A 212265-nucleotide genomic window follows, 5' to 3' on the forward strand; every position below is an offset into this window, starting at 1 on the left:
TCTGGATCGGCAGGTTATGACTGTGTAACCGCCATTGACATGCCGGGAGGTACGGCCACTGTCAACTCAAGTCTCGTTCAGGACAGAAGAAGATTATTTAAAAAGCCAACATCCCATATTGATAACTGACAAATTAGCATTAGGAGGGCCTTATGAAATAATTCTTGCACCTAAATACGTACCATCTACTCATAAAATGCCACGGAATAATCCTTCAAAGAATTTTATCAAATATTTTCTTAATTACTTGTGGGGCGATTTTCCTTTCAAACTCCTATATCCAAAACTAATCAGAGAAGGTAATGCATTATGCTATTCGATAGTAATATCCGCAACCATATTCGGCTGGTTACTAGAAGCCCAAGGAATAACAAGATTACAAAATATCACGGAAACTATTTTCTTGGTATCAGGTATATTTGCCATAATAAGTTTTATCCTCTGGTGGCTTACTATTCCTTTTATCATGGCAGCAAATGAAGATCGATGGTTTTTGGGCGGTTATATTACAATAATAGTAACGATCCTTTGGCACATTTTCGTGTTCCTTTTGCTATTCTTTTTTATTAAACAATATTCCCTTTACCATAGTCTTTATTTGACTTTGCTTGGCGGTGAGCTTTTTCTTATTATGGGTGCTTTTTTAGTATATGGATGCAATTCATTACAGGCAATTATAGCTTTAGCGGAGCCTTTAAGAAAAGATGAAAGAAGAGAAATCAGACATGCAATACGCATTTTTCAGCAATTTAAGAAGAAAAAGTTCAATGTAGATGTTTCAAATTTCATTCCTCAGATTTCCGCGAAACCAATAATATATTTCTGGGTTTATCTTTTTTGTTTAATAATTCTATCAATTCATACCACCTACTTTATTTTTCTACTAATTTTTTATGATTATTCGCCTCTGAGAGGATCAGTAACTTTAATACGCAATTGTTTTTTATTTCTTTTCATTACGATTCAATTGTTTTGGTATAATTCGATGTTCCATAGATTACAAAGAGAGTTGTATTCTCCATAAGAAGTATAATGGAGAAACATCATGTCTCAGATGGCAGGTGCTGATTTTGAATCTGTCCGGCAACTTCTCGGCCATTCAGATATTAGCACGACCCAACCGTATCTAAACGTGACAGACCAGCACCTTGATAGAACGGTTGATATGTTAGGCTTCAAACGGGAAGATGCGAACGTAATACAATTCAAAAAATAGTTATTCTACTATTTATTCTACACCATAAAAAAAGGGGTTACAAAATCTCGTAACCCCTTGAAATTATTGGTCGGGACGAGAGGATTTGAACCTCCGACCTCATGACCCCCAGTCATGCGCGCTAACCAGGCTGCGCCACGTCCCGATGTGTCCTGGAAATGTCTTTTATGCTCTCTTTAATTTTTCCTCGATACCGATACAGAAAACCGTTTGGATTATTACAACTTCCACCCTGGAAAGGGGTGTGATTTAAAATAGGTAATATAACAGCAACGGTATAGAAATGGCAAGTAAAATGTTAATCGTTCAAGGCTCTTTTAAGGATTTGGCTCGGCTTGAATGTAACCACTTTGCGGGCGGCGATTTCCAGCTCATCGCCGGTGTGCGGGTTTCTGCCCTTCCTTGTCTCCTTTTGCCTTACGACAAAATTTCCGAACCCGGAAATTTTTACCTTCTCACCGCTTTCCAGGGTTTGTTTGATGATCTCAAACAGTTCATCAACGATAATTGCGGATTCCTTTTTTGTGATATCGAGGTTCTTGTAGATACAATTGACTAAATCTGCCTTAGTCACATGCGACCTCCCTTATAACGGTTATCGTATTTGTACGCTCAGCGTCTTTTCAAGCACATCGATAACCCTGCTGTGCACAGTATTCACCTCTTCATCCGTCAACGTCCGCTCATCAGATTGATACATGACACTCAACGCCAAGCTTTTCTTTCCCTCGTCTATCTGCCTGCCCGTATAGACATCGAATACGGTTATATCCCTGCCGATATCACCCGTTGCATCCCGCACTGCTTCGACGATATCCCGTGAACGTACACTCTCCGCCACAATCATGGCGATATCCCTGAGTACGGGGGGGTATCTCGGTATGGAAGTGTAGGTAATAACCTCCTTCTCAACCTTCTCCAAGGCTGTTAGGTTTACTTCCATCACATATACGGTGCGGTTCAGGTCATATCTCTCGGCGACGTTCTCATCGAGCTTTCCCATCACTCCGATGATATCTCCACCTATCTTGATGACGCACGATTCCACCGAATCCAGGTATGGAATCGACCCCGCATCGTCATAGGAAACATCGGAAACGCCGATTCTCTTTACCAATGTCTCCCAGGTACCCTTCAGATCGAAGAAATCCATGGGCTGTATTTCCCTGCCCCATTGTTTGGGGTATCGATCACCGGATATCAGCGCCGATAACATATACGGTTCATCCGGGAGCTTTTCCTGCTTCCTTGGGGTATAGACCCGGGCGATTTCAAAGAGTTTGAGATCAGTATTGAGGTGGTTCATGTTGCCCGCAGCGACCTTGACTATCCCCGGTATGAGGGTCGTGCGCATGACCGCCATCTCTTCGCTCATCGGATTTTTCAACTCCACCGACGAGCCGTTTTCCATGCCCAGCCGCGCAAAGGTATCCCGCTCGATAAAGCTATAGGTGATAATCTCCGAGAATCCCTCCGAGATCATCACATCGAACGCCCGTCGCGCCAGTCTCTCATGCTCCGTTCGTACTTTGTGCCCCATCGCTATCTCGGGAAGCGTCTCCGGTATCTCGTCGTATCCCTTTATCCGGGCCACCTCCTCGATGAGATCGATTTCGCGATCGAGGTCCAGCCGGTACGACGGTGGGGTGACATCGAGCAGGTCGCTCTTCTTTTTCTTGACGTCCATGGAAAGCCGGGTCATGATATCCACGGTCTCTTCCGTGGTGACGTCGAATCCGATAATCTTCCGGGCGCGCTCCGGTCTGAGGTGAATCGTCGGGCGCACGGGCACGGATCCGACCTCATCGATGATTCCCTTGGCCGCTTTCCCCCCCGCCAGATCCACCATCAGTTGCGTGGCCCGGTCGGCGGCCGTCGCCTGTCCGCCGGGGTCAACCCCACGCTCAAAGCGATAGGCCGCCTCGGTCATCAGGTTGAGGTATCGGGCGGATTGATGAATGGAGGGCGGATGGAAAAAGGCGCTCTCTAAAAGCACCGTATCGGTGTCGTCTTGTATCTCCGAGTTGGCGCCGCCCATGATGCCTCCGATGGCCACAGGCCGCTTCCCGTCGCATATCATCAGAATATCGTCGGACAGGGTACGCTCGACGGCGTCCAGCGTGAAAAATGTTTCCCCTTTTTTCGCCCGCTTGACAACGATCCTGTTTTCTTCGAGCAGATTATAGTCGAATGTGTGAAGGGGCTGTCCGTATTCCAAAAGAACGTAGTTCGATATATCGACGATGTTGTTGATGTCCCGAATCCCGAGGGCAGAGAGACGCATTCTCATCCAGAGCGGAGATCTTTCGATGGAAACATCCTGGATGACCCGGGCGACATATCGCGGACACAGATCCTTGTCTTTCACATCAACGGATGTGAGTGAGGTGATGTCATCACCCTCCTCGGGAAAAGTAATCTTCGGGATGTGAAGGGGGGCATTGAGCATCGCCGCGATGTCCCGAGCCAGCCCGATGATGCTCAGGCAATCCGATCGGTTCGGTGTGATGGAGATATCGAACAGGTAATCCGATACATCGAGGATCGTGTCTATCGCCTGGCCCGGTTTTGCCGTATCGGGAAGCTCAATAAGCCCCGTATGATCCTGGGTGATCCCCAGTTCGTCCTCGGCCAGGAGCACGCCGGCGGATTCGACGCCCTTAAATTTCCGCTTCTCGACGGTCATGCCACCGGGAAGCCGAGTCCCCGGAAGCGCCAGGGCGGTCTTGAGTCCGACGGTGACATTGGGGGCGCTGCTGACGAGCCCGATGGTCTGGCCGCCGGTATTCACCTTCGCCACGAAAAGGGTATCCGATTCCGGGTGAGGTGTCACCTCGACAATCTCGCCCACAATGATTGCATCCAGGCCCTCGCCGAGACGCACTACCTCCTCGACCTCCAGGCCGGACATTGTCAGAAGATCACTAAAAGGCTCGACATCCATATCGATGTCGACAAATTCCCGGAGCCACTGTAATGTCGTTTTCATATGTTGAAACCGCTAGAACTGAGAGATGAAGCGGATGTCATTTTCAAACAAGAGTCTGAGATCGTCGATGCCGTATTTCAGCATTGCGATTCGCTCTATCCCCATGCCGAAGGCAAAGCCAGACACCTCTTCGGGATCGTACCCGACCATACGGAACACGTTCGGATCCACCATGCCTGAGCCGAGAATTTCAATCCAGCCGGTGCCCTTACAGACCCGACAGCCGGCACCGTTGCAAATGACGCATTGAATATCGATCTCGGCGCTGGGCTCTGTGAACGGGAAGAAGCTGGGGCGAAACCTGAGCTTTTTCTTTTTTCCGTACATGGCATGAACGAAAGCGGTCAGCACCCCCTTGAGGTCCGCCATGCTGATGTCATCGCCGACCATGAGTCCCTCCACCTGGTGGAACATCGGCGTATGGGACACATCATAGTCATGTCGATATACCTTGCCCGGCGCGATGATTTTCACCGGCGGCGGCTGGTTTTCCATGACCCGTACCTGAACGGGGGACGTATGGGTTCTGAGCAAGACATCTTCATCGATATAGAAGGTATCCTGCATATCCCGAGCGGGGTGGTGCTTCGGGAAGTTCAGAGCCTCGAAGTTATAGTAATCCAGCTCCACCTCCGGCCCCTCGGCCAGATCGAACCCCATTCCTATAAAAATGTCGACGATCTGGTTGTATACCAGGGTAATCGGATGGGTATGGCCGATATAACCAGTACGTCCCGGGAGGGTGTAATCAAACGACGACGAGCCCGCGACGCCTTCCTGGGAGTTTATTCTATCCAGGGTGGTGTCAATAGCGTTGGAGATGAGGGATTTTACCTCGTTGGCTAACTTGCCGACTATGGGACGTTCATCGTTTGAAAGGTTGACCATGTCCCGAAGGATGCCGGTCAACTCCCCTTTCCTGCCGATATAACGAACCCTGAGCTTCTCAACCGTATCGGTATCAATAGCGTCCTGTATCTCCGCCAGCGCCCGATCCTTTATGGCATGTATCCGATCAAACATTTGTTACGCGTGCTCTTTGGAGATTTCAACGAGTTTTCCGAAGGCCTTTGAATCGTGAACCGCCAGGTCCGCCAGGCTTTTTCGATCCACCTCCACGCCCGCCTTGTTCAATCCGCCGATGAACGTGCTGTACGACATTCCGTGTTCCCGGACGGCGGCGTTGATGCGGACGATCCAGAGTTTTCTCATCTCCCGCTTTTTCGTCCGCCTGTCCCGATAGGCGTACATCATCGCCCGTTCCCAGGTCTCCTTGGCGGCCTTGAATCCCCGTGAACGTCCGCCCACGTATCCCTTGGCGGCCTTGAGGATTTTTTTACGGCGTCTGCGCGCCTTTGTTCCTCGAACCACTCGTGACATGATCTGTCGCTCCTCTATCACGATCGACGCACCCGCTCACCACCGATGAATAGACAGCGGCAGAGAGTGCGGGTGCGCGTATCGAATGTGTTGTGTGTCTGTATTACGCGTATGGAAGCAGGCGCTTCAAGGCCTTCGTATTATGAGCATCAACGGTGGTTGAGTCTCTCAGGCGTCTTTTACGCTTTCTACTTTTCTTCGTTAAAATATGGTTGGCAAAGGCGCGCTCTCTTTTGAACTTGCCTTTTGCGGTTGTTTTAAACCGTTTTGCCGCACCTCTATTTGTCTTGATTTTGGGCATGATACTCCTCGCGATCGTTCCCGCAGGCTCTGAGTCTATCGCTGGAAATTGGCGGTGCGCACACCGTTACCGTGCAATACGAAGTCGTTGCTACTTTTTCGGGGCAATAATCATGACCATGTGTCGGCCTTCTAGCTTGGGGTTGGCCTCCACGGTCCCGAACTCCTCAATATCCGCGACGACCCTATCCAGGACCTTACGACCGATATCCGTATGCGTTATTTCCCGGCCCCTGAAAACCATGGTCACCTTTACCTTGTCCCCGTTTTCCAGGAACTCTTGCATATGCCGTATCTTGAACGACAGGTCATGCTCCTGGGTTTTGGGGCTGACCTTGACCTCCTTGATGCTGACCACGGACTGCTTCTTCTTCGCATCGTGAGCCTTCTTGCTCAACTGATACTTGTATTTCCCGTAGTCCATGATACGGCACACGGGGGGATCGGCGTTCGGGGCTACTTCAACGAGATCGAGTCCCGCTTCTTCAGCCCGTTCCCGTGCCTCACCGATGCTGACAACCCCCAACTGCTCACCATCCGAGCCGATCAGGCGTACCTCATCGGCTCTGATCCGGTGATTGACTCTTACGTTTTTCGATTTGTCTTTTATTTATACCCTCCAAAATACGGAGCTCTCGCTCCTGATTAATGAAAGAAATTCCTCGACGCTCATCGGGTCAAGGTTTTTCCCTCCCAATGCTCTGGGCGTTACCTGTTTTGCTTCAACCTCATTATCGCCGATAATCAGGGCATATGGGATCTTTTGGAGCTGCGCCTCCCGAACTTTCAGGCCCAGCTTTTCATTTCGAAAATCCCCCTCAACCCGTGCCCCCGCACGTTTCAATTCATCAACGACATCCCGGGCATACGCAATATGATTATCGGTGATGGTCAGGACAATCGCCTGCACCGGCGCCAGCCCCACCGGGAACGCTCCGGCATAGTGTTCGATGAGCACTCCCAGAAACCGATCGACGGATCCCAGGATGACCCTATGCAACATGACTGGGCGCTTTCTCTCACCGTCGGCGTCGACGAAGGTTAGATCGAACCGTTCAGGCAGCGTGAAATCACACTGGACGGTGGCGCACTGCCACTCGCGGCCCAAGGCATCCTTGAGCTTGAAATCAATCTTGGGGCCGTAAAAGGCTCCGTCCCCCTCGTTTATTTCAAATTCCTGGCCCTGCCGCTCGAGGGCGTATCTGAGAGCGTCGGTGGCCCGCTGCCAATCTTCATCTGTCCCGATGGATTTTTCCGGCCGTGTCGAAAGTTCCATTGCGTATGGAAACTCGAACACACCCATCACATAATCGATAAACTCCATCACCCCGACAATCTCATCCACCAGTTGATCCGGCGTGCACAGTATATGTGCATCGTCCTGGGTGAAGGCGCTGACCCGGAGCAGGCCGTGCAACTGCCCCGATTTCTCATGCCGGTGCACCGTGCCGAGTTCAAAATACCGCACCGGCAGGTCACGATAGCTCCTGATTCTCGATTTATAGATGAGCATGTGGGCCAGACAGTTCATCGGCTTGATGCCGTATTCCTGGCCGTCCGCCTCGGTAAAATACATCAGGTCGCGGTAATTGTCGTAGTGACCCGATCGTTCCCACAGTTCCTTTTTCAGGATCAGTGGGCCCATGACGATGTCATATCCCCTTTTGAGATGCTCCCGACGCTCGAAGTCTTCCAAGATCGTCCGAACCATCGCCCCCTTCGGGTGATAAATCGGCATTCCCGCTCCCGCCTCGTCGTTGAACTGGAACAGATCCAGCTCTCTCCCAAGCCTGCGGTGATCCCTCTTTTTAGCCTCTTCAAGAAACTGAAGGTGCTGCTTGAGAGCCTTGTTGTCCGCAAAGGCGGTGCCGTAGATGCGCTGGAGCATCCTGTTTTTCTCATCCCCCCGCCAGTATGCCCCGGCGATTGAGGTGAGTTTGAACGCCTTGATGGATTTGGTCGATGGGACGTGGGGCCCGCGACATAAATCGGTGAACCCTCCCTGGGTGTATAAGGAGACATGATCGTCCTCGATATCATCCAGGAGTTCAAGCTTGTATATTTCTCCGAGCTTTTCGAACAGCGCCCGGGCCTCGGCCATCGGCAGCACTCGTCTCTCGAAGGGGAGGTCCTGCCCGACGATCTCCTTCATCTTGTTCTCGATCTTTTCCAGATCATCGGGAGTGAACGGCTCGGGCTTGTCAAAATCGTAATAAAATCCGTTTTCGATGGAAGGACCGATGGCGACCTTGACATCGGGATACAAGGACTTCACGGCCTCCGCCATGACATGGGAGGTCGAATGCCTGATGATCGCCAGACCCTCGGGAGAATCAACGGTGATAAAGCGAACGTCCGCGTCTTTCGGGGTCGAAAGAGACAGGTCTTTCGGCTCTCCGTTCACGTACGCCGCCACCGCTTTTCCACGCAGGTTTTCCGGGACTTTCTTTAAAAGCGTCTCTTCTTTCGATACGCCGGATTCCGCGAGCTTTTTGCTTTCCACTTTAGATGCGTTCATTGTGATACATTACTATGCAAAAAAAGGCAACACAAACTACAAGAGTTTGTTGCCTTTTCAATCATTCGGATTTTACTGTTTCAAACCCTTCTCGTCTGTTTCTCTACTACTGATTTGATGTATGAGTATATCTCGTTGAGTGCAAATTTTCAATATGACATTTTCCAAATCCGATTTAAAACTGCCGGCTTTCGATGTGTTCAAAAACGAACGATGAGTGCACATCATATAACAATTATACCATGAGGCGACAGAGACACACCAATCGGTCGACGATCTCACTCATACTCCCCCATCTCCCATTCTCTCGTTCCCCTCCTGTGCTTCCCTGCTCCCCTATGCCCTCCGCCGGATATGGTAGGCACGGGCGGGATTGAACCGCCGACTTCTACCGCGTCAAGGTAGCGCTCTCCCACTGAGCTACGTGCCTATAATTGCCTAAAACATTGTAATTAGTAACAATTCATGCCGTTAATGTCAAGCTAAAAATGGTTACCTGCTCGAATTCTCTATTTTTAATTCCAGCAAAAGCTGCTCCGATTTATTTTTGTATGTGCCCGTAAGGCTTGCCGCTCGTCTTAACTTTTCGCCTGCGCCGTCCACGTCACCGATCTTTATGAGGCTCACTCCCATCCAGTAATACGCGGCCCCGTTATCGGGAGCAATCTCGATGACCTTATCAAACGTTCGGGTTACCACATCAAACCACCCGTCGTCTTTGAGTATCAACTCCCTCTGCATCGACGCCACAAGGGCGAATACCTCCTCCCGTGAGTTTTCGGCATAGGCGATCGCCAGGCTCATATAGCCCTGGGATACATCCGAAAGCCCCATCATCGACCAGTAAATCCCCTTGCCTGCATACGCGGGAGAAAATACGGGGTCTCCCTCCAGCGCCGCGTCGAACTCACGAAAGGCATCATCCAGAAGACCCATGTCCAAAAACGCCATTCCGTTGGAGACGTGATGCATGGGAGATCCGAAGGGATACGTTTGGACCGTCATGGAATGCGCGCATCCCACAATGCACAGGCTCACAAAGAGACCGACCGCAACTCTGAAAGACGACATCATCTATTTCTGATGTATTGTGGTAATGGCATGTTTATAAATGAGATATTCTTTATCCGATTCAAGCATGATACAAAAATTATCAAAACTCTTGACCGTTCCCTCAAGCTGCGTGTTCCCCGTAAGATTGATAATCACCGGGATCTTCTCCTTGCGCATCTGGTTGAGAAACTGATCCTGGATATTAATGCTGTTTTTCATTCATCCACACCATCATCTTTTCGATCGAATTAAAAAATATATATAACTAATTGTATGATACCCGCTCCGCCTAATATTTTCAAGTACTTTCTGTCCCGCTCAATCTTATATCCGATTGCCATACTCCACCCTGAGTACGAAACCCGATTACACGTCTTCTCCGTTCGTCCCTCGTATGAACCGTACAACGTCGCCCGCCATGTCCTCGGTGGGATAAGGGTATGTAAACCATTTGACATCCGGTACTTTACGAAACCAGGTCATCTGGCGCTTGGCGAGCCTCCGGGTATTTCGCTTGATGAGGGAGATGGTTTTGTCCAGGTCCGTCTCTCTCTTTAGATACCCGCATATCTCTCTGTACCCGATCGCCCCCAGGGCATGAGCCTCATGCATACATCCCATATCAAGAAGCGCCTGTACCTCACGGTCGATCCCTGCGCGTATCATCTCATCCACACGCTCGTTTATGCGCCGATAGAGCAGCTCCCGCTCCATGGACAGGCCGAGATAGAGCACATCGTATCGACGATTGGAGAATCCGTGCCGTTTTCTGATCAATCCCGCGGGAAGGCCCGTGGCGTGATAGATTTCAAGCGCCCGGACGATCCGCACCCCATCCCGCGGTTTTATCTTCCGTGCGGAATCCGGATCTACGGACGCCAGCTCGTCGTGGAGTTTTTTTGCCCCTTCGGCCTTCAGTCTGTTCCTGAGGGAGTCCCTCAGCTCCCGGTCCGCTTCCGGCGCGGGCACCAGGCCGTATATCAACGCCTTCAGATACAGACCGGTGCCGCCGGCGACGATCGCAACGCGACCTCTCTCGACGATGCCGGTGATGGCTTTCTGTGCCTCTCGGGCGTAGCGCATGGCGTCATAGCGCTCGGTTGGATCCGCGACATCGATGAGGTGATGCTGAATACCGTCCTTTTCCGCTTCCGTCGGCTTGGCCGACCCGATATCGAGACCTCGATATACCGCCACCGAGTCGGCGTAGACGATCTCTCCGTTTACCCTCTGTGCAATTTCCACCGCAACTTTCGACTTCCCGGAGGCGGTGGGGCCGACGACGGCGACGATCTTTTCTGGTTGTTGAAGCCCCTGGATCATGGAATTCTCTTAAATCGCTCCAAGAGCTCCCTTTCCGTCAGCATGATCGAGGTGGGCCTGCCGTGGGGGCAGCGGGAGCCCGTGGGGAGTGCGGTGAGATCCGTAATCAACGCTTCGATCTCGCCGGTGGTCAGTTTTTTCCCCGCCCGTATCGCACCGTGACACGCCATCAGCGCGGTCAGCCGATCGTATACCCGCTCCATATCGTCGCCTGCGCCCCTTCCCTCCTTCAGCTCCGCGATCATCTCCTGTAGCACGGACGATACATCCGATTCGCTTAAGTCCGCGGGAACGGACTCGATGACCACCGCGTCGCAGCCGAAGTCCGATATCGTCATGCCGAGCCTTCCGATCTCACCCTGATGATCGATCAGAATCGCCTTTTGGGCGCGGGACAATTCCAGCGTTACGGGGAAGAGAAGAGTCTGTTTGGGCACATCTCCCGTACGGCGCCCCTGACGCAGCCGTTCATAGACGATCCGCTCATGGGCCGCGTGTTGATCGAGAATGACGATGCCGTCCTTCACGGCAAGGACGATATATGTCTCCAGGACCTGGCCCAGAATCACGTAGTCCCCCGCGATTTCCGTAACTACGTCGTCCATCGCCACGGCGGGGGTCTGTGCCTCGTCATCCAATCCGGGGTGTGTTCCCTCGTCCATCGGCCACGCCCTCTGAGCCGCTCCCCGAAGACCGGATATATTTCCCCCGGCGCGAAAGAGCTCCCCCGCCGCACCCCCCGGGCCACCTGTCCGATACGTCCCGCCCTCTTCACCCACCCCGGGCTTCCTTTCAAGGGTAACGAGCGGCGTATCGCTCTTATGATAGTCCCCCATCGATGAAACGGGAGTTACTTGAAACGACCCCCGCAGGGCCTCACCCACCGCCCTCGATACGACGCCGTGTACGATATTCGGCTTACTGAACTTCACCGCCTGCTTGGCGGGGTGAATGTTCACATCCACCTCCTCGGGTGAAATCTGAATGAAGAGGATCATCTGCGGATAGCGCCCCGCGCCCAGCATGCCGTGGTAGGCCCGCATGATCGCGTTATTGACCATCTGATCCGTGACGAAGCGATCATTGACAAACAGAAACATCCCCGTCCGGGTTGAGCGGGTGTCCTCCGGGGCGCCTGCCAGGCCGATAATGCGAACGCCGTCTGCCTCGAACGACACATCGGACATCCGTCCCGCCGGACCCTTCCCCACAATGTGCCCCGCTCGATCCCTCAGAGAGCCTGTGTGGGCGTTGAGGACTTCTTTTCCGTCTGCCACGAGGCGAAAGCGCACATCGGGGCGGGACAGGGCCATGCAATGCACCACATCCAGGATATGATAGTGTTCGGTTCGATCGGTCTTGAGAAATTTGCGGCGTGCGGGCACCGCAAGAAAGAGATCATGTACCCGGATGCTCGTCCCAACGTCCCTGCCGGCATCCCGGACATACTCCACGGTGCCCCCGTTGATGGCTATCTCTGTCCCTGTTTCATCGCTGGACGATTTGGTGATCAGGACACACCGGGACACCGACGCGATACTGGGCAACGCCTCGCCCCTAAATCCGAGGGTATGAATCTTCGACAGGTCCTTTTCGCTTGCAATCTTGCTCGTGGCGTGACGCTCCATCGCAAGGAGCGCATTCTCACGGTCCATGCCGTGTCCATCGTCGGAGACGGCGATGAGTTGCTTTCCCCCCTGTTTTGTCTCGATATCGATCCGTCCCGCCCCGGCGTCCAGAGCATTCTCCACAAGCTCTTTGACGACGGACGCGGGGCGTTCAACGATCTCCCCCGCCGCAATGCGGTTGATCAATCGTTCTTCGAGGATTCGTATTGTTGGTGTCGCGCCGCCGGGAGTCACATCAGACATGTCAGTACTCCAGCCGTTCAAGGTTCCTGAAACCCAGGCGCATCGGCAGGATGAAGACGATACCGTTGAGGATCAGAAGCAGAAGGATGGAAAGAATGAGGATCCTGGGATCAAAGGCGCCCGGATACAGAAGTTCCCTGAAATAATTGGAGACCGGCCATGCCTGGATGGCGATGGTCAGACCGATATATCCGAGGCTGACGACCATGTAGAAGATGCCTCCGATGCCCCCGGCGATCTCAGCGGCGTTTTCATAATTGAATCGAGGGAAGATCGCCCCCATGCCGACGCCCAGGGCCGTCAGAGATACACTCATGACCAGTATGGTCAATGACGACAGCAGCATGAAAAACGCATCGGCCCGGAGCATGAGGTTCGAGGAGATGATCAAAAGCTCCCCCATGCACACCAGCGGGAATACGGAGATGAAAAATTTGCTCCAGAGAAACCGCCTCATCGACAAGGGCGAGGAAAAAATAATCCAGGAGGAGAAACCCTCGAGACTGGTTGTGGGAAACACAAATCGAACCGCCAGGGCGGAAATGACGAATCCCGCCAGGCCGAGATTCAAAAACGACGTGAGGTTTTCGGTAAAGCTGTCCTGTATCGGCAGACTCCGAATACTGAAGAGATAGATGACGATGAGGGAGACGAGCAAAAAGACCTGCGACCACTGGGTGGGATCCCGGAAGAACGTCTTTATATCCTTGATCATGATCGCCCGCTGGGTATGATGGAGGCCCTTGAATGAGTCATCCAGCATCGACAGACGGATAACCTTGCGGGTCCCTCCCCGGGTGCTGCTCTCGAAGGCCTGGGAAAAACCTGAAAAGTAGATGTGCCGGGCGATGAACACGACAAGAATAAACGCAATCAGCGCTCCCGCACACAAGAGGACGACGTTCGAGGCGATGACACCCTCCTCTATGCCCAAAAATCCGTTGACCACGTGGGTCATCCAGGTGGACGGGAGAAAGGGATTGTCAGGCACCGCGAGACTGTTGAGCGTCGTGATGAATTCCGCCTGTTCCAGATCGGTGATGTCGGTGTAGAGCGTCTCCGGCTTGAGATAGCGGAAAAATAATACTAGAACGCCTGCGAAGATCATCCCCAGGAAGGTGAACACCTGGTGTGTTCGTTGTGCGGGAAAAAACCGCATCAGGAGCATCGTTACGAGGATGCCGAGACCCGCCGGGATAATCAGAAAGGGGATCATGAGCCCTGTGATCGACAGGTAATAGGGGGCGCCTAATTCGTACACTTTCCCCAGGGCGTAAAAGATGGGCAATCCGAAGATCAATACCATATAGGAGCTGTTGACCGCCGTCTGAACATATTTCCCGACGAACACCCTGGTGTGAGACAGGGGTGACGACAACAGGAGGTTCAAATCCCTGGAGAGATACAACGTCGAGAGCGAGGCGATGATATTGGAGAAAATCAACACCGAGAACAGCGCCAGGGTGATCATACCGATGAGCTGGCTCAACAGGATGTTTCCCACGAGGTAAATATCAAGCTCCGGCGCCTGGAGCCGCTCGAAGACACGATAGAAAAAATAATAATCAAATATAAGAAAGAGCACCCCGACAATCCCGAAAAACGAGATCCTGAAAAGCCGTTCCCTATTCAGGCGGACCAGGTCGTTTTTTGCCGAGCACAGACGCACCCACAACAAAAGCCACATGCCCTTCATGCCGCCCCCTCCCGGCGCTCCTCGTCGGTGAGGGTGAAGAAGATCTCCTCCAACTCCCGGTGCCGTGCGTGTGCGGTCTTCATCAGCTCGTCAATGGTGCCGATCGCCACCAACCCACCCCGGTTAATGATGCCGATGCGCCGACACATCTGCTGGGCGTGTTCCAGGGTATGGGTGGACATGAATATGGTCACCCCGTTTCTGGCGAGGTCCATATATATCTCTTTCACCAGCTTGATGCTCTTGGGATCAAGGCCAACCATCGGCTCATCGACGATGATGACTCGGGGATCATGAATGAGGGCGGACGACATCACCATCTTTTGCTTCATCCCATGGGAATACCCCTCTATCAGTTCGTCGATCCATTCATCCATGGAAAAGATATCTTTCAATTCGTCGGTCTTGAAGTCGATTATCGATCGCTCCATATTGTAGAGTTCTCCGACGAACCGGAGAAACTCCCTGCCGGTCAGCTTGTCATAGAGAAAAGGCTTGTCCGGGATATACGCGGTCACCTTTTTCGCCTCCACCATATCCCGGCTGATGTCGAATCCGTTTATCTGGACGGTGCCCGAGGTGGCCTTGAGCAGCCCCGCCATAATCTTGATGGTAGTGGTTTTGCCGGCGCCGTTGGGTCCGAGAAAACCGAAAAACTCTCCGTCCTCAACCATCAGACTCAGGTTGTTGACGGCGCGAATCTTGCCGTAATCCTTGATTAATCCTTCAATTCTGATCATAACACTGTTCCGTCGTCCTGCATCAACACACATATGTAACCGGCATCACCCGGTACCGCCGCCGATTCCTTCGATTCTCTCCTGTAACTGTCGATATATTTCTTCTCCGATCGAAAGACCCAAATCGATGAACTCCGGCCCATAGGCCTTCCCTGTGTCGGTCCTGAATGTATCCTTTATCCGGATAATCCCGTCAAGGCTTTTATGATACCGCTTGAGCATGGCGCTTACCGGTATACCGGCGTATTCGAGCATGTCCCACAGGGTCCGTGTAAAATTATCCGGCCCCCAGCGAAATTTGTCCGCGTCGTATAAAGCGTCGGACAGGAGCCGTCCCGCTTCATCCTCCACCGAAACCTGTTCCTGAAACGCCTCATGGTTCCGAATGGCGGTGACGATTCTCTCCTGCCAGAAACCCGCAAGGTCACACCGAGCGAGTATCTTCTGTGCCGCCCGGGCGCCCGCCAGGGCATGGTGCTCCTGTTTTCTCTTGATGTCATGCAGCAGTCCCGCCGCATGGGCGGATACAATGAGCATTTCGTCCTCGGCGGTCAACGCATCAATACTTTTGAATCCGCGCTCCACGGCGATAATGGCGGCGGTGTCCACAGCCACCATCTCCGAATGATAGGAGCCGTGCCCGAAATCATCCTCTTGATCGCATATCAAGGAATAAAATGACTCGACCAGGGAATTGCTATTGAAAATATTCCGGGAAAGCGTCGCCTGGCTCTCGCATTCAGAGTAAAAACGGGGACGGTTGTATTCATCCGCGATGGTGCATGCAATACTCCGGGCCTCGGCGATGGTAAGAGCCGTCATTGTTATATGATACAGGAATAGCGCGGAATGTGTCAATTACTAAACGAGTTATCGAGTTATCATTGACGTTACTAAAATTTTGTGATATATCACTACGTAAGTGTGGAGCATGGTCGATCGGGCGGGCTTTCATTGAGAGATACACCGCCGAATATCCGTTCACTGTATGATTGGACATGCGCCTGCTTGTATAATTTATCATACGCTTGTATTCGGGACAACCGCCCCCATATAAATGTATATGTATATACGAGATAAGCTGTTTGTTTATCTTCACCATTCGCCGTACGGCGTGGGGAATCGAACAGTTATCATTCGGTATGCTTTTTATATCATGGAGACGCACTATGTATACTATGTGTAAACGATTCGTTATGACCGCCGCCCTTATCGGAATCCTTATGCTTCTTTTGGGGTGCGCGAACATTGGAGTCGGATATCATTACAGTGTCGGCGCGAACAGCAACACCGGAGCGTCGATGACTCCCGATACCCCTGGAAGCAACACCGGAATGGGTTTCGGGATCGGATTCTGAGATCCAGGCCCACCGATCCGAATCGATGCAGTGCAGGGACTCATCCCGCATCGTTATAACGGTACGGGCAAGGAGTTATTGTTTGCATGCGCACCGGTATTGTTCTCACCTTTCAGTCACCGCTGTCAGGCGGATATCTCCTTGCATCCCAATCACCCCACAGGCGACGACAAACGCCCCCACAACATCAGGTATCCGGCAGATATCCGCTATCTGTGCCTCTATGTCTTCCGGCCTTTTAATACGATTACCCAGGGCCGTGGCCGCAGCGTCGGACAGGGAGCCGCGTGAAGCCACCACCGCCGCCAGGTCGCATCCCCCAAGGCTCAGGGAATGTCCGAATGTGCCGGAGGATGATGATATTCCGATCCCATCCGGAGACGGGGGGATTTCCATCCCCACACACCCCTCCCCCCCGCCGTCCATCGACCACTCCAGGGACACGACACGGGAGACGGGAGAGATGATATAGACATCCCCTCCGTTTTCCACAATCGCCTCGGTCGATTGCTCACCGTCCGGTTGTATCTCCGCGAGGCTCCGGGCGGCGATCTCCGCCAGGGTCCCCGCCACCGCCGCCATCGGTCCCACGGCACACAACCGCGCGTCGCGTATCATCCCACGAACCAACGAAGGCGCGAGGGGGTCGTCGGGAAGGGGCGAAAGAGTCTCGAAAAACTGCGGATTATCCTCAATATATTTCTCGAGGGAATATCGGGCGGAAAGAATCGCATCAACAACAAGCTTTTTGTGCGGCATGTTCGTGCGGATAAAGAGATTCGTCTCCTTGACCGTCACGGTAAAGGAGACAAGCCCCTCAGCGGGGATGCCGAAGCGATAGGTCCTGTTGTCGAATAGTCCGGTCACCGCAGTATCATCGGCACAAGAAATACCCGCGCCGGGATGAAAACATGTATCCTGCTATGTATCATCGACGGATACATATCACTTCTCTATCGAGGCGGATTTCTCCCGGCGGTTTGTCGATCGTGACGACTCCCCGTCCGACGTCCTGTCCTCCATGGCCTCAAGCCGCCGCTCCAGCTCCTTGACCCGCCGTGTCAGGCACATGATGGCCTGTTCCTCCGGGTCGGGAAGCAGGTGATGCTCGAGGTTGACGTCGCTCTCACCCATTCCCTCATCGGAATAGATGATCCTCCCCGGTACGCCGACCACCGTGGAGTGGGGGGGGACGTCCTTGACCACTACGGAATTGGCGCCGACCCGGGTGTACGCGCCGATGGTACAGGGACCGATGAGCTTCGTCCCCGCACCGATGACCACATGGTTCTCCAGGTCGGGATGGCGCTTCTCCTTCTTCCAGCTCTTTCCTCCCAGGGTAACACCCTGATATATGGTCACGTCATCCCCGATTATGGACGTCTCTCCGATGATAACGCCCATGCCGTGGTCGATGAAGAACCGCCTTCCGATGGTCGCCCCGGGATGAATTTCGATTCCGGTCAAAAACCGGCCGGTATGGGAGATGAAACGCCCCAACAGGTAGAGCTTCCTAGTCCAAAACCAATGCGCGACGCGATATATCAAGACGGCGTGCAATCCCGGATAGCACATGAGAATCTCCAGGGTTGAGCGCGCCGCAGGGTCCCGTAGAAACACGACCCGGATATCATCTCGAATGGTTTTGATAAACTGTATCATAAGGTGTCGTTTCACTCCTCTGTTTCATTTCCGATGTGCGATTCTTCCGTATGGTTCGGGCCGTTCGGTTCATGATATATCCCGACCCGTCGAAATCGTTCGTAGCGATTCAAAAGCCGCGTCTCCATGTCGATTTCCATGATTTCCCGAAGATTCTCGACGACGGCCTGTTTGAACAGTTCGGCCGCCGCGTTCTTATCCCGATGGGCGCCGCCCCTGGGCTCCGTGATGACCCCGTCGATGAGGCCCAGCGACAGATTATCCTCTGCCGTCGGCTTGAGGGCTTCCGCGGCCGTCTCTTTCATCGTATGGTCCTTCCAAAGAATGGACGCGCACGCCTCGGGAGAGGAAACCGTATATGTGGCGTTTTCCATCATGAGGACCCGGTCGGCCACGGCCAGCGCCAGGGCGCCGCCGCTTCCCGCCTCTCCGATGATGACGGTGAGTATGGGCGTTCTCAGGGTTGCCATGGTAAACATGGACTCCGCCAGCGCCAGCGACTGGCCCCTCTCCTCCGCCGCCACGCCCGGATACGCCCCCGGCGTATCGACAATGGTGATCAGCGGAAGCTCGAACCGCTCGGCAAGCCGCATCAGGCGCATCGCCTTTCGATACCCTTCCGGGTGGGGCATGCCGAAGTTTCGCATGAGCCGTCCCTTCAGCCCCCTCCCCTTTTGGTTGCCGACCACCATCACCCGCCGCCCGTCGATTCTCGCCAGTCCGCCCAGCACCGCCTTATCGTCGCCGAAGAGGCGGTCGCCCGATAATTCAATATAATCGTTGAAGACCAATTCCACATAATCAAGCATCTGCGGACGATGCTCCAGCCGGGACAATTCTATCTTCAGCCATCGATCGGCGTTCCGATAAAAATTTTCCTCCAGCCTTTCGGCCCGCTCTTCCAAAAAACGTATCTTGTTCGACAGATCGGCATCACCATTCTTATCCGTGGCGTTCTTCATTTCCCTGATTTTTTTGTTGAGCTCGATAATACTTCGCTCAAACTTCAGTTCCCTGGCCACAGGCCGCCTCCTGTCTGATGTTCCGTCCTCGCGTCCGACCGCACCGTCACCGCCCGTTCAGAGAACAATTCACCCACCTGGGTGATGAATTCTTCCGACGGATCGACGCCCATCGCATTCTTGAGGTTGATGGTGATGAATCCATCGTTATTATCAAAGAGCCTGAGCATCACCGGAACCTCACCACGGTTGTTGTCGATGACACCCTTCAGGCGCTCGATGCAATCGGTCGAGAGGGAAAGGTCGTGAACATCTATATATACCGTGCGGGATGCGGGGGTCGCCCGAACCGATGACAACGGCGCCACCCCCGACGCAATCACCTTGCTGGATTCCTCGCCCCGATCGACGGTCCCGGTCAGAAGCACCGGGTTGTCCTCCACCAACAGGTCACGATATTCATTGAAAACGTCCGAAAAGACGATAACCTCCACCATTCCCTTCAAATCTTCAAGGGTGACGAAGGCCATTCGATCCCCCTTTTTGGTCATCACCTCCCGCACCGAGGAGATGATGCCCGCCATGTGGACGGTCTCTTTGTCATGGATGTTTCCGAGGGTGGTGCTGTCCGCCGTGGCGACCGTTTTCAACACGTCCCGATACTGAAAGAGCGGATGACCGCTGAGGTAAAAACCGAGACACTCCTTTTCACATGAGATCGACTGCGCCTCGTCCCACTCGGGAACGTCCGGGTATTCATCAACATACTCACCCAGATCGACTTCCTCAATGGTATCGAAAATGTTCATCTGGCCCTTGCGCTGTTCCTCCTGCCTGAGCTGTCCCAGATCTACTGCCTTGTCCACCGCCGCTATCATCTTCGCTCGGGAGACAGCGGTCGAATCCAGCGCCCCGCACTTGATGAGGCTCTCGATGACCCGCTTGTTGACCCGTCTGAGATCGACCCGCCTGCAAAAATCGTACAGGGATGCGAATCCGCCTCCGTCATTGCGGGACTCGATGATCGACTCAATGGCCTGGCCGCCGACGTTTTTCACCGCGAGCAGCCCGAAGCGAATCGTTTCGCCGGAGACGGTGAAGTCAAGGCCGCTCTCGTTCACGTCCGGCGGCAGGACGTCTATATTCATCTCCCGGCATTCGGCCATGTATTTGATGATCTTGTCCGTGTCGTCCATTTCCGAGGTCAGAAGCGCCGCCATGAACTCCACCGGGTAGTGGGCCTTGAGGTAGGCCGTGCGAAACGACACGAGGGCGTACGCGGCGCTGTGGGACTTGTTGAATCCGTACTCGGCGAACTCCTCCATATCCTTGAATATCTTCTCGGCGATCTTGGGCTTGATTTCATTCGTCCGGGCGCCGTCGAGAAAGCGCTTCTTCTGGGCGGCCATCTCCTCCCTGATCTTCTTGCCCATCGCCCGACGCAGCAGGTCGCCCTCGGCGGCGGAAAATCGTGCGAGAGACGAGGCCATCTGCATGACCTGCTCCTGGTAGACGATCACGCCGTATGTATCCTCAAGGATATCCCGGAGCTGTTCCAGCTCATAGGCAATCAACGAGGGCTTGTGCTTTCGCCTGATGTACTCTTCGGCCATGCCGGTATTGAGGGGGCCGGGTCTATAGAGGGCCACCAGGGCGATGACCTCCTCGAATTTCTCCGGCACCAGTCGAACCATCAGATCCTTCATGCCGGAGCTTTCAAGCTGGAAGACCCCGTCGGTCCTTCCGGACTGGAGCAGCTCGAATGTCTTCGGGTCGTCCAGGGGGATGTTTGAGATATCGACCTTCACGCCCTGATTGTTCTCGATGAGGGACACCGCGTGATCGATGACCGTGAGGGTTCTCAGGCCCAAAAAGTCGAATTTGATGAGGCCCAGCTTTTCGACGCATTTCATGTCGAACTGGCTGACCACCTCGCCCTTCTGCCCCCGGGTGAGCGGCATGTAATCGGTCAGCGCTCGATTGGCGATCACGATCCCCGCGGCGTGGGTGGAGGCATGACGGTTGAGTCCCTCCAGGGATCGGGCTATCTCCAGCAGTCTCCTGACCCGGTCGTCCTCGGCGATCATGTCCCTGAGGCGCGCCTCCTTCTTGACGGCCTCGTCCAGCGTGATGTTCAGGGGAACCGACGGAATCAGCTTTGCGATGCGGTCCACCTCCGGATAGGACATATCCAGGGCACGGCCCACATCCCGTATCACCCCCCGGGCCTGCATCGTCCCGAAGGTGATGATCTGGGCGACCCTCTCCTCGCCGCCGTATTTCTCCGAGACGTACTGGATCACCTCATCCCGGCCGTTTTTGCAGAAATCGATGTCGATATCCGGCATGCTGATCCGCTCAGGATTCAGAAACCGCTCGAACATGAGATCGTAGGGCATCGGGTCGATATCGGTGATGCCCAAAGAATAGGCGACCAGGCTTCCGGCGGCGGATCCCCGCCCCGGCCCGACCGGGATGTGTTTGCTTTTCGCGAAGTTGATGAAGTCCGCAACGATCAGGAAATAGCCCGCGAATCCCATCCGGGTGATCATGGCTATCTCCCGCTCCAGGCGGTCCCGGTATCGGTCCATGGAAATCGGAGAGCTCTGAGAAAGGGCGGCCATTCTGCCTTCGAATCCATGTCTCGTCTCGTTGACAAAGTACTCCGCCAGATCGCCGCCGCCGGGGACCTCGTATTCCGGGAACTGAAATTCACCGAAGGTGAATTCCAGATTGCAGCGCTCGGCGATTTCCAGGGTGTTTTTAATCGCCTGGGGCGTCTCCCGAAACGCGCTGATCATCTCTTCGGCCGATTTTACATAGAAGTGCCGGCTGCTCAGACGCATCCTCCCCGGGTCTGAGATGGTCTTGCCGGTCTGGATGCACAACAGCACGTCGTGGGCATCGGCGTCGTTTTGGGTCAGGTAGTGGCAATCGTTGGTGGCGACCAAGGGGAGATCCATCTCCTTCGCCAGGCGCACCAGCCCCCGGTTTACCAGCCGCTGGTCCTCGAGACCGTTCTCCATCATCTCCAGGTAGTACCGTCCGGGAAAGATCGACCGGTACTGATCGACGGCCTCTTTCGCCCCCGCATCGTCGCCCTTGAGTATCTTCTGGGCCACCTCCCCCTTGAGGCACGCCGAAGACGCCATCAGCCCTTCGTTGTATCGAGCCAAGAGCTCCTTGTCCACCCTCGGCTTGTAGTAGAAGCCGTCCAGGTGGGCGTGAGTGAGAAGGCGGTTAAGGTTTTTGTATCCCTCCTCGTTTTCCACCAGAACGAGCAGGTGATTGGAGTTGTCCCGGGATGTGATCCCGTCTCCGCCCTTTTCCCGGTGATCGCCCGCCGCAACGTACAGCTCGCACCCGATAATCGGCTTGACGCCCGCCTTTTTCGCCTGCTGGTAAAAATCGACCGCCCCGTATATATTGCCATGATCGGTCATGGCGACGGCGTGCATCCCCTGTTGCTGGACCAGGGAAAACAGGTCGCTCAGGCGTATCGCGCCGTCAAGCAGGCTGTATTGGGTGTGCAGATGGAGGTGTACGAATTCGGCACCTCCTTTCCCGGTTTGGGACATGACTACTCCCACTCGATCGTGCTGGGCGGTTTCGACGAGATGTCGTACACCACCCGGTTGACGCCCTGCACCTCCCGTATGATGCGATCGGATATGCGGGCGAGGACATCATGGGGAAATTCATACCAATCGGCGGTCATGCCGTCCAGGCTCTTGACCGCCCTGAGCGCCACCACATTGTCATAGGTGCGCTCGTCGCCCATGACCCCGACGGTCTTGATCGGCAACAGCACTGCAAACGACTGCCATATCTCATCGTAGAGACCGGCGGACTTGATTTCGTTTTCCATGATCATATCCGCCTGCTGCAGGATATCCACCCGCTGGGGTGTCACCTCGCCCAGGATGCGCACCGCCAGCCCCGGTCCGGGGAACGGGTGACGCCTGATGATCTCCTCCGGCAGCCCCAGCTCCCGACCGAGCACCCGCACCTCATCCTTGAAGAGTTCCCTGAGCGGCTCGATGAGCTTCAGGTTCATCTCCTCGGGCAATCCTCCCACGTTGTGATGGCTTTTGATGGTGGCGGACGGCCCCTTGAACGACACGCTCTCGATCACGTCGGGGTAGAGGGTACCCTGGGCCAGATAGGCGACCCCCTCGATGCGTTCCGCCTCCGCCTCGAACAGCTCAATAAAGAGGTTCCCGATTCTCTTTCGCTTCTCTTCGGGATCGATCACGCCGGAAAGACGCTGAAAAAACTGTTCTTTTGCGTCGATGTAGTGAAGGTCCATGCCGAAATGATCTCGAAAGACCTTCTTGACGCGGTCCGACTCGCCCTTGCGCAAGACGCCGTTGTTGATGAAGATACAGGTAAGCTTCTTCCCGATGGCGCGAAACAGGAGTGCCGCCACCACCGACGAGTCCACCCCACCCGACAGGGCACAGATGACCCGATCATCCCCGATGCGATCCTTGATCTCCTCGGTCGCCTGGTCGATGAAGGAGCGCATGTTCCACAGCCCCGCCAATCCCGCGATGCGGAAGAGAAAATTGCTGAGGATTTCCTTGCCCAGGGGCGTATGCACCACCTCGGGATGAAACTGCACCCCGTAGATATCCTTCTTTACATGCTCGAAGGAGGCGATGATGGAGCTCGTGCTTCCGGCGGTAACCGCAAAATCGGGTGGAGGGGTGATGATGCTGTCTCCGTGACTCATCCAGACTTCCAGCGTCGGGTAGTCCTCGAAGCCGTCGTAGAGGCGGCCCTTTTTCACCACCACATCATCGCCCGATCCGGCCCGGCCGTCCCCCGGCGTGAATCGGTGTCCGGGGCTGATGGTCACGGTCTCCCGTCCGTATTCCCGGATCGTCGCCCGGCTGAGCTCTCCCCCCAACAGGCGGGCGATCAACTGCATGCCGTAACATATCCCCAGCACCGGGACGCCCAGGGAGAAGATTTGTGCATCCACCGTCGGTGCGTCGTCGTCGAGGACGCTGGCCGGCCCCCCGGAGAGCACCAGCGCCCGAGGCTTCATCTCCTTGATGTCCTCGATGGATACGCTGCACGGATGTATTTCGCAGTAAACCCGTTGCTCCCGGATACGGCGGGCGATCAACTGGGTATACTGGGATCCGAAGTCCAGTATGATTACTTTTTCCTGGTGGATGGAATCTGAGGCGTTCATTGTGTCCTAATCGATGCGATAATTCGGGGCCTCTTTCGTGATGATCACGTCATGAACGTGGCTTTCTCTGAGCCCCGCCGGGGTAATGCGGATGAACGTTCCGTTTTCCTGAAGGGCCGTAATATCGACGGCGCCCAGGTATCCCATCCCCGCCTTGAGGCCGCCGACGAGCTGATAGATGGAAATCGACAGCGATCCCTTATAGGGCACCCTCCCCTCGATCCCCTCGGGCACCAGCTTGCTTTCCATCTCCACCTCGTCCTGAAAATATCGGTCCTTGGAGCCGGTCTTCATGGCCTCCATCGATCCCATGCCGCGATAGGTCTTGTAGGAGCGACCCTGGAATAGTATCAACTCTCCGGGGCTCTCATCGGTCCCGGCAAACAAGCTCCCTACCATGACGGTATCTGCCCCGGCGAAAATCGCCTTGGTGACGTCTCCGGAATACTTGATGCCTCCGTCGGCGATGATCGGAATACCCGCCTTCTTCGCCTCCTCCCGGCATCCCTGTATGGCCGAGAACTGGGGCACACCGATCCCTGCGATGATTCTGGTCGTGCAGATGGAGCCCGGACCGACACCCACCTTCACTGCGTCGGCGCCGGCCTTGATGACGGCCCGGCATCCCTCAACAGTGGCCACGTTTCCGGCGATCAGCTCGACGTCCGGAAAGTTCTTCTTGGTGTCGGCAACGGCGTCGAGTACCAGCTGGTTGTGGGCGTGAGCGGTATCTATAGCGATGACGTCCACCCGGGCGTCCAGCAGCGCCTGAATGCGCTCTTCCCGGTCGTGACCCACACCCACCGCGGCCCCCACCAGGAGCCGTCCCATACCGTCCTTCGCCGCCAGGGGATACTTTTTCAGCTTCTGAATATCCTTTATGGTGATGAGGCCCTTGAGGTTGTACTCATCGTCCACCACCAGAAGCTTTTCGATGCGGTGCTCGTGCAAGAGCTTTTTCGACTCGTCCAGGGAGATACCGGGACTGACAGTCACCAGGTTCTCGGACGTCATGACCTCTCGAACCTTCTGGTCGAAATTCGTCTCGAACCGGAGGTCCCGGTTGGTCAGAATGCCGACGAGTTCCGTCCCGTCGATGACCGGAACGCCGGAGATACGGTACTTCTCCATGATGTCCAGGGCGTCGCGAATGCTCTGGTCGGGACCCACGGTGATCGGATCGACAATCATCCCGCTGACCGATTTCTTTACCTTGTCCACCTCCGTGGCCTGGCTCTTGACGCTCATATTGCGATGGATAATACCGATGCCCCCCTCCTGGGCCATGGAGATGGCCGTCGCCGATTCCGTGACCGTATCCATCGCGGCGCTGACGAGCGGGATATTCAACGAGATATGTCTGGTGAGGCGTGTTCTGACATCGACGTCTTTGGGCATCACCCGGGTATGCCGGGGCACCAGGAGTACGTCGTCGAATGTCAATCCCCATTCACCGTTGGATGTGTCCATGATTCTATCACCGTATATATGACTATGACTGATGTATGAGATGCTCCACGATTCCCTCGAGCAGTCCGCGATCGCTTACAATGAGGGAGGCTGCGTTGAATCGATCCATGACCGCGGCTATGATCATGATTCCGGGAAGAATAACATCCTCGCGCCCCTTCATCAGGATCGGATAGCGATCGAGGATTTCCTCTTGGTTGAGTGCGGATATGTGTGTGATGAAACCGCCGACGACATCCCTGGACACTACATATCCATCAACCTCGAGGGGATCGTAGTGTACGCTGTTCATATCCATTGCGGCAAGGGATGTGGCCGTGCCCGCGGTTCCAACGAGACGCACATCGGTACCATCAAGAACGGCGCTGTGCGATCCACGGGATATATGTAGCTGATTATATACCAACGAGACCTTATTATCCAGCCAATTCTCAAGATCGACGAGGGAATGAGGGAACGGCGGGTAGGTTGTGATAAATCGTTCCCTGAGCCGCACCACCCCCAGATCGGTGCTGACAATTTCGGAGACGACACCGCTCTCGGTCAGGATAAACTCGGTGCTTCCGCCCCCCACATCCACCAACACGCCGATCCCGTCATCCAGCGGCACCGCGCCGCGAACCCCGCGAACGGCAAGGCGTGCCTCCTCCATCGGCGTGATCAGCTCCACCGCGACCCCGGCCTCGTCGCGGGCTGCGGCTATGAACTCGTCCCCGTTTTCAGATTCCCTGGCCGCGGCGGTGGCGACGGCGCGATAGGAGCCGACTCCTATGCCCTCCCAGACCTCGCGAAACGACGAGAGTGCATCCACCGTCCGTCGGATGGCGGAAGATCGAAGCCGCCCGCTTGCGTCCCCGATGCCCTCTCCCAGACGGGTGATATGCTGTCGTCTTTCGACGACCTCCAGGGAGCCGCCGACATCGCGGGCGATCAAGAGCCTCGTGGTGTTCGTCCCAATGTCAACGGCGGCGTACAGCGGGGTATCCACAACCGTTCGTTATCCTCTTGCCAGTATTTCCGAGATTGTCGGGAGGATCTCCCGAATATCCGATAGTATTCGTTGAAGCAGGACCAAGAGGAGCGATCCGGCGATGTGTGGATGCTCGCGAAAGAGCCCCTCGAAAGACTCTCGGCTCAGCTTGTAGATATCCGCATCCTCGATGACCCTCACGGTTACTTCCCGCACGCCGCCGTTTACCAGGGCCAGTTCGCCGAAGCTGTTTCCGGATGCGAGATCCACCAGCACCTTTTCCGCGCCCTCGGCGACCATTCGGGTCACCCTCACCATCCCCGAGGCGATGAAAAACATCGATTCACCCTGCATGTGCTCAACGAAAATGGTGGCGTCTTTTTCAAACCGCTCCAGGGTGATATATTCGAGGATGGTGTGAAACTCGTCCTCGGTAAATCCCGATAGAAGGTAATTCTTTCTGAGGATGTCGGTGGACATGGAGAGGTTATTTCCCCTTTTTCTTTTTCAAGTCGCTCAATACGGTGTGAAGCTTCTCCCTTGTTTCCCGGTAGGAAAGAAGCAGCGCCGATACTTCAACCTCGTGTTCGATGGAACTGCGACGGTCAAGCCTCGGCACCAGGTCCGAAATGCGCTTTATCATCGAAAGCGTTCTCGGAGATTTCTCCGCCAGGTTTTCCGCAAGTTTCATTGCGCCGATAAAGACCTCTTCGGTGGGAAGAACCCGGTTTACCAGGCCGATCCTCTCCGCCTCGTGCGCCCCCAGCGGCTCGCCGGTCATGGCAATTTCCTTGGCCCGGGAGGCGCCGATCCGGGCCCATAAGGGACCGAAAAGCGGATTGAGGCCGAATTTTATTTCAGGATGGGCGAATATTGCGGTGTCGGACGCCACGATAAAATCACTCGCCAGTGCGAGATTGAACCCACCCCCCATGGCAATGCCGCACACAGCGGCGATCATCGGCTTGGGGAAATCATAAATCTGAATGTAATAGTCGATGAAGGAGTCGAAATACTCCCGGTAATCGGACCGATCAATGGCCACGAGTTCGTTGATGTCTATCCCCGCCGAGAAGACATCCGTCCCGCCGTAGACAATCACGACGGTGACATCAGGATTGTTGCCGAGATCCCCGATGAGCGTGGTCAGTTCCTCGCACATACTCCGGGAGAGGGCGTTCATCTCCTTGGGCCTGTCTAGGGTGATGATGCCCACGCTGCCTTTCTGGGTATATGATACATATGTGTAATCGGTTTTCATGATCGGGACCTCCTCCCGATGCGGTCGATGTGTTCGTGTTCAGGGGACAACAGCCCTCTCAGGACGTTGAGATTGATGGGATCATAGGTGTCGGGATCGCCCTCCTTCGGGGTCTCGATGATCTTCGGGATACCTGAAAAACAATCATCATTCATCAGCATCCGAAAGGGATTGACGCCCATCTCCCCCCATCCGATGTGCTGATGCCGATCGATGCGCTGTCCCGGTCCTCGCTTGGAATCGTTGAGATGAAACAGTTTCAGCTCACCCAATCCCAGCACGTCATCGAAACGCCTCATGACCTCTTCATATGATCTCTCGGTCCTGATGTCATAACCCGCCGCGAAGGTGTGGCAGGTATCGTAACACACGCCGAGGCGTTCCGGCATAGACGAGCGATCATATATCTCAGCCAGCTCTTCAAAGAAAACACCCAGGCCGCTTCCCTGTCCCGCCGTTGTCTCCAGCAGGATGCGGACCCCGGGATGTCCGGGGAGGATTTCCCCGAGCGCCTTTGCCACCCGATCGATCCCCACATCCACCCCGTCTCCACCGTGACTGCCCGGATGCATCACCAGCATTTCTATCCCCAGCAGTCTACATCGATCCAGCTCCGCGGCGAGGCTTTCTTTGGATTTTTCTCTGACCTCCGGTTTTGCCGATGCGAGGTTCGTCAGGTAATCGCCGTGGGCGACGATGGATTCGAATCCGCCTTCCTTCACCCGTTTTTGAAACTCGGCGATTTCCCCGTCACGAAAGCTTCGTGCCTTCCACTGATTGCTGTTCTTGGTGAACATCTGAAAGCAGTTCACCGAAAGCCTCGACGCCCGGGGCGGCGCCTCCGAGACACCTCCGGCAATGGATACATGGGCTCCGAGAAGTGGGGGAGAGATCATACCGCTACACTACTGTATAATGAGCATTGGTTCCACACAATCGATGTGTCGGCCGCCTGTGTGTCGTCGGTGATGCCGACCTCGATATGGGGCCTCCCGTTATTCCTCGGACTTTTCGGCCTCTTGAGCTTCGGAGTCCGCCTCGGGCGCGGCTTCCGTGGCTCCCGCTGCTTCCGCAGCCTCCGCCGGGGTCTCCTCGACCGGGGGTGTTTCTTCCGCCTCCTTCACCGTCTCGGCCCGGGCGGCTTCCGCGGCCTTATGCAGTTCTTCGGTCTTTTTGGCCTCCCGCTCGTGCTTCTCGCGACGCTTGGCCTCCTTCGCCTCCATGGCCGAGGCGTGTATCTTCGCCTTCCTGAGTTTTCTCTGGGTCCTCTTCAGCTCTTTTCTCTTTTTTCTGAGCTCGGTGTCCGTCTTTTCCACCGTGCCGCTCATGTCTTTCACTTCCGTCGCGAGCTGAGTGATTTTGTTTTCAAGCTGTTCCATAGGCGGTTTTTCTGTGCCTCCTTACCTGTCAATAGTCGGTGTTATGGAAATGGTAAAACCGGTTGATCCCCTGTGGATAAACAATCCCGCGTATATATCCGCGGCAACGCCCTCCTGTTCGGTGGCGTTTGTGGCGATCATAACCGTATTGCCGTCGGACGTCAGTATGCTCGTCGACGCCTCGTAAAAAATGATCTCTCCCTCGGCATCTCCGATAAAATAGGACATGAAGGGTGCTATCTCTATCTTGATATATTTTCCGGTCACCGTGGGTGTCACCACAAAACCGGTGGCTACCTCCCGGTATTCCACTTCGGCATTGTCAATGTATCCCAGGTCTTCCAGGTCCACCAGAAAATCTTTCCTGACCGGCACGTTCCTCCCGACGGTCAGCCGCGCCTCGGATCCGCTCATCACCAGTATCGTCTGGGTGGTGACGCTGTGTGCGGTGATGCCCGTCGCGTTGGGAAACGCCCGAAACACGATCCCATCACCCTCGATGGACGTGCCCGGCGTCCCGACCACGAACCCGTCTTTCTTCACAATCCAGTCGGCACCCATATCCATGGCAAATGAGCCCTTGACGTCCAGGAACTCTATCCTGAGGCGCACCGATTTCCCGGGCTGATCCAGATGTGTAATGATGCCCCGAATCTCCTCGAGCTTCTCCGGGGTATCCATGATGATGAGCGAATTGGTTCCCGGATCGGCGGACACCACCCCCTCGGGAGAGAGAAACGGCGCAACCTGGTCCACCAGGTCTGAGGCTTCCCGGGTCAGTATCGGGACGATGATGTAATCCATCGCAGAGGCTGCGCCCGGAGCCATGATCGCCGCCGGTATGAGCAAAGCGGCCAACAGCATCATCGGCCGTGTTTTCTTGAGGAATTTCATGATCATCTCTACGGGGCCAGGCGGTACTCGGCCCGAAATGTGCCCAGCACCATCATATTCTTAAGCTCCCGTGTCGACTCCTGCAGCATTAGGTCTAAAACGGTGATCTTCTCCTTTGGGGGATAGATGACATGAGGCTCTCCCTCGATGCCGACGAGTTCCGCGCTCTTCTTGATGGCGTCTTCCAGATTCCCCAGCTCATCGACCAGCCCCAGCTCCAGGGCCTGCGCCCCGGTCAGGATGCGGCCGTCCGATATCAACTCCACATCTTCACGAGAGAGCCCTCGTCCCTCCATGACAACGGCGAGAAACTGCTCTTGAAGACTGTCTACATATTCCTGGAGGAATCGTCGCTCCTTGTCGGTCATGGCCCGAAAGGGATTGCCGACGTCCTTCAGGTCTCCGCTCTTGACGACAACCCCCTCGATCCCGATGAGGTCGGCCGTACCCTCGAAGTTCATCATCTCGATGATAACGCCGATGCTGCCGGTGGTGGTGCCGGGATTCGCCATGATGTAATCGGCGCCGCAGGAGATATAATATCCCCCCGACGCGGCGACGCTCCCCATGGAGACGACAACCGGCTTTTTCTCCGTAAGCTTCTTGACTTCTTCGTATATCTCCTGGGACGGGGCCACAACCCCGCCTGGTGAATCGACCCTGAGGACCACCGCCGCCACACCGGTGTCGTCCCGGTATTTCTTCAGATCTTTGATGACGTCTTCAGAATCGGCGATCAGTCCCTTCACCTCGACAATTGCGATACTCTTTCCGAACGTTCCGGTCAAGGGCTTTGCTCCGGTCACCAAAAAACTTGCCAGCGCATACAACCCACCCAATATAACCAGACAAATGACGACAACCGTCACCGCTGTGAGCATCTTTTTTTTCTGCATATGTATCTATCTCCCGTTACGATACCGGGGGCCATTAAAAAAGAAACCGGTTCAAACCGGGGCCTGAACCAGCCTCTTTTTTAGGCCGTATCCCACCTGTGTCTGCGGTCTCCGCGATACTCCATTCACACCAATTGAAGCATTGTATAGAACGAGTACTCGGAGTATCCTCCGAAGCGCGGGGGGTAAACCCGGTTATCGGACACGTGAAATCCGAGGGTATTAACTCGACTCTTCCTCTCCCTCCTCCGCCGGAGCGAACTCCACGTTCTTCTCTTGCATTTTCATCTTCAATACATCGCCGAGCTGTGCGGTGGGGCTTTCCTGCTGCTTCATATAGCTCATGTACTGAGTGTCTTCCTCGGACTGCTCAAGGGCCTTTATAGAAAGGCCGATCTTTTTCTCCTGGGCATCCAGGTTGACGACTATCGCCTTCAGGGTGTCCCCCACGTTACAGAAATTCTGCGGATCGTCCACTCGGCCCTTGGCCAGCTCCGAAACGTGGATCAATCCCTCCACTTCCGGCTCGAGGCGTAAAAAGACGCCGAAGTTCGTGATGCTGACGACCTCTCCATCGACGATGGTTCCCGGAGCGTATTTGGCGGGGAGGTCCCGTTTCCAGGGATCCTCTGTGAGCTGCTTGATGCCCAGGGAGAACCGCTCGTTTTCCGGGTCCACGTTCAACACCACCGCCTCGACCTCCTGGCCGCGCTTGTAGAGTTCCGCGGGGTGTTTGATCTTCCTCAACCAGGAAATGTCGGAGATATGAACCAGTCCGTCAACCGCCTCCTCGGTGCCGACGAACAGGCCGAACTCGGTAACGTTCTTGACCGTTCCCTTGATGGTGGATCCGGGTTTATATTTCTCCTTGATGATCTCCCAGGGATTCTGCTCGGTCTGCTTGATGCCGAGGGAAATTCTCTTGTTCTCCGCATCGACGTTGAGGATGACCGCCTCGACCATGTCTCCCAGCGAGACCACCTGCGTGGGGCTTTTTATATTCTTGGTCCAGGACATCTCGGAGATATGAATCAATCCCTCGATACCCTCTTCCAGCTCCAGAAACGCGCCGTAATCGGTCAGGCTGACCACCTTTCCGGTCACCCGGTCGCCGTTCTTGTATTTCTCTTCGGCCTGGTCCCACGGATTCGCGGTGATCTGCTTCATGCCCAAAGATACCCGCTCTCGCTCCCGGTCGAATTTGAGGATTTTCACCTCCACCTTGTCGCCGATGCTGAGCTGATCCGAGGGATGAGACACACGCCCCCATGAGATATCGGTAATATGCAACAGACCGTCGATACCACCCAGGTCGATAAACGCGCCGTAATCGGTGATGTTCTTTACAATGCCCTCGAGGATCATCCCCTCTTCCAGAACCTTGAGTGTTTCGGTTTTGAGCTTTTCCCGCTCCTGTTCGAGCAGGGCGCGGCGAGACAGGACAATGTTGCCCCGGCGGCGGTTGAACTTGACGATCTTGAACCGAAACACCTTTCCGATAAGTCTGTCGAGGTCCTTCACGGGGTGAAGATCGATCTGAGAGCCGGGCAGAAAGGCCTTGACGCCGATATCGACCACCATGCCGCCCTTTATCTTGCTGACGATCTTGCCTTCGACAATTTCATCTTCTTCACACGCTTTTCGGATCTCTTCCCAGAGGATGAATTGGTCGGCCTTTTCCTTGGACAGCACAACAAGGCCGTTTTCATTCTCACTCTTTTCGATGTAAACGTCTACCTCATCCCCCGGTTGTATTTCAACCTGTCCATCATCATTGGTAAATTCACCAATCGAAATCTGGCCCTCGGATTTGCCGCCCACATCCACCAGGGCGTAGTCCTTGGTGACCTGGATGATCGTTCCCTTGACGATTTCATCTTCCTTGAGACGCTCCAGGCTCTCTTCATAGAGCTTGGCGATATCCGCCTCATCCATTTTTTTGTTTTCTGTTTTGGAGACCGGTTCTTCCACAGCGGCGGCGCTGGCGATTTCGTCGGGCTGTAAGGAATCCTCCTGAACTTTCGTCTCCTCCTCGTGGTTTACCATTCAGTTAATACCCCCTCGTTTTTTTATGGTAACCGCCAAAAAACAGTTTTTTAGGCGGCTATTTCGACGATATAAAGCTTAAAGTTAAACCATTTTGAATATTTAGTCAAGTCAAAAAGAAAAAATCCGTTCATATGCCATGCTTTTTCACCCTCTCCATCATATAATCAACCACCTCTTCAAGATTCATCGGGGACGTATCTATCACCTCTGCATCGTCCGCCGGCACCAGCGGAGAGAGCTCCCGTCGGGCGTCCCGCTCGTCGCGCTGTTTGATGGCACAGATCACCTCCTGGAGGTCCGCCTCTTCCCCTCGACCGATTCTCTCCGTGTACCGCCTCTTTCCCCGCACCTCGGCCGAGGCGGTGATGAAAAACTTTATATCCGCATCCGGCAGCACCACCGTGCCGATGTCCCTTCCCTCCATAACCACGCCACCCGCTTCGGCCATGCGTCTCTGGAGGGTTATCAGGGCGGCCCGAATCGGCGCCCGGGCGGAGACTGCGGACGAGAGTCCGTCCATCTTCGGCTCCCTGATCGCCCGGGATACGTCCTCACCGTCAAGATGGATGCGTCCGGATACAAACGAGATGTCGACACCCTCCATGAGTCGTTTCAGGGCGGCGTCGTTGTCAACTGAGACGCCCGACCGATGAGCCGCCACCGCCGCCGCCCGGTACATGGCCCCGGTATCGATATACCGATACGAGAGTCTCTCCGCCAAAAGCCGGCTGGCGCTGCTTTTCCCCGATCCCGCGGGCCCGTCCACGGCGATGACGAGACGTTTTGCGTCAGGAGAATGCATCATACGGCCTCTGGGTGTGAGAGTACTCTGAGGTGGTCGAAAAACTCCGGGTATGAAATCGTGACACTGGAGGCGTTGGATATCGTCACCCCCTTCCGTGAAACCATTCCGGCCACGGCACCCGCCAGCACTATCCTGTGATCACCGAAGGAGTCCACTTCCCCCCCCTCTATCCGCCCGCCGCCGGGTATGATCATGCCGTCGGAGAGCTCCTCGGCGTCAATCCCCAGTGTCCTGAGATTCATCACCATTGTGGCGATACGATCGGATTCCTTGACCCGAAGTTCGCCGGCACCTGTGATGCGGGTCTCACCTGCGGCGTAGGCTGCGGCCGTCGCCAGCACCGGGATCTCGTCTATCACCCGGGGAATCATCTCGCCGTCGATCGTTATCCCGGAAAGCTCCGACGACCGCACCACCAGATCACCCACAATCTCGCCGGAGACATCCCGCCGGTTCTCCACCGTAATGTCCCCGCCCATCGCGGTCAAAACCTCGAGGATACCCACCCGGCCCGGATTCAATCCCACGTTTCGTATAATCAGCTCGGAGTTGGGCACGATCAGGGCCGCCGTGATAAAGGGCGCCGACGACGACAGGTCGCCGGCCACCTCGATATCCTTCGCATCGAATCCGTCAACCGCCTCAACGGCGAGCCACCCCTCCCCCTCCCGGGAGAGAGTGATGTCGAAATAATCCATCATGCGCTCGGTGTGATCCCTTGAAGGAGACGGTTCCCTGACCCGGGTTGTGCCTTCCGCCCGCATCCCCGCAAAGAGGAGCGCCGTTTTGACCTGGGCCGAGCTGACGGTGAGATCGAACTTTTCCCCTTTGAGATCGGCGCCGATGACCGCCAGGGGTGGAAATCTCCCGTTTTCCCTGCCGCGGATGACCGCCCCCATGCGGGAAAGCGGCTCGGTCACCCTGCCCATGGGTCGGCGGGAGAGGGACTCGTCCCCCGACAGGACGGAGAAAAAGCCGGTCCCCGCCAGGACTCCCAGCATCAGCCGTATCGTGGTGCCGGAATTGCCGCAGAAGAGCACATCATCCGGCTCCGTTAGGTCTCGAAGCCCCCTGCCGGTGATGACCAGACCGTCGCCCTCCCGGACGATGTCGGCCCCCAGCTTCTCCATGATCGCCACGGTGCGCAGACAGTCGTCGGCGAAGAGAAAATTCCTCACCCTCGCCGTGCCCGTGGCGAGGGAGAGGAATATCACCGCTCGATGGGATATGGATTTGTCGCCGGGAGGGAAGAGCTCCCCTCGGATGCTTCCCGCAGGCGTGATATGCACCGTATCGGCGCCGGCTTCTCTCTCAGGCATATCGTCCCACCGCCTCGGCCACGAGCCTCACCCGCTCCATCAGATCCCGGAACTTCGACGGCTTGAGGGACTGCCCCCCGTCGCTGACCGCCTTCTCAGGATCGGTATGCACCTCGACCAAGAGGCCGTCGGCCCCCGCCGCCACCGCCGCCAGGGCCGCGGGCGTCACCAGCTTCCAGTGGCCGGTGCTATGGCTGGGGTCGACAACCACCGGCAGATGGGTCAGACCGTTGAGAACCGCAACGGCGTTGATATCCAAGGTATTCCTGGTCTCGGTCTCGAACGTGCGGATACCCCGCTCGCAGAGGATGATGTCGCTGTTGCCCTCGGAGGCGATATACTCGGCGCTCATGAGCAGTTCCTTGATGGTGGCCGACATTCCCCGCTTGAGGATGACCGGTTTTTTCATTTTCCCGATCTCCTTGAGGAGATCGAAATTCTGCATGTTTCTGGCGCCCACCTGTATGGCGTCGGCGTATTTATTGACCAGCTCGGCGTAGCGGATATTCATCAGCTCCGTCACCACCGGCAGCCCGGTTTCATCCCGAACCGTCGCCAGCATCTTCAGGCCCTCTTCGCCCAGACCCTGAAAGGCGTAGGGCGAGGTGCGGGGTTTATAGGCCCCGCCCCGAAGGAGGAGCGCACCCATGCTCTTGACTTCTTTCGCGATATCTCTGAGTATCTCCAGACCCTCCACGGCGCAGGGACCCGCCACCACCTGTACCTTGTCTCCCCCGAAGGGGACACCTCTAATGTTAACGACGCTCTTTTCCTTCTTGAAATCCGTGCTGACGAGCTTGTACGGCTTTAGAATCGGAACGACTTTTTCAACGCCGGGAAAGCTCTCTATGGGAAGGGACTGCAGGATTCGCTCGTCGCCGATGGCGCCGATGATCGTGCGTTCCTCACCCTTTGAAACATGGGGCGTCAGCCCCGAACCGGTAATAACTTCAAGTATGTGGTCCAGCTCCTCCTGAGTGTGACCGGGTCGTAAAACGAATATCATAGAGACTCCTTGTCTTCCTTAATCGGCCAATACGGCGTCGAGGGCCGCAATGAACCGTCTGTTTTCTTCCGGCGTCCCAACGGTGACGCGGATGAACGTGGGGAGACCGTAGCCCTTCATGGATCGAACGATAACCCCCTTGTTCAGCATCGCCTCATAGACGTCCGCCGCCTGCTTTTTCGTATCCAACAGGATGAAATTTGTGTGGGATTCCACGGCAAACAGCCCCATGCGTTCGAACTCACCGTAGAGATAGTCCATCCCCTCCTTGTTTACCGCCAAAGTGCGCTCGATAAATTCGTTATCGTCCAGGGCTGCAACGGCGGCCGCCTGGGCGATATGATTGACGTTAAAGGGAGATCGGATGCGGTGAATCATGCTGATGATGTCGGGCCGGGCGACGCCGTAGCCGACGCGCAGGCCGGATAATCCATAGAGCTTGGAAAAGGTCCTGGTGGAGACGATGGGCACAGGCCCCATCATGTACCGGGAGAAATCCACATGCCCCTCCCCCACCGTAAACTCCTTGTATGCCTCATCAAGCACCACAACCAGGGTATCCGGCAAATCCGAGATAAAACGGGAGAATTCCTCATCGGTGACGGCCGTCCCCACCGGGTTGTTCGGATTGTCAATGAAGATGAGTTTCGTGCGATCGGTGACCGCCCGTTTCATGGCGTCGAGATCGAACTTCCAGTCCTTCAGGGGAATGATCACGTTCTTCCCGCCCACCGCCTGGTTTACGAGACGATAGACGATGAAGCTTGGATCACCCACAATCACCTCATCTCCCACACTCACAAGCGTGCGGATAAGAAACTCGATGATCTCATTGGATCCGTTGCCGATGATGAAATGATCCGGGGTGAGACCGTGTAACTCTCCAAGCCTCTTCTTCAAATAGAAATAACTGCCGTCCGGGTAGCGGTGAATATCCTTCACCGCTTCCCGAATGGCCTCCATCGCTCGGGGCGACGGCCCCAGGGGATTTTCATTCGATGCAAGTTTGATAGAATCGGTAATGCCGTACTCCCGCTCCAGTTCCTCTATCGGCTTTCCCGGAGGGTAGGGCGTCAGGGTTTGGATGTAGTCCGGTACGAGTTTCTTTATCATCAGTTTCTCCTGACATCACTCCTCGGGTACGATCCGAGGTAGCGGATTGTGGTGGTGTATTTTTTCAGCTCATCCAACGCCCGGGATATTTTCTTATCATCGATATGTCCCAGGAGATCCAGGAAAAAGACATAATCCCATAGCTCCCGCCTGGAGGGACGAGATTCAATTTTGGACAGGTTGATATTCCTCTTCGCCAGGGGACCCAGAACTTTGTGAAGAATGCCGGGGCGATCCTTGACTGAAAAAAGGATCGTGGTCTTATCGTCGCCGGTGGGCGGGGGCGATTTTTCCGCGATGATCAAAAAACGAGTGTAATTGTCCGCCTTGTCCCCAATATCCCGTTTTACCGCCGCCAGCTCATACATCTTACCCGCATCCTCCCCGGCCACGGCGGCGTACTGCTGATCCTTCGATGCCAGAAGCGCCGCCTCCGAGGTGCTCGCCGCCTCCACCAGCTCCGCCTTGGGTAGATTATGTGCGATCCATCGGCGGGTTTGGGCCAGACCCTGGGGATGAGAGATGATTTTCTGGATGTCCTCCATTCGGCCCGTCTTGTTCATTAAATCGAAGCTGATGCGCAGGTAGATTTCCCCCACAATCTTCAGGTTCGACTCGAGAAACATATCCAGGGTGTGGGTGACGATACCCTCGGTGGAGTTCTCCACCGGGACGACGCCGTAATCCGCCTCCTGGCGAAACACCCCGTCGAACACGTCATCAACGCCCCGGGCGGCGAAAAACTGGCAGTAGCCGCCGAATTTTCTGAGGGCCGCGCTGTATGTGAAGCTCGCCACCGGCCCCAGATATGCAATGCGGGGGGACCGCTGGACGGCGTGTGAAACGCCGATAATTTCACGATAGATGTTTTCGATAAACTGCACATCGTGATCCCCGCCCCACAGTTCCAAAAGCCTGCGCATCACCACCGCCTCCCGGGCGGCGTCGAACACGTCTATCCCCTCTTCCGCCTTGATACGGCCTATGTGCACCGCCAGGTCGACGCGATGCTTGATGAGCCGCACCAGCTCTTCATCAAGCCGGTCTATTTCCGACCTCAGCTCCAAAAGATCTTTTCGCTCTGCCACAGAAGACTCCCACCGCATGATGATGATTCAAATCATAATACAAAAACGGTGAATAAAATCAATGTTTTTTTGCCCAATCCAATCCGATATGTTTAAAAGACACCTCCCCCCAAAAAAAAACGACCGGGAGTTTCCCGGCCGTCGGTAGTAACACTTTCTTTTTGCAGGCAGAATGTTGGTTTTACTCTTTCCCGGCGTCTCCTCTATTCCACGACCGTCACCCGATAATACCCGGTGATATCGTAGGCCTTTTCCATGGCTTCGACGCCGTACCCCATCCAGATATCCAGACGATTGCCCTTGATGGCGCTTCCCCGGTCGTGTACCGTATATATGGCGGGCATATCGAACGCCTCCAGCTCCCTGATGATGATCTTCGTCCCGATACCCATAGAGGGAGGCCCCGCGGCCATTCCCATGTATACCGGCGTTTCATCGTACGCCAGGATACCCCGGCCGTTCAGCTTGATATCTCCCCAGTAGCTGCCGGTGGCGTAGTACTCCTGATCGGGCAGAGGGGAATAATATCCGGTCACGAGGATGTTCCGCTCATACACCCTCCCCGACGACATCAGGTCGTCAATGGCCTCTTCCGTCATACTGTCCGACAGCTCGTCGTCCATATCGACCGCGGCGGAGAGTGCCATGAGAAACGATTCGTCGTAGTTTCTGTTTTCAATAACCAACGTCCGCGCATCGGCCAGTGTCATTTCGGACACCGTCTCGGTATTTGGAGTTTCTTCTTTGGCCGTCGATCTGATGTTCCAGTCGACAGTGAATACGATCATCACGACCACCGCCGAGAGGCTCACCATGTTCATGATGAAGGCCTCCAGCGTTCTCCGATTACTAAATATAGCATGGAAAAATCCGCTGACACTCGACGCCACGGGCGCCAGGACGACCCTAAGGGCGTCTTCTACCGGGATATTGACATTGTAATGGCCCTGACGAATGAGAATGCGCTGTTCATTATAGGTCAACGACAGCCATTCCATAAAGAGGTGATATGCGGCGAACGCCTTGTTATACAGGGATTCATTTCTTCTGAGAATGACCGCCTTGAGAAAAACGGAGGCCACTTCGCGCTCGCTTCTGGTTCCCGATCGCAGTTCGTGGGCGAGAACCCGTAAAACCTTGATCTGTTCCATACCGGCACCGTTCGTTATATAATAATTATACTTTTTGTCGCTTAAATGATATATAAATTAAATAAAGTTGTCAAGAAATATATAAAGATATCGGGCACTTACATCTTATTTTTTTTATTTTTGTACATATGTTGTATTACTGATGTAATGTTTGCCCACATATTGATTTTTTGGTACATTTTTGACACAAAATAATGCGGGATTTCCTCAATAAAACAGCCCGCCAATCGGCCTATTTCACCTCAAAACCGGCCCTCCTTGCTATAAATTATATCCGAAAATCTCCATAAGCGCAATGGCGGATAAAGATTGACTAATCAATCAATTAACCTTGACATCACCCCCCAACTCTGATACCTTGAAAAACCCTATGGTTGGCTCGCATATTTGAGACGGCCCGGGAATTCACGAGGGCGCGTCGTCCCCCTCTCCCGCCGATCGAACCTCTCTGTTTTTTCTCCCTTCCGGGAAGCGACGGCACACGACCCCCGTTATCGTATTCAGGCGATTTCCGGGCTATTGGCGGCCCTGCGATCACACCAATGAAGTGGAGGTTTTGTCATGTCAACCGCCAGTAGTGTCGATTCCGCGAAGATCAAAGCGAAAGTCGACGCAGTAACAGAGAAAATCAAGACCACCAGTGTGCTCAAGTACCCGCTTATCATTTTCGTGCTGCTCTACCTCTTTTACGTCGCGTTTTTCGTCTACATCAAACCCAACGAAGTGGGCATCCTGGAGGTGAAATTCAACGTCATCCCCTTCCTGAGGGATTCCAGGGGCATCCAGGAAGAGCCTCTGGATACCGGCCTCAGATTCGTTATCCCCTTCGTGGAGAAGGTCCATATCCTGCCGAAGGACATCCAGGTATTTGACCTGACCAATTTCCCCACCCATTACACGAAGGGCTACAAGCCGTCGGAAGCGGCCCATATCCAGACGTCCGACGGCTTTTACGTGGACGTGGACGTGTCGATTCTTTATCGCATCAGCGACCCGTATCTGACCTTCACAGAGATCGGCCCCGGCATCCTGTATGAAACCAATGGTATCGAACCCAACGCGGAGCCGATCCTGAAAATCGCCCTGGGAGAGCTGACCACCGAGGAATTCTACAACAGCCCCATACGCTCCGAGAAGGCGGAGTTGGCCCGGGAGATGCTCAACGAAAATCTGAATCCCAAGGGCATCACCGTGGAGCACGTGCTGGTGCGCTATTTCGTCTATTCGGACGAGATACAGAAAAACATCGAGGAAAAAAAGCTGATGGACCAGCTCTTCTTCACCCGAAAATCAGAGGCCAAGGCGGCAGCGGAACTGGCGAACGTCAAGAAAATCATCGAGGAGGGCGAAGCGGAGGTGGCGGTAAAACTGGAGGAGGGAAACGCCTATGTGGTCATGAAGGAGGCGGAGGCCGAGGAATACGTCCGTAAGCGGAAGGCCGAGGCGGACCTCCTGGTGGAGCTGGCTGAGGCGGAAAAGCAGCGGCTCCTCAACGAGGCGTTATTGGGTTCAGGCTCCAAGAACATCGTGGGACTCGAGATGGCGAAGGTCTACCAGGGCCTTGACGTCATCATTCTTCCCAGCGACGGACCCAGCGGCATCAATCCTCTGGACCTCGATGAAACCCTCAAGCTGTTCGAGGTAAGGTAAGGGAGGCGCATCATGAAACATACCATACGAGCGATCCTGATACTGTCGGCTTTCGCCCTTCTCCTTTCCGGGTGCTACACCACCGGACCCACCGAGGTGGGCGTACGCACGAAAAAAATCACCTTCTTCGGGCTGCTGGGGAAAAAGGGCGTTCAGGATAAGATCTACCAGCCCGGCTCCACATACATCATGATCCCGGTCATTAATGATTTTCATACCCTGGATATAAAAGTCCAGACGATGGAGATGATGGGCGAGGATCATAACCTCCTGTTCAAGACCATCGACGGGAACGACATCTCCATGGACGTCATCATCAGGTACAAAATCGATAAGGAGATGGCCCCGTACATCATCCAGTACGTGGCGAAAAACGATGACGAGGTTCGAGACGCCGTCGTCCGCACCGTTTGTCGGAGTCGTCCCCGGGACATTTTCGGCGAGCTCAAAACCGAGGAGTTTTACATCTCCAAAAAACGGGAAAAACAGGCGGAGGAAGCCAAGCGGATTCTCAACGAAATCCTCAATCCCTACGGCATCATTGTTGAAGAGGTCAACACGAAGGACTACGGCTTCAATCCTGAATATACGAAGGCCATTGAGGACCGCAAGGTGGCGGACCAGTTGGCGGAAAAATACATCTCCGAGGCCCTGGCCAAGGAAGAGGAGTATCTCAAAAAGCTCAACGACGCAGTTGGCGAGGTAAACAAGATGGTGGCCGAAGCGGACGGTAACTACCGCAAGGCCGTCATCGAGGCGGACGCATACTTTGAGCAGCAAAAACGCATCGCCGAGGCGATCCTGGCCGAAGGGTTGGCCCAATCGGAGGCCCTCAAGGAGAAAAACAGGGCCCTCACCGGGGCGGGGGGCGAGAAGCTGGTCATGCTGGAGATAGCCAAGAGCCTTCAAGGCAAGAAAATCATACTCCTTCCCATCTCGGGGGGGAGCGTGGATCTAAAAACCACCGATATCAACCGGCTCCTGGAGACGTACGGCACTCTGAAGCTGAAGGAAAACACATCGCCCGCACCGGCTGCTCCGTCAAACCCGACGGCGCCGACGCAATAGGACGATATTCGATATGATACACATAATAGGTACACACACGGTAGATACACATACAACCATTGGAGGTGAATCTCATGGCAACTGACCTGAAAGACCAGGAACTTTTGGTCTATGAGAGCAGGATCAAAGTTCCATATACCTGGTCGGTGGGCGAGGTGGGGAGCCGTTTCCTCACCGAACTCAAGGAAAACAAGAAAATATGGGGAACCAAGTGCCCCATATGTGAGGCGGTCTTCGTCCCGCCGAAAAAGACCTGTACCTTCTGCTTTGTGGCCTGCCACGAGTGGGTCGAGCTGAAGGACGAGGGAGTTCTTCAGACCTACACCGTTGTTCGGTACGACAGCGACCTGATCCCGGGGAAAAAACCACAAATCATCGGGATAGTACTGCTGGACGGCGCGGATACGGGCATCGCACATATGATCGACGGCGTCTCTCCTGATCAGGTAAAGGTGGGCATGCGGCTCAAGGCGGTCTTCAACGATAAGCGTACGGGCCAGATTCTGGACATCAAACATTTCAAACCGATTTGATGAGGTGAACCATGAGCGGTATTGACAACATCGCCATCGTCGGTGTGGGACAAACCACTATAGAGCGAAACAAGCTCGGGGACACCTTCGCCGATATGGTATTTGAAGCAACCCAGAAGGCCCTGGAGGACGCCGGCATGACGATGGACGACATCGACAACGTCATCACCACCTCCAACGACTTCTGGGACGGCAGGACAATCTCGACCATGGCGGTCGGCGACGCCTGCGGCGCCGGCATGGGGAAAAACATGTCCGCCCTGGAGGGCGACGGCACATTCTCCTGTTTCTACGGCATGACACGAATTCTCTCCGGGGTGTACGGGACGAGCCTGGTGGTCGCCCATGTGAAGGGGTCTGAATCGGAAAATCTTCTGATCACCAACGCCATATTCGACCCGCTCTATATGCGGCCCATCGGCCTGGACTCCCTGAACTCGGCGGCCCTGCAGATGCGCCGGTACATGACGAAATACGGCGTGACCGAAGAGCAGTGTGCGAAGGTTTCGGTGAAAAACCATAAAAACGCCTTGAAAAACCCCTATGCACAGATCAAGAAGGAGGTCAGCCTGGAGGACGTGTTGGAATCCCGTCTCATCGCCGATCCCCTGAAACTGTATGACTGCTCCCCCATCTCCGACGCCGCCTGTGCGGTGATTATCGCCGGAGACGATCGAGCGAAAAAGGCCAAGAAACCGGTATGGGTCAAGGGCGTGGGATACTGTGCCGACTCCTACTTCCTGGGAGACAGGGACCTGGCCGACGCCTTGGCGTTGGATATGGCCGCATCGAAGGCGTACGAGATGGCCGAAATCACCGATCCCCTCGAGGAGATCGACGTGGCCGAAGTGTACGACGCCTTTTCCTACATGGAGTTGATGTGGTACGAGGGCCTGGGCTTCTGCCCCGTCGGCAACGGAGGAAAACTGATCGATAAGGGAGTCACCGAAATGGACGGGAAGCTTCCGGTCAATCCCTCCGGCGGCCTCCTTTCCGGGCATCCGGTTATCGTCGGCGGCATGATACGGCTGGCCGAGGCGGTGCTCCAGGTACGGGGCGACGCCGGTGATCACCAGGTGAAGAACGTTAACACCGCCCTGGCCCACGGGATCAATGGCCCCTGCGGACAGTCACACTGTGTTTGGATAGTAGGGAGGTAGTCATGGGTAAAAAGAGAACGGCAATTGTGGCCACCGGCCAGACCCATCACCGCTCCAGCCGCCTGGATGTCAACGGCATTGAGTTGATAAACGAGGCGGTGGTCCGGTGCCTGGAGGACGGTGACCTGACCATAGAGGATATCGATGCCGTGGTCATCGGCAACATGGACCACTTTGAGGGCATCAATTACGTTGATACGTGGAGCATCGACGGCAGCGGCGGATTTATGAAACCGACCTTCAAGCTGACCACCGGCGGCACCACCGGCTCAACCGTCGGGCAGTCAGGCTTCTACCTCACCGCGTCCGGCATGTTCGACAAGGTTTTGTGTATCGGGTGGGAGAAAAACTCCGAATCCGACACCACCGCAGCCATCACCACCGCCTTCGACCCGATATGGGACCGCCTGGTCTTCGCCGGGGCCATCGGCGGCCTGGCGGTGGAGGCAACCAAGTATATGTCAGAATACGGGGCCACCGAGGAGGATGCGGCTCACGTAGCGGTGCGGGATCGCACCCACGCCCTGAACAACCCCTACGCCCAGTTGAGAAAGCCGATCACCCTCGAGGACGTTATGAGTTCCCCGATGTTGTCCGATCCCATCAAGCTCCTGGACGTATGCCCCCGTACCGACGGTGCGTGCGCGGTGGTGTGGGCAAATGAGGACTACGCTGAAAAGATATGTTCGAGACCGGCTTGGTATCACGCCGGATCGGTCAAACATCCCTTCAACCTGCTTGGGGATACGGACCTCACGACGCTCGTCTCCATGGAGCTTGCGTCGAAGGAGGCCTACAAGAAGGCGGGCATCAAGGAGCCCCTCAAGGAAATCGACGTGATGGAGCTCTATCTCCCCTATTCCTGCGCCGGACTTTCCTGGATCGAGGCGATCGGCCTGTGCGAGCGGGGCGGCGCCCCCAGGCTTGTCAGGGACGGAGTGACGAACATGGACGGGGAGCTTCCTATCAATCCCTCCGGCGGCGTCATCGCCACAAACTGCATCGGCGCCACGGCTCTGCTCCGAATGGCCGAGGCGGCCATTCAGGTCATGGGCAAGGGAGGCGATCGACAGGTTCCGGACGTTGAAACAGCTGTGGCCACCGGGTTCGGCGGGTGTTTCTGGTCAGACATCTCCGTCTTAAGAAGTAAAAAACCATAAGGAAAGGGAGGTCCGAAATGAGCAACCTCGGAGTTGACCTCTTGACGATGCATTCCGGAGAGGGGGAACAGCCGTTCCATTATGCGATCGGCCGCTACGGCAGCAAGTTCCTGTCCGAGATTCGAGATAACAAGCAGTTTTACGGCATCAAGTGTCCCAAGTGCGGGAAGGTATACGTGCCGCCCCGCGAGGTATGCGGTCCCTGTTTTACCAAGATGACCGAATGGGTCAAGGTGGCCGACGAGGGAAAACTGTATTCATACACCATCCTTCGCTTCGCCTTTCTGGATCCGGAAACCGGCAAGCAGAAACCGGTGCCCTACGGCTACGCCTTCATCACCCTGGACGGGGCCGACACGGCCTTCCAGCATTTCGTGGAGATTACCGACGAATCCAAGGTAAAGGTGGGCGCCCGGGTCAAGGCGATCTTTGAGGATAAACGATACGGGAAGATTACCGACATCAAGCACTTCGTCATCATCGACTAAGGCGAAGAGGAATGCCTGCGCCCTGAGTTATCGCCGGTATTCTACGACAATACTCACCCGTACAAAGGGCGGGATACCCGTCTTCTCAACAGCGATATCCCGCCTTCAACCATTACCGGACTCCTTTTCGAATATCGGAAGGGGTCCGGTTTTTTATATTCGCCCTCACTCCCCTCCCAGCCAGATGTTGAATGATGCAGGCATGTCATGCACCGGACCACTCACTTCACTCCGACCGAAACCATCCCCGCACCTCCAGGACCGCCGAACACCTTAATCGCACCCGCCTCTCGAGCATCATGAAGGGAAAAAAGAGTAAAAGATATTCCGGCGATACACACACAGACGATATCCACACAGATACACACCGCTTGTTTTCAACATTTTTACAATCTAATATAATAAATTACTTGACAGCGTATATCATTTACTATACACTATACATATGACAAAGACATTCGGAGAATACGTGCGAAGCCGCAGGGAGGAGCTGCGGCTCACCGATCCATCCTACTCCGTCCGGCAGGTCGCCTATCGCATCGGCGTGCAGCCCGCGTACCTGAGCAGCGTGGAGCGGGGGCTGCAGTCACCGCCGTCCGAGGAAAAAATCCGCCTGCTGGCACGGGAGCTGAACGAGGACCCGGACGTGCTTCTGGCGATGGCGGGTAAGGTATCCGCGGACCTCCTGGAGGTCATCCGAACGCGGCCAAAGCTCTTCGCCCGGCTCATCCGGGAATTGAAACATCAACCCGATCGCACCATCGATCACGTCACCAGACAGGTTCGAGACGGCGACTGGTAACAGGAGGTATCTATGATCTTTTTGGAACACGATCGCCTTATTTTTTCTTTCCCCGAGGTTCATGAAAATGCGACATGTCACATCGAACTGATGCGCACCCTGCGCATCCCCGACGACGGGAAGGACTATCCCCTCCCCCCCGGACTGGGACGGTTTCCGTTAAGATATGTCGACGACTTCGCCCATCGCCTCCCCGAATCATGGCTGACCCGGGGCGGCGTGATGTTCCCCATGTACCAGTCCGAAGCGCTCTGGATCCGCCTCTACGGTACATTCATCAGCACGCGTGAAACCTATTACCCGTTCGCGGTGAAAATAGCCACGGGAAAGATAAACGCCGTCACCGGAGAAGCATGGGCCGACGGGATCTCCGAGGCGCCACAGGATTACGTCGTCATTCCGAAGCAGCCCTGGCTGGATGGATACACGGTGGAAAAGGGCTTCATCCGCCAGTTTGTGGCCATGCCTCTGGGGAGCGGCTACTCGGCGGAGGAGCAGATCACCGGCGAGGCGGAGCACGGAGGCATCCAGATCATTGCATACCCGATGAAACGGGAGGTGTTCGAGGAACGCTTCCCCGAGGTAAAGGATTCAGATATTCGCGTCAGATCAAAGATGAAGTCGCCGAAGGCCATGGGAACTGAGCGTGCGCCCGCCATGGGGCTCGCCCCCGGAGGCCGGATGAAGCAGGAGATATATATTGATCCCTACGGCATCGACGATTGGGACACAGGAAAGTTCAGCCGCTGTTTCATCGCCATCGCCAACTCACTGGTATGGAGAAGCATCACCGGGGAGAATCCCCCCACCATGCCGCCCACGGCGGAGGAATACACACGAATGGACCTCCCCTGGTTCGACTATTACGACGACGCCCCCGCCCTAAACGGTGCCGATACCTTGAAGGGTCTTAAAAGCGTGGCGGAGCTCGGGGCGGAAAATGGAGACGCGCCCCTTCCCGAGAACCAATCGGTGACGCCGGGAAACATCATCGCCATCAGGAAGGACCTGAAAGAAAACCAGGTTCGTGAGGAGAAGTGGTAGGTTATTTCGACCCCGTTTCCCTCCGATCCATCGATACGGTACATGTCATTCGGTCTTTTTCCGTCCCGTGCCGCGGACCGTTCGTATGCAGGAAATTGTTTTTGAATTGTTTTTTCTATGAATATTTCACATTTTTTTTATTAAAACAGTTTACAAACTGTTCATCCATTGTATAATATCTCTTGATACTTGTTAGTTGTTCTACTACCCGCAGAGGCAGGCCTTACATGCTCCCGATGAAGGTGTTCACTATCGAATCTCATACTGTTCGCTCAGTCTTCGAAGAGGATTTCACTCGGCTGGTCTTCGAAAAAATCAAAAATGATGAATCCCTCATGAAGCGGCCCGGCGATCTCGAATCCCTGGCACGATATAAAGTCATCTCTCATGACGGCGTGACCATTGAGGTGCGCATCATCTTCTCTACGAACGGGAAGCTTCCGATGATCTCGTTTTCGAAGAAGATTACCGAACCCCGCGAATACACGTGAATGAGGGGTACCGTCCTCGCATGCACACCCTGATGAAGAGACGGCACCACCGAACGCATGGTGTTGCATTTTCACCCGACTCACCATCCATATCGTCACCCGTATCACGACCGCTTTCTGTGCTGTGGGCCGTGCCTGCGGTTGTCGGCGTGTGCGTCTTCCTCCCCCTACTCGGATCATCAACCGGAGTGATGCGCCGCGCCTCCTATGAACGATCCCGCAAATTATTACAGCCCGACCATACACACGCTTCTCCCCCGGAATACCGATCGTATCCGACGCCTCACCGGCGGGATCGATGGATTGTCGCCGCCCCACTCACGCCAAACAGAATCGGACAATCCGATTTCCGAAAAGGCGAGAAAAGCGGAACACTCTTTTGCCGGGCGAACAAGCGACCGACGATCCACTCGTTCCGCTGTCGGTAAAACATCACCGGAATGTTGATCGGTAAAGCGGCGGGAAGACAATCAAGGCGGTCAAGCATGACGCCCACTGCACCATTCGTCACGAGAGACAAAAACGGGCTTCCCATATTCTATCGCTTGAAAAACACGGAACACACAATATTATTAGGCATACATAATGAATTCGACGCCTCATGAAACCGCACCTGTCAAAACGCTGCCCGCCGATACCCGCATTCCGGGCCTCGATCCCCTCACCCTAAAGGATTTCTGGGCATGGGCCTACTCCGACCTCCTCACGAACACCGTCCGCCCGCTCTACGCCGAGTTCCTGGTGACCGCCGCCCTGGGACACACAGATACCCCCCGGGAAGAATGGGCGGATGTGGATGTCCGGCACGATACGGGGGATGGGACATTGACCGTCGAGGTCAAGTCGGCGGGATACCTTCAGAGCTGGCGCCAGAAGGATTATTCAGCGATTATATTCGATATCGGGAAAAAACAGGGATGGGACCCACACACCGACGAATACCACGACACTCCTGTTCGCGCCGCGGATTGCTATGTGTTCTGCGTCTACGAAGAGCGTCAGGACAAGAACCCGAAACACGTCCTGGATGTCAACCGCTGGTCCTTTTACGTGATCGGCACGGATGACATCAATCGGACGTTCGGAGATCAAAAAAAGGTGGGCCTCGGCGGCATTCAAAAGCTCTGTCCCGAGCCGGTTCGGTATGACAATCTCAGGGAGCGCATCGAGTACGTTTCGGGTGAACGTTCCTGACTGCGATTGCTCTGGTTGCGGCCATGGGGGATACAGGCACATCCCGGGAGGAGTGGCGGACGCCGTCCCCGCGTTCATGCACGGGTACGGTGCTCTATGACACAGAGTCTGCTTTTCATGTCGGCCCGACCGTCCGGGGAGCTCGTCACTCATTCATGTGGGTATCCGGCCGCACCCTCTTTGTATCTCTTATGATGGTACGACCGTCGTATTATTTCTTCCTCACAATGCGGAACAGGAAGATGGCCGACACGATGATTCCCAACAGGATCAGAAGAACAAAAAGCTCATAGATGCCGATTCCGAACATGTCACACCCTCACATTGTAGGATTGTTGTTGTTTCCTTCCCCTAACGGACGGTGAAATCCCGTATCCACTCCGGCTGGGGAGGTCTCGCGCTCTCTTCGCCCATCTCCTGCCACTTCTCGTCGGTCAGCCGGTCCGAGAGCGGATGTTTGAACTCGTAATAGGAAAACACTCCGCCCCGACACACCCGCTTCCCATGCGCATCGTCGACGATGACGTAGATGTCGAACGGAGACCCGACGCCCTCCTCGAGCACCTTCCCGGTATTGAGGTCGGTGTGTACGTCGGCGATGATATCCATCCTCGAGTCGGTGTCCGAGGTGATTTTCTCCATCAGGTCATCGGGGAAATCCGTCATCCTCTCGAGCGTGCCCCCCATATCCGCGATGAGCCGATATTCCTCATCGGAGAGGGCATCTCCCCTCAGCTCCTTCTGTGAGATGGTTTCGAGTTGGGACAAGAGCGTCTCGAAGGCCGCGAGCTTCTCCGGGACGCCCTCGGGGGCGATCCCCAGCGTGTCGAGGTTGAGCCTGATGTCCGCCATCATTTCCCCAAGGCGGGCGTAGACCTCCGGATAGGGCTCCACGTAGCCGTACGCCGTATCAAAAGACATGGGAAGTCCCTTCCCCATCATCGTGTAGCTCTGCTTTGCGTAGAGGATCGTGTCGTGCCTGAGCTCCGTCCATGAGCCAAGGGAGGTCGCAAGCGACTTGTCGAGCCACGGCTCGCTCTTCATGAACGCCGGGACGCCGTCACCGACAGGCTCCTCCAACAGTGGCAGGAGGGCATAAAGCCAGCGCCAGTAGAGGTTCTCCGTCCACTCGTCTTCAGTCCTTGTGGTAAATTCCTCTTTCAGCATCCGGAACTGTTCGTCGTAGTGGAGGTAGTCGGTGTCTCCCTCCTGCTGCAATATCTCGTATGCCCGCTCCGATCCCAGAACGGCCATGACATCCAACCCCCGGGGAAACGCCCGGGCGGGGCCGACGTTGGGGATATACTCCATCGTTAAGGGATCGCCCTCCCCCGTGTACCCGAGGTCCTTCACGCCGTACACGAGCTGCTGGAACATGTATGAATCGGGGATGAAGCGCTGCCCCATGAAGCGAAAGCCCATGGTGGTATCATCGAATTCTCCGTCATCGGTAAAGGCCGCACCGGAGAGAATCTTGGGCGGATTGAGCTTCCTGGCCCCCTCGATGAAGGTCGAGAGGAGATCGGCCTGGGCGTATCTGTCGACGGATTTCCCTTTCGGGAAGATGTCGTCCGCCAGCTTTCGATAGTCATACACGGTCAGATCATCGGCCTTTCCCACGAAGTAGGTCGTCGGCTCATAGATCCGCTTCCACAGGTCGAAGACGTTGCCATCGTTGGCGAGGGCGTCGGTTATGAGAAGCGCCTGGAGGGTCATCATGCGCCCGTCTTCTTTCGCGTCTTCGTTTTTGCCCGGCGTCAGCTTGAAGTCGATCCGCCCGTACCACATCATGACTAAAAAATATGTCTCGAAGGTTTCGTTCCTGGTGTAATGTCCCCGGGGGACATACTGGGAATAGTCTTCGTACGCGTAGGGCGTCGTTTCAAGGTCGGGGTTTTCGACGTACGGGAGGAGCTCGCGGAACTTCAGCCCCTCGTGGGCCGTGATGTTTTCGATCTCCGCATCCACCATTTCATCGAGGCCGTAGCCCGGCTCGAACGCGGGGTCGATTATTTTCTTTGCCACGGAAAAATACCCGATGTTGAGGAGGGCCGCCTCCTTGACATCGGGGTCAGTCGCCGATTCGTACTGGTCGATGGAAAGGACGAGCATCCGATCCGTCAAATCCTTCGCCGCATCCGAAAGCTCCTCGACCTCCAGAATCCTCAGGAGATAATCAAAGAAAATATGTCCGGTGTGTAGCACGAGATCTGTCGTCACGAAGACCGGCTGGCCCGATTCGTCCGCATCATCGTAGATATCATATATCTCCTCCTGATTTCCCCCCACGACGACGAATCCGTTGTGTTCGAGGAGCGCCTCCGCTTCTTCAGACAGATAAAAAGGTGAGAGAATCATCTTTTCGTCTTCGGAGGAAAATGAGGGACCTGCCATGAACATCACGGACAAAACAACGGTGAAAAAGAGTATTCTTCGATTCATTTTCCATACTCCCCCAATAGATTTCGATCCCGATGTTCGCCTACCATCCTTACGAGATCGATGGATATTATTATATCCCTTTTTCTGACATTTTTGACCTTACTTTTTTTCACCTGTTCCCGTTTCTTCATACATTTATTTCACCAATCAGCGTATCCGCACTGAAGGGCTTGCCGTGGGCCGGGGAGATCATCACGGCGCCAACATCAGGCACCCGCTTCCCGCCCACATGGACCCGGGCACATGGCGTGTATGCGACGATGGAGGACAAATCCATCGCTGCTATCGGAACATTGGGAGATTGTCGATGGAAAGCGTTGTACCGGGAAGGAAGAAATGTAAAAAGACACGCACACCCATCTATGAAAAAGGAGAAGCCGCTTTCCCGGCGGCTTTAAGAAAATAGACGGTACGAAATGCGTGTGATTCAGAGAGCCGATTCAGTGTGCGATCGATTTTCGCATCGGAGTAAAGCGCATGCCGTCCTCGTCGACCTCATCCCCCTGGGCTTCAAATCCGACCGTTTCATAAAATGTTTTTGAATTCGGCGATGAGCTGACGGTCACCGCCGATAAATCGGGATTCCGATTCAAGCAGATTTTAATTTCTTCATCGATAAGCTTCTTACCGATACCCTTCATCTGATATTCCCGGTCGACAAACAAGAGGGCGATGTGGCTATCGCGTATGACCGACACCACCCCGATAATGGTGTGATGTTCCCTGGCCAGAATAACACATGAGTGTTCCCCGCCTCTCATCTCGTTCAATCCATCCGGCGACAGCATACCGAGAAACTCGGCGACACCCTCTTTCGTATACACGGGGGCGACATGCGCATGAAACACGCGCACGATGAGCTCGTAGGTTTCCCGTTCCTCTCCCTTTTTCATCGGATTGACTTCAATCACAATGACCACCTGTATTTTCGACTCATGATATCCCCATCGATAAAACCGTTCTTCGTTTCGAATCCTGTAAAGCAACATGTTATGCGGATGATTTTAGAGTGCGAAGTATCGCCTCGAATGCGTCAATGAATCCGTCAAATTCCGTTTCGGTCAGTATCAGCGGGGGATCGATTCGAAATGAGCGTCCCCTGTTCCCGACGATGTATCCCCGCCGAATCAGCTTATCATATATCTCATTCGCTGTATCCTCACCCACCAGGTCAACCGCGAACATCATCCCCCGTCCCCTCACATCGAGAATTGTCTCATTATCCACAAGAGATGTGAGCTTGTCGAGAAATCTCGGGCCTTTTTCTTTCGCCCGTGAGATCAGTCCGTTTTCCTCGATCTCCCGTATCACCTCCCCGACAACCGCCGCCCCCAGCGGATCGTTCTGATGAGACTGGGCGTATTTGAACGGCCTTCTTTCCAGCTCGTCCACCGCTGTGGGATTGATCGCCGCGACGCTCACCGGATATCCGTTCCCGATTCCCTTCCCCATCGCCACGAAATCAGGCTCGATATCATAATGCTGATATCCAAACCACATCCCGGTCCGGCCGATACCCGTGGTGACCTCGTTTGCGATGATTTTTCCGTTATTGTCTCGAACCCTGTGGACGATATTTTGGATCATCGCCCTGGGGGGAAATCTCACAAAGCCCGATGAGCTTCCAGGCTCGAATATGAAATCCGATATCTCCTCCGGGATATCCTGTATTGCGTCACAGGAGGGATCGCACTCGCCGTTTTTCCCGCATGTTTTGCACCGCTCCCAGTCAAACACATACCAGTTCCGTGTCCTGTCGGTCACGGAGGCATACGCCCCGAGATACGAGTCGTGCAGCGTCATCGACATGTTCTTCCCCGAAAGGTGCTTTGATATCTGTCTCGATATCTCAATGGCCTCGCTTCCGGAGCACAGAAAAACGCACTTACCGTCACCGAAATTCGTTATATACAGGACTGCTTTCGACGATTCCTCCAAGACCTGGTTGGAGTAGCAGAATCCCGTGTGCATCACAGTACCAATCTGCCGCATGATGGCCTTATTGATGCGCTCGTTTTTGTGTCCAACGGAAATACACCACGTCCCGGATTCCAAGTCCATATAACGGTTGCCGGTATCGTCAAACAGATAGACTCCCTCATTGTCCACGATATTCGGGATTTTCAGTTCGTGCCCGGTAGAGAGATACACGTGTTTCATACTTCCTCCAGGGTGATGTTGATCGGCGGTATGCATGACGACACATACCTCCGGTGTAAACAGCATGTGATCCGCCGTGATGCTACAAACAGGGCCGGAAATCGCACGGGGCGCCTTCGGCGGAAAAAAGGCTGAAAATCACATGCGGACTGACATCTATTCCGGCTTACATACCCCTCAGCTTGTCCGCATCAAAGGGCTTCCCGTGGGCCGGGTAGATCGTCACGGCGCCCGCCTCCAGCAGTCGCTCCCAGCTCTCCCGGACCTGGGGCATGTCATTGACGAAGATGGGCCGATGCCTGATGCAGCAGACCTTCATGAAGTTCATGGTTACATCCCCCGCAAAGGCGTCGCCGCCTTTCATGACGACCGAGACCGAATCGTCGGTGTGGCCGGGGGTGTGGAGGATCACCCCGTCGATGCCGATGGAGTGAAGAAGCTCGTCGTCATCGCCGGTGAGGATGATGTCGTTTTCCCTCACGATATATCCCGGGAAACCGAATTCATGAAAGGCCCCGAACAGCCCCAAAAGCACGCGTATGCACCCGTTGAGGGGAGCCGCGTCCTCGTTGTTCTGCCCCGCCGCCAACCACGCCAGGTCCGCCTCGTGCACGATCACCGTCACGTCCGGATTCTTCTCGACGAATTCGGCGATGAAGCCGGCATGGTCGTCGTGATGGTGGGTCAAAAGGACGTATCGTATCTCGGAGACGTCCACGCCGATCCTCGCCAGCTCCTTCAGAAATTTCTCATACTGGTCTGGGTAGCTGGTGTCAATCAGGAGATACCCGCCGTCACAGGGCAGCAGAAAGCAATTGGTCACCGAGAGTGTGATGGAGAAAAACGCGTTCCCGTCCGCCGCCTGGGGATATGCCGCCGGGGAGACTACGAGTGCCGGTACCAGGACGAGGAGAAAAGCCGCCGATAGCCCGATTCGTTTCGCCATTATCTCCTCCATTATGCTGTGTTGTACATATAAAAAAAGTTATCTATGGCTAACAAAACTACTATGTCGGTTCCCGTGATCTGTCAAGTCTCTTACTGTACAATAGAACCAGTAAACCGGCACCGATGGAAGCGCCGGTTCGTCAAAATGGAATCAAAAAACCAGTGTCGATGGGAGCCGGTACGGTATCGACGAATGCGGTACGAATACGCCTCGATAAACGCCTCCCCGCGGCACATTTTTCAGGTGACGGGAATCTCCACCGTCTCTCCCGGCTCCAGGAGGGTTGTGCCCTCTCCCGCCGCCTTCCTGACCGCTTCGACCGACTCGGCATAGTGGCTGAAGGTCCCATAGTGAATCGGTACGGTCACCCTCGGGGAGATGAGTCTCTTCAGCCTCCCCATCATTTTCATATTCATGGTCAACCCACCCATCAAAGCGGCCCGCAGTCCCCGCCCCACCCGCGCCTCCCCCACGTAGGGGATAAAGAGGTCGCAAGTTCTTTCCGCGATCGCCCGTCTCACCCGTCGATGGGGCACCGAATCGCCGGTGATGTAGAAGACAAACCTCGATTCATCCCCGGTGATCTCCACCAGGTAGCCGTTGCCGTCACCCGCCAGTCGGGCCACCGGCGGGAGAGTTCCGTGCACCATCGGTATCGCCTCCACAAAAATGGAGAAGCCCTTTTTCTCCAGTGTTGTATGTTCCCCCGGAGAGAGTATCCGGAGGTCGTCTACGCCCGCGCCCTCCAGCGCTTCCCGTGCGGTCTCATCCGTCACGACAAGGGCCCCGGGACGAACGGCCGTCACCCCTTTTGCATCCAGGTGATCCTCGTGCCCGTGGGTGATCAGCCACAGATCCACATCATCGAACGCCCCCGGTGCATACACGGGATCGTTTTTGCGCACCGATTTGAACCATGCATAATGCTGCACCGTTCCCGCCGGCGCCAGGCACGGGTCGGTGGCGATTTTCAGGCCATCCACCGTTATGATCGACGTCGCTCCCCCCACCCAGGTGAAGTGTACCTTCATGGCACCCCTTTCTGTACCTATATGTCAATATCGAAAAAAAGACGAATCACATACCCCAATCCGAAGGATATCAGCGCGATGCCCAGGGATATGGCGGCCATCTCCAGGAAGCGCCCCCAGAACGTGAGATCCTTGGCGATGGAGATATAATAGGTAAAGGCCAGTATCACCAGCATGGCGTTTAAAAGCGTCAGGCACAGGCTGAAAATCGGGTCGCTAAAAATCAGATACGGAAAAATGAGAAAGAACACCGTCAGGATGTATGCGGTCCCGGTATACACCGACGCCTTAACGGGGTGTTTTGTTTCGTCCTCTTCCGTCTTGGTGGAGAGATACTCCGACGCGGCCATAGAAAACGACGCCGCGATACCGGTGATGAGTCCAGCCATGGCGATAAGCTTTCCGTTTCTAAGGGCAAGCGTCAGGCCCGCCAGGGCCCCGGTCAGCTCCACCAGGGCGTCATTGAGGCCCAGTACGATCGATCCGACGTACTTCAGCCGCTCCTCGTCGATAAGGCCGATCAGCTCGTCCTCGTGTTCGTTCTCCTCGGCGATGATTCTTCTCGCCTCCGGCGCCGTATCCACCAGGGCCTCGTACGCCCCCTGAGCCGCCGATTCGCCCCGCTCCATCAGCTTGATGCCGAAGGTGATACCCAGAATCCGCGCTACCCAGTAATACAAAAACACCTTGAGTCTATTGGGCCGGACGTCCCGGCCGGAATATTTTTTCCATATCATGTAATGCCTCAGCTCGTCGTCGGAAATCCGCTGCAGGATATCCCTGTTGTTTTTATCCGATACGACCCGTGCGAGCTTGCGATAAATGATATATTCGGTGATTTCGTTTTTTTGCGCTCTAAGAAACATTCGCGTGTCGACGTTCGATGTCATCGTCCCACTCCTTTTTTGTTGTGGAAAACCACAACCTGTCCCCAGCGGAGCTGGGGCTCGAGGATGAATCCGGTCATCCTACCCGTGAAGCTCCCGCGTGGATGCCGTCTGTCCGATTATCTTGATGTATTTATTTCGCTCCTCATACGGAACTTTCGTGGATCGCTTCCATTTCGGAATAATGCGGTCGATATACGCATCGATCAGGTGAACGTTGATCAACGAATCCACCGACCGGACGAGTTTGTTCAGGGTCGATTTCCTGACCGAGCGTTTTATTTCATCCCACAGGTCGGACGTCTGCCTGCTCTCCGCGGCATGCTCCCTGTTCAGGGAATAGTATCGCCCGTCCAACAGGATCACCTCTTTCCCCAGATGTCGGAACTGTTGCTCCCGGGCGTCCAGACCGTCCGGCGGGAGCTGGGGGATGATGTCTCCCTCGTTGATGACCCTGATTACGTCAAGGTCGTTGTAGGTGTCGGCCCCTTCGAGATCGGTAAACTTTGGCTGGCCGAAGGCGAAGACCTTCTTGACTGGGAACTCATCGATACGGAGCATCAGCGCCAGGATGACCGCCGCCGCCCCTCCCAGGGAGTGACCGCAGATGATAAGTTTTCTCCGGACGTCGATTCGGGGGATGATGTCGTCATATACGGCCTTCGCGAAGTCAGAAAATCCCTTGTGGATCATGATGCCGAGCTTCCGGTGCTTCACGTGCTTCGTGTTCAGGTCGTGCAGGAGGTTGGTGAAATTGGTCGTTCCCAGAATATACACCTCCTGGAGCTTCTTTTTCCGGACCGTACCGATCAGATAGCGGTTTTTGGTCTTCTTGATATCGACGACATGGATATCTTCGAAGTACCTTCCCCACTTATCGAATATCTCCTCCTTTGTCTCGTAGCGCACGGAGCGGTATACCTCGGCCATATGGAGAAGTTCCGTAAAATCCACCCCCCCCTTCCCGATAACGTCGAGAGTTTTATTGTACAGTTTCTGAAGCATCCGTGTTTATCGCCCCCTATATGCGTCCACGCCCGCGTCCGATGAGGAATCAGGTGACAAACATTCGAGAGTGAACAGACCTTTCTGTCGGCCGGTTTCCACAAGATCAGACCCGGAGTACATATGATCCACCCCACGTCACGGAAAAGAGATGCGCGGCGACACGAAAGATACTCACATCAGCAGGAAGTCGGGGGAGAGGCGGGAATCAACACATCATCTTTTCGAATACGCCGTCCTACAGGCGTCCGGGACGAAGGTCATCGATCACGGCGGAAGGTCAGAGGAGTCCCTCTCCGATGATTTCATCATCGAAATACCCCTCGATCATCCCCGCATCATGGTTGATGACCGGAATCAGCGTCGTATCCGAAGACACAAACAGATCATTCAGCCAGCGGGTTTCGTGTTTCAGGGCGTCTCGATCCTCGCCCATCATGGCGCTGAAGATCCAGGGTTTGATCGTCGCCTTCTCGATATTATCCCACAGCCAGACCACGTCGCCGATGAGGAGGTACTCCGTACCGTCACTCAGGACCACATAGATCATCTGGGAGCCGGGTGTGTGGCCGGGAGATTCTATCAGCACAACCCCCGGCGCAAGACGAAAAAGCCCCTCGTATTCTAAAGGCTCATATTCATCCAGTAATCCGTCCGGGAAGCCGACCTCCTCGATGACGGGGCTCTCAACCTGCTCTTGTGTCAGGACCGTCTTTGTAAGCAGATCAACCGCATTGGGAGACATGGATAATCCCCCGATGTGATCCCAGTGCTCGTGGGTGGCGATGATAAGCCACGCCTCATCCATCGCCCGCTGCATCTCTTCATACACATCGCGATGAAAGACGAGATCGTATATCCACTCCTCGAAGCGCGGCTCGTCGTTGACCGGGTCGACGATGATCGTCCGGTCATCAAAGACGATCTGGAAGGTCGTGAAGGCCCAGTCGGCGGTCTCCTTGCCTCCGCCGGCGACTGCGAAGCGGTTCGGCATGCCGCTTTCCGCGATGACGACCCCCCGCAGTTCTACAGGAAGCGCCTCCGGACCCTCGGCCGCAAGCCGCTTGACCTCTGAAAGATCGACGGTGAAATCGGTCTGTTCGGGCGTCGCACCCAGGTTCATCGCCAGGTGCCACCCCACACCACAGGCGACGATCAACGCCGCCAGCACAATCAATACGATTCGCAACGTCTTTTTTCGTTTCATGCGATGACTCCATCTACAATCAGGCAATCAATACACATCAACGTAATATAAAAACATCCATTGTATCAATGACACACTCATTCGGCCCCGTTCTCTACAGGTCTCTGCTCATGAGAACAAGCTCGTCCCGCACCCACCAGTTCCGCTTTTTATAAAATTCCGCCGCCTCGTTATCGGTGTAGATCATCAGATGAAGCCGCATCGCCCCCAGGGCGTGAAATCTCCGCTCCACCTCTTTCAGCAGCATCGTCCCGTATCCCAGGCCCTGGTCCTCCTTTCGAACCGCCAGGTGATAGAGATACCCCCGGCGGCCGTCGAATCCCCCCAGGACGCTGCCGATGACGATATCATTCCGCGTCAGCACCAGCGATGTCTCCGGATTACGGTCGATAAACCGCTCAAGCTCTTCCGGTTCGTCCGACTTCGACAATCCCATACCCGAAAGACCTCGCCACAAGTCGATGACCGCATTGTAATCAGCCATCGTCATTCGGCGAATATCAATGCTCACTGAATCCTCCATCGACTCTCCGTCGGCGTCCGATAAAATACGAGCGGCGTCCTACGCAACTTCATCTTTCTGCAGATAATATTCCCGGACCGAGTTGTACAGGGCGATATGGGGCTGTGCGTCGGGACGTTTCCGTTTGATGAGGTTCATCGCCTCCCGGAGGCTGAAGCCGCACTCATGCAGGTAGCACAGCACAATCGTGGATGATCGGCTGACGCCCATCAGACAGTGCACCAGCACCTTGCCCCTGCGGATGCGGGTGTGAATATATTCCACCGCTTCGGACAGGTGGGAAAAGTCCATCGCCTGTCCGTCGTCGATGCTTACCTTGTAATAGTCAAACCGGGCGAGATCCGGCTCGAGGTGCGCCTCCTGGGCGACGTTCAGGATCGCGGTAATCCCGCTCTTCTCCAGTATCTCTTCGTTTTTGGCGTCGCCGAGATCGCCGATGGCAAGTCTATCCAGAATGAAATCCAATGACCTCTTCCTCCTTGTTACGTAATATATCGACCAGATCACCAGGCGCCACCGAAAGAGAGCGAAAAAGCTTCTTCTCAAGATCCAGCGAACGTCTGTGTATTTCCTTCACATGCTCCATTGCCTCGGGAGATTTGGAGCCGTATCGAATGTACAGGTCGTCGAAGCGCTCCGTCAGTGTGACGATTTGATCATGGGTGACTCTTTTATCTCCATAATTTACCAGCTCCGCCTCGGTCACCGCCCCGTTTCGATTATATTCATCCAGCAGCACGTGCTGACGAACCAGCGGCGCCACCTCGAATAATCCCAGGGAACACATCATGTCCGCACCCATGTCCGAATGCTTCACACCTGTTTCCATTGCCCTGATTTTGGCGATGTCGTGAAGCAGCGCCCCCGCGCTGATCAGGGAAAGGTCCAATAATCCGCCCCCGCCCCGGTCCATATGAAGCCGGGCAACGTACAGGGCCACCCGCTCCACAGACATGCTGTGGGCCACGATATGAGGCTCAACGTCGTGCTCTTTGAGGATGGTGAAACAGGCGTCTCTATCCGGAATCATGCAGTACCCATAAACCGTAAAACATCGTGTGAAATCAAAAACCGGTGCAGTTGCTTCGGCTCCCGACCGCCGCCTTACGGTGAAATCGCCGGTCGGTGAAAACGAATTACTATATCACACGCCATTCGTAAATACAACATTCATCACAATCCATACGGCGCATATAACGCCACCACCCTCCCGTTTTTTCCTTCTCTTTTTGAATAATACTTGCGCTGATAAGGGTTTTTCGTTATGATAGTTCGATTGAGGAGAGAGGTATCATGTCAACCGCCGCCATCGCCCTGGAAGACGGAACGATTTTTTACGGACGGGCATTCGGTGCCCACGGAGTACGGTACGGTGAAGTGGTCTTCAACACGTCCATGACCGGCTACCAGGAGATACTCACCGATCCCTCTTACAAGGGTCAGATCGTCACGATGACCTATCCCCAGATCGGCAATTACGGGACCAATCATGACGACAACGAATCCGTCATTCCCCACGTGGAGGGATTCGTGGTCAAGGAGCTGTCGCCCCGGGTGAGCAACCATCGCGCGGACGAGAGCCTCGCGGCCTTCTTGAAACGCCACAACAAGATCGGCATCCAGGGCGTGGACACCCGGGCGCTGACCCGCCATATCCGCTCGAAAGGGGCGATGCGGGCGGTCATCGCCACCGTGGACCTGACGCCGGATATCCTCATCGAACGGGCGAAAAGCGCCCCCTCTCTGGTGGGGAGGGACCTGGTCCAGGAGGTAACCGCGGGCGCCACATATGAATTCACAAAAGAGCCCGCCGATCTCTCATGCGTCACCGGCAGGAAAAAAAGAAGGGCGAAAGACACGGGGCTCCTTGTGGTGGCGTATGATTTCGGCATCAAGGAAAACATCCTCCACTCCCTGGTGGGACGGGGCTTGAGGGTCATGGTCGTCCCCGCCCATACTTCGGCGGAGGACGTCTTGGCCATGAAGCCGGACGGAGTTTTCCTGAGCAACGGTCCCGGCGATCCGGAGGGGATCCCCTATGCCATCAGCGAGATTAGAAGGCTCATCGACTCCATAGAGAAAACAGGCCCCATTTTCGGCATCTGCCTGGGGCATCAGATTCTGGCCCTGGCCCTGGGCGGGCGGACATACAAGCTCAAATTCGGACACAGGGGCGCCAATCAGCCGGTGAAAAACCTCCTGACCGGCCGAGTGGAGATATCCTCCCAGAACCACGGATTCGCTGTCGAGCCCGATTCCCTGCCCGAAGATCTGGAGCTGACACACGTCAACCTGAACGATCAGACGGTGGAGGGCATGCGTCACCGGGAGCTCCCGATCTTTTCGGTGCAGTATCATCCCGAGGCGTCCCCCGGCCCCCACGACTCGGCGTATCTCTTCGATGACTTCCTCACACTGATCAAGGAACACCGGTAGATTCATATGCCCAAGCGCACAGATATCAAAAAAATTCTGATCATCGGCTCAGGGCCCATCATTATCGGCCAGGCCTGTGAATTCGACTACTCCGGAACCCAGGCGGTCAAGGCCCTCAGGGAGGAGGGATATGAGGTGGTGCTGGTCAACTCCAATCCGGCCACCATCATGACCGACCCGGACTTCGCACACGCCACCTATGTGGAGCCGATTACTCCCGAGGCGGTTGAAAAGATCATCGCCAAAGAGAGGCCGGATTGTCTGCTTCCCACACTGGGGGGACAAACCGGCCTGAATATCGCCGTAGCGCTGTATACATCCGGCGTCCTGGAAAAATACCACGTCGAGCTCATCGGAGCATCTTTTAGCGCCATAGAAAAGGCGGAAGATCGGGATCTCTTCAAGGCCGCCATGAAGAAAATCGGCCTGAACCTTCCCGAGAGCGGCTATGCTACAACCCTGACCGAGGCCCGGGAGGTGCTCTCCGACGTCGGTTTTCCGAACATCATCCGCCCCTCCTTCACCCTGGGCGGCACCGGCGGCAACATCGCCTATAACATGGAGGAATTCGAACAGTACGTCAAGTGGGGCATCGATCAGAGTCCCACAAACCAGGTGCTCATCGAGGAGTCGGTGCTGGGCTGGAAGGAGTTCGAGCTCGAGGTGATGCGGGACACGGCCGACAACGTCGTCATCATCTGCTCCATCGAGAACCTCGACCCGATGGGCATACACACCGGCGACTCCATCACCGTCGCCCCGGCCCAGACCCTCACCGATAAAGAATACCAGATCATGCGGGACGCGGCCATCGCCATCATCCGGGAGATCGGCGTGGATACCGGGGGCAGCAACATCCAGTTCGCCGTGAATCCCGAAGACGGGCGGCTCGTGGTCATCGAGATGAACCCCCGGGTCTCCCGGAGCTCGGCCCTGGCAAGCAAGGCCACAGGATTTCCCATCGCCAAGATCGCCGCGAAGCTGGCGGTGGGCATGACGCTCGATGAGATCACAAACGATATCACTCGGGAGACCCCGGCCTCGTTCGAGCCGACCATCGATTACGTGGTCACAAAAATACCGAGGTTCACCTTCGAGAAGTTTCCCCAGGCAAAGGCCGTCCTGACGACTCAGATGAAGTCGGTGGGTGAGGCGATGGCCATCGGCCGCACCTTCAAGGAATCGCTCCAGAAGGCCATCAATTCCCTCGAGACGGATCTCGACGGCTTCATCAATCCACTGACGCCCGAGGAGCAGGACCTCACGAAACCGGAACGCAAGGAAGTGCTCCTGAAACGACTCGCCGAGCCGAGACCGGATCGCATTCTGGTGATCGCGGAGGGCTTCAAGCACGGGATCGGCGTGGATCGGGTGCATGAAATCACAAAGATCGATCCCTGGTTTCTGACCTCCATTTCCCAGATAGTGGAGATGGAAAATGAGATAAAAAAGCTCCTTAAGGGGCACTCCACGGATCTTTTGGATGAGCGGTTTGTAAATTACATCGTCGAGGCGAAGGAATACGGTTTTTCCGACTCCCGCCTCTCCCGGCTCATCGGCGTCGACGAGGCCTCGTTTCGGGAGATTCGAAAGGGTCACGACATTCGGGCGGTCTTCAAGCGGGTGGATACCTGCGCCGCCGAGTTCGAGGCCCACACCCCCTACCTCTATTCCACCTATGAGCGGGAATGTGAGGCGGACCCCACCGATGTGAAAAAGATCATGATTCTGGGCGGCGGACCGAACCGCATCGGCCAGGGCATCGAATTCGACTACTGCTGTGTTCACGGCTCCTTCGCCCTCAGCGATGCGGGATATGAGACCATCATGGTCAACTGTAACCCGGAGACCGTCAGCACCGACTACGACACCTCGGACCGCCTCTACTTCGAGCCGCTGACGTATGAGCATGTTCTGAACATCGTCGATGTGGAACAGCCCGACGGCGTCATCGTCCAGTTCGGGGGGCAGACTCCCCTGAAGCTCGCCGTCCCCCTGGAGAAAGCCGGTGTGCCGGTCATCGGCACCAGCCCGGACTCCATCGATCGCGCCGAGGACCGGGAACGATTCCAGGCGATGCTGAACAAGCTGGCCCTCAAGCAGCCCAATAACGGGCTCGCCCGCTCGGCAAAAGAGGCGGTGGCCATCGCCCGGGACATCGGCTACCCGGTGCTGGTGCGGCCCTCATATGTGCTGGGGGGTCGGGCCATGGAGATCGTCTTCGACGACGATGACCTTCACAACTACATGAACCTGGCGGTGGAGGCCAGTCCCGCGCACCCGGTTCTCATCGATAAGTTCCTCAACGACGCGGTGGAACTGGACGTGGACGCCATCTCGGACGGCACGGACGTTTTCATCGGCGGCGTTATGCAGCACATAGAGGAGGCGGGCGTTCACTCCGGTGACAGCGCCATGAGCCTTCCCCCCTATTCCGTGGATGATGCGATCGTCACGGAGGTCAGGCGGCAGACGGAGATGCTTGCCCTGGAGCTGGGCGTCGTGGGCCTGATGAACGTGCAGTTCGCGATAAAAAACAACGAGATATATATCCTCGAGGTAAATCCCCGGGCCAGCCGGACCGTCCCCTTCGTCAGCAAGGCGATAGGGGTGCCTCTGGCGAAGATCGCAGCCCGGGTGATGACGGGGGAGAAACTTTCGGACTTCGGTCTTCCCGATATCATCCGTCCGCGGCATGTTTCCGTCAAAGAGTCCGTATTTCCCTTCGCCAAGTTTCCCGGCGTCGATACGCTTCTGGGACCGGAGATGAAGTCCACCGGAGAGGTCATGGGGATAGACACCCGCTTCCCCCAGGCCTTCTACAAGGCCCAGCTCGCCTGCGGCCTGGACCTCCCCCGGTTCGGAAACGTCTTCATCAGCGTCAAGGACAGTGACAAGATCGGAATACTCGACATGGCGAAGAAACTCGTCTCCCTCGGGTTTGGTCTCGTGTCCACCAGCGGTACCCACCGCTTTCTGACCGGCAAGAACGTCCCCTCCCGCAACGTGTTCAAACTCAAGGAAAATATGCGTCCAAACATTGTGGACCTGATAAAAAACGACGAAATTCAGATGGTCATCAACACCACCATCGGCAAGCAGTCCATCTCCGACTCGGCATACATCAGGAAAAACGCCCTGCTTGCCAACATACCGGTCTACACCACCATATCGGGGGCGAAGGCCGCGGTGGACGGCATCGAAACGGTGATAAAAAAGGACATAACGGTCAAGTCCCTGCAGGAATATCACGAAAAGCTCCCCCACATAAAGGCCAGAAATACCGCATCGTAAGCGGCGAAGGCTGCTCATGGATACAGCATTCGCTTTGAGTAAATCCAAATCATGGGTGGAAAGGGGGTGGACGGCATGCACACACGGCTTTCCTCCCGGATGAAACGCCGATGGGAAAACGAGGGGGAATGTGAGGAAAAAAACCGCAGAGAGTATCCGACAGCGGCCTATATGAGGTGCCGTGAGGTGTCACCTTTCTCTTAACACGGCGTCCGCGATAAAAGTGAGCGATCCGATGAAATTGAGCGCCTGGTTCTTGCGAGAGATACCTTTTTTCGTGCTACTCACGTTTTTACTGCTGGGCATCATCGTGGAGGTCAGGCAGAACCGCCTTGACCTGCTCCAGGCCAATATACCCCTGATTATCCTGATGATCGGATATCTGATCTTCAGACGCTGACGGACCGCCCTAGATGACTCGTTCAGAACAAAAGCCTCCTTCAGATAGAGAGACGTCGCAGAAATATGTTTCAGAAAATTGAAATAGAATCAAAGCTGGTGCCCGCCGGGAAGAGCAAAGCGAAGAGGATAAAGACCGAAATCCGCATCGATCCCCTCACAGGGCGTACCTCCCGCATCACCGCGTCCCGGGGAAACGACACTCTCATCGATTTCAATAATCCACCCTACCGGGAACATGTCAGGAGCAGTGAGAAGGGATGCCCGTTCTGCTATGACATGCTGGAAAAACAGACGCCCACATTTCCGAAGGAAATCACCCCGGAGGGACGATTCACATACAACAATTCGGTTCTTTTCCCGAATCTAAATCCCTACGGCAGATACAGCGCCGTGGCCACCTTTTCCCCCGCCCATTTCATCGAGATCGGCTCCTTCGAGCCGAATGTGTACGTCGACGCCTTTATCAACAGCGTGTCGTATCTTTCCGCGGTGTTCAACCATGACGAGGAGGTCACCGCCAGTGCCGTCACACAGAACTACCTTCCCTCCTCCGGCGGCACCCTGATACACCCGCATCTTCAGATAAACGCCTTCGTCAACCCGACGAATTACCTGAAGGAACTGGAAATCTCGAGCAAAAACTACTTTATCAATGAAAGCAGCTCCTACTGGACGAGACTCATAGAGACGGAGACCGAACGTGACGAACGACTCATAGCGGTTCGGAATGGATTCATATGGCTGACTCCCTTCGCACCCCGGGGATTTCTGGAGGTGTGGGCCGTTTCTTTCGACCAAGCCGACATTCGCGACGTACAGAAGAACGGCCTTCTTGAGCTGGCTCGTGGTATCATCGCCGTGCAGAAATATTATCGAAGCCGGGGGAAAAACAGCTTCAATCTCGCCGTCTATTCCATCCCGAAGGCGTCTCTCAGCTACCGTCTTCTTGTCAGGATGGTGGCCCGGGCCAATTACGTCCCTTACGAACGAAACGACCGGTCGTACTTCGAGGTCATGCTGGGAGAGGCGGCCACAGATGAGTCCCCGGAGAAAATCGCCCAGGATGTAAAAAAATTCTTCCAGGAAGGTTGACACAAAAGAAATTTCTCATATAATGTACTTTTACCCGCGACGATCGAAATAGACGAAACAAATGCTGGGGGATCGTCTAGCGGCAGGACTGTGGACTCTGGATCCATCAACCAAGGTTCGAATCCTTGTCCCCCAGCCAGTTTTTACGGAGCCTCATCGAGGCTCCTTTTTTTTATAGGATATATCTTTGAAAAACAGAGACGAACTTCATTCCGGACCATCATCCCCGAAGACAGGTGAATAGAATATAAAAAAACAGCACAGCCGATGCCCGGATACCCGCCTTCTCGGCCCGATGATATCAGCTCCCCATCTCCTCATGTTCACGTGAGTATCCCGTATCGTTCGAGGATCAAAGCGGTGTCTTCGTGCAGCTCACCGGTGATCTCTGCGCATTTTTCGGTCCTGACCCACATCGCCTCCCCCACATCACTGCCCACAGAGAGCTCACCGCCGACAACCCGTGCACTCTTTACGATATATACCACGTGAAGCTCCGTCCCTCCGTTCCCGGTGACAATTCGCTCCACCGGCTCCCTCGCCTCGCCCGTGATCTCCACACCAAGCCCGGTCTCCTCGGCCACCTCCCGAACGATCCCTTCGTCGATCGTCTCCCCCACCTTGAGCATCCCGCCGGGGAGTATCCACTTCCCCTGCCAGAATCCCCCCCGCTCGGGGCGATGTCGCACCAGAAGCAGCATGCCGTCCTTGATAATCAGCGCTCCCACGCCGATGCCGATGTACTCGTCGGATCGATCCTGCATTGTTCACTATACCCTGACTGTCCTGTTTTTTTTACTGGTAATCGACATTTATTTTTTGTTACAATCTCCCCACAACCAATGCAACACGATACCACAGAGCTTCATATTGGTACACATCATAATATTCGATAAAGCGGGATGCAGGGAATGAAACTTTCACGGTCCCTCTCAATCATTTTTCCCATTTCGATAATCGGTATATCGTTGATCTTCACCCCGCTCCTCGGCGGTTGCGGGAAACACGGGGGAGATGATCGCCTGCTCATCACCATCGTCGACGACGACTCCCCACCCCCTTCCGAAAATCCCGACGACGCAGACACCGTACCCGCGCCCTCACCGACCGACAGCGACACGACTCTCAGGATCGGATGCTGGGAGGATTTTTTTCCCGGGGATATCCTGGATGCGTTCGAGGATGAAAGCGGCATCGCGGTGGAGATAATCCCTCCCTCCGAACCCTTCGATCCGATAGACCTCTTTTCAAATCACGGAGACGAATACGACCTGGTGCTGGTTGATGATTTCATCATCACGGAACTGATGCATCGGGGAGACCTGTCGGAGGTGGATCACTCGCGTGTTCCGAACTTCGACAACATCGATCCTCTGTTTCTTTTGCATCCCACAGATACCGGACGATACTTTTCCGTGCCGATCACCTTTGGCACCCTCGGCATCCTCGTGAACCGAAACCTGGTAACCGAAACGGACATCGACTGGGATATCCTCTTCGATGCCCGTTACAGCGGATTGATAGATATGCCCTTTGAACACTTTATTCTGTTCGTCCCTCCCCTCAAAAACATGGGATATTCCATCAACGAGAGAAACCCTGATATCCTCGAAGACGCATGCGATCTGTTACGGGATCAAAAAAAGATCATCCGGGGGTACTTCGACCATGACCAAATCATCACGCATCTCGCCCGCGGGACCAGCGCCGTGGCGTACGCATGGAGCTGGGCCGAGATGGGCGCCGTCGATATGGGCGGGAACGTCGAGTACGTCGTGCCGAAGTCGGGAACCCTGCTTTGGTCCGACTGCCTCGTTGTTCCCAGGGAGAGCTTCCACAAATCCGAGGCCGAGGCGTTTCTTAATTTTCTGCTCACCCCGGACAACATGGCCCACATCTCCGACCACCTCTGGACGGCGAACACTGTTCGGACTTCCTGGGACCGGGTGAACCCGGCCCTGCGGGACATGGAGGAAATATTCATCCCGGAACAGACGCTTTTTAACTCGGAATATCTCGAACCGTTCGGCCCGGAGTCCGAGGAGATCCTGATGGAATTGACCGACGAGCTTTTCAACATGGATGGTGTATATAAACCATAGTGTCATTATATGAGGAGGACAGAGATGAATCCATTTATGACGGGTCTTGGAAACGTCCTTGTGGGCATCACTCAGGACCCCAGTTACACAGAAGCCACGAACGAGGCCATCGCGGTGCTGAGGAGTCCCGACTATTTCAGCTGGTACCTCGTTCCGATCTTCACCATTATGCTCTATATCTATTTCGTGGAGATTGAGCGAAAAAACTGGAATGTATTATTGGCGGGCTTGGCCTTTTACGGCCTGGAATGGTTTCTGGAAATACTCAATGCCATATTCTTGTACGTGTTCGGTCACTCCGCCGTTTGGACGGCGCCGGCGGATTCGGCGTATGTCATTACCGTGGGCCTGAATATCGAAATCACATTCTGGTTCGCTTTCGCGGGAATCCTCTTCGCCAAGGTACTCCCCAAGGACAAGTCGATGAAGATCCTTGGAATCAACAACCGGATCTTCCTCGCCTTTCTGAACGCGATCCTGTGCGTCATTGTCGAGATCGTACTCAACCGCTGGGATGCGCTGATTTGGGAATACTGGTGGTGGAACTGGAAGTTCCCCTTTATCATCATTCTCATCGGTTACTCGCTCTATATGTTCTTCACCTTCTGGGTGCACGATATGGAATCGATGAAGAAGAAGATCGCCGTCGTCGGCGGGATGTGGGGAATCGTCGCGGTCTTTTTGATCGTGTTCATGGGCATCCTTCATTGGATATGATCGCTTATTTTCAAAAAGAGCGGGGTGGACTCCACCCCGCTCTTTTTTTGCATGTATACAATGGGCTCACACGCTCAGAGATCTTCCTCCCGCACCGCCACAACGTCCCGCCCCATGCCGAAATAGTACACGCCACTATCGGCGGCAAGACCCGAGAACGGCGCGGTGCCGGTTTCCTGAGATATCACCTTTCCCGTCATCAGGTCGATCCGCCTGATAAATCCCGCACGCTGATCGCCCCCGGTAATGGTCAGGACACCGTTCGTCTCCACCCCCGGATACAGCCGCTGGCCGTACGAGTAGCTTTCCTGCTTCCACAGTATCTCTCCTGTGTGCCGGTCGAAACAGACGATCGAGCACCCGGTGGGCATCATTGAGCGGCGCCCGAAGTAATTCTGGCACATGATGACCCTGGATTCCACCTGGAGAACATCTCCGACGATACGGGTGGACCTGACCGCGGGTCGAATCTTGTCGAGGCTGTTCCAGAGCGTCTCTCCTTTCGGGTGTGTCGTTGCGATCAGCCCCTCGAATCGCGTGTCTTCCGAAAAAAAGCGGGTTATCTTGTAATCGCCCGCGAATATGTACTTCAACTTCCTCAAAATCGGAGAAGGATCACCGTCCACAAACTCCCTGATGCGGGGATCATAGACCAGGGGGGAGAGAATCCCCCATCGATTCTTCCCCAGGAAAAGCAGCATCCCGTCACTGGCCATGAACTTGGACAGCCATCCGACGGGATGGGCGATGCGAAAGATGAGTGGGCCGAACAGGGGAACGACGCTGTAGTGGTATCCCCACGCGGCATCCAGGGAAATAAGATCGGGGCCGGCAACCACATACACCCGACCACCGATAAAGGCCGGCGCATACTGAATGGCGGTGTCGGTTTTGAGCGTATATCTCCAGAGTATGTTCATACCGAATTCTCAATAAAACTGATACCATAGTAGAAATGTTTTGTTACTCTGTCAATAGTGAATATGCCCGCCCCGGCTCCCGGCGTGATCTTTCGGACTCACTTGAGGTCACACGACAACGGAATCATCATCGTCTGTAACAGGCTCCCTGTAATATACACACAATAATATATACAATAATTTACTTGAATGTACCCCCTGCGTCGGCTATGATACGACATCTCATCATCCACCGAATCATGGAGGCGTCATGGCTGTATCGGAGAAAAAAATTATCCGGAGCTGGTGCATGTATGATTGGGCCAACTCCGCATTTGCCACCACCATGCTGGCGGCGGTCCTGCCCATCTATTACGTGAAGGTGGCGGGATCGGGTCTCGACCCGGCCATCGCCAGTTCCAGATGGGCATTTACCAACTCCATCGCCATGCTCATCGCGGCGATCCTGGCGCCGATTCTGGGGGCCATTGCGGACCACAGCGGATCCAGGAAGCGATTTTTGGCGCTGTTCGCCTTTGCGGGATGTATCGGCACCGCGATGATGGTGTTGGTATCCTCTGGAGACTGGCTGCTGGCGTCCGGCCTGTATCTTGCCGGCCGCATCGGTTTTTCGGCGGCGAATATCTTCTACGATTCGCTGCTGCCGGGCATCGCGGGGGATCGCATCGACGAGATATCGGCCAAGGGATACGCAGTGGGTTACCTGGGCGGAGGCCTGCTTTTGGCGGTGAACCTCGTCATGATCATGAAGCCGGATCTGGTGTTCATCGGCGATTGGGGGGGTGTTACCGCCACGGAATGGGGCTCCCGGCTTTCGTTTGTCACCGTCGGGGTATGGTGGGCGATTTTCTCCATCCCGGTTCTGAAAAACGTCCCGGAGCCGATTATCGTCAAGATGCACGGGGAATATAAAAACCCCCTGGCGGCGGGGTTTCAGCGTCTCGGAAAGACGTTCAGCGAGATCCGGCAGTTCAAGGAGGCGTTGAAGTTCCTAATCGCGTACTGGCTGTACAACGACGGCATCGGAACCATTATTGTCATGGCGACTGCCTTCGGCGCCGAGGTGGGCATCGGTCAGGAGCACCTGATAGGGGCGCTCTTGGCGGTTCAGTTTCTGGGCATTCCGTTCACATTGATTTTCGGGAAAATCACGAAGAAAATCCCCACCCGCACGGCGATTATCATCGCTCTGATTATCTACTCGGGTATTTCGGTGGGCGGATATTTTCTGAGGACGCCGCTTCATTTCTGGATACTCGCCTTCTGCGTGGCCCTGGTTCAGGGCGGCTCCCAGGCGTTGTCCCGGTCCATGTTCGGATCCATGACCCCCAGGGGCAAGACCGCCGAATTCTTCGGTTTCTACGACATCAGCTCGAAATTCTCCGGAATCTTCGGTCCGCTCATCTTCGGCATCGTGGGAACCTTGACCGGCACAAGCCGCCTCTCGATACTGGCGGTCGTGTTCTTCTTCATCGTCGGCGGCACCCTGCTGTTGACCGTAAACCATCAAAAGGGTATCGAACTCGCCAAAAAGGTGGAAAAGGAACTTGAAGGAGCCGCGTGAGCGCCGAACGAAATACGGTTCTGATAATAACGAATAACGGCAATAACGGCGCCCGTGTACCAATCGATTTAATACACGGGCGTCTGTTTTGTTTGTATAAATCCGTTGACATAATGAGAAAGTTTTGGTATCATAGAGCGTTGTTGATACTTTTAATCTTTTTAATGGTATCCGATGGAAAATGCTGCTGACTATCAGCGGCAATTTCTCTTTTCTCTATCGAACGAATCCCGGAAAGCACGCGTCGCTCGATTGGTTTGAATGGGTTTTGTAAATTAAATACCTGTCGGGCTTGAGGGCAAAACAGGCGGTTTTGCGGGCTGTGTTGTGAATAGACAACTGCTCATGGAGGTTCGAGAGATCAATGTTTAAGGTGGGGGATTTAGCGGTTTATCCGGCCCATGGGGTGGGAGTCATTGAATCAATCGAAGAAAAGGAAATCTCGGGCACATGCCAGCTTTTTTATACAATGCGGATTATGGATAACGGCATGACCATCATGATTCCCTCGTGCAATATAAAAAGCGTCGGCCTCAGGCAAATCATCCCCAAGCAGAAAGTGAAAGAGGTATACGGAATTCTCAAAGACAAGGAAGTGGAAATCGATCAACAAACGTGGAATCGGCGCTACCGTGAATACATGGAAAAAATCAAAACCGGTTCGGTCTTTGAAATCGCCGAGGTTTTGCGGGATCTCTACATCCTCAAACAGGAAAAGGAACTGTCTTTCGGCGAGAGGAAATTATTGGATATGGCCACAAACCTTCTGGTTAAGGAACTGGCCCTTGCCGAGGGGACGGAGGAAGATAACGTCCGTTCCGATCTCGGAACTATTTTTTCAAGCTGACCTCTCAGCTCACGTGACGTATTTATAAAAGTACCGTTTGTCCCTCCCGGCTCCCCGCCGAAGACATAAATAACTATCTTCTCATGAATCCTCCAGTTTCATAGTTTGTCTAAATAATATGAAACTGAAACAAATTGCATGTATCGGCACAGAGTCATACATTCAAATATTATTTTTATACATAACATAGTATTGCGGAAGCTCTTGAGGAGGTGAGTGACAATTGTACACAAAAATCATCAGAACAATATTGGTTGGTATTTCCGCGCTGTTCGGTTATTTTACCGGATCGATGTTTGAAGGTATACCCTCTGCTCCGATTATCGGGGCAGTGGCGGGGGCCCTGGCGGCCGTTTTTGTCATTCTTGGTATCAGCTGGGCCAAAAACAACGACGTAAAGGTTGTTATTGCCGGGTCTATCGGTATCCTGTTGGGTATACTTGCGGCGAATCTACTCTGCTTTACACTGGTTTTCAGACTGTTTGAACCGAACGTTCAAACCATCTCTTTGTACATTCTCATCAATGTGCTGTTCGTTTACCTGGGGGCGGGTATCGGCGTCAGGAAGGGGGAGGAGATTGACCTCAGGATTTTTACACAATCTCCGAAGGAACCCAGAACACAGGAAGGCCACAAGATACTCGATACGTCCGTCATCATCGACGGGAGGATAGCCGACCTGTGTGAAACCGGTTTCATCGAGGGAACGATTATCATCCCGCAGTTCGTACTCCGGGAATTGCAACACATCGCTGATTCGTCCGATTCCATAAAAAGGACGAGAGGTCGCCGCGGCCTGGATATTCTGCAGAAACTCCAGAAACAGTTGGGGCTCGACGTCCAGGTGGTGGAAATCGATTTTCCGAAAATCAGGGAGGTCGATTCAAAGCTGATCGCCCTCGCTCAGAAAAACGGCGGCAAGATAATCACCAACGATTACAACCTGAACAAGGTGGCGGAGCTGCAGGGTGTTGAGGTGCTCAACATCAACCAGCTCGCCAACGCCCTGAAGCCGGTGGTTCTTCCCGGCGAGGTGATGAATGTCCGCGTGCTGAAGGAAGGCAAGGAGGAAGGCCAGGGTGTGGCGTATCTCGACGACGGGACAATGGTCGTGGTTGATAACGCCCGGCAGTACTTGGGGAAAAACATCGATGTATCGGTAACTTCCGTCCTGCAGACGACCGCGGGAAGAATGATCTTCACCGTTCTCAAAGGTGAAGGCGTGGAAAAATACTCCGAAAACACAAGCCATTAAGGCGAAACCAACCGGGGCCCAAAGCTTTTTGCTTCGGGCCCTTTTTTTATATGGACCGATATGATTGTCACCGGCATTGGATATGACGTCCACCGCCTGGTTCGGGGACGAAAACTGATTCTGGGAGGCGTAACCGTGCCTTATCCCAAGGGCCTTCTGGGCCATTCCGACGCGGACGTGCTGGCCCACGCCGTCACGGACGCCCTCCTGGGCGCCGGCGGCATGGGGGACATCGGACGTCTTTTCCCCGATTCCGACCCCGCCTATAAAGACGCGGACAGCCTGAAGCTCCTTGCCTCGGCGTGGCGAAAGGTCGCGGACAGAGGTTTCATGATCACCCACATCGACGCCGTCATCATCGCCCAGCGCCCGAAGCTCTTCGAATACATCCCGCACATGGAGGAAAACATCGCCCGGGCTTTGGATGTCGCCGTCGATGCCGTAAACGTCAAAGCGACCACCACGGAAAAACTCGGGTTTGAAGGGAAGGGAAAGGGGATCGCCTCGTGGGCGGTGGCGACGCTGACGGGGGGCGACCGATGAGCGTTCGGGTTCGCTTCGCCCCAAGCCCCACCGGCTCAATGCATCTGGGAAACGCCCGCACGGCGGTTCTCAACGCCTTGTATGCCCGGGCGCATAATGGACGCTTCATCCTGAGAATCGAGGATACCGACACAGAGCGTTTCGTCCCCGACTCCGAAAGCCGCATCGTAGATGATCTCGACTGGCTGGGGATCATCGTTGATGAGGGTCCGGACATCGGAGGGGACTTCGGGCCGTATCGCCAGAGCGAGCGGCACGCGCTGTATCGGGAATACGCCGAGGGATTCCTCAAATCGGGGATCGCCTATCGGTGTTTTTGCACCGACGAGGAGCTCGCCGCAGGACGAAAGGAGGCGTTGGATGCGGGCCTCCCGCCCCGATATCCCGGGACCTGCCGGGGGCTCTCGCCGGAAGAGTCCGAGGCCAAAGCCCACCTCCCCCATACGCTCAGGTTTCGGGTCTGTGGGGATGATATCGTCATCAACGATCTCATCCACGGAGAGATCGTCTTTCGAACCGACACCCTTGGGGACTTTATCATCATCAGGCAGGATAAATCCGCGGTCTACAATTTCTCCGCCGCCGTCGACGACCATCTCATGAAGATCACCCATATCATCAGGGGGGAGGATCACCTTCCAAACACACCCCGACAGGTGCTTATCTACCGCGCCCTCGGCGCGGATATTCCCTCATTCGCCCACCATCCGCTGCTTCTCTCCCCGACGGGGGAGAAGCTCGCCAAGCGGGAGGGGACGATGCGGATAGGCGATCTTCGAAACAGGGGTGTGACGCCCGAGGCGGTCTGTACCTATCTTGCGGCCATTGGCTCCTCGAATCTCACAGGTATGGATCCCGCATCCCTCTCGGAGCTTGCCGGGGCTTTCTCATTCGAGGGTCTCGGGAAAAGCGGTGTGAAGATCGATGAGGACCGCATTATGTCGCTGACCGCCCGACATATCCACTCGATGTCTCCTGAAGATCTGGCCGGTCGCATTGCACCGTTTCTGGTGGAATCGGGCGGCGCGTCACCCGATACGCTTTCGCGTTTCGCCGCCGTCATTCGGGACAACCTCACGACCCTGAAGGACGCAAAAGGTTATGAGCCGATATTCTTTCGTGAGTTTCCGGAGATCACCGATGATGCGAGGAAGCTGCTCGGTGATACCGAGGCGCGCTCCGTCATCGAACGGGTCGCTCGTGAGCTTTCGGAGAGATCGGGGGACGACAACACAGCCCTAGGGGACGTTCTGAAGGCCGCAGGCGCGGATCTGGGAGTAAAGGGGAAACGCCTCTACGGACCGGTTCGTGCGGCCCTCACCGGGATGGTCTCCGGCCCGGAACTGGATAGAATCGCCGAATTCATCGGAGATGACCTCGTTCGCCGGCGGCTGGAGCGGGCGCTGGCCCTCACGAACCCGTAAGCATCCAACCTATTTTCAAGAAAACGTTATCATTGACGAGACCGAATCCGGCTATTCGTCTTCCTCTTCGTCGTCGAAGAGAGAGAGGCTTCCCGTTTGTTTTCCCGGTGTGCCCTTTCGGGAACGGCTCGATCCCTCGTCCTGGTGTCCGAAAAAGCGATCGCCCGTAAAAATATACCGCTGGTAGACGTTGGAGAATTTCGACCAGTTGCCCTCCACCTCACTGGATCGCTCCGTCTCCCCCAGAAATCCCCACACTGTCGCGTCCATATGGTCAAGGTGATGCAGCATCACCGCCTCGGGTATTACGGGCACCACCGGCGAGCCGTACTGCAGCTCCCCGTGATGGGAGAGTATCAAATGAAGGATGAGATCACCGGTCTCCTTTGGGAAGTTCCCGACGGAGTCGATTTTTTCACTCACCATCCGGGCGCCGATCACCAAATGCCCCATGAACCGCCCCCGATCGGTGTAGTCGAACACCCGATTATATTCAAGCTCCTCAACCTTCCCGATATCGTGGAGAAAGGCCCCCGCGATCAACAGGTCCCTGTTCACGTGGGGATAAAAATCAGCCACGGCAACCGCCATGTTCACCAGGAGCGCGGTGTGTTCGATCAGCCCGCCGAGATAGGCCTGGTGCAGCTTCTTCGCAGCCGGCGCCCGCTTGAACCGTTCCATGAATTTTTTGTCTTTGAAAAACGCGTCCAGGAGTTTCTTGATATATGGATCTATGACGGTATCTGCGGTTTTTTTCAGCTCCCGGGCGACCTTCTCGGGATCGATATCCGCCGACGGGAGAAAGTCGGAAATATCGACGGTGGACGTATCGGCCTTGATGATATCGTCCAGAATAAGCTGCATGGTCTCCTTGTACAGATCGGCCCGCCCGACCGCCCTGACGAAATCGTTCTTTTGAAACGACGCGTATATCCTCTGTACGCATCCCGGATCGTCGCGTTTTTCCCACAGCTTGGCCCCCACCTTCCCGGTGCGATCGATGAGGTTTACATTGAGATACGGCCGGCCGTCGCGGGTGGTGGCGATGGCCTTCTCCCGCACCAGGAATATCCCGTCCACCGGCTGGCCCGACGTGAGGTCGGAAACGAATGTCTTGGTCATAACAGCATCTTTCGAGGTATCAAAATCATGTATGAAAACGATGTTTCTAACTTAAGGGGCGGGTCGACTCTGTGTTGTTATATTGGTGACACAACACCCCTCATACCTCTCTGGTATCCTCCTTATCCCCGCCTTTTCCTCTTCGCCCCGCTTGCATCAATCCACCACCATAACGGCTCCAGGCCCTGCCTGGTCGACCTACATGCCGCCGGAGACGTAGAAACAGTGGCCGGTGGCGAAAGACGCGTAATCGGACGCCAGGAGGATCACCAGCGGGGCGACGTCCTCGGGCACGCCCACCCTGCCCAGGGGAATCATGCCTTCGAATTTCTCCCTGCGCGCCTGTGTCGTGAACTTCTCATGGAAGGGCGTGTCGATCACCCCCGGCCCCACACCGACGACGCGGATATTGTGACCCGCGACTTCCTTCGCCATGCCGACGGTCATAGTATTCATGGCGCCCTTGGCGGCGGCGTATGCGCCGGAGCCGGGACCCCCGCCGGTATATGCGGCGATGGAGGAGATATTGATGATCACACCGTTACGCTTCGGTATCATGGATTTGAAGGCCTCACGGCTGCACAGAAACACCGAGCGAAGGTTCACCTCCATGACCCGATCCCAGGTTGACACATCCATCTCGGAGATGGGCGACCGTTTGATCATGGAGCCTGCGTTGTTGACGAGAATTTCGGGAAAATCGCCGTAGCGGTCCTTCACCTCCCCGAACATCCGGATCACGTCTTCCTCCCGGGAAACATCCGCCCGTACGGCGACGCACTCCCCCCCCTTCCCTTCCACCTCATCAACCAGGCCCTTCGCCTCTTCGGCGCTGTTATAGTAGTTCGCCGCCACCCGCGCCCCGGACTCCGCCGCCAACGACGCGATGGCCCTCCCGATGCCCAGGGACGCCCCGGTGACCAGCATGATCTTTCCGTCAAGTCGTACATCCATGTAGAAAAAAGCTCCCCCTGTCTATGTATCCGCTCAATCCTCCGATGCCGCCGAAGCCCCTGAATAGTACGATGTCGGCGGTACGAGCCGTCGACGTATGGGACGCCGCCTCGGCGGATTCCGACCCGCCGGTCCAGGCACCTTAGAAGCATATCATACACAAATCGGTATGAAAACGCACCCTCCGCCGCACCTCACCGTCCCGGAAAATATACTCTGAAACATACCGCCGAAAAGGTGGGACGGTTTCACATTGTCTTGACCCGGGCACCGATCCCGCCCGGATGACGTTTCCCAAGCGATCAGAACGGCCCCCACTCGATCAGCACCGCGACCGAAAGCACCGCACAGCCGATAAGCATCAGAATAACCTGCAGCGGCAGGATGAACCGCGCCCACTTCGTCCACGACACGCCGGCAAGCGAGATGGCCACGATGAGCATCGGATTTGTGGGCCAGAATATATTCGAAAAGCCGTCGCCCATCTGGAAGGCAAGCACCGACGTCTGCCGGGTGATGTTCAAGAGCTCGCCCAACGGCACCATCACCGGTATGGACACCATCGCCTGGGCCGATCCCGAGGGGATGAAGAAGTTGATGACCGTCTGCACCAAGAGCATCGCCCAGGACGCCGCCACCGTGCCGAAATTCCCCACGAATCCGGAGAGGGTGTAAAGGACCGTATCCATGATCAGGCCCTCGTCCGCCACCACATAGATGGAGCGGGCCAGAAGGATCAGGAGGCTCGCCGGAAGAAAGGTGAGAATCCCCTTTCCGAACGCCTTGAGGGTGCCCATGCCGCCCAGCCCCCCCAAAAGGCCTGAGAGGATACCCATAATGAGAAAGATCAGAAACACCAGGGGGAAGCTGATATCCCCGATGAGTCCGGGTATCACAAACTGGCCGCCGATGATGATGAGAAGGAGCACCCCCACGAGGATGCCGATCGTCCACACCACCCGCCGGTGGGCCCGGGTGAACTCGGCGTGCTCTTTCTCGATGGCCTTGAAATCCTCTCTGAAATCGGCGTCGAAATCCCTCACGATGCTCTTTTGCGGATCAAGCTTTATCCTGTGTGCGTACCAGGACGTATAGGCGATGGCCACACCGATCATCACCGCCCAGACGACCAGACGAAACAACAGCCCCGAAAAGAGGGGAAGCTCGGCGATGCTCTGGGCCACACCCAGGGTGAAGGGATTGGTCATTGCGGCGGTAAAGCCGACGGCGCAGGCCCCGAATATCATCATCAGGCCCACGATGGAATCGTATCCCATGGCGATGGCCATCGGCACCATGATGATGATGAACGGCACCAGCTCCTCCATGATGCCGAAGAGCGATCCGAACAGCGAGAAAAAGATCATCATGATCGGTATGACCAAATGTTCCTTCCCCTCGAACCTCCTGATGAAATGGAGCACTCCCGCGTCGAGGGCACCGGTACGGCGCATGGCCATGAACGACCCGCCGATGAACGTGATGAACACCACCAGGATCGCGCCGATGGGCCCCTTGTAGTAGAGGGACTTGATCGGGGAATAGACGGCGTCGAGAACGCCCTGGGGATTCTGGTCGGTCTTCTCAAAGGAATCGGGAACGATCACCTCCATTGTCGCGCCGGTATCTTCGTCGACCCGTTCTATCCGGTCATACATGCCGGCGGGAACCACGTGGGTCGCCACGGTCACCAGGGCCAAAAGCACAATCAGGATCACGTATCCGAAGATGAGACGCCCCACCGGGAGCTTCACGTCGAGGTCTGCCATATGAATGACTCCTTATAATCGAAAATGGGATCAATATACAAAGTGTTTGAAACGAGATATATTTGTTGGTTGAATCAAAAACGACGACGCTGGTTCAGTCTGCGGTGAAATATTTTGATACGTGAATCGATATATTTACATTTATGCTCAGCACATTGGCCTCATTTTACCACACTCACACCACTCATACAACGCCAAAAAAAGGCCGGGGGGTCCCCGGCCTCTTGGTTTTCTATCAAATCATGCAGACGACCGTGCGGAAACGGACGCCCGACTTTATCTCCCCTTCTTCCCCATCCCTTTCAGGGCATCGCACGCCTCGTCAATTCCCTCTTCGCATGCCGTTGTGAGATCGACTCTGGCTTTTTCTATCTCCCCCATGTCACGATAGATCAGACCTCGTGTGTAGTTCCACCATGCATCCCCTGGTAATATTTTAAAACATCGCTCAATATCCGCCATCGCCTCGTCATACCTCTCCAGCTCACGGTAGACGTTCGCCCGGGTGTCGAGGGTTTCCGCATCATCCGGGTCCAGATTCAGGGCGATGCTGACGTCCTCCAGGGCACGGGTGTTATCGCCCATCATGTAGTAGGCCCACCCCCGGTTGTTGTAAGGTGAAGCATAATGTGAGTCCAGCTCTATGGCCTTCGTGTAGTCCGCGATGGCCTCGTCGTAGCTTCCGAGATAGCTATAGGAATTCCCCCGGTTGTTGTAGGCCAACGCATACATCGGGTCCAACTCGATGGCCCTGTTGTAGTCCGCAATGGCCTCATCGTAGCGGCATAACTTATTATAGGCCCGCCCTCGGTTGTTGTAGGCATACACATACCCCGGGTCCAGCTCGATAGCCTTCGTGTAGTCCGAAATGGCCTCGTTGTAGCGGCCCAACTCATCATAGACCCACCCCCGGTTTTTGTAGGCCAACTCATACCCCGGGTCTAGCTCGATGGCCTTCGTGTAGTCCGAGATGGCTTCGTCGTATCTTCCGATATCTCTATAGGAATTCCCCCGGTTGTTGTAGGCATACACATACCTAGGATCCAGCTTGATGGCCTTCGTATGGTCCGATATAGCCTCGTCGTAGCGGCCTAACTCATTATAGACCCACCCTCGGTTGTTGTAGGCCAATGCATACCTCTTGTCCAGCTTGATGGCCTTCGTGTAGTCCGCGATGGCCTCGTCGTAGCTTCCGAGATCGCTATAGGAATTCCCCCGATTGTAGTAGGAATACACATACCCCGAGTCCAGCTCGATGGCCTTCGTGTAGTCCGCGATGGCCTCTTCATAGCGGCATAACTCATCATAGGCCAACCCCCTGTTGTTGTAGGCATCCATATCCTCTGGGTCCAGCTCGATGGCCTTGGTATAGTCCGTTAAGGCCTCATCATAGCGGCTTAACTCATTATAGACACACCCTCGGTTGTTGTAGGCCAACGCATACCCCGGGTCCAGCTCGATGGCCTTCGTGTAGTCCGCGATGGCTTCTTCATAGCGGCCCAATTTATCATAATTCCACCCCCGGTTGTTGTAGGCCAACGTATACCCCGGGTCCAGCTTGATGACATTCGTGTAACACTCGATCGCATTTTCATAATTGCCCTTTTCCCCGTAATTATATCCCCTGTCGAACCACTCCTCCGCCGTCTGTGCGACAGCCGACGCCGCCACGCATACGAGGACCGCCACTACCAATCCGATTACCAACCGTTTCATGTCACCGCTCCATAATAAAGTTACTAATTAAATTATCACACCTCTTCTCTTACCACATTTCTATAAACCGATCAATTCATATCCGAAATAAAAAAGGCCGGGTGTTACCCGGCCTTTCCAGGATATTCCATGATGACACGACGGAACCGCTATCTGTCCGGTTTACCTCCCCATCTTATCCAGTTCGTCGCACGCCTCGTCTATACTCATGTTGCACGCCTTGATGATATCACCCGTCGTCATTGTATATGACTGTCCCTCCCCATCCCTCAAGGGCGGCATACAGCTTTTCCGGTGAGGTGATGATGACCTCCCCGTCCGGGCGGGCCTCCAGAAACTCTATCGCCGCCCGAATCTTCGGTCCCATGCTGCCTATTGGAAATTCACCCGCATCCCGGTATCGCATGAGATCCCCCAGGCCGACCCTCCCCAGTGGTTTCCGATTCGGCTTTCTGAAATTCACGTAGACGTTATCGACGCCGGTCACCATGACGAACCGGGATGCGGAAAGCTCCCTCGCCGCGAGGCTCGAAGCAAGGTCCTTGTCGATGATGCCGTCGATGCCGTCCAGCGTCCCGTCGGGGAGCCTGACCACCGGAACGCCTCCGCCGCCCACGGCGACCACAACGACGCCGCTGTCAAGCAGGCGCCTGATCACATCGATCTCGATGATCTGAAGCGGATAGGGAGACGGCACGACCTGACGATAGCCGCGGCCGGCGTCTTCCATGAACGTCCATCCCCGCTCTTTCATTATCCGCCCGGCCTCTTCCTCTGAAAAGAAAAGGCCGATGGGCTTTGTCGGATTGTTCCGGGACATATCGTGAGCATCCACCACCGTCTGGGTGATGACGGTGACCACGGGGCATCGAATGGAGTGATAGATCAGCTTGTTGTAGAGGCTCTGTTGTATCATGTACCCCATCGCTCCCTCGGTATCGCCGCAGAGCACCCCCAGAGGGATGTCGGGGACCATTTGATGCGCCATTTCGTTGGAGACGAGCCGGTTGCCGACCTGGGGCCCGTTTCCGTGGGTAATGAGCGTATCCCATCCGTCCCGTATCATGTCGACCACCCCGGTCAGAGACATTCTGGTGTTTCTGAACTGGTCCGCGATGGTGCCCTGCTCGTTCGCGCGGATGATGGCATTGCCCCCCAGGGCAATGACCGCCCGCCGCTTCTCCCTATACGACACCATACTCACCTCCTCAGCCGACAGGGTCGGACCGGCAAGACCGGCCGCTGTTATAGTGGTGGCGTGAAACTAAAGGGCGGGAAAATACAGTATTATTTTCCCCTATTACCTCACACCAACTTACGTTTCTTCCCCACTCCATTCGCACCAGCCCACCACTATCTTGTCCGCCGGCACTGCCGGATCGACAGGGTCGGCCCCCTTGATAGTGGTGGAGTGTCACTGAGGAGCTGGAAAAAACATTGTTTGTACCTTCAACCCTCACACATCCACCGTATCTTTTCTTCGCCCCACCCGTCACTCAACGCCCCGCTGGTCTTCTTTATCCCCAACGTCACGTCCCACCGCTTCTGTTACACTCCACCGCTATAATGGCCCCAGGCCCTGCCTGGCCGGCACTGCCGGCGCCCCATTCGCCCCGGCCTACCACTATAATGTTAGCCGAAGGTCCTTGTGATAATTTCTTCCATTGTGGGCTCCCCGGCATCGCCGTAGCCGTAGCGCACCCGCACCGTCGGCTTTTTGATGGCGACGATCTTCGTCAAATCCACCGGCGTGGCGAAGGCCACCACATCCACATCGGCGGCGTTGATGGTGGTCTCCAGATCGTGCACCTGCTCCTTTCCGTAGCCCATCGCAGGCAGTACCGAGCCTATGTGCGGGTATTTCTCGAACGTCTTCTTGATGGATCCGACCGCGAAGGGGCGGGGATCGACCATGGACGAAACCCCGTATTTTTCCGCAGCGATGGCGCCCGCGCCGAATGTCATCTCTCCGTGAGTGATCGTGGGGCCGTCCTCCACCACCAGGACGCGCTTGCCGGACAGCTCTGTTGGATCATCCACCGTGACGGGAGAGGCGGCGGTGATGATAACCGCCTTCGGATTGACCGATGCGATGTTCTTTCTGACCGTCTCGATCCCGTCTTTGTCTGCCGTGTCCACCTTGTTGATGACCGCCACGTCGGCGAGACGCAGGTTCGTCTCCCCGGGGTGGTACAGCAGCTCGTGCCCCGCCCGGTGCGGATCGAAGACGACGACGGAAAGCTTCGGTCGATAGAAGGATGTATCGTTGTTTCCGCCGTCCCAGACGATCACGTCCGCCTCTTTTTCGGCCTCGGCCAGTATCCGGGCGTAATCGACCCCGGCATAGACCACCATCCCTTGTTCGACCAGCGGCTCATATTCCTCCCGCTCCTCGATGGTCACGCCGAACCGGGCAAAATCGTCGTACTCGGCGAATCGCTGGACGATCTGTTTCGTCAGGTCGCCGTAGGGCATGGGATGGCGCACCGCCACGACCTTCTTCCCCATATTTTTGAGGATATCGCAGATCTTCCGGGTCGTCTGGCTCTTGCCGCATCCGGTGCGCACCGCCGTCACCGCCACCACGTCCTTCTTCGATGGGATCATGGTGGATAACGCGTCCAGCAGCACGAAATCGGCCCCGTTGGCCACCACCCGGGACGCCAGATGCATCACCTGGGTATGGGGGATGTCACTGTAGGAGAGCACCGCCATATCGACGTCATGCTTTTTGATTATCTCTTCCAGTTCAGTCTCGGGCCATACCGGAATGCCGTCGGGATAGAGCTTCCCGGCAAGCTCGGCCGGGTAGTTGCGCCCCTCGATGTTCGGTATCTGGGTTGCGGTGAAGCCGACCACCCGATATTCGTCGTTGTCGCGATAGCGGACGTTGAAATTGTGGAAGTCACGCCCCGCAGCCCCCAGGATGAGTATCTTTTTTGCCATCTCACACCTCGTTATTGCTCAATCTTTCACCCCGCCAATCCAGCACGGCTGAACGGGCGGGGCGATGCAGTCTATTCCATGGCGATGACATTTGCCACCGCCGTCATCACGTATCCGATAATAACCAGCGCCAGAAATACCCAGCCGCCGAATAGCCCCATCGTCCATTCCGGATTCTTGTTTCTCCCCTTTTTCTTGACCGACAGATAGGCGGGGACCATCAGGATGGCGGCGAGAATCGCGATGATGCCGCCGGTAATCTGGAGAAACCCGAGAAAATCGGTAAAGCCGATAAACGCCACGATAAGCGACGGCACCGTGGCCACAACCCAGGAAAGGCGGTCGCCCCAGTTGAGCCGCTCGGCCAGCACCACCGCAAGAGCCAAGGACACAGACCAGAAGCTGGTGAGCATGGCCAACAGGATAAAGAGCGACCCGAATATCTTCGCCCAGTCCCCGATGGCCTCGCCCCACCCGAGGATGACGATTTTGGTGACGTCGCTTGATGCGCCCATCGCCATCAGCGTAATGATGAGTATAAAGACAAGGGTAATGCCGATGCCGCAGATCACCGCCCAGGGCGCCAGGCGCTTGTTCCACTGCAATCCCTCCACCGCCTGGGGGACCGAGAAAAAGGACCAGAAGCTGAACATCATCACCCCAAAGAGGGCCATCGTTTTCTTCACGCCTCCCATGAAAGCGATATCAAGGGAAAAGTCCGGAAGACGAAGGGACAATACCGACAGCGCCAGCACCACCAGGGCAATGGCGATGATGGCGAATTTCTCGCTGATGCCCACGGCCTTGAGGCCGAAAAACACCACACCGGCGGCCACCACGTAGATGATCAGCTCACCCACCCACATCGGAAGGCCTAGAAGATCATTGAGAATCTCCCCGCTGCCGACGATATAGATCGTCAGGGTGCCGATGAACGCCAGGGTGATGAGGATGAAGAATATCCAGAGAAATACCTTCCCGATTTTACCGACGAAGAGGTATTTCCCCAGAAGCTCCACAAGCTGGGTCGTCTCGTCGTCTCTCATCATCATCTCGACGATCATCAGGTGTAAGAGCAGACTGATACCGTAGCCGACCACCAGGATGATCAGAAACGGGACGACGCCGCTTTGTGACGCGAGATACGGGACCGCCAGCACGCCGGCGCCCACGCCGTATCCCGTCACGATCGCCGTGGCCTCAAAAAACGTCAGGTCCTTTTTTATACCGGACACATGCGCCTCCTTATGAAAACGAATGGAAAAAATTTTGAAAAAGCATATATCGATACATTTCGCTCGTCCAGTCTGTTCCCGGCGGCGATGTCAGGTCCTGTAGCGCCGCCTCAGGTCCGTCATATTCTTTCCGAAAATATCCTCGATCTCGTCCCCCAGTGCCTGGTAAATCTCGGCGAGATAAAAATCATGGATGATGTATCCCTCAATGGCGTTGATGAGCCCCTGGTTCTTCGTCCAGACGACCTGGCACGAAGATGAGTTCCCATCCCCCGTGCCGCTGGGCGGCATATCCCGGGCGTCCCTCCCCAATCTTCCGCTGAGCGCCGTCCGGGAATCGACGACGATATCGATGCTCCTCCCCAGCTGGTGCCGGTCGGTTATGGCATCAACGCTGTGGTAAAAGACACTCCCCACATCCACACGCATCGTTCCGTAGATGAGAAAAACGATCTCCACGCCTCTGGCGGCCGCCCCGCGAATCTCATCAAGAAGCTCCTTCATCTCCTCGTCCCATATGCCGATGTATATTCTTTCCGTGGCGGTGGCGATGATCTCCCTCGCCTTCTCGATCGCCTCATCCCTCCCCGGCACCGTCCACACCGGCTCGAAGTCGGACCGAAACGATATCTGTTCGAGTTGATCCTTCAGACCCTCCACCGCCCGGTCATGATCCATCACGAGCTTATCGATCAGGTCGTCCGGGGGAATGGGGGAAAACCGCTCCGGGTCGGTATCCGACTGGATGACCAGGTCCTTGGCGATGAGCCTCCGGGCGACTTCATATACGCGGGAGTGGGGGACGCGGGAGTGCCTGGAGATAGTATATGCTGTGGCCGGGTGCTCGGCGAGCAGCGCAAGATATACCTTCGCCTCATACTGGGTCAACCCCAGCCGCTCCAGATAAAACCTCGCTTCTTCCAGTTCGTTCATCTCTTTTTCCGATCAGCGTCCCAGTATCTTTTTCCCGAAGGCCGAAAGTATAAATTCCACCGTCTCATACACCGTGGTCCCGTCTATATCCCGCTCGGGATTGATGCCGGTCACGTCCATGGCCACCACCAGTCCCGATGCCGCCAGAAGCTCCATCGCCAGGTGGGTCTCCCGATAGGTCAGCCCCCCCCGGGCGGGATCGATCACCCCCGGAGCCGCCTGGGGGTCTATTACGTCGATGTCCAGACTCAGGTAGATGCCGTTCGTCCCCGCCCCCGCAGCCCTGAGTCCCCGATAGACCACCTCCTTCATCCCGAGAGAATCGATATCCTCCATGGTGATGACCGTGATCCCGGATGCCCCGATGCGCCGCGCCTCCTCCGATGTCACGTCCCTGAGCCCCAGCACCACGACGTTTTCCGGATCCAGGGCCGGGACTTCATCGTCCGTACATACGCCTCCCGAGATCAACGAATCGATAAGGGGATCCCCGGTCGGGTTCGCCGCTTCGGCCCCGTTTCTCTCTGCCGTTCCGCACAGGACGGAGCCCAGGACGCTGCGGCAGAGCCGTTCGTCGCCCGCCTTTCCCGTGGCCAGGAAATCACCATGGGCATCAAACCAGAACAGCCCGAAGGAGCCCAGGGCCCTTTTGAGACCCCAGAAGAGACCGAGGCTCGCGGTGTCATCGCCGCCCAGAACGAGGGGAATGTAGCGGTCTTTCACCTGGGCCTCGATCCTCTCCGCCACCATACCCGCAATGCGGACGATCTCCCGGAGGTTTTCGCTCTGATCGTCTCCGGTAACGTGTCTGTCCACCGGAATGTCTCCGTCGTCAATCACATGAAGCCCCAGGGATGTGAGCCTGTCGATCAACCCCGCGTCCCTCAGGGCCTTGGGCGCCTCCTCCACTGTGGGGACGAGAGAACCCACCCAGCTGGGCACCCCGAGGATTTTCACGCCACGCATATCCCGTCTGTCTTCGTCGGTCATAATCGGCCTCTTCTCCACAAACGATGACGTCATGGCGGCCAAAAGCGCCGCGTAATTCAGATGAAACGACAGGCGCCGTCCCAGGCGCACATCGTCTCTCGATTGTGTGACGTCGACGATGAGATGATCGCTGGAGGCGCCGAGGATGGCCTGACGGGAATCGGCGGGGGAGAGCCCCTCGATATCCACATCCTCCCTTCCCACATTCAGGATAGCCCGTATCATGTGTCCGCCATCCGATGCACGCCCCCCCGCCCCTTTGAACAGGCGGCGTACAAGGCGTCCCGGTCCCCGTCTCTCTCCGGGGAACAGGGGCACCCGGCCGAAGGCGTCCTCGCCCCGCTCGCCGATGGGGATGGACGGCTTCTCCTTGAGCTCGATCACCTCGGCGTCGAGGGTGAACGCGTCCTGACTGGTATAAGGGAGCGGCGTGCGGTGGATCGTCTCCCTCCCCAGGAGGATTCCCTCCCCCACACGAAGGTGGTTGACCCGTTCGGGCATTTTCCCCTCGGCGATCAGGGGGAGTGAGCTGGTATTTCCCCCGGAGATGATCGAGAGGGGATAACCCAGTATCTCCTCCACCTGCCCGGCCCGGGAGACCAACTCCTTCATGTTTCGCCGGGTGGGGATGACACCGCCGTAACAGCTCAGGTTCGTCCCGATGCCGACGACCCGAACGCCCCGCATCCGTTTTACCTCGCCTGCGGTGTCGGCCAGGTCGTCGGGCCATATCCCCTCCCTGAGATCCCCCAGGTCCACCATCAAGATGATATCATGCACCAGGCTCCGCCTGAGGGCCGCGTCGGAGAGCCCCTCGATGACCGACAGCTCGGAATTGAGGGAGACGTCCACCGAGGTGACGATCTCGTCCACCTCGGACAGAGGCGGTATGCGAAGCAGCATCATCGGAGCGTTGATCCCGCTGACCTTGAGCCTGCGGATATTCTCCATCCTCGACTCACCGATGTCAATCACCCCGCCCCGGAGCATCGCCCGGGCGACCTGGGGCATACCGCAGGTCACCTTGGTCACGCCGGTTACATTGATGCCGTACCCGCCGCACAGCCCGGTGATCACTCGAGCGTTTTTCTCGACCTTTTGGAGGTCTATGGTCACCGCCGGTCCGGTCATGCCACAACACCCCCTCCCGTGGAATTGATCGAAAGGCTCTCCAGCATAATGCTTTGTGCCGCCTCCGGGCGGGCGGCGGCAAGAAGCCCCGCCGACGCCATGACGTATCGATCATCGATGAAGACCTTCACATCCGGGGGCGGCAGGAGCTTTCTGCCTGATGGATCGCGGCGGAGGTTCGAAAGGATGTCTCTCCCCGCCCCCAGCCGGGTCAGGGCGCCGCCGGTCCCGATGAGATATCTCACCGCCGTCAGGTCCCTCCCCTCCACCAGCTCGCTTTTACCCGACGCGCCGAAGGCGGTCCTGATCTCCCCGGCATGACGCCACATCGCCAGGTCCACGGCCCACCGGGTAAGCTGAATCGATCGATCGCGCTCGTTCCGTTCCGTCGGCAGAGGCGCTACCTCGCCCTCGTCGACGGCGCCCCCGGATTCCTCTACAATGCTATCCGCATTGATGAACACTCCCAGGTCCCCCTCCACGGTCCTTTTTGCCAGCGGCTCGGGCGCCGCCATCAGGCGGTTGTGCTTCGGCTGCCCCTCGGTGACAGAGTGGATGTCCGTGGTGGCGCCCCCCACGTCCACGACCACCAGGTCCCCCAGTGTATCGTACAGGAGCTCCGCCGCCGCCAGCACCGCGCCGGGGGTGGGCATGATGTCCCCCGACACCATCTCCTTGATCCTGTCCATCCCCGGTGCGCTCACGATGTGCCGGGCGAAAACTTCCTGGATGAGCTTTCTCACAGGCCGTACGTTCAACTCATCGATCTTGGGATATACGTTTTCACACACAAAGTATTCGATTCCCGCATCACTGAATATGCGGGAGACCTCCCGCCGGGCCGATACGTTGCCCGCGTAGATGATGGGCACGGGGATCCGGGCCCTCGCAAGGAGCCGTGCGTTGGCGATGACGATATCCCGATCGCCGTAATCCACACCCCCCGATAACAACACCAGCTTGGGACGCTTTTCACGAAGCTCCTCCAAGTCCGACTCGGTCATGGCGCCCGCGGTGGTATAAACCACCACCGCCCCGGCCCCCAGGGACGCCTCCCGGGCGGCCCGCAGCGTCATATCCCTCGTCAGGCCGTGAACGCTCATCTTAAGCCCCCCAGCCGCGGAAGACGCCGCCAGCATGTAAACGTTCCCCGCGTTGATAGGACAGGTCTCGGAGAGATTCGCCATTGCCCGATCGACGCCGAATGTCACATCCCCCTCGTCCACGCTCGTGAGGGCGACGCCCTGTCCCAGGACGCGGGGAGGGCCCGATTTGGCATCGGTGATGCCGCTGAAGGCGGTCGCCTTGGTGATGGTGCTCCCGATCTCGAGGCAGACCGTGTCCACACCCGCCGCACCATTCACACCCGCCCCACCCCCCGGCTGATGCTGCTTCGATGTCGCCGTCACGTCCGCTCCCGCTTGGTGGATGATTTCAACAGCGCATCGACGATGAAGCTCGCCACGTGATGCCCCTTCGTCCCCCGGCCGAATCCGGCGTCCATCCCCGATTCCTTTGCGATGTCGTCGGTCACCTGGGTGCCCCCGGCGATCAGGATGAGCTTATCCCTGATGCCCCGCTCCTTTGCCAGGTCGGAAAGCCGTCGCATGTTCAGACGATGGATGTCGTTGTGGGTGATGATGGTGGAGATCAGCACGATATCCGAGCCGGTCTCCTGGGCGGCGTCCAGGAGCTTGGATACCGAAACCGACGTGCCCAGGTAGTGACACGAAAAGCCGTACTTTTCAAGCCCCCCGTGCTTGATGTCGATGATCTCCCGCATCCCCACCGAGTGCTCGTCCTCGCCCACCGTTGCGGCCACAAGCGACAGTTTATGCTCTCTCACGAAAGAATCGATGACATCTTCGGGGATCAGCTCCTTCGCCTTTGGGATGACAAGCGTATCCCGCTTGACGGCACGATTGAGCTTTCCCTTCACCTCGACAAGGGTCCCCTCGGCCGGGTGCATGACCCGGATGCTGATGACCTCTGGTCCCTCCAGCCCCATGCCGGCTGCAAGCTCCAGGGCGGCGGCCTCCGCCACGTCCCTGGGCTCCGGGATGAAGAGCGTCACGCAGACGATGCCGTCCCCCGCCCACTCCACCTCTGGCCGGATGAGGTCGTTCCCCCTCTCATTCTCCACCGCATCGAGCCGCTTCTGTACGTTGTCGTCCTCGTCCAGCTCGTCGATATAGACGATTTTATCAGGATCGCACAGGGAGCAGCCGCCGATGAGATCGCAGGGTTTTTCGATGCCGTCCGGGAGGTGGTTGTCCCCGAAGTGGCTGCAGACCGGCGCCATGTAGTCGTCTTCCCGCATGACCACGGTGCCCGCCGCCACGCCGCCGTCGGCCTTTCTGGCGATGCCGTCGCCGGAGCGCTCGGGAAAGTTGCCCGAGTCCACAAACGTACCCCGCTCCACGGCGGCAAAATACCCCCCCGTCTCGATGATCTCCTCCAGAAACAGCACCGCCCGCTCTTTGATCTCCCGGGCGGCGGCGCCGACCGCGCCGTCCATCTTCAGCTCAACCAGCTCATCCAGGCCGTCTACCCCCATTAATGTCTGGCGGGCGGTGTTCACCCCCAGGATGTTGTTGTAGTGCCAGGGGACGTTTCGTCCCTCGTCCGGGGTGATGGTGCTCTGGATGTCCGCCGACGTGAGCCTCGAAATGATGGTATCGAGCACGTGGGTGATGGTGGCCTCGTCGGTGTCCGACTCCATGTAGCGGGTGTTCTGCTGGGCGCGGAACCTGAAGCCCTCGAATATATCCCTGAGGGCCACGGCGTACGGGAGGTCGATATACAGCTTGGGCGCCGGGGGCGCCGTGGGCGGCACGGTGGAAAGGGCGATGTTCTCTTTTTTCATGCCCACGGCCAGTGAAAACGCGGAGTTGACGGCGTGCTGGACCAGAAGCTCCGGCATCACCTTCCAGGCCTCCCGGGCGGTGGCGTTGGCGTTGTGTGCGCCGTCTATCTGGAGGATATCGGCGTCGGCCATGATCTTCTTCGCCACCGCGGCGTCCACAAAGGACCGGTGCATGTTGATGTTTCGATACAGGACGTTGTACTGGGGGTCCTGGTGGGCGCCGTTGACCCCCTCTTCCGAAAAGAGCACGGCGATCTCCGGCCCGGCCACGCCGCTGACATATGAGTGAAAATTGATGGGCCGTCCCACCTCGTCCTCGATGAAGTCCAGGGCCTTGCGGGACGCCCGGACCTGCTTTCGGGTAATCGGGACGCCGCCCACGCCCTCGGGAGTCCCCTCGATCAGGCCGTCGTAGTGGGACTGGCCGGTGGTGCGAATCACCATGATGTGATCGGCGCCGTGCCATGCGGCCATGCGCATGCGGCGTATGTCGTCCTCGAAACGGCCCGAGGCGATCTCCGTGGTGATGACGAAATCGCATTGGGGATCGATGCCGCCGAAATAGTGGGCCGACGGCAGGGGAACCGAGTGGGTGAGGTTTTTTGATGTGTCCCGGTAGACGAACGGGCCGATCTTGTGATTCTCCACCTTCCGTCGCCAGTTCCACCCCCGACGTCTGGGCCGATAGACCTCGAGATCCTGGAGGATTTTCTTTACATCCAGTTTTTCATCGGGTCGAAGCTTCATGACGTCACCTCGTCCCAGAGTCCCCCGTCCAAGAGCTTCAGCCCCGCGGTGCGTACGTCCACATCGGCGGCTTCGGCCGCACGGTAGACAACCCGACCCGCCCCGGAGCCGAGGAGGCCCCGGTCGGTGATCATCGTCACGAGGGCCTTGGCCTCCAGGCTGGAAAATCCCATTCTTAAGAGCACCGAGCGCTCGATGGACGGCGAGGTGTGTCCCTTCGCCTCCTCCACCAGCGGCTGGATGATGGTATTCACCAGCTCCCAGAAATAATCTTTCAGCCGCTCATCGGACATATCGGCAAGGTGAGCCCTCCGCTTTTCGAAATCGTCGGCCCGCTCCATAACGACACTCCTGTGAGAGAAAACAGTATTTTGTTATTTTTTATTGTGCTTCCGACAGCATTCTCCGGACGAAGTCCTCCGTCCCCCGGCAGTCCTCGGACAGAAACGCGATGTCCCCAGCCCCCGGAGATTCCCCCGGCTTCAGGCTTCGGCCCGCATTCTTCACATACGACGACCGCAACCCCTCCATGTCCACGTCGACAACCTGAATCTGGGAGGGATGCTCCGGGATGACGATGGCCTCTCCCGGCGCGTTTTCCATAGGATTTCCCCGCCTGACCTCCACCCCCATTTTCTTTGCGAGGTTGAGCTGGGCGATGGGGTGCTTGCCGGCGCCGGTGTACTCGGTCTCCTGGACCACGATGATTTTATCCCGTTCCATCTCCCGGGCCAGGGCGAAGGCCGCCGTCAGGGAGGTATTCCCCGCGGGCCCCCGCTCCATCCCCTCCAGCTCCGCCAGGGTTTGTGTGATGTAGAAGACCTCTCCCTGGGTGACCGTCACGAAGCGATCCATGTACCTGAGGGGCCGTGCGGCGTTTCGAGGCACGTCGGCCCGATCCGGCCAGGTGGCGAACGGGATGCCGAACCCGGTGTGGCCGGTGGTGAAGGATTTTCGGTTAAAATCCGTATCAGACGCCATGTGAAGCCCCGAGAGGTCCACGCTGGCCCCCACCAGCATCGTGTCGGACACGCCCGACTTCAAAAGCCCCCGGCCGGTGCCGGTGATGTTCCCCCCGCCGGCGTGGGTGGCCACCACCACGTCGGGATGGAGCCCGCCGTCCACAACCGAGAGGTCCCGCACCAGCTCCGCCCCCAGGGTCTCGATGCCGAGGATCGAATACGGCGTGTAGAGGGACGCGTTGAAATAGCCGGTCTCCGCCAATACCAACAGGAAGACATAAAAGAGCTCCGGCCCCACAGACAGCCGGATCACTTCCGCGCCGTACGCCTCGCAGGCCCTCGTCTTCTCGGCGATCTCGGGCTGGGCGATGCCGTGGCTGTCGAACGCCTCCTGTACGATGATGCAGGAAAGGCCCAGTTTTGCCGCCTGGGAGGCCACGGCGGCGCCGTAATTTCCGGACGTGGCGGCCACCACGCCTTTGTACCCCTTCTTCTTCGCTTCGTATACCGAGATGGACGCCCGTCGGTCCTTGAAGGAGCCTGACGGATTCTGGGCCTCGTCCTTGACGAAGATCCTGGCGCCCTTTCCCGCCGGCGCCGTGCTCCGGGCGAGATCGGTGAGGTTCTTCAGCTGGACCATCGGCGTGTTTCCCACGGCCGTCTCCGCCTGGATGCGCCCCACCGTCTCGATGTCGTAGCCGGTATCCTCCATGAGCCGTGCGTAATCGAAGGAGAGGGGGCCGGTGGCGTACTTCTCATAGTCGATGCCCACGGATCGTTTCATGATCTCGTTTCTTTTTGCCATCACCGCCGCATAGGAGGTGTCTTTCAGCACCCTGCGTGTATCGCTCATGTTCCGGGCGCCTCCTTCGCACTGCGGCCCTTCAGAATCACCCGGACCTCCCGGCCGATGGGAACGAGCTCCGGGATCGGCTCTCCGAATCCGTGATCATACGCCGGATTTTTTTCCGCCAGAATCCCCGTCAGCACGCGCCCGGTGACGGTCTCGATCCTCGCCTCCTCCCCGATCACCGCATCGTTCACAAGTGTCCCCCTGGCCCGCATCACCAGCGGCACCTTCTTGGTGTCGTCTGGCACCTGGGGTGCCCGTTCTTTCGGCGTCAGGATAACCTGTTCGATCTCCACCAGCGTTCCCTTCTTCACGCGCTTTTCCATCGGTCTATCCTCTCACCATCTTGCCGACGTTCCCCATCAGGGCCGCCGGAACAGGCAAATCGGCCATGGTGGCGAGTCCCGGAAGGGCGTTGATGACCTGGGGTATCATGTTCACCGCCAACGCCTCGGTGCCCACACCTCCCGGTATTTCGGGAGAGCCGGAAAAGGAGACACCGGGTACGCCCTCAATATCAATATAGTCGCCGGTGGTGACCCCCGCCAGGTGCGGGTGCACCTGCTGGGGATGAATGAGGGTAATGACCGGCCTGCCGTTCATGTACCCGATGCCGGTGTGCTTGCAGCCGGCGGTCAGGCCCGGCTCTATTTTCACGAACTCGGTCTCCCGCTTCACATCGCTCACAATCGGCTCCCGGGTCTGCTCGATGCGCTCGATCTCCCACCCCAGGGCCTTGGCGATCATGCTGATAGACTCGGGAAATCCGAAGTGGCCCACCACCGAGCCGTCCTTCACGCCTCTGTGAAACTCCTCGGGCGTGATTCCCACCCCCTGGGTGGTGAGCACCGACGGCCCGTAGGGGGACAGGTCGTTCACCCGCCGGGCTTCGATGGAGTCCACCCGGAAGCAGACCCCGGAAAGGGCGATGACAAGAAGATCCAGCACAAAACCGGGGTTGATGCCGGTGCCCAGCACCGTCACCCCCTTCTCTTTCGCCAGGGAATCGATCTTCCCCGCAAGCACAGGCGACCCGTATGCCGGAAAGCTCATCTCTTCGGCGATGGAGATGACATTCGCCCCCGCCGAGAGGGCTATCTCGATTTCCGGAAACGCTTCCGTCACCCGGGAGCAGGTGCACTGGATGACCAAATCCGGCTTTTCCACCTCCAAGAGATCCGGGAGGTCGTGGGTCAGTGAGATTCCCAGTTTTTTGTCCAGGCCGATTGCCTCACCCACGTCCATGCCGGACCGTTCCGCCCTTTTCGAATAGGCCCCCGCAAGCCGGATGCCCTGTTTTTCCAAAAGCAGCTTGATGACTCCGGTCCCCATTTGGCCGGTCCCCAATACCACTACGTTAATATTTTTTGTCATGGTCATCTCCTCTTGCAGTTTCGTCCGGTGTGCACGGATGTATGGGATCTTGATTTGTGTTACTACTATGATAGTAATAGTTTTATACCATATTACCGATTCACGGACAAGAAAAAAAGGGTGAAAAAAAACACTTTCGCTGTTTACATGATACTTAAAAGTCTGTATAATCCATTCTGTTCCAATTACTTCAAGAAATGTAGTAAATAATACATTTTCAACTCTTTATCGGTATAATACATACAACAAATACATAAAATATCTAACTTTCTCATAAATTCACTTGACTTTTATATCAAATTGCAATAAGTTTTGTACCAGTCATATCATCTCTTCTCGATACACAAGGAGTATTTCATGAGTTATCCGATCAAGGATATAGAAGGTATCGGCGATGTATACGCCGGGAAATTGAAAGCGGTGGGAATCAGCACCACCGGGACGCTCCTGAAACGGGGAAAAACTCCTTCCGGGAGAAAAGAACTGGAAAGCTCCACCGGCATCGGCCATGCGCTCATCCTCGAGTGGGTGAACCTGGCCGACCTGATGCGCATCAAGGGTGTTGGAGAGGAGTATTCGGACCTGCTGGAAGAGGCGGGGGTGGATACCGTCAATGAACTGAAAAATAGAAACGCAAAGAACCTGTACGAAAAGGTCAAGGAAACCAACGCGGCAAAAAACCTGGTTCGTCGCCTTCCGTCCCTCAAGGAAATCACCAACTGGATAGACCAGGCAAAATCACTGCCTCCGATGGTTGAATATTAGAGTTTTCACCTCCGAGAATGTGATCCCTGTGGATGCGCGCCCGTGTTGGTATACTCTCACACTTACACGATGAGGGGGAGTGTGTCATAGAACAGAAAAAGACACAAGTAAACGAGACCGAATCCCAGAAACCCAAGAACACCCTAACGGCAATCCGGGAGCAGATGCTTTTGAGCAAGTCCGAACTCGCCAGAAAGGCGGGGGTGAGCGTGCTGACCATCGACCGCATCGAGAAAGGTATGAGCTGCCGGATGGAAACCAAGCGAAAGATACTCACGGCACTGGGCATCGATTTCTCGGAAAGTAAAAAGTTCTTCAACGATTAACGGAACGTAAAAATCATGAACGTTTTGTTGGTCTTCGCTGCGGGATTGGCGGTCTCTTTGGTCGTCGGAATCAGTATAATCCTTCTTCTCAAGTCCGGCATCAATGCGTCAACCGAACGCCTGACGGATAATCCCGCCGCCGGTACATTTTGGAAACGGACAATCGGTACGGTCATCATCCTGGCGGCGGTATCAGGGGCGCTTTCCGTCGCGTATCCGGAGGAAGCCGCAAGTGACCGGCTGATAATGCTCTTTGCCTTCATGGATCAGATGGAAACGATAGGCCTTCGGCTGCTCATCACCCTGCTTGTGGTCTTTTCCGTTATGACCGTGGGCGTGAGCATGGGGAAACATCGGGACTGATGTTTTTGAAAAATCCGTTTTCGATTATCCCCCACCGAGCGTGTTTTTACGCCCTGTGAGGTCTATGCCGTGGAAATGCTTCTGATTGTCTATTGCGCCGGCATAGCCGGGTGCATACTTCTGGGAGCGCTCATTGTCCACAGGACTCTGGGCGACGGCGCGTATCTCGCCTCAATCGGCCTCCCCCCCCAACACGCGGCTCGGGTCCGCATCATCATCAAGATCATCGGCATAACAGCCGCCGCGGTGGGATGTCTTTCTGCAAAGTTCTACGGCTGCAACTACAGCTACGAACACCTCCTGGGCGACCCAATGGCCGTAACCTGGAAGGTGCTGGGGCAGTTCGAGGGAATGTTTCGCTATCTCTTGATCTTTTTTCTCGTCCTGCTTTCGCTCCACCTTTTTCTCACCCTCCTTACACGCAAGCGGCGGTCCGGCACCCCTTCCCCGTAGCGAATTCACCCACACATCATTCCCACCGTTCATTTACATCTTTACCAGATGAACGTTCGGTGATAGAGTATGGTGCACATGAGGTGCCGTCAGATACAACAAACTCTATCCGGACACGATTTTCCACTTTATGCCTCGCGGGCGGGGGTGGGATGTGGAAAACACGACAGACATACACGATCGCTTTTTTTTATCCCATGCCTTTTGATCAGCCTTTTCTTCTGCTCTATGATAGCGGGCTGTCGGACCAATGACGCCGCATCATCCGCCGATGACGCTGGCCTGGTCTTCTGGGCGGCGATGACACCGGATGAAATTGAGACCCTCAGGGCCATTGCGGACGACTACCGCGCCGAGCGGGGCGTGACGGTGACCGTCCGGGAAATCGGCCTCTTCGAGATCAACACGAAGCTGGAGCTGGCGGCGCCGGCGGGACGGGGGCCGGACCTCGTCAGCGTCTCCCACACGTCCGTGGGAGTACTCTCCCTGATGGGGCTGCTCTTACCGCTGGATCGGGCGGTGCTTCCCTTGAGCGGCTGCCCCCCCGATCTCGTGGACGCCTTCGGGTACGACGCCGTCCTCTACGGCGCGCCGCTGACGGTGGAATCATACGGCCTGGTGGTGAACGAGGGGCTGCTCTCCGAGGTTCCCGAAACCCTTGAGGAGCTTCTCGATACAGCCCGTCGCCTGACGGTGGACACAGACGGCGACGGTGAGACGGATGTGTACGGATTCCTCACAGATCCCGCAAATTTCTATTTCACCTTTCCCTTCTACGACGTATATGGGGGATACATCTTTTCCGAAACCGATGAGGGCGCCGTCGACCCGACCCACATGGGATTGTGTACCCCCGGCGGCATCGAGGGTCTTACGCTCCTCTTCGACATCGCCGGTCCCACAGGCTTCATCCCCCGGGGAATCGATTATCCCATTATCGGCGAGCTCTTCGGCGAGAATCGTGTGGCGATGATGATTCACGGCGTCTATCTGATCCCCTCTTACCGGAGCCTGGGGATGAACGTGGGCTACCACCCGATACCGCCCGCGGAAAGCGGTCGGAGGGCGAGGCCCCTGGCGAACCTGATGGGTATCGGCGTGAGCGCCCATTCAGAAAATCCGGAGTCCGCACTTGACTTCCTTGCGTATCTTCTGGAGCCGAGCCGTTTGCGTCTCATCTTCGAGGGATCCGGGGCAATCAAGGTCATGGCGAATCCTCTGGTCTATCGCGAGGAGGATTTCGCACAGGAACCCCTCCTGGCCGCCGCCGTGGAGATCGCGGGCACGTCATACCCGTACCCGAATGACCCGGCGGGGGAGCTGGTGTGGGACGCCGTCGGAGCCGCGGCGACGGCGGTGATGGACGGCACACTCTCGCCCGAGGAGGCGCTGTGCCGAATGGAGGAGCGCATCGAAACCGTGATCGAGGAGATGAGGCGGTGAGACACGGGATATCTTCCAACCCGCGCAGCGACGGCGCCGCCGCGGCCCTCATAATCGGGGCCGTTGGACCGGTGCTGCTCCTGGTGCTTCTCCTTTCCGTGATACCAATGGTATACAACATCTACATCTCCGCCACCAACATGAGTTTATACCACTACTTCGATTACGAGTTCGTGGGCCTCGAGAACTACCGCCTTATCTTCACCAGCCCCGTCAGCGACTTCGGTACGGTTTCGACATGGAACGTGATATACGCGCTTCTTTCCATCGGCCTTCCCTTTATCATCGGCGTCACGGCCGCCGGAAGCCTGAAAAGAATCCCCCGAGCCGCCGCTCTCTTCACCCTGCCTATTCTTATCCTCCCCTGGGTGATCCCCGCATTCATTACGGTGCTCATCTGGAAGGGGCTGTTTAACTATCATTTCGGCCTGATCAATCTGGCCCTCTCGGCCCTCAAACTCCCCGAGGTGCCCTGGCTCCTCTCCCCCCAGCCCGCCCGAATCGCGGTGGTGCTGGTCAGCACCTGGCTGGGCATCCCCTTCATGACGCTCATGGCCTACGGCATCCTTCATACCATACCCAACGGCATATACGAGGCGGCCAGAATCGACGGCGCCGCACCCTTTCGGACGTTCGCCTCCATCACCCTGCCGCTGGTGTTTCGCAGGATGCTGCCGGTGCTGGTCCTCGGATTCTCGGCGGCGTTCAACAATTTCACCGTCATCTATCTTTTGACGGCGGGAGGACCGATGAATCCTGAGAACATCGGCGGGGCGGGAGCCACCGACATCATCATCTCACACATCTTCGGCCTCACCCTCATGAGCAGGCGCTACGGCCTGGCGGCGGCGTATGCGGTCATCGTCTTTGTGGTCGTGGCCCTGGTAACCGCGGGAAGCCTCGCTCTCCTTCGTAAAAACAAGGGGGAGGCGTTTTGATGATGGAGAGAAAGAATAGAGGCGTAAAAAAAAGGACGTCCGTTTCCGGATCGCTGATCATCGCCCTCCTGGTCCTCTTTTCCGGGCTGCCCCTGGTGTATGTGGTCTCCACCTCGCTGTCCACTAGCCGGGGACTCTCCGCCGGGAGAATCCTGCCCGAAGCGATAACGCTGGATCAGTATCGCTCTCTCATCATCAACACCGACTTTCTTCTCTGGATGAAAAACTCCATGATCATCTCCGGCACCACGGCGCTTCTTGCTGTGTTCGTAACCTCCCTTTCGGCCTATGCCCTTTCCCGCTTTCCCTTTCCCGGTAGGCGAAACATCACGTCGGGGCTGCTCATCGTCCAGCTCTTTCCTAACATCCTCGCGCTTGTGGCGGTGTACAAAATTCTTCAGATATTACGACTTCTGGATACTCACGCAGGCCTGGTGCTGGTATATCTCGCCGGCGCCGTCCCCTTTTCCGCGTGGCTGATCAAGGGATATTTTGACTCCATCCCCGCCACCTGTGAAGAGGCGGCGGCGGTGGACGGTGCCGGCCCCTTTCGGACCTTTTTTTACATAACCCTCCCGATGAGCATGCCGATCATCGTGGTGGTGTTCGCGTTCAACTTTATCGCGGCGTATTCCGATTTCCTGCTGGCCGCCGTGGTCCTGACCGAGCCGAAGCGATATACCCTGGCCCTGGGTCTGCGGTCGTTTCTCGAAGGGGACTTTTCCACGAACTGGCCGCAGTTCTGCGCCGGCGCGCTCCTGGGCGCTTTGCCGATACTGCTGCTTTTTCTTGCCGGCAGTGCCGTCTTCCAATATAGTGGTGGATTGGGACAAAAGGAGCACAGAGCAACAAGTGGGGTGAAGGAAACTATAGGGTCAGGCCGACAAGGTCGGCTCCCTTTATAGCGGTGGAGTGAGACGACAGGGGCGAAAAAAAACAGAGAGATAAAACTGGCAGGGGGTGGGTCGATAAGGGCCGATGCGGGGCGTTGGGTGGATATGAATAAGTATAAGCTACTGTGTTACCGGGAAATTCCCCCTTTTCCTTTCCCGCCCCATGTGCTCCGGGCCACCGCCATGTTGGCTGTCGATCTTATCGACCCGACAGGGTCGGCTCCCTTTATAGCGGTGGAATGAGGCGGTAGGAGCGAAGAGAAACAAGGGTGCGCAGAAAATCACCTGGGCGGTGTCTTTTGATAAAAAGATATGCTGACCCAGCCTCACTCAATCGCTTTCGAGCCTGCTGCTCCTGTTATAACAAACTACCACTATCTAGTCCGCCGGCACTGCCGGCAGATGAAGGAGTATACAGTATGAAGGTGATTCTTTCCGGGATGAACGTGGACCGGGAGCGGCTGGACGAGTATCGGAACCGGGCGTCGACCCTGGCGGACGACGCCGATGTGGATGAGACGAAGGCGTTCCTCCGTGAGTTTTCCGGAGCGGAGGACCTGACGCCGGAGACGTTCTCGGCGGCGTACGCCCGCATCAGCCGGGATCCGCGATCGGTGAATGAACTCAGACAAGACGCCGTCCAACAGGTGGATCGGGCCCGGCGCTCCAATGAATCGATCATCTTCGGTCTGGGACACTCCTCCGTGGCGGAGCACGCGGTGTTCAACCTGGATATCATCGACGTCACCCGGCGGGCGGTGGAGGAGCTTGAGCGTTCGCGGCTCGCATCGTATACCGAGAAATCCCAGCGCTACATCACCCTCACCGACGATTACCTGGTCCCCCAAGAGATTGTTGAGATCGGCTCTGCGGATGAATTCCATTCCGTGGTCGGCCGGCTCAACGCCGCATATCATCGACTGAAGGACGGGCTTTCCGATTACCTGGAGGAAAAATATCCGGATATGGCGCGGGATAAAAAGGGAAAGGTCGTGCTCTCCGGATGGGCCAAGGAGGACGCCCGCTACGTGGTGCCCCTCTCCACCCTCACACAGCTCGGCATGACCGCCAACGCCCGGGTGCTCGAGATGACCATCCGGCGGCTGGCGGCCCACCCCCTCATCGAAGTCCGGGAGCTTTCCCGGGCGATATTCGACGCCGTCTCGCCCCATGCCCCGTCGGTCATCAAGTATACAACGCCCACCCCCTACGACATCGAAACCGACGGTATTGTAACAGGCGTCGCTTCCCGGATGGTTCCGAATACGAAATCGACACGGTCCGCCGCTCCCGCCGACCGGCAGGTGACCCTGGTGGACTATCCCGAAGACGCAGACACCCGGCTCGCGGCGTTCTTTCTCTCTTCACACGGAGACATGGAATATCGCACGGCCCTGGAGCATATCCGCATCAAGGGTGCCGACGCAGTGCGGGAGTTGATCCTCTCGGCCTTTTCCCGTATGGAGTCCTATGATCGCGCACCCCGTGAGCTGGAGCTGATACCGTTGACCTTCGAGGCGGTGGTCTCATCGTCCTGTTTCGGCCAGCTCAAGCGTCACCGCATGGCGACCATCCTGTCCGGCCCCTATGATTCCACCCTAGGGGTGACCATCCCCCCCTCGATCACCGAGGCTGGCCTCGAAAAACCCATGATGGAAGCGGTGGACGCCTCCGAGTCGTTTTATCATACAATCGTCAAGCGGCTTCCGGGGTGTGCGGAATACATCCTCACCAACGCGCACCGCAGGCGGGTGCTCGTCTCCATGAATCTCAGGGAGCTGTATCACGTCGCCCGGCTCAGAATGGACGAAACCGCCCAGTGGGACATCCGATACCTTGCCGCCGACATGGTGGCGGCGGCCGCCGATAAAATGCCCACAGCCGCCGCCCTGGCGGTGGGCAAAGACGCCTTTGAAACGACGAAACGCGATCTGTATTCATAACAAGGAATTGTTTCCTTTCAAGAAAACCGGGAGGCACCATGCACCTCATCGATCCCAACGCCCATGAAAAGGCCGAGAGGATTAAGCTGATCATCTTCGACGTGGACGGCGTACTGACCGACGGCTCGATCATCATCCATGCCGACAGGTCCGAGTCCAAGGAATTCAACGTCAAGGACGGCCACGGCATCAAGCTCGCAATGCGGGCGGGGATTCAGGCCGCCGTCATCACCGGCAGGAAGTCCGATGTTGTCGGGTACAGGGTCGAAGAACTGGGCATCGAGCACCTCTTCCAGGGAAAACTGGAAAAGAGCGGCGTCGTCACGGAGCTTTTGGATCGGCTGTCGCTCGCCCCGGAAGACGCGGCGTTCGTGGGGGACGACCTGATAGACATCCCCGCCATGCGGATGGTCGGCCTTGCGGCGGCGGTGGCGGATGCCGTCGACGAAGCGAAGCAATACGCCCATATCATCACCGATCTTCCCGGCGGCCGGGGTGCCGCAAGAGAGGTGTGCGAATTCATTTTAAAATCACAGAAGCTCTGGGAATCCTCCATCGAACGGTACGTGAAATAGTGCTTTACTGTAAAAACCCTCAATGGTATAGTGTCTTGATACAATTCAATTGATTATTGCATGGTGGTATCCATGAAACGACTGAGACTGATTTTGGGAATCGTGTCTCTGGCCATCGTGGCGGGGATAGTGATTGTCCTGATTGTTACCTACAACAAGAGAAATGAAACCTCCGACATCCCGGAGATCACAGGCAGCGATCTGGTCGGTGAGGAGATCGAGTCCGGAGATGTCCCCGCCAGCCTCGAAGCGCGAACGATCACCTACACCGAATCCAAGGACGGCAAGACCCTCTGGGAGATAAAAGCCGACGAAGCGCGGTTTTACAAGGATGAAGATCGTTCCGAGTTTGATAATATCAACGTCGTATTCTTTTACCAGGACACGTACGAATTGACCCTTTCCGGAGACCGCGGCGTTCTGGATAATGAATCGAAGAACATCAGCCTGAACGATAACGTGACCATTACCGCCTGGGAGGATTACGTCCTCACAACCGACACCCTTCACTTCGATTCAACGGATAATGAAATATCGACCGACGACCCGATTGCACTATCCGGCACCGATATCTCATTTCACGGAACGGGACTGACCTTCGATCTGGAAGAGGAGGAACTCTTCGTCCACGAGGACGTGGTCACAGACCTGAACGTAAAAGGGTCAAGCTTGGATTCACCCTCGAAAAAACCTCACGCCGACGAAGACCTCTTCGGATTCGACGATGTCTCTTCATTCAGCGGCGGGATCGTCCACATCACCTCCCGGGGCCTGTACGGCAGTCGTGACGGCTCTTTTATCCGTTACACCGGCGGCGTATCCGCCTCCCATAAGGACGCCGTCCTCACCGCCGGGACGATTACCGTCTACTTCGCCGGAGATATCGGTGGAATGGGCGACATTAAAAAGATCACCGCGGACGGAAACGTCAGGTTTGTCCGTTCCGACATCAGGGGTAATGCAGGTCATCTAGTATTCGACTACGAAAACGAGAAACTGACCCTCACGGGATCTCCGACCCTCTGGAGGGGGGATGACATGGTGACCGGTGAGACTCTGACCTATGATCTCAACACTAAAGTAAGCACCGCCACAGGCACAGGCGACGGGCGGGCGCATGTGACCATCTATCCCAAGGAAGAAGATTTCTAAATGACCGAAAACGGCACTCACACATTGAAGATATCCGGCCTGACCAAGGCATATCGGGGCCGGGTGGTGGTGGATCACGTCGCGATGGACGTCGAGTCCGGGGAGATCGTGGGGCTTCTGGGCCCCAACGGCGCCGGAAAAACCACAAGCTTTTATATGATTATCGGAATCGTCAAGCCGGATAAGGGAGAGATCCTCCTCGACGGCGACAACATCGGCGACCTCCCGGTACACATGCGGGCCAGGAAAGGAATCACCTACCTTCCTCAGGAATCGTCAATCTTTCGAAAAATGACCGTGGCCGAAAACGTCATGGCCATCCTCGAAACACTCCCCCTCTCCCGAGCGGAGCGTGAAGACCGACTGGAACAGCTTCTCTCCGACCTGAAAATCTCCCATCTGGCCCACAACAAGGCCTACTCCCTCTCCGGCGGCGAGCGCCGGCGGGTCGAAATCACCCGGGCGCTGGTGACGTCCCCCCATTTCATACTCCTGGACGAGCCGTTCTCCGGCATCGACCCGATCATCGTCAACGATATCCAGAAGATCGTCCTGTCCCTCAAGTCCCGGGGCATCGGCATCATCATCACCGATCACAACGTCCGGGAAACCCTGGGCATCTGCGACCGGGCATATATCCTTGCCGAGGGAAATATCCTCATTCACGGCACGCCGAAAAAGATCACCTCGAACCCGGTGGCCCGGGAGAAATACCTGGGGGAAAAATTCAGCATGTAGCAGGCAGTGCCTGCCGCCATGAGAGTGGTAGAGTGTCACTATCGGGTGATTAAATATGGGAGGGGTTGTATTGCAATACGGTGACAGGCACCCAAGACCACCTCTCTCTCGTCTCACGCACCTGCCAAAGGGAACCGACCCTGTCGGGTTGATAGGATCGACAGCCAATATGGCGGTGGCCCGGAGCGCATGGGGCGGGAATGAAAAGAGGGATTTCCCGGTAACACGGTGTCTTATGCTTATTCATATCCACCCGGCGTTCCGCATCGGCCCTTACCGACTCAGTCCCTGCCGGTTTTACCTCTCTGTTTCTCTTCGCCCCTGTCGCCTCACTCCACCGCTATAAAGGGAGCCGACCCTGTCGGTCTGGCGCCCCTGTCGATTCAATCCACCACTATATTGGAAGCAGGCCCTGCCTGTCAGAACGTCAGCACCGCCCATTCATCGCTCTTGAGCATCTCCGTCAGCGGCTCCCCCATGTAGATAACCTCGATCCCCAGCGCCTCGAGCTTCTCGGTTACTCCGTGCATATCGGCGCAGGCTCGGCACGCCTGAAGGATCACGCCGTCTTCCTTCATCGGTTCGATGTACTGATGAAGGCTCTCGTCCTCCAACATGAGCACGGCCGACGCCCCCCAGACCACCAGCTTCACCTCACGCCACCATCCTAATCGTTTCGAGTTGTGGGTGTACATAAACACCATGCTCCGGGCCACATCCGGATCCCCGGAGCTCCAGATAACACACAGCTTGTCGGGTGCGGACATATGTTTCCCTCCCGATGATAGAGAATCAACCATTTACGGTATACAGGTCTGAAATGTTCAGTAAGAATATCTTTAGAGAAAATGTACAGGCCGGGCCGTATGCCCAGCCTGTACAGTATTATATCACCCTTACCGACCGTCACATGTTGAGGATAGTCGCAGGTATCAAACGTTGAGAGCCGCCACAAAGATGTGGGTGATCGGGCTGGTTACGGTCGGATCGGTGATGACATTGACCACCGCCGGCTTCCCCGCATCCCTCGCCCTCTCCAGGGCCGGGACGATATCCTTTACCTCGGTGACAAATTCACCATGGGCCCCCAGGCCCTCGGCCATCAGGTCGTAACGCACCGGCCCCAGGTCGGTTCCCACCACCCGGTTATACTGAAGCTCCTGGCCGTGTTTGACCATGCCCCAGGCCTGGTCGTTCGCCACGACAATCACGACCGGGATATTATGGCGTACGGCCGTCTCGATCTCCATCCCGTTGAGGCCGAACGACCCGTCGCCGGTCACCACCACGGACGTGCGATCAGGATGGGCCAGCTTCCCCACGATGCCGAAGGGGATCCCGCTGCCGAGGCATCCCATGAGGTTCCCCACGTTGGAGAGGAAGCGACCCGGCCCACCCCCCCTGAGGTGCACCGAGGTGAAATAGGAGACGTCTCCGCCGTCGGTGGCATAGACCGCATCAGGGCCGAAGACGTTATATACCTCGCTCACCAGCTTGACCGGGTGAATGGGGCCGGTGGTCTGTTCCTTATTCGCGTTCTCCTCCGCCATCATGGCTATGCCGGTGCCCACCGCCTCGTTCGCCCACTCGGAGAAGTCGCATTTCCCGAGCTCCTTGACGATTCCCCTGAGTACCTGGCCCGCGTCTCCCACGATACCGATCTCATGAGGGATGTTCTTGCCCACCTCCCCCCCACTTATGTCCACCCTGATTATCTTCGCATTGGCGAAAATCTGCCCGTAGGACGAAAGCCACGTCATCCGAAGCCCGAGGACCAGGATGACGTCGGCCTGTGACGCCGCGATCGTCAGCCCCATCAACCCGCCGCTCCACAGACTCCATTTGTGATCGTCAGGCACCACCCCCCTCGCCTCGTTGAAGAGCATAAAGGGAATGTTCGCCCCATCCACCAGGTCGGCCAGGGCGCCGCTTGCATCCCCCCAGCGTACGCCACCGCCGCCGATGATCAGTGGCTTCTTCGCACCCTTCAGGAGTTTCGCGGCACTGGCTATCGCCTCCGGATCGCCCGCGGGCCTGTAACGCGGTTTCGTATTGTCGGGAAACGAAACCGTCTCCATCTCGATCTTGTTGCCCAGAACGTCCACCGGGATTTCAAGATAGACAGGGCCGGGGCGATCGCTCAGGGCGTTGCGGAACGCCGTGTTGATGTACTCCGGGATGCGGTGCGTGTCGTTACAGATATACGCGGCCTTCGTGATGGTACGCAGGAGCGCGAGCTGATCCAGGTCCTGCAGCGCACCAAGGTCGTTTTCCTTTCTGGGGCTCCTACCGCCGATAATCAGCATCGGGATGTGAGACGCATGGGCGTCCATCACGCCGGTGATGGCGTTGGCCACGCCGGGACCCGCCGTGGCGAGGCAAACCCCCAGGTTCCCCGTGGCCATGGACCAGCCGATGGCCATAAACGCCGCCGCCTGTTCATGGCGCACATCTATTACTGATATGCCTCCGTCGATACAGGCGTCGTAGATTTTATCGATATGACCGCCTGACAGGGTAAATACATTCGTGACGCCCTTACGCTTGAGGGCCTCGACGACCAGATGTCCTCCATGTACCTCAGCCATGCGAATAACTCCTTTTTAAAATAGAAATAATGAAAATGTACAAAACCGACTAATATTGCTGGTGAATACTGTCTCTATACCATGATTTCAAGGCATGGGTCAAACCAAAATCCATACGATATGAAAAGGGATAATCGACGACCGGGAACGCGGACGATGCACACGACACGGGCGGAAAGGCGCCGACCCGCCGTCTATGGATTCCGATATCCTCCTCGGATCACACATCTCCACCCGTGTACCCTCGAACGACGGATCGCAACGTCCCCTCTCCCACACTGATCGGAATAAAATTACATCAGCGCATACACGATCCGACGGTGAAAACCAGTGCCTCCACCTTGACACATTCGATCCGCTTCGAATATAATGCCTGAAGCACACGAACAACACAATACGGACATACCCGATATGATCACAAAAAAACCCACCGTCGTCTCCATACGTATCCTTACGGCCGTCGTTGCGATGACGATCTTTTTATTTTTCGGCACCCCATCCCGTGCGGATCGGGGGGCGCTCCCGATTACGCTCGAAGCAAACATATCGCTCTACGAGCCGGCCCAGCGCGGCCTGATCGCGTTTAACGGCACCGAAGAGCTGCTGGTGCTCGCCACCGAGACCAATGTATCAACAAAAACCGACGTCATCGAGTTTCTCCCCCTCCCCTCCCCGCCGGACGCCGTATTCGAGGCGGACACGGCATTGTTTGAGCGCGTGTTCGACCTGATCGAACAAAACGCCCCCCGGATATTCATCCCCTTTTATGACGAAGACGGCATGATGCGCGGTGGGGAGGAGCGGACCCTTGAGGGGATTTCGGTGGTGATGACGGCGACTGTGGGCGTGCATGACGTGACCGTGGTGGAGGTAACGGACGCGGACGCCTTTTTCTCATGGCTAACCGATTTCTACGCCGCCAGGGGAATCGATGCGCTCCCCGGCTCCGCCGCCAGGTTCACCGGCCTCGTTCAATCGTATCTCGATCGGGATATCCGTTATTTCGTGTTCGACGTCGTCTCCCTCGATGAGACGCCCCGGGGCGCGACACCCCTGGCGTATCGGTTCAAGACCAATAGTCTTTATTATCCCCTTGCGATCACCTCCAACAACCGCGGGGACGGCACCGTAGACCTCTTCCTCATGACTCCGGGAACCCCCAAGCCGGAGGCCCTGCCCGCGGGTTTCTCCTTCGCACTGTACCGGGCGTTCGAGTCCCCGTCACCGATTGAGGATGAATCGGCGGCGGTGCCGATCTCGTTTCCGGTCTCCATGGTCGACCGGGTGGCCGTATGGCCGGAGCTGGCGACGATGCTTCCCGGCTGGGAAAGCGATATCCACCTCACCGCCGTCACCTATGACGGTCCGCTGAGGTCCCTCAACGAAGACCTGGTCCTGGGATGGGATGATTTTGAAAATACGGATTTCGACGGTGTGGCCGAAGCGGGAGGGAGTGCTCATGACCTCATCGGTCCCGGCGGTGCCGCCGATCTCGCCCTGACATCCATCGATGCGAACGACCCACACACCATCCTGATCGGAGGAAACAACGACATCACCGCCCCCGCCGCCGCCGACGGCGATCCCTCCACCCCCTATACCCTTCCGGTTTCGGGAACATGGTGGATCGACCTGGGAGAGGTCAAGTCGATTCACTCCATTGAAATCCTGGCCGCCTCGATAGAGCCGGATATCGAGCCCTCCGCCAACACCATCTACCTGTATGTGTCCGAAAATGGAAAATTCTCGGGCGAGGAAAAACGGCTGGAAAGGGCGGTGGTCACAAGCCATACGGACCTGATGGCGTCCGACCCGACCCGTCTCGCCGAGCGATTGACAATCCGTGACAAGCCCTTCGAGGCGAGGTGGCTGATGATCACCTACCCCTATTCCGAATCGATGAGCTCTCTGTATCTCTTCGAGGTGATGATATGGGAGAACGGCCCCGGCACGGACCGCTAATCGCCCGGCATGGGCCGGGTACCGTTATAGCGGTGGGGTGATCAGATTGGGACTGGAAACCATATCTTTTGTATCTATAATCTCACCGGGTATATCTCCGGTGCGGCCCGTTGGCCGCCCGGCATGGGCCGGGAGCCAATATAGTGGTGATCTGAACCGATAGGGGAACAAAGAAACAAAGGGGGCGAAAGATACCGGCGGGGCCTTGTGATGGGAGATAGCCCGGTAATATAGCATCTACGCTCATTCACACTCATTCGGTCTCACTCCACCGCCTTATAGGGAGCCGGCACTGCCGGCCCCGGCAGGGACCGGGAGCCGACATAATGGTGAAGTGATACTATCGAGTGATTAAATAATGGAAGGGATTGAGCTGCAATACGGCGACAGGCGCTCAGGACTACCGCGCTCTTGTTTCACGCCCCTGTTGTAGAAAACCACCGCTATCTCGTCAGCCGACACTGTCGGCGCCGCTTTTGCGCTCCCTCCTGACGGGACGACAGCGGCCTGCCTTTACCTCCCGAATCAGATCCTCGATCGTCTCTATGCGGTCTTCGAACATGGTATACGCCGCGCCCACGCCCCAGGGAAAATGGGCGTCGCTGCCGCCGATTTCCGGTATGCCGTACGGGTTGTAAAACACCCCCCTGGCCCCGTTGAACCGCTCCATGGCATGGACGACCGTCTCGGGATAGGCATGAGGATGGGCCAGGGCGCACAGCGCACCCAGGGATTCGGCGGTATCGAGAACATCTTTCACCTCATGGTCCATCTTTCCGAAATCCCGCGGCAGCTCGTGAAAAAATTCCTCCACGTCCCGGGGATACACCAGAAGATCCCCCTCCCTCGTCGAGACCTCCACTCCCAGCAGCATTCGGATTCCCGCGGCGTGAAACGCGTCGGCCAGGCTGTTGTATCGATCGGCGGTAACGCCCTCCTCCTTCCAGCCGAAGTTGTGGTCGGTTATCACCACGCCGTCCAACTCCTCCCCGGCGGCATACCGGGGTATCTCGAAGGGATCGTAGGCAGCGCAGGGAGATCCGATGGTCGTGTGAAGATGCAGGTCCCACCGGTGATAAACCGCTTTTTCCGTTATCGGCTCATCAGCATTGTGGTGATGTTTCATGGAATCCTTTCACCCCCCGGCGATCGGGAGGGTTCGTGTGTTCGATCTACCTGAGGGTCGGAAGGGGCGGCCTGCTCACCTCTTCGGTTGCCGTTACCGAAACCGCGCCCCGGGTGCGAACCAGGGATGCGGGGAACGCTGCCGTCACCTCGCCGTGAAGCATCCGGCGGATGACCGCCTTCTGCCAGAACCTGTTCATATAGACCATGATTTTATCGGCGGAAAAGATCTCATACATTCCCACGGTAACCGCCCGGGACGGAATATAGAAGATGCCCCCGCCGGCAGCGGTGACCGAGTTTATGGTTTTGGTCTCCCTGGAGAGAGAGAGCACTCGAGTCCTTCTTTTGATGAACTCGTCTTTCGATACCGTCTCTCCCGGCTCCGGCGGCTCATTGAAGGCCAGATGTCCGCTGATTCCCACACCGGCGAAGGCGATGTCGATACCCCCGGCGTCACTGATCATCCGGGTATATTCGTCCGGCTTTTTCGGGTCCGGAAAATGAACCCGTCTGGGATCCCACCCCGGGTGACCCGCGAGCGGCTCGACGACGGCCGTTTTGACAAAACCCCGAAACGACAATGGGTGGGATTCGGGGATGTACTCGTCATCATCGGTGAGGTATTCGTCCATGAAAAAGAGGCTCAGTTCGGAAAGGTTCACGCCGTTCTCCCGAACCATCTTGGCGAAGGGTGTGTATTGCCCCACCGGACCCACCGGAAGGATAAACGAAGTCGGTTTTCCTGTGGCAGTGTTTTTTTCGATTGTATCGACCATTGCCCGGGCGAAATGGAGATAGAGTTCCTCCTCATCCGGCACGATCGTCACCTCAACTCCCGAATCCCTCCCCAGTTCTTCCGGGGTGATCGACATGATCCAATCAGGTGTGTTGTTGTCCGTCATCGATTGGTCCCTTCCGATCGCCGTGACAAAGAGTGAAAAATTCCTATAAGTGTTTATTACACCGCATTTTTCACCATACGTCAAGTCATCTTCCCTCAATCTCATCCTTTGAAGAATTGAATTGACAGGGATGGGCGGTTTGTTTAAAATTATGTCGATTTCGATTTTATTATACATACGATAAGGGCCGATGGTGCATCATCTTTACAAAAGGAGTGCGACATGTCTCCCTTGACCAAACCTTTCGAAGGCGAGCGGATACCTCTCACAACCAAGATATTTTTCGGCATGGGCGATTTCTTCGGCGGCGGCTCGTTCACGCTGATGGGCATCTTCTATATGATCTTTATGACCGATGTCGTATATCTCAAGCCTGCATACGCCGGCGCAATCATGCTGGCGGCCAAGCTGTGGGACGCCGTCACGGATCCGATCATGGGGCGTATCACGGATGCAACCCACAGCCGGTGGGGTCGGCGGCGGATGTACTATATTATAGGCATTGCCCCCATCGCCGTATCATTCTTCCTGATGTGGGTGCCGCTTCAGCTGGAAAACCAGGTGGTGATGTTCATCTACTTCCTGATCGTCCAGCTTCTATTTCGTACCGTGTATACCATGGTGATGGTCCCCTACAACGCCATCATCCCGGAGCTGACGACCCTCTACGAGGAGCGAAACAACCTCTCCGGCATCCGGGGGGGACTCTCCACCACGTCGAGCCTCCTCTCCGCGGTGATCCCGGCCCTGATCATCGCGCAATTCACCGACAAGGGAGTGGGTCACATGGTGATGGCGGCGATTTTCGGTCTGTTCTATTCCCTCCCCTTCATCGGCGTCTTTTTCGTTACCTACGAGCGACCGGAATATCAAAAGTCCGACCTGCTCCCCTTCTGGCAGTCGTTCAGGGAATCGATGAAAAACCGCTCGTTTCGCCTGCTGTTGGGTCTGTATATTTTCTCCTATGTCTCCCTCGACATACTGATGGCCACGTTTCTCTATTTCCTGACGTACATCCTGGGCAAACAGAACATGAGCTCGACGCTGCTGGGCATCATGCTGATCACCCAGGTCCTCTTCCTGCCGCTGTTCGTCTACCTCGGCAACCGCATCTCCAAGAGCAAGGCGCTCCTCATCGGCCTGTGCCTCTGGGCGGTCATGATGGCCATGGGATGGTTTTTCAGCAGCGATACACCTACCGTGGCCCTGTATGTCTACGCGTTCCTGCTGGGGATATCCATCTCGCCGGTTGGCTTCATGCCCTGGGCAATGCTTCCGGACATCACCGATGTGGACGAGTTGATGACCGGAAAGCGCCGGGAGGGTATTTACGTCGGATTCATGACGTTCTTGAGAAAAATCTCCGCCGGCCTCGCCCTGGCGCTCCTCGGTTTCAGCCTCGATTTTGCACGCTATATCCCCGATGTACCAATGGAAGAACAGACCGGTTCGGCCGTCCTCTCCATCCGCATCCTCTTCGCCTTCGTGCCGGTGGTGATGATCGCGTGCTCCGCCTACTTCTCGGCCAAATTTCCCCTCACCGGATTCGCACACAGGGTCTGCATGAGCGAGGTGAAGCGGAAGCGGGGGGAACAATACGAGGATATGGGACTAACCTCGGATGAGAAACACACCATCCTCCGGTCCCTGGTGGGTCCGTCCTACACGCCGATGGATTAACCCGCCACCCTCCTCCGCTCAAAAGCATCAATAAAAAAGGCGGGAATGGGGTTCTTCCCCTCTCCCGCCTTTTTTCTGAAACATATGTGTGGATACACGGACCGCATCCCACCCGCACTCAACTTCCCGGCGCCGTCTTCGGCGCCATCAAGGTTCCGATAATGCGTCCGTATCGGTCACCGCCAGATCCCTCGCCAGCTCGAACGCGGCCCGGGCCTGCTCCGGCGATTTCATCAGGTCGTATGCCCCCGCCAGGATGAGCCTCAGGATGATCGATTCGGGATATATCTCGACGGCCTCCAGCAGATACTCCTCCTCCTCGAGGTACAGTTCGTGACACTCCAGCGCCAACGCCGTCAGGGCCGCCCCGGTCTCAGAGTCGATCTCCCCACTGTCGGTGGATGCCAGCTCATCAAGCCACCGCTGAACCGCAGCGTCCTCCTCTTCCGTAAGGACGGTAAAGGCGGGACGGTCGAAGGGATTGGCCGAAAGCCTGAGGTTGCACGCCACCACACAGAGGGTCACATCCCACGAATACGTAACCCCCGGAACGAATTGGCACTCGTCGTCCTCCACCCTGGTGTGCGTCGTCACCGGCAGCATGTGGGTGACGGTCTCGACTCCATCGGCATACAGATGAAAGATATAATTCCTGCCGTTTTCTGCCAGGTTCCAGCGAAAGCTCCCGTCCCAAAAAGAGGGGCGCACCCGGGTGTTCCTGGGCGACAGCAGGTACCGATCATCCCCGGACCCGCCCTGAACGTCCACCGCGAAAATCGGCTCTATTCTCCTTTTTTCTTCAATGACGCTCCTGATGCTCTCATACGGCTCTCCCCGCTTTCCCTCGATGGAGTCGGAGAGATCGGTCCAGGCGGCGTCGTACCAGGGGGCCACGACATATCGCGTGGGAAAGAAGATCTCCTGTATCCAGATGGATGCACAGCCTGAGACACCCCCGGCGATCAGCAACCCGCACACAATAACCACTGCCGTTCGCGTAAGTCGATATGGTTTCATCACTGTTATCCCATATCCTTCTGCAGCACCCTGGCGGCGGTGAGAATTGGATCTATCGTCGGGGTAAACGGCGGCGCGTAGGCCAGGTCCAGGTCAACGATGTCCTCTATCGTCAGCTTGCCTGCAAGGGCCGCGGCCATGATGTTTATCCGGTGGGCGGCGCCGTCACGCCCGGCGATCTGGGCGCCCAACAGCCGCCTCGTCTTTCTTTCCGCCACGAGGCATACACGGATCAGTGAGCTGCCCGGGTAGAGCCGCGGTTTGGAACGGCCCTCGATGGTCCGGTCGATGTAGTCGATGCCTTCCGCTTCCGCCTCCATGCAGCTGAGACCGGTGAATCCCACCTCCAGATCGAAGACCTTGAAGTGAGCCGAGCCGAAGATGCCCGGATAGGTGACATCGCCCCCCGCGGCGTTCTCCCCCGCCACCCAGCCCTGCTTGTTGGCCAAATCTCCCAGAGGGACGAATACCGGTTTATTGGTAATGCGATGGAGTACCTCGCAGCAATCGCCGGCGGCATAGATATGCTCATCTGACGTGCGCTGTCGCTCATCCACGCTGAGGGCGCCGCTTTTGCCCAGGGCAAGGCCCGCGGCTTTTGCGATCTCCGTATTCGGTATCACGCCCACTGAAATCAGCACCATGTCCGTGGGGAACTCGCCCTTATCCGTCACCACGGAGATGACCATGCCGTCCGCATCCAGGGTGAAGGATGACGGGTTCGCATCCTGGATGAAGCGTACGCCGTGCTCCTCCACCTCCCCGATGATCATCTCGGAGATGTCATCTCCCAATCGACCCATCGGTTTTGACCCCCGATAGACCATCGTATTCTGAATACCAAGATGTCCGAAGGCCTCCGCCATCTCCAGTCCGATGAACCCGGCGCCCAAGGTTACCGCGCGGCTCGGTTTTTTCTCATCGATAAACCGCTTGATGCTCTCCGCGTCGGACAGCTCCTTGAGGTAAAAGACGTTGGGGGCGTCATCGCCCGGTATGTTCAGCCGGCGGGATCGGGCGCCGGTGGAGATAATCAACGTGTCGTAGGGAACGGTTATCGTCCTGTCGTTTTTGATGTCCCTGACCTGTGTCTCCTTCGCCTGCGTGTCGATGGAGAGCACTTCATGCTGGAGGTGGATATCGATATCATGGCCGTCCTTGAAAACCCGAGGAGGTCTGACGATGTATTTATTCAGTTCGTTTGAGGTGGCTACATCACCGATGTAGTAGGGCATCAGTCAGGCGGAATAGGAAATATACGGGCCTTTTTCGTAGAGATCGATCTTGAGTCCAGAATCCACCCTGCGAGCGCGACTGGCTGCGGCTGTCCCCCCGGCCACGCCGCCGGCGATTACGAGTTTCCTTTCATCGGCCATACTATCTGTCCTCCCTATATCTATTGATTCTTTTCAACCTCACATCCACACCGCCCCGCTTCCTCTATGCTTCTATTCTTCTTTTATGTCCACGCTCATGCCCACCCTTGCTCACTCTGAGTATCGGTGGCAACACCCCTCCGCCGCACGCATTAATCCACTTTTTTATCAGACAATTTCAAACCGTTCCCGATTCAGCGATGAGCGGGCATCCCTCTTTCACCCGGACGACAGGGCCCTTCCCATTCTCTCCGCTTTCCGCGCCGTCTTTTCCCGCTCTCTGATGGGCATTCCCATCATCGACCCACCCTCTATCAGCGTGTATGAGGTCCGATATCCCGCAAAGCGTAATATTTCGGAAAGCCTCTTCTTGAAACAGCGATATTCCCTCGAAAGACTGAATAGGAACGTCGGTGCGATGCTGCTGGTAATGTACATACCCGGCTTCGTCGGCATGTGCTTCGGCATCGGTATCCCCTTGAAACCGCCGTCCAGGGCCTTATCATATGTCAGGGCGGTCATGCGGTGCGCCAGGACGGTCAACGGTGCGCTCATGGTTCCCCAATAAATGGGGCATGCCACTACCAGGGCGTCGGCCGTCAGCATCTGCTCGAATATATCCCTGACGTCGTCCTTTACGACGCAGTCGGCGATCGGCGCATCCTTCTGGCCGAAACAGCTCATGCAGCCCCTGCAGTATCGAATGTCTTTTTCCGCAAGGAATATCTCGGAGATCCGGGCATCGTTCTCTTCGAATCCCCGTTTCACCATATCGATCAGAACCCGGGTGTTTCCTTGAGCGCGGTAGCTGCCGTTGATGATGAGAATATTCATTGTGCTCCGTTATCGACCGATATAATACGGGATGATGTGAACACTTGACGGCATCAGAGTGAACTGTCGAAAAGAGGGCGGAAGCAACAAGAGAGAAACACCGGTCTTTTCGCATTCACTTCATATGTCGTGGCACGAACATGTCCGGTCGGACCATCACGTGTTATTGTAGATGCGGCATCCCGTTTTTTCAAGGTTAAAACAATCTGCACCGCTCGTTTATCGAACAAAAGGCGAAAACCGATCGTCCAGAGAATAAAAAACCGCTTTCTGCCGAAAATTGTTGACATAAAGGCATGGCTTTGCTATAAGCAATATCATAAAGCTTAAAGTTATACTTTAACCTTGTATAATCCTGTAGAATGGACGCTTTATCCGGCTCCCGCCTCAGCAGAGAGACCCTCCATCCCGAATCGGGAGACCGTATCCGTCTGTATCCAATCGTATCATCTTACTCCCAATTCCGAGGAGGGTTTCATGTTCAAAACCGCCATCACTGAAATGTTCGGCGTCAAATACCCGATCATCTGTGGCACCATGATGTGGCTTTCCATTCCACCGCTGTGCGCGGCCATCTCCGAGGCTGGCGGCCTGGGGAACCTCACCGCCGGCAATTACGAAACTGAAGAGGAATTCAGAAACGCCATCAACGAGGTCAGAAAGCTTACCGACAAGCCGTTCTTCGTGGGCATCACGATGCTCCCGTCCCTCAGGATTACCCCGGACCATCACAAAATGTATGTCCGGGTGTGCGCCGAGGAAAAAATCGCGGGCATCGAGTTTTCCGGCTCCCCGGTGGACAAGGGGGCGGGCATGGATCACGTTGAAATGCTCAAGAAGGCTGGGGTTAAGTTCTTCCACAAGGTCGGGGCGGTGCGTCATGCAAAGCACGCCGAAAAAATCGGGTATGACGGAGTTTTCGCCGCCGGTATCGAGGAGGGAGGCCATCCTCTGGACGACGATGTCTCCACCATGATACTGACTCCCCGGATCAAGCAGGAAGTGGATCTGCCGGTGGTGACGGTGGGCGGCATCGCCAACGGCCGCTCCATCGCCGCGGCCATTACCCTGGGGGCCGACGGAGTCATGATGGGAAGCCGCTTTGTGGCCACCAAGGAATGCCCCTGCCACGATAACATCAAAAGCGAGCTGGTTAAACGCCAGGAGTTCGACACCACCATTTTCGGCAAGTCCACCGGTTTGCAGGGTCGCGCGCTCATGAGTGACGTCATCCGGGAGGTCATCAAGATCGAGGATGCCGGCGGCGGACTGGAGGACCTCATTCCCCTCCTTTCGGGATTACGCATAAAAGAAGCGTGGAAAACAGGTGATGTCAATTTCGCCCCCCTCATGGTGGGCCAGTCCATCGGACTCATCAAAGACGTCCCCACCGTCAAGGAGCTTCTGGACCGCATGGGGAAGGAAGCCCTGGAAACCATGGAGGAGTCGAACAAAAAGGTCACGAAGGAGTAATTGATGAGCGATCAATTTGTTCTGGGAGAGAAAAAGGGGAGCATCTATCACATCATCCTCAACCGCCCCGAAAAGCGAAACGCCATCGCCTTCGAGATGCTCATCAGTATATCCGACATCCTCGATGAGATCATCGCCGACCCGGAAATCCGGGCGGTCATCCTGAGGGGCGAGGGGAAGCTCTTCTCCGCCGGTGTCGATTTCAACTCCCTGGGGATGCTCGTGGGACGATTCATGGGTGAATCCGCCGCCGGCGGCGCCACGATCCGCTCGGATATCCACAAGTACCAGCATTATCTCAACCGGATGGAGACCATTGAGATTCCGATCATCTGCGCCATCCACGAACGGGCGTACGGCATGGGGATCGAGCTGGCCCTGGCCTGCGACATTCGCCTGATGAGCGACGACTGCCTGTGGGGCATGCAGGAGCTTGAGTTCGGGATCATCCCGGACCTGGGCGGCACCGCCCGGCTCTCCAAGATCGTGGGCCAGTCCCGGGCGATGGAGATACTCATGACCGGACGGATGTACGAGGCCAAACAGGCCTACGACTGGGGTCTCGTCAACCATCTCTATCCGCAGAAGAACCTGCTTGAAGAGGCGGAAAAAATGGCCCTGGAAATCGCGAAGATGAGCCCCATTGCGGTGGGGGCCGCGAAGAAGGTCATTAAGAAGGGCGAGGGGATCGACCTGATGACCCATCTCGACATGGAAGTAAACCTGCAAAGCGTGCTGCTTCGCACCGACGACTTTAAAGAGGGAGTTCAAGCCAAAATGGAGCGCCGTGCTCCGAACTGGCAACGGAAATAGACGTTCATCGGACACAAGAAAACATGTTACGTTTCATACTCTGCGAGGTGCGTGATGATTGAAGAAAAGTATAAAGCCATAGCCGACTTTTGTATTTCCAACATTGAGGCGATACGTCGCACCGGCATCAAAGTTCTCGAGATGAAAAAGCGCTATGCCAAGATCTTGATGCCCCTGGAAGGAAACGTCAATCACATCGGCATGATGTATGCCGGATCCCTCTTCACCATTGGAGAGATATCCGGCGGTGTTATTCACGGCGCGTCGTTCGACATCAGCAAGTTCGTTCCCATCGTCAAGGAGGTGAACATCCGCTATCGCCGTCCGGCCATGACCGACGTCACCTTGGAAGTAACCATGACCGAGGAAGAGGCGGATAAAATCCAGGCCGAGGCGGCGAAAAACGGTAAGGCGGATTTCCCCATGGAGTTGGAAATTAAGGACGCTTCGGGCGAGGTGGTCTCCATCGTGAAAGGAATCTGGCAGATTCGCACCATGCCCGAGGGGATGGAAAGCCCCTTCGGGAAAATCGATTAAATCCAAGAGATTCCGACCTTCCATCTCCCGGCGAGAGAGCGTTTTCTCCCCGTGCCGGCCGTGTTCGCTGATCACGAGTGTTCATGGATTTCACGGCACGGGGCTGTCTTCTATCTAACCACGGAGCCTGTGTATCATATGGAACTCGTAAGACTCTTCGAACCTATCACCATAAACAAGCTCACCGTTAAAAACCGCATCGTCATGCCCGCCATGGGCCTTCTCTTCACCGATGATTTCATGTTTAACGAGCGCTATCAAGCCTACTTTCGGGAACGGGCGGAAGGTGGTGTGGGCCTGATGATTATGGGCCCGCTGGCCATCGACCTGGTGGGGTGTGCCCCCTATATGCCCGCCCTCTTCGATGACCGAAACATCCCCGCCTTCCAGTCCTTCATAAAGGACGTCAAGAAGAAGACCGGCGTGGCGGTGGGCACCCAGCTCTTTCACATGGGGCGCTACGCCTACTCCTTCGTTACCGGGAAGAAGCCCATCGCCCCGTCTCCGGTGCCCAGCCGTCTGACCGGGGAAACCCCCCGGGAGATGACGAAGGAGGACATCGAAATCGTCCAGGAGGCCTTCGTCACCGCCGCCGTCAACGCCATGGAGGCCGGATTTGAATACATCGAGCCGGTGGGGTGCACCGGATACCTCATCAGTCAGTTTTTGAGTCCCTTCACGAACCTCCGCACCGATGAATACGGCGGCTCTTTGGAAAACCGTATGCGCTTCGGCTGTGAGGTGATCGAAAAGATCAGGAAGGCAGTCGGCCCCGATTTCTGCCTCGGCATGCGCATCGCCGGGCACGATTTTATGGAGGGGGGCAACACCAACCGGGAGGCGGCGCTCTTCGCCGCCGCCCTGGAGAAGGTCGGCCTCAACTCCGTGAACGTCACCGGCGGCTGGCATGAAACCCGCACCCCCCAACTCACCAGCAACGTTCCCCCCGGGGCGTATGTCTATCTCGCCAGGGGTGTCAAGGAGGCGGTGTCCATCCCGGTGTTCGCCTCCAATCGACTGGGAGACCCGGAGCTGGCGGAGCGGACCCTGCGTTCCGGTGCCGCGGACCTGATCTGCTGGGGACGCCCCCTCATCGCCGACCCCGAGCTTCCCAACAAGCTCAAAAAAGGCCGCACAGATGAGGTCGTCTCGTGCATTTCGTGCAATCAGGGTTGTTTCGATTCGATCTTCAGCGGACAGGCGGTGCACTGCGTCCTGAACCCCCGGGTGGGTCGTGAGTCCGAGCTGACCATCGAGCCCGCAAAGAAGAAAAAGAAGATTTTTGTCGCCGGCGGCGGACCTTCGGGTATGGAATTCGCCATTATCGCCGCCCAGCGGGGACACACGGTAACCCTCTTCGAGAAACAGGATGAGCTCGGCGGCCAAATCAACCTGGCCACCGTTCCTCCGGGCAAGGGGGAGTTCAATAAAATAGTCGCGAGCATGAAAAACCGCATGGACGCATACGGCGTGACCGTTAAAACAGGAACCCCCCTGACGAAAAAAATCATCAGTACCGAAAAGCCGGACCTGGTGGTGGTGGCCACCGGCGCCGAACCCATCACGCCGCCGATCCCGGGCATCGATAAATCCCACGTGGTGGGCGCCTGGGACGTGCTGACCGATCGGATTCCCGACATCGGCGATGACGTGGTCATCATCGGCGGCAGCGCCACCGGCTGCGAAACCGCCCACTACATCGCCTCTCAGGAGATGATGGATTACGAAACCTTCAGCTTCCTGATGTATCACAACGCCGAGGACCCGGTATACGCCATGGAGCTTTTGCACCGCACGCAGCGGCGAATCACCGTGGTAGACATGGTCGATCGCCTGGCGGATAATGTGAGCCGAACGTCCCGCTGGTCTCTGATGAAAAGCCTCAGGCTCAGCGGCGTCGATCTTCGACCGTCCACAATAGTCAAAGAGATCACCGATGCCGGTGTTGTGGTTGAGTCCGACAAGGGTACCGAGACGATACCGGCGGATACGGTGATCATCGCCGTGGGCGCAAAGCCGGTCAAAACCCTGGCGGACGATCTCTCATCCGCCGATGTCCCGGTCATCGTCATCGGAGACGCGTCGGAACCCCGGAAGATAGCGGATGCGGTCCGGGAGGGGTTCTGTGAAGCCCGGACAATCTGAGAACACCTTCGATCACGCCGGAAACTCTATTGCATTTTCATCCCCGGTGTGATACCACAAGAAAACGGGGAGGGTCGATCCCTCGGGATGGCCCTCCGCACGTCAATTAAATCATATATTCTATTCATATTAGTATACGTATCGGAACTGGAGACATACTATGGCCAAGAAATTCGACGCCGTGGTTATCGGCGCCGGTCTGGGGGGAATGTCCGCAGCGGCGATGCTGGCAAAGAACGGAAAATCGGTGATGCTGCTTGAGCGTCACAACGTCCCCGGCGGCTACGCCACCTCCTTTCGCCGTGGACGGTTCGAGTTCGACATCTCCCTTCACGAACTCTCCGGCGTCGGCAGCCCCGAGGCGAGGGGGGCGCTGTTCCCCTATCTTGAATCCCTGGGCGTGACCGAAAAGGTGGAATTCATCCCCATGCACCAGCTCTACCGGGTCATCGACGGGGACCTGGACCTGACCGTTCCCGCGGGACGGGATGAGTGCAACGAATTCTTCATGGAGCACTTCCCGAAGGAGACCGACGGCATCGAAAAATTCTTCGACGCCATGCAGGATTTGATGAAAGACTACGGCGGCGTCATAGGCGGCGCGTCAGTCGGCGCCGACGACCTCACCCCGGAAAAGTTCCCCAATTTCATCAAGCACGGCATGAAGACCTACGGCGAGGTCCTGGACGACTGCATCACCGATCAGGACCTGAAGAACGCCCTCTCCCCCTACTGGGGCTACGGGGGGCTGCCCCCCTCGAAGCTCCCCTTTCACTTGATGGCCTCCATCTGGGAGGCGTACCTCGGCGCACCCCCGGCCCACATCCGGGGCACCTGCCAGGCGCTGTCCAACGCGTTCGTGGAGATCGTACTGGAAAACGGCGGCGAGGTGAAATTCAACTGCGGGGTGAAAAAAATCCTTACAAGCTCTGACAAGGTGACCGGGGTTATCACAGACGACGACCGTAAAATACAGACCTCGGTGATCGTCTCCAACGCGAATCCCCTTTCCACGATGATCGATCTTTTGGGCCTGGAACACGCCCCGAAGGCGTTCATGCGGGACATCAACAGCCGCATCATCGGCTTCTCCACCTTCAACGTGTATCTGGGACTCGACTGTCCGCCGGAGGAGGTGGGCACAATGGTCCATGAAAACTTCATCAACATGGGTGGAGACGTCGACGCCATCTGGGAGCGGGGATTCACCCTCGATCCCCCGGAGAGCGTCCTCTTTACCAACTACAACGCCACCGACCCGCAGTTTTCCCCGCCGGGCACCACGGTGGCGGTGCTGCTGTCGGTGTGCTACGCCCGCCCCTGGTACTACATTCCCCCGGATCAGTACGTGGAAACCAAGAACGCCTACGCCGAGGCACTGCTTTCTGTATCCGAAAAGCACTTCCCGGGCTTTCGTGACCACATCGAGGTGATCGAGGTGTCCACGCCGGTTACGAACATGCGATACACCGGAAATCCGGGCGGCACGATCTACGGGTTCGACCAGTACCTGTCCGATTCCGGAATGCTCAGGCTCCGGCACAAGGGACCCGTCGGCGGCCTCTTTTTCGCCTCGGCGTGGACCATTCCCGGCGGCGGCTACCAGCCGTCCATCATGGCTGGCTCTATCGCCGCGGGCCGCGCCCTGGCCCACATCGCCAAGGGGGCGTAACACATCGTTTTTTATGAATATCGAGCACCCCATTCTATGGGGGATATCAGATCTATCGAGCAATTCTAAAGGAGTTCATTGATGCCGAAAAAGTATGACGCGGTGGTCATCGGCGCCGGTCTGGGCGGGCTCTCCGCCGCGACGCTCCTGGCACGAAGCGGGAAAAAGGTGCTGCTTCTGGAGCGGCACAACATCCCCGGCGGATACGCCACCACCTTCTGTCGGGGCCGCTTCGAATTCGACATCTCACTGCACGAGCTGTCGGGGATCGGGACACCGGAAGAGCGGGGCGACCTCTATAAGTACCTGGAGATGGTGGGCGTCACGGAAAAAATGACGTTTCTTCCCATGCCGGACCTCTTTCGTGTAGCCGACGATGACCTTGACATGACCATCCCTGCGGGAAGGGACACATCCCAGGAATACCTGATGGACCACTTCCCGAAGGAGGCGGAGAAGATAGACACGTTCTTCGAGGTCATGCGGGACGTGATGAACGATTTCCGCGGAATCATCGGCGGCGCGGCGAACCCGACCGCGGACCTGACGCCGGAGAAATTTCCGGGCTACGTCAAATACGGGATGAAGCCCTGGGGCGAGGTACTGGACAGCATGATCGATGATGATCGGCTCAAGAAGGTGCTCTCGGCCTACTGGGGATACCTGGGCCTGCCGCCCTCGAAGCTCCCGTTTCACCTGATGACCGCCGTGTGGGAGTCGTTTCTGGACACCCCACCCTACCACATCCGGGGACGCTGCCAGGCGCTGTCCAACGCGTTTGTCGAGGTAATCTGTGAAAACGGCGGCGAGGTGAAATTCAACTGCGGCGCGAAAAAGATCCTCACCGACGGAAAAGAGATATCCGGCGTCATCACCGATGAAGACGAGGAAATATCCACGAAAGTCGTCATCTCCAACGCCAACCCCCACACCACCCTCATCGACCTGGTGGGTATGGAACACGCGCCCAAAAAGGTCCTGAAGGACATCACCAGCCGCCCCGCCGGGTTTTCCACCGTCAACCTGTACGTGGGGCTTGCGTGCCCGCCGGAAACCATTGGGGCGAAGGTGCATGAAAACTTCATAAAAATGGCGGGGGATATCGAGAACATGTGGGAGGAGTCGTTCACCCTGAAACCTCCCCGGGGCTTTCTTTTGACCTGCTACAACGTCACCGATCCTGAGTTCTCACCGCCGGGGACATCGGTCGTGGTGATTACCTCCTCGGCGTACGCCCGGCCCTGGTACCTGCTGCCCCCGGAGCGCTATGTGGAGGAGAAAAACGCCTATGCGGCGGCGATCCTTGACATCGCCGAGGAATTCTACCCCGGATTCAAGGAACACATCGAGGTGATAGAGGTGGCCACCCCCATCACCAACATGCGCTACACCGGCAATCCGGGCGGGGCCATATACGGTTCCGAGCAGTACCTGTCCGACTCCGGCATGCTCAGGCTCAGGCATAAGACCCCCATCGGCGGGCTCTTCTTTGCGTCGGCCTGGACTATCCCCGGCGGCGGTTATCAGCCGTCCATATCGTCCGGGTCCATCGCAGCGGGCAGGGCCCTGGCCAAACTGTCATAAAGAGGACTGGAATAATGAAAATAAGCGAATTTTTAAGCCACGTGGAAGGATTCAACGAAGCCGTCAACGAGCGGGAGGTGCTCAAAAGGGTCATGGGGGACATCACCATCCCCAAGGAGTTTGCCAAGAACTTCGTGCAGCAGCTCCACCCGGACAACATCCAGGCGAAGGTGGTGGACATCATCGAGGAAACGTCCACCGCCAAGACATTCCGCCTGGCCCCGAAAAGCGGCTATCTCCCCCCGTTCCGAGCGGGCCAGTACGTCACCTGGGAGGTGACCATCGGTAATGTAAAGACGGGCCGGGCCTTTTCCATCTCCTCCCCCCCGAACCAGCGGGGATTTTACGACATCACGGTCAGGAGGATGCCCGAAGGATTCGTCTCCCACTATCTCATGGACGACGTGAAGGTCGGCGACGAATTCACCCTCAGGGGACCGGCGGGGACCTTTTACCACGAGCCTCTGACAGACGGGAAGGACCTGGTGTTCCTGGCAGGCGGCTCCGGCATCACCCCGTTTCGCAGCATCATCCAGGAGACGGCCGAGAGGGGGCTTGATTTCAACATCTGGCTGATATACGGCAGCCGCACCGAGGACGATGTAATCTTTGGCGATGAGCTGAAGGCCATGAGCGAAAAGCACAAAAACATCAACGTGGAGACGGTCATCAGCGAGCCGGGTAAGAATTACAAGGGCGTGACCGGCTTCATCACCAGTGATGTCATTAAAAAGATTGTGGGCAAGGTTGAGGGAAAGACCTTCTACATGTGTGGCCCCGAGGCGATGTATCAATTCTGTAAACCTGAGGTCGAGAAGCTGAAGGTACCCCGGAGAAAATTCAAGATTGAATCCTACGGCCCCCCGGCGGACATCACGAAAGAGGCGGGCTGGCCGAAGGAGATCAAGGCCGACGACGAGTTTTCGGTGAAGGTCAACGGAGAAAAGACCATCAAGGTGAAGGCGGGAGAGCCGCTGCTCAACAGCCTGGAGCGAAACGGCCTGGTGGCGCCTTACTTGTGCAGGAGCGGCGAGTGCAGCTACTGCCGTACAAAGGTCGTCTCCGGAAAGGTCTTTATGCCCGATCGCGTGCCGGTGCGGGAGGCGGACCGGTGGTACAACTACGTCCACGCATGTCTCTCCTACCCGCTGTCCGACCTGGAGATCAGGTACTGATCTCTCACATCGAGACGTCAGACGTCCATCGCACAATTAAACACGGGCGTGTCGGATCGACACGCCCGTGTTTTGTCTATACATCGATATGCTGCACGTCGCCCCCCCTCTCTTCCCCGGACACCCTCCCCCACGCCGCCGCCCCTCAGTCGGCGGAAATCGACACCCCCGCGACGAAGACCTCCTCGATATGCAATTCCCCATCAAGAACCAGGAGGCTCGCCTCCTTGCCCACGGTGATACTCCCCAGATGTTTATCGAGACCCAGAAGCCGGGCTGGGGTGAGCGATGCGGCCCGGAACACGTGGGCCAGGGGAATGGAGGTTTTAGTCGCCAGGTTCCTGATCCCGGCCATCTGGGGGCTTGCGCTTCCGGCCAGCACGTCCGTCCCGCCGATCATGACCTTCCCGCCTTTCACCAGGCATTTCACGCCGAAAAACTCATACTCCCCCTCGGCAAGACCCAGCGCCCCCACCGAGTCGGAGATCAGGACCATTCGGTCCGGACCCTTCAAACGATAGATCATCTCCAGAATCGGCATCGCCAGGTGAAAACCGTCGCCGATGCACTCGGCATAGAGGCTGTCCAGAAGCAGCGCCGCCGCGATCACCCCCGGTTCCCGGTGGTGCAAGGGACGCATGGCATTAAAGGTGTGGCATGTCAGCGTAAGCCCCCTGGCGCTCGCCTCGACGATCTGGTCGAACGTGGCGTCGGTATGGACCGCCCCGGCGATGATATTTTTCGCCGTCAGGTCCTCTATCAACTCCATGCCGCCGGGGATCTCCGGAGCGAGGCTCATGGTTCTAACACGCCCCTCCGATGCATCGATGTACGCGTCGATGTCCCCGGAATCACGCCGGTACTCCCTGATGGCGTCCTGCCGCTGGGCGCCGGCCCGCTGGAGCGACAGATACGGCCCCTCCATGTGGATGCCCAGGATCTTCGCCCCGGAGACGGAATCCGCAGCCCCTGCGATGGTTGAAAGGACCGACAGCGTCTCCTCGAAGTGGGACGTCCCTACGGTGGGAAGAAACCCGACAGTGCCGTGACGGGCGATCGCCAGAGACATCTCGTCCAGGCCGTCCGTCGTGGCCATCTCGCTCATGTGCCCCGCGGCTCCGTGGATATGGCTGTCGATGAGGCCCGGCGCGATATAGCGGTCGCGCGCGTCGATGATGCGGGCACCCTTTGCATCCAACCCGCGCCCCACGGCACCGATAACGTCGTTCGTAATCAACACATTACTGTTTTCTTCACATCTGTCCGGCAAGATCACCGTCCCGCCCTGTATCAGTATATCCGTCACAACTCCCTCTCTTTCCTTTCCGTTTCAGAGGATCGAGCCACCATCCGCTTCGCTCCATCTATCAGCCGGTGAATCGATTCGGCATCGAGGACGGCCATGAGAGATTCATATTCCACTCCGTTCTCGTCCTCACCTCCGCTATTATCTCCAGAAGACCGAGCCAAGTATCCAAAATAGTCTCCGGCGTACCCGCATACCATCAGCGGCATACCCGAGTTTTTTTTCAAATCAAGGGCCGTCTCGGACATCACCTCTCCGGGAAAGAAGACGATTAAGAGCCCCCCGATTTCAACCAGGGACACGGCCGTGTCCATGGATCGATCTCCGAAGTGGGCCCGAGGACCGCCCATGCCGGAAAGCAGCAGCGTCGCCAGCGTCCCCTCCCGCACCGACTCCAGCCGCCGGAGCCTCCCCGGGTCGGCGCCCCTCCCACGCTCCCGGGCGAGGGCCTCCTCGGCCCGGTCAAACGCCCGTCGGGCGACCTCCACGTCCGGATATTTTCGATACGCAACCGTGACCGCGGTCTTTTGAATCGACACCGCCCGGCCGGAGATCTGTTTCTCGTTTTCCCGGGCCGCCAAGGCCGCCGCCGCCAGGATCTCCCCGAAGCGGTCCCGCTCGCCAACCCTGTCCGTATCTCTCCGGGTGAAGCGGGTGCTCACGTCCCCGGAGCCGCCGTTGAGAAATAAAAACACCCCCCCCTTCGCATCCAGTCGGGACAATCCCGCACCCACAAAATCGGCGGAAAACAAAAGATTATCCGGCCCCAAAGCCGTGGGGTGGCAGCCGTAATTGACGAGCCGTGCGATCGTCCCGCCTGATTCATCTACGAACCGGGCGAATACCAGCTCATCGTCCACCGCCCGCTCTGGCTCGTTTCGATGGGTCCCGATATTTCCGACCGCGGCGCTCCCGATGCGAAGCGCCGCCGGCACCGCTTTTCCCGGAAGGCCCCGGGCCGCCCTCGTGATGTGTTCCGTCACACGTTCGAGATACCGCCCCTCACCGTCGCCTTCCCACCCAACCGGGGCCGAGCGGAACACCCCCGGTCCCGAGTGGGTGTGGACGGCCCAAACGACGACCCGCCCCGGCTCCACGCCGACCGCCTCACCAACCGTTCGGGCACATCGATCGCTCCATTCTCCCATTACATATATGAAATCGAGGGACACCAGGAGCACGCTCTCACTTCCGTTGCTCACATACAGAAGCCGTGCATATATCGGATCGAGGATCCCTTGGGAGACACCCTGGCGGAGTAGATACCCACCCAGGGGACTCCCGATGTCGGGGGTGATATCGACGACTGTCGCCGCCGCCTGCAATGTATTGTGGGATGAATTCTCTTTCATAAACATCAAAAAAGACGGCTTACAATATCAGAATCCAGGGAGTACAATCGACATTTATTGTATCACATTCGGCGTCCCTGAGCGACAGAACGACGAAGGCGTTATAAAATAACGACGCCCATGAGTGCATTATCTCAACGGAATGTGATGCCCGGTGAGTCGCAAGCTTCACACGACGATTAGATTTTGTTCATGAGAAAGAAATAAGTACCGAAAGTCACATGCAAAATGATATATTTATCGGTAAATCTTTCGCTTCCTGAATTATTTCGTGAGGAACTGTGACGATGAAATCGAAAATCGTCTTTCTCGGTCTTTTTATTCTTTTAATCGTCTCTTTGACGTTTCTCCTCTCGTCGGTGTTCTATACGGCATCAAAAGAACGTATTCCGACGCCTCCCCTCCTGGGAAACGGCGAAGATATCATTGCATCGCTCCACGAGGACGCCGTATCCCCCCGCCCCTTTTCGATTTTTCTGGTGGGCGATACCCAGGTAAGCGGTTATTTCGAACAGTTCTACACCAAAACCGATATGCCCTCCCTCATCGACTTCGGCATCATATTGGGAGATTTTGTCAGGAAGCCGGAAGATGAGTATCATACGTTCTTCATCATGGAATTCAGCGAGTGGGGCCTTGCGTATCCGATCCTGCTTGTGCCCGGAAACCATGATATGGCCGTGACGGATAAATATCTTGCCCGAGAGGGCGCCTTTACCCGGGAAGACTTCGAACGTACCTACGGACCCCGGAACGTCTCATTCATGCACGCGGGCTGCCTGTTCATCATCGTCGATAACATCTACAACACCGACTACATCTCATATATCCGAGACGCACTCTCACAAAGGCCGGAAGGTACCCTTATGACCTTCGTCTTCATGCATGTGCCCCCCCAGTCCCTTTCACCGCTCGTGGAATGCCGAGGGATCGATATGGAAGAGGAATTCTTTTCTATCATCGAAGAATACGACGTCGACTATGTGATCTGCGGAGACTACCACTCCTATCTGGAGAGTGAATACGGAGACACCGGATTTATCATAACCGGCGGGGGAGGCGCTGAGCTAGACGGAGAGAACGAATACAGCTTCTACCACTCGGTCTTCCTCTCCATCGACCCGGTACAGGGGCGCGTGGATCAAAGAATCTATCCCATCGCCAAGACATTCGAGCTCTTCGATGAAATCGAGATATTCATGATGTGCGTGATATACCCGCTCTTTGCGTACCATTTCCCGATATTTTCAGCGGTCATCCTCCTGAACCTCGTATTGCTTGTAACCTGCGGTATCCTGATACGGCGTTCACGCGCGGGTTCATCGAGATGAGCGGTATCGACCGATCCTACGGTATACCGGATTCTCCCCCAGATCGACGGCCATGATCATACCGCTTCATGGATGTACCGAGAGCCCTGAAGTATTATATAAAAAAAGAAAAAAGCCCGCAGATGAAAACCTGCGGGCCTTTCTGTGTCAGTACTCCTCTTGATTACATTCGTCGGAGCTCTTCCGTCAGACGGGGCAGCATTTTGGAAAAGTCGAGCCCCAGCTCGTCTGCGGCGATCTTGACGCCGCCCCCCACGACTGGCAGCCGGGGGGGCACGATCTTCGCGTCGGGATACTCCCGGATGATACACGCCCCGAAAGGTTCAAGGAGCACATCCCCCGCCTTGAAGACGCCGCCGGCATAGGAAACCAAGAGATCCGGGCGGGTCATCCCCAGCCGTCGGGCCACCGTCACCACCGCCAACGCCAACTCCTCTGCCGCCCGTGCCATCACATCCCGCGCCACGGCATCCCCCTTCTCGGCCTCTTGTGCGACGATGGTGGCCGCCTTAGAAATGCGCTCCCGGGAAAGCCCCGAGCCGTAGTTGACCTCCTCGGCGGTTCCCTCTTCGATCTCTTCGTGGGTCAGAATCTCACCGATGTAGACGGGTACCTGCACCAGGAACATATCCCCAACGCCGAAATGGGGAGGGAACGCCTCGGTGAGACTGGTGGGCTTCCCCCGGCCATCGAAGGCCTTTGCGGCGGCGCGAAGGCCCATCACGGCGATGTCGTATCCGCTTCCCTCGTCTCCCATGATGTGTCCCCATCCTCCCACCTGGAGCCCCTCGCCGCTCGGGTTTCTGCCGTAAATCGACGAGCCGGTTCCTGCGGTGGCCACCACGCCGCCGGTCTCCTCCGCCTGCGGCAGCGCCCCCAAAAAACCCGCCACCATGTCGCCGGTGATGTGGATGGGCGTTTCGGGGTAGTATTCACCGATGAGTCCCTCCACATACACCGCACCCTCCCGGTTGTGGCCGACGCCCGCGGTATCCCCCGCTATGATCAGAACATCGTCCATTGCGGCATGTGCGTCTGTAACGGCCTGGGCAACAGCGCTCCTGAGGCTTTCCTTGACCACCTCAATGGGGGCCAGCACATGGTTGCCGGGGCCGGACTCCCCCCATCCCACAGCCTTTCCTTCGGTGGTGACGGCTACAGCCACGGTCTTGGTGCCGCCGCCGTCTATGGAGATGATCAGCTTTTCGGTCATCGTCTTTCTATTTCTCCCCCATGATTTTCTTCGTCTCCTCGGGAGAGTCGCCGAGCTTGTAGCCGAAGAGAATGAAAAATCCGATCAGGGAGGTGATTCCCAGCATGATCCATACGAGACGGATCCCGAGATCGTTGCCCACTCCATATCCGAAGTTTTTGAACAACAGCGGCAGGATGATCGTGGAAAGGGCGAAACCCACCTTCCGGGAAAATCCGAAGACGCCGTAGTACATGGCCTCTCGGCGTTTTCCGGTCTTCATCTGGTCGTAATCCACCACGTCCCCCATCATGGCGTATACCAGGATCATGAATCCTCCCAGGGGTATGCTCACCAGGGGAAAGAGCACGAAGGCCTGTGTGATCACCGACACGCCGGGGACGGCGCCCACGAAGAAGATAATGGCGAAAAGCGGCGACAGTGCGATTGATATCGCCCTGAGGAGTGTGCGCTTGCTGTATTTTTTCGCCAGCCACATCCAGAGGGGGATCGACGCGACCATGCAGAGGATGAACTCCGCCTGGAGATACATCACGAAGGCCTCCTCACGCTGGAGGACGACCGTCACGAAGTACGGGATGACCACCAAGAGCACCTCGTAGCACATGTAGAGGGCGATAATGGCAAGGCCGAAGGCCAGAAACTGCTTATTTCCGAAGGTGTTCTTTAAAGAATCCCATACGGACATCTTGACGTCCGCCTGGGAAAACTCCCGGGGCAGCTCCTTGACGCCGGGAAGACACATATACATCGTCACAAGGCCGATGGCCCCCACCACCAGGGCCATCTTGAAGGGCCCCATGTTCTGATAGAGCCCCGGGGCGATGAGCGCCACCAGCAGAAAACCGATGATGGCGTAGACCAGCTTCCACGAGGTCAGCTTCACCCGGTCGTCCGACGTTAGGGCGATCTCCGCCAGGAGCGCGTCATAGGGAATGCCGATGGCGGTGTAGAACAGGAAGTATATCGTGAATATGACCGCCAGGTATATGATGTTCAGGTTGGAGACTCCCTCTACCGGGGGGGTCCACAGGAAGATGAACGCGATAATCATCACCGGGGTGCCGAAGATGATGAAGGGCTTTCGGCGTCCCCATCGGCTCTGGAAGTTATCCGAGAAATTGCCAATCAAGGGATCGGTGATCGCATCGAACACTCGTCCCGCCGTCAGGATGATGCCGGTCCAGATGATGGGGATATAGGCGATGTTTCCCGATTCCTCGGGAGGCGCCAGAAAATACATGATCCAGGTGAAGAGCACCCCCTCGACAAAGTTCAGGCTGATGGACCCCCAATTGTAGAAAAAAACCTCTTTGTTACTCAGCTTCTTTTCGAATTGCTCGGCCATAAGACGCCTCCGCTGATATTCAGATATGGTATAAATTCTTCCTTCTATACCCTCCGCCGGTCTTTGGGATGAAAAGAGAAAAATCTCTGATCATGGTTTTTCACATCCCTGAAACAACAGCAGCCAAAAATCCGACCGCAACTCACCCACAGATGACGCATCATACACGAAATCGTGCAGGGATTCCAGCTTTTCAATATATAATTTTGAGGCCCACCGGCCATAGAGAGTGATACGCCCTTTTGCGGTCGACATTCTCATACCACGACCGACGCATCCGATATCGTCGCGCATCGGACATCCCCCGAATACCGACATCCTGACATATGGCCTATCGGCTTTCTATTATTCGGTGAGACAGCCGCCATCGGGCCGTCTCTCCCGGAGACAGGGTGATGCGGTAAAACGGCTCCGGAGAATAGACCCGGGGCTCATACCAGATTCTCAGAAACGCCAGGGGGAAATCACCCTCAACCACAAGGCGGCGATCATGGGTCCTGTTTCCCACCTCGAAGCGGTTGAAGAGGCCCATATCAGCCGGTTCGAATTCCAACAGCTGGGTTGAGAGTTGGGAAAAGTCATTGGGGAGAAAGTGCCGTCCGGCGTCATCGACAACCAGCGGCTGAATAAAATCGTACGAGGGCCTGAGGGTTGCCGGCAGTCCGACATAGCAGTCACCCCCCATCCCACCCGGCGCTACGAAGGGATGACAATACCAGAGGGTTTGAATGGGGCGATGGTCGCATCGGTTCTCGAGGGAATGGGAGACGACGAATCCGGCCTCGCCTTCAAGGAGCGACACCTCCTTTTCCAACAGGTAACCGAGGGCCCCCTCCTTCACGTCCTGGACGAACCGGATACGTTCCCCTTCCTCCTCTACCTCCCAGGGGAATATCTCCACGACTCCCGGCTCCTCACAGAACCTGTAGCCACCGGGGCGGACAAGATTGATAACGCCGACGCCGATCTTGACGGCCCTGATCGCTTTACCCGGGTCGTCTCCGATCATCATCGGAGTGATGAATTCGTCCGGATATCCAAAGCCAACCACCCGATTCTTCGGGAATTCTCTTGAGATGAACGAATGCCCGGCGGAATCGGTGAAGTCGTCGATCCATCCCCCCAGCACAAAGCGCACGCTCAGCCCCTGAGTGGAAGTCGGTATATCGAGAAAGCCGACATCGAGGAGATCATGTGTAATCCTCATGGATCCGCCGCTTCAAGGTGAATATTATATAAGAGAAACAGTTATAATTGCGAATTGTGAAAATAGAGTGCTCATATCCGGTGAATACCGATGTAAATCATACACAAAAGGAGATACCTTAAGTTACAGGTGCTTGATTCTTCCCCGGTATCTGGTCAGTTCCTTGGCCAGTTGCTCCATCTGGGCGGTATCCATATTAACGCTGCGGAAAATCGCCGGCGCCTTGCCCTTTTTCGCCAGAATGCTGGTCGCCTCGATAATGACGGCATGAAGAATGATGCCGCCGATGATGCCGGAGGTCGCCCCCATGGGCGCGTTTGTGCCTTCAATATCCAGTACGGCGTCGCCTGCGGGTCCCAGGTTGTCGATCACGACGTCCGCCACTTCAAAAAGCCGTTTTTTCGAGGAATGGGCCGATTCCACATTCTTGGAATGCTCAAGGCTGGTCAATGCGATGACCTCAGCCCCCATGTCTTTCATTTTTAACGCCATCTCCACCGGGGCCACGTTTTTCCCTGAGTTAGAGATGATGATGGCCACATCCCCGGACCTGATGTCATGACTGGAGGCGGCGGTCACAGCGGTGCCCGGAGTACGCTCCATGGTGGAGCTTCTCAAGGCGCCGTTTGACAACAAGAACGACGGATCAAGTATGGCGTTGACCGGAACAATCCCGCCCGCCCGGCAGAATATCTCCTGAGCCACCAGCGTTGAATGGCCTGAGCCGAAGGTGTGAACGACCCGCTCGGATTCAATAGCCCGGGCGATTATCCGTGCCGATTCCTGGATCGCTTCCGCCTGGGTTTCCCGAATGCGGGTCGTTAAATCGATCACTTTTTCAAAAAACTTCTCCCACATGTTTTCCTCTCCTTCTATTTCTGTTACACAATGGTGATTTTATCACGGAATGAGCTTTCGCGCTCGGGGACAGAAGGGACACAGTTCCCAGGAGCACAAAAGTGCATTCGGCTCTCTTTTCAGGAGGCCGGCAATAAGCGTCAAAGCCCCTCTCCCGTCGATACGCTGCAGAAGCACATTTCCAACACGGTGATACGTTATCAGTCCAGCCTCCTTGAGTGGCTGTTCAACGGCGATAAAATTTATGCTGCACCCCGGATTCTCCCGCGGCGGAACCTGAGTGATTGATCCGTCCGGCAGTCGCATCATGAGGTCTTTCGCGTAGTCGTCGTTATAGGGAAGATCGAGGTAGGGCACCCGAGCAACGGCCTCGGCCACATGGACGGCGGAGTTTGCCCAGTGTCCCACTCCCAATAAAAGTATATCTCCGCCGTCCTCAATGATGCGATGTATGGGGGAGCCGACCCCCAGGGCCGTGGCGTTCTTGTGGGCGTCGGCATACATCTGAGCGTCACGCCCCCACACGGCGACGGAATGAGACGGATGAATGCTTCGAATGACATCATCCTGTTTTCTGAACGTCTCACAGATAATCCCCAGGGTGGCGGGGGTTTCCCTGGCCTCGAAGACCTCCGCCGGGGGCAGCGTGAATGCGGGCATCATAATGACGCCTCTGGCGGTGACCATCTCCTTGAGCGTGTCGATTATTGTATCCGCACCGCCGTCCACCCGGCCCATCATCCGGAGGCCGGAGTGTACCAGGTATGCATCACCCGCGGCGACGCCGAGGGCCTGAAGGGCGTTTTTAAATGTTTCATGGTTCAGAGTTGTCGAGACCATTTTCCCATCACCGTTGTACATTCATCAACCCAGTATCGGGTACCGTATCTCGGGGGACCGTTGTATCGACGCTTTATCCCTCTTTACATGAGGATGCAAAAAGTACCTCTCTCACCGAATACATCAAGATAATGTTTATGTATTCTTAAATTGTCTCATGTTCGGTGCTGTTAGTATTTTGTATGTATTCTTTCGTATGAATACTATAAGTTTTTCTACGGATACTCTGATATAACTGTGTATTAATTCTATCCGTATGTTTGCCTCATCGCTCCCTACGTCCGTACAAATGAATACGAACTGTCTTTTCGCTCAAGATCCTCATTTCACCCGTACTCCGACCACCGACAGCAAGTCGATTCGATCGGAGCGGCTTGGATGTGTCAAGCCGGGGATCTTCGTTGACGCCCATACCTCCCGGCGTCACCGATACGACTCCCGGCTTCGCATGTATATGCCCGGCGTCTCGAAATATCAACCCGTAACCCAACATCCAATCGTTCGGTCACGGTCATCTTCGTCCAGGGCTTCCCTCATCAATGGATATCCCCATCCTGTCGATGTGTGTTCCGCCGAATGCGGCTTTCCCGATAACCACCGGAAGCCGCCGAGACGTCCGGACCGCCGTTCGAACAAAAATGGGTGAATCGACGAACAACGGCGGCGGGCGGTCCCGATTCCTTTCCCACCGGAAATTATCGGCATACGTATCGATATTTGAATAGTTTACTACAATATTGAGAAAAATGGTAACAAAAAAGAAATGGTTTGTGATACCATTTCGTATGAGGATGTGAGATATCGGTTTTTCGATTATTGGCTTATTATATTTCTGCGATATACACCGGCCCGCCGACCGTTATCGATATATCCATACGCGCCTCAGGGAATTTTATGTTTTTGTTTCCTGTTCCAGCCCGAATACCGGAACGTTCTTGACCTTTTCAGCTTCATCACGTATGATAAATATTTCCTATTCGATTTTGAAACCATGTGAAACTTGGAGATTCGTGTAATGAATACATACAGCGGAACGAGTACCTATATCGTATCCCCGGAGCTTGAGGACGCCGTCAATGTTTCCATCGCCCTCAAAAGACCGCTTCTGGTCAAGGGCGAGCCGGGAACCGGCAAGACCTTGCTCGCCCACTCCATCGCGGAGAACCTCAAAAAGAAGATCATCACCTGGAACATAAAGTCCACCACAAAGGCCCAGGACGGCCTCTATGTGTACGACACCGTCCAGCGGCTGAACGACGCCCGCTTCGGCGACGGGGACATCTCGGACATAAGCCGTTACATCAAGCTGGGGAAATTAGGGCAATCCTTCGACAGCGACGAGCAGGTGGTGCTCCTCATAGACGAGATAGACAAGGCGGATATAGAATTTCCCAACGACCTCCTCAACGAAATGGACGTGATGTCCTTTCACATCCCGGAAACCGACGAGACCATCACGGCGAAACACCGGCCCATCGTCATCATCACCTCAAACAGCGAGAAGGAGCTGCCGGACCCCTTCCTCCGACGCTGCGTGTTTCACTATATCGCCTTTCCGGACGAAACGCTGATGGAGGAGATAATCCGGGTGCATTTTCCGGACATAGAGCGGAAACTTATGGATGCGGTGCTTGCGAAATTCTACTGGATCCGATCCATCAACAAGCTTCGTAAAAAGCCCTCCACCTCGGAACTGGTGGACTGGGTGCAGGCCCTCGTCGTGGGAGGCGTGGATCCCGGCGAAATCGAGGAATCGATACCGTTTCTGGGCACCCTGATCAAGAAATACGAGGATTACGAAGCGCTGGACCGTCAGGTCGATTACGACCGTACCTATCGGAAATATCGGGAGTCCCGCTCCCGATACGATAACTGAGAACGATTACAAAGAACATGTTCACCGATTTTTTCTTTGAATTGAAGTCCCGCGGTGTGCCGATCTCCCTGCACGAATGGATCGCCCTGCACGAGGCGCTCTCTCAGGATTTAAATCGCGCGAGCCTCGACCGCTTCTACCACATCGCCCGCTCCATCCTGGTCAAGGACGAGGCGCTGTTCGACAAGTACGACATGGCCTTTGCCTCATACTTCAAGGGGATAGAGACGCCCGAGGAGATGATAGATGAAATCCTCCGGGGACTGGAACGAGCGCCGGAGCTGGCCCTGACCCCGGAGCAGAAGGCGCTTATCGAGGCGTTGGACCTGGAGCAGGTCCGGGCGAACTTCGAAAAACAGTGGCAAGAGGGACGATACAAGGGACACAAGGGGGGAAACCGGGCCATCGGCACCGGCGGCACGTCCACCCAGGGCGCCTTCGGATACCACCCCACCGGCGTCCGGGTGGGACAGGGGGAATCGAGGCATCGCCGGGCCATCCAGGTGGCCGAGGAACGGCAGTTCAAAAACTACTCGTCCGACCGCATCCTGGATACCCGAAACCTCAAGGTGGCCCTCTCAAGGCTTCGCACCCTGCTCCCCCTGGGGCCCGAGGACGAGCTGGATATCGAGAAGACCATCGATAAAACCGCCAGAAACGCCGGCGAGATCGATCTCGTATGGGAAAAGAGCCTCACCAATACCGCGAAGGTGCTGCTGTTGATGGACTCCGGCGGCTCAATGGACGATTACGTGGACCTGGCGGAAAGGCTCTTCTCCGCCGCGAAGACCCAGATAAAGGACCTGAAGTACTTCTATTTCCACAACTGCATCTACCAGGACATCTATACCGACATGTACCGCAGGAGTAATTACGAGACGATGTCTCTCTTGCGGCGTTTCGGGAGCGACTACAAGTGCATTGTGGTGGGAGACGCGGACATGGCCCCCAGCGAGCTCCTGCATAAAAACGGGGCTATTCATTACTTCTACTATAACGACACGCCGGGCATTCAGTGGCTCCAGCACATCAAGAATCACTTCAAAAAGGCTGTCTGGCTCAATCCCCGTCCCGCCTCGGTCTGGCCCCGGACCGATACCATCCCCCTGGTCCAGGAAGTCTTTCCGATGTATGAGCTCAGTCTTTCCGGCCTGACCGATGCGGTGAAATTCCTGATGAAATAAAAGGGGGCGGGACGTTCTCCCGCCCCTCATGTTGAATTCGCCTATCCAAACCAGACGATCGTCCGATGCTATCGGCGGCGCATCGATCGCCATCCTTTCAGATTTCTCGATTTTCCAATGTTCCGTTACCCTCGTATTTCACCGCCCTTTCGGAATTCCTTTAGAATTCGAAACGTAAGGATATCCCTCTTTTTTCCGTTGCGGTGATCGGCGATACCACGTCGTCATCCCTCGGGCATGGATAAGGGAATGGCGTCAAGCTCTTTCCACTCGCTTTCGAGCTCTCTCCAATCGAGAATATCTTTCTTGTTGTCCTTGATCTTGTGGGCAAAAGCGCAATACGGGTCGCCCATTGCCCTGCAGCGCACTTCCCGTGTTTCGATGAACTTGCCCGATAGCTCGTTGATGAGCCCGTTGTAGAAACCATCCATGTAGTTCATGAGCCAGGTGCAAACGGGTCTTCTGCCGTTTGTCATACCGTTGGACTCGTAGGAATTGGTAATCTTCGCCAGAAACATGTGATTGCAGTCTCTATTCTCATGGGTAAAAACGCGGGCATATGACCATCCGGCGTGTCGAAACGTCCCGAGATATACTTTTTCGTCCTGCAAATTCATAAGGTCTTCGAGTTTTATCAACCGATAATCTTCAATGGCCTGCTGCGCCATACCCGCTCCCGACGTTCGTGTCGCATCTCGAACGATGGCTTTCGTGCCGTTCTCCGTTAGTATCTCATATGATGCTTCTCTGAAATTCCGGATAAAAGAAATCGGCAGGACACGCCATAGTGATGACCCAAAGAAACTCAGGTTTCTCGTTTTTCCGTCCCAGACGACGCCGTCCGGGATGCTGCTGCTTCCGATATCTATGGGAACAACCAAGTCGTCCAAAAATCCCCCGGCGTTCTCTATGCTGGGATTATCCTGAAGCTCCTTGGGTGCTCCGTACAGTTCAAGAATTCTCCTGAAAATCATAATAACAATATCATCCCCGGCTACTTTTTTCATCTCATCCATAAAGGAAAAAACAAAGTCATACCTTTTAAGGAGCAGACGTTGCTCATCACCTTCTCTATGCAGGGTGATAAGACCATCCTTGAGGTTCCATGTGACGGTATTCTCGCTGGCCATTGTATTACCTCCTTCGTCATCAACAAATGGAGAACATCGCGAAAGACCGTCAGAATCTGAATCGGATATTCAGCAATCTTGTTGTGCGAAAAAGAGCTATGACCGAAGAAGAGAACTCCTGTGTTTACCAATCCCGCATAGCTCGAACACGGAAGACACCAATAGAATTTCGTATCCATTTTTCGGACGGCTTCCCGTATAACGTCGAGCTTTCCCTCTCTCGTGGTACACCATTCAATGCAATCATAGAAACTGTTTTCGTTTACAACTATATTTATAATAGAAAAGTTCGTTTTTGTCAAGGCCTTTGTTCGTATGTTAATTCTTCCCGATCTCCTTGCGGCAAGACCGCGTATTGAAACAGTCGGGTCCGGTCCCCCCGGGGGCCCGCCCAACGCACCCTCCCCGTGGCCCTCCGCCGGGTCGTACATGTCATCGTAAGGGATACAACGCCATTTATCTATGCCTACTCCCCCAATTGATTGATCGATAAGAAGGGCTCAAATAGATGTATCCTGTTTCTTTCTTGCATGACCTCTCTACAAAACGAATTTTATGGTTCTGTGAGGCTACAATAGCTTCGTCGGTTCCGTCGGGCGCGGTACTTTCACCACAAGAAACCTGAGAACCGCGTCGCCTTCATTATACCAGCAGTGGGGTATCTTCGCCGGACTATCTACCAGGGTGTTTTCCCCTACCTCCCGTTTCTCACCGCCGATTTCCACCACACCCCTTCCCTCTAAGACATAGAAAAATACATCCACAGGCGTTTTGTGCTTTTTTAAAGCTTCACCCGGTTCAAGGGTGATATGAACAACCTGAGCGTTCTCCGTATTATAGAGTATGCTTGCTTTTACGCCGTGCGGATTATCCGTTGGTGGTGCCGTTTTAGCGTCCACTGTTTCCACGACCCATCCTCCGTGATCATGGTGCCCCGATCGGGTGAATCGTGAGCACCATGTTTATTTTCCCTGAAATATTCTAATTCCCCTCCATCATCGCCGCGATATCCCCCTTCACGTCCCCGGTGGGCTTGATGTCGAACTTCTCCACGAGGACCTGCGCCACCCGGGGCGAGAGAAACGCCGGCAGCGTGGGCCCCAGGCGGATGCCCTTCACTCCCAGTGAAAGGAGAGCCAGGAGAACCGCCACGGCCTTCTGCTCGTACCAGGCAATATCAAAGGAGATCGGAAGGTCATTGATATCGTCCACGCCGAGCACCTCCGCCAGCTTCAGGGCCGTCAGCGCCAGGGAGTAGGAGTCGTTGCACTGCCCGGCGTCGATGACCCGGGGAATGCCCCCGATGTCTCCCAGGGGGAGCTTATTGTAGCGGTACTTCGCGCATCCCGCGGTCAGGATGACTGTGTCATTCGGGAGTCGTTCGGCCACGTCTGTGAAATACTCCCGATCCTTGAAGCGCCCGTCGCACCCGGCCATCACCACAAACCGCCTCAGAGCGCCGCTTTTCACCGCGTCGACGATCGTATCCGCCAGGGCCGAAAGCTGATGGTGGGCGAATCCGCCCGTTATCTCGCCGGTCTCCAGCTTTGTGGGGGGGGCGCACGTTTTCGCCTGCTCGATGATGATCGAAAAATCCTTGATGCCTCCGGGCTTTGGATCGGGAATGTGGGTCACCCCCGGGTATCCGGCGCATCCGGTGGTGTATATCCGGTCCCGGTATGCGTCTTTCACCGGGATGATGCAGTTCGTGGTCATCAGGATGGGGCCGTTGAACGACGAGAATTCCTCTCCCTGTTTCCACCAAGAGCCCCCGTAGTTGCCCGCCAGGTGATCGTACTTCTTGAACGCCGGGTAGGAATTGGCCGGCAGCATCTCCGAATGGGTGTAGATATCGACGCCGGTCCCCTTTGTCTGCTCAAGCAGCGTCTCCATGTCTTTCAGGTCGTGGCCGGAAACGAGGATACCGGGATTCTTCCGCACCCCGATATTCACCTTCGTCGGCTCGGGATTCCCGTAGGTCTCCGTATTGGCCCTATCAAGGAGCGCCATCGTATCGACGGCCGTCTTCCCCGCCTCCATCACCAATGCCACGAGCTCATCGGCGCTCACATCCTGCGTCGTCGCCGCAAGGCCCCGGGCAAGGAATCTATAGATGTTCTCTTCCTCGTATCCCAGCACCGCCGCGTGATGGGCATAGGCGGCTATCCCCTTCATACCGTATATCAGGAGTTCCCTCAGGCTCCGGATGTCCCCATTCTCCGTGGCCAGGACCCCCACCGACGGGGCGAGCGCTAGAAAATCCTTCATTGATCGGCCGCTCCAGGTCGCGCTGCTCGGAAGATTCCTTTTCACGGAATCACTCAGTCCCTCGCGGATATGATCCCGCTTTTCGAGGATCCGGGATATCAGATCCACGATCCGGTCGTTGTCGAAATTGGCGTTGGTGATGGTGGTAAAGAGCGCCTCTGCCATCAACCGGCCGACATCACTTTCCACAACCCCTGTCGCGTCCGCCACCCTCCCCAGGCCCTTCAGGGAGAATATCAACATATCCTGGAGGTGTGCGGTCTCCTCCCCCTTGCCGCACACGCCGCGTATGGTACAGCCTGAGTTCCTCGCGGTCTCCTGACACTGAAAACAAAACATGCTCATCTGTTTTCTCCTTCCCGTAATGATTAATGTTCATCGTTCGAGGTGAAGATGTATTCCCCTCGTATCTCTCTTATCGGGCCGCCTCGACCCGTTTCCCGGCGGTGCCCGGGGCCGTCTCCTCTTTCAGGACGGCTCCCCCCCGACCGATCATGACCGCACGAAGCGGGATATCCATACCGGAGCGGGCAATCGCCTCCCGGGCCAGCCTCATGTAGCCGTGACAGCAGGGCACCTCCATGTAGACGACACAGAGCAACGTGGGCGTCGCTTCTTTCAAAATCGCGGAGAGCCGCTCCGTGTCACCCGCCGAATCGTCGAACTTGGGACACCCCATGACCACCGCCCTGCCGTCAAGTACCTTCCGGTGAAGGTCGGGATACGCCGCGGCGGCGCAGTCGGCCAGGAGCACGATCTCTCGACCTTTCAGGAAGGGGGCGGTCGGTGGCGCCAGCTTCAGCTTGACGGGCCAGTGGCCCAGGGTCGAGGGGATGTCCCCTGCGGCGGCCGCTCCCGCGGTCCGAACCGGACGGCCCTCTGAAAGGTCCATGATTGCCGAGCCGGGGCACCCGCAGGCAAGGACGTCCTCATGAGTGTCCTTATGGGGAGTGGGTGCGTCACCATTCGCCTCCAGGTGACGCCGCACCGCCTCCTCGTCAAAGGGATCGGCCTTTCGGCTGACGATGGTGATGGCACCCTCGGGGCAATCCCCCAGGCAGGCGCCCAGTCCGTCACAATAGGTATCGCTGACGAGCCTCGCTTTGCCGTCCACCAGCGTCAGCGCCCCCTCGGCACATGCAATGATACACAGTCCACACCCGGTGCACCGATCTTCATTTATTTCGATGATACTTCTCACGCCCATGCGTCATCCTCCGTATATGCCCGTGAGTTGATCGAGGGTTTTCTCTCCCATGTAGCGGCGGATCTCCTCGCTCTTTTCCCTGAGGAGGGTGCCGAAAATGCAGTCATCACCCCGACACACCGGCACCGTGAACAGACACTTCGCGGGTTCCAGGGCGCCCTCTACCGCCTCGTAGACCATAAGAAGTGTGACCCCTTTCGGGTCCCCGTTCAGAGTGAATCCCCCCCGGGGGCCCCTGGTGGAAATCACCAGGTCCGCCCGGGCAAGTCGCTGGAGTACCTTGGCGAGATGCGCCTCGGAGACCTGGATGACCTCGGCCATCGTTTTAGCGTTCATGCCCTCCGGCCGTTCCCGGGCCAGGAGCACCATCACGTGCAGTGCGATGGAGGCGGCTTCGGATATTTTTATGATATTCGACATGGAAGATATCTCACTCCTTATTTAGGTATTTTGGTATTATAATACCTTAATTACTTTTATTGTCAAGCATTTTTGTCATGTGAGATCCCCTTTTAACACAACCGGTGAACAATTCGGTTTTTGTGGTTCTTCGATACCCGTATATATCGATTGTCCACTATCAGCTGAAACGAAAAAACCTTCTTCCCGTTCTCCGATACAGCCAGACACAGTCTCCAAACATGCCGTTGACGCAAGCCTGACTGTGTATCATCCTTCACGCACAACAAACCTCAGCGTATAGATATTCTTCCCCTATCCGAAGTTCCGTGATACAATTCCGCTTTGACGCGTGATTCATGTCCCCGTGAAGAAAAACGGATTCATAAACATGCATGGATCCACCCCAATTCAGCAAAACCGCAAGGATACCATCACCATGTGTACCAAGCAAGATGTCATTGAAAAAGCGCTCAGCCTCAAATTTGAGGACGTCGGCTTCACCACCGCCCTCCCCTTTGATTTTCAGCGAGACATACTCGAAGAACGCTCCCGGGACTACGCACCACTCCTTGAACTGGGGCTCGATCTTCCCGGCGGCGTGGATCCGAAAAACACCCTTCCGAAGGCCAAGTCCATCATTGTCTTGATGGAAAATTACTTCCGCACATCATTCCCCCGGGCGCTGGAAGGCAAATTCGGCCGGTGTTACCTGGACGATGACCGGATGACCAAAGACGGGCTGAGCCTCAGGATAAAGGAATTCAGAAGTTTTTTGCGAGATCACGGCATCGACTCGAAAGTGCCGTTTAATATCTCCCAGAGATTGAGCGCCGCCCGGGCGGGTCTCGGGAATTTCGGGAAAAACTGCTTCCTCTACGCCCACCGGGCGGCCCGAAAAAGCTCCTGGGTCCTTCCCGTTGCCGTTGTTGTGGACTATGAATTCGAGCCTGACGAACCGACATACGACATCGACTGCCCCGACTGGTGCCGGGACGCCTGCATGGCCGCATGTCCCACCGGGGCAATTATCGCCCCCCTGCGTATGAATCCCCGCCGATGCATCTCGTTCCTCACCTATTACGGTACGGGACTCACCCCACGGGCCCTCCGGGAACCAATGGGCACCTGGGTATATGGCTGCGACGTGTGCCAGAACGCGTGTCCCCGCAATCGTGCCTGGCTGTCCCAGGAACTTCCCACAAACGAAAGAGCGGCGGCCAAGGTGGAGAATTTCACCCTTTCGAAGCTCCTCGGCATGGATCTCTCTTTCTATCAGTCGAAGATATGGCCTCACATGTTCTACCAGTCACCGAAGGAGACCTGGCGGTGGAAGATGAACACCGCCAGGGCCATGGGGAACAGCCTTGACGATCGCTTTGTATCCGACCTTGTCCGGGCACTGACAGAAGAGGAGGACGAGCGGGTTCTGGCCATGTGCGCATGGTCCCTGGGGCGCCTCGGCGGGAAAAAAGCAACAAACGCCCTGGAATCGGCCCGGAAGCGGGCACGGGGCATCATCCTCGAGGAGATTGAGTACGCCCTGGAAGGGTGTCAATGAGTCAGGACGAGAACAATCGAATCGTTTATATATGAGATAAAAGTATGACCGATGAAAGATGAAAAGCCGATTCTAATGTTCAACGCCCTCTGGTTCAAGCCCGATGGGGGGTGGGAAACATATAAAAGTATATATGGAGAAGGTTACGCCGCTCCACGAAAAGCACGGCGGGCGGGTGAAAAGCGGCGGCGTCCCCACAAAATCTGTTATCGAGGAATTCGATGCGGACCTGATCTTCCTGGTGGAGTATCCGAGCCGGCGAGCTTTCATCAAGTTCATCCATGACCCGGAATATGCGGACATCAAGCCCTACCGGGAGGAGGCCATCGTCAGGTCGCTCCTGATCAAGTGCGACAAGCTCTTCCAGGCCGCATTCGTCTTTATACGGTCCCCTTCCAGAAAACCTGCTGGCCGGCTCCCACCCCGGATCAGTCTTGAACACCCGATCGATAATCATCGATCTTTTCGATGTCTTAAAAACCAAACTCATTCCGGGATATTCACCGGCCGGTCAGAATTCCCCTAGAACCCGAAACTCAAGGATATCCACCCTTTTCCCGTTGCGGTGATCGGCGATACCACACCGTTATCCCTCGGGATCAGATAAGGGAATGGCATCAAGCTCTTTCCATTCGCTTTCAAGCTCCTCCCAATCCAAAATGTCTTTCTTGTTTTCCTTGATCTTGTGGGCAAAAGCGCAATATGGGTCGCCCATCGCCCTGCAGCGTACTTCCCGTGTTTCGATGAACTTGCCCGAAAGCTTGTTGATGAGACCGTTGTAGAAACCATCCATGTAGTTCATGAGCCAGGTACAAATGGGCCTTTTGCTGTCTTTCACATCGTTGGACTCGTAGGAATTGGTTATCTTCGCCAAGAACATATGATTACCGTCGGCATTCTCGTGGGTAAAAACGCGAGAATATGACCACCCGGCGTGTCGAAACGTCCCGAGATATACTTTTTCGTCCTGTAAATGTATAAGGTCTTCGAGTTTTGCCAACTGATAATCCTCAATGGCCTGCTGTGCCATACCCGCTCCCGACGTCCGTGTCGCATCTCGAACGATGGCTTTCGTGCCGTTCTCCGTCAGTATCTCATATGATGCCTTTCTAAAATTTCTGATAAAAGAAACCGGCAGGACACGCCATTGTGATGACCCAAAAAATTTCAGATTTCTCGTTTTCCCGTCCCAGGCGACACTGTCCGGTATATAGCTGTTTCCGATATCGATGGGAACAATCAAGTCGTCTAAAAAACCCGCGGTATTCTCTATGCTGGGATTATCCTGTAGTTCTTTGGGCGCTCCGTGCAGTTCAAGAATCTTTCTGAAAATCATAGTAACGGCATCTTCCCCGGCAACTTTTTTCATCTCATCCATAAAGGAGAAGATAAAGTCATACCTTTTGAGGAGCAGACGGTGCTCATCACCGTTCCCGTACAGTGTGATAATACCATCTTTCAGGTCCCATTTGACGGAATTCCCGCTGGTCATTGTGCAACCTCCTTAAATCATTACCAAATCCAAAACATTGCGTAGGCCTGACAGAATCTGAACCGGACTCTCAGTAGTCTTGTTGAGTGCAAAGAAGTAAGAACTGAAGAATTGAATTCCTGTGGTAACCAATTCCATACAGCTCGAACACGGAAGAGACGACAGAATCATGTATCCATTTTTCGGGCGGTCTCCAGTATGGCGTCGAGTTTTTTCCGTTTCATGGTACGTTGTTCAATGCAGCCGTATGAACTACTTTTATTATTTCATTTATAATAAAGCAATTTATCGCTGTCAATGTTTTTTCAATATCGGCTTTTGCTGGAGCCCGCCCTGATGGAGCAGGAATGTATAATACGATTCTGAAAAAATAAAAAACTACAGAAAAATCCCTCACTCGAGACCGATATGTTTCGAAGCATGTTTCTGTTGATATTCGGGATTGCCAGATCCAGAGGAACTTGACAAAAGGAAGTTTATTTCCTACAATATGGTAGGATTTGTAAAATTGTCATTCGAAACGGTATGATCATGAGCCACGCACAGGATGAAACCCCACGCCCCCGGAACCAACAGCGGCAAATGGAAGAACTGAACCTCCTCTATTCCATCAGCCGCACGCTGGACTCCAGCATGGAACTCAAGGAGGTCGTCGGGCCGGTCCTTGAGTTGATCGCCCACCACATGGGAATGCTCCGGGGCACCATTACCCTTCTTGACAAGGACAGCGGCGAGTTGTACATCGATTCGGCCTACGGCCTTTCCGATAGCCAGAAGGAACGGGGCCGTTACAAACTGGGCGAGGGTGTCACCGGTACGGTGGTCCAGACCGGCCGGCCGATGATCGTCCCCCGGATATCCGAAGAGCCCCAGTTTCTGGACCGTACCGGCGCCCGGAAGGACTTCTCGAAAAAGGACATTTCCTTCATCTGTGTCCCTATCAAACTGGAAAACGAGGTGCTGGGGGCGCTGAGCGCAGACCACCTCTTCGACGATGCGGTGTCTTACAACGAAGACGTGCGTCTCCTGTCCATCATCGCCTCCATGATCGCCCAGGCGGTCCACCTCAGGCGCATTGCCCAGAAGGAGCGCGATCTCCTCATGGAGGAGAACCTCCGGCTTCGGGAAGAGCTCCAGGATCGATTCCGACCCCAGAATATCATCGGGAATTCAAAGGCGATGCAGGACGTTTATCGCCTTATCGCCCAGGTGACGAAAAGCAACGCCACCGTTCTGATCCGGGGTGAAAGCGGCACCGGCAAGGAACTGGTGACCCATGCCATCCACTTCAACAGCCAGAGGGCGGATAAACCCTTCATCAAGGTCAATTGCGCGGCGCTCCCCCAGTCGGTTATAGAAAGCGAGCTGTTCGGACACGAGCGGGGGGCCTTTACCGGCGCGGACAAGATGAAAAAGGGCCGCTTCGAGCTGGCGAATCGGGGCACCCTCTTTCTCGATGAAATCGGCGACCTCTCCTCCCAGACCCAAATCGCGCTTCTGAGGGTGCTGCAGGAGCGGGAGTTCGAACGTGTGGGCGGCACCGAAACCATCCGCACCGACGTACGCATCATCACCGCCACCAACAGGAACCTGGAAAAACTCGTCGAAGAGGGGAGGTTTCGAGAAGACCTCTACTTCCGGCTCAATGTCTTTCCCATCCATATCGCGCCCTTGAGGGAGCGAAAGGGAGACCTTCTGCTTCTGGCGGATCATTTCGTGGAAAAATACAATAAAGAGCACGGCAAGAATATACGGCGCATCTCCACGCCGGCCATCGATATGCTCATGTGTTACCACTGGCCGGGAAACGTCCGGGAGCTGGAAAACTGCATCGAGCGGGCGGTGCTGATATCGAACGACGAGGTGATTCACGGCCACCATCTCCCCCCCACCCTCCAGACCGCGGAGTTCAGCGGCACCATCAGCAGCAAAACGCTGCCCGAAGCCGTGGAGGCCCTGGAGCGAAACCTCATCGAGGACGCCCTCAAGTCCTCCCGGGGCAACAAGGCGAAGGCGGCGAAGGCCCTGGGGATAACAGAGCGCCTCATGGGCATCAAGGTCAAGAATTTAGAGATCGATTTTCGTAGATATCGTACCAATCGGTAGCAATATTTTCCTATTCCTACCATTTGGTATTATATTATACCTTCCGAATCGGTTTCCCCACTCCTCTCACACCCCTTCTCAATTATTTTCACATATAATTTCAATACGTTGGCTCCCTTCGAAGGGAGGATGACTGATGTTGGCAAGCTGCTTGCTCTCTGCATACCCTAAGATACACCGCTATGCTCGATAAGGACCGCCACTCCTTATCCATCAGTTGTACACATCCTTAGGTTCGAAAGGAGGCGTTTTGATGAGACGAAAACGTTTGGTATTGACTCTCTTGATCCTGTGGTCGGTGGGGCTTCTGCTTATGCCGGCCCTGGCCCAGGACGAAGCGGCGACACCCCCAGCGGAAGGCACCGAAGAGACGGTCGTCGATGAGGTGGTCGACGAAGAGGCCGTCGTAGAGACGGTCGATGAAGAAACGGTCGCCATCGATGAGACGGCCTCGGAATTCGTCGCCGAGGAGGCGGCCGCCGAGGAAGATCCAGTCTCCATCACCAAGGTGGCCCTGGATACCGTCTGGGTGCTTCTGGCCGGCGTCCTGGTCATGTTCATGCAGGCCGGGTTTGCGATGCTTGAGGCCGGGTTCTGTCGGGCGAAAAACGCCGTCAACCTGCTCATGAAGAATATGCTGGACTTTTGCTTCGCCGCCATCATGTACTGGGCGGTGGGATTCGCCATCATGTTCGGGGCGGGGAACCTGCTCTTCGGCACCAGCGGATTCTTCCTCAGCGACCCGACCGGCATGACGTTCGCGTCCCTGGATTGGACCAGCGTGCCCCTGGAGGCGAAATACTTCTTCCAGCTGGTGTTCTGCGCCACTGCGGCCACCATCGTGGCGGGAGCCGTGGCAGAGCGGGCCAAGTTCACCGCGTACATCGCCTACTCCATCATCATCTCGGCGGTGATTTACCCGATCATCGGTCATTGGATATGGGGCGGCGGCTGGCTCGGAAGCCTGGGCATGCTCGACTTTGCGGGATCCACCGTGGTGCACTCCACCGGCGGCTGGCTGTCCCTGACGGCGGCCATCGTGCTGGGACCCCGGTTGGGCAAATATGACTCCGACGGCAAACCCAAGGCCATTCCGGGTCATAACATTCCCCTGGCGGCCCTGGGCGGGTTTATCCTCTGGTTCGGGTGGTTCGGCTTCAATGCCGGGAGCACCATGGAGGCCCTCGCGGGCGAAATCGCCCACATCGTGACCACCACGAACCTCTCCGCCGGCGCCGGCGGCATCGCGGCCATGTTCGCATCCTGGTGGATGTTTGGTAAGCCCGATGCCTCAATGGCCATCAACGGGGCACTTGCGGGTCTGGTGGCTATCACCGCCCCTTGCGCGTTCGTCTCGGCGGGAAGCGCCGTCTGGATCGGCCTTATCGCGGGCGTCCTGGTCGTCCTGGCCGTCTTGTTTATCGACAAGGTTCTCAAGGTCGATGACCCGGTGGGCGCCATCGCCGTTCACGGCGTCAACGGCGCCTGGGGAACCCTGGCTGTGGGTCTTTTCGCATCCGACGGGGGCCTGTTGTTCGGCGGCGGGTGGAAGCTTTTGGGCGTCCAGGCGCTGGGTGTTGTCTCGGTGTTCGCGTTCGCCATCGCCGCAGGTTTCCTCATGTTTTCCACCATCAACAGCCTTATCGGCATGCGGGTGAGCAAGGAAGAGGAGCTCCGCGGTCTCGACATCGACGAGCACGGCATGGAGGCCTATCACGGTTTTCAGATATTCACAACCGAGTAATGAAGGAGGGACATTGCCATGAAACTGGTAGTCGCCATCATCCAGCCGCACATGCTCCCCGACGTCAAGCAGGCCCTGTTTGATAACGAGATCTATCTCATGACGGTCTCAAACGCTCTGGGAGCGGGTCGGCAGATGGGATACACCGAAACATACCGTGGTATCCCAAAGGAAATAAATCTCCTGAAAAAGGTCAAGATCGAAATAGCCGTCAACGAAGAATACGTGGAGCCGGCCATCGACGCCATCATAAAGGGCGCCCGTACCGGCAACATCGGAGACGGCAAGATATTCATACTTGACCTTCCCCAGGTCATCAGAATTCGCACCGGAGAACGGGGCAGGCAGGCCATCGGCTGAGACATTTACACGAAACGAAAGACGAAACAGGCTGAGACGGATGCCGTTTCGGCTTGATCAGATAATTGAGAAACGGAGGAACACGATATGGAACTGACAGCTGAGACCATCGGCATCATCATTGCCGTAGCGGTCATCGCTCTTCTGCTGTTGATCGCGTTTATCAAGGTCAACCTTGAAATCAGCCATCCAAATGAGCTGTTGATCTTTTCCGGTCGCAGACGGAAGCTCAAGGACGGCACCGTGGTTGGATACCGGGTGCTCAAGGGCGGCAGGGGGCTGAAAATACCCATCATCGAATCGGTCACCCGGATGCCGCTGAACACCATCTCCATCGAGATGAAACTTGACGGCGCATTGACGAACGGTATCATCCCCATCGATATCGAGGCCATGGCCAACGTCAAGGTTGCGGGAAGTGAAGATCAGGGTCTCTATAACGCTCTCGAGCGTTTCCTGGGCAGAAATGTGAGCGAAATATCCGTCGTGGCCCGACACACCATCGAGGGTAGTCTTCGAGGCGTACTGGCCACCCTGACGCCGGAGGAGGCGAATGAAAAGCGGCTCGAGTTCGCATCCAGGGTCTCCGAGCAGGCGTCGACCGACCTCGAGAAACTGGGGCTCGTGCTGGATACGTTCAAGATCAAGAATATATCCGACCCCCAAGGGTATCTCGAGAACATTGGACGGAAGAAAAACGCCGAGGTAAAGCGTGATGCACTGATCGTTGAAGCAAACACCGAAGCGGAATCAAAGGTGGTTGCCGCCGAAGCGAAACGCAAGGGGAGCGTCGCCGAATACGAGGCGCAACTTGCCGTGATCGAGGCGGAAAACTCCTACAAGATCAAGCGCGCGGAGCTGGCGGCGAAGGTGAACGGCGCCGAGGCGAAGGCTACAGTTGCAAGCGACATCGCCCGGGTCACCGAGGAGGAAAAACTGGAGAGCGCCCGCGTCGACATGAACAAGAAGAAATACGAGGCGGAGGTAGTGATCCCCGCCCGGGCCGAACGAGAGGCACAGGAGCTCTTCGCCAAGGGCAAGGCCGCCCGCATCGTGGAAGACGGCAAGGCGATGGCTGAATCCATCAAGGTGCTCAGAGAGCAGTGGGAGAAGGAAGAGACCAAGGAGCTGTACCTGATTCAGCAGCTGCCTTTGATTCTGGATCGAATCACCGGCGTCGTGAAGGACAACCTGCAGATAGACAAGGTGACCATTCTCGACAGCGGGGACGGCAAGGGATTTCCCAGCTATGTGAAGGGTATCGCGGGCTCCACCGTGGCCTTCATGGAAGAGATAAAGAGCGCCACTGGCCTCGATATCGCCGGGATCCTCAAGTCCAAGGATACTTCAGGAAAATAGTTTCACAAAGACTGACATGCGTCATGTTTTTATGACCGGTTTGTTCGAAGTTTCGCGCGCCCCCCGGGACAGGGGGCGCACGGAATTGAGCGGATATTTGTTTTTCAACTGAGCAAAAAGAAAACCGTTGCAGTTACATCGAAAAAGTGCTACAAATTGTCTTTTGCATCACCCCGAAGGACAGGCACATCTCGATGTTTCGCCTATTCACAAAGGAGACATTGAATGCAGATTGCAAGCACGAAACGTGATGTTTTGAAAATCATTAAGGAGCGAAACGTCAGCTTCATCCAATTCTGGTTTACCGACATCCTCGGTTTCCTTAAAAGCTTCGCCGTTACTCCGGGAGAAATGGAAGAAGCGCTGAACGAAGGCATGGGATTTGACGGCTCCTCCATCGAGGGATTCGCAAGAATCGAAGAGAGCGACATGATCGCCAAGCCGGATCCTTCTTCCCTTCAGTTCCTTCCCTGGCGCGACGAGGAACGACCGGTCGTCAGGATGTTCTGCGATATCCTGCAGCCCAGCGGAGAGCCGTATGCCGGAGATCCCCGCAGCGCCTTCAAGCGGATCCTGCAGAAGGCCAAGGATCTGGGCTATTCCTACTACGTCGGCCCGGAACCGGAGTTTTTCTACTTCGCTGACAACAAGAACCCTCAAATCCTCGATACCGGCGGATACTTCGACGCCCCGCCCCTGGACTTGGGCGGGCTGCTCCGAAGGGAGACGATCTTCGCCCTGCAGAAGTTCGGCATCCAGATCGAGTATTCCCATCACGAGGTTGCCGAAAGCCAGCACGAAATAGACCTTCGCTATGACGAAGGCCTGAAGATGGCCGACAAGTTCATGACCGTCAGGACCACCATCAAGGAAATCGCCCGGCTCAACAACGTATACGCCACCTTTATGCCCAAGCCGATCTTCGGCATTAACGGCAGCGGTATGCACACACACCAGTCGCTGTTCAAGGACGGCAGGAATATATTTCACGACGAGAGCGATGCTCTCAACCTCTCGAAAGAGGCTAAGGGATATATCGCCGGCATCCTGACCCACGCTCGGGAAATCACCGCCATCTGCAACCAGTGGATCAATTCCTACAAGCGCCTGGTACCCGGATACGAGGCTCCGGTGTATGTCAGCTGGGCCCGTCGAAACCGCTCAACGATGGTTCGCGTGCCCATGTACAAGCCGGGTAAGGAAAACGCCACTCGGATGGAGTTCCGCTCCCCCGATCCGGCCTGCAATCCCTACCTGGCATTCGCGGTCATGCTCGCCGCCGGTCTCAAGGGCATGGAGAAGGGCTACGATCTCCCCGATCCCATCGAGGAGGATCTTTACGAGTTCAGCCCGGAAAAAAGGAAGGAACGGGGCATTACGGAGCTTCCCGGGAACCTCTACGAAGCCATTGTGGAGCTGGAAAAAAGCGAGCTGGTCAGAGAAGCTCTGGGAGATCACATCTTCAACAAGTTCATCGAGAACAAGAAGATCGAATGGGATCGTTTCCGCATCCACGTCAGCAAGTACGAGATTGACAACTATCTGCCGAAGCTGTAACAAAGGATCGAGATTCATGGGCATCCTTCGTATCGCCCAGGCTCAAATCAACACGACCGTCGGCGACCTTGGCGGCAACACCGCCAAGGTCGCCCAATACATTGAACAGGCCAGGGAAAAGAATGTCGACGTCGTCATGTTCCCCGAGCTTGCCATCTGCGGCTATCCTCCGGAAGACCTGCTTCTGAAAAAGCGATTCGTCGAACACTGCCGGCAGTCCCTGGAGGAGCTTATTCCGAAGACCAGGGGTATCACCGCCGTCGTGGGGCTTCCGGATCAAATAGACGGAGATATATTCAACGCCGCCGCCCTGATGCACGACGGCAAATTGATCGACATCTACCACAAGGTGGAACTCCCCAACTACGGCGTCTTCGACGAAAAACGCTACTTCTCCCGGGGGAAAAAACCGGTCGTCTTCGCCATGGAATCGTTTCGCTTCATGCTGACGATCTGCGAGGACATCTGGATTGAGGGGAGTATTGTTGAGAAACACGCCCGGGAGACGGGCGCCAACGTCTGCCTGTGCATCTCCGCTTCTCCCTTCCACGCAGGGAAGCTCGATCTTCGCCAGAACGAGGTCGCCGCCGGCTTTGCCACAAGGACCGATACACTGCTCTTCTACAATAACCTGGTGGGAGGTCAGGATGAGCTGATCTTCGACGGAAGCAGCATGGTGGTGACGCCCGACGGAAAGCTCCTGGCCCGGGGAAAGCGATTCGCGGAAGAGCTCTTTATCACCGACATCGATGAATCGGACATTTCGAAAAAATCCACTCCCTCATCCACCGCCCCCGACGACCCCGCCCCGGTTTTCACTCCCCTGGGCGGACGAAAGGAGACGCGGACTCCGCACGTCGTCAACGATCCCATGGACAGGATCGAGGAGATATACTGGGCGCTGATACTCGGCACCCATGATTATGTGACAAAGAACGGTTTTTCCCGGGTGGTCATCGGGCTTTCCGGCGGCATCGATTCGGCCCTCACCGCCGCCATCGCCGCCCAGGCCATCGGCACCGAAAACGTCACCGGCATCACCATGCCTTCCCAGTATACCTCCAACGAAACCCGGAGCGACGCGGAGCTCTTGGCCGAAAACCTCGGCATTAATATCTTCACCGTCCCCATCAGGGAGATATACACCACCTACATCTATGAGCTGTCTCCCCACCTGGGGGACGGAGACCTGGGCGTAACCGGAGAAAACCTCCAGGCCCGCATCCGCGGCAATATCCTGATGGCGTTTTCGAACTACCGGGGAAGCCTCGTGCTCACCACCGGGAACAAGAGCGAGACGGCCGTGGGATACTGCACTCTCTATGGAGACATGGCCGGCGGCTTCGCCGTCATCAAGGACGTCCCCAAGACCGTGGTATATGAGGTGAGTGAATTCATCAACGATCGATCGGGCCGTGAGATCATTCCCCAAACCACAATCACCAGGCCACCGTCCGCAGAACTCAGGCCGGACCAGAAGGATGAAGATTCCCTCCCCCCCTACGACGTGCTCGATCCCATACTTCACGCCTATGTGGAGGAGGATATGTGCCCCGAGGAGATCTCGGAACTCGGCTTCGACCTGGACCTGGTATTCGAGGTGGCCAGGATGGTCGATCTCAATGAGTACAAGCGCCGCCAGGCCCCTCCGGGCATAAAAATCACCCCTAAGGCCTTCGGCCGGGATCGACGCCTCCCCATCACGAACCGCTACCTCTTCGGACTTCTGGAGAAGAACAGGAAGAAATAGACACATCCCGCAGGTCCCGTTCATTTCGAAAAGGCACACCCCGGACGCTTCACACGTCACGAATCCACACCGTTTGAAAGCGGTTTCCCCGCTACCTCCCGGATGAAAACGGTCGTCCCGATATCGCCCGGATGGAAGCGGCCTCTTTTCCCCTGACCGATGTAACGATCGGCCTGAAAAGAAAATTCACGGTAACGTGTCATGCACATAAGGGGTGGTACGTCCTCATCACAGGGAAGGATATCTTCAGCGCCAGAATGCAGGGAAAGCCCCACAGCGGCCTTCGATTCTCCGACAGTCGCCGCATGCGCCCGTAACCCGATCGATCCCGGGGTACTCCCGAACGACACCGGGTGGTGACGTCCGCAAGGCGGATCGAGGCCGCACCCCGGCACGGAGTCGGGGGCGGCGAAACACCTTATAAGCGACCCATCATGCGCCCTCATACAACAGCGGCGGCCGTGCCCGGCCGCCGCTGTTCGTCATACTCGACTGCTCATTAGTGCAGTCCAATGTGTCTACAAGCGCCCGGTCATCTCCACCAGCCAGCGATGCAACGGCAGCATCTTCTCGTATCTTGCCATGCAGTAATCAAGAAGCACGGGAGTAAAGAGCTCCGATGGGATCGGTCCGTCGTCCCCCGCTGTGAGCCCCTTGTTGAGGAGAAGCTCCGCCCGTTCATGGTCCGGATCATAGCCCCGGGGCACCCGCTTGTACCGCGCCCCCGGATAGAGGCCGCACCCGCCATTCCCCTGCACCCCTCCCCCCAGCGCCTCGATGGCATCATCCAGATTGGGGCCGTACACCGGGTGCACCACCGATCGGCGATACTCCTCCAGCGCCGGTTTTTCGAACATATAGATCCCCGCCCCGAGCATCAGCAGATCCGGCTCCAGGTGAAAATAGAACCCGGAGCACTCCATGCGCTTTCCGGCCCCCTCCCAGAACCAGAGGGCGAGGTGTGTCTTGTACGGTGTCTTGTCCTTCGAAAAGCGCGTATCACGATTGATCCGGAAGAGCGACCGATTCACCCTCGGATCGGCGATAATACCCGGGGCGATCTCCCGGAGCCTTTTCCCCATATCCACCACAAAGGCCCGGCCCGGCTCCATCACGAAGCGCTCGAACTCCTTTTTGTGATCCTCGAACCACTCTTTTTTATTGTGTCCCTTCAGTTCCCGGTAAAAAGAAAGTGTTTCATCAAAAAAGCCGGAAAATGAATCAATCTGACTCATTGTCGTCTCTCCGTTCAGGTTTGATATCGTTTTTTATATGGTAACACATTCACGGCAGATATAACAGTGTCCGCTCGACGTCATTCATCATGCTCCTCCCTTCATATGTGTGGGTCGGCTTTGCGGGGGTCAATTATAGAGGAAACTTCGATGATATGATCTCCCTCAACGTCGAGGCGTCCTGGCTGTTCGGTGAGGCCGTCACGCATTTCCTCAAGGGCGGCGGTAATCCCCACAACACCGGCATGCCCGCGAACAACGCCCGTACAAGTCTGGATATTTCCGGCTGGAACGTCTTTGTGGACCTTTCCCGCTGCACCGACCTGTTCACGATCGGTGTGTCATTCGCCATGGGCAGCGGCCGGAAACACCGGTGGAACAACGCGAGCTCATGGGAACATGTCAATATGAATTGCATCACCCCCGACGGTGACTTCTCATTCGCCCACATCATCACCGGCGGCCGTAACGACGGTGGCGCCTCCGTGTGGTGGCCGCATCTCTACGCTAACAACAGTCTCGAAAACATCACCGTCGCCAAGGGATATGTCACAATACGCCCGACCGACACGCTGACGATCTCCGTTGCTGTCATCTGGGCACAGTGGACGGAGAAAATCGGCTGGAATTCTCTCTCACGGGAGGCCGCTTTCCGGTCCAAGTGTCCCGCGTACCTGCATCCCGCATGGACCTACGGCAATTACGGGTATCAGTCCTGGGAGGTGTCCGACGATCTGGGATGGGAAATCAACCTGGCCCTCTCCTATGAGATCATGGAGGGCCTGACCTACACTTTCGAGGGAGCGGTGCTCTCTACCGGCGATTCCTGGGATTACGAGAAGGCCGACGGCACCCGGGGCGACTGGTGGGAAGTCTGGTCCATCGTGAACACCCTGCAGTACGAGTTCTAAAAAACTTCGCGGTATTGATATCCCTCCAGAAAGCCCCCGGACAAAACTCCAGGGGCTTTCTGCTGCAGGATCTCTCTTCATATCTTCTGCCGGAAAAGGTGGCATCGTGATACCAAAACGATCGTCGCTATGCCGCACCCGGATGATTTTTCCACTGTATAAGATTATTATAATTAGTCACTCCTAATTTTTTTAGATTTGCCTAACTTTTTTCCTTGACTCTGTTTCTTTTATCCGTTACAAATACACCCATGACGAGAAACGGATTGAGTGTATCTGTTAATTGGATTGAGGAGTTCAATATGAAGAAATTCACAGTGGCACTTCTTGCAGTAATTGTGAGTATCGGCGTCGTCGCCACATCCTTTGCTGCAGAGACAACTTTTTCCGGTGCCTACCGGGTACGGGCCTGGACCGAGTGGAACTTCGACAAGGAAGTCGAAGATTTTGGAGTGGTTCCAAGCCATGAGGACGGCCTGTACACCGGGTTCATCGATCAGCGTTTTCGCCTGACCATCACCCACACCCGGAGCGAATATCTGAAGGCGGTTGTCCGCATCGACATCGCCGAGGATACCTGGGGAACGGGCAGCGCGCTTCGGATTAACGACAGCAACGCCGACTACATTGATCATGCGTATCTTGAGTTCACCGTTCCTCCGGTAGGAACCTTCACCGTAGGGCGATTCCCCGAATCGTATGGATACGGAACCGTCTTCAGCAATGACGGCTGGGACGGCGCCCGTTGGGCCAACGCCTGGGGCCCCGTAGCCGTGTCTCTGTCCTACTTCAAGGTTGCCGACAACGTGACAGCCGGTTCCGCCGACGAGGCCTACAACTGGGACGCCGATCTTGTGGCCATGAATCTGGGCATATCCCCCATCGAAGGACATCTGCTTGAGGTCTTCGGCGGTGTTCTGTGGGATGATGATGCTTCCGGCGATGGTGGTGTGTGGGGAGTTCTGGGTAACTCCGCCACATGGACCGCCGCTGGTTTCAACAATCCCGGCTATTACGATGCCGTTGTCGGCTTCGTGGGCGTTGCCTACACCGGCAATATCATGGATATGATCGACATCGCCGCTGAGGCTTCCTGGATCATAGGGAGCGCTGATTCTCACTGGTATCGAGGCGGCCTCGTAGCCGATCCCTATGCTGCGGCCCTTGGACCCAATGCGGCTCCCAGAAGTCTGGACATCTCCGGTTGGAACATCTATGCTGACGTGTCCTACTACAACGACCTGTTCAGAGTCGGTGCCGCTTTCATAATGGGAAGCGGTCAGGAGCATGACTGGAATGATGTTTCCTGGGAACATGTGAACATGAACTTCATCAGTGTGGATGCCTTTGAGTTCGGACGAATCATCGCAGGCTCCGCCGGTGGCAACCAATCTATCTGGGGTGATCCCTGGTCCGCCAACAACCTGGAAAACATCACGGCCATCAAGGGGTACTTCGAAGTATGCCCGATGGATAAGCTGACGGTTTCCGGCGCGGTAATCTGGGCCAAGTGGACCGAGGATATCGGCCAAAACAACGCCACGAGAGCGGCTCTGTTTGCGCCGGATAGCCCTGGGTATCCGCATCCGGTCGCCTGGTATTCAGGCAACTACACCTACAATTCCTGGGAAGTGTCCAACGATCTGGGATGGGAAATCGACCTGTCTGTTTCTTACGAGATCATGGAAGGTCTGACCTATAGTCTGGCCGGCGGCGTACTGTTCACCGGCGATTCCTGGGATTACGAGAAGGCCGACGGAACCCGCGGCGACTGGGGCGAAATCTGGTCCATCGTAAACACCCTGGAGTACGAGTTCTAAGAACTCTGCTGTCAGGATGTACACCCAAAAAGCCCCTGGAGGAAACTCCAGGGGCTTTTTTACATTTTTTATATGCCTATCGTCCCTGTACCGAGCGCCGCCCGGTATGGGAAGTTGAAAATGATCGCCCTTACGCCGCACCCCTTTTTTTGAGATGCACCAAGAGGATCGATACCGCCGCCGGCGTAATCCCCGGCGTGCGGGAGGCCTGGCCCACCGTCTCCGGGCGAATCCGCTCCAGAATTTCCACGACCTCACTGGAAAGACCGGCGAGCCCGTCATAGCGAAAATCCTCCGGGATCTTCACCCCCTCCATCTTTTTAAACCGATGGATCTGCTCGTCCTGCCGCCTGAGATACCCCTCGTACTTGATTTCGACGGCCGCCTCGGCCAGGGCGGAGGGGGGAATCGATTCCAGATTCCGGGCCGTCTCGGACACCGCTCCCCGGGCGATGTTCATCAGCATATCCACGTCCACCTCGGGCCGGCGCAGCACCTCTCCCAGGGTCGATTGTTTCTTCAGGTCGTTCAATCCCAGGGAATGAAATAAATCAAGTACCTTAGTCGACGGGGACATCTTCACCTGAAACAGCTCCAGGCACCGCTCATACGCCCGCCGCTTCTCCTCAAAGATCTTCCATGCGTCGTCGTCGATGAGGCCGATCTCCCTTCCCAGGGGTGTCAACCGAAAGACGGCGTTTCCCTCCCTGAGGCTCAGGCGATACTCGGCCCGGGAGGTGAACATGCGGTACGGCTCGACCACGCCCCGGGTGACCAGGTCGTCGATCATCACGCCGATGTACCCCTGGGATCGGGAGATCACCACCGGGTCCCTCTTCTGGACGGTGAGCGCCGCGTTGATACCCGCGATGATCCCCTGGGCCGCCGCCTCCTCGTACCCGGAGGTGCCATTGATCTGTCCGGCCAGAAACAGGCCTGTGACCTTTTTTGTCTCCAGGGTGACCCGAAGCTGGGTGGGCTGCACCATATCGTACCGGATCGCGTAGGCCGGACGTATCATCCGCGCCTCCTCCAACCCGGGAATGTGACGGATGATCTCCCGCTGGGCCTCGATCCCCAGGGTGGTGAAGATGCCGTTGGCATACACCTCTGATGTGGTGTATCCCTCCGGCTCGAGAAATATCTGGTGCCGATCCTTCTCGGGAAAAAAGAGCACCTTCTCCTCGATGGAGGGGCAGTAGCGGGGGCCCTTACGGGCGTGGTAGACGTCGCTGACGACTTTTGTATCCATCACCCGCCGTATGACGTCGTGGGTCCGTTGATCTGTGTACGTGATATAACAGGGGACCTGGGGCCGATCAATGGGGGGGCTTCGAAATGAGAAGGGGGTGACCTTTTCCTGGAGCGGCTGCATCTCGGTTTTCGCCCAGTCGATGGTCCGCCCGTCCAGCCTGGGCGTGGTGGCGGTGGAGAACCGACCGATTTCGATCCCCGCCGATTCCAACGACCGGGACAGACCGATGGACGGTGGGTCCCCCATCCGCCCCGCCGGAAAGGTCATCTCCCCGATGCGGGCGAGGCCCTCCATGAAGGTTCCGGTGGCTATGACCACGGCCCGGGCGTGATACTCGTTTCCGTACTCCGTTCTGACCCCGCGCACCCGGCCGCCGTCGATGATCAATTCTTTTACCATCTCCTGAGTCAGAGAGAGATTCGGCGTGCCCTCGATTTGCCACTTCATGTACGCCCGGTAGGCGACTCGGTCCGCCTGGGCCCGGGAAGACTGGACCGCCGGGCCCTTCGTGGTGTTGAGGGTGCGAAACTGGATGCCGGCAAAATCGATGGCCAGCCCCATCTCTCCCCCCAGGGCGTCTATCTCCTTGACGAGCTGCCCCTTGGCAAGCCCGCCGACGGCCGGGTTACAGGACATCTGGCCGATGTTGTCGACGTTGTTTGTGACCAGCAGTGCGGCGCATCCCATGCGTGCGGCGGCGAGGGCCGCCTCGCACCCGGCATGGCCGGCCCCCACGATTATCACATCAAAGGAGCCGCCCGGAGACGATATGGAGGGGGTATCCGTCATGTTTTCCTCAGGCGGGCTGTGCAATCTCTTCATCGGTGAGGTAACAGGCGGGATCGGACGCCCAGACATCGCCGGTCATGGCCTCCGCCCGGGCCCGGAAGTTCCCGGCGCAGATATCCAGCCACCGGCATGAGGCGCATCTCCCGGTAACGAACTGTTTTTTATCCCTGAGGCGGCTCAGAAGGGGATGGTTGGGATCCGTCCAGATGGCCGAGAAGGGGCGCTCCCGGACGCTCCCCAGGGGGTGGTTTCGCCAGAACTGGTCGGCATAGACCGTGCCGTCCCAGCTGATGCAGCCGATGCCCACGCCTGAGGAGTTGCCCTGGTTTCGCATGAGGAGCCTGAAGACCTCGTCCGCCCTCTCCGGGTCTTCCCGAAGCAGCCGGAGATAGAGATACGGCCCGTCGGCGTGGTTGTCCACCGTCAGGACTTCCGGCTCCCGCCCCCGATCGAAGAGCTTCTTGGTCTCGTCGATGATGGTATCGAGGACATCCCTCGTCTCCTCATGGGTCAAGAGCGCATCAAAGAGGTCCGTCCCCCTGCCGGTCACCACGAGGTGATAGAAACATATTCGGGGGACGCCCTCGTCCTCGAGGAGACGGAATATGCCGGGGATCTCCGCCCGGTTCGCCCGGTTGATGGTCAGCCGGAGGCCCACCTTGATGCCCGCCGCCATGCTGTTCCTGATGCCGGAAAGGGCGTTTTTGAACGCACCGGGAACCCGCCTGAAGGTATCGTGGGTCTCTTCCAATCCGTCCAGACTCACCCCGACGTATGAGAGCCCCAACTCGCCGAGCCGCCGGGCGCGCTTTTCGGTGATGAGGGTGCCGTTGGTGGAGATGACCGCCCGCATCCCGCGGTTCTTGGCGTGGGCGATCAGCTCATCAAGGTCCGGGCGCATCAACGGCTCGCCCCCGGAGAAGAGAATCACCGGCGCCCCGAATTTCACCAGGTCGTCTATGACCCCCATCGCCTCGTCGGTGGAAAGCTCGTCGGTGTAATCGATATTCTCGGAGTCGCTGTAGCAGTGGACGCACTTCAGATTGCACCGACGGGTGCAGTTGAAGACCACCACCGGCTTCTTATCCTCGGAGAACTGCAGGAGATGGGACGGGAGCTGATCGGAACGACACCCGTATCGCAGCACATCCGACTCCTCCACGGCACCCATATACAACTTTGAAATTCCTATCATGATTCGCCTGTAACGTGATGTATGATCGCCTGAACCAGGCCCGGTATTGTATATTCCGCGGCCTCCGCCGCCACGTGAAATCCCGCTCTTTGCGCCTTGTCGGTCGTCACCGGGCCGATGGAGACGGCCTCCGGGACGACGACCGATCCATCGTCCCATATGGTATTGATGCGAAACATCTCCCCCAGGTTCACGGCGGTAGAGCCGCTTGCGAAGGTCAATAAATCCGCACCATCCAGGGTACGTGCGATCTCCTCTCGGGAGACCTCGGGGCGTACGGCCCGATACGCCGCCACATCGTCCACATCAGCGTCTTCCGCCTTTAGACGCTCCGGGAGGACCGGCCGGGCAACTTGTGCGCGAAAGAGGAGTATCCGCTTCCCCTTCACGCCGCCGGGCACGTAATCGATGATCGCATCTGCCAGAGCCTCGGCGATGAATTCATCCGGCACCACATCCGGCACGATTCCGTGATCTTCCAAGGCGACCTTCGTCCCCGGCCCCATCGCCGCCACCACGGCCCGACCGAGGGCCCGTGTGTCCTTTCCCAGCTCATCCAGGATCGAAAAGAACGCCCGAACGCCATTGGGACTGGTAAAAACCACACAATCGTAGCCGCCTATCTCGGCGACGGTCTTTTTTGCCCTTTTCATGTCCTCCGGCGGTGCGATCTCGATCGACGGCAGCTCCAGTGGTTCCGCCCCCAGCCGCCGGAGCATTCCGCACAGCTCCCCCGCCTGATGGCTCGCCCGGGTCACCACAATCTTTTTTCCGAACAGCGGCAGCCGATCGTACCACGCGAGATGCTCCCGTAAGGACGCAACCTCCCCCACCACGAGCACCGCGGGCGCCGTGACGCCGTGCTTTTCCACCAGGTCGCTGATGGTCCCCAGGGTGCCGAAGACCCCGGATTGCCTGGGCGTCGCCCCCCGGGAGATAACCGCCGCAGGCGTCTCCGGGGACAATCCCCCCGCCATCAGCCGGGCCGTGTTTTCCTTCAGGCGCTTGACGCCCATCAGGACAACCAGCGTGCCGGAAAAACCGGAGAGGTACTCCCAATCCACCCCTTCTTCCGACTTTGTGGGATCCTCATGACCGGTGATGAACGCCACCTGTGACGCCAGGCCCCGGTGGGTCACCGGGATCCCCGCATAGGCGGGAACCGCCGCGGCCGCGGTAACTCCGGGGACCACCTCGAAGGGAATCCCCTCTCGGGCGAGGACTAACGCCTCCTCTCCACCCCGGCCGAAGATGAATGGATCCCCCCCCTTCAGCCGCACCACGACATCCGCCTGTCTTGCCTTCTCCACCAGGAGCCGGTTGATGTCGTCCTGGGTCATGTAGTGGTGTCCCCCCTCTTTCCCGGCGAAAAGCATCTCCGCTTTATCCGGGGCGTGGGACAGGATGTCGGGATCGACCAGGTTGTCGTATACCACCACGTCCGCCCGACCGAGGCACTCCGCCCCTCTGAGGGTCAACAGCCCAGGATCGCCGGGACCCGCCCCCACCAGATAGACCGTGCCGGGGGGTCTTTTCTTATGCGTCATCATTCGATGTCATCCCTCCGGGTGCATGGAAAGGAGCGTATCGGCTCCCTGCCCAAGACAGGTTTCGGCGAGTTTTTTACCGATATCCTCGAAATGATCGGGATGGCCGGATTCTTCCTCCCTGATGATCCGCGAACCGTTCGGCGCCGATACCATCCCGGTGATTGTCAGCGTTCCGTCTTCAATCCGTGCATATGCGCCCACCGCCGAGCGGCAGTCGGCCCCCAGGGCCGTCACGAACGCCCGCTCGGAAAGCGCCGTTATCCGGCTCTGTCGGTGGTCCAGCACATCGACCAGCCCCTCATCGCCCCGCCGCACCTCCACAGCCAATGCGCCCTGCCCCGCGGCGGGGATAAAATCCTCACCGGCAAGCAGGCAATACGCATCTGGATCAATCCCCAGCCGCCTCATGCCGGCGGCCGCCAGCAGCGTGGCGTCGCACTCACCCTTTTCTACTTTTTCCATCCTGGTGCCCACGTTCCCCCGAAGCGGCGTTACCACCAGATCGGGCCTTTGGGAGAGGAGCTGGGCCTTTCTTCTGAGGCTGGACGTCCCGACGACGGCCCCCTGTGGGAGATCACGAATCGACTGTATCCTTCTTGAGAAAATCAGGGTGTCCCGGGGGTCCTCACGCACAGGCACGGCCCCCAGTGAAAACGCCTCGTTGGTATCGGCGGGAAGGTCCTTCATGCTGTGAACCGCGATGTCGATCGCTCCCGAGGCAAGAGCCTGCTCCAGCTCCTGGACGAACAATCCCTTTCCCCCTATTTTCCACAGGGCGATGCGATCGCTGCGGTCGCCCCGGGTATTCATCGGAACGAGCTCCGTCTCGACACCGTCAACGGCTTCCGCGAGGAGAGCGGCCACCAGGCGGGTCTGGACCATCGCCAGGGGGCTACGCCTCGTCCCAATTTTGATCTTCATCATATTCCTCGTCCGCCAGCCCCAGAAGCCCCTTGACGACGTTGATGGTCATTTCACTCCCCAGCCAGGGCTCCCGCTTCAGGTACACGGTCGGATCGTGGAGAATCTTTTTGATAATAGATGTGGTCATGTGCTCCAGCTTTTCACGCTTATTCTCATCCAGTCCTCCCCAGGAAACGATGAGTTTTTCCATCTCGTCTTTGCCGATACGCATCAGCTTTTCCCTGAGGGAGATGATGGTCCCCACCATATCCAGACTCTTGAGCCATTCGGAGAACTTGGCGGTCTCTTCCTCTACGATGGCGCGTGCCCGATCGGCGTCCTCGGCGCGTAGAGCGATGTTTCGAGACACCACGTCTTCCAGATCATCCATATTATACAGACTCACTCCCGGTATATCGGACACTGAGGGTGCAACATCTCTGGGAACGGCGATATCAATGAGCACGATGGGGCGCTGAGCCCGCCCTTCCATAACCCGATGCAGCATCCTGTCCGTGATCACCGGTTCCTGTGACCCGGTGGAGGCGACGACCACATCCGCCTCGACCAGGGCGGACTCCATCTCTTCCCAGGGGAGCGCCCGGGCGCCGATGCGGGAAAAGCGTTCCGCCAGATCCCGGGCCGTTTTGAAGGTCCGGTTGACGATCACGGCATCCTTTGGACACCTGCCGCACAGATGCTGGAGCGTATCCTCGCTCATCTCCCCCGCTCCGATCACCAGGATCCGGGATCCATCGAGATTTCCTAGGACCTCCTCGGCGACCCATACCGCCGCCGAGCTGACGGACACCGGACGGGATGAGATGGCGGTCTCATTTTTCACCCGCTTTGCCGTAAAAAATGCCCGGTGCATCAGGCGGTTGAGAATCAGTCCTGTGGTCTCCGCCGTCGTCGCCGATCGATACGAATCCTTCACCTGGCCCAGGATCTGCGGCTCTCCCACCACCATGGAATCGAGGGCCGAGGCCACCTGGAATATGTGGGCTATCGCCTCCGCGCCCCGATGAATATAGGAGAACTTCCGCATCCCCTGGGGATCCTTGCCGTGAAACCGCCCGAGATACGAAATCGACGATTCCACCGCACGATCCACATCGAAGGCGCACCCCAGGATTTCCACCCGGTTGCAGGTGGACAGAACCACGCACTCGGTTATCTCGGCAAACTCCTTGAGTCCCACGAGGAAATCCTTGATGAGATCAAGACGCAGTTCCATGCGCTCCCGCACTTCAACCGGTGCCGTCTTGTGGCTCATCCCCACCACGAATATTTCCACCTTCCGACCGTTCAAGTCTTCGATTTCATCGAAGTCCTCATCGATGCGATGGATGACCCCCTCCTCTTCGAAGAACTCGTTGATAATCCGTGGAACATCCCGCAGACTTCCCTCCGCGATGATCCGGGCCAGGGGGAGGGACGCGATCTTCCCCATGATCTCTGCCAATCGATCGCCCGTGATCCCGGACTCCCGGAGGGATTCCCGGATGCTTCCCATTACCCTGAGCACTCCCGCGTACTCGGGGCCGTATTGGTCCTCCAGGTCCTGGCGGATACGGCGCGCCGTCGCGGGGGATACGCCGCCGGTGGATATCGCTATGCTGAGATCGCCGCGGTTGACCACCGCCGGGAAGTAGAAATCGCACATGTCCGGTACGTCCGCCACGTTCACCAGGACTCCCCGACTGCGACACGCCTCCATGATCCGTATGCTCGTCTCCCGATCGTTCACGGCGGCGATACACAGAAAGGCGTCATCCAAAACCTCTGGCTCGAAATCTTTCCGTATCAACATCACCTCGCCGTGACGATCCAGCTCTTCCAGTCTCGGAGAAAACTCCTTGGATACAACCGTCACCCGTGCGCCGGCGTTAAGAAGCGCGGATACCTTCCTGGTACCCACGGCACCCCCGCCCACGACCAGGCAGTACTTTCCAAAGACCTTCAGTGATATCGACAGCAGATTCATGCGTTCTCTACACGTTGTATCGTCATATAAAAAGCCGCCGGTACGATCGGCGGCGTGTACATGGACAAAAAAATCATTGAATCAGGAACTGGCCTTTCGGGTAATCAACTGCTCCACAAGGATCACAATATCCACAGGCTTTGTGAATTTCGGTATGTGAACCCTCGAGCCCAGCACGTCCCGATTATGCTCGTGGGGCGGTTCCTTGATCATCGAGCTGACGGTGACGAAGATGACATCCTTGCTCCAATCAAGATCATGGGCCATTTTCAAAAAACGGGTCCCGCCCACGTTCGGCATTACCTTATCGACAATAACAACATCCGGCCTCACATCCTGATATACATCGAATCCCACGCCGCCGTCTTCCGCGGTGAACACCTCAAATCCCGATTCGGAAAATTCCTTCCCCAGCACATCCCGAAAGAACTTCTCATCATCAATAATGAGCACTCGTGTCTTTTTGCCCTTTTTCATACAAATCATCCGAATGTCATGGTTCCAACTCTCCGGCACTCGCCTCCTCTATATACATCACTATACCCTGTAATTCGCTCGGGGTCAAGGCGCCATCGAGCATCGAGAGAAAGAATCTGTAGTATATTGCGAGAAATTCCTCCGGTGTAATCCGGCAGGTCAATACTCCGGATATGAGCTGTGAAAAGGATTTTGTCAGCACCCCGGGCTCGTACCCTTGCGGATATTCGGTCACAATACGTTCCTCGAACTCAGTAACCGCTTCCATCGATCCCTTCCCGATCAGGTATAAGGAAAACACACCCCCGGCACAGATGAGCACGATGACGCCGAAAAATATCATGCATCCCATCAGGCACGCCGAGCGTCCCGATTTTTTCCGATCATCGGTCGGAACATCACTCCCGTTCGAGCGGGTGCGATCCGCTTTTTCGTCCATCGTCTCTCATCCTCAGTCTGTTACCCCGCACACGGCACGGGTCCTCCCTGACGACCACACCGCACCGCATCAACGACGCCCATTCCGTCACGTCAGTCCGTCGACGACTCCGGCGCACAGAAGTGGAATCATGATTTCATGATGCCCGATCAGATTCACACCCCGACCGGATTTCATCGTCGGCCGGGTTACCACATTGGTATGCGGCCGGTACTGCTGCATGAAATCCATATTGACGGCGAAAAAATCCTCTACGGGGTGACCCAGGTTTCGGGCCAGGGCGACGGCTTTCAGGAAGACCTCGGGCATGATCACCGCCGATCCGATATTAAAATAGACTCCGCCCGAAAGCCCTGCCACGGATGCCGAAAAGAGATAGAAGTCCCGCATCGATGTCGTGCCGATGTCCGCCCCGTTTGCCGAGGGGTGCATGTGAATAATATCCGTGCCTAAGGCGACGTGAACGGTCACCGGAATGCCGAGGCGCGCACCGGCCGCCAAAATGCTGCTTGCGCGATACGGCATTTCTTCTTTTTCGATCATCTCACCGACCGATCGCCCCAATCCCATTTTCTGATCATTCTCTGCGGCGCCCCTGGCAATGGCCCCGTTAAGGATATCCGCCGTATCCCGGGCCATGCCGAAGCTCCCGTCATCAAGGGCCTCGGCCACGTCCTCCGATGTCGATCCTATATAGGCCAGCTCGAAATCATGAATGATCCCGGCGCCGTTGAGGGCCACATGGCTCACCACGCCCCGCTCCATCAGGTCCACGATCAACGGTCCCATGCCCACCTTGATGGGATGAGCCCCCATGGAGAACATCACCGGCCTTTTATTCCGCACCGCACGGACGACGGCGTCGATCACCGATTTCAGGTCCCCGGCCGCCAGAATATTCGGAAGGCGATCGAAAAACTCCGAGACGGTCATGCCGATTTTGGGCGGTTTCGCGAGGTCCATCGACGAGACCTTGCTGGATCTGCTCTTCGCTTCGTATGTCCGTATCCCTGAAGGATCCAGGGGATCGATGGGCATTTTTTTCATGTCGCGGCGCTTTGAAACAGTTTGAAATCCACCAGCTCGCACAACACATGTCCCAGGATGATATGCACCTCCTGGATACGGGGAGTGTCGTTCGAGGGCACGATGAACTCATAATCACACATGCTCAACGCCTTCCCGCCGCTGCCCCCGGATAAAAGCACGGAGGTGACCCCCAGGGCGTGACACGCCTCGATTCCCCTGATGATATTGGGAGAATTGCCGCTGGTGCTGATGGCCACGGCGACATCCCCCTTGATCCCCAAGGCCTTTATCTGCTTTGAGAAGACGTCCGCAAAATCATAGTCATTACTGATACTGGTGAGAATCGATGTGTCGGTCGTCAATGCGATCGCGGGAAGCGGCGGCCGCTCGATCTTGAATCTGTTGACGAACTCGGCGGCGATATGTTGGGAATCGGCGGCGCTGCCGCCGTTACCGAAGAGCAGCAGTTTATTGCCCCGGGTAAAGGACTGCGCGATGAGATCGGCGACGGTATCGATGGTTAATTCATATTTTTCGGCAAACTCCTTTTTCAACTGGGCGCTGTCAATGAATGCGTTGTGAATGATCTCGTGCATCTGTTTCGCTTCCTTCGGTACAATCCATTTTTGCTGTATTATTATGCGGTTTCACTATACATAACGGTCGCTCATCCTGTCAAGACAATTACCGGTACCACACGATCCCTCTCCCCTCTCCCGTATGATCATTGTATACCATATTGCTTGATCTTCTTTGCCAGTGTGTTCCGGTTTATTCCCAGTATGGCCGCGGATTTCGACTGATTGCCCCCCGTTTCCGACAGGACGAGCTTGATCAGCGGCTCCTCGACCCTTCCCATCACGATGGGGTACAGCCCCTGCATGCTGTCTACGTTCATCTTCTGGATCAGAGGAACGAGCTTTGCCTTCAACAGGTTCTCCAGAGAAGCTTTCTCCATGGCGTAGGGGTCATTGGATGTGATAAAGTCAGGCAGGTTCATCGGGTATATATCCCTCCCCTCGGAGGCGATCAGGGCGAAGAGCGTGACAAAAAACAGCTCGTTGACATTACCCGGCCACGAATAGTTGAGCATGAGGTTTCGAGCCTGGGGGGTGACGGGCGCCGGTCGTCGATAAAAAACACGGCTGGCCGATTCAATGAAGTATCGGGTGATGAGGGTAATATCCTCCCTGCGCTCCCTGAGAGGATCTATGTGTATCGCCTCCATCCTTTCCGTGTCGATATCAAACGCCGGCGAACCCTTCCTCGGATCGTGATGAATAATCAGCCGCGGCATGGAGCTGTTTAACAGAGGCGGAGCATTCAAAAGAGAGGTAAGGTATAGAATATCCTCATCGCTGCACTCCCGGCTGTTTCTGACCACCACCGTTCCGGTGGAGTGTATCTCCTCAATAGATTTGACGACACCCCGTCCCCGCCTCTGAGACAGCAGAGGATCATAGATCCGTATCGGGGCGAAGCTGTCCGACCCTGCCAGATGAATCGCCAGGGAAATCTGCATCTTGCCGCAGCCCGATTCACCCTCGATGAAAACCGGCCTTCGGTGTTTTTTCGCCCTCAAAACTCCTTTGCGTACTGAAATGGCGTTGGATGACCGGCCGATAAAGACCTTGTGCGTATTCTTGAACTGTTCGAAATGGTCGTTGGCGGCCGATGTAAGAATGCGGCCCGAGGCGGTTCTGTCGGCCGTCAGGAGGGCGAACTGTATCTCACTTGAATGATACGGCTCCATGATACAGGCGGAGACGGCCTCATCCAGAAGGGATTGACAGGCATCACGCTCGCTCTCCGTCATGGTGAGTATTATCGGGATGAATCGAAACTCTTTCGTCAGTGAGAACAACAAGGTGGGCGCCCGGGAGATAAGATATCCGGCGCCGATGATGAGATATTCAGGAGGTTCGGCCCTCATCGTCTTTTTCAGATCACGAACCGTATGTTCCATAATGGTTCGTATCGACCTGGATGTGAGGGCCTCGGTAATGGGAAGCAGCGCATCATCCTTCACGTTGAATATAATCGCCCGCTTCGCCCCGAGACCCGTCTGAGCCGGTGGCATAGTCGCCCTCCTCCCTGTGGGATAAATAATCCCGTATGGATGTCAGCATATCGTCGTATCGTTTTGTCCGCATCAGGTGTTCTCTGAAGGACGCCGCACCTCGAAAGCCTTTTATATAATAGCAGACATGTCGACGGATGATGGGGACACATCGGCTCTCGCCGTAATACTCCGCCGCCAGGCGGCAGTGTTCCAGGATGATATCCAATAGCTCCGTCCGGTCTCTCGGGGCGCCGGATTCTGAAAACACCCAGGGCGCTCCCATGGCCCCCCGGCCGATCATCACGAACGCCACACCGGTCTGTTTTATGCGATCCCGGGCCTCATCCAGCGAGTTGATATCGCCGCTTCCGACAACCGGTATATCAAGCGAGTCCGCGAGGTGCGCCACCCGTGTCCAGTCGGCCCGGCCCGTAAAGTGTTGGGTCGCCGTTCGGGGATGGAGGCAGATTGCATCCGCGCCTGCGTCCCGGATTCTGTGTGCCATATCCAGATAGTTTATCGATGATTCATTCCACCCCGCCCGGATCTTCGCGGTCACGGGCACATCCACCGCCCCCTTCGCCGCAGCAACAAGACCCGCGGCGACCGTGACATCACGCATCAGCGCCGCACCCGCACCCTGCCTGATGACCTTTTTGACCGGACATCCCATGTTGATGTCGATCAGTACGGCGCCGCGCCTCTGTGCAAACTCCGCGGCCCTAGCGACGGCCGTACCGTCTGTGCCGAAAAGCTGTACCGCCAGCGGTCCCTCCCGGGGATCGACCGTCACCATGCGCGCCGTTCTTTTCTGTCCGCGACGTATCGCCTCGGCGCTGACCATTTCCGTATACACCAGTCCCGCCCCGAAGCGACGGCATAAAATACGCATGGGAAGATCGACCACACCGGCCATGGGCGCCGCGAAGAACGGGGAGGTGAATGATACCGAGCCGATGTTCATGATTTCGACGAGGGTCGTTCTATCTCCATAAAGACCCTTCCCTCCTTGAAAATCCGAACGCTCCCGGTCGATTCGGAAATGACGATGGCGATGGCGTCTGTTAGGGAGGTGATGCCCGCGGCGGCCACGTGCCTGCTGCCCAGGCCCTGGGGAAGATCACCACCCTCCAGGGCGGCGTTCAGGTGTCTTCCAGCGGTCACCAGCACACCGTCGCCCCGAATGACGAATGCCCCGTCGATAACCGAGAATTCCTTGATGGTCTCCCTGAGCTGGGCGTCGTGTATGGACAATTCCTGTTCGCTGTAGCCCTTGAATGGATTAATGACCAGCTGGCGGGAAAGCTGCAGGACCCTTTCATCGTCCCCGATGACGAAGATCGTCCCCACCGCCTTTCCCTCCCGTCCCTGGGTGGCAAGCTCAATGGCCAGATTCAGCACCGTCTCAAAAATATCCGGACGAACCACGGAATCGGCATCTATGACGGCGTCGGAGCTGAAGATTTCAAACTCCCTGTCCGTATCGACAACCACCAGCGTATCATCGGCCCCGAATCTCGATACGCCCGTTATACAGACTATTTTATCGCCCGGCGAAATGAAATCAGAAGAAAGGGCGTACATGATCGCAAGCTTCACCTGTCCCATCCTGGTAAGGGTCACGTCCGGCACCTTCAGAAGCTTTGTAACGTCTTGTTCGGAAAGCTCATGAAACAGCTCCTCGTTTCTCACAACAACAACCGGCTTGAGCTTTTTTACCTGGTCGCTGATGGCCTTATAATCATCCCTGTTCTGCACGTTCACCAGCAACGCCTTCGCCTTGATCTCCGCGGCAACATTCGATGCGTGTTCAAGTATGATCGTCGTCAGGTGTTTTTCCCTTGTCGTCGTTTTTTTGCCCTTCATTCTTCTTTTCGCCCAAATGTAAAACGTTTTTTTCTCTTTATGAATCTTTCGATCTTTTCGATATCCTCAAAGGCGGCCCGCTCTCCCTCCTTTACCCCCAGGTAGTATCGGTGAAAATCAAACAACCCGAGATAGTCCAGATCGGGAGTTATAATAACATCCGGCCGCTCCCTTTTGAGCCGCATCCTGTTGATCTCCGAGGCCATGATGTTTATCGAACCCTGAATAATCTCGAAAATGTTCGGAACGGCTTCATCGTCCGACTTCTCCGCGAAGCCGTGTCTGATGCTGATCTCCAATTTGTATTCGGGAACCTTTGGCGAAATGTCAACAGCGATGATATAATCCGCCCCCAGATCCCGCACCACCTGTACCGGCACCGGATTTACCACGCCTCCGTCAATCAGAAGCATATCGCCCATGGGAACCGGCTGGAATATTCCCGGTATCGATATCGACGCTCGTATCGCCCCCGCCAGGTCTCCCTCCTTGAAGATGACTTCCGTCCCGGTTTTATAATCGGTGGCGACACAGGCGAACTTCATCGGGAGATCTTCTATGTTCGTATTTTCGCCGAGATGTTCTCGGAGAAACCGTTCGATGCGTTTCCCCTCCACAAGACCGTTTTTTGGAAACACCACGTCAACAAACCTGAGCTGGTTGCGCATGGTCAGAACGGATAGGTGCTCGTGCAGGACATTCAATTTTCCCGCCGCCAGGAACGCGCCGACCAACGCCCCGACGCTTGTTCCGGAAACGGCGTCGATCTTCACACCCATTTCGGTGAGCACCTGTATCACGCCCATATGGGCGAGACCCCGGGCGGCACCGCTCCCCAGGGCCAGACCGATCCGTTTATTACCCGGCAGGGGAAGGTAATGTTGTAACTTCTTAAAGAAAAGCCGGAACGTATTGGTAAATGTCTTTTGGGGAATCCGAGATTCAGGATTCATCGTTTTTTTTGGATATATCGCTGAAATCGCTGTTTCAGGTACATATCATGTGAAAATCGAAAGCTTTTTCGTTTTTCTTCCCGGAGGGTGTTTTTTCAACGAAACCTTTTATTGCCTTGTGCATCTAACATTATGATAATAAAAGTGATTTCCGATACTGTAGTATATTTGGATGTGCTTGTCAATTAAATAGCTGCGGCGGAAAACATAAAACAATAAAAGAATATTTTGACAGAATAATTTTTTTTATGATATAATTAGCACTCATCAGAGAAGAGTGCTAATTATATCAAGCATTCGACAAAGAGGAGATATGCCTATGGAAAACACATCGTATTATCCCGCACCCACGACCACGATGTCGCTCTATATGAAAAATGTCAATAATATCCCTCTTCTGACCAAGGAAGAGGAGTATGAGCTGGCGGTTCGGTGGTATGACCATAAAGATCTGGATGCAGCACATCAACTTGTCGTTTCAAACCTTCGCTTCGTCGTGAAGGTCGCCAATGAATATGTACATTACGGCCTGAAAATAATGGACCTCATTCAGGAGGGCAATATAGGCCTGATGCAGGCGATCAAGAAGTTCAATCCCTATAAGGGCTACCGGCTCATATCATATGCCGTGTGGTGGATTCGGGCCTACATCCAAAACTTCATCATCAAATCCTGGAGCCTCGTAAAGATCGGGACAACCCAGGCGCAGAAAAAACTGTTTTACAAGATGAAGCAGGTAAAAAACGCCCTCGGCATCGACGAGACAAGCGAAGAGGATATTTCCGCCATCGCAGGCGAACTGGATGTGAACGACAACGTGGTCAGAGAAATGGATCAGCGCCTGGCCGGAAGGGATCTTTCCCTCAATACGTCGTTGGGTGACGACGACCACATTACGTACCTGGATTTCGTGTCTGAAGATCCAATGCAGGAATCCATCCTCATCGATGAAGAAGAACAACATAATCTGAAGAACGATATTAAAGACGCCCTCAAAAGCCTGAATGAAAAAGAGAGCTACATCATCACCCATCGTGTTATGGCGGAAAAGGGCATGACCCTTCAGGAAATCGCCGATAAGTTCGGCATCTCCCGGGAACGGGTCAGGCAGATAGAGGTCGGCGCCCTTAAAAAACTCAGGAATATACCTCAAATCAATCATTATCGTGCGGATACCTGATTCGTTATTTCTGGAAGCCGAACGTTTCGATATCCACGAAAAACACCTATCGTACACCCGCATATACCGGCATGAAGATCGTCGGAGTACCTTCATCCGAGGCCTTTGACCGGTAATGCGGGTATTTTTGTACGGAGATATTGACAATAAGGACATGTATCACCAGCCCACACGGATATTTGAGACCGTGGAGAATATCATATGTCGTTCTATATACCCCCACCATGGTAGTAAAAGGGTACCTTTTTGGACCTCCCCTCTCAATATTCATTATCATTCTATTTTTTATGAATACTCATACATGTAATCATTATACTCCCATTTTTTCTCCACTATACTCCCTTTTGCCCATTTACAATAGTGACGAAATTGGTTATTTTATTTTCAAGCATGTTAATTATGTTTTGCTATTCACATTATTACCGTATATAGGGGTATTATTTAACACAGAATGGATATACCATAAATGGTAAGTTTTTCCATGTCACGTGATAGATATTGAATATGTATTTCATTTTGTGTAATATAGTTTGATTATTTATCTATAATCTGTGAATTTCTCGTCTGTTACCTATATTACATTGCAAACACAGACTCAACAATCACACAAGATGGAGATATTATGAGAGAGCGAAGAAGCCGAACCAACACAAAAATCAAACCGAAAGAGGTTTCCGAACGGCTCCAGGAACTGATCAAGCAATCGGGTCTGAAACAATACCAGTTTGCAGAGAAATGTCAGATTACCGCCGCGGCACTGTCCACATACTTGAACAAGGAGCGCATTCCCGAATCTGCCATCCTGGCCAGGATTTCCGATTTCTCAAACACATCCATGGAGTGGATTCTCACCGGAAAAACCGTCAATGAGCAGTTGATGGAAAAGGGTGATGAATTCCAGGATCAGGTCCTCAAGGACATGGCTGAAGACGTGAAGATGTGGCGGGAAAAAGCACTGGAAGCGGAAAATCTCCTCAGGTCCACCCAGGAAGTAATGAATGTCATGGAGTCCGGTGGAGACTACAGCGAGGCCGATCCCACAAAGATCAACCCGGACGAAATAACACTGCTCTCAAACTTCCGACTCCTGTCCGAGAAGCGCCAACAGAAGGTATTGGAATACATCGCTGATCAGCTGAAAGTGGAAAAATCGAGATAGGAGCACAGATTCATCTGATTCGGACGGCGTCGTGTCCCCTTTCGAAATGAAAAACGGGACGACGCCTTTTTTTTGTCATCACTACCGGACGATACGACACCTCAAATCTCCAAAAGGAAGATACCTCTCGATCATTCTCACCGCCCATTACACGGTCGGACCTTAATACAAGCAAATGTATTGACAAAACCGGACGAAGAATGATAGGGTGAATCAGTTTGTAAAATAATAGGAGCATGAAACATATGATGTTATCGAAGTCGACCCGAATAGTTTTTTTCTGTATGGCCGTTCTGGGATGTGCGGCTCTTTTCGGCTGCGGTGGACCGGAAAACGTCATCAGCGATTACAGTGAACCGACACCGACAATGGATTATGATCTGAACACGGCCGAAGAGTTGTTCGCAGAAGAAGAATATGAAAGCGCCGCCCTGGCCTATGAGGTATTCATCCAGAATCACCCCCTGAACGACAATGTACCCTACGCACTTTTTCGTCAGGGTCTCTCATATTTCAAGGTTTCGGAAAACACCAACAGAGATCAAGCCCCCACCGAACGAGCCGCGGTAATCTTTTCTCAGCTCATTTTGATGTACCCGAACAGCAAGTACGTCTCCAACGCCATGAGCTACTTGAGGCTTTGTCATGAGCGGTTGGCCGAGTATAACTTCAACATCGGGATTTATTACTTCGACAAAAAGGAATATAACGCCGCCATCATGAGGTTCCAAGAGGTTATTACAAAGTATCCGGGCTTCGGGTACGATGAGCAGGCGAAACGCTATATCGAAGAGAGCAAAAAGAATCTCTCCGAATTAAAATAATGCGGTATACACCCTACAGATGATATCTTCAAAACGACATCACCTCTTTCATTCATGCGTCTTATGGGGATACCATACTGAATAAAATTTCCCGAGAGAAAAGATGAAATATGTAAGCAAAGACTACTGGCTCGGTAAAGAAGCGTACAAAAACGGGAAGTATAAAAAAGCGAAAGAGCACTTCATCAAGCTCCTTGAAGAAGGCGTGAACTTCGCGGACGTCTATTACATGCTCGGAATCATCTATCATCGCGATGGGAAATACGAATCGGCGGTACACTGTTTCGAGGAAGCGCTCAGCATCAACCCCGACTACACCGAGGCGTCCTTGAACCTGGCGGTCATCTACAACGATATGGGCAAGATAGATCGCGCCGGAGAAGTCTACGTAAATGCAAAGGACCGTGCGAAAACCGAAGCCAAGCCGAAATACCTGGACAAATACCTGTCAGGGAAAATTTCAAACCTTCACGCGGATCTCGCCGACATTTATCACAGTATCGGCGTGTATGACACCGCTATAGTCGAGTATGAAATGGCCCTGAAGCTGAACCCCGATTTTCATGACATCAGGACGAAGCTGGCTACGGCCATGATGAATGCAGGAAACGTTTCAAACGCCGTGGTCGAGCTGAAAAGAGTCATCAAGGAGCGGGCGGATTATATCCCCGCGTCCATGAACCTTGGACTCTGTTACTTCAAGATGAATAAATTCGACGAGGCGAGAAAAATCTGGGAGAAGGTCGCAGAGCAGGATCCGGACAACAAATTCATCCCCCTGTATCTGAAAATGCTGGAATCCTGACAATTCACCCGTCGATTTTGAACATGTAAAAAGCCCGTTGTAAGGACAACGGGCTTTTTTACGCGTACGGTGCCGGACATTTTTATCGGCCGTTATTGCTATATATCAATCGAAAAGCCCTCGAACCTTTTCAAAGAATCCTCTATGCCCCGGGTGCGTATCGTCACCGCTTTCCTGCATGAACTCCTCGAGAAGCTCTTTTTGCCGTCGGCTCAATTTCATGGGCGTCTCAACTTGGATGATGATATGCTGATTGCCCCTGCCGTGTCCGTTCAGGCGCGGTACACCAAGGTTTTTCATGACCAGCGTGTTCCCCGACTGTGTCCCCGCGGATATTTTCATCTTTTTTAATCCCTCAAGGGTTGGGACTTTTACCTCCGTGCCCAGGGCGGCCTCGGGAAAGGTAATGGGGACCTGACAGATGATGTCATACCCCTGGCGGTGGAAAATCGGGTGCTCGGCCACATCGATCACCACATAAAGATCGCCGGGAGGGCCGCCTCCGGCCCCCAGCTCGCCCTCCCCCGAAAGCTTCAAGCGTGTACCGGTCTCCACTCCGGGAGGCACCTTTACGGTAAGGGTTCGTGTTTCCTTCACCTTCCCGGTTCCGTCACAGTCTGGGCAGGGATCGGTGATGATTGATCCCGCACCGTGACATTGGGGACAGGTGCGGGAAAAGGTGAGGATGCCGTGCTGGGTGCGAACCTGGCCGGTGCCCCGACAGCTCGGGCAGGTCTGGGGTGAGGTCCCGGGGCGTGAGCCGTCCCCGCCGCAAGTATCGCATCGGACCATCCGGGGGACCTGTATCTTCGCTTCGACGCCGAACACCGCGTCGTTGAAATCGAGGGTCAAATGATACCGGAGGTCGGCGCCCCGGCTGCCCCGGCCCCTTCGACGCCCCATACCGAAGATATCTCCAAAGACATCATTGAAAATATCGTCAAAGCCTCGAAAACCGAAATCGCCGAAACCGTTCCCGAACCCGCCGCCACCCACGCCGGCGTGACCGTATCTGTCGTACATGTCCCTTTTTTCGATGTCGGACAGCACCTCATAGGCCTCGGTGGCCTCTCTGAATAGGTCCTCGGCCCGGTCGTCGTCGGGATTTTTATCCGGATGATATTTCAGGGCGAGTTTTCTATACGCTTTTTTTATCTCATCCGCGCCGGCATTTTTGGAGACACCGAGCACATCATAATAGTCACGCTTTTCCAATGACCCTTTTCCTTATTTATCTCCGTCCACTTCCTCAAAATCCGCATCCACCACGTCATCCTGATCGCTCGCGGCGGAATCTGCCTGAGCGCCGCCTCCGCCCCCCATACCCGGGTCCGCATGCGGTCCCTCTCCCGCCTGGGACGCCTGGGCGTACATAACTTCGGCCAGCTTGTGCGACGCCTCCGTCAGTCGCTGCGTGTTCGACCTGATCTGTTCCACGTCATCCGTCTCGATGGCCTTTTTCGCGTCGGCCAGCGCCGCCTCCAAATTCGATTTACTTTGGGGATCGAGCTTGTCGCCGTGTTCGGCCAGGGTCTTTTCGGTGGTATATATTAAACCGTCCGCTTCGTTTCGCGCCTCGGCGAGATCGCGCTTCTTCTTATCGTCATCCGCATGGGACTCCGCCTCCTTCACAAGGCGATCGATCTCATCATCGGACAGACCGCTGGATGCGGTAATGCGAATGGATTGCTCCTTGCCGGTTCCCAGGTCTTTCGCGGATACATGCATGATGCCGTTCGCGTCGATATCAAAGGTTACCTCGATCTGGGGAATGCCCCGGGGAGCCGGAGGTATTCCCACCAAATCAAACCTTCCGATGGTCTTATTATATTCGGCCATTTCGCGCTCACCCTGCATCACGTGTATGGAGACCGCCGTCTGATTGTCCGCGGCCGTGGAAAATATCTGGCTCTTCTTTGTCGGGATGGTGGTATTCTTTTCGATGAGCTTGGTAAACACGCCGCCCAAAGTCTCGATCCCAAGGGAGAGCGGCGTCACGTCCAAGAGCAGCACATCCTTGACGTCTCCCTTCAGAACGCCGCCCTGGATCGCCGCACCCATCGCCACCACCTCGTCGGGATTGACGCCCTTGTGAGGATCTTTGCCGAATATCTGCTTGACCTTTTCCTGGACCTTGGGCATACGGGTCATGCCGCCCACGAGAATCACCTCGTCTATATCGGAGGCGTTCAATCCCGCGTCCTTCAGCGCCGTGCGGCAGGGTTTTTCGAGCTTCTCTATGAGCTCATCAACCAGGGCTTCCAGCTTGGCCCGGGAGAGCTTGATGTTCAGATGTCGCGGTCCCGAAGCGTCCGCGGTGATAAAGGGGAGGTTAATGTCGGTCTCCATGGAGGTGGAAAGCTCCATCTTGGCCTTTTCCGCCGCCTCCTTGAGGCGCTGGAGCGCCATTTTGTCGCCGCGCAGGTCAATGCCCTGATCCTTCTTGAACTCGTCGGCCAGGTATTCTATCACCACCTGATCGAAATCCTCACCGCCCAAATGAGTATCGCCGTTGGTGGACTTCACTTCGAAAACGCCGTCTCCGATTTCCAGTATCGAAATGTCAAAGGTTCCGCCGCCCAGGTCGAACACGGCGATCTTCTCCTCGGTCTTTCTATCCAGTCCGTATGCCAGAGAAGCGGCAGTTGGTTCGTTGATGATGCGAAGGACATTCAGGCCGGCTATTTTCCCGGCGTCCTTCGTGGACTGGCGCTGGCTGTCGTTGAAATAGGCGGGCACGGTAATAACCGCATCCGTCACCGGCTCCCCCAGATAGTCTTCGGCCGTCTGCTTCATTTTCGTCAGCACTATTGCGGAAATCTCCGCGGGGCTGTAGTTTTTCCCGTCGACGGTTACCTGTGCGTCTCCATTGGTCGCCTTGGTTATCCCGAAGGGACATACCTTCACGTCACGCTGTACTTCGGCGTCCTCGAACTTGCGCCCGATCAATCGCTTGACGGCGAATATGGTCCGCTCCGGGTTGGTAATCGCCTGGCGCTTCGCAACCTGGCCCACAAGTCGATCTCCGCTATCAGTAAACGCCACCATTGACGGCGTGGTCCTGGTTCCCTCCGCATTGGTAATTACCTTGGGATCTCCCGCCTCCATCACCGCAACACATGAATTTGTTGTCCCCAAATCTATCCCGATAACCTTTGACATCTCAATCCTCCTTCTGAAGCCTCCGGCTGTTCCGATCAAATGATATATAATTGCTCAATAGAATGCGTGACGCCGTCCGGTTCATTCCTCCTGTAGACAGGCGAATGAAGGCGCCCGTATCACCCGTTTTGTCTCTTTGTCCCCTCATTCCATCCATCCCTCCCCTTTCTCCCCTCACTCATTCCCGATCCTCTTCTCCGCCCCCCCGACCCTATGTCGATTCCGCCGCCGCCTTGGAGACACCCACAATCGCCGGCCTGATCAAGCGGTCATGCAATAAATACCCCTTGGCCATCTCCATCACCACGGTGTTGGGCGGATGTTCGTCGGTCTCCACCTGCATCATCGCTTCGTGGTAGTTGGGGTCAAAGGGTTTCTCCATCGCCTCGACCCGGGTGACCCCGAATTTTTCCAGTGCATCGATGAACTGCTTGTGAACCATGCCCACACCCTCTATCATGGCCTCATCGGCCCCAACCTCCTCGGCATGAGCCAGCGCCCGCTCCAGGTTGTCCACCACCGGCAGGAGCTGTTTGATTAAATCCTCGTTCGCGTAGCGAATGGAATCGGATCGCTCCCGTTCCATGCGTTTCTTGAAGTTCTCAAACTCGGCTGCAGACCTGAGATACAGATCGTGGTTTTCCTTGGCCTCGGCCTTCAGTTTCTCTATCTCCTCGGGAGCAGGCAAGGGAGGTGAATCGGTTTCGTCGTCCTGTAATGGTTCTGCGGCATCGGAATCATCAACCGCCGCCTTTTCGTTCTCCGCCATCTCCGCTTCGTTGATGGCCTTGTCTATCTCTTCAGAGGCCACCTCATCTCCGTGGTCCTCTCCATTTCCTTTTTTGAGAATATCCTTGTCTTGCTTCGTCATTCCGTGCACGTCCTCCTACATCTCATCCAATATCGATCCAATGAGCTGCGCGGTAAAGTCCACAACAGGTATGACCCTGGCATAATCCATACGGGTGGGCCCGATGACGCCGACGCTTCCCACAATCCTCCCCTCCCGCTTGTACGGGGAGGCGATGAGCGTACAGTCGATCATATCCTGAATATTGCTTTCCGATCCGATAAAAACCTTGATACCCTCAGCCCGTGAGACCTTGTCTAGAAGTTTCAACAACAGGCCCTTGTTCTCAAAGGCCTGAAAGATCTTCTTCATCTTCTCCACATCGGTGAACTCCGGATAATCGAGGATGTAAGAACTTCCTCCGATAATCAGATCCTCCTCCACCTCATCCTCGATCAAAGCCCGGGACATGCTGAGCGCCTTGAATAGAAGCTCATTATATCGGGTGCGCTCATCCTCCATTTCCTTGATGATCTTCCTGCGCACCTCCATGAGTGTCAGGTTGCTCAACAGGTCGTTGAGGTAGTTGGACATCCAGTTGAGCTTATCCGTATTCAGCTCCTCATCACCGATGATAAGCTTGTTATGAACCATTCCGGACCTGGACACGAGGATGGCGAGTATCCGGTTTTCCGAAAGTTTGACAAAATTGATATATTTAAAAACCGTCTCCGCAAAACGGGGAGATCTGACAAGAGATGTGCAGTGGGATATCTTCGACAGGATACGGGAAACCTCCCGAACGATGTCCTTTATCTCCATACCAGCGGGATTAATATTCGCCTCGAAATTTTGGGGGTCCTTTATCGCGTCTCTCACCTGGACCAGGTGATCGACGTAGAAACGAAACGCATTTTCCGTGGGGATTCTGCCCGCCGATGTGTGCGGCTGCACCAAAAGCCCCACGTCCTCCAGGTCCGACATGATATTCCTAATCGTGGCGGGGCTGACATCAATACCGCGTTTCTTCGATATGGTTCGGGAACCGACCGGGTCACCCATCTGAATATAATCTTCGATAATGGCCATAAGCACCCGGCGTGCCCTGTTGTCCAGATTAATCGCCATTATCAAAACTCCTCAAATCACACCGCTTCCGCCATCGTATTATCGGTATCGAGCGGGAAGCCGCCCGTCCATCCCGTACCGGTACTGCCGACAGGTACGTACGACGCATATTCGAGTAAAAATAGCACTCCAAGCGCTCGAGTGCTAACGTATTAAAAATAACAACGAATCGGCCTTTTGTCAAGGGCAAAACCGACGATTTGTTCTCTTCTCAAGTCACAACAAATCCCGCCCCACCCGACACTTCTCCTTGACAACGTCGGAAAAACACCGTACAATTTGTAGTTGAAAAGAACGCCCCGTAACGGGGAATACACAGTGATGCATACGCATTCACCACGTCAGATGACGTTCTCCCGAACGGATTTCGATCTCGGAAGGACAGAGAGACCATAATTCTTAGAACCAACAACAGGAGTAAACCATGTCTCTACTCGCACAAAACATTGATCCCGACAAAGTGAAGACCTCGAAAGAGGGGAAGAACTTCATCATCACTCTGAATCGTCCGGAAAAGAGAAACGCCCTCAACTTCGACGTTCTGTACGGCATCAAGAACGCATTTGAGAGCGTATATACGGATCCGGAGGTGAGAACCATCATCGTCAACTCCGAAGGTCCGGGATTTTCCGCAGGGGTGGATTTCTTCGCCCTGGCATCCACCGGTTTTCTCAGCAGCACTCCTCCCGCCGTCAGAGATCTCATCCGGGAGATACAGGAAATCTTCAACTTCATTGAGGACATTGAAAAGCCGGTCATTTTCGCGCTGCACGGCTACTGCTACGGCATGGCCACTGAGATGATCCTGGCCGGAGATTTTCGGATCGCACAAAAGGGAACGGAGATAGGCATCCATGAGGTCGCATTGGGCCTGATACCGGACTGCGGTGGTATCGCCCGGATGACCAAGCTCCTGGGACCCATCAAGGCGAAGGAACTCATTATGACCGCCAAGATGGTTGAAGCCGAAGAGGCCAAGCAGATTCAGCTCTTTACCGACGTGGTGGACGACGCCATGGAGGGGGCGCTGGCCCTTGCAGAAAGCCTCAATAAAAACGCCCCGCTGGCCCTGGGAATGGCGAAACGTATCATCAATCGCGGCCAGCATCTGGACACCCGAAGCCTCCTGGAGCTGGAAGCCATTGGACAGTCCGCGCTTGTGGACTCCGCGGACGCAAAAGAGGGGCTGACCTCGAAGATGGAAAAGCGGGAGGCCAATTTCCAGGGGAAATAGGAATCTCCCTTCCTTACCCGTATAAAAGCCCCCTCACAAACCGTGAGAGGGGCTTTTTTATATTAAAATACGGTTACCCGGCACTGTGCGCCGCGCGAACGACTTTCCCGGAAAAACCGGTTGCGCCGCCCTTTCACATCGTTTTTGACCGCTCCCCTAATTCCTGCCCCTGTTCAGCGGCTGATACGCCTCGAGAAACTCGAATACGGTATCGATATAATAATAAAGCGGCACGCCGCCGATGCTTCCCGCAATGTATTCCGCCATCCCGTAGGCATGGTCGAACGGACCGGTGACGCCCCCGGTCAGATACTCCCCGTCAAAGCCCTGAATGAAATACCACATGTGATCCCAACGATATCCGGCCACGGTATGGGCGTACAGCCGCTCGCCCTCCTCGTTATAGATGTCCACCGTGAAGAGCCTCGCAAAAATTCCACCGCTCTCCAGGGCCTCGACGATCAACAGGGCGAAGTCCTCACAGTCTCCGCCGCTCACCAGCAGCGTCTCACTGGCGGATTGGAGGTAGTTCTTGCCGTCGGCCCGCTCCTGAATATAACGGAGGGCGTGTGTGGTAAAATAAACGGCCAGCTCCGGCGCGGCGATACGGGGTCTCACCTCGTCCCAGTCGTCCCACTGATCGCCCGTGCAGTCCCCCCAGGCCGCACGCAAAAGGGCGTCCAGGGAGTAATCGGCCAGAACGTTCCGGGCCGCGTCCCGATCCGCATGGTAGAGCCAGAGCAGCGCCTCAAGCCCGGGAGGGTAATCCGCAAACTCCCCGTTTCCGATCGCCATGATCTCCTCGAAGGCCCGTCCGTACCTGCCGCTCCTGTAGTCGCCAAGAAGGCTTTCCAGGGCCGGCTGATAGGGGGAAAAGGCGGTGTTCACTCCGGGTATGTTCGCCAGCTCCCGGGCCAATATTTCATCCCGGTAGTGTATCTCGTTGAGGGCGGCGTTCTCGTATACCGGCACGTGGGCGTTCAGGGAGACGCATCCCGCAATTAACAGCACAATCGGCGTATACAGTATCCATCGTTTCATAGGCGTCTATATTCTCCAAGACGAATTGTTTTGTCAACACAAAAACCTTGATTTTTCCAGGGGCCCCGGCTAAAATTTTATAAGTAGCACATCATCCTTATTTGAAACGTATCCCCGCATGGAATCTCTCATGACACCTGTTTCTCTCAATCCGCTCTTTCAGGCATTCCCCACCCTCGAGGCCAGACTCCCTCACGTTACCCTGGGAGACTTCCCGACCCCGGTCCACCGCATGAAGGGCCTGGAAGACCGCCTGGGTGTCCGGGATTTATACATCAAGCGGGAGGATAAAAGCTCCTCACTGTACGGGGGAAACAAGATCAGAAAGCTTGAGTTCCTCCTGGGCAAGGCCGTTCAGGACCGGGCGACACATACGATCACCTTCGGGTACGCCGGCTCCAACCACACTCTGGCCACCGCCGTGTTCGCCCGAAAGCTGGGGATCTCCCCCATCTCCATTCACCTCCCCCAGCACAACGCCCGTTACGTCAGAAACAACCTCCTGTACCAGGAGCGACTGCGGACAGCGATGTATCAATTCAACGGCATGAACACCACCAGAATGGGTTTCATGAAGATCGTTTTCACGCGCCTCCTTTCCACAGGAAGACTCCCTTCGATCATACCACCCGGCGGCTCCAGCGTCCTCGGTGTCGTGGGGGTGGTGGGTTCAATCTTCGAGCTGAAGCGGCAGATCGAGGGGGGTGAGCTTCCCGAACCGGACCTGATCTATCTGCCGGTGGGATCATGCGGCACCGCGGCGGGAGTGCTTCTGGGCGTCAAGGCGGCGGGGCTGAAAAGCCGCGTCGTCGGGATCGCCGTTGCGGCGGCGGAGTTCTCAAACAAGGAAAGGATTATACAGCTCTTTGACGATACGGCGCGACTGCTTAAGAAACTGGAGCCGAACTTCCCGGAGGTGTCGCTCTCCGAAAACGACTTCGATCTCTCTCATGACTTCATCGGGGACGGATATGCCCGCTTCACGGAAAGCGGGATGAGCAGTGTCCAAACCTTTTCGGAGGCGGAAGATATCAGACTCGAGGGCACGTACACCGGCAAGGCCGGTGCGGGATTGATCGCCCATGCCGAGAGCGGTCTGCTCGAAGACAAGACGACGCTTTTCTGGAATACGCACAATTCGGTGGATTTTTCAGAAAGAATATCCGACGTGGATTATCGAAACCTCCCGAGTCGGTATCACCGATACTTCGAAAAGGAGTATCAGCCTTTTGAACGGACCGATGGATAAAATCGACCGGCGGGACGATCGTCCCGTCGTATCCAAGGCACCGTAGGACGTACAGTATGCGCGCCCCGGGTCACGGTCATCACTGTGCCTGTTTCAATCGCCGTGATTCATAGGCCCGTCTCAACTGGTCGTCGCTCACCGCCCCACCGTGGGCCTGATGAAGGCGCCGTATATTCCGGTTTAAAAGCATCTCCCAGGTGTCAAGGAGCGCCCCGGGGTCATCGGCGAACGGTGGATAGATTGGATAGCCGGGGATGTAGGGGAATGTCATGATCGTGTCCCCCACGAAGGCGTTGTGATCCGGCAGAAGAACCGATATCGATCCCACCGTATGCCCCGGCGTGGGGACGACGGCCCCCTCAATACCGAATGGCTGAAGATCCATCACACCCTCCACGATGATATCCGCCTTGACCGGTTTGAATCCGAAGATGCCCCGCTCCACCAGGCGATCGCCCATGTGCAGCACCGCATCGGCAAAGGGATTCGTCCCGGACGGCAGCACCGAGAGCCCCGATTCCAGGATCGACCGCTCCCTTGTGTGCACCGCCACCGGACAGCCGCAGCGATCCCTCACGGCCGAAAGCGCGCCCACATGATCGTAATGTACATGCGTCACGACGATGAGGGAGATGTCTTCGGGCTGGATGCCGTTCTTCTCGAGCGACCGAAACAGCTTCCGCTCCCGTCCCCGGTTGCCGGCATCCACCAGGATATTTCCGCCCTTCCCCCGGATGACATACACGGCGCATGTGCCCATCTGTACACGTATGAAATCAGCCATTCTTCAGATCCTTGCAATCACCAAAGTGTTATACACCGGCATACCTCCCTCACCTCACGAATCCCCTTCTCAATCCGAAAGATAACACACACCCCATCCGCCCCTCCAGGTGACGCCGAACGACTGCGTCCGAAAGCCTCCGGGCGTCACAGGGACCGCGGGCGATAAAAAACCGGCGAGACGCCGGCTTTTGTGTCGTGATCGAATCGCCCCCTTCCCCACCGTACCCGTGTCGGAATGGAAAGAATCCCCACGCGGGGAGCGCCCGGCGCTCCTACACGTCCGATTTGTCGGCGTCGTCCTTTTTTCTGAACGAAAAGATATCCTTATTCAGGCTCTCCCTGAGCCCCCTCAGGGAGATGACCTTGTCCGCATCGTCTTCCGTTTCCGGCGGCACCTCCCGGACGTCGCTCATCAGCCGGGCGACCACCCGGGTCTCCTCCACGTGATCCATGATGATCTTGATGCTGGCGGTGATCGGTATGGAGAGAAACATCCCCACAAAACCCCATACCCATCCCCAGAACGCCAACGCAATGAGCACCAGGATCGGGCTGAGGTTCAGCTCCCGACCCAGCACCTTCGGCTCAATAATGCTTCCCATGATGGTCTGAACCGTGAGCATGAGGGCCAAAAGCACCACCGCCGCGAGGGGGCCGAACTGAATCAGCGCCAGGAGTGTGGGAAAAATCGTGGCGATATACGATCCGATATACGGGATGTAATTGAGGATGAACCCCAGAAAACCCCACAGAATCCAGAAATCCACCCCGGCGACCCCCAGGATCAGGGCATAGAGTCCGCCGGTGCCGAGGCTTACCAGGGTCTTTACCCCCAGGTATTTTCTGACGCTGCTGTTGATCGCCTCGGTCACCTCGAAGGCCTTTTCGGCGCGATCGCCGTACGCGTACTCGATGCGGGCGGGGAAGCGTTCGATCTCCAGCAGGATAAAGATCATGAAAAAGAGCACCACCAGGGTATTGCCGAGAATATCGAAAAAAGAGCCGATGCTGCTTCCCAGATACCCGGTCAGCTTGCTCACGGAGATATACTGAAAGATGTCGAATTCCGTCAGGCTCACCTCGTCTTCCAGCCCGAGGCGCTGCAGGATGCTGTACTTCTGGAGAAATTCGCCGGTCTGGGTAAGCAGCTTGGTGAATTTCACCTCATATTCCGGAATCCGATCGATGAAATCGTTTATGTTGACGGAGATCAGGGCGCCCAGGATATAGATGATGCCGAATATGAAGAAGAAGACGAGGATATAGGCGAGAAATTTGGGGATCTTTCGCTTGGCAAGATACGTGACGCCCGGATAGATCAGATAGCTGATGAACACCGCGATAAAAAAGGGCTTCAGGATGATCGCCAGCGAGCGCATAATGATGGTCAGCAACACCGCAAGCCCCACCAGCAGGCTGACGTTCAGCATGCCCGGTCCCTTGTTCTGAACCAGAAGCTCTATATTTTCGGATTGTGTCGCCTGTTGTTCGTTCATTTTCCCAGCTTTTCACCGAATAATAATGATGTCATTACTTTACGTGACGGGACGGAAAAAAGCAAGTTGTAATATAATGCACCGATGATTTGTGCCCTACATATCCTTGCAATAGACAGTCTCAATGATGCCGCTCTCCCGCTCGAACGTATCCACGTTGCTCCAGCCGTCCCGCTCGTACAGGGCGTTGGCGGTATGCGTGTAGAGATAGAGCCTGGCGATCCCCACCGCTCCGGCGGTATCCTGCACGGCCTGTAACAGTTTATTCCCGATGCCCCTTCCCCGATAGTCGGCAACCACATAGAGTGACGCCAGCCACGGATTCAGGTCGGTCCGATCCATAAGATCGTCCATCTTGATCGAAACCGATCCCACCGGCATGGTGTCCTCCACGGCCACAAGGGTGATTGGAATATCGGTGTAGTTCATACGCGCTTGGTAACGACGGATGATCTCATCGAACGATCTCTTTCCGATGTGCCACTCACGATAGTTCCAATACGCCACAATGGGAAGGTACTGGGGGACGTCCGCAAGGTATACGATGTGTGACATGCAATGCTCCACCGATAATCTCGCCTCTCAATCCGGCGCGTCTCGATCTGAAACCGACGCATCGGGATATCGGCTCTTGATTCGTTTCACCAAATGAAATATCGCCGAATATATCCCGGCGATACACACACTTCACACGTGATGAACGAGAGAGGAACGAAATCGCCCCGGCAAACAAATAAAGGCTGGATTGTCTCAGCACGAAAACAGGGCGGCATCATCCCTTCTTCGGCAGTTTCTCCGAAAGCTCTGTCAGGCGTTTGAGCAGGTCCTCCTTATGGATGATGCGTTTTACCTGAGGATACTGTTTTGCCATTTCCTCGATGACCGGTTTGTCCTTTCTGATGGGGTAGACGAGGATGACCGGCACCTTCGAGGAGTGATCATCCCATTTTACGGCGTTTAGGATGTCCATGAAGGTACCGTCGCCGAGATAGACATCCATGATGACGAGGGTTGTTGCTTCGGCCCGTTCCAGGATAAATTTGTCCGCGCCCTGGGCGCCACCGAACGCCTCGACAACGGCAATACCGGAAAAAATCTTTTCGATATCGGCACGATATGTTTCCTCGCTGTCCACCACAACAATCAAATCGTCCACGGTGCTGTTTTCTCCTCCGGTTTTGGCGGGTTTGGCCACTTCAAAGATTTCCACCTCGATTTCCTCATCGATCTCCACTTCGAGGGGATTGTTCAGGTCCGGATTTTCGGCCATCATCAGGCAAACCGTACCCTCAATCTTGAGCGGATCCAACAACACGTCCCCCCAGCAGAAGGGGCACGTCCTGATATTATCCGATTCGGAAACCTCCTGGGCCACCTGGGGACTAAAGACCCCTTTTCGAGCACACGATGGACATGAAAAGACAATCCACCCATCATGAACTTCTATGATGACCTCATCGGGCATCGTATCGTGAACGGCTTCGAAATGAAAATAGAGTAGTTATGAAGAGTATCATACCCGGATGATTGATTCAATAGCGTTTCTCATGTAACCTAAAAATTTTATTCTGTTTCACTTCAATCCGACCCGGCCTCACCCGTCGGTCATCGACTGGCGAACAACCGCCCTTACGTCACAGCCGGTTTTGAAGATGTCCGGAGGATCGGACGGACGTTGCCGTAGCGCTTCCGAACGTTTCAATTCACCCCCGACACCGGTGTGCGGCTGTGCCGATGGATCGGCCGACTCCGTGCGATGTCGTGCCTCTTTCACTTCGGAGAGATGTCCCAAAAGCAGCCGCTTTCCGTCCACCATCGCGGATTTCGACGAGCCGACAATATCATATGCCTCCTTCAGGCTCCTTCTCGCCGCCCGGTGATTCATCGAAAACCGATGTGCGTCGAACAGGTCCAGCACCCTGTTGAGAGCACACGCCGCTTCGTGACCGTATTTCGTCCGGGATTCCCCCCCGTTGTTTTCGGCAAGGAGCAGCAGCACCCTTCCGAGCTGTTGATACGCGAGACCACAGGATGCCGGTCGGTTCTGCTCCTCCCCTATCCGTGCGGCTGTGCCGAAGGCCCGAGCGGCCCGTTTGAGGGCAAAGAGATCACAGTTGTATCGAAAGAGCGTCCGATAGGCACAGCCGATGCGGTAGTGGAGCGCGGCGTGACGGGAGGGATCGCTTTTTTCGCCCCATATTTTCAGTGCCTCGCCATATGCCGCCGCGGACCAGGACACCAGGGATGCATCCCTCTTCCGTCGGGCCAGGGACAGATAGCTGTCTCCCATCAGCTCACAGACGACTGCACATCGATCGGGACGATTCAGCTCCCGATACACACCCACGGCGTCCTGATATGCCTTTACCGCCTTCAGGGTATATTCCTCGAATGAATCCTCCCGGGCCAGCACGCACCAGGCGCCCGCCAACTCCACCCTTGTCTCCGCGTACTCCTCGGGAAACCGGTTTCGCTTCCTGATATTCAAAGAGCGGGAAAAGGCCTCGACGGCCCGCCGGGCGTTCGCCTTCCTGTTTGTAAACCGGGAAAGCACCAGGTAACATCGCCCCAGGTCAGAGAGAATCCGGGCGTATCCGAAAGGGTGTGTCCTGGGACTGTAGGTCGTCAGCGCTTCGAGAAACGCCTCAAGCGCCCGGGCCGCGTGAGCCGGATTTCTCTCCACCACCGACTCTACCGTCAGGGCGCGGCCCGCATTCGCCCACGCCTCGGCGATTTTCAGCGGCATCACACTCCCACGATATATCGCGAGGCTCTCATAAAACCCGTCCCTGGCCACGGAGGCATGGTACCCGGTGCCGCCGTGTTCCGCCAGCAGCATATAGAGGGATGCGATGTTCGATAATGTATCCGCATATTCGACACGGGAGAGATGCCCGTGCACTTCGTCCAGCGAACGGGTAAGGCTCGCGATCCCCTGGCGGGCGTATCCGAATCGACCGGTCACTTCAAAAAGACCTCCCAGCACCGCGCCGAGGTTGTTATAGAGCGTCCGGCGAAGCTCCGACGGTCCTTGAGAGCGAACCCGGCCTAAAGCCTCCATGAGGATATCCCGGGCCGCCAGCAGATACCCGACGCGGTCATCGCCCTCCGCCGCCAGGGAGAAAAGCCGCTCCGCGATCACAAGGAGGATCAGCGAATCCCTGGAATATGCGGCGGCGATCTCTTTTATGGAATCAAGAACCGGTGAACCGTTTGAGACGATCTCTTCAAGATACGCCGTCTCAACCGTCACCATGCCCCGTCTCGTTGTTATAAATCCCGCCTCTTCCAGATGTTCGTATCGTTTCGAGAGACCTTCGAGGCCGTAGTACGGCTCCCTTCTCGTCATATGCAGCCCCACAACCTCCTCGGGAAATTCCGAGGTGCCGTAATGAAGGCCGGCCCGAAAAAGCCCCAGAATCGTCACAAGCAGATCCCGCTCCTCTTGTGGGAGGCGATCAAAGCGATCGGCCATTACCTCCAGAGGAAGACATACGTAACCGAGAGCGCCGTTGAATCGTCCGAGACGGGGCGGTCTTTTGCCTCCCGGTGTAAAGAGGGTATCGACTATTTCCGCTGCGTCCTCCCGCTTGACGGGTGTCGCAGCGATCGGGTCACCGAAGAATGGATACAGATCTCCCAAAATGATCCTGCTGAGCGATGATATCCGCCTCCCCGCGGCGACGATGATGCACCCCTCCTCGTCTATCAACTCCACAGCATCCTGCGCGTTTCGTTTTTTAATGAATCGATCGAAATCATCGATAACCACGATTCTCACACGCCTTTTGTTGTTGAATCCGAGGGACAAGGGGAGTCTGAATGTCCGAAGGTCCGGGGAATCGGGGCGAAGGACAGCGATGCGATAATATGACGGCAATCGTGAAAGGCCCTCAAAGAGCGCCCGGGTTTTTCCGGACAGGGGATCGCCTTCAACCAACACATGCCCGCCCTGGAAAATCCGCGCCCTGATCTCATCGTCAAAGACACGGTATCGATAAAACGGACGATACCCGTGAAACGCATCCGCCCGCATCCCCAGAAAGTCTCTTGGCGATATGCGAAGGGGGCGCTTCCACCCCGACTGGAAGTGCCCGGCGACCATGCGCATTCTGATGATGAAATATCCAATGACCGGAACGCACACGGCCGCCGCCAGGGTAATCACAAGTTGGATAATGAACCCTGAACTGTTCACCTGTCACCGTCCACGCTGTAGGGAAGAATGGAAAAGCTGAAACTATTGTACAGTATCACATAATCTCTGTAACATTCAACATCCAATTTTTTGTACCCGGTGCATCCCGTGAGATTCTTTCTTTCGTAAAAACAATATTGACTTGACAGCCCCACATCGACTCACTATAGTAAATATTTTCAAAGACCATCCCTACACATCACGGAGCGATAACATGTCATCACACACGGGCACGGGAGATATTCGGATCATCAACACAGATGGATTGATTGTCGTGGATCTCCAGCCCGATTTCATGCCGGGAGGCCCGCTGGCGGTTCCGGGAGGAAATGAAATCATCGACGGTATCAACAGGCTTGTACCACACTTCTCAACCGTCGTGGCCAGCCAGGACTGGCATCCGGGGGGACATAAATCCTTCGCCAGCGCCCACCCCGGCAAAAAGCCGAACGACCTGTTCGAAGCCCCGGGCCTGGGTCCGGTGCTCTGGCCCGATCACTGCGTCCAGGGCACGGTGGGGGCGGAATATCACCCGGATTTTCACTTCGACCACGCATCCCTCCTGCTGAGAAAGGGGACCAATCTCGACATCGATAGTTACTCGGTATTTCTAGAAAACGATATGGAGACCAAGACCGGTCTCTCCGGCTATCTGGACACCCGAGGCGTGACCCGGATATTCCTGTGCGGCCTCGCCCTTGATTACTGCGTTGCGTTTTCGGCAAAGGACGGAATACGGTTCGGGTTTGACACGGTGGTCCTTGAAGACCTGACACGTCCGGTGGATTCACCGCCGGGACACAAGGAAAGAATGATCGGTGAGATGACGGATATGGGGGTTTCGCTGATTACCAGCGACCGACTGACATTCTAACACCCCTCCCCGCCGGATATACAGGATAGAGAGTCACCGTGAACCGCGGGAGAAAGAAGATCCCGCTGTTTATTCCGTGGCGGTTTTTGAACGCTTCCTGATGAGAATCAGCCCGACGGCAGTCATCAACAGGAGGTATGCCGCGCCGATCTCGAAGTAGAAGGCCCTCAGATACTCCGCCCCACCGGCCAGCCACCCCGCCAAGATGGGGCCCAGGATGAAGCCGATATTCCCCCCGGTCTCCATGTAGCTGACCCCCCGCCCCGGTTGGCCGACGATCGCCTCGGACGCCAGAGTCGGGAATATCGGGAACAACAGCCCCGCCCCGCAGCCTATAAAAAGAAACGTCGCGAACCATATCCAAAAATCTGCGGTAATGATGAACACCGTCAGACCTATCAGCGAACAGGTGCTGCCGATGAGAATGAGCACCTCGGACGAGATCCTGCCGAACAACTCCCTCTGAAGCATCCACACCGTCACGATCATGCCCGACGACAGGGCACCGAAGAGAAACCCAACGGTATACTGGGGAAGCGCGATCTCGGGCGACACCGCGTACAGCGGCATGATAAACTGGAGGCTCCCCCACACGAATTGGATGACGAAGATCATGGTCATCACCATCAGGAGAATCCAGAATCCCGAGGGGGCGAACACGATGCCGTTTTTGCCGCCCGCGTGAATATCATGATCAAGAATCGTCCGCTCCCCGCCGATCTCTTGGTAATTCTTGATAAAGAGCGCCAAAGCGATGAGTCCGAACATGGAGCAGACCACAAACGGCGACGAGAAGGAGCCGGAGGCCCAAAACACGAAGGCACCCACCACCGGGCCCAGCACCGCCCCCACCATCTCCAGGACCATGAAGCGGGCGTTCGCAATGCGGCGCAGATAGCCGTCAAGATAGCGGCGGGCGATGATGGTATAGCACGCAACAATCACCAGCCCGGAGCCGATGCCTTGAATACCCCTGGATATGAAGAGAACCGTGACGTTGGGAACGGCCGGCGCCGCAGACGCAATAATGAACAGGATGATCCCCACGGTGATGACCGGTCTTGGGTCCATCCGGTCGATGTAATGACCGATCACCGGCTGCGCCACAACCCGTGTAATGGCGAACAAGGCGATGACCAGCCCTCCCAGGACGATGTTTATATTGAGATAATCGGTATAGAGGGCGATGATGGCAAGGATGATGCCGCCGCCGATGTTGGTGGCAAAGATTGTCAGTGCCAGAGCGTTGATGGAGGCGTCTTTTCGCGGATCTTTGTTCATTCAGGGGAATCATACCGGCATGAGCACGGGCTGTCAAGAAATTGTATTTCCATTCAGTTCGCTTCCTCGTCTTCCCGTCGCACACGGCAGAGGTACACGGCGACCCGTTCATTTTGGTTGAGACACAAACGACGGGGAATAAAGCCGTGTCCGGTCAGATATTCGGATAAATCGAGCGAGATGAACGAGCGATAGTTGTCATATCCGCCCTCCAGGCGCTCCAGGAGATGATTGATCGCCCGAAAAAGCGGGGATCCCTTTCCGGTCGGCTCAATAAAGAGGACATGACCCCGGGAGTGTCGATACATTTTTCTCATGATGTCGGTCCTGATTTCCGGGTCCAGGGCGTGCAGCCCCAACGACTCGATGACCAGATCGAAGGGGCCGTCGTCAGGGGAGAGTGGATCCCGGGCATCGGCGACGCGAAAATCCACGGCCCCGGTCGTGTCATATTTTTTCGCCGTCTCGATCATCCGGGGGGAGATATCCACGGCGACGACCCGCCCGCACAGCTCCGCCAGCATGCGCGAAAGAAACCCCGTGCCGCAGCATACTTCCAATACCCGGGTATGTTCCGTGAGCGGTAGATGCCGCTGGAGTTCTCCGATCAGTTCCTGATACAGTGGGAGGGAAAACCGATCAAAAAGCCGGTACCAGGGGGCTATTGTGTCAAAGACCCTGCGTACACGATTCATGGGATCGGTGCACTCATCGCCTCGTCCGTGCATACAGACTCCCTCCGCTACAATACATCGGGATCAGAGCCCCCCCTTTCTTGTGTATACCGAAAACGGTATGGAAAGCCGCGGCGATGATTTATCGTCTTCAATGCCCCATAATGGGGCCGAACCAATCGCCCAGTTTGGTGGTCTGGCTGATGAGCGGTTTTCTAGGGCCGCGAATAAGGGTCCTGTTCGGGCCGGGCAGAAAGGCCCCGGTGCTGCGGCGGAAATACTGTTCCGCATGGACCGAGCCGTCCCAGGATATGCGAATAATATTGAAATTATGCCCCACGATCCGGGTCAAATCATCATGCTTTTTCGCGGAAGACCCGCAGGCCAGGACCGCCACCGACCGCTCCTCCCCGTCCTGGTTTTTATATACCGCCCGACAGAACTGGGGAAAGTGTCTGTGGCCGTGTATGATCAGGTCAAAATTCTCCTGGATCAACCGGTACAAAAGCGCCCCGGCGTTTTCGAGCATCATAAAACCCTCGTCGGCCATGCGGGGCAGGAAGCTGTACCTGGTGGGCATCGGATGATGATGAAGAAGCGCCACCTTGAAGGACCGGGCGTACTTCTCTCCGTCGTGAGACTGCCTGAGCTGCCGAGTCCATTCGGAAAAGGCGTCCAGGTCCCGCTCGATGATCAGGCCGTGGGACATGGCCCGCATCAGCTGTATCGTTTTTCGCCAGATGCCGCCCCTGGGTTCGAAAATCTGGTTCGAATCGAAGGTGGCCACGGCGATCATGTCCTCGGGAGAAAAGCCGTTGCCCCGCTCCTCTTCCGTAAAGAGCCGATAGAACTTCCAGGTGCGGCGGAGTCCGTAGGTCCCCTTGTAAAAAAAATCATGGTTGCCGGGAACCACCTTGAGCATCGGCAGAAAGCCCGATACACGCTCCACTTCTCGGATGGCGTTCCTGATCATCGTGACGGCCACATCCAGGTCGTCCGCCGGCCCCTCCACGAAATCTCCGGTGATAAACACATACCGGGGCGCGGCCTCGACGAGGTGATGCAGTACGATCTTGATGAGCTCCAGATTTTTCCCGTTGAAGTGGAGATCCGACATGTGAAAGATGTTGAAACCGTCGCTCTGGGACACACCGCCGTCCTTTAAGATGGATTGGCCTATCGGTTACAATTCGATCACAGAATAATACCATGTTTTTACACCGCTGGCAATCACGGCGGGCCTTTGGACTTTTAAGAACGGGGAAACCGCCCCGCGATCCGCCGGAGAGGATTCCCCCTTTGAGCACGTGACCCGTTCGCGCCCGGGGACGCTGATACCTCGATTCTGTTGTTCCGGTCGAACCGGCCGGTTACGTGCTGAAAAAATACTTCCTGTCCGCGGGCAGGTATCCCCTGATGACCTCCTCATAGAGACGACGGGCGTTGTCGGCGGATTTCGACATGGGTGGAAGCCCCGGATATCCCGAAGCCCTCTTCACATCCCTGACCAGATCCAGGTCCTTCTGGGAGACCGAATAAAACCAGCCCATCTTTTTGTAGTAGTCGCTGAGGTATTCCTGCTCTGTCTGACCCGGCGTCGGGACGAACAGCGCCTTCTTCCCCCCCAACTCCGCCAGCTCCATCACCGTCGTGTAACCGCTCCTGGTGATGATGAACGAGGCGCGGTTCATTAACCGGGTCATCTCCTCCCGGGACGCGTGTGAGACGATGCGGGTGTTCTCATCGAGCCTTTCATCCACATCACCGCCGGGGTCGCCCAAAAGCACCACCTTCCTGCCCGGAAGCTCGGTTATCTGGCTCATCACCGCGTCCCTGAATTTTTCCTTCTGCTCCTTCGGACCCGACACGCTCACCAGGTAATCGATATCCTCCGGTATGTCGATCTTTTCGATGCTGCTGAGAATCCCCGCGTAATAGGCCTTTCGTTTCGTGACGTCCTGATCGGCCCTTCCCAGCTTTCCGCTGAGGGGCAGGACGTCGGGAGGATTGTCCGGGATGATGATTCGATCGAAGTTGCTGTGATACCGGGCGTTGAACCACTCGCTGGTCTTTTCCACCCACTCAACGTATCCGGGAACGCTGTATCGAATCTGGTGGGAGATAAACAGTGACGGCACGCGTTCGTCGTGAATGCCGAAGCGATTATCGCTGATGACAAGGTCGTATTTTTCCCGGCGGATGATTTTCCGGACAAGCCTCGTCTCCCGCATGATGTTTCGAAACATCACCGGATAGAGAGCCACCACCCGGGCCACCGAAAAACCCTCGGCGGTGTAGGGAGACGGATAGTCCGTAATGTGGTAAAAGTCAAAATCGGGATATTCCCTCTCCAAAAGCTCGTAGGGCGCCCCGGTGGCGACGATCCCGATGCTGTGCCCCTCTTCCAGAAGCATCTTGATGATGGGGATGTCCCTGGTTGCGTGTCCCAGCCCCCAGGCCAGGGGGCTGATGAGAATCCGTGCCATGTGCCGTGTTCCTTCGTGGTAGTGATATGTGTAATGCCGTCGGTATGTGTCCGTTTCGTCTGACGATCGCGCGCGTCGTGTATCCATCCTGTCCCGCGGTGAAAACCCCGTTCGATCAATGCGCCGTGATTCCCCGAGTACGTGCTCGGACATGAAAAACGGCCCCTATCGGATACGGATAAAGAGGACAGATACATTGTATATAAAAGAAGGATGTACGTATTGTAAATTTTTTGCACATATTCTGCAAACAGAAACAGTTAATATACAATTTTGACTTGAATTTTCAAAAAATATCATTATTTTTATTGTGTATGGTACCGGCACACCGGTATATTGATCCAGGGAAACGGATACCGTATCACCGGAAAACGATGACAGGATATACGCATTATGGAAACCTATTCTTTTCAGGCGGAGGCAAAAGAGCTCCTGGACCTGATGATCCACTCAATCTATTCCAACAAGGACATCTTCCTCCGGGAATTGATCTCCAACGGCTCGGACGCCTTGGACAAGCTTACGTTCGCGGCCCTGACCGATAAATCCCTGGAGCCCTTCACCACCGATCCGCACATCGAGATCGAAGTGAACCCGGATGAGCGCACCCTTACCGTACGGGACACCGGCATCGGCATGACGAAAGACGAGGTGATCGAGTACGTGGGCACCATCGCCCGCTCGGGCACCCGGGAGTTCCTCCATCTCCTCAAGGAGAGCAAAGACGCCGTCATTCCCCCGGAGCTGATCGGCCAGTTCGGCGTGGGTCTCTACGCCAGCTTCATGGTAGCGGAAAAAATCACCCTGACAACAAAAAAGGCGGGCACAGACAGTGCCGTCGTATGGGAGTCCGTCGGTGACGGCACCTACACCCTGGACGAGACCGAAAAGGAAACACCCGGCACCGATATCACCCTCTTCCTCAAGCCGGCGGACACAGAAGACGGCATGATGGACTACACATCGGAGTGGGTCATCCGTGACATCGTCCGGAGATATTCAGATTACGTGGCGTACCCGATCCGCATGCCAAAAAAAACCGGGGACGTGAAGGATGAAAAAAAAGACGCCGAGGTCGACGTCCTCAACTCCATGAAGGCCATCTGGACACGGCCTCCGGATGAGGTGAGCGACGAGGAATACGGAGAGTTCTACAAACACATCAGCCACGACTGGAACGATCCTTTGACCCGCATTACATTCAAGGCCGAAGGCACCCAGGAATTTACTACACTCCTTTTCATCCCCCAGAAGGCGCCGCTGGATCTCTTCATCCATGAGATGACCCAGGGGATACACCTCTACATCAAGCGGGTCTTCATCATGAACGACTTTACCGACCTCATCCCCGATTACCTCAGGTTCGTCCGGGGGGTGGTCGATTCCGAGGACCTGCCCCTGAACATATCCCGGGAGATCCTCCAGCAGGATCGCCGGGTCACCCAGATCAGAAACCGGCTGACCTCAAAGATACTCGATACCCTCACCGACATGAAGCGGGACGACCAAGAGACATACCGGAAATTCTGGGGTGAATTCGGCCGTCTCCTCAAGGAGGGAATCTTCCGGGATCGGGAACGCCAGGAAAAAATCCTTGAAATATCACTCTTTTCCAGCACCCACGACGCCGAACAGCCGACCGACCTTCAGTCATACGTCGACCGCATGAAAAAGGACCAGGACGCCGTCTATTACCTGACCGGCGCCGATCCCGCCCAGCTTGCGGACTCGCCGCACCTGGAGGTGTTCAAAAAGCGGGGAATTGAAGTGCTGCTGCTTTCCGACCCGGTCGACGAGGTATGGGTGCAGGCGGTGAGCACATTTTCGGAAAAGCCCTTCGTTTCCGTGGGGGCGGGCGAGGTGGACCTGGGCGACGAGGGTGAAAAGGAGGAATCCCGAACAAAACGTGAGGAGCGGGAGCGGGAATACCAGGGACTCATGGACGCCCTGCGGACGGTACTCCAGGACGATGTCAAGCAGGTGCGCCTCTCCTCCCGACTGACCGATTCGCCGGTGTGCCTCGTGGGCAATCCCACCGACATGACGCCCCAGATGGAAAAGCTGCTCAGGGCGGCGGGGCAGGATATCCCTGCGATCAAGCGTATTTTGGAGATCAATCCGGATCACCCGATACTGATCGGTTTGAACAAGAAATTTCAGGAAAAGAAGGACGACCCGACCATCGAGGAATACGCCCGGCTCCTCTACGGACAGGCGCTGCTGGCGGAGGGATCGCTCCCCCCAAACCCGGGGGAATTCAGCAGAAAGCTGGCCGAGGCGCTCTCCCGGACGCTGTAGGGCCGACTGTAAAATAGAAACATAAAATATACCGGGATTGTGGGACCGGATTCTTTCGAGTCGATCCGAACGGACAAAAAGAAAGCGCGATCCATTGACCGTGACAGAAAAAAACCTTGACATTTAACCCGTAATATCATATAAAGATAGGGTTTTACTGTCATCCGAGCGCGATGGTGCCGAAAGGTGCAGAAATAATGTACCGAGGTGGAATGTCTGCGCTTTTTTACTAGATCAATGACGCTGGTCAATTACATGAAAACCGTTAGCATCAAGAAGGAAGACGTCATCCGGAACTGGTACCTGGTCAACGCCGAGGACAAGGTTCTGGGAAGACTGGCCACGGAGATAGCCACGCTGCTTCGGGGCAAACATAAACCCACATTCACCCCCCACGTGGACGGGGGTGACTTCGTGGTGGTGATCAACGCAGAGAAGGTGAAACTCACCGGCAACAAGCTCACCGATAAAAAGTACTACCGGCACACCGGCTATCCAGGGGGTATCCGTGAAATAACCGCGGAAAAACTGCTCCAGAAGAATCCGCCGGACGTCATCTTAAAGGCCGTCAGGGGTATGCTCCCGAAAAACCGCCTGGGGCGCCAGATGATCAAGAAGCTGAAGGTTTATGCCGGGCCGGTGCATCCTCACGATGCCCAGAACCCGATCGTCAAGGAACTGTAATAGACCATACAGGAGAAATACTCTCTCATGGCAGCAACCGCTCCCACATATTACGCCACAGGAAAGCGTAAGTCCGCCGTGGCACGGGTCTTCATGACCCCCGGCAACGGTGAGATTTCCATTAACAAGAAAGATATCGACACCTATTTCGGCAGAGAAACGGCAAAGATGATTCTTCGCCAGCCCCTGGAGCTTACCAACACCATGGGCAAATACAATATCTCCGTCAATGTTATAGGCGGCGGGATTTCCGGCCAGGCCGGGGCTATCAAGCACGGCATCTCCAAGGCCCTTTTGGAAGTCGATCCGAATTTTCGCGCGGTCCTGAAAAAGGCCGGTTTTCTGACCAGGGATTCCCGGGTCAAGGAACGAAAAAAGTACGGCCAGCGGGGCGCCCGGGCCAGATTCCAGTTCTCAAAGCGCTAATCGATCAGATCGCCCGTGCGAAACAGACACACGGGCGCATCCGACGCTTCGAGGCGGGCACCGTGTCCGCGATGTGCCGTCCACGCCTCGCTTTTACAGCCGGATTCGATACGCATCTACCTCACGGCCACCGTCGGATTCACTCGGCGCACATTTCTGATTCATCGACCGACACCAACAAACGGGGGGATGCCATGAATTCCCCCCGTTTTGTATTTTCACACATATAACAGGCACGGCACCATGATACGAACGGCAATCATCGGAGCCAGCGGATACACCGGCTCCGAACTTCTCAGGCTCCTGACACACCATCCGAACCTCACGGTATCGACCGTCACATCCCGGCAGTACGCCGGGCGGCGGGTCGGCGACGTGTTCCCCCACATCGGTCATCTGTACGGCGACCTGGTTTTTCTGGAGCCGGATATCCCGGCCATCGCCGGTGAGGTGGACGCGGCCTTCGCGGCTCTGCCCCATAAAACCGCCATGGAGGCGGTCAGTGTGCTGGCCCGGGCGAATGTACCGGTGGTGGATCTGAGCGCCGACTTTCGCTTTCGGGACGGATCCGTCTACGAAAAATGGTACGTGCCCCATATCGCCCCGGAGCTGCTGGAGCGCTCCGCATACGGACTCCCGGAGCTCTACCGGGAGGAGATTCCGAAGGCCGCCGTGGTGGGAAATCCCGGATGTTATCCCACCGGGGCCATCCTGGGCCTGGCGCCGCTGCTGTCGGCGGGGGTCGTCTCGCCCCGGGGAATAGTCGTCGATTCCAAGTCCGGGGTTTCGGGAGCGGGCCGCTCGCCGTCTCCCGGCACCATCTACCCGGAGACCACCGACGGCATCCGGGCCTATAGTGTTCTCTCCCATCGCCACACGCCGGAAATCACGGAACACCTCTCAAGAGCTGCGGGGGAAGATGCGGACGTCACCTTTACGCCGCACCTGATGCCGGCGATCCGGGGCATCCTCAGCACCATCTACGCGCGGACGACCTCGCCCCTCAAAACGACGGATATGCTCGACATCCTGCGGCAGGCATACGCACAAGAACCATTCGTGCGGGTGCTCGGACCCGACACCCTGCCGGACACCCGATGGGTCAGGGGATCCAACTTTGTCGATATCGGGGCGCTGGTTGATCCGTCCGGCTCCCGGGCGATCGTCGTTACCGCCATCGACAACCTGGTCAAGGGGGCTTCGGGCCAGGCGATTCAGAACATGAACCTGCTCATGGGATTCCCTGAGGACACGGGGCTTTCCCATGTCCCGCTCTTTCCGTAATCGGGATTTCCCCGGCCCAAGAGAACGCACAGACGTTCCTGGTATGATGAAACCTCAGGACCTGATCGGCATAGACAAACTCATCCTCAGACTGGGGAACCTCTCACCCGGAGGGCGACCGCTGAAGGTCGGGGGACTTGCGGGCTCATCCGCGCAGTTTCTCGCGATCCGCACGGCGAAGGCGCTCTCGCGACCGGTGTTGTACGTCACCCCCGGCAGGCGTTTTGAGGATATCTCGGCGAATCTCGAATTCAACGCCGATGGAAGCGGGCCGTCCTACCACCCCTTCCCCACCTGGGATTTCGCCCCGTATGAGCGGCTTGTCCCCCAGGCGGAAACATCTCATCAGCGCATCGACACACTGACGTCTCTCTTGGACATATCCGCACCCTTCGTCGCAGCGGCCCCGATAACGGCCCTGATCATGCGGGTCATGTCCAAAAGCGCGCTTTCCCGGCACTGTTTCGAGCTGTCCGTCGGTTCCGTCGTCTCGCCCGCCGATCTTTCAAAAGGTCTCCTGGAATCCGGCTACATGCAGACCGGACTCGTGGTCATGCCCGGGAGCTTTTCCATACGGGGCGGCATTGTCGACCTGTTCATTCCGGGACGGGGAAGCCCTGTCCGGGTCGAGTTTTTCGGAGACGAGATCGAGTCCCTTCGCCCCTTCGATCCCCTCTCACAGCGATCCGTCGACTCCATAAACAGAGTAAAGATTGTTCCCGCATCGGAGCTGCTGCTCGACGACGAATCGAAGAGCCGGGGCATGCGTTGGATCCGCTTCTTTTCCGGACAGCACCACTCGTCCCTCAAGCGGGTTCGGGAACTCATCCAATCGATTGAAGGCTACCAGGTTCCCGCAGGCCTCGCCATGCAGTTTCCGGCGTTCATGGACGGCTCGGACACCCTGCTCGATTACCTACCCGACGACACCCTGATTTTCCTTGACGAGCCCGAGACGATATCGGCGGAAATCGAGCAGTACCTGGCCGCGGCCCATCGCAACTATGACCGCGCCATACAGAGAAAAGACCCGTCTCTTCCCCCGGAAGAACTCTTCATACACCATGACGAATGGGAGGAATACACCCATCGTGCGTCACTCCTTGAAATCAATCCGATCATCACCGATGCCCGAGACGGCACCCTGTCAGTCGATATCGCCGATCACCGTGCCATCCGGGAGCATGTCGGAAAGACCGTGAGGGGAGAGTCGGTCCTGACCCCCCTGGCTCTGAAAATCACCGGCGACCTCACGGATTCCAAACGTATCGCCCTGGTATGCCTGACCGAGACCCAGGGACGACGGATGGCCCGGCTCCTCGCCGACCACGACATTCACATGCCGGTATCCACCCTCTCTTTTTGTGAATGGCTCGCCGCGGACGAACCGGCATCCATCCTCGTCGGAGGACTGAGAGAGGGCTTCGAGGAGACATCGGGGAGAATCGTCGTCATCACCGAGGAGGAGATCTTCGGCGCCAAGATGAAGGGGAAGCCCCCCCGGCGACCAGAGGCGGGGGAGGCCCTCACCCCGTCGGACCCCCTCTCCCCCGGCGATTATGTGGTACACTCCCGGTTCGGTATCGGCCTGTTTCGGGGACTCGTCAACCTGACCGTCATGGACATCATCGCGGATTTCCTCCACCTGGAATACGCCGACGGCGACAAGCTCTATATACCGGTCAACAATATCTCTCTGGTTCACCGTTTCCGGGGGGGTGAGGATTCCCGTCCCCGGCTGGACAAGCTGGGCAGCGATGCGTGGGAGCGCTCCCGCAAAAAGGTGAGGCGGGAGGTCATGGAGATGGCTGCGGAACTGGCTCGTCTCTACGCCGCCCGAAAGGCGCTGCCGGGACACGCGTTTTCTTTTCCGGACAGCGCATTCAGTGAGTTTGAGGCGTCGTTTCCCTATACGGAGACCCCCGATCAACTGGCGGTGATGGAGGACATCATTCGTGATATGACCTGCACGGAGCCCATGAACCGGCTGGTGGCGGGAGATGTGGGATACGGAAAAACCGAGGTGGCCATGCGGGCGGCCTTCCTGGCGGTGATGGACGGCACACAGGTGGCCGTCATCGCCCCCACCACGATCCTCGCGGAACAGCATTACCTGACGTTTCAGGAGCGGTTCTCCGATTACCCGGTCACCATCGGCATGCTCTCCAGATTTCTCTCTCCAAAAGAGCAGAAACAGACGGTCTCCGACATTAACCAGGGAAAAACCGATATCATCATCGGCACCCATCGCCTTCTGTCGAAGGATATTGTCTTCCCCAATTTGGGGCTGTTGATCGTGGATGAAGAACACCGCTTCGGCGTCGCCCACAAGGAAAAACTTCTGCATCTCAAGACCCAGCTTGACGTGCTCTCCATGACCGCCACCCCCATCCCCCGCACCCTCTCCATGTCCCTGGCGGGCCTTCGGGACCTCTCCATAATCAACACCCCGCCGCCGAATCGTCTCTCGGTAAAAACGTATATCTCGGAATTCGATTCAGACGTCATCAAGGAGGCGGTTCTCAGGGAGTTGGATCGGGGCGGCCAGGTCTTTTTCGTCCACAATCGGATACGGACCATCGACGGCATCAGACACCACCTGGAAAAGATACTCCCCGGCGTTCGAATAGGAACCGCCCACGGCCAGATGGCCGAAGATGAACTTGAGCGGGTCATGATCGAGTTCATCGATCACGAGCTGGATATTCTCGTCAGCACCGCGATTATTGAGTCCGGGCTGGATATTCCGACGGCGAATACCATCATCATCAACAGGGCCGACATGTTCGGCCTCGCCCAGCTTTACCAGATGCGGGGCCGGGTTGGACGGTCACACCTCAGGGCCTATGCATACCTCCTGGTTCCCGGCGCCCAGACCATCACAGACGACGCGAGAAAGCGACTGAGCGCCATCAGCCGCTTTACCGAGCTCGGCTCGGGCTTCAAGATTGCCTCTCACGACCTGGAAATCCGGGGTGCGGGGAATCTTTTGGGCAGGGATCAATCGGGGCACATCAACGCCGTCGGATTCGATCTCTACATGGAAATGGTACAGGAAGCCATTCAGTCCATTAAGGGCGAACACGAACAGATACACATCGAGCCGGAAATCAACCTCCCCGTGACCGCCTACATCCCGGAATCCTACATCCCGGACTCCCAGCAGCGGTTGATTATGTACCGCCGCCTCATAAACGCCGGAGACGACGCCGAACTCAACGACATCACAACCGAGATATCCGATCGATTCGGCCCCATGCCCGAAGAGATGATCAAGATCATCGATCTGATGGAAATACGCAGGCGGGCGGCACACTGCGGCATCATTACCCTGGGATATCAAAACAAGACGGTGCACGCCGCCTTTCATCCCGATATCGTCCTCGATACGAACCGCCTGGTCGACCTCGTAGAGGAACACCCGACACTGTATCGGATTACTCCCACAGGCGTACTCTTTTATTCCCTCGACGGGACGGAGCAAAACGGCCTGCTCCCGGCGGTGAAAAATCTATTGCAAAGACTATCCGGATATGTTATTTCTTAAGGATATAATTTTTAGGATAAGACATATTTTCCGGATGATGAATCATACGAAACCATTCATCATCATTCTGTTTACATGTCTCGGCGCTCTTGCCGGATGCGGACAGGATAATGTGGTGGCCCGATATGACGGTAAGATCATCACCGTGGATGAGTATCTCGAGGAATTCGATAATCTTCCGGAACATACCCGCGCATCAATAAATACCCCGGAGGAAAAACAAGAATTCGTATATCGCCTGATTCGCCGCGAACTCCTGCTGCAGGAAGCGGTCAGGATGGGCCTGGAATACGACGAGTCGATTCAATACAAGATTGAAACATACAAATCGAATCTCCTTATCAGTGAAATGCTAGAAAGGAAATTTTCCGGTAAAATAATCGTCACCGAGGCGGAAATCAAGGAATATTACACGAACAACCTCAATGATTTCACCACCGAAACCGTGGAGGCCAGTCACATCCTTGTCAAAACCCGGGAAGACGCAGAAAATGTTCTCGCATTGATTGATCGGGGAAGAAATTTCAATGATCTCGCCACCGAGTATTCCTTCGGCCCCGGAGCCGATAAAGGGGGAGTCCTGGGCGTGATCACCCGGGGCCAGATGATGCCTGAATTTGAAGAGGCCCTCTTTTCCCTGGAAAAAGAGGGGGACATCAGCCCCATCATAGAGACCGAATTCGGCTATCACATTATTCGCCTCGACACGCCGAAAACCACCATCGTCAAGCCTTACGACGAGGTCAAGGAAACCATCAGGGAGGTTCTCTCGGACCAGAAAGAAAAGGAGCTGTTCGAAAGCTTCATCCACGGTCTGGAAGACGAGGTGGATGTAAAAATCAACGAAACATTGCTTGAAGAACTGGGATAATACCATGAGATCATATGCCATGAAGGCTGTGTGGACCGCAGCGATTGTCATTTCGCTGTCTTTACTTTTCGCTCCTCTGGGATGCGAAAAGGCATCCGTCCCCATATCCAAGGGCGAGGTAGTTGCCACGGTCAACGACGTCGATATTACCGTTTCGGATTTCACCGCGGCCCTCACAAGCCTGAAAACCGAACTGAGCGAAGATACCCCCCTCAACGAAGACCAGGCGCGGATGATGAAGCTGAACCTCCTCAATCAGCTGATAGACAGAAAACTCCTGGTCGCCGAGGCGGAGGCCCTGGGGATAACGGTGACCGATGAGGAGATAGACGAAGCCGTAAATCGCATCATCGACGAATATCCAGACAGGGAGACATTCGACGCGCAGGTAAAGAGCGGCAATATTGATCTGGATCAGTGGCGCGGAGAAATTGAATACAAGCTGCTCTTGGAGAAACTGGTCGAATCCGCCCTGACAACGGAAATAGAGATAACACCGGAGGATATAGAGGCATATTACGAGGAAAACAGAGACGACTACAGCGCCGATGAGAAGGTCCATGCCCTCCAGATAATGGTCGAAACATTGGATGAGGCGGAATCGCTTCTCACGGAGCTCGAAAATGGTGCCGATTTTTCGAGCCTTGCCACCGTTCACTCCATATCCCCGGATTCGGCCCGGGGGGGAGACCTCGGATTTTTCTCACGGGATGAAATGCCCCCGGACTTCGAAATCGTCTTCGAGATGGAACCGGGCAAGCTCAGCAATGTCGTGGAAAGCCCGTATGGTTTTCACATTTTCAAGGTTCTGGAAAAATCCCCGGCCAAAGATATGACCCTTGAGGAAGCTACCCCTGAAATCATCGATAAATTGAAGAGAATCAAGGCCGAGGAAGAATACGGCATGTGGTTCTCTGAAATCAAGGAACGAGCACAGATAGAAATCAATCCGTCGGTATTGGACGACATTACGTTCTGATCGTTCAATCCATCGGAACGAAAACAGGAGGCATACTCTTTTATGAAAGCATTTGCAGTCAAAACAAAAACACCAGATGTACGTACAATCATCGCATACACCATCGGCACCCTCTTTCTCCTGACGGCCGTCATTGCACCGATACAATCATCCGCCGTGGAGATATCGGATCGAGTCATCGCCCTGGTGAACGATGAAGTCATAACCATGAGCGATCTCTTTGAAGAGGGGGGAGACGATGTAACCGGCGATCCCGACCGAGTGCTCAAAAACGGCATGACCGTCGCCGAGGCCCGGGAGATCATCCTCCAACAGCTTATCGCCAAAGCACTTCTGAACGATGCGGTCAGGGCATACGGCATCGAAGTGACAAGAGACGACGTGGATGACGCCATCGAACAACAGATGGAGGTGAACGGGCTTACCAAGGCGCAATTGATGGAAATCCTGGCGGAAAACGACATGACATACGCCGAGTACGAGAAAGAGGTCGAATATACCATCAAGAAAGAACGCCTCATCGCAAAAAAGCTGGGATCCCATATCATCATTACCGATGAGGACGTCAACACGTATTTTAACGAGCACAAGGACGAATACCAGGATCTGGCGGAATTCCGCATCAGCGAAATCATCATGGGAGTATCCCCCGATGCGGATGCCACCACGATAAACGCCCTGGTAAGTGAAGTTGAAAAGGTGCGAAAAAGAGCGATGGCGGGAGAGGACTTTGCGGCCCTGGCCAAGGAGTACTCAATCTCCCCCAGCGCCGAAGAAGGAGGCGATCTCGGCTGGCTGAATCCCGGCGAGATGGAACCGGGCCTCTTGGCGTTTCTCTCCACGATGAAAGTCGGCGAGGTCTCGGAAGTCTTGACGGTTCAGAATACCCTGCTCATTCTGAAGCTAACCGATAAGCGCCCGATTCCCGGCGGCGTCACGGTGGATGATGTGCGTGATGAAATCGAGTACGTCCTGACCAATGAGCGCACAATGTATTTTTTCGAGAAGTGGATTGAGGACTTGAAAGAAGAGGCGTATATCACGATCATGCTGTAGACCGCCTCGTTCTATTCGGAGCATATCCTTTCACAGGAACATTCACCCCGTTTACATGTCAAATGTTTGATTGGGGTTGCGTACTCCCGTATGGAGGAGTACAATTATTGGCATAAACACTACAAAAACAATAATGGATATAACAAACCGATGAAACGGTCACGAGGATATCGCGCATCAGAAGATAATCTGTATAGGCTCGCCCAGGATTCGTCCCAGCGGCGGCGCATGGCCCTCTTGATCTTCCTCTCCATCACACTGGTGTTTCTGGTGCTCGTCTCATCGACGGTCCTGGGGGTGTATCTCTACTTCTCCCGGGATCTCCCGAGTGTGACGGCTCTGAAGGATTACCGTCCCAGCATTATCACGAAGGTATATGCGTACGACGGGTCTCTGGTAGGGGAATACTTCCTGGAACGCAGGGTCGTGGTGGAGTACGAAGAGATACCGAAAATGATGGTGCTGGCCTTTGTGGCAGCCGAGGACGACGATTTCTTCGAGCATCCCGGTATCGACATCAGAGGCATCATTCGTGCATTTATCCACAACATCCAGGCGGGACGAGTCGTAGAGGGGGGCAGTACCATCACCCAGCAGCTCATTAAAACGCTGCTGCTCACGCCCACCGTGGATATCTCGCGAAAGATCAAAGAGGCCATCCTTGCCTATCGCATCGAGAATTACCTGACCAAGGAGGAGATTCTCTATCTCTACCTGAACCAGATATATCTGGGATACGGCGCCTACGGCGTCGAGGCGGCCTCGGAGGTGTATTACAACAAGCACGTCAGTGAATTAAACCTGGCCGAGTGCACTTTACTTGCAGGCCTTCCCAAGGCACCCGACCGCTTTTCTCCCTACCGACACTGGGAAAAGGCCAAGGAGCGCCAGGCGTACGTGCTGGATATGATGGTCAAAGAAAAGTACATCACCGAGGAGATGCGGGAAGAGGCCCTGGCAACGGAGATCGAACTGATCAAGCCTCGAAACTATACCCGGGAGGAAACCCCCTATTTCACCGAGCATGTCCGGCGCTACATAGAGACGAAATACGGCTCCACCACGCTCTATCGCGAGGGATTGTCTATCTATACAACGGTCAACCCGGAATTTCAGAAATACGCCAGCAACGCACTGAGTGAGGGCCTCAAGGAGCTTGACAAGCGGCAGGGATGGCGGGGGGCGACCGATAACCTCCAGGATGAGGCCGCTGAAGAATTCCTGGCGGGGCTGGTGGAGAAGTACGGCGAGGAGCCGTTCGTCGAGGGTGAGACCTATTCGGGCCTCGTCACCAAGGTAGACGACACCAACAAGAAGGTCACCGTCGATCTGGGCACCGCCACGGGCACCATCGCCCTTTCCGACATGGACTGGGCCCATAAATTCGATACGTCCGGGGTCTATGGAAATATCTCAAAGCCGTCTTCGGCCCTCAATGACGGGGACGTGATCCTGGTCAAAATCAAATCCTACGACGAGGAAAACGACACATACACCCTCTCCCTGGATCAGGAGCCGCAGGTCGAGGGGGCTATCGTCTCCATGGAGCCGGATACCGGATACATCCGGGTTCTGGTGGGCGGCTATGATTTCAACCGCAGTGAGTTCAACCGCGGCACACAGTCCAGGCGCCAGCCCGGCTCCTCCTTCAAGCCGATCATATATGCGGCGGCCCTTGACAAGGGCTACACCCCCGCAACGGTCATCTACGACACGCCGGTCGTCTATAAGGACAAGTACTCCTCCGGCGGCCTTTGGAAGCCGAAAAACTACGACGGCAAGTTTTACGGACCCACGACCCTCAGAAAGGCGTTAATGCTCTCCCGCAATATCGTCTCGGTCAAGATCGTCTTCGACATCGGACCGGACTACGTGGTGGATTACGCGAAGCGATTGGGGATATCATCTCCCCTTGACGCCGTGCCGTCCATTGCCCTGGGGGCATGCGGCGTCTCGCTGGTGGAGCTGAACGCCGCCTTCGCCGTCTTCAACAACGGCGGCTATCGTGTGGAGCCGATCTACGTCACCAAGGTCATCGATAGAGACGGCAACGTCATCGAGGAGAACATGCCGAAGATGGAGCGGGTCATCAGCGAGGAGACGGCGTACATCATGACAAGCCTCATGGAGAGCGTCGTCAACTCCGGTACCGGCACCCGGGTAAAGGCCATCGGCCGGCCCGCCGCGGGGAAAACAGGCACCACCAACGACTACATCGACGCGTGGTTCATGGGATTCGTCCCCCAGCTCAACACCGGTGTGTGGGTCGGATTCGACGACGAGAAGAGCCTGGGGAAATATGAGACCGGCTCAAAGGCGGCCTCGCCCATCTGGCTTGCCTATATGAAAGAGGCGGTCAAGGACATGCCGGTGGAGGTATTCCCGATTCCTGAGGGGGTGATCTTCGCCCACATTGATCCGGAGACCGGAGGCCCGGTCACGGATGAATCCATGGAATCGGTCATCGAGTGTTTCAAGCCGGACAGCCTGCCGGAGGAAACCGCGGAGACGGTCCTTCCCGAGGAAGGAAGCAAGTTCTGGAAGGAGGACTTGGGGCTGTAGGTTGCAGTGATACCGATACTTAAAAAAGGGGGAGAAATCCCCCTTTTTTATTCATATGCCCTAGTCACTAAAAGTGTTGACAGGTGACGAGTAAATAGAAGACGAGTCACGGTCTTCCTGTTAAGATGGATTAGCCAAAA

General features: G+C 56.0%; 181 protein-coding genes and 3 tRNA genes. 71 read left to right on the forward strand and 113 right to left on the reverse strand.

Going from position 1 to position 212265, the window contains the following annotated elements; all coding sequences use genetic code 11:
* Nucleotides 1-1283 precede the first annotated feature (1283 nt).
* The 36 genes from JW885_13280 to JW885_13455 form a co-directional block, all read right to left on the reverse strand.
* Nucleotides 1284-1361 (reverse strand) — tRNA-Pro (locus tag JW885_13280).
* A 153-nt stretch (nt 1362-1514) separates the two neighbouring features.
* Entirely contained in the window at nt 1515-1790 is a 276-nt protein-coding gene (locus JW885_13285; protein ID MBN1883135.1) for an integration host factor subunit alpha, read from the reverse strand.
* A gap of 21 nt (nt 1791-1811) precedes the next feature.
* Nucleotides 1812-4205: a phenylalanine--tRNA ligase subunit beta gene (locus JW885_13290; GenBank protein MBN1883136.1), complete on the reverse strand. Its 2394-nt coding sequence runs from the start codon at nt 4203-4205 to the stop codon at nt 1812-1814.
* 12 nt (nt 4206-4217) lie between these two features.
* Nucleotides 4218-5228 carry a phenylalanine--tRNA ligase subunit alpha gene (gene pheS / locus JW885_13295; GenBank protein MBN1883137.1) on the reverse strand — a complete coding sequence of 337 codons (1011 nt, stop codon included), beginning with the start codon at nt 5226-5228 and terminating at the stop codon, nt 4218-4220.
* Between the two features lie 3 nt (nt 5229-5231).
* Entirely contained in the window at nt 5232-5585 is a 354-nt protein-coding gene (gene rplT / locus JW885_13300; GenBank protein MBN1883138.1) for a 50S ribosomal protein L20, read from the reverse strand.
* A gap of 103 nt (nt 5586-5688) precedes the next feature.
* On the reverse strand, nt 5689-5886 hold the full coding sequence (gene rpmI / locus JW885_13305) for a 50S ribosomal protein L35 (GenBank protein ID MBN1883139.1): 198 nt from the start codon (nt 5884-5886) through the stop codon (nt 5689-5691).
* Between the two features lie 90 nt (nt 5887-5976).
* A complete protein-coding gene (gene infC / locus JW885_13310) occupies nt 5977-6495 on the reverse strand; it encodes a translation initiation factor IF-3 (GenBank protein ID MBN1883140.1) in 519 nt (172 codons plus the stop codon).
* Nucleotides 6496-8403, reverse strand: coding sequence for a threonine--tRNA ligase (thrS, locus tag JW885_13315; GenBank protein ID MBN1883141.1), 1908 nt, complete (start codon nt 8401-8403; stop codon nt 6496-6498).
* Nucleotides 8404-8758: 355 nt separating this feature from the next.
* A tRNA-Val gene (locus JW885_13320) sits at nt 8759-8833 on the reverse strand.
* A 62-nt stretch (nt 8834-8895) separates the two neighbouring features.
* Nucleotides 8896-9408 carry a hypothetical protein gene (locus JW885_13325; protein ID MBN1883142.1) on the reverse strand — a complete coding sequence of 171 codons (513 nt, stop codon included), beginning with the start codon at nt 9406-9408 and terminating at the stop codon, nt 8896-8898.
* A gap of 69 nt (nt 9409-9477) precedes the next feature.
* Nucleotides 9478-9675, reverse strand: a complete 198-nt coding sequence (hfq, locus tag JW885_13330) for an RNA chaperone Hfq (protein MBN1883143.1) — start codon at nt 9673-9675, stop codon at nt 9478-9480.
* Nucleotides 9676-9822: 147 nt separating this feature from the next.
* The gene (gene miaA / locus JW885_13335; protein MBN1883144.1) at nt 9823-10779 is read right to left on the reverse strand and encodes a tRNA (adenosine(37)-N6)-dimethylallyltransferase MiaA; all 957 of its coding nucleotides are present in this window, start codon (nt 10777-10779) and stop codon (nt 9823-9825) included.
* On the reverse strand, nt 10776-12650 hold the full coding sequence (gene mutL, locus JW885_13340) for a DNA mismatch repair endonuclease MutL (GenBank protein MBN1883145.1): 1875 nt from the start codon (nt 12648-12650) through the stop codon (nt 10776-10778). Before mutL ends, miaA begins: the two co-directional genes overlap by 4 nt.
* Before the next feature lies 1 nt (nt 12651).
* Entirely contained in the window at nt 12652-14346 is a 1695-nt protein-coding gene (locus JW885_13345; protein MBN1883146.1) for a hypothetical protein, read from the reverse strand.
* A complete protein-coding gene (locus tag JW885_13350; protein MBN1883147.1) occupies nt 14343-15086 on the reverse strand; it encodes an ABC transporter ATP-binding protein in 744 nt (247 codons plus the stop codon). Before JW885_13350 ends, JW885_13345 begins: the two co-directional genes overlap by 4 nt.
* 45 nt (nt 15087-15131) lie before the next feature.
* Entirely contained in the window at nt 15132-15908 is a 777-nt protein-coding gene (locus JW885_13355; GenBank protein ID MBN1883148.1) for a hypothetical protein, read from the reverse strand.
* Nucleotides 15909-16549: 641 nt separating this feature from the next.
* A complete protein-coding gene (locus tag JW885_13360; GenBank protein MBN1883149.1) occupies nt 16550-17311 on the reverse strand; it encodes a UPF0280 family protein in 762 nt (253 codons plus the stop codon).
* 78 nt (nt 17312-17389) lie between these two features.
* Nucleotides 17390-18106: a serine O-acetyltransferase gene (gene cysE, locus JW885_13365; GenBank protein ID MBN1883150.1), complete on the reverse strand. Its 717-nt coding sequence runs from the start codon at nt 18104-18106 to the stop codon at nt 17390-17392.
* An 11-nt stretch (nt 18107-18117) separates the two neighbouring features.
* The gene (locus JW885_13370) at nt 18118-19128 is read right to left on the reverse strand and encodes an acetyl-CoA carboxylase carboxyltransferase subunit alpha (protein MBN1883151.1); all 1011 of its coding nucleotides are present in this window, start codon (nt 19126-19128) and stop codon (nt 18118-18120) included.
* Nucleotides 19113-22646: a DNA polymerase III subunit alpha gene (locus JW885_13375; GenBank protein MBN1883152.1), complete on the reverse strand. Its 3534-nt coding sequence runs from the start codon at nt 22644-22646 to the stop codon at nt 19113-19115. Before JW885_13375 ends, JW885_13370 begins: the two co-directional genes overlap by 16 nt.
* 2 nt (nt 22647-22648) lie before the next feature.
* Nucleotides 22649-24271 carry a glutamine-hydrolyzing GMP synthase gene (gene guaA / locus JW885_13380; protein ID MBN1883153.1) on the reverse strand — a complete coding sequence of 541 codons (1623 nt, stop codon included), beginning with the start codon at nt 24269-24271 and terminating at the stop codon, nt 22649-22651.
* Between the two features lie 6 nt (nt 24272-24277).
* On the reverse strand, nt 24278-25741 hold the full coding sequence (guaB, locus tag JW885_13385) for an IMP dehydrogenase (protein ID MBN1883154.1): 1464 nt from the start codon (nt 25739-25741) through the stop codon (nt 24278-24280).
* 22 nt (nt 25742-25763) lie between these two features.
* Nucleotides 25764-26729 (reverse strand): hypothetical protein, encoded by a 966-nt coding sequence (locus JW885_13390; GenBank protein ID MBN1883155.1) that lies wholly within the window; start codon nt 26727-26729, stop codon nt 25764-25766.
* Between the two features lie 9 nt (nt 26730-26738).
* Complete coding sequence (locus JW885_13395) at nt 26739-27191, reverse strand: cyclic nucleotide-binding domain-containing protein (protein ID MBN1883156.1); 453 nt, start codon at nt 27189-27191, stop codon at nt 26739-26741.
* A gap of 7 nt (nt 27192-27198) precedes the next feature.
* A complete protein-coding gene (locus tag JW885_13400) occupies nt 27199-27972 on the reverse strand; it encodes an enoyl-CoA hydratase/isomerase family protein (protein MBN1883157.1) in 774 nt (257 codons plus the stop codon).
* Entirely contained in the window at nt 27969-28868 is a 900-nt protein-coding gene (locus JW885_13405; GenBank protein ID MBN1883158.1) for a deoxyribonuclease IV, read from the reverse strand. The genes JW885_13400 and JW885_13405 overlap by 4 nt, the downstream gene beginning before the upstream one ends.
* Nucleotides 28869-28967: 99 nt before the next feature.
* Nucleotides 28968-29351 (reverse strand): hypothetical protein, encoded by a 384-nt coding sequence (locus tag JW885_13410; protein ID MBN1883159.1) that lies wholly within the window; start codon nt 29349-29351, stop codon nt 28968-28970.
* Between the two features lie 21 nt (nt 29352-29372).
* Nucleotides 29373-30245, reverse strand: a complete 873-nt coding sequence (locus JW885_13415) for a hypothetical protein (protein MBN1883160.1) — start codon at nt 30243-30245, stop codon at nt 29373-29375.
* Between the two features lie 8 nt (nt 30246-30253).
* Nucleotides 30254-31141 carry a signal peptide peptidase SppA gene (gene sppA / locus JW885_13420; GenBank protein ID MBN1883161.1) on the reverse strand — a complete coding sequence of 296 codons (888 nt, stop codon included), beginning with the start codon at nt 31139-31141 and terminating at the stop codon, nt 30254-30256.
* 222 nt (nt 31142-31363) lie between these two features.
* Entirely contained in the window at nt 31364-33187 is a 1824-nt protein-coding gene (locus JW885_13425; GenBank protein MBN1883162.1) for a 30S ribosomal protein S1, read from the reverse strand.
* Between the two features lie 130 nt (nt 33188-33317).
* The gene (locus JW885_13430; GenBank protein MBN1883163.1) at nt 33318-33992 is read right to left on the reverse strand and encodes a (d)CMP kinase; all 675 of its coding nucleotides are present in this window, start codon (nt 33990-33992) and stop codon (nt 33318-33320) included.
* Complete coding sequence (gene aroA, locus JW885_13435; protein ID MBN1883164.1) at nt 33992-35314, reverse strand: 3-phosphoshikimate 1-carboxyvinyltransferase; 1323 nt, start codon at nt 35312-35314, stop codon at nt 33992-33994. Before aroA ends, JW885_13430 begins: the two co-directional genes overlap by 1 nt.
* A complete protein-coding gene (aroF, locus tag JW885_13440) occupies nt 35307-36320 on the reverse strand; it encodes a 3-deoxy-7-phosphoheptulonate synthase (GenBank protein MBN1883165.1) in 1014 nt (337 codons plus the stop codon). The genes aroA and aroF overlap by 8 nt, the downstream gene beginning before the upstream one ends.
* An 18-nt stretch (nt 36321-36338) precedes the next feature.
* Nucleotides 36339-37433, reverse strand: coding sequence for a histidinol-phosphate transaminase (locus JW885_13445; GenBank protein ID MBN1883166.1), 1095 nt, complete (start codon nt 37431-37433; stop codon nt 36339-36341).
* A complete protein-coding gene (gene pheA / locus JW885_13450) occupies nt 37433-38521 on the reverse strand; it encodes a prephenate dehydratase (GenBank protein MBN1883167.1) in 1089 nt (362 codons plus the stop codon). The genes JW885_13445 and pheA overlap by 1 nt, the downstream gene beginning before the upstream one ends.
* A gap of 203 nt (nt 38522-38724) precedes the next feature.
* Nucleotides 38725-39672 carry a hypothetical protein gene (locus JW885_13455; GenBank protein MBN1883168.1) on the reverse strand — a complete coding sequence of 316 codons (948 nt, stop codon included), beginning with the start codon at nt 39670-39672 and terminating at the stop codon, nt 38725-38727.
* A 561-nt stretch (nt 39673-40233) separates the two neighbouring features.
* Between JW885_13455 and JW885_13460 the strand changes: the two genes are divergently transcribed.
* From JW885_13460 to JW885_13505, 10 genes are all read left to right on the forward strand, one after another.
* Nucleotides 40234-41322 carry an SPFH domain-containing protein gene (locus JW885_13460; GenBank protein ID MBN1883169.1) on the forward strand — a complete coding sequence of 363 codons (1089 nt, stop codon included), beginning with the start codon at nt 40234-40236 and terminating at the stop codon, nt 41320-41322.
* A gap of 12 nt (nt 41323-41334) precedes the next feature.
* Complete coding sequence (locus JW885_13465) at nt 41335-42390, forward strand: prohibitin family protein (protein MBN1883170.1); 1056 nt, start codon at nt 41335-41337, stop codon at nt 42388-42390.
* Nucleotides 42391-42464: 74 nt separating this feature from the next.
* A complete protein-coding gene (locus JW885_13470; protein MBN1883171.1) occupies nt 42465-42923 on the forward strand; it encodes a Zn-ribbon domain-containing OB-fold protein in 459 nt (152 codons plus the stop codon).
* A 20-nt stretch (nt 42924-42943) separates the two neighbouring features.
* On the forward strand, nt 42944-44083 hold the full coding sequence (locus tag JW885_13475) for a thiolase family protein (protein ID MBN1883172.1): 1140 nt from the start codon (nt 42944-42946) through the stop codon (nt 44081-44083).
* 2 nt (nt 44084-44085) lie between these two features.
* Nucleotides 44086-45243 carry a thiolase family protein gene (locus JW885_13480; GenBank protein MBN1883173.1) on the forward strand — a complete coding sequence of 386 codons (1158 nt, stop codon included), beginning with the start codon at nt 44086-44088 and terminating at the stop codon, nt 45241-45243.
* Between the two features lie 47 nt (nt 45244-45290).
* Complete coding sequence (locus tag JW885_13485) at nt 45291-45731, forward strand: Zn-ribbon domain-containing OB-fold protein (protein MBN1883174.1); 441 nt, start codon at nt 45291-45293, stop codon at nt 45729-45731.
* Nucleotides 45732-46176: 445 nt separating this feature from the next.
* Nucleotides 46177-46533, forward strand: a complete 357-nt coding sequence (locus JW885_13490; GenBank protein MBN1883175.1) for a helix-turn-helix domain-containing protein — start codon at nt 46177-46179, stop codon at nt 46531-46533.
* Between the two features lie 12 nt (nt 46534-46545).
* Nucleotides 46546-47577, forward strand: a complete 1032-nt coding sequence (locus JW885_13495) for a hypothetical protein (protein ID MBN1883176.1) — start codon at nt 46546-46548, stop codon at nt 47575-47577.
* A gap of 227 nt (nt 47578-47804) precedes the next feature.
* The gene (locus tag JW885_13500; protein ID MBN1883177.1) at nt 47805-48068 is read left to right on the forward strand and encodes a hypothetical protein; all 264 of its coding nucleotides are present in this window, start codon (nt 47805-47807) and stop codon (nt 48066-48068) included.
* Nucleotides 48069-48653: 585 nt separating this feature from the next.
* Nucleotides 48654-49262, forward strand: a complete 609-nt coding sequence (locus tag JW885_13505; GenBank protein MBN1883178.1) for a hypothetical protein — start codon at nt 48654-48656, stop codon at nt 49260-49262.
* Nucleotides 49263-49613: 351 nt separating this feature from the next.
* Here the strand turns inward: JW885_13505 and JW885_13510 are convergent, their stop codons facing one another.
* From JW885_13510 to JW885_13560, 11 genes are all read right to left on the reverse strand, one after another.
* Nucleotides 49614-51704 carry a DUF3160 domain-containing protein gene (locus JW885_13510; protein ID MBN1883179.1) on the reverse strand — a complete coding sequence of 697 codons (2091 nt, stop codon included), beginning with the start codon at nt 51702-51704 and terminating at the stop codon, nt 49614-49616.
* A gap of 440 nt (nt 51705-52144) precedes the next feature.
* Entirely contained in the window at nt 52145-52615 is a 471-nt protein-coding gene (locus JW885_13515) for a GNAT family N-acetyltransferase (protein MBN1883180.1), read from the reverse strand.
* A 79-nt stretch (nt 52616-52694) separates the two neighbouring features.
* Complete coding sequence (locus JW885_13520; protein ID MBN1883181.1) at nt 52695-53864, reverse strand: aminotransferase class III-fold pyridoxal phosphate-dependent enzyme; 1170 nt, start codon at nt 53862-53864, stop codon at nt 52695-52697.
* A gap of 166 nt (nt 53865-54030) precedes the next feature.
* Nucleotides 54031-54810, reverse strand: a complete 780-nt coding sequence (locus tag JW885_13525) for an MBL fold metallo-hydrolase (protein MBN1883182.1) — start codon at nt 54808-54810, stop codon at nt 54031-54033.
* A 242-nt stretch (nt 54811-55052) separates the two neighbouring features.
* Nucleotides 55053-55844: an MBL fold metallo-hydrolase gene (locus JW885_13530; GenBank protein MBN1883183.1), complete on the reverse strand. Its 792-nt coding sequence runs from the start codon at nt 55842-55844 to the stop codon at nt 55053-55055.
* Between the two features lie 17 nt (nt 55845-55861).
* Nucleotides 55862-56734, reverse strand: coding sequence for a VIT1/CCC1 transporter family protein (locus JW885_13535; GenBank protein MBN1883184.1), 873 nt, complete (start codon nt 56732-56734; stop codon nt 55862-55864).
* Between the two features lie 78 nt (nt 56735-56812).
* The gene (locus tag JW885_13540) at nt 56813-57736 is read right to left on the reverse strand and encodes a lipase family protein (protein ID MBN1883185.1); all 924 of its coding nucleotides are present in this window, start codon (nt 57734-57736) and stop codon (nt 56813-56815) included.
* A 280-nt stretch (nt 57737-58016) separates the two neighbouring features.
* The gene (locus JW885_13545) at nt 58017-58943 is read right to left on the reverse strand and encodes an MBL fold metallo-hydrolase (GenBank protein ID MBN1883186.1); all 927 of its coding nucleotides are present in this window, start codon (nt 58941-58943) and stop codon (nt 58017-58019) included.
* Nucleotides 58944-59037: 94 nt separating this feature from the next.
* The gene (locus JW885_13550) at nt 59038-59466 is read right to left on the reverse strand and encodes a GNAT family N-acetyltransferase (protein ID MBN1883187.1); all 429 of its coding nucleotides are present in this window, start codon (nt 59464-59466) and stop codon (nt 59038-59040) included.
* Between the two features lie 39 nt (nt 59467-59505).
* Nucleotides 59506-59931 carry a dual specificity protein phosphatase family protein gene (locus JW885_13555; protein MBN1883188.1) on the reverse strand — a complete coding sequence of 142 codons (426 nt, stop codon included), beginning with the start codon at nt 59929-59931 and terminating at the stop codon, nt 59506-59508.
* The gene (locus JW885_13560; protein ID MBN1883189.1) at nt 59912-60496 is read right to left on the reverse strand and encodes an HDIG domain-containing protein; all 585 of its coding nucleotides are present in this window, start codon (nt 60494-60496) and stop codon (nt 59912-59914) included. Before JW885_13560 ends, JW885_13555 begins: the two co-directional genes overlap by 20 nt.
* Nucleotides 60497-60759: 263 nt before the next feature.
* On the opposite strand from JW885_13560, the gene carA reads away from it, so the two are divergent.
* The 4 genes from carA (at nt 60760) to JW885_13580 (ending at nt 66829) form a co-directional block, all read left to right on the forward strand.
* Nucleotides 60760-61902, forward strand: coding sequence for a glutamine-hydrolyzing carbamoyl-phosphate synthase small subunit (gene carA, locus JW885_13565; protein ID MBN1883190.1), 1143 nt, complete (start codon nt 60760-60762; stop codon nt 61900-61902).
* Nucleotides 61903-61908: 6 nt separating this feature from the next.
* Complete coding sequence (gene carB, locus JW885_13570; GenBank protein MBN1883191.1) at nt 61909-65196, forward strand: carbamoyl-phosphate synthase large subunit; 3288 nt, start codon at nt 61909-61911, stop codon at nt 65194-65196.
* A gap of 465 nt (nt 65197-65661) precedes the next feature.
* The gene (locus tag JW885_13575) at nt 65662-66690 is read left to right on the forward strand and encodes a hypothetical protein (GenBank protein MBN1883192.1); all 1029 of its coding nucleotides are present in this window, start codon (nt 65662-65664) and stop codon (nt 66688-66690) included.
* Nucleotides 66691-66755: 65 nt separating this feature from the next.
* A tRNA-Gln gene (locus JW885_13580) sits at nt 66756-66829 on the forward strand.
* A gap of 184 nt (nt 66830-67013) precedes the next feature.
* On the opposite strand, the gene JW885_13585 is transcribed toward JW885_13580, so the two are convergent.
* On the reverse strand, nt 67014-67454 hold the full coding sequence (locus tag JW885_13585) for an NUDIX domain-containing protein (protein ID MBN1883193.1): 441 nt from the start codon (nt 67452-67454) through the stop codon (nt 67014-67016).
* 147 nt (nt 67455-67601) lie between these two features.
* On the opposite strand from JW885_13585, the gene JW885_13590 reads away from it, so the two are divergent.
* Together JW885_13590 and JW885_13595 are read left to right on the forward strand one after the other, a co-directional pair.
* A complete protein-coding gene (locus JW885_13590; protein ID MBN1883194.1) occupies nt 67602-68792 on the forward strand; it encodes a spermidine/putrescine ABC transporter substrate-binding protein in 1191 nt (396 codons plus the stop codon).
* A 24-nt stretch (nt 68793-68816) separates the two neighbouring features.
* On the forward strand, nt 68817-69509 hold the full coding sequence (locus tag JW885_13595; protein ID MBN1883195.1) for a hypothetical protein: 693 nt from the start codon (nt 68817-68819) through the stop codon (nt 69507-69509).
* Between the two features lie 74 nt (nt 69510-69583).
* Here the strand turns inward: JW885_13595 and JW885_13600 are convergent, their stop codons facing one another.
* Nucleotides 69584-70429 (reverse strand): hypothetical protein, encoded by an 846-nt coding sequence (locus tag JW885_13600; protein ID MBN1883196.1) that lies wholly within the window; start codon nt 70427-70429, stop codon nt 69584-69586.
* A gap of 250 nt (nt 70430-70679) precedes the next feature.
* Between JW885_13600 and JW885_13605 the strand changes: the two genes are divergently transcribed.
* The 5 genes from JW885_13605 (at nt 70680) to JW885_13625 (ending at nt 76062) form a co-directional block, all read left to right on the forward strand.
* Nucleotides 70680-71993 carry an MFS transporter gene (locus JW885_13605; GenBank protein ID MBN1883197.1) on the forward strand — a complete coding sequence of 438 codons (1314 nt, stop codon included), beginning with the start codon at nt 70680-70682 and terminating at the stop codon, nt 71991-71993.
* 364 nt (nt 71994-72357) lie between these two features.
* Nucleotides 72358-72840: a CarD family transcriptional regulator gene (locus tag JW885_13610; protein ID MBN1883198.1), complete on the forward strand. Its 483-nt coding sequence runs from the start codon at nt 72358-72360 to the stop codon at nt 72838-72840.
* Between the two features lie 292 nt (nt 72841-73132).
* A complete protein-coding gene (locus JW885_13615) occupies nt 73133-74095 on the forward strand; it encodes a TRAM domain-containing protein (GenBank protein ID MBN1883199.1) in 963 nt (320 codons plus the stop codon).
* Between the two features lie 60 nt (nt 74096-74155).
* The gene (locus JW885_13620; GenBank protein ID MBN1883200.1) at nt 74156-74638 is read left to right on the forward strand and encodes a 2-C-methyl-D-erythritol 2,4-cyclodiphosphate synthase; all 483 of its coding nucleotides are present in this window, start codon (nt 74156-74158) and stop codon (nt 74636-74638) included.
* Nucleotides 74635-76062 (forward strand): glutamate--tRNA ligase, encoded by a 1428-nt coding sequence (locus JW885_13625; GenBank protein ID MBN1883201.1) that lies wholly within the window; start codon nt 74635-74637, stop codon nt 76060-76062. The genes JW885_13620 and JW885_13625 overlap by 4 nt, the downstream gene beginning before the upstream one ends.
* A gap of 51 nt (nt 76063-76113) precedes the next feature.
* Here the strand turns inward: JW885_13625 and JW885_13630 are convergent, their stop codons facing one another.
* From JW885_13630 to JW885_13700, 15 genes are all read right to left on the reverse strand, one after another.
* Nucleotides 76114-77184 (reverse strand): HD domain-containing protein, encoded by a 1071-nt coding sequence (locus JW885_13630; GenBank protein MBN1883202.1) that lies wholly within the window; start codon nt 77182-77184, stop codon nt 76114-76116.
* Between the two features lie 198 nt (nt 77185-77382).
* Entirely contained in the window at nt 77383-78138 is a 756-nt protein-coding gene (locus JW885_13635) for a glucose 1-dehydrogenase (protein MBN1883203.1), read from the reverse strand.
* 302 nt (nt 78139-78440) lie between these two features.
* Nucleotides 78441-79907, reverse strand: a complete 1467-nt coding sequence (locus tag JW885_13640) for a YfcC family protein (protein MBN1883204.1) — start codon at nt 79905-79907, stop codon at nt 78441-78443.
* 276 nt (nt 79908-80183) lie between these two features.
* A complete protein-coding gene (locus JW885_13645; GenBank protein MBN1883205.1) occupies nt 80184-81623 on the reverse strand; it encodes a tetratricopeptide repeat protein in 1440 nt (479 codons plus the stop codon).
* Between the two features lie 229 nt (nt 81624-81852).
* On the reverse strand, nt 81853-82821 hold the full coding sequence (locus JW885_13650; GenBank protein ID MBN1883206.1) for a carbamate kinase: 969 nt from the start codon (nt 82819-82821) through the stop codon (nt 81853-81855).
* A 434-nt stretch (nt 82822-83255) separates the two neighbouring features.
* Nucleotides 83256-84569 (reverse strand): GTPase, encoded by a 1314-nt coding sequence (locus JW885_13655; protein MBN1883207.1) that lies wholly within the window; start codon nt 84567-84569, stop codon nt 83256-83258.
* Nucleotides 84570-84640: 71 nt separating this feature from the next.
* Nucleotides 84641-85804 (reverse strand): hypothetical protein, encoded by a 1164-nt coding sequence (locus JW885_13660; protein MBN1883208.1) that lies wholly within the window; start codon nt 85802-85804, stop codon nt 84641-84643.
* 90 nt (nt 85805-85894) lie between these two features.
* Entirely contained in the window at nt 85895-86737 is an 843-nt protein-coding gene (locus JW885_13665; protein ID MBN1883209.1) for a TrmB family transcriptional regulator, read from the reverse strand.
* Nucleotides 86738-86749: 12 nt separating this feature from the next.
* On the reverse strand, nt 86750-88858 hold the full coding sequence (locus tag JW885_13670; protein ID MBN1883210.1) for an arginase family protein: 2109 nt from the start codon (nt 88856-88858) through the stop codon (nt 86750-86752).
* Nucleotides 88855-90204, reverse strand: coding sequence for a glutamate mutase L (locus JW885_13675; protein ID MBN1883211.1), 1350 nt, complete (start codon nt 90202-90204; stop codon nt 88855-88857). Before JW885_13675 ends, JW885_13670 begins: the two co-directional genes overlap by 4 nt.
* A 59-nt stretch (nt 90205-90263) precedes the next feature.
* Nucleotides 90264-92471 (reverse strand): cobalamin-dependent protein, encoded by a 2208-nt coding sequence (locus JW885_13680; protein MBN1883212.1) that lies wholly within the window; start codon nt 92469-92471, stop codon nt 90264-90266.
* Nucleotides 92468-92812 carry an ornithine aminomutase subunit alpha gene (locus JW885_13685; protein MBN1883213.1) on the reverse strand — a complete coding sequence of 115 codons (345 nt, stop codon included), beginning with the start codon at nt 92810-92812 and terminating at the stop codon, nt 92468-92470. Before JW885_13685 ends, JW885_13680 begins: the two co-directional genes overlap by 4 nt.
* 40 nt (nt 92813-92852) lie before the next feature.
* Nucleotides 92853-94238: a PLP-dependent lyase/thiolase gene (locus JW885_13690; GenBank protein ID MBN1883214.1), complete on the reverse strand. Its 1386-nt coding sequence runs from the start codon at nt 94236-94238 to the stop codon at nt 92853-92855.
* A gap of 44 nt (nt 94239-94282) precedes the next feature.
* Nucleotides 94283-94609: a 2-amino-4-ketopentanoate thiolase gene (locus JW885_13695; GenBank protein ID MBN1883215.1), complete on the reverse strand. Its 327-nt coding sequence runs from the start codon at nt 94607-94609 to the stop codon at nt 94283-94285.
* Nucleotides 94610-94613: 4 nt separating this feature from the next.
* Nucleotides 94614-95657: an NADP-binding protein gene (locus JW885_13700; GenBank protein ID MBN1883216.1), complete on the reverse strand. Its 1044-nt coding sequence runs from the start codon at nt 95655-95657 to the stop codon at nt 94614-94616.
* Nucleotides 95658-96014: 357 nt separating this feature from the next.
* On the opposite strand from JW885_13700, the gene JW885_13705 reads away from it, so the two are divergent.
* The 11 genes from JW885_13705 to lptB all read left to right on the forward strand — a co-directional run bounded on the left by JW885_13705 (nt 96015) and on the right by lptB (nt 105246).
* Nucleotides 96015-96422 carry a DUF4332 domain-containing protein gene (locus tag JW885_13705; GenBank protein ID MBN1883217.1) on the forward strand — a complete coding sequence of 136 codons (408 nt, stop codon included), beginning with the start codon at nt 96015-96017 and terminating at the stop codon, nt 96420-96422.
* 32 nt (nt 96423-96454) lie between these two features.
* Entirely contained in the window at nt 96455-96748 is a 294-nt protein-coding gene (locus tag JW885_13710; GenBank protein MBN1883218.1) for a helix-turn-helix transcriptional regulator, read from the forward strand.
* Nucleotides 96749-96763: 15 nt separating this feature from the next.
* A complete protein-coding gene (locus JW885_13715; protein ID MBN1883219.1) occupies nt 96764-97111 on the forward strand; it encodes a hypothetical protein in 348 nt (115 codons plus the stop codon).
* Nucleotides 97112-97180: 69 nt separating this feature from the next.
* A complete protein-coding gene (locus JW885_13720; protein ID MBN1883220.1) occupies nt 97181-97564 on the forward strand; it encodes a hypothetical protein in 384 nt (127 codons plus the stop codon).
* Between the two features lie 228 nt (nt 97565-97792).
* Nucleotides 97793-99007: an extracellular solute-binding protein gene (locus JW885_13725; GenBank protein MBN1883221.1), complete on the forward strand. Its 1215-nt coding sequence runs from the start codon at nt 97793-97795 to the stop codon at nt 99005-99007.
* The gene (locus tag JW885_13730) at nt 99004-99945 is read left to right on the forward strand and encodes a sugar ABC transporter permease (GenBank protein ID MBN1883222.1); all 942 of its coding nucleotides are present in this window, start codon (nt 99004-99006) and stop codon (nt 99943-99945) included. Before JW885_13725 ends, JW885_13730 begins: the two co-directional genes overlap by 4 nt.
* Complete coding sequence (locus JW885_13735; GenBank protein MBN1883223.1) at nt 99945-100850, forward strand: ABC transporter permease subunit; 906 nt, start codon at nt 99945-99947, stop codon at nt 100848-100850. The genes JW885_13730 and JW885_13735 overlap by 1 nt, the downstream gene beginning before the upstream one ends.
* A 407-nt stretch (nt 100851-101257) precedes the next feature.
* Nucleotides 101258-102781 carry an FAD-dependent thymidylate synthase gene (locus tag JW885_13740; protein ID MBN1883224.1) on the forward strand — a complete coding sequence of 508 codons (1524 nt, stop codon included), beginning with the start codon at nt 101258-101260 and terminating at the stop codon, nt 102779-102781.
* Between the two features lie 38 nt (nt 102782-102819).
* Nucleotides 102820-103356 carry an HAD-IIIA family hydrolase gene (locus tag JW885_13745; protein ID MBN1883225.1) on the forward strand — a complete coding sequence of 179 codons (537 nt, stop codon included), beginning with the start codon at nt 102820-102822 and terminating at the stop codon, nt 103354-103356.
* A gap of 72 nt (nt 103357-103428) precedes the next feature.
* A complete protein-coding gene (gene lptC, locus JW885_13750) occupies nt 103429-104508 on the forward strand; it encodes an LPS export ABC transporter periplasmic protein LptC (protein ID MBN1883226.1) in 1080 nt (359 codons plus the stop codon).
* Nucleotides 104509-105246 carry an LPS export ABC transporter ATP-binding protein gene (lptB, locus tag JW885_13755; protein MBN1883227.1) on the forward strand — a complete coding sequence of 246 codons (738 nt, stop codon included), beginning with the start codon at nt 104509-104511 and terminating at the stop codon, nt 105244-105246. It begins immediately after the preceding gene.
* Between the two features lie 419 nt (nt 105247-105665).
* Here lptB and JW885_13760 read toward each other — a convergent pair whose 3' ends face one another.
* Complete coding sequence (locus JW885_13760) at nt 105666-106013, reverse strand: DsrE family protein (protein ID MBN1883228.1); 348 nt, start codon at nt 106011-106013, stop codon at nt 105666-105668.
* 165 nt (nt 106014-106178) lie between these two features.
* Nucleotides 106179-107834 (reverse strand): thiamine pyrophosphate-binding protein, encoded by a 1656-nt coding sequence (locus JW885_13765; GenBank protein MBN1883229.1) that lies wholly within the window; start codon nt 107832-107834, stop codon nt 106179-106181.
* Nucleotides 107835-108245: 411 nt separating this feature from the next.
* Here JW885_13765 and JW885_13770 point away from each other — a divergent pair, with 411 nt between their 5' ends.
* Entirely contained in the window at nt 108246-109796 is a 1551-nt protein-coding gene (locus JW885_13770) for a DUF2330 domain-containing protein (GenBank protein ID MBN1883230.1), read from the forward strand.
* A 451-nt stretch (nt 109797-110247) separates the two neighbouring features.
* Here JW885_13770 and JW885_13775 read toward each other — a convergent pair whose 3' ends face one another.
* Together JW885_13775 and JW885_13780 are read right to left on the reverse strand one after the other, a co-directional pair.
* A complete protein-coding gene (locus JW885_13775) occupies nt 110248-110922 on the reverse strand; it encodes a PHP domain-containing protein (GenBank protein MBN1883231.1) in 675 nt (224 codons plus the stop codon).
* A 46-nt stretch (nt 110923-110968) separates the two neighbouring features.
* On the reverse strand, nt 110969-111826 hold the full coding sequence (locus JW885_13780; protein MBN1883232.1) for a glucosamine-6-phosphate isomerase: 858 nt from the start codon (nt 111824-111826) through the stop codon (nt 110969-110971).
* Between the two features lie 222 nt (nt 111827-112048).
* Here JW885_13780 and JW885_13785 point away from each other — a divergent pair, with 222 nt between their 5' ends.
* Nucleotides 112049-113506, forward strand: coding sequence for an MFS transporter (locus tag JW885_13785; protein ID MBN1883233.1), 1458 nt, complete (start codon nt 112049-112051; stop codon nt 113504-113506).
* A 147-nt stretch (nt 113507-113653) separates the two neighbouring features.
* On the opposite strand, the gene JW885_13790 is transcribed toward JW885_13785, so the two are convergent.
* From JW885_13790 to JW885_13805, 4 genes are all read right to left on the reverse strand, one after another.
* The gene (locus JW885_13790; GenBank protein ID MBN1883234.1) at nt 113654-114523 is read right to left on the reverse strand and encodes a hypothetical protein; all 870 of its coding nucleotides are present in this window, start codon (nt 114521-114523) and stop codon (nt 113654-113656) included.
* A gap of 5 nt (nt 114524-114528) precedes the next feature.
* Nucleotides 114529-115758: an FAD-dependent oxidoreductase gene (locus tag JW885_13795; GenBank protein ID MBN1883235.1), complete on the reverse strand. Its 1230-nt coding sequence runs from the start codon at nt 115756-115758 to the stop codon at nt 114529-114531.
* Nucleotides 115759-115761: 3 nt separating this feature from the next.
* The gene (locus JW885_13800) at nt 115762-115899 is read right to left on the reverse strand and encodes an FAD-dependent pyridine nucleotide-disulfide oxidoreductase (protein MBN1883236.1); all 138 of its coding nucleotides are present in this window, start codon (nt 115897-115899) and stop codon (nt 115762-115764) included.
* Nucleotides 115900-116118: 219 nt separating this feature from the next.
* Entirely contained in the window at nt 116119-116733 is a 615-nt protein-coding gene (locus JW885_13805; protein ID MBN1883237.1) for a flavodoxin family protein, read from the reverse strand.
* A gap of 477 nt (nt 116734-117210) precedes the next feature.
* Between JW885_13805 and JW885_13810 the strand changes: the two genes are divergently transcribed.
* The 7 genes from JW885_13810 (at nt 117211) to JW885_13840 (ending at nt 126132) form a co-directional block, all read left to right on the forward strand.
* A complete protein-coding gene (locus JW885_13810) occupies nt 117211-118206 on the forward strand; it encodes a nitronate monooxygenase (GenBank protein MBN1883238.1) in 996 nt (331 codons plus the stop codon).
* Between the two features lie 3 nt (nt 118207-118209).
* Nucleotides 118210-119019, forward strand: a complete 810-nt coding sequence (locus JW885_13815) for an enoyl-CoA hydratase/isomerase family protein (protein MBN1883239.1) — start codon at nt 118210-118212, stop codon at nt 119017-119019.
* Nucleotides 119020-119073: 54 nt separating this feature from the next.
* Complete coding sequence (locus JW885_13820; GenBank protein MBN1883240.1) at nt 119074-119556, forward strand: YiiD C-terminal domain-containing protein; 483 nt, start codon at nt 119074-119076, stop codon at nt 119554-119556.
* A 138-nt stretch (nt 119557-119694) separates the two neighbouring features.
* Entirely contained in the window at nt 119695-121701 is a 2007-nt protein-coding gene (locus JW885_13825; GenBank protein MBN1883241.1) for an FAD-dependent oxidoreductase, read from the forward strand.
* A 160-nt stretch (nt 121702-121861) separates the two neighbouring features.
* Nucleotides 121862-123373, forward strand: coding sequence for an NAD(P)/FAD-dependent oxidoreductase (locus tag JW885_13830; protein MBN1883242.1), 1512 nt, complete (start codon nt 121862-121864; stop codon nt 123371-123373).
* An 81-nt stretch (nt 123374-123454) separates the two neighbouring features.
* Nucleotides 123455-124957, forward strand: coding sequence for an NAD(P)/FAD-dependent oxidoreductase (locus tag JW885_13835; GenBank protein ID MBN1883243.1), 1503 nt, complete (start codon nt 123455-123457; stop codon nt 124955-124957).
* A 14-nt stretch (nt 124958-124971) separates the two neighbouring features.
* Complete coding sequence (locus JW885_13840; GenBank protein ID MBN1883244.1) at nt 124972-126132, forward strand: 2Fe-2S iron-sulfur cluster binding domain-containing protein; 1161 nt, start codon at nt 124972-124974, stop codon at nt 126130-126132.
* A 145-nt stretch (nt 126133-126277) separates the two neighbouring features.
* Here JW885_13840 and nagA read toward each other — a convergent pair whose 3' ends face one another.
* Nucleotides 126278-127438, reverse strand: coding sequence for an N-acetylglucosamine-6-phosphate deacetylase (gene nagA / locus JW885_13845; protein MBN1883245.1), 1161 nt, complete (start codon nt 127436-127438; stop codon nt 126278-126280).
* Nucleotides 127435-128790 (reverse strand): hypothetical protein, encoded by a 1356-nt coding sequence (locus tag JW885_13850; protein MBN1883246.1) that lies wholly within the window; start codon nt 128788-128790, stop codon nt 127435-127437. Before JW885_13850 ends, nagA begins: the two co-directional genes overlap by 4 nt.
* Before the next feature lie 287 nt (nt 128791-129077).
* Here JW885_13850 and JW885_13855 point away from each other — a divergent pair, with 287 nt between their 5' ends.
* The gene (locus JW885_13855; GenBank protein MBN1883247.1) at nt 129078-130121 is read left to right on the forward strand and encodes a metallophosphoesterase; all 1044 of its coding nucleotides are present in this window, start codon (nt 129078-129080) and stop codon (nt 130119-130121) included.
* A gap of 163 nt (nt 130122-130284) precedes the next feature.
* On the opposite strand, the gene JW885_13860 is transcribed toward JW885_13855, so the two are convergent.
* The 5 genes from JW885_13860 to JW885_13880 form a co-directional block, all read right to left on the reverse strand.
* A complete protein-coding gene (locus JW885_13860; protein MBN1883248.1) occupies nt 130285-131334 on the reverse strand; it encodes a hypothetical protein in 1050 nt (349 codons plus the stop codon).
* 7 nt (nt 131335-131341) lie between these two features.
* Nucleotides 131342-132682 (reverse strand): MFS transporter, encoded by a 1341-nt coding sequence (locus tag JW885_13865; protein MBN1883249.1) that lies wholly within the window; start codon nt 132680-132682, stop codon nt 131342-131344.
* A gap of 331 nt (nt 132683-133013) precedes the next feature.
* On the reverse strand, nt 133014-133889 hold the full coding sequence (locus JW885_13870) for a hypothetical protein (protein MBN1883250.1): 876 nt from the start codon (nt 133887-133889) through the stop codon (nt 133014-133016).
* Between the two features lie 123 nt (nt 133890-134012).
* Nucleotides 134013-134747, reverse strand: a complete 735-nt coding sequence (locus tag JW885_13875; protein MBN1883251.1) for an SIS domain-containing protein — start codon at nt 134745-134747, stop codon at nt 134013-134015.
* 42 nt (nt 134748-134789) lie between these two features.
* Nucleotides 134790-135587 carry an AAC(3) family N-acetyltransferase gene (locus tag JW885_13880; GenBank protein MBN1883252.1) on the reverse strand — a complete coding sequence of 266 codons (798 nt, stop codon included), beginning with the start codon at nt 135585-135587 and terminating at the stop codon, nt 134790-134792.
* A gap of 1015 nt (nt 135588-136602) precedes the next feature.
* Between JW885_13880 and JW885_13885 the strand changes: the two genes are divergently transcribed.
* Together JW885_13885 and JW885_13890 are read left to right on the forward strand one after the other, a co-directional pair.
* A complete protein-coding gene (locus JW885_13885; protein MBN1883253.1) occupies nt 136603-137463 on the forward strand; it encodes a MoxR family ATPase in 861 nt (286 codons plus the stop codon).
* Between the two features lie 17 nt (nt 137464-137480).
* Entirely contained in the window at nt 137481-138647 is a 1167-nt protein-coding gene (locus JW885_13890) for a VWA domain-containing protein (protein MBN1883254.1), read from the forward strand.
* A gap of 224 nt (nt 138648-138871) precedes the next feature.
* On the opposite strand, the gene JW885_13895 is transcribed toward JW885_13890, so the two are convergent.
* The 5 genes from JW885_13895 to JW885_13915 form a co-directional block, all read right to left on the reverse strand.
* Complete coding sequence (locus JW885_13895; GenBank protein ID MBN1883255.1) at nt 138872-139777, reverse strand: 4-vinyl reductase; 906 nt, start codon at nt 139775-139777, stop codon at nt 138872-138874.
* 569 nt (nt 139778-140346) lie between these two features.
* A complete protein-coding gene (locus JW885_13900) occupies nt 140347-140685 on the reverse strand; it encodes a cupin domain-containing protein (protein ID MBN1883256.1) in 339 nt (112 codons plus the stop codon).
* 73 nt (nt 140686-140758) lie between these two features.
* On the reverse strand, nt 140759-142384 hold the full coding sequence (gene hcp, locus JW885_13905) for a hydroxylamine reductase (protein MBN1883257.1): 1626 nt from the start codon (nt 142382-142384) through the stop codon (nt 140759-140761).
* Between the two features lie 76 nt (nt 142385-142460).
* Nucleotides 142461-143252, reverse strand: coding sequence for a 4Fe-4S binding protein (locus JW885_13910; GenBank protein ID MBN1883258.1), 792 nt, complete (start codon nt 143250-143252; stop codon nt 142461-142463).
* Nucleotides 143253-143255: 3 nt separating this feature from the next.
* The gene (locus tag JW885_13915; GenBank protein ID MBN1883259.1) at nt 143256-143672 is read right to left on the reverse strand and encodes an Rrf2 family transcriptional regulator; all 417 of its coding nucleotides are present in this window, start codon (nt 143670-143672) and stop codon (nt 143256-143258) included.
* Between the two features lie 418 nt (nt 143673-144090).
* Here JW885_13915 and JW885_13920 point away from each other — a divergent pair, with 418 nt between their 5' ends.
* Both JW885_13920 and JW885_13925 read left to right on the forward strand, forming a co-directional pair.
* Complete coding sequence (locus JW885_13920) at nt 144091-145212, forward strand: epoxyqueuosine reductase (GenBank protein MBN1883260.1); 1122 nt, start codon at nt 144091-144093, stop codon at nt 145210-145212.
* Nucleotides 145213-145345: 133 nt separating this feature from the next.
* On the forward strand, nt 145346-145738 hold the full coding sequence (locus JW885_13925; GenBank protein MBN1883261.1) for a DUF1330 domain-containing protein: 393 nt from the start codon (nt 145346-145348) through the stop codon (nt 145736-145738).
* A 60-nt stretch (nt 145739-145798) separates the two neighbouring features.
* Here JW885_13925 and JW885_13930 read toward each other — a convergent pair whose 3' ends face one another.
* Nucleotides 145799-146704, reverse strand: coding sequence for a 4-vinyl reductase (locus tag JW885_13930; GenBank protein ID MBN1883262.1), 906 nt, complete (start codon nt 146702-146704; stop codon nt 145799-145801).
* Between the two features lie 531 nt (nt 146705-147235).
* Between JW885_13930 and JW885_13935 the strand changes: the two genes are divergently transcribed.
* The 7 genes from JW885_13935 (at nt 147236) to JW885_13965 (ending at nt 155897) form a co-directional block, all read left to right on the forward strand.
* A complete protein-coding gene (locus tag JW885_13935) occupies nt 147236-148810 on the forward strand; it encodes a sigma 54-interacting transcriptional regulator (protein MBN1883263.1) in 1575 nt (524 codons plus the stop codon).
* Between the two features lie 313 nt (nt 148811-149123).
* Complete coding sequence (locus JW885_13940; protein MBN1883264.1) at nt 149124-150554, forward strand: ammonium transporter; 1431 nt, start codon at nt 149124-149126, stop codon at nt 150552-150554.
* Between the two features lie 18 nt (nt 150555-150572).
* Complete coding sequence (locus tag JW885_13945) at nt 150573-150914, forward strand: P-II family nitrogen regulator (GenBank protein MBN1883265.1); 342 nt, start codon at nt 150573-150575, stop codon at nt 150912-150914.
* 87 nt (nt 150915-151001) lie between these two features.
* Nucleotides 151002-152273, forward strand: a complete 1272-nt coding sequence (locus JW885_13950) for a flotillin family protein (GenBank protein ID MBN1883266.1) — start codon at nt 151002-151004, stop codon at nt 152271-152273.
* Between the two features lie 225 nt (nt 152274-152498).
* Nucleotides 152499-153830, forward strand: coding sequence for a glutamine synthetase (locus JW885_13955; GenBank protein ID MBN1883267.1), 1332 nt, complete (start codon nt 152499-152501; stop codon nt 153828-153830).
* Nucleotides 153831-153846: 16 nt separating this feature from the next.
* Nucleotides 153847-155580, forward strand: coding sequence for an NAD+ synthase (locus tag JW885_13960; GenBank protein MBN1883268.1), 1734 nt, complete (start codon nt 153847-153849; stop codon nt 155578-155580).
* A gap of 131 nt (nt 155581-155711) precedes the next feature.
* Nucleotides 155712-155897 (forward strand): hypothetical protein, encoded by a 186-nt coding sequence (locus JW885_13965; protein ID MBN1883269.1) that lies wholly within the window; start codon nt 155712-155714, stop codon nt 155895-155897.
* 201 nt (nt 155898-156098) lie between these two features.
* On the opposite strand, the gene JW885_13970 is transcribed toward JW885_13965, so the two are convergent.
* Nucleotides 156099-156815: a DUF2461 domain-containing protein gene (locus JW885_13970; GenBank protein MBN1883270.1), complete on the reverse strand. Its 717-nt coding sequence runs from the start codon at nt 156813-156815 to the stop codon at nt 156099-156101.
* Between the two features lie 155 nt (nt 156816-156970).
* On the opposite strand from JW885_13970, the gene JW885_13975 reads away from it, so the two are divergent.
* Nucleotides 156971-157726 (forward strand): hypothetical protein, encoded by a 756-nt coding sequence (locus JW885_13975; protein ID MBN1883271.1) that lies wholly within the window; start codon nt 156971-156973, stop codon nt 157724-157726.
* A 302-nt stretch (nt 157727-158028) separates the two neighbouring features.
* Complete coding sequence (locus tag JW885_13980; protein ID MBN1883272.1) at nt 158029-159546, forward strand: hypothetical protein; 1518 nt, start codon at nt 158029-158031, stop codon at nt 159544-159546.
* Between the two features lie 130 nt (nt 159547-159676).
* Here the strand turns inward: JW885_13980 and mnmG are convergent, their stop codons facing one another.
* The 13 genes from mnmG to JW885_14045 form a co-directional block, all read right to left on the reverse strand.
* Nucleotides 159677-161590 carry a tRNA uridine-5-carboxymethylaminomethyl(34) synthesis enzyme MnmG gene (mnmG, locus tag JW885_13985; protein MBN1883273.1) on the reverse strand — a complete coding sequence of 638 codons (1914 nt, stop codon included), beginning with the start codon at nt 161588-161590 and terminating at the stop codon, nt 159677-159679.
* Nucleotides 161591-161597: 7 nt separating this feature from the next.
* Entirely contained in the window at nt 161598-162785 is a 1188-nt protein-coding gene (gene ahbC, locus JW885_13990; protein ID MBN1883274.1) for a 12,18-didecarboxysiroheme deacetylase, read from the reverse strand.
* Nucleotides 162782-164332, reverse strand: coding sequence for a uroporphyrinogen-III C-methyltransferase (gene cobA, locus JW885_13995; protein MBN1883275.1), 1551 nt, complete (start codon nt 164330-164332; stop codon nt 162782-162784). Before cobA ends, ahbC begins: the two co-directional genes overlap by 4 nt.
* A 9-nt stretch (nt 164333-164341) precedes the next feature.
* Nucleotides 164342-165256 (reverse strand): hydroxymethylbilane synthase, encoded by a 915-nt coding sequence (gene hemC, locus JW885_14000; protein MBN1883276.1) that lies wholly within the window; start codon nt 165254-165256, stop codon nt 164342-164344.
* Nucleotides 165228-167225 carry a glutamyl-tRNA reductase gene (locus JW885_14005; protein MBN1883277.1) on the reverse strand — a complete coding sequence of 666 codons (1998 nt, stop codon included), beginning with the start codon at nt 167223-167225 and terminating at the stop codon, nt 165228-165230. The genes hemC and JW885_14005 overlap by 29 nt, the downstream gene beginning before the upstream one ends.
* Before the next feature lie 81 nt (nt 167226-167306).
* Complete coding sequence (locus JW885_14010) at nt 167307-167702, reverse strand: response regulator (GenBank protein ID MBN1883278.1); 396 nt, start codon at nt 167700-167702, stop codon at nt 167307-167309.
* Nucleotides 167703-167718: 16 nt separating this feature from the next.
* Entirely contained in the window at nt 167719-168141 is a 423-nt protein-coding gene (locus JW885_14015) for a hypothetical protein (GenBank protein ID MBN1883279.1), read from the reverse strand.
* Nucleotides 168142-168228: 87 nt separating this feature from the next.
* Nucleotides 168229-169179, reverse strand: a complete 951-nt coding sequence (locus JW885_14020; protein ID MBN1883280.1) for a hypothetical protein — start codon at nt 169177-169179, stop codon at nt 168229-168231.
* A gap of 5 nt (nt 169180-169184) precedes the next feature.
* A complete protein-coding gene (locus JW885_14025; protein ID MBN1883281.1) occupies nt 169185-169766 on the reverse strand; it encodes a D-sedoheptulose 7-phosphate isomerase in 582 nt (193 codons plus the stop codon).
* A gap of 128 nt (nt 169767-169894) precedes the next feature.
* Complete coding sequence (locus tag JW885_14030) at nt 169895-171250, reverse strand: hypothetical protein (GenBank protein ID MBN1883282.1); 1356 nt, start codon at nt 171248-171250, stop codon at nt 169895-169897.
* Nucleotides 171189-172196, reverse strand: coding sequence for a tRNA dihydrouridine synthase DusB (gene dusB / locus JW885_14035; protein ID MBN1883283.1), 1008 nt, complete (start codon nt 172194-172196; stop codon nt 171189-171191). Before dusB ends, JW885_14030 begins: the two co-directional genes overlap by 62 nt.
* Nucleotides 172193-173098 carry a diadenylate cyclase gene (locus JW885_14040; protein ID MBN1883284.1) on the reverse strand — a complete coding sequence of 302 codons (906 nt, stop codon included), beginning with the start codon at nt 173096-173098 and terminating at the stop codon, nt 172193-172195. The genes dusB and JW885_14040 overlap by 4 nt, the downstream gene beginning before the upstream one ends.
* On the reverse strand, nt 173095-174051 hold the full coding sequence (locus JW885_14045) for a patatin-like phospholipase family protein (protein MBN1883285.1): 957 nt from the start codon (nt 174049-174051) through the stop codon (nt 173095-173097). Before JW885_14045 ends, JW885_14040 begins: the two co-directional genes overlap by 4 nt.
* 319 nt (nt 174052-174370) lie before the next feature.
* Between JW885_14045 and rpoH the strand changes: the two genes are divergently transcribed.
* The 4 genes from rpoH (at nt 174371) to JW885_14065 (ending at nt 178019) form a co-directional block, all read left to right on the forward strand.
* A complete protein-coding gene (gene rpoH, locus JW885_14050) occupies nt 174371-175231 on the forward strand; it encodes an RNA polymerase sigma factor RpoH (GenBank protein ID MBN1883286.1) in 861 nt (286 codons plus the stop codon).
* A 622-nt stretch (nt 175232-175853) separates the two neighbouring features.
* Complete coding sequence (locus tag JW885_14055) at nt 175854-176390, forward strand: helix-turn-helix transcriptional regulator (GenBank protein MBN1883287.1); 537 nt, start codon at nt 175854-175856, stop codon at nt 176388-176390.
* Between the two features lie 245 nt (nt 176391-176635).
* A complete protein-coding gene (gene bamD / locus JW885_14060; protein ID MBN1883288.1) occupies nt 176636-177214 on the forward strand; it encodes an outer membrane protein assembly factor BamD in 579 nt (192 codons plus the stop codon).
* Between the two features lie 103 nt (nt 177215-177317).
* The gene (locus tag JW885_14065) at nt 177318-178019 is read left to right on the forward strand and encodes a tetratricopeptide repeat protein (GenBank protein ID MBN1883289.1); all 702 of its coding nucleotides are present in this window, start codon (nt 177318-177320) and stop codon (nt 178017-178019) included.
* 105 nt (nt 178020-178124) lie between these two features.
* On the opposite strand, the gene dnaJ is transcribed toward JW885_14065, so the two are convergent.
* The 4 genes from dnaJ to hrcA all read right to left on the reverse strand — a co-directional run bounded on the left by dnaJ (nt 178125) and on the right by hrcA (nt 183099).
* On the reverse strand, nt 178125-179234 hold the full coding sequence (gene dnaJ / locus JW885_14070; protein MBN1883290.1) for a molecular chaperone DnaJ: 1110 nt from the start codon (nt 179232-179234) through the stop codon (nt 178125-178127).
* 12 nt (nt 179235-179246) lie between these two features.
* The gene (dnaK, locus tag JW885_14075; protein ID MBN1883291.1) at nt 179247-181181 is read right to left on the reverse strand and encodes a molecular chaperone DnaK; all 1935 of its coding nucleotides are present in this window, start codon (nt 181179-181181) and stop codon (nt 179247-179249) included.
* Nucleotides 181182-181392: 211 nt separating this feature from the next.
* Nucleotides 181393-182052 carry a nucleotide exchange factor GrpE gene (grpE, locus tag JW885_14080; protein ID MBN1883292.1) on the reverse strand — a complete coding sequence of 220 codons (660 nt, stop codon included), beginning with the start codon at nt 182050-182052 and terminating at the stop codon, nt 181393-181395.
* Nucleotides 182053-182067: 15 nt separating this feature from the next.
* Nucleotides 182068-183099 carry a heat-inducible transcription repressor HrcA gene (hrcA, locus tag JW885_14085; GenBank protein ID MBN1883293.1) on the reverse strand — a complete coding sequence of 344 codons (1032 nt, stop codon included), beginning with the start codon at nt 183097-183099 and terminating at the stop codon, nt 182068-182070.
* A gap of 424 nt (nt 183100-183523) precedes the next feature.
* Here hrcA and JW885_14090 point away from each other — a divergent pair, with 424 nt between their 5' ends.
* The gene (locus tag JW885_14090) at nt 183524-184333 is read left to right on the forward strand and encodes an enoyl-CoA hydratase/isomerase family protein (GenBank protein MBN1883294.1); all 810 of its coding nucleotides are present in this window, start codon (nt 183524-183526) and stop codon (nt 184331-184333) included.
* A gap of 156 nt (nt 184334-184489) precedes the next feature.
* Here JW885_14090 and JW885_14095 read toward each other — a convergent pair whose 3' ends face one another.
* Nucleotides 184490-185374, reverse strand: a complete 885-nt coding sequence (locus JW885_14095; GenBank protein MBN1883295.1) for a hypothetical protein — start codon at nt 185372-185374, stop codon at nt 184490-184492.
* A 130-nt stretch (nt 185375-185504) separates the two neighbouring features.
* Between JW885_14095 and JW885_14100 the strand changes: the two genes are divergently transcribed.
* Nucleotides 185505-186623, forward strand: a complete 1119-nt coding sequence (locus JW885_14100; GenBank protein ID MBN1883296.1) for a pyridoxal-phosphate dependent enzyme — start codon at nt 185505-185507, stop codon at nt 186621-186623.
* Nucleotides 186624-186702: 79 nt separating this feature from the next.
* Here JW885_14100 and JW885_14105 read toward each other — a convergent pair whose 3' ends face one another.
* From JW885_14105 to JW885_14125, 5 genes are all read right to left on the reverse strand, one after another.
* Entirely contained in the window at nt 186703-187407 is a 705-nt protein-coding gene (locus tag JW885_14105) for an MBL fold metallo-hydrolase (protein ID MBN1883297.1), read from the reverse strand.
* Between the two features lie 274 nt (nt 187408-187681).
* On the reverse strand, nt 187682-188905 hold the full coding sequence (locus JW885_14110; GenBank protein MBN1883298.1) for an AI-2E family transporter: 1224 nt from the start codon (nt 188903-188905) through the stop codon (nt 187682-187684).
* Between the two features lie 96 nt (nt 188906-189001).
* Nucleotides 189002-189460 (reverse strand): GNAT family N-acetyltransferase, encoded by a 459-nt coding sequence (locus tag JW885_14115; GenBank protein MBN1883299.1) that lies wholly within the window; start codon nt 189458-189460, stop codon nt 189002-189004.
* A 217-nt stretch (nt 189461-189677) separates the two neighbouring features.
* Entirely contained in the window at nt 189678-190280 is a 603-nt protein-coding gene (locus tag JW885_14120; GenBank protein MBN1883300.1) for a hypothetical protein, read from the reverse strand.
* A gap of 219 nt (nt 190281-190499) precedes the next feature.
* Nucleotides 190500-193103: a hypothetical protein gene (locus JW885_14125; GenBank protein ID MBN1883301.1), complete on the reverse strand. Its 2604-nt coding sequence runs from the start codon at nt 193101-193103 to the stop codon at nt 190500-190502.
* Nucleotides 193104-193317: 214 nt separating this feature from the next.
* On the opposite strand from JW885_14125, the gene pncA reads away from it, so the two are divergent.
* Nucleotides 193318-193977, forward strand: a complete 660-nt coding sequence (gene pncA / locus JW885_14130) for a bifunctional nicotinamidase/pyrazinamidase (GenBank protein ID MBN1883302.1) — start codon at nt 193318-193320, stop codon at nt 193975-193977.
* Between the two features lie 69 nt (nt 193978-194046).
* Here the strand turns inward: pncA and JW885_14135 are convergent, their stop codons facing one another.
* From JW885_14135 to JW885_14150, 4 genes are all read right to left on the reverse strand, one after another.
* Nucleotides 194047-195258, reverse strand: a complete 1212-nt coding sequence (locus tag JW885_14135; protein MBN1883303.1) for an MFS transporter — start codon at nt 195256-195258, stop codon at nt 194047-194049.
* Between the two features lie 53 nt (nt 195259-195311).
* Nucleotides 195312-195986 carry a class I SAM-dependent methyltransferase gene (locus JW885_14140; protein MBN1883304.1) on the reverse strand — a complete coding sequence of 225 codons (675 nt, stop codon included), beginning with the start codon at nt 195984-195986 and terminating at the stop codon, nt 195312-195314.
* Nucleotides 195987-196083: 97 nt separating this feature from the next.
* Nucleotides 196084-197082, reverse strand: coding sequence for a metallophosphoesterase (locus JW885_14145; GenBank protein MBN1883305.1), 999 nt, complete (start codon nt 197080-197082; stop codon nt 196084-196086).
* A 220-nt stretch (nt 197083-197302) separates the two neighbouring features.
* The gene (locus JW885_14150) at nt 197303-198409 is read right to left on the reverse strand and encodes a hypothetical protein (protein ID MBN1883306.1); all 1107 of its coding nucleotides are present in this window, start codon (nt 198407-198409) and stop codon (nt 197303-197305) included.
* A gap of 402 nt (nt 198410-198811) precedes the next feature.
* Here JW885_14150 and htpG point away from each other — a divergent pair, with 402 nt between their 5' ends.
* From htpG to JW885_14195, 9 genes are all read left to right on the forward strand, one after another.
* The gene (gene htpG / locus JW885_14155; GenBank protein MBN1883307.1) at nt 198812-200716 is read left to right on the forward strand and encodes a molecular chaperone HtpG; all 1905 of its coding nucleotides are present in this window, start codon (nt 198812-198814) and stop codon (nt 200714-200716) included.
* Nucleotides 200717-200971: 255 nt separating this feature from the next.
* The gene (gene rplM / locus JW885_14160; protein ID MBN1883308.1) at nt 200972-201400 is read left to right on the forward strand and encodes a 50S ribosomal protein L13; all 429 of its coding nucleotides are present in this window, start codon (nt 200972-200974) and stop codon (nt 201398-201400) included.
* A 27-nt stretch (nt 201401-201427) separates the two neighbouring features.
* Complete coding sequence (gene rpsI, locus JW885_14165; protein MBN1883309.1) at nt 201428-201826, forward strand: 30S ribosomal protein S9; 399 nt, start codon at nt 201428-201430, stop codon at nt 201824-201826.
* 243 nt (nt 201827-202069) lie between these two features.
* The gene (locus JW885_14170; protein MBN1883310.1) at nt 202070-203110 is read left to right on the forward strand and encodes an N-acetyl-gamma-glutamyl-phosphate reductase; all 1041 of its coding nucleotides are present in this window, start codon (nt 202070-202072) and stop codon (nt 203108-203110) included.
* A gap of 43 nt (nt 203111-203153) precedes the next feature.
* Entirely contained in the window at nt 203154-206657 is a 3504-nt protein-coding gene (gene mfd, locus JW885_14175) for a transcription-repair coupling factor (protein ID MBN1883311.1), read from the forward strand.
* Nucleotides 206658-206772: 115 nt separating this feature from the next.
* Nucleotides 206773-207528, forward strand: coding sequence for a peptidylprolyl isomerase (locus tag JW885_14180; protein ID MBN1883312.1), 756 nt, complete (start codon nt 206773-206775; stop codon nt 207526-207528).
* A gap of 4 nt (nt 207529-207532) precedes the next feature.
* Nucleotides 207533-208507, forward strand: a complete 975-nt coding sequence (locus JW885_14185; protein ID MBN1883313.1) for a peptidyl-prolyl cis-trans isomerase — start codon at nt 207533-207535, stop codon at nt 208505-208507.
* A 42-nt stretch (nt 208508-208549) separates the two neighbouring features.
* Nucleotides 208550-209563: a peptidylprolyl isomerase gene (locus JW885_14190; GenBank protein ID MBN1883314.1), complete on the forward strand. Its 1014-nt coding sequence runs from the start codon at nt 208550-208552 to the stop codon at nt 209561-209563.
* A 228-nt stretch (nt 209564-209791) separates the two neighbouring features.
* The gene (locus JW885_14195; protein ID MBN1883315.1) at nt 209792-212125 is read left to right on the forward strand and encodes a PBP1A family penicillin-binding protein; all 2334 of its coding nucleotides are present in this window, start codon (nt 209792-209794) and stop codon (nt 212123-212125) included.
* Nucleotides 212126-212265: the final 140 nt, after the last annotated feature.

It is taken from the genome of Candidatus Zymogenaceae bacterium, assembly GCA_016931225.1.
Classification (GTDB): Bacteria; Desulfobacterota; Zymogenia; order Zymogenales; family Zymogenaceae; genus JAFGFE01.

Coding starts and splice junctions, on each gene's coding strand:
- JW885_13290 (MBN1883136.1), bottom strand. CDS start 4,205: ATGAAAACGACATTACAGTGGCTCCGGGAATTTGTCGACATCGATATG.
- pheS (MBN1883137.1), bottom strand. CDS start 5,228: ATGTTTGATCGGATACATGCCATAAAGGATCGGGCGCTGGCGGAGATA.
- rplT (MBN1883138.1), bottom strand. CDS start 5,585: ATGTCACGAGTGGTTCGAGGAACAAAGGCGCGCAGACGCCGTAAAAAA.
- rpmI (MBN1883139.1), bottom strand. CDS start 5,886: ATGCCCAAAATCAAGACAAATAGAGGTGCGGCAAAACGGTTTAAAACA.
- thrS (MBN1883141.1), bottom strand. CDS start 8,403: ATGAACGCATCTAAAGTGGAAAGCAAAAAGCTCGCGGAATCCGGCGTA.
- JW885_13325 (MBN1883142.1), bottom strand. CDS start 9,408: ATGACGGTCCAAACGTATCCCTTCGGATCTCCCATGCATCACGTCTCC.
- hfq (MBN1883143.1), bottom strand. CDS start 9,675: ATGAAAAACAGCATTAATATCCAGGATCAGTTTCTCAACCAGATGCGC.
- miaA (MBN1883144.1), bottom strand. CDS start 10,779: ATGATCCAGGGGCTTCAACAACCAGAAAAGATCGTCGCCGTCGTCGGC.
- mutL (MBN1883145.1), bottom strand. CDS start 12,650: ATGTCTGATGTGACTCCCGGCGGCGCGACACCAACAATACGAATCCTC.
- JW885_13345 (MBN1883146.1), bottom strand. CDS start 14,346: ATGAAGGGCATGTGGCTTTTGTTGTGGGTGCGTCTGTGCTCGGCAAAA.
- JW885_13350 (MBN1883147.1), bottom strand. CDS start 15,086: ATGATCAGAATTGAAGGATTAATCAAGGATTACGGCAAGATTCGCGCC.
- JW885_13355 (MBN1883148.1), bottom strand. CDS start 15,908: ATGACGGCTCTTACCATCGCCGAGGCCCGGAGTATTGCATGCACCATC.
- cysE (MBN1883150.1), bottom strand. CDS start 18,106: ATGATACAGTTTATCAAAACCATTCGAGATGATATCCGGGTCGTGTTT.
- JW885_13375 (MBN1883152.1), bottom strand. CDS start 22,646: ATGTCCCAAACCGGGAAAGGAGGTGCCGAATTCGTACACCTCCATCTG.
- guaA (MBN1883153.1), bottom strand. CDS start 24,271: ATGAACGCCTCAGATTCCATCCACCAGGAAAAAGTAATCATACTGGAC.
- guaB (MBN1883154.1), bottom strand. CDS start 25,741: ATGGACACATCCAACGGTGAATGGGGATTGACATTCGACGACGTACTC.
- JW885_13395 (MBN1883156.1), bottom strand. CDS start 27,191: ATGTCCACCGACATCCTCAGAAAGAATTACCTTCTATCGGGATTTACC.
- JW885_13400 (MBN1883157.1), bottom strand. CDS start 27,972: ATGAAAACCGATTACACATATGTATCATATACCCAGAAAGGCAGCGTG.
- JW885_13405 (MBN1883158.1), bottom strand. CDS start 28,868: ATGATCTCTCCCCCACTTCTCGGAGCCCATGTATCCATTGCCGGAGGT.
- JW885_13410 (MBN1883159.1), bottom strand. CDS start 29,351: ATGGAACAGCTTGAAAACAAAATCACTCAGCTCGCGACGGAAGTGAAA.
- JW885_13415 (MBN1883160.1), bottom strand. CDS start 30,245: ATGAAATTCCTCAAGAAAACACGGCCGATGATGCTGTTGGCCGCTTTG.
- sppA (MBN1883161.1), bottom strand. CDS start 31,141: ATGCAGAAAAAAAAGATGCTCACAGCGGTGACGGTTGTCGTCATTTGT.
- JW885_13425 (MBN1883162.1), bottom strand. CDS start 33,187: ATGGTAAACCACGAGGAGGAGACGAAAGTTCAGGAGGATTCCTTACAG.
- JW885_13430 (MBN1883163.1), bottom strand. CDS start 33,992: ATGCATTCTCCTGACGCAAAACGTCTCGTCATCGCCGTGGACGGGCCC.
- aroA (MBN1883164.1), bottom strand. CDS start 35,314: ATGCCTGAGAGAGAAGCCGGCGCCGATACGGTGCATATCACGCCTGCG.
- aroF (MBN1883165.1), bottom strand. CDS start 36,320: ATGATATTCGTTTTACGACCCGGTCACACTCAGGAGGAGCTGGACCAC.
- JW885_13445 (MBN1883166.1), bottom strand. CDS start 37,433: ATGATAAAGAAACTCGTACCGGACTACATCCAAACCCTGACGCCCTAC.
- JW885_13455 (MBN1883168.1), bottom strand. CDS start 39,672: ATGGAACAGATCAAGGTTTTACGGGTTCTCGCCCACGAACTGCGATCG.
- JW885_13460 (MBN1883169.1), top strand. CDS start 40,234: ATGTCAACCGCCAGTAGTGTCGATTCCGCGAAGATCAAAGCGAAAGTC.
- JW885_13465 (MBN1883170.1), top strand. CDS start 41,335: ATGAAACATACCATACGAGCGATCCTGATACTGTCGGCTTTCGCCCTT.
- JW885_13470 (MBN1883171.1), top strand. CDS start 42,465: ATGGCAACTGACCTGAAAGACCAGGAACTTTTGGTCTATGAGAGCAGG.
- JW885_13480 (MBN1883173.1), top strand. CDS start 44,086: ATGGGTAAAAAGAGAACGGCAATTGTGGCCACCGGCCAGACCCATCAC.
- JW885_13485 (MBN1883174.1), top strand. CDS start 45,291: ATGCATTCCGGAGAGGGGGAACAGCCGTTCCATTATGCGATCGGCCGC.
- JW885_13490 (MBN1883175.1), top strand. CDS start 46,177: ATGACAAAGACATTCGGAGAATACGTGCGAAGCCGCAGGGAGGAGCTG.
- JW885_13495 (MBN1883176.1), top strand. CDS start 46,546: ATGATCTTTTTGGAACACGATCGCCTTATTTTTTCTTTCCCCGAGGTT.
- JW885_13500 (MBN1883177.1), top strand. CDS start 47,805: ATGCTCCCGATGAAGGTGTTCACTATCGAATCTCATACTGTTCGCTCA.
- JW885_13505 (MBN1883178.1), top strand. CDS start 48,654: ATGAATTCGACGCCTCATGAAACCGCACCTGTCAAAACGCTGCCCGCC.
- JW885_13510 (MBN1883179.1), bottom strand. CDS start 51,704: ATGAATCGAAGAATACTCTTTTTCACCGTTGTTTTGTCCGTGATGTTC.
- JW885_13520 (MBN1883181.1), bottom strand. CDS start 53,864: ATGAAACACGTGTATCTCTCTACCGGGCACGAACTGAAAATCCCGAAT.
- JW885_13525 (MBN1883182.1), bottom strand. CDS start 54,810: ATGGCGAAACGAATCGGGCTATCGGCGGCTTTTCTCCTCGTCCTGGTA.
- JW885_13530 (MBN1883183.1), bottom strand. CDS start 55,844: ATGAAGGTACACTTCACCTGGGTGGGGGGAGCGACGTCGATCATAACG.
- JW885_13535 (MBN1883184.1), bottom strand. CDS start 56,734: ATGACATCGAACGTCGACACGCGAATGTTTCTTAGAGCGCAAAAAAAC.
- JW885_13540 (MBN1883185.1), bottom strand. CDS start 57,736: ATGCTTCAGAAACTGTACAATAAAACTCTCGACGTTATCGGGAAGGGG.
- JW885_13545 (MBN1883186.1), bottom strand. CDS start 58,943: ATGAAACGAAAAAAGACGTTGCGAATCGTATTGATTGTGCTGGCGGCG.
- JW885_13550 (MBN1883187.1), bottom strand. CDS start 59,466: ATGGAGGATTCAGTGAGCATTGATATTCGCCGAATGACGATGGCTGAT.
- JW885_13560 (MBN1883189.1), bottom strand. CDS start 60,496: ATGATTCCGGATAGAGACGCCTGTTTCACCATCCTCAAAGAGCACGAC.
- carA (MBN1883190.1), top strand. CDS start 60,760: ATGTCAACCGCCGCCATCGCCCTGGAAGACGGAACGATTTTTTACGGA.
- carB (MBN1883191.1), top strand. CDS start 61,909: ATGCCCAAGCGCACAGATATCAAAAAAATTCTGATCATCGGCTCAGGG.
- JW885_13575 (MBN1883192.1), top strand. CDS start 65,662: ATGTTTCAGAAAATTGAAATAGAATCAAAGCTGGTGCCCGCCGGGAAG.
- JW885_13585 (MBN1883193.1), bottom strand. CDS start 67,454: ATGCAGGATCGATCCGACGAGTACATCGGCATCGGCGTGGGAGCGCTG.
- JW885_13590 (MBN1883194.1), top strand. CDS start 67,602: ATGAAACTTTCACGGTCCCTCTCAATCATTTTTCCCATTTCGATAATC.
- JW885_13595 (MBN1883195.1), top strand. CDS start 68,817: ATGAATCCATTTATGACGGGTCTTGGAAACGTCCTTGTGGGCATCACT.
- JW885_13600 (MBN1883196.1), bottom strand. CDS start 70,429: ATGAACATACTCTGGAGATATACGCTCAAAACCGACACCGCCATTCAG.
- JW885_13605 (MBN1883197.1), top strand. CDS start 70,680: ATGGCTGTATCGGAGAAAAAAATTATCCGGAGCTGGTGCATGTATGAT.
- JW885_13610 (MBN1883198.1), top strand. CDS start 72,358: ATGTTTAAGGTGGGGGATTTAGCGGTTTATCCGGCCCATGGGGTGGGA.
- JW885_13615 (MBN1883199.1), top strand. CDS start 73,133: ATGTTTGAAGGTATACCCTCTGCTCCGATTATCGGGGCAGTGGCGGGG.
- JW885_13620 (MBN1883200.1), top strand. CDS start 74,156: ATGATTGTCACCGGCATTGGATATGACGTCCACCGCCTGGTTCGGGGA.
- JW885_13625 (MBN1883201.1), top strand. CDS start 74,635: ATGAGCGTTCGGGTTCGCTTCGCCCCAAGCCCCACCGGCTCAATGCAT.
- JW885_13630 (MBN1883202.1), bottom strand. CDS start 77,184: ATGACCAAGACATTCGTTTCCGACCTCACGTCGGGCCAGCCGGTGGAC.
- JW885_13635 (MBN1883203.1), bottom strand. CDS start 78,138: ATGGATGTACGACTTGACGGAAAGATCATGCTGGTCACCGGGGCGTCC.
- JW885_13640 (MBN1883204.1), bottom strand. CDS start 79,907: ATGGCAGACCTCGACGTGAAGCTCCCGGTGGGGCGTCTCATCTTCGGA.
- JW885_13645 (MBN1883205.1), bottom strand. CDS start 81,623: ATGAAACGGTTGGTAATCGGATTGGTAGTGGCGGTCCTCGTATGCGTG.
- JW885_13650 (MBN1883206.1), bottom strand. CDS start 82,821: ATGGTGTCGTATAGGGAGAAGCGGCGGGCGGTCATTGCCCTGGGGGGC.
- JW885_13655 (MBN1883207.1), bottom strand. CDS start 84,569: ATGGCAAAAAAGATACTCATCCTGGGGGCTGCGGGGCGTGACTTCCAC.
- JW885_13665 (MBN1883209.1), bottom strand. CDS start 86,737: ATGAACGAACTGGAAGAAGCGAGGTTTTATCTGGAGCGGCTGGGGTTG.
- JW885_13670 (MBN1883210.1), bottom strand. CDS start 88,858: ATGACCGGACCGGCGGTGACCATAGACCTCCAAAAGGTCGAGAAAAAC.
- JW885_13680 (MBN1883212.1), bottom strand. CDS start 92,471: ATGAAGCTTCGACCCGATGAAAAACTGGATGTAAAGAAAATCCTCCAG.
- JW885_13685 (MBN1883213.1), bottom strand. CDS start 92,812: ATGGAGCGGGCCGACGATTTCGAAAAGCGGAGGGCTCACCTTGCCGAT.
- JW885_13690 (MBN1883214.1), bottom strand. CDS start 94,238: ATGGCAAAAAGAAACGAGATCATGAAACGATCCGTGGGCATCGACTAT.
- JW885_13695 (MBN1883215.1), bottom strand. CDS start 94,609: ATGGAAAAGCGCGTGAAGAAGGGAACGCTGGTGGAGATCGAACAGGTT.
- JW885_13700 (MBN1883216.1), bottom strand. CDS start 95,657: ATGACAAAAAATATTAACGTAGTGGTATTGGGGACCGGCCAAATGGGG.
- JW885_13705 (MBN1883217.1), top strand. CDS start 96,015: ATGAGTTATCCGATCAAGGATATAGAAGGTATCGGCGATGTATACGCC.
- JW885_13710 (MBN1883218.1), top strand. CDS start 96,455: ATGCGCGCCCGTGTTGGTATACTCTCACACTTACACGATGAGGGGGAG.
- JW885_13715 (MBN1883219.1), top strand. CDS start 96,764: ATGAACGTTTTGTTGGTCTTCGCTGCGGGATTGGCGGTCTCTTTGGTC.
- JW885_13725 (MBN1883221.1), top strand. CDS start 97,793: ATGATAGCGGGCTGTCGGACCAATGACGCCGCATCATCCGCCGATGAC.
- JW885_13735 (MBN1883223.1), top strand. CDS start 99,945: ATGATGGAGAGAAAGAATAGAGGCGTAAAAAAAAGGACGTCCGTTTCC.
- JW885_13740 (MBN1883224.1), top strand. CDS start 101,258: ATGAAGGTGATTCTTTCCGGGATGAACGTGGACCGGGAGCGGCTGGAC.
- JW885_13745 (MBN1883225.1), top strand. CDS start 102,820: ATGCACCTCATCGATCCCAACGCCCATGAAAAGGCCGAGAGGATTAAG.
- lptC (MBN1883226.1), top strand. CDS start 103,429: ATGAAACGACTGAGACTGATTTTGGGAATCGTGTCTCTGGCCATCGTG.
- lptB (MBN1883227.1), top strand. CDS start 104,509: ATGACCGAAAACGGCACTCACACATTGAAGATATCCGGCCTGACCAAG.
- JW885_13760 (MBN1883228.1), bottom strand. CDS start 106,013: ATGTCCGCACCCGACAAGCTGTGTGTTATCTGGAGCTCCGGGGATCCG.
- JW885_13765 (MBN1883229.1), bottom strand. CDS start 107,834: ATGGCTGAGGTACATGGAGGACATCTGGTCGTCGAGGCCCTCAAGCGT.
- JW885_13770 (MBN1883230.1), top strand. CDS start 108,246: ATGATCACAAAAAAACCCACCGTCGTCTCCATACGTATCCTTACGGCC.
- JW885_13775 (MBN1883231.1), bottom strand. CDS start 110,922: ATGAAACATCACCACAATGCTGATGAGCCGATAACGGAAAAAGCGGTT.
- JW885_13780 (MBN1883232.1), bottom strand. CDS start 111,826: ATGACGGACAACAACACACCTGATTGGATCATGTCGATCACCCCGGAA.
- JW885_13785 (MBN1883233.1), top strand. CDS start 112,049: ATGTCTCCCTTGACCAAACCTTTCGAAGGCGAGCGGATACCTCTCACA.
- JW885_13790 (MBN1883234.1), bottom strand. CDS start 114,523: ATGAAACCATATCGACTTACGCGAACGGCAGTGGTTATTGTGTGCGGG.
- JW885_13795 (MBN1883235.1), bottom strand. CDS start 115,758: ATGCCCTACTACATCGGTGATGTAGCCACCTCAAACGAACTGAATAAA.
- JW885_13800 (MBN1883236.1), bottom strand. CDS start 115,899: ATGGCCGATGAAAGGAAACTCGTAATCGCCGGCGGCGTGGCCGGGGGG.
- JW885_13805 (MBN1883237.1), bottom strand. CDS start 116,733: ATGAATATTCTCATCATCAACGGCAGCTACCGCGCTCAAGGAAACACC.
- JW885_13810 (MBN1883238.1), top strand. CDS start 117,211: ATGTTCAAAACCGCCATCACTGAAATGTTCGGCGTCAAATACCCGATC.
- JW885_13815 (MBN1883239.1), top strand. CDS start 118,210: ATGAGCGATCAATTTGTTCTGGGAGAGAAAAAGGGGAGCATCTATCAC.
- JW885_13820 (MBN1883240.1), top strand. CDS start 119,074: ATGATTGAAGAAAAGTATAAAGCCATAGCCGACTTTTGTATTTCCAAC.
- JW885_13825 (MBN1883241.1), top strand. CDS start 119,695: ATGGAACTCGTAAGACTCTTCGAACCTATCACCATAAACAAGCTCACC.
- JW885_13830 (MBN1883242.1), top strand. CDS start 121,862: ATGGCCAAGAAATTCGACGCCGTGGTTATCGGCGCCGGTCTGGGGGGA.
- JW885_13835 (MBN1883243.1), top strand. CDS start 123,455: ATGCCGAAAAAGTATGACGCGGTGGTCATCGGCGCCGGTCTGGGCGGG.
- JW885_13840 (MBN1883244.1), top strand. CDS start 124,972: ATGAAAATAAGCGAATTTTTAAGCCACGTGGAAGGATTCAACGAAGCC.
- JW885_13850 (MBN1883246.1), bottom strand. CDS start 128,790: ATGAAAGAGAATTCATCCCACAATACATTGCAGGCGGCGGCGACAGTC.
- JW885_13855 (MBN1883247.1), top strand. CDS start 129,078: ATGAAATCGAAAATCGTCTTTCTCGGTCTTTTTATTCTTTTAATCGTC.
- JW885_13860 (MBN1883248.1), bottom strand. CDS start 131,334: ATGACCGAAAAGCTGATCATCTCCATAGACGGCGGCGGCACCAAGACC.
- JW885_13865 (MBN1883249.1), bottom strand. CDS start 132,682: ATGGCCGAGCAATTCGAAAAGAAGCTGAGTAACAAAGAGGTTTTTTTC.
- JW885_13870 (MBN1883250.1), bottom strand. CDS start 133,889: ATGAGGATTACACATGATCTCCTCGATGTCGGCTTTCTCGATATACCG.
- JW885_13875 (MBN1883251.1), bottom strand. CDS start 134,747: ATGTGGGAGAAGTTTTTTGAAAAAGTGATCGATTTAACGACCCGCATT.
- JW885_13880 (MBN1883252.1), bottom strand. CDS start 135,587: ATGGTCTCGACAACTCTGAACCATGAAACATTTAAAAACGCCCTTCAG.
- JW885_13885 (MBN1883253.1), top strand. CDS start 136,603: ATGAATACATACAGCGGAACGAGTACCTATATCGTATCCCCGGAGCTT.
- JW885_13890 (MBN1883254.1), top strand. CDS start 137,481: ATGTTCACCGATTTTTTCTTTGAATTGAAGTCCCGCGGTGTGCCGATC.
- JW885_13895 (MBN1883255.1), bottom strand. CDS start 139,777: ATGGCCAGCGAGAATACCGTCACATGGAACCTCAAGGATGGTCTTATC.
- hcp (MBN1883257.1), bottom strand. CDS start 142,384: ATGTTTTGTTTTCAGTGTCAGGAGACCGCGAGGAACTCAGGCTGTACC.
- JW885_13910 (MBN1883258.1), bottom strand. CDS start 143,252: ATGGGCGTGAGAAGTATCATCGAAATAAATGAAGATCGGTGCACCGGG.
- JW885_13915 (MBN1883259.1), bottom strand. CDS start 143,672: ATGTCGAATATCATAAAAATATCCGAAGCCGCCTCCATCGCACTGCAC.
- JW885_13920 (MBN1883260.1), top strand. CDS start 144,091: ATGTGTACCAAGCAAGATGTCATTGAAAAAGCGCTCAGCCTCAAATTT.
- JW885_13925 (MBN1883261.1), top strand. CDS start 145,346: ATGGAGAAGGTTACGCCGCTCCACGAAAAGCACGGCGGGCGGGTGAAA.
- JW885_13930 (MBN1883262.1), bottom strand. CDS start 146,704: ATGACCAGCGGGAATTCCGTCAAATGGGACCTGAAAGATGGTATTATC.
- JW885_13935 (MBN1883263.1), top strand. CDS start 147,236: ATGAGCCACGCACAGGATGAAACCCCACGCCCCCGGAACCAACAGCGG.
- JW885_13940 (MBN1883264.1), top strand. CDS start 149,124: ATGCCGGCCCTGGCCCAGGACGAAGCGGCGACACCCCCAGCGGAAGGC.
- JW885_13945 (MBN1883265.1), top strand. CDS start 150,573: ATGAAACTGGTAGTCGCCATCATCCAGCCGCACATGCTCCCCGACGTC.
- JW885_13950 (MBN1883266.1), top strand. CDS start 151,002: ATGGAACTGACAGCTGAGACCATCGGCATCATCATTGCCGTAGCGGTC.
- JW885_13955 (MBN1883267.1), top strand. CDS start 152,499: ATGCAGATTGCAAGCACGAAACGTGATGTTTTGAAAATCATTAAGGAG.
- JW885_13960 (MBN1883268.1), top strand. CDS start 153,847: ATGGGCATCCTTCGTATCGCCCAGGCTCAAATCAACACGACCGTCGGC.
- JW885_13965 (MBN1883269.1), top strand. CDS start 155,712: ATGGAAGCGGCCTCTTTTCCCCTGACCGATGTAACGATCGGCCTGAAA.
- JW885_13970 (MBN1883270.1), bottom strand. CDS start 156,815: ATGAGTCAGATTGATTCATTTTCCGGCTTTTTTGATGAAACACTTTCT.
- JW885_13975 (MBN1883271.1), top strand. CDS start 156,971: ATGATCTCCCTCAACGTCGAGGCGTCCTGGCTGTTCGGTGAGGCCGTC.
- JW885_13980 (MBN1883272.1), top strand. CDS start 158,029: ATGAAGAAATTCACAGTGGCACTTCTTGCAGTAATTGTGAGTATCGGC.
- mnmG (MBN1883273.1), bottom strand. CDS start 161,590: ATGACGGATACCCCCTCCATATCGTCTCCGGGCGGCTCCTTTGATGTG.
- ahbC (MBN1883274.1), bottom strand. CDS start 162,785: ATGATAGGAATTTCAAAGTTGTATATGGGTGCCGTGGAGGAGTCGGAT.
- cobA (MBN1883275.1), bottom strand. CDS start 164,332: ATGACGCATAAGAAAAGACCCCCCGGCACGGTCTATCTGGTGGGGGCG.
- hemC (MBN1883276.1), bottom strand. CDS start 165,256: ATGAAGATCAAAATTGGGACGAGGCGTAGCCCCCTGGCGATGGTCCAG.
- JW885_14005 (MBN1883277.1), bottom strand. CDS start 167,225: ATGAATCTGCTGTCGATATCACTGAAGGTCTTTGGAAAGTACTGCCTG.
- JW885_14010 (MBN1883278.1), bottom strand. CDS start 167,702: ATGAAAAAGGGCAAAAAGACACGAGTGCTCATTATTGATGATGAGAAG.
- JW885_14015 (MBN1883279.1), bottom strand. CDS start 168,141: ATGGACGAAAAAGCGGATCGCACCCGCTCGAACGGGAGTGATGTTCCG.
- JW885_14020 (MBN1883280.1), bottom strand. CDS start 169,179: ATGCCCATCGATCCCCTGGATCCTTCAGGGATACGGACATACGAAGCG.
- JW885_14025 (MBN1883281.1), bottom strand. CDS start 169,766: ATGCACGAGATCATTCACAACGCATTCATTGACAGCGCCCAGTTGAAA.
- JW885_14030 (MBN1883282.1), bottom strand. CDS start 171,250: ATGCCACCGGCTCAGACGGGTCTCGGGGCGAAGCGGGCGATTATATTC.
- dusB (MBN1883283.1), bottom strand. CDS start 172,196: ATGAACATCGGCTCGGTATCATTCACCTCCCCGTTCTTCGCGGCGCCC.
- JW885_14040 (MBN1883284.1), bottom strand. CDS start 173,098: ATGAAGGGCAAAAAAACGACGACAAGGGAAAAACACCTGACGACGATC.
- JW885_14045 (MBN1883285.1), bottom strand. CDS start 174,051: ATGAATCCTGAATCTCGGATTCCCCAAAAGACATTTACCAATACGTTC.
- rpoH (MBN1883286.1), top strand. CDS start 174,371: ATGGAAAACACATCGTATTATCCCGCACCCACGACCACGATGTCGCTC.
- JW885_14055 (MBN1883287.1), top strand. CDS start 175,854: ATGAGAGAGCGAAGAAGCCGAACCAACACAAAAATCAAACCGAAAGAG.
- bamD (MBN1883288.1), top strand. CDS start 176,636: ATGATGTTATCGAAGTCGACCCGAATAGTTTTTTTCTGTATGGCCGTT.
- JW885_14065 (MBN1883289.1), top strand. CDS start 177,318: ATGAAATATGTAAGCAAAGACTACTGGCTCGGTAAAGAAGCGTACAAA.
- dnaK (MBN1883291.1), bottom strand. CDS start 181,181: ATGTCAAAGGTTATCGGGATAGATTTGGGGACAACAAATTCATGTGTT.
- grpE (MBN1883292.1), bottom strand. CDS start 182,052: ATGACGAAGCAAGACAAGGATATTCTCAAAAAAGGAAATGGAGAGGAC.
- hrcA (MBN1883293.1), bottom strand. CDS start 183,099: ATGGCGATTAATCTGGACAACAGGGCACGCCGGGTGCTTATGGCCATT.
- JW885_14090 (MBN1883294.1), top strand. CDS start 183,524: ATGTCTCTACTCGCACAAAACATTGATCCCGACAAAGTGAAGACCTCG.
- JW885_14095 (MBN1883295.1), bottom strand. CDS start 185,374: ATGAAACGATGGATACTGTATACGCCGATTGTGCTGTTAATTGCGGGA.
- JW885_14100 (MBN1883296.1), top strand. CDS start 185,505: ATGACACCTGTTTCTCTCAATCCGCTCTTTCAGGCATTCCCCACCCTC.
- JW885_14105 (MBN1883297.1), bottom strand. CDS start 187,407: ATGGCTGATTTCATACGTGTACAGATGGGCACATGCGCCGTGTATGTC.
- JW885_14110 (MBN1883298.1), bottom strand. CDS start 188,905: ATGAACGAACAACAGGCGACACAATCCGAAAATATAGAGCTTCTGGTT.
- JW885_14115 (MBN1883299.1), bottom strand. CDS start 189,460: ATGTCACACATCGTATACCTTGCGGACGTCCCCCAGTACCTTCCCATT.
- pncA (MBN1883302.1), top strand. CDS start 193,318: ATGTCATCACACACGGGCACGGGAGATATTCGGATCATCAACACAGAT.
- JW885_14135 (MBN1883303.1), bottom strand. CDS start 195,258: ATGAACAAAGATCCGCGAAAAGACGCCTCCATCAACGCTCTGGCACTG.
- JW885_14140 (MBN1883304.1), bottom strand. CDS start 195,986: ATGCACGGACGAGGCGATGAGTGCACCGATCCCATGAATCGTGTACGC.
- htpG (MBN1883307.1), top strand. CDS start 198,812: ATGGAAACCTATTCTTTTCAGGCGGAGGCAAAAGAGCTCCTGGACCTG.
- rplM (MBN1883308.1), top strand. CDS start 200,972: ATGAAAACCGTTAGCATCAAGAAGGAAGACGTCATCCGGAACTGGTAC.
- rpsI (MBN1883309.1), top strand. CDS start 201,428: ATGGCAGCAACCGCTCCCACATATTACGCCACAGGAAAGCGTAAGTCC.
- JW885_14170 (MBN1883310.1), top strand. CDS start 202,070: ATGATACGAACGGCAATCATCGGAGCCAGCGGATACACCGGCTCCGAA.
- mfd (MBN1883311.1), top strand. CDS start 203,154: ATGATGAAACCTCAGGACCTGATCGGCATAGACAAACTCATCCTCAGA.
- JW885_14185 (MBN1883313.1), top strand. CDS start 207,533: ATGAGATCATATGCCATGAAGGCTGTGTGGACCGCAGCGATTGTCATT.
- JW885_14190 (MBN1883314.1), top strand. CDS start 208,550: ATGAAAGCATTTGCAGTCAAAACAAAAACACCAGATGTACGTACAATC.
- JW885_14195 (MBN1883315.1), top strand. CDS start 209,792: ATGGCCCTCTTGATCTTCCTCTCCATCACACTGGTGTTTCTGGTGCTC.